Source organism: Pseudomonas sp. BNK-44-b (assembly GCF_047456245.1).
Lineage (GTDB): Bacteria > Pseudomonadota > Gammaproteobacteria > Pseudomonadales > Pseudomonadaceae > Aquipseudomonas > Aquipseudomonas machongensis.
The window spans coordinates 1,769,254-1,999,939 of the sequence record NZ_CP179908.1 but is presented as its reverse complement, the minus strand read 5'-3'; the positions used below and the strand labels follow the sequence as shown (position 1 = coordinate 1,999,939).

The window sequence follows — 230,686 nt, the reverse complement described above, 5'->3', positions numbered from 1 at the left end:
AGAACGTCTCGCTGGCCAACAGCTCCGACGCAACTGATCACACACCCGGCAGTCGCCAGGTCACGACCAGTGACCAGGCCTTCACCGGCAGCCGTGGCGTGATCCAGTTGAATCAGAGCGCCGGGGTGGGCAACCGAATGGCCAACACCCTGAGCGTCCGGGTCGCGGATTGACCCGATCAGCAACACAACACTTAACAACGAAAATATAAGCGGAGAAACACCATGAAACCAAAAATGGCACTCAAGCCTCTGGTATTCGCCCTCGCTGCGGTCATGGCAGTTGCTGCACAAGCCGGCGGCCGTGGCAACGACAACCACGGCGGCCACAACAACGGCCATAACAACAACGAAAGCCTGCTGCTGTCCCTGCTGGTGAACGCCGGTTCTGCCGCCACCGTTCTGGACACCCAGAACAACTCCGGCAACCGTGTGCTGAACCAAGGCACCCGCAACGATGCCCGCATGGACAACTCGGCCAACGGTTCCCAAGGCAACCTGGGCGCCAACGTCGCAGCCGGCGACGGCAACCAGCAGGACAACGTTGCCGCGATCGCCACCGCCGATGAGAACTTCATCTTCGGCAGTGCCGTGGCCATGGCTCAAGCCACTCAGACCAACAGTGGCAACACCGTCAAGAACTACTCCACCTCCAACAACGCCAACCTCACCGGTTCGGCCAACGGCAGCTCCGGCAACATCGGTATCAACGTGACCGCCGGGGACTTCAACCAACAGAAAAACAACATGGCCATCGCCGTGTCCGGCGGCCGTGTCGCTGCCGCCACCGGTGCAGCCAACCAGAACGTCGGCGGCCTGAACGTCACCAACAAGGCCGACCGTACCTACAGCAAGGAAACCCTCACCTCCACCTTCGCTGCCTACGGCCACTACCAAGGCAATGGTTATGGCTACGTCGAAGACGAAAGCAGCCGCGATCGCCATGGCAACACCCATGTCGACAAGGACCCGCTGAAGTTCCACGAAGAAGGCACCTTCGGCCTGGCCGGTGTTGCCTCCTATCAGGTCCTGACCCCCACCGGCTGGCGCAACCCTGTGACCAACAACGCCAACCTGAGCAACTCGCTCAATGGCGTGTCGGGCAACGTCGGCGCCAACGTCTCGGCCGGCAGCGGCAACCAGCAGACCAACTCGCTGTCCATCGCCGCAGGTTGCAAAGCCTGCATGTAACAGCAGCCGATCGGGGCCCTTCAGGGCCCCTTTCCCTGTCTCTACCCGGTGGAGAAGGTCATGCGCATTGTCCTGCTTGCCACACTCATGTTCCTGGCCGGTCTCGTAGAAGCGGCACAGATGCCGATTGCCGCCTTGCCAGGCGGCACCCTCGTCTACAAGCCGGTGCAGAGCCTGCGTGAGCGGCGCTTCGCCGACCTTGTGCAACAGAAGACCGATTTCAGCTGCGGCGCCGCCGCCCTGGCCACCGTCCTCAAGCAGGCCTACTGGCTCGACGTGGACGAACACCAGGTCATCGAAGGCATGCTCGCCCATTCCGACCAGGACACCGTCAAGGTGCAGGGTTTCTCCATGCTCGACATGAAGCGCTACGTCGAAAGCATCGGCATGCGCGCCCGGGGCTATCGGGTCGAACCCGACACCCTGGAAAAGGTGAGCATTCCGGTGATCGTGCTGATGGACATCCGTGGCTACAAGCACTTCGTGGTGCTGCAGCGCATCGACAAGGGCTGGGCCTATATCGGCGACCCTGTCCTGGGCCACAAACGCTACAAATTCGACGATTTCCTCAAAGGCTGGAACGGCATCATCTTCGCCGTCATCGGCCCCGGCTACGACAAGGCCAACGCCCTGCTCGACCCGCCGGCACCTCTGACCGCGAAGAACCGCGTCAACGGTTTCTATCCGGTAGAAGACGCGCAACTGATGGAGTTCGGTTTCATCCAGAGCGATTTCTTCTGACGATTACAAGGGGCACGAAGTCCCGGGGAGCAGCGATGAAGACTACCACCTGGCTGGTCGCAGCATGCCTGGCTGCCAGCCTCCCCGCCCACGCACAGGTGTTCAAGCCCATCGAGGTCAAGGACCAGGAGCTTGCCCAACTGCGTGGAAAGTACGTGATGCCGGGACGGATCATCAGTTTCGGTGTCGTCATGAGCAGCACCTGGCAGAACGCCGCCGGTGATCGCATCGGCGCCACGACGACCCTGCAGGTCCAGCAGAACGTGATCAAGCCGCAGTTCTACGTGTCGATGACCGGCGAGAACGGCTCGGGCAACGCCCCTGGCCGCGGCAATGGCCTGGTCAACGGCGGCGCAGGCCTGGTCAACACTACCCAGGGCGTGACCCAGTCGGTGCGCGCGGCCGGCGACAACAACAGCGCCTATAACGATGTCGCCATCAATGTTCGCGAGGCCAGCCAGGTCGCTGATGCCGGCGTACCGCAAGGCCAGGTCCTGGCCGCAGGCACCACCCTCAGCACCAGCAACAACGCCGGCACGCTCAGCGTTTCGAACAGTGGCAGCGGGATCCAGATGGCCATCCAGGCCAACAACAATCAAGGGCAAAGCCTGCAACGCCTGGCCGATGGTGGGCTGCTCCAGGCCACCACCTTGCTGGGCGGCAGCAACGCGGTCAGCAACCTGACACAGCTCAATGTGGTGCTGCGCGACAACCTGCCTTCGGCAGGTGCGCTGAACTGCAATCTTGATCAACTCAAGGGCCTTCGTGTTTCAGGATATTGATCTACGCTTCGTCTCAATCATCGCAGTTGGAAGGGACGGCTAACTTATGCATCGATCGTTGTCATTGGGGGCAGTTGTCTGCCTGGGGACCTTGGTACCATCGTCACTGCTCTACGCAGCCAGTGACCCTCAGGTAGACGCGCTGAAAGCCGAACTGGCTGCGCTCAAGCAGCGCTACGAAGCGCAGCAACAGGCGCTGATGGTGCTCGAACAGCGCGTTCGCCAGGTCGAAGAGCAACCCGCCGCCCCACCCCCCAAGCGCCTGACCCGCTCGCCGGCTTCCGAGCCGCGCAACAACCAGGCGATCGCCGCATCTGGCGGCAGCGGTTCATCCTATGGCGAGTCGCTCAAGGATGATTCGGAGCCGGCGCAGAGTGTGTCCAACCTCTACGACGAAGCCAGTGGCTTCTTCGGTGGCGGCAAGTTCAGCGTCGAGACCGGCATTACCTATGCCCGCTACGACACCCGCCAACTGATTCTCAACGGCTTCCTCGCGCTGGACTCGATCTTCCTGGGCAACATCAACCTGGACCGGATCAAGGCCGACAACTGGACGCTCGACCTCACCGCGCGCTACAACCTCGACAACCGCTGGCAGTTCGACGTCAACGTGCCGATCGTCTACCGCGAGTCGACCTACCAGTCAGGGGGTGTCGGCGGTAACGCCCAGGGTATTTCCGAACGCACCATCACCCGCGACCCAACCCTTGGCGACGTCAACTTCGGCGTCGCCTACAAGTTCCTCGACGAGTCGGAGAACACCCCCGATGCGGTGTTCAGCGTGCGGGTCAAGGCACCGACCGGCAAGGATCCATTCGGTATCAAGCTGCTGCGCGACACCGAGAACGACAGCCTCAGCTACCCAGAAGACCTGCCCACCGGCAACGGTGTCTGGTCGATCACCCCAGGTATCTCGCTGGTCAAGACCTTCGACCCGGCAGTGCTGTTCGGCAGCCTGTCGTACACCCACACCTTCGAGGATTCGTTCAGCGACGTCAGCTCGACGATCAACCAAAAAGTACCGGGCAAGGTGAAGATCGGCGACAGCTTCCAGATCGGTGCAGGCGTGGCCTTCGCCCTCAACGAGAAGATGTCGATGTCGTTCTCGGTCTCGGACCTGATCGCCCGGCGCTCGCGGATCAAGTCCGCGGAAACCGGCGACAGCTGGGCCGACGTCAAGAGCAGCGATGCCAACGCCGCCTACTTCAACGTCGGCATGACCCTCGCGGCCACCGACAACCTGACCATCGTGCCGAACCTGTCGATCGGCCTGACCGACGATGCACCGGACTTCACCTTCAGCCTGAAATTCCCCTACTACTTCTGATCCATCCAGCCCGGGGGCGCCTCGCGCCCCTGCACTTCAATTGGTAACCAACCTTGTCGCATCCGGCCTTCCCGTGAGGGGCCTGTTATGATGCAGCACATTTTTGTGACTGTTTCATGGCAAGGAAGGACGTTTCGTGAAGAACATGCTTGGCCATCCCCGCGCTCGGCTCGCCACCCTGGCAGTGCTGGTCGTGGTGATCCCCCTGGCCGCCCGCGCACTGCTGGGTTGGTCCGATCCGCTGGGGTACCTGTCGGACCTGGCGATCGGCATCCTGCTGGTACTGCTGTTGCAGCGCAGCCCCTGGTGGCTGGCGCTGCCGGTGCTGCTGGCCTGGGGTGGGCTGCTGGTGGCTTCGGCCGAGCTGGTCAGTGCGGTCGGGCGCCTGCCGAACAGCAGCGATCTGGGCTATCTGTTCGACCCACAGTTCATGGAAAACTCCACCGGCGGAGCCCTTGCTCACCCCTGGCTGCCCTGGACCCTCGGTGCCGGCCTTTTCGTCTGGCTGCTGACCCGCTGGCTGCAGCGCGGCCAATCCGCCCCGGCGTTGCCACGTGCGGCCTGGGCCGCCCCTGCAGTACTGCTCGCCGCGCACTGGGGCAGCGAGCATCTGATACCTTCCGATGCCGACCAGTGGCGTCAGTACAATCTCTCCCATCAACTGCTCTCGGCAGGCACCAGCGACCTGCAACTCAAGGCACAGGCCTGGCTGGGCCACGACCTGACGGTCACACCGCTGCCCAGCGCCAGGCCTGACCCAGGCCGACCTCGACGGCCGCAGGCTGTTCGAAGCCCCCGGCAGCGCACGCAACCTGCTGGTCATTACCCTCGAAGGGATCCCCGGCGCCTATGTGCGCGCCAACCGGCAAGCCCTGCACAGCCGTTTCGATGACGACCTGATGCCCAACCTCAGCCGCTGGGCCGAACGCGGCATGAACACACCCGATTATGTCCTGCACACCCATCAGACCATTCGTGGCCTGTACGCCATGCTCTGCGGCGATTACGACAAGCTCGCCAACGGCACGCCCAAGGGTGTCGAGCTGCTGACCCAGGACCTGCGCAACCAGGCCTGCCTGCCCGCACAACTGCGCCAGGCCGGCTTCAGCACCCACTACCTGCAGGGCGCCGGCCTGCGCTTCATGGCCAAGGACCGGATCATGCCGCACATCGGCTTCGACTCGGTGCACGGCCTTGAGTGGTTCCGCAACGACAACTACCTCGAGTTCCCCTGGGGCAAGGACGACAAGGCCTTCTTCGAGGGCGCGCTGGGCTATGTCGGTGAGCTGCGCAAACAGCGCCAGCCGTGGATGCTGACCCTGCTCACGGTCGGCACCCACCAGCCCTACTCCGCACCAGACGATTACCTGCAACGCTACGACAGCGCCAAACAGGCGGCGGTCGCCTACCTGGACGACGCCCTGGGCGCGTTCCTCGACGCCCTCGAACGCCAGGGCGTGCTCAAGGACACCCTGGTGGTCATCACTTCGGACGAGTCCCACGGCATCGACGGTGTGCGCCTGGCCTCGTCCTGGGGCTTCAACCTCACCCTCGCACCCGAACAGGCACAGTTGCCGAAGATCAAGCCCGGCACCTACGGCCATGTCGACCTTGCCACTTCGCTGCTCGACTACTTCGCGCTGCCGATTCCCGCCGCCCTGGCCGGTCGCTCGCTGTACCGCGACTACGACAGCGGCCGGGAAATGATCTCTTTCACCAACGGCATGCTGCGTTACCACGATGGCCGCGGCACCTTCAGCGAATGCGACTTCCAGCAACGCTGCCGACGCTACGCAAGCGAGGGATTCATCGCCGACCAGGCGCAGTTCCTCGGCCGCGGCGAAGCCCCACTGGGGCGCCAGATCACAGCGCTGGCCGGCGTGCTGGACGGGTCGTTGCTGCAAACCCCGTTGAACCTGCGCTACCAGTTCGGCGGGCCGTCGGCCATTCCTCTGCACAAGCGCATTCGTGACGACTGGGCCGACAATCTGATCGGCGCGCAGTACCTGGAAATGCCCCAAGGCTCGCACACCCGCGTGCGGGTCAAGGTGCGCTCGCTCGACCCTGCCCACCGGGCGCACATCCAGCTCAAGGCCAAGCAGCAGGAACAGGACGTACCGCTGGGGTTGCCCGAGGAGATCCTGGTCACGGCCGACCAGCCGATGGAGCTGGAGTTCGGCTTCGACAACCCCATCGAGCGCAAGGCGTTCTCCTTCCACCTGCTCGGCTATGGCGGGGGTGAAGTGGAAGTCAGCGATTTCAGCGTGATCACCGCCCTGCCGGGAGAAGAGGACGTGATCGAGGAAATACAGGACGACGGCCACATCGCGCAGTCGAGTTGAATCAAAAGTGGGCGTGATCCGTGCCAGGCATCGCGGTGTCTTTTTCGCGGGCAAGTCGGAGCGCCGAACCGCCGCTCCTGAAGGATTCAGCGGATCTGATGCTTGTGCAGCAAGCGGTAGAAGGTCGGTCGGGAAACCCCCAGCACCTTCGCCGCGATGCTCATGTTGTCACTGTGGCGGTTGAGCACATCGCACAGCGCCTGGCGTTCAGCCCGGTGCTTGTAGTCCTCCAGCGTCCCTAGCGGCGCCTCGGCTTCCTCCAGCACCTGCAACCCCAGGTCCTGCGCCTCGATCTGCCGTCCCTCGGCCAGCACCAGTCCGCGACGTACACGGTTGGCCAGTTCGCGTACGTTGCCCGGCCACTCGTGGCGCCCCATGGCCGCCAGGGCATTGTCGCTGAACGAACGCGGCCGTCGCCCGGTTTCCAGGCTGTAGAAATGCGAGAAATGGCTGGCCAGCATCGACAGGTCACCGTGGCGGTCGCGCAGAGGCGCAGTCACCACTTGCAGAACATTGAGCCGGTAGTACAGGTCTTCACGAAACCTGCCACGCTCGATCGCCTGCTCCAGGTCCACGTGGGTCGCCGCCAGCACCCGCGCATCCACCGGAATCGGCTGGCTACCGCCGACGCGCTCGATGTGCTTTTCCTGCAGAAAACGCAGCAGATTGGCCTGCAACTCCAGAGGCAGGTCGCCAATCTCGTCGAGGAACAGCGTACCGCCGTGCGCCGCCTCGATACGCCCGACCTTGCGTTGATGCGCGCCGGTAAAAGCGCCTTTCTCGTGGCCAAACAGCTCGGACTGGATCAGATGTTCGGGGATGGCCCCGCAATTGATCGCAATGAAGGGCTTGTCATGCCGCTGCGACTGACGATGCAGCGTACGCGCCACCAGCTCCTTGCCGGTGCCGCTCTCGCCACGGATCAGTACGGGCGACTCGGTCGGCGCCAGCTTGCCGAGCAGCTTGCGTAACTCGCGGATGGGTCGGCTCTCGCCGAGCAGTTCGTGCTCGGGCTCATCGACCCGCACTGCCCCCTTGCCACGCAGGCGCGCCATGCCGAACGCCCGCCCGAGGGTGACCTGCACCCGGGAAACATCGAATGGCAGGGTATGGAAGTCAAAAAACCACTCACAGACGAAATCGCCGACGTTCTGCATGCGCAACTCTTCGGCGCTGAGCACGGCGATCCATTCGGTATTGCTGCGCTTGATCAGATCCTTGACGGCATCCTGGTGACGCAGGTGCGAGGCCTGCAATCGCAACAGGCCGACGTCACAAGGATGTTCGAGCGCAGCACCCAGGGTGCAACTGCGCACATCCCAACCGGCGCCCCGCAGGCCCGGCAGTAGACGGTGGCAATCGTCGCAGGGGTCGACAATCAGCAGACGGCGTTGGGATGCAGGTTCAAGCATGACCTATCCTTGGCGCCAATTTTCAGTTTTTTAATTAGAAACAGTAAGTTGCGGCGCCCGAATTAACAGTAGCAACGAACCTGACGGTGCCCACTACCGTTTGTCTGCCAAATGCCGTCACACAAAGCGAACCTGGAATTTTTGCCAATAACCGGCGTCACAGGCGGCACATACAACGGATAACTTTTACCGTTATAAAAAAATTTTCGACTGCCATGTGACTTCACCCACGACCCGGAGCATCAGTACCAATAACCCCGCGCTGCAATCGTTCATTTCTTTACCCGCGCGGACACACATTTGCTGTTTGGGACTACAAGAGAGACCGAACCATGAATGCCCCGCTCCGTGTCAACGAAGCACTGCTGATCGCCGACCACGCCTTCGAACCCTTCCAGTGCGTTGCCTGGGATGCACCCAACGGTACTGGTGAACTGAGCCTGGCAGTGATCGACCGGACCAGCACCCGCATCGGCAGCAAGCAGGTATCCTCGCGCATCTATTCGGACCCTGCACAATGGGCCAGCCTGATCGAGGAAGTCCGCGCCGAGCTGTTCGAAAAAGGCTACGACCTGCAACCCTGGTCCATGCCCAAGGCATAACTTGCCGACGCACAGGTGCGCGTCTTGTCGCGCACTTGTGCAACTTTCCCCCTGCCGCTTCGGCAACTTTCAGTTTGTGCGACTTATTGTCGCGCGCCCACTTTATTCAACAACGTTGAACTGCTCGACATGCTGGTAATCCGCCTGCAGTTGCGCAGCGAGTTGCCGTGCCCGCCCCAGGCGCACCGGCGCCGTCTCGATATCGACCAGCACGCAGGCACAGGGCATCGGCTGCACAGGCTTCCAGCGTTGCAGGCGCCCGTCGGTCAGCACCAGGCAGCGCTGGACCTCCCCGGGGTGCGCTTTGCCACGGCGCAGCAACCACTGGCGCGCCTCTTCCAGGGCCGCGAGCAACGGCGTGCCGCCTCCTGCCCCGAGCGCACGCAGCCAGGGCTGAAGCGCAGCCGACGCCTTCAGGCCATGACGCTGCCACTGTGGTGTGCTGCCGCTGGCGGTCAGCAACGCCAGGCGCGCACGCTGGCGGTAGGCCTGGTCGAAGAAGGTCTCCAGCAGCCCCTTGGCTTGCGCAAGGGATTGGTGGCGGCGGGTTGACGCCGACGCATCGACGATCACCAACCACAGTTCCGGCGCTTGCCCACGGCGTTGCTGCCAGCACAGGTCCTCGACACGGCGAGGCCGCCCCTTGAGCAGGGTCGGCAGCCAGGCGACCCGACCATCAGCGGCTGCACGGGCGCGTCCACGGCTGGCACCTGTCAGTTTTCCGGCACGGGGCCTGGCATCCGCCGCTGAACCACTTCGTGCGCGGATGCTCAGGGCTTTTTTGCCCAGTTCGGCACCTCACGCCGGGCACCTGCGCTCACCGGTTGTGCCTCCATTGCCCCCCAGTCACCTTGTCCACTCGGGTCTTGCGACTGCTGGCCGCCCTGAGGTGGCGTGTTCGAGCCAGTGGGCGGCTCTGCGCTACGGCGGCGATGGCGCAAGGCAAATTCGGCCACAGCCTCTACATCTTCCTCGCCGATGGCCGCAGCACCGCGCCACGCGGCATGGGCGCGAGCCGCCCGCAACCAGACCAGGTCGGCACGCAGGCCATCGACACCCGCAGCGAAACAACGCTCGGTGATCCAGGCCAGCGCCTGGTCGTCCAGGGCAATGGCCGGCAGGCGCTCACGTGCGTGCTGGCAGCGGTCGCGCAACTGCGCCTGGGCCGTTGCCCACTGCGCGCAGAAGGCCTCGGGGTCGCTGTCGAATGCCAGGCGGCGGCGGATGATCTGCTGACGGTCGTTCGGCTCAGGCGTGCCTTCAAGGGCGATGTTCAAGCCGAAACGGTCGAGCAACTGCGGACGCAGCTCGCCCTCTTCCGGATTCATGGTGCCGATCAGCACGAAACGCGCGGCGTGACGGTGCGAGATACCGTCGCGCTCGACACGGTTGGTGCCGCTGGCCGCCACATCCAGCAGCAGGTCCACCAGCGGGTCGGGCAGCAGGTTGACCTCATCCACATAGAGCACCCCACCGTCCGCCTGGGCCAGCACGCCCGCCGAGAAGCGTGCCTTGCCCTGCCCCAGCGCAGCATCAAGATCCAGAGTACCGACCAGCCGTTCTTCGGTCGCGCCCAGCGGCAGGGTCACGAAGGGGCCTGCGCCGAGCAGATCGGCCAGGCCCCGGGCCAAGGTGCTCTTGGCCATGCCACGCGGACCTTCGATCAGCACACCGCCGATCTTCGGGTCGATGGCGGTCAGGCACAGCGCCAGCTTGAGGTCTTCGGCACCGACCACGGCGGCCAGGGGGAACTGCAGGGGTTCGGTCATTTCAGGCCTCTTCCTCGCCGTCGAGCAACTGCTGCTCGAGGGCCTCGCGGTAATCGCCCGGGGCCTGCCACAGACCGCGCTGCTGGGCTTCCAGCAACCGTTCGGTCAGATCGTGCAAGGCGTGCGGGTTATGCTCGCGCATGAATGCTCGGGTCGCCGGATCGAGCACGTAGGCATCGGCCAGCGACTGGTAATGGTGATCGTCGATCATGTGAGTGGTGGCATCGAAGGCGAACAGGTTGTCGACCGTCGCCGCCAGTTCGAAGGCACCTTTATAGCCGTGACGCTTGACCCCGTCGATCCATTTCGGGTTCAGCGCACGCGCGCGGATCACCCGGTTCAGCTCCTCGTTGAGGGTGCGGATACGCGGGCGATCGACCTGGCTGTGGTCGCCGTGGTAGCTGGCGACCGTGGCGCCGGCCAGGGTTTCGGCAGCTGCGAGCATGCCGCCCTGGAACTGGTAGTAGTCATTGGAGTCGAGCAGGTCGTGCTCGTGGTTGTCCTGGTTCTGCAACACCGCCTGGACCTGCCCCAGGCGCTGGGCGAACTGGGCCCGTGCCGGCGTGCCTTCATCGGCAGCACCATAGGCATAGCCGCCATGGTTGAGGTAGACCTCGGCCAAGTCGGCGCGCCCCTGCCAGAGGCGTCCGTCGATGGCGTTCTGCACACCCGCGCCATAGGCACCCGGCTTGGCGCCGAACACCCGCCAACCCGCCTGGCGCGAGGCCTGCTCGGCATCGACACCCTGCGCCAGCAGCGCCGCGCGCTCGGCACGCACACGGGCAGCCAGCGGATTGAGGTCGTCCGGCTCATCCAGCGCCGCCACGGCCTGTACCGCCGCGTCGAACAGGCGGATCAGGTTGCCGAAGGCATCGCGGAAGAACCCCGACACGCGCAAGGTTACATCGACCCGCGGGCGATCGAGCAGGCTCAGGGGCAGGATTTCGAAGTCATCGACCCGCTGGCTGCCGGTGGCCCATACCGGCCTCACCCCCATCAGCGCCATGGCCTGGGCGATATCGTCACCGCCGGTGCGCATGGTCGCCGTGCCCCAGACCGACAGCCCGAGCTGACGCAGGTGATCACCATGCTCCTGCAGGTGACGCTCGAGGATCAGGCTGGCCGAGGCAAAGCCCAGGCGCCAGGCGGTGGTGGTGGGCAGGTTGCGCACGTCCACGGTGTAGAAGTTGCGTCCGGTAGGCAGCACGTCCAGACGCCCGCGACTGGGTGCGCCGCTGGGGCCTGCCGGCACAAAACGCCCGGCCAGGGCCGCGAGCAGGCCGTCGATCTCGGCGGCGCCACAGGCATCCAGGTTCGGCGCGACTTCGTCGGCGAGTGCCTGCAGCACGGCATGCACCGCCTGCCATTGCGCGGTATCGGGTGCTGCCAGGCGCCCTTCGATCAGGGCCAAGGCGAGCATCTCCAGACGTTCACGGGTATCACCCTGGGTGCGCCACAACGCAGCATCCAGCGCCTGCAGCAGCTCGGGACGCGGCCCTTGCCAAACCTGGCCAAGGTCGCAGTCCAGCGGGTCGAACGCCAGTTCCAGAGCACGTGCCAGTGCGCGCAGCAGGCTGGCATTGCCACCGCGGCCGTCACCCCGATCGACCCGCAGCAGCGCCAGCAGCGTATCGCTGCGCAGGCGCCCCTGCGGCGACTGACCAAAGACATGCAAGCCATCGCGAATCTGCGACTCTTTCAAGTCGCATAAATAAGTGTCCAGGCGCGGCAGCCAGACAGCCGCATCGTCCAATTGCCCTTCGAGCTGCAGGTCACGGTCAATATGGTTGGCCTTGACCAGTTCGAGAATGTCGCGCTGCAGCTCGCGGGCGCGGCGCGGGTCGAGCAGTTGCGCCTCGTAGTATTCGTCGGCCAGCTGCTCCAGATGCCGCAGCGGCCCGTAGGTTTCGGCGCGGGTCAGCGGCGGCATCAGGTGATCGATGATGACCGCCTGGGTGCGGCGCTTGGCCTGGGCACCTTCACCGGGATCGTTGACGATGAACGGGTAGATGTTCGGCAGTGGGCCGAGCAGCGCATCCGGCCAGCACTCGGCGGACAGTCCGACACCCTTGCCGGGCAGCCACTCCAGGTTGCCGTGCTTGCCGACATGGATCAGCGCATCGGCGGCAAAGCCGTTGCGCAACCAGAAATGGAACGCCAGGTAGCCGTGCGGCGGCACCAGGTCCGGGTCGTGATACACCGCGCTCGGGTCTACCTGGTAGCCCCGGGCCGGCTGGATGCCGACGAAGGTCAGGCCGTAGCGCAGCCCGGCGATCATCATCCGGCCGTTGCGGAACATCGGGTCTTGCTCGGGCGAGCCCCAGCGTTCGCGCACCGCCTGCTGGTTGGCCTCGGGCAGGCAGGCGAAGGCCGCCAGGTAGTCGTCCAGGGACAGGCTCTGGGCACAGGGACGCTGGTCGAGGTGGTCCAGGTCGTTGGTCACGCCGCCGAGCAGTTCGTGGATCAGCGCCGTGCCCGTCTGCGGCAGGCCCGCAACCGGGTAGCCCTCGGCCTGCAGGGCATGCAGGATGTTCAGCGCGGCGCCCGGTGTGTCGAGCCCTACGCCATTGCCGATACGCCCGTCGCGGGTCGGATAGTTGGCCAGCACCAGCGCCACACGCTTCTGGGCATTGGGCAGTCGCGCCAGCTCGACCCAGCGCCGCGCCAGTTCGGCGACGAAATCCATGCGTTCGGAATGGGCCTTGTAGCAGACCACATCGGACTGGCTGCGCTCGCTGCGCCAGGCCAGGTCCTTGAAACTGACCGGCCGGGTGATGATGCGCCCGTCCAGCTCCGGCAAGGCGATGTGCATCGCCAGGTCACGCGCGCCCAGGCCCTGCTCGCTGGCTTCCCAGCCGGGCTGGTTGTCCTGGGCGCAGATCGCCTGCAACACCGGCACGTCGCGGCGCAGCGGGCGCAGGTTGGGCCGCTCCGGGCTGGACAAGGCAAAGCCTGTGGTGTTGATCACCACCTCGGCGCCGACCTCGTCGAGCCACGCCTCGACCTGTTCCAGACAGGCCGACTCCTTGAGGCTGGCGACTGCGATCGGCAATGGGTTCAGCCCGGCCGCCTGCAAGCGCTGGCAGAACACATCGATGAACGCGGTGTTGGCGGCCTGCAGGTGCGAGCGGTAGAACAGGATCGGCGCCACCGGATGCTCCGGGTGCCACTCGGGGAACCAGTCTTCAAGCCCCGCACTGGGCTTGCCGGGGTGGTAGACCGTGGTGCGCGGCAGCGGCTGGGGTTCGTCCCAGGCATAGTCGCGCCCCAGCCACTGGCTGGCCAGGCAATTGAACAGGTTGACCGCATTGGCCTTGCCGCCCTGGCGCAGGTAGTGCCAGAGCCGCTCGGCCTGCTCGGTCGGCACCGTGCCCAACTGCGTCAGCTCGGGGTCGGGGCGGTCATCGCCGGGCACCAGGATCAACTGCACGCCACGCGCCGCGAGTTCGACCAACTGTTCTACGCCATAGCGCCAGTAGCCGACACCGCCGTGCAGCGACACCAGGATCACCTTGGCGTGACGCAACACCTCGTCGATGTACAAGTCGACGGAGGCGTGGTTCTGCACCTGCATGGGGTTGGCCAGGCGCAGGCTGGGGAAATCGTCCGGCAGCTGCTCGGCGGTTTCGGCGAGCAGTGCCAGGTGAGAGTCGCCGCTGCAGAGAATCACCAGCTCGGCGGGCGTCTGGCCAAGGTCGGCAATGCTGTCGTCCGGCACGAAACCGCCGGGCTGGGTCCGCAGCAGGTGCATGGATCAGGCGCCCAGGGCCTGGCGCAGGCGCGCTTCCAACTGTGCCGCGTCGAGGTCCTGACCGATCAGCACCAGACGGGTGATGCGCGGCTCGTCGCTGCGCCAGGCGCGGTCGAAGTGCTTGTCGAAGCGCGTGCCCACACCTTGGATCAACAGGCGCATCGGCTTGCCGGGGATCGCGGCAAAACCTTTGGCACGCAGGATGCCGAACTCGGTGACCAGTTGCGTCAGGGCATCGAGCAGCAGGCTTTCGTCCGCTTCAGGCAGGTCGATGGAGATGGAGTCGAAGGCGTCATGATCATGATCGTCATGATCGTCGCCGTCGTGGTGCGAATCGTGGTGGGTGCGACGGCCATCGATATGCACTTCGGACTCGGCCCCTACGCCCAGCAACACATCCAGCGGCAGGCGACCGCTGCTGGCCTCGATCACCTTGACGGCCGGCGGCAGTTCTTCGGCGACTTCGGCGCGGACCTTGGCCAGGCCCTCGGCGTCGATCAGGTCAGCCTTGTTCAGCACCACCAGATCGGCACTGGCCAGCTGGTCGGCGAACAGCTCGTGCAGCGGGGATTCGTGGTCCAGGTTGGGGTCCAGCTTGCGCTGGGCGTCGACCTGGTCCGGGTAGGCGGCGAACGTGCCGGCGGCCACGGCCGGGCTGTCGACCACGGTGATCACCGCATCGACGGTGCAGGCATTGCGGATTTCCGGCCACTGGAAGGCTTGCACCAGCGGTTTGGGCAGGGCCAGGCCACTGGTCTCGATGAGAATGTGGTCCAGGTCACCGCGACGGGCGACCAGCTCACGCATCACCGGGAAGAACTCTTCCTGCACGGTGCAGCACAGGCAGCCGTTGGCCAGCTCATAGACGCGGCCGTTGGCCTCTTCCTCGGTGCAGCCGATGCTGCACTGCTTGAGGATCTCGCCGTCGATACCCAACTCGCCAAACTCGTTGACGATGACCGCGATGCGTCGCCCCTGGGCGTTGTCGAGCATGTGGCGAAGCAAGGTGGTCTTGCCCGAGCCGAGGAAGCCGGTGACGATGGTGACGGGAAGTTTGGCCAGTGTTTTCATGTGGCGATGCCCTTGGCAGCAATGGTGCGGGCATGCGGGACGAAAGCCGCGGCCGACCGGCCGGACTCGCTCGCCACCGGATCACCCCGCCCGGTTGAAAGTCGAAAACGTTGCGAGGCAGGTCTCCTGGCTTGCACTGCACGACGTCCAGCCGTCAGGGCGACGCCTTCCCGCGCGTGGGCGCAGTGGCTATGTCGAACCTGTTCAGTGCTTACAGTTGCGGGGGCAGCCGCGGCTTGTACCGCGTTCCCGTCTTAGCTCCGGCAGCGCCGGAGAACCTCGAAGCGGCAAGGCTACGCAGTGGTGCGCAGGTGGTCAACCGTCTGACGCTGATCGGAGCCTTCAGATGCCATCCCCGGCCAGCAGCTCGGTCAGCACCTGCGCCAGGGCCTTGACCATCACGTCGGCCGTTGGCCGGTGGACGATGACGATCTCGTAGCTGTCCACCTCCGGCAACCCTTGCGCCGCCCCCAGCACCCGGTGCTCGGCGGTGGCCGCGCGCGGCGGCAGCAGGCTCACGCCCATGCCGTCGGCCACCGCGGCCTGGATCCCGGACAGGCTGGAGCTGGTGAAGCTGATTCGCCAGCGGCGGCCCATGCCTTCGATGGCATGGATCATGTCTTCGCGGTACAGCCCGCGCGGCGGAAAGGTGACCAAGGGTACCGGGTCAAGCTCGAAGGCCGGCATGCGCACGCTGTCGATCCATTGCAGGCGTTCGGGCCAGCAGGACACGCCCTCGCGGCTGTTGCGCCGCTGCTTGAGCAGCACCAGGTCGAGTTCGCCATTGTCGTAGGCCTGGCTCAGGTCGCGGCACAGACCGCTGGTGACTTCCAGCTTGACCTGCGGGTGCAGGCGGCTGAACGCCGACAGCGCATTGGTGGTTCGCCCGCCGACGAAATCTTCGGGCACGCCAAGGCGCACGGTCACACCAACCATGGCCCCGGCCAGGGCCTCGAGCATCTGGTCGTTCAGCGCCAGCATGTGCCTGGCATAGCCAAGCAGCGTCTGCCCGGCGTCGGTGGGCAGCACGTCGCGATTGCCACGCACCAGCAGGCGATGGCCGACCATCTCCTCGAGGCGTCGCACCTTCTGGCTGATGGTCGACTGGGTCGAATGCAGGCGCGCTGCCGCCGTGGTGAAGCTGCCGCAATCGGCGACCACGACGATGGCGCGCAACAGGTCGAGGTCGAACAGAGCCCTATTCGGTTTTACGCTGATGGACATGAGGGTATTCGGTTTTCAAATGACGAGCCTGACTTCTAGCATGGCCCTTCACGGCGGGCAACGTTGATGCATTCGGAAATCCACTACCGGTCATCCAGATAATTCGTTTCAGTCGCCGGCAACTTTTTCCCTAGGATGAGGTTTTGCCTCAGGAGCCCCACGCATGCGCCACACCCTCGCCGCCTGCCTGCTGGCCTTCACCTGCCTTGCCGCCCACGCCGAGACGACCTCCATGGATACCCGCCTGCTTTATGCCGCCCAGCGCGGCGATGCACCTGCCATCCGTCGCTTGCTCAAGGAACCGCTGGCGCTCGACAGCCGCGATGGCCAAGGGCGCACGCCCCTGCTGGCGGCGACCCACAGCAACCATATCGACGCGGCCAAAGTGCTGATCGAAGCCGGCGCCGATGTCAACGCCAAGGACAACATCCACGACAGCCCCTACCTGTATGCCGGTGCCCGCGGCCTGAACGAGATCCTGCGCCTGACCCTGGCCCACGGCGCCGACCTCACCAGCACCAACCGCTACGGCGGCACCGCGCTGATCCCCGCGGCCGAGCGTGGTCATGTGGAAACGGTGCAGATACTGATCGACGCGGGCGTGGACGTGAACCACCTCAACCGGTTGCACTGGACCGCCTTGCTGGAGGCAGTGATCCTTGGCGACGGCGGCCCGCGTCATGTGGACATCGTGCGTCGGCTGCTGGCGGCAGGCGCGGACCCGGCGATTGCCGACAAGGACGGCGTGACGGCGCTGGAGCATGCGCGGGCACGCGGGTATGCCGAGATGGTGGCGTTGCTGGAGCGTTGATGAAGCGCTGGTCGGTGGTAGGTGAAAGACAGTTGGCTCCCACGGGTAACACCACCGTATTCAGAAGCTATGGGGCCTCTTGTGGGAGCGGGCTTGCCCGCGAAAAACACACCGCGCTGCCTGGCACGGGCTACGCCCGTGTTCGCGGGCAAGCCCGCTCCCACAGGGGGATTGGGCGGGCCTTTAGATTTTGAGGGAGACAGTTGCTACACCTCCTCGTACGGCAAGCCCACATAATTCTCGGCAATGTTCACCAGGCCTGCCTCGGACGACAGGAAGTACTCCCGGTCGGCCTCCTGCATCTTCTGGTCCCAGGCATCCTTGTGCTCGCCAAAGTCATGCAGCAGCTGGGTCATGAACCAGCTGAAACGCTCGCCCTTCCAGACCCGCCGCAGCGCCAGCGGCGAGTAGCGCTCCAGCAGGTCGGTGCGGCCTTCGCGGTAGACCTTGACCAGAATGCGATACAGATAGTTGACGTCCGAGGCTGCCAGGTTCAGGCCCTTGGCCCCGGTCGGTGGCACGATATGCGCCGCATCCCCCACCAGGAACAGGTGCCCGTACTGCATCGGCTCGACCACCAGGCTGCGCAGCGGCGCGATGCTCTTTTCCAGCGCGGGGCCGGTGACCAGGCGCGCGGCGACGTCCTCGGGCAGACGCGCCCTGAGTTCGTCCCAGAAACGCGCATCGGGCCAGTTCTCCACCCGCTCGTCCAGCGGCACCTGCAGGTAGTATCGGCTGCGGGTTGTGGACCGCTGGCTGCACAACACGAAACCACGATCATGATGCGCATAGATCAGCTCGTGGTTGACCGGCGGGGTATCGGCCAGCAACCCCAGCCAACCAAACGGATAGACCCGCTCGTACTGCTTGAGCACGCCCTGTGGAATGCTCTGGCGCGAAACGCCATGAAAACCGTCGCAACCCGCGATGTAATCGCACTCGACGCGGTGCAACTGGCCGTCCTTCTCGTAGGTCACGTAGGGCCGCTCGTCCTTGAGCCCGTGCGGCTGCACGTTGCTCGCGCCATACACGATCGGCGCCCCGCTCTGCTCGCGGGCCTGCATGAGGTCGCGGGTGACTTCGGTCTGGCCGTACACCATCACCGTCTTGCCGCCGGTCAGGGCCTTGAGGTCCAGGCGCTGGCGGCGCCCTGCCACCAACAGTTCGACACCCTCGTGCACCAGCCCCTCACGGTCCATGCGCGCCGATACCCCGGCCTCGCGCAGCAGGTCAACGGTGCCCTGCTCCAGCACACCGGCGCGGATACGGCCAAGCACGTACTCAGGGGTCTGGCGTTCGAGAATGAGCGTGTCGATGCCCGCCTTGTGCAGCAGTTGACCAAGCAGCAGGCCAGAAGGGCCGGCGCCAATGATTGCAACCTGGGTTTTCATTGTTGTTGTCTCGCCTTGTCGATGCCGTACTGGCGGCAGCCGGCATACGTTATTCGGGTTAGCCCCTGCATTTTTACTGGCGCAAAAAGCTGAAAAGGTGTCATATCCGATGGAAAATCTGCACTTTTCAAAATTCCGTGCGATCAGCGCACAGGTGTCCCGACCATGAAATCCTCCCTTCCCGGCGTACCGCTGTTTCAGCTCTATGGCGAGAACCACGCCTGGCCCGGCACCGATCTGCTGCACTGCGAATCGATCCCCGCACGCAGCCGCCTGCACCACTGGGAAATCAAGCCGCACCAGCATGCCGAACTGTTCCAGTTGCTCTACGTGCAGCGCGGGCACGCGCTGGTGGAAATAGAAGGTCGACGCAGCGAGATCCACGAGGCGGCGATCCAGGTGGTGCCACCGCTGACGGTGCATGGCTTTCGCTTCAGCGCCGACATCCAGGGCCATGTACTGACCTTCGGTACGGCGCTGGTGGCCGACCTCGAGCAGCGCCTGGGAGCACCACTGGCGGTGCTGGCATCGGCGGCCTGCTACCCGCTGGGCCGCGACCGCACGCGCCTGCGCGGGCTGATCGACACCTTGCAGCAGGAATACCAGGGCAGCGCACCCGCTCGCGCCGCCATGCTGCAGGCGCTGGTGACCGCCCTGATGGTGTGGATCAGCCGCCGCCAGCAACTGGGCCAGGCACCGCGTAATCGCGACGAGCGCGACCGCCACCTGCTCGGGCACTACCTGCGCCTGGTCGAAGCGCATTACCGCCAGCACCTGTCGGTCGATGAGTTCGCTGCACGCCTGGGCATCACCAGCCTGCAGCTCAACCAGCTGTGCCGCGCGCTGAGCGGGCAGACCGCGCTGCAGGTGATCCACCAGCGCCTGCTGCTCGAAGCGCGGCGCAACCTGACCTACACACGCATGAGCATCGGCCAGTTGTCCGACAGCCTGGGTTTCAGCGATCCCACCTACTTCGCACGCTTCTTCAAGCGCCTCAGCGGCCAGACGCCCAATGCCTACCGACGCAGCGGCACTGCGCAATCACCTTGACGTATACGTCAACCTGCCTTTAGCTTACTCACATTCCACCCCCGAGCCCGAGCATGAGCAGCCAGACCTACAGCATCTCCGACCTGTCCCGCGAGCTGGACATCACCACCCGCGCCATCCGCTTCTACGAGGAACAGGGTCTGCTGAGCCCCGAGCGTCGCGGCCTGGAGCGCATCTATTCGGCGCGTGACAAGGTGACGCTCAAGCTGATCCTGCGCGGCAAGCGCATCGGCTTCTCGCTGGCCGAATGCCGCGAGCTGATCGAGCTCTACGACCCCAGCGGCGGCAACCTCAAGCAGCTCACCAGCATGCTGGCCAAGATCGCCGAACGCCGTGCGCAACTGGAGCAGCAGATGCTCGATATCCAGCAGATGCACCTGGAGCTGGACACCGCCCAGGAGCGCTGCGAGCAGGCGCTGGCCGCCACCCTGAACAATAACCGCTGATTCGCCACAGGAACCCCGCCATGTCATTGCCCGCACACGTGCGCCTGGTCGAAGTCGGCCCGCGCGACGGCTTGCAGAACGAAGCCCAACCCATCAGCGTCGCCGACAAGGTGCGGCTGGTGGACGACCTCACCGACGCCGGGCTCTCCTACATCGAGGTGGGCAGTTTCGTCTCGCCCAAGTGGGTGCCGCAAATGGGAGGATCGGCCGAGGTGTTTGCCGGTATCCGCCAGCGTGCCGGGGTGACCTACGCGGCCCTGGCGCCGAACTTGCGCGGTTTCGAGGATGCACTGGCAGCCGGGGTGAAGGAGGTGGCGGTGTTCGCCGCGGCGTCCGAGGCGTTCTCCCAGCGCAACATCAACTGCTCGATCAGCGAGAGCCTGCAGCGCTTCGAACCGATCATGGACGCCGCGCGCGAGCAGGGTATCCGGGTCCGCGGCTATGTATCCTGCGTGCTCGGCTGCCCTTATGAAGGCAAGGTCAGCGCCGAGCAGGTCGCCCCGGTCGCCCGAGCCCTGCACGACATGGGCTGCTACGAAGTGTCGCTGGGCGACACCATCGGCACCGGCACCGCCGGCGATACCCGACGCCTGTTCGAGGTGGTCTCGGCGCAGGTGCCGCGCGAGCAGCTTGCCGGCCACTTCCACGACACCTACGGCCAGGCCCTGGCCAATGTCTATGCCAGCCTGCTCGAAGGGATCAGCGTGTTCGACAGCTCGGTGGCCGGGCTCGGCGGCTGCCCCTACGCCAAGGGCGCCACAGGCAACATCGCCACCGAAGACGTGCTGTACCTGCTGCAAGGGCTCGGCATCGAGACCGGTATCGACCTGGACAAACTGGTCGCCGCCGGCCAGCGCATCAGCGACGTGCTGGGGCGTGCCAACGGCTCGCGGGTGGCACGGGCGCGCAACGCCCGCTGACGCTCGCCACGGGCGGCGAAGGCCGCCCTGCTTGCCTCGCTCATCGAACTGTGACAATCCCGACCATCAGGATTATGCTCTGCGGGTATGTCCTCCAGTCTCAATATGTGAGCGCCGAATATGAAAATCGATGACATGGACGCCTTCGTGGCCGTCATCCGTTGCCAGTCGACCAACCTTGCCGCCGAAGCGCTGCAACTGACGCAGCCGGCCATCACCCGGCGCGTGCAGAACTTCGAGGAAGACCTCGGCGCCACCTTGCTCGACCGCAACACCAAGCCACTCAAGCCCACGCCCATGGGCCTGCGTGTGTACGAGCAGTGCAAGGCCATCCTGCGTGAAATCGACGCCCTGCGCGAACTGGTGGCCAACGATGGCGCGCCGTCCGGCACCCTGCGCCTGGGCGTGCCGCAGACACTGGGCGACGTGGTGCTGCTCGAGGCCCTGGCGCAGATCCGCCAGGCCTACCCTGAGCTGCGCACCCAGGTCACCAGCGGCTGGGGCAGCAGCCTGATCGCGCGCATGGAAAACGGCGAGCTGGATGCCGCTGCGGCCCTCTTCCCACCGGGCAAGATCTTCCCCGAGGGCATCGCCAGCCACTCCATCACGCGTATGCCGTTGCGGGTGGTCGCGGCCAAGGGCAGCGCCGGCAAGCGCAGCTACAAGTTGCGCGACTGCTATACCCGCGGCTGGGTGCTCAACCCCGATGGTTGCGGCTTTCGCGCCGGGCTGCAGCGCGCATTGAGCGAACAGGGGTTGTCACTGTCGATCAACCTCGAAACCTTCGGCACCGAGTTGCAACTGGGGCTGGTCGCCAACGGCCAGGGCCTGGGCCTGGTGCCCGAACCGCTGTTGCTTGCCAGTCGCCATCGAGACCTGCTGGACATCGTCAACGTCAGCGATTTCAAGCCGCAAGTCGACCTGTGGCTGTTCCATCCACGCTACCTGGGCAACCTCCAGGAGCCGGTGGAGCTGTTCGGCGCCGTGGCAGGCACCCGCCTGAACAGCGCAGCGAGCTGACCCGGCTAAATGATCACCTTGCATAAAAACAAAAAAGATAATTCTTAAAACGAATAATTAGCATAGAACCAAAAAGACTTTTACAGCGTTGCGCCAGACGCCTACGGTCCTGTTCACACCGTACTGCTTGCACTGGAGCACCGCATGAGTTCACTGTCCGTCGTACCTCCCAACCAGGAGGCCGTGCGCCTACGGGTCAGCGCCGAGGAATGGGAGGTGCGGGTCAAGCTCGCCGCCGCCTATCGCCTGGCGGCCCTGTTCCGCTGGACCGATCACATCTACACGCACTTCTCGGCACGGGTTCCCGGCCCGGACGAGCACTTCCTGATCAACGCCTTCAGCCTGCTGTTCGACGAAATCACCGCGTCGAACCTGGTCAAGGTGGATGTCGACGGCACGATCATCGACGACCCGCTGGGCCTGGGCATCAACCAGGCCGGCTACGTCATCCACAGCGCGATCCACCGCGCCCGCCCCGACCTCAAGGCCGTATTGCACACCCACACCCGCGATGGCGCGGCGGTGTCTGCCCAGCGTGACGGCCTGCTGCCGGTCTCCCAGCATGCGTTGGCCTATTACAGCCGCGTGGTGTATCACGACTACGAGGGCGTCGCGCTGGACCTGGATGAACAGCAGCGCCTGGTGGCCAACCTGGGGCAAAGCAATATCCTGATCCTGCGCAATCACGGCTTGCTCACCGGCGGCATCAGCGTCGAGCATGCCTTCCGTGAGCTGCACGGCCTGGAGCGCGCCTGCAACATCCAGATCGCCGCCCAGGCCGGTGGCAACGACCAGCTGCAGTACGCCTCCCCGGCGGCGATTGCCAAGGTGCATGAGCAGTCGAAGCGCTTTTCCGACGGGCTTGGCGAAGGGATCCAGCGGCACTGGGATGCGTTGATCCGCCAACTGGATCGCGAGGGGCGCGATTACCAAAACTGACCACAGCACCTCCTGCGGCAGCGGGCATGCCCGCTGCGCTTACCTCAGCCCTCGCGCCAACGCCACGCAGCGGCGCGCCAGCACATCGGTCGGGTCCACCAGTGCCACCTGTACCCCGTCGATGGGGAAGCCATCGGCCTGGGCCAGAATCAACGGCAATTCGGTACAACCCAGGATCAACACCCGCGCGCCCTGCCCGACCAGTTGCCCGGCGCCTGCCAGCAGGTCATCCCGACACTGCCCTTCGGTAAACCCCGCCTTGACGCCTTCCTCACCATAGATCGCACGCATCACCCGCGCCTGCGCCGCATCGTCCGGCACCAGCAACGACAGGCCGACGCGTTCGGCCGCCGCGTGATAGACCCCACTCTGCAACGTGCCCGAGGTCGCCAGCAGCCCCACCCGCACCTCACGACCATAGCGGTGCAGAATGAAATCGATGGTCTCGCTCAGCATGTTGACGATCGGCACCGCCAGATGCTCCTGGATCCGCTCGACATAGGCATGCGCGGTGTTGCACGGGATCGCGATGGCATCGGCGCCCTCCTCTTCCAGGCGGCGGCAGGTCGAGTACATCGCCACGGTCGGGTCGGCCTCCTGGCGCAGCAGGTTGGCGGTGCGATCGGGAATCTGCGGGTTCTGTTCGACCACCATCCTGATATGGTCCTGGTCACGCCCGGCCGGGGTGTTCTTCACTACCTTGCCCATGAAGTCCACGGTCGCCGCCGGCCCCACGCCACCGACGATCCCCAGCTTGAACGGTGCAAGGCTGGGCACCGAATCGGTGGCGCTGGCGAAGTCGGCATACACCTGGTTGGCATCGATGCAGTGAATGCCACGGCGCATCAGCTCCGGCGCCAGCAACGACAGCTCGGTCATGCCCGGCAGCAACAGCGTCGCGCCCTGGCCCTCGAGCTCCAGGCAAACCTGATGCAGCAGCTCCAGCGCCACCCCATCCAGATGTCCGGCCTTGATGCCTGCAGGCCCGTACACCGCCTCCATCAACGCCGCCTGCTGCACCGGCGAGGGATGGATCAGCTCGTAGTCGTCGGCAAGATGCCGCTCGAACAACCCCGAAGCGCGCACATAGTCCGAAGCCAGCACGCCCAGGCGCGCACCGGGCGGGGCGATGTGCGCCACATGGGCCTTGAGCGCCGCCATCAGGTCGACGATGGCGATCTGCAGCTCGGCGCGCAGTTCGTCGATGAAGGTATGGCTGGCGAAGCACGGCACCAGCACGGCGTCGGCACCGCTGTCGGCATAGCCCTGGCAGACCTGGAACACGTAGAGCTTGCGCGAGGTCATGCTCGCGCCCGCGCTGAGCGGCAACGCCAGATCCTTGAACGGGTGCTGCTCGAACAGCAGGTGGTAGCGCCCCTGTTCGGCCAGCAGAGGCTGGCTCTTGAGCAGCTTGAGGAACAGGTCGCCACCGGCCAGCGAGCCGAGGCCGCCGATGATGCCGAGGGTGCGCGCGTTGGCGGTCTTGCGTGGGCTTTTCATGGGACGGTCCGGATCAGGCGTGGGTGGCAGGTTTCAGCGCAGGTTCGACAGGCGTCGGGGCATCCTCATGGCGCCGTTCGAGGTCGGCGATCACCGCCGTGGCGATGCTGTTGCCCACCACGTTGGTCGCGGTACGGCCCATGTCGAGGAACTGGTCGATCGCCAGGATCAGCAACAGCCCGGCCTCGGGCAGGTGGAACATCGGCAGCGTGGCCGCGACCACCACCACCGAGGCCCGCGCCACCCCGGCCATGCCCTTGCTGGTGACCATCAGGGTCAACAGGATCAGCACTTGCTGGGTGAAGCTCAGCTCGATGTTGTAGGCCTGGGCGATGAACATGATCGCGAAGGCCTGGTACATCATCGAGCCGTCGAGGTTGAAGGAGTAGCCCAGCGGCAGGACGAAGCTCGACACGCGCTTGGGTGCACCGAATTTCTCCAGCGCATCGATGGTCTTGGGGTAGGCCGATTCGCTGCTCGCAGTGGAGAACGCCAGCAGCACCGGCTCGCGGATCAGCTTGCCCAGGGTGAACACCGGGCGCCCGAGGAAACCGTAGCCCACCGCGAACAGCGCCAGCCACAGCAGCAGGATGCCCAGGTAGAACTGGCCGATCAGCTTGCCATAGTCGAACAGCAGGCCGATGCCCTGGGTGGTGACGGCAGCGGCCAGCGCGGCGAAGACGCCGACCGGAGCGAACATCATCACGTAGTCGGTGATGCGGAACATCACCTTGGCCAGCTCGTCCACCAGCTCGCCGATGCGGGTGTTGCCTCGTTGCTTGACGAACGCCAGCGCCAGCCCGAAGAACAGCGAGAACACCACGATCTGCAGGATCTCGTTGTTGGCCATGGCTTCGGCGATGCTGCGCGGGAACACATGGCTGATGAAGGTCTTGAGGCTGAAGTCCCCGGCGTTGACCGCCACCGAGCTCACTGCCTGGCCCGACTCCACGCTCAGGTTCAGGTGGGCGCCAGGCTGGAACAGGTTAACCAGCAGCATGCCCAGGGCCAGGGAGAACACCGAGGCGCTGACGAACCAGATCATCGAGCGCAGGCCGATGCGCCCCACCGAACCGGAATTGCCCAGGCTGCTGATCCCTGCGACCAGGGTGGCGAACACCAGAGGGGCGATGATCATCTTGATCATGCGCAGGAAGATATCGGTGACCAGGCTGAAGTAACCGGCAATCTGCTTGGCGGCGTCCGCGGAGCCTGCGTAGGTGTTGCACAGCCAGCCGACGACGATGCCGAGCAGGATCGCCACGGCGATGTAACGGGGTAGTTTCTTGTTATTCATCTCGACCTCTGTCTGTCGAATGCGGGAGGGACAGCAACAGGCTACGACGCACGGCCGGGGCAGTTGATGAGGATGCGCGATGGGTTCATGCGTAATTCGCATAGTTGTCGAATGGCGGTGAATTCTCGGCGAAGCGAGGATAAAATCCGGCATTGAACCGCCCCACTAACCTGTAGCAGCGGCGGTTCGCCGCTGCGACTTGTCCCACGATTGGGCGCGCAGCGGCCATAACACCGGACACCGAGTCACATCAGAAAGATCTCGGTTGCCTGGCTTGCGGCCGCTACGCGCCCGATCGCGGGACAAGCCCGCTCCCACAGGATGCGGCTGCAGAGTCTGCGCACCAACCACAGGACCACCACCATGCAGACAAAATGGATCGATGACCTGCTGGCCATCGCCGAAACCAAGAGCTTTTCCCGCGCGGCCGAGATCCGCTGCATCACTCAGTCCGCGCTGTCGCGACGCATTCGCTCGCTGGAGGAATGGGTCGGCGTCGAGCTGGTCGACCGCAGCACCTATCCGGTGCAACTGACCGCCGCCGGCAAGACCTTCTGCGACGAAGGCCGAGACGCGCTGTCGATCTTCCATGACCTGCGCTCGGCGCTGCGCCGCGGCGAGCGCATGCCCGGGCGCTCGATCCAGGTGGTGGCCGGGCACACCCTGTCGATGACCTTCCTGCCCACCTGGTTCGCCGGTTTCCAGCGGCGCTACGGCTACTTCAATGCGCGGGTGCTGGCCGCCAACGTGCAGGAGGCGGTCATCGCCCTGGCCGAAGGCAGCTGCGACCTGATGATCGGCTACAGCCACCCGCGTGCACCGATCATCCTCGACCCCGACAAGTTCGTCGGTCTGCGCCTGGGCAGCGATGCCTTCTTCCCGGTGTCGGCGCCCGACGCAGATGGGCGCCCGCTGTTCGCCCTGCCGGGGGCAGCGGGCAAGCCCATTCCCTACCTCGCCTACACCTCTACCTCGTTTCTCGGGCGGGTGGTGGATGTGCTGCTGCAGGGCAACGCGCAACCTCACCTCAAGCGCTTCTACGAAGCCGACATGGCCATGCACCTGATGCGCATGGCCCGCGAAGGCTATGGCATCGCCTGGCTGCCGGAGTCGGCGGTCGAGGAGGAACTGGCCAGCGGTCGGCTGGTGCGCGCAGGCGGGGACGAGTGGAGCGCGGAACTGGAAATCTGGTCATTCCGCTCGATCGGCAACAGCAACCCGACCATGCTCGAGCTGTGGAAGTCGCTGGAACGCGACCTGCGTTGAAGCGCTGCCGGGGCCTTTGCGGCCCCGGCTTCAGGTGTATCGACGGGCGATCAGAACTTCAACTGCCATTGCCCCATCACGGCGTGATTACGCGCATTGCTGCCCAACTCGCCGTTGTAGCCCAGGCCCACACTCTGCCGTGCACTGAGCCCCAGCTCCAGCCCGGCCTCGACGACCAGGCTGTCACGGTCCAGCGCACTGCCCTGGACGCTGAACGCATCGCCGCCGGCCAGGAACGCCTGGCGCGTGCGGGTGTCGAGGTTGCCATAGGTGTGGCGCCAGCCCAGGCTGGCGCGGGGCGTCAGGCTCATGCCGTTGTCCAGTTGCCCCAGGTGTGCGATGCGCACGCCGAAGGTACTGGTGACGTTGTCCTGCGTGTCGGCATCCACCGCCAACGCAGCATCGCCGCCCTTCTCGCGGTAGCTGTCGCGGTGATAGCGCTGGTAGCCCAGGTTGGCGAAAGGCTCGGCACTCAGGCGCCCACTGCCCAGGGCATAACCCAGCTCGGCGAAGGCCTGCTGGCTGTCGGCATCGTAGTTGCCCTTCAGCCGCTCATCGAAGCCATCGAAGGCCACGCTGCGCTTGCTGTCGCCGTCATGGCTGCTGTACGCCGCGCCCAGGCGCAGGGCCAGCGGGCCACTCTGGCGTTGGGCGTAGAGGCCGGCATGCCAGCTGCGCACCTTGCCGTCCAGGCCGCTGGCGTCCAGGCGGGTGCGCGAGTAGCCGCCCAGCACGCCCAGGCGCCAGTCGCTGCCCACCGCCCAGTCCAGGCCCATCACCGCGCCGCCGGTGCGCTGTTCCAGGCTGCTGGCGCCGTGGCTGCCATCGACCTTGCCGTAGCTGCCCAGCGCCTGGCCCCACACTCGCCCCTGGGCGTTCGGGTCGTTGAGGTTGCGCACGCCCTGGGGCAGGCCGGTGGCGGCGAGCACCGGGGTGTCCTGCTGATCCAGGCCCACCAGCAACCCGGCATTGCTGCCCATCGATTGCAAGGCGCCGAGCATGGTGCTGCCCACCTGGGCGCTACCGGCCAGGGTGGCCGCAGCGAGGCTGGTGGTGTTGCTGCCCGACAGTTGTTCGATGGCATTGCCCGCGCTGGCGTTCGAGGTATTGAGCAGCGCACTGTACAGCGCACTGCCGCTGCCCAGGCTGGCCAGGCTGCGCGCCGCAGCGCCAGCGTTGGCGCTGCGGGCGAACTGGTCGAAGGCGACGTCGTTGCGGGCGTAGGTCAGGCCTACCGACTGGCTGCTGTAGCTCAGTTTCGGGGTGAGGAAGGCGTAGTCACTGGTGACCTGGCCAAAGGTGCCGTTGATCGCACCGGCGTTGAGCACGGTGTACTGGCTTTGCCAGGGGTACTGGCCAGGCGTCGGCTGGATGCGCAGGGTGGCACCGCCCAGATTGGCGGTACCGGTGACGGTGATCGGTGCGCTGCTGCCGTCGGCGTTGACGCCATAGACCAGGCTGGCGCCCGAATCGAACTTCAGGTCGCCCTTGACCGTGGCCACGCCCAGCCCGGTGTTGGTCAGCATCGTGCCCCTGACGTCGAGGCCACCGACCACACCACCGCCCGCGTAGGTCGCCCCCCGGTCTACCCGCAAACTGCCGAGCACGCTGCCCTGGTTGACCAGCGCCGCGCCCTGGGTGATCTCGCCACCCTGGCTGAAATCGTTGACGCTGCTCAGCGTCCAGGTGCCCCCGGAGACCAACAGCTTCTCGAAGTTGGCGCTGTTGCCGAACTGGCCGCTGCCCTCGAGCTGCAGCGTATCGACGCCATCGCCTGCATCCACCAGGCCATTGAACACCCCACCGGTACGCACGATCAGGCGGTCGTCGCCGCCGCCCATGCTCAATGCCAGGCCGTTGCCGCCACTGATGGTGCCGCTGTTGATCACGGTGTCATCAAAGTTGCCGACCAGCTTGATGCCGAAGCCACGCTCACCACGAATGGTGCCGGCGTTGTCGATGGTGGTGGCGCCGACACCCGAACCTTCGGCACCGTCGTCCACCAGAATGCCGTTGTCGACGCTGCGGATCAGGCCGGTGCTGGTGTTGGTGACCGTACCGCCGCCCATGGCGATGCCTTCGCTGCCGTTGGGCCGTCCGCCGCTGTCCACGCCCTTGGCACCCAGGCCCTGGATGGTGCCGGCGTTGTAAATGTGGCCGATCAAGTCGATATCGACGCCATCCCCATCGCCATTGATCTTGCCGTCGGCGATGGCACCGGTGATGGTGCCCCAGTTGTACACAGTGCCGGTACCGTCGGAGCCGAAGCCCGAGCCGTTGCGCCCGGTGACGCTGGCACCGGCATAGTTGTAGAGGGTGGCGTCGGTCTTGAGGTCGATGCCGTGACGGTCGGCACTGATGCTGCCGTAGTTGTACACGGTGACGCCGGTCGAAGTGCCGATCTTGATGCCGTCGTATTTCTGGTCCAGGCCCTTGGCATCCTGGGGCGCGGTGTCGGTATAGATACGCCCGTAGTTGGTGATGGTGGCGTTGGAGCCGGTCTTGATCGCGTCGTTGCCCACGGCGTGGATCACGCCGCTCGCCTCGTTCACCAGGGTGGTTCTGAAGCCTGGGTTGTTGAGGGCCTCCAGATCGATGGCCTGGCCATCGGTAATGGATTCGATGGTCCCGGCGTTGCTGATCTTGAGGCTGCCGCCCGCGCTGGGGTTGGTCTGGAAACGGATACCGTCGTTGGTACCCTGGATCAGCGCCCCGGCGCGGTTGGTGATGACGAAGAAGCTCTGGTCGGTGCCGCCATCCTTGGTGTCGATACCACGGGCCACAGTGGAGCGAATGATCCCGGCATTGTCGACGCTGACCGTAGTGCCACTGGTCTGCTTGGGCAGGATCACCCCGTCGTCGACACCCGAGACGATGCTGCCGGTCGGCGTCACCTTGAGCGTGTCGCCCTTCTTGAGTTCCAGCGTGCTGGTACTGGCATTGCCAACCTGGTAATCGGTGGCGTTGGCGGCCAGGGCAGCACTGGCCAGGGCGACACACAGGGCCAGACGGTGCGGCGTGAAATGCATGTTGGGGCGACCATTGTGATTGTTGATGGCCGGCCAATATGGCTATCAGATATTACCGTTTGATTGACAACCTGCGCCGACTGCCTTCAACCAGCGCCCCACTTCGGCATAAATCCCCTCGACGGCCTCGACCATCCCCTGCATCCGCAGGAAATCGTGGGTCAGTGCCTCTTCCACCCGCCACTGCAGCGGCACGCCGGCCTTTTCCAGCGCGTGCGCCCAGGCAACACCTTCATCGAGCAACGGATCATGCCCGGCCAGGGCCATCCAGGTGGGCGCCAGCCCTTCGAGCGTCGTCAGGCGCAATGGCGACACCCGCCAATCGAGGCGCTGCGATGGGTCACGCACGTAGTGCCGGTAGAACCATTCCAGGGTTTCGCTCTCGAGCAGGTAACCCTCGGCATATTTCCCATGGGACGGCCGCTGGCAGCTGATATCGGTGACCGGATAAAACAGCAACTGCGCCAACGGACGCAACGCCGCCTTCTCCGGCTGCTGCGCGGCCACGGCGGCGACGACGATGGCCAGGCTGGCCCCGGCACTGTCGCCACTGACCACCACCCGGCGGGCATCCAGGCGCTGTGCCTCGCCGTGTTCCACCAGCCAGCGGGCACTGGCCAGGGCATCGTCCGCAGCCGCCGGGAAGGGTGCTTCCGGCGCCAGGCGGTAGGCTGGCGCGAGGACCGCAAAATCGCTGCACATCGCCAGGCGGCGACATACCGCATCGTGGGAGTCCAGGCTGCCGACCACATAGCCGCCACCGTGAAAATACAACAGCACCGGCTGCAGACCGTCCAGCGGCGACTGCCGACGGTACAACCGTGCCGGCAGCGGTTGGCCGTCACCATCCACCATCTGCAGGTGCTCGACCTGCAGGTCATCGGGCGGGCTCGGGTCGAGCACTTGGGAGCTGCGCTCGAATTCGGCACGGGCCTGCTCGACGCTCATCTGGTGCATGGGTTGGCTGGCACCGGTCAGTCGGCCCAGTTCGACCAGTTCGAGAAAACCGGCCAGGTCAGGATGCAGAGACATTGGGAAAATCCTCGGAAGACGCGATACGGGCGCCCGCCGATGCGGCGGACGCCCGAGGTTTCAATGACTGAACGTCGGGGCCAGGCTGTCGCGGATGTCCGCCAGTACGCTGGGGTGCTGCAGCAATTCGAAGTGCCCTGCCGCCACCACCGCACTGGCCTGGCACTGCCCGAGCGCCGCTTCGAAACTGGCACGCTCGCGGCTGCCGACGCCTTCGCCCCACCAGCAGCGCGCCTCGGCCGCCACCGCCGGCAGGCTGTGCAAGGCCTCACCCAGGGCTTTCAGGCGCATGGCCACGACGAAGGTGTGGGCCAGGTCCTGTGCCTCGATCCGGGCATACACCTCGGAGGTGCTGCCCTGCTCGCGCAGTTGCCCGATCTGCACCGCCAATGCGTCGGCGTCCAGTTGCGTCAGCGCTGCGGGGTCGAGCGCCGCTGCGGGCGCATCGCCCAGGGTGACCGCCACGAAACCGTGGAAGTCGTCACGCCAGTCGCCGCCCGGTGCGGCCAGCCCCGGCAGGTAACTGTCCACCAACCCCAGCAGGCTGACTTCGCGGCCAAGCCGGATCAGCTCGGCGGCCACCAGCACCGCCAACGGCCCACCCAGCGACCAGCCCAGCAGCCGCAGCGGCCCTTCGGGCTGCTTGCGCAGCACGACCTGGGCGTAGTCGCCGGCCATTGCCGCCAACGAGCTGTCCTGCCACTCGCGGTCCAGCAGCATGCGGCATTGCAGGCCATAGACCGTGCATTGCCCATCCAGGTGGCGGGCCAGTGGCTCGTAGTCGAACACCGTGCCGAAGCCGGCATGCAGGCAGAACAGCGGCGAGCTGCCGTCGACGATACGGTTGAGCGCCAACAGCGGATCCGGCGCCTGCGGCTTGCGTTCGCTGCCGCACAGTTGGGCGATGGTCGGTTTGCTCATGATGTCGCGCAGCTTCAGGCTCAGGCCCAGCTCAGGTGCCACGCGGACCTTGCCCAGCACCTTGAGCACGCGCAGCGAGTCGCCGCCCAATTCGAAGAAGTTGTCGGTGATCCCGACCTGGTCGAGCTCCAGCACCTCCTGCCAGATACGCACCAGCGCCTGTTCCTGCGGCGTACTGGCCGGCACGTGCTCACGCGCCTTGAACTGCGGGTCAGGCAGGGCCTTGCGGTCGAGCTTGCCATTGGCGCTCAGCGGCAGCGCGGCGAGCAGGATGATCTGCGCCGGGACCATGTAGTCCGGCAGTTCATCGGCCAGGTGCGCACGCAGGCTTTCGGCCAGGTTGTCACCCGCCTCGGCCACCACGTAGGCGACCAGTTGCTTGCTGCCATTGACCTCCCGCGCGACCACCACGGCATCGCGTACCTCGGCCCGCCCACGCAGGCGCGCCTCGATCTCGCCCAGCTCGATACGGAAACCGCGGACCTTGACCTGGTTGTCGAGGCGGCCGAGGTAGTCGAACACGCCATCGGCGCGACGGCGCACCAGGTCGCCAGTGCGGTACAGACGCCCGCCCGCCTGCGCGAACGGGTCACAGACGAAACGCTCGGCCGTCACGTCCGGACGTTTATGGTAGCCGCGCGCCAGGCCCTCACCGCCGATGTAGAGCTCACCGGCAACTCCGTCCGGCACCGGATTGAGGGCAGCGTCCAGTACATACAAGGTGCGCTCGCCGACCCGGGTGCCGATCGGTGCGTACACCGCCTCGCACGGTTGGTTGGCGGCAACGCGCCAGAGCAGCGGCGTGACCACGGTTTCGGTCGGGCCGTAGCCATTGGTCAGCGCCTGCGGGCGCAGGTTGCGGCGCACCAGGTCGTAGTTGGCCTGGGCCACCGCATCGCCACCGAAGCAGTAGATGCGCACTGCCGGCGGCTCGCGGCCTTCGGCGTACTCGGCCAGTTGTTGCAGGTAGGCCGGCGGGAAGCAGGCGATGTCGATGCGCTCGGCATGCAACGCTTGCCAGGTCTGTTCGGGTGTCCACAGTTCGCCCGGACGGATCACCAGGCAACCGCCATTGCTCAGGGTCGACAGCCAGCGCTCCTGGGCGCCATCGAAGGCGAACGACATGAACAGCAGCTCGCGGGTGCGCGCGTCCATTTCGTAGCGCTCGGCGATCGCCGCGCAATGCATGGCCAGTGGGCCATGGGTGACCGCCACGCCCTTGGGCTTGCCGGTCGAACCCGAGGTGTAGATCAGGTAGGCCAGGTTGTCGGGCGACACCGTCGCGGCGCCACGGGTGATGCCCGCAACGTCGAGGTCAAGGCTGTCGAGGATCAGCCAGTTCACCCCCTCGCGCTGCGGCAGGCGCGCCTGCACGCTGTGCTCGGTGAGGATCAAGGCAGCGTTGCTGTCTTGCAGGATCCAGTCCAGGCGCTCGCGGGGGTAGTCGATGTCCAGCGGCACATAGGCGCCACCGGCCTTCATCACGGCGTAGAACGCCACCACCATGTCCACCGAGCGCTGCAGGGCCACGCCCACCCGCACTTCCGGGCCGACACCCTGCGCCACCAGCAGCTCGGCCAGGCGGCTGGCCCGCTGTTCGAGTTGGGCGTAGGTCAACTGGCGACCGGCACACACCAGCGCAACCTGTGTCGGGCGCTCGCGGCTGTGGCGGGCGATCTGCTCGCCCAGCAGCGCCGTCGGCGCCTGCCCGCCCAGGCGGTTGGCTTCGACCAACTGCCGCTGCCCGGCCTGATCGAGCAGGCCGAGATTGCCAAGCCGAGCGTGCGGCTGGTCGAGCATCGCCTGCAGCAAGGTCTCGAAGCTGGCGAGGATCTGCTCGACGCTGGCCGGCGTGAAACGCCCGACCAGATAGAGGAACTCGATCTTCAGGGTCGTGCCCAGGTGTACCGCGAGGTCCATGGCGTAGTTGGTCACGTCACGGGTGCTCACCTGGCCGAACTGCAACTGCTGGTCCTGGGCCTGGGCCAGGCGCTCGTCCACCGGATAGTTCTCGAACACGATGATGCTGTCGAACAGGCCACCGGCGCCCTGCCCGGCCCAGCGCTGGATATCGGCCAGCGCCGTGTGCTCATGGTCGCGCACCTCCAGGTTCCAGGCCTGCAGGGCCTGCAGCCATTGGTCCAGCGGCTGCTGATCGGACAGGGTCTGGACGATCGGCAAGGTGTTGATGAACAGGCCAAGCATTTCACCCGAACCTGCCAGCTCCGCCGGGCGCCCGGCCACCGTGGCGCCGAAGCACACTGTCTGCTGCCCGGTATGGCGCTGCAACAGCAGCAGCCAGGCCGCCTGCACCAGCGTGTTGGGGGTCACCCGCAATTGCTGGGCGACCTCGCGCAGGCGTTGGGTGCGTGCGCCATCCCAGTCCAGGTACAGCGCCGCATGGCCTTCAGCCTGCGCATCGGCCGGCAACGGCAGGCTGCTGCTGAGGCTGGTCGGCCCCTCCAGCCCTGCCAGGCGCTCGCGCCAGAAGGCTTCCTGGCGCGCCGCCGGCTGCTCGCGCAACCAACCGATATAGTCGCGGAAATGCCCGCGCTTGGTGGGCAGCGGATGCCCGGCATAGCACTCGAAGACCTCGCCCATCAGGCGCGAATTGGACCAGCCATCCATGAGGATATGGTGGCTGGTCCAGATCAGTTGGGTGGTGTCGTCATCCAGGCGCACCACGCTCAGGCGCGCCAGCGGCGCCTCGAGCAGCGCGAAGCCGCGCGCACAGTCCTCATCGGCCAGCGCCTGCAAGGCGCCTGGCTCGACGGTGCGTTCGCGCCAGTCCAGGCAGCGCGCCGGCAGGCTGCCCTGGCGGTAGACCACCTGCAGCGGCTCGGCCAGGTGGCTGGCGGTCCAGAAGCCGGTACGCAGGATCTCGTGGCGCGCCACCACCTGCGCCCAGGCGGCGATGAACGCCTCGGCGTCGAGACCCTTGACCTCGATGCTGGTCTGGTTGATGTACAGGTTGGCCGCCGATTCCTGGGTGTGGAAGAGCATGCCCAGCTGGGTCGGCGATAGCGGGTAGATGTCCTCGACCTGCTCCAGCAGGCCGGGGAAACGCTCGAGCTGGGCCTGATCGAGCCCGCACAGCGGGAAGTCCGAAGGCGTCGCGCCGCGCACCGGCAGTTCCACGCAGTGGCGCACCAACGCGCCAAGCTGCTCGATGTAGCGCTCGGCCAGGGCCTGAATCTCGTCGGAGGCGAACTGCGCTCGGCTGAAGATCCAGTTCAGGCTCAGTTCGCCGCCATACAGCTGGCCATTGACCGTCAGCCAGTTGCCCAGCGGTGCATCCTCGCCCTGCTCCGCCCCGGCAGACTCGTTTGCCGGGGTGAACAGCGCACCATCGTCCACGGCGAAACTGCCGTCGAACTGGCCCAGGTAGTTGAAGGTCACCCGCGGCTGCGGCAACGCCGCGAGCAGCGCACGCACCTGCGGCTCGCCGTAGTAACGCAGCGCCCCGAAACCGACGCCGCGATGCGGAATGGCGCGCAGTTGCTCCTTGACCTGCTTGATCGAGGCTCCCAGCTCGGCAGCCGGCGTCAGGCACACGCTGAACATCGAACTGAACCAACCGACCGTACGGGTCAGGTCGATGTCGTCGAACAAGGCTTCGCGCCCGTGCCCTTCCAGTTGCACCAGGGCGTGCTCGTCACCGGTCCAGGCCACCAGGGTGCGCGCCAGGGCCGTCATCAACAGGTCGTTGATCTGTGTACGATAGGCCGCAGGCGCCTGCTGCAGCAATTGCCGGGTCAAGGCCGCGTCCAGGCGCACCTGCACCGTGGCGGCGTCGCGATTGAGCAGAGGTTGCGTCGGCGCGGCTACAGGCCAGTGCACCTGCACCTCGCGCAGACGCTCCCAGTACGCAAGCTCCGCCTGGCCCTGCTCGCTGTGCGCATAGCTTTCCAGGCGCTCGGCCCAGGCCTTGACCGAGCTGGTGCGTGGCCCGAGGTCCGGTGCCTGGCCAGCCAGGCTCTGCTGGTAGGCGCTTTGCAGGTCGTCGAACAACACCCGCCACGACACGCCATCGACCACCAGGTGGTGGATCACCAGCAACAGGCGCTGGCTGTCGTCGGCAAGGGTGACCAGCACGGCGCGGACCAGCGGGCCGTTGGCCAGGTCGAGGCTGCGCTGCACCCGCTCACCCAGGGCTTGCAGGGCGTCGGGCTGTACCCCCTCGACCCGCTCCAGCAACGTACCGACCGTGGTCACCTCACGGAATTGTGCCTGCCAATTCCCGTCCACCTCGGTGAAGCCCAGACGCAGCGCGTCATGCTGCACCAGCAGCGCCTGCAAGGCGCGCTCCAGGGCATCGGCGTCCAGCGCCCGGGTCGGCTGCAGCAACACCGATTGGTTCCAGTGTGCGCGCTGCGCCAGCGGCAACGCGAAGAACGCCTGCTGGATCGGCAGCAGCCCCGCCCGGCCGGTCACCGGCCCCTGCTCGGCCCCCTGGCCCCCGGCCTCGATGCGCACCGCACCGGCCAGGCCCTGGATGGTCTGGTGGCGGAACAAGTCCTTGGGGGTGAAGCGGATACCGGCCTGCCGCGCGCGGCTGACCACCTGGATGGAGATGATCGAGTCGCCACCCAGTTCGAAGAAGTTGTCGTTGACCCCGACCTGCTCCAACTTGAGCACGTCCTGCCAGATCCCGGCGAGGGTCTTTTCCACGGCGCTCTGCGCCGCGACATAGGCCTGTTTCGACTGGCCGACCGCAGGGTGCGGCAGCGCACGACGCTCCAGCTTGCCGTTGGGGCTCAGTGGCAATTGATCGAGCAGCAGCAGGTGCACCGGCACCATGTAGTCCGGCAGCACCGCGCCGAGGCGCTCGCGCAAGGTGGCGCGCAAGGCTTCGGCCGCCGCGTCGTCCGCCACTGGCGTGCTCGGCACCAGATAACCGGCCAGTTGCAGGCCACCGGCACCCGGCACCGCCAGCACCACGGCTTCGCGCACTTCGTCCTGCTCCATCAGCCGTGCTTCGATCTCGCCCAGCTCGATGCGCAGCCCGCGAATCTTCACCTGATGGTCGATACGCCCCATGTACTCGATCACCCCGTCGGCGCGGTAGCGCGCCAGGTCACCGGTGCGGTACAGCCGCTCGCCGTCGCCGAAGGGGCTGGCGACGAAGCGTTCGGCGGTCAGCCCCGGACGACGGTGATAACCCCGCGCCAGGCCGGTGCCGCCCAGGTACAGCTCGCCTACCACACCCACCGCCACCGGACCGAGGCCAGCGTCCAGCACATAGGTCTGCAGGTTGGCGATGGGCTCGCCGATCGGCACGCTGTCGCGGCCTTCTTCGCGGCAGGTCCAGTGGGTCACGTCGATGGCCGCTTCGGTCGGGCCATACAGGTTGTACAGCCCGGCATTCGGCAGCTTGTCGAACACCTGGCGCTGGGCATCCACCGGCAGCGCCTCGCCGCTGCAAACGATACGGGTCAGGCTGTCGCAGCCCGCCACCGCAGGGTCGGCAACGAAGGCCTGCAGCATCGACGGCACGAAGTGCAGCGTGGTGATGCGCTCGCGGCGAATCAGCTCGATCAGTTGCGCCGGGTCGCGGTGCAGCCCCGGCGCGGCGACTACCAGGCAAGCGCCGGTCATCAGCGGCCAAAAGAACTCCCACACCGACACGTCGAAACTGAACGGGGTTTTCTGCAACACCCGGTCCCCGGCAGTCAGGCCATAGGCCTGTTGCATCCAGCACAAGCGGTTGGTCAGCGCCCGGTGGCGGTTGCCCGCGCCCTTGGGCTTGCCGGTGGAGCCGGAGGTGTAGATCACGTAGGCGAGGTTCTCGCCAGTGATCTCGATCTCCGGCGCTTGCTCGGCATAACCGCTCAGCGGCTGGTCGAGCAGCAGGCACTCCAGGCCCTGCGGCAGCGGCAACTGCTCGCGCAGGTGCGATTGGGTCAGCAGCAGTTCGATGCCGCTGTCCTCGATCATGTAGGCCAAACGCTCGCGCGGGTATTCCGGGTCCAGCGGCACATAGGCGCCACCGGCCTTGATCACGGCCAGCAGGGCCACGACCATTTCCACGCTGCGCTCGGCCGCCACGCCCACCAGCACATCCGGGGCCACGCCCGCCGCCTGCAGGCGGTGCGCCCACTGGTTGGCCAGGGCGTCGAGCTGGCGGTAGCTGAGCTGACGCTCGCCGAACACCAGCGCCGTGGCGTCCGGCGTGGCCTCGACCTGACGCTGGATCAGCGCCTGGACGCTGTGCTCCAGCGGGTACTCGACCGCCGTGGCGTTCCAGCGCGCCAGGGTGTCACGCACTTCGTCGGCAGCGATCAACGGCAGGTCGTCCAGCGTGCAGTCGAGGTTGGCGACCATCGCCTGCAGCAGGTTCTGCCAGTGCCGGGCCAGGCGCTGCGCGGTCGCCGGCTCGAATAGGTCCAGGGCGTAGGTGAACTGCGCATCCAGCGCATCGCCCTGCTCCAGAATGTTCAGGGTCAGGTCGAACTGGGCGGTATGGCCCTCGCTCTTGAGGTTTTCGATACGCAGGCCGGACGCCTGGGCGCCGTCACCGCCAGCGCCCAGCGCCGCGCCACCCTGGTGATTGAACATCACCTGGAACAGCGGGCTGTGGCTGAGGGTACGCTGCGGGCGCAGTGCTTCGACCAGTTGCTCGAACGGCAGGTCCTGGTGCGCCTGCGCGCCCAGGGCATCGGCCTTGACCTGCTGGAGAAACGCCCGCACGGTCGTCTGCCCCGAGATCTCGACGCGCTGCACCAGGGTGTTGACGAAGAAGCCGACCAGTCGCTCGGTCTCCATGCGGTTACGGTTGGCCACCGGCACGCCGATGCGCAGGTCGCGCTGGCCACTGTAGCGGTACAGCAAGACCTGATACGACGCCAGCAACAGCATGAACAGGGTGACGCCCTGCGCCTGCGCCACACTGCGCAGTTCACGGCACAGCTGCGCCTCGAGCTTCACCTCCAGGCTTGCGCCGCGCAGGCTCTGCTCCGCCGGGCGCGGATGGTCGAACGGCAGCTCGAGCACCGGATGCTCGCTGCCCAGGCGTTCGGTCCAGTAGGCCAACTGACGCTCCTGCTCACCGGCCTCCATCCACTGGCGCTGCCACAAGGCGTAATCGGCGTACTGCACCGGCAGCGCCGGCAGTTGCACAGTCCGCCCTTCGCACGCGGCGGCGTACAACTGGACCAGCTCGTCGATCATCACCTGCATCGACCAGCCATCGGTGACGATGTGGTGCTGGGTGAGCACCAGCACATGCTCCTGCTCGCCGAGCCGCAACAGCTTGACCCGCAACAGCGGGCCGGCCTGCAGGTCGAAGCGGCGCTGGATCTCCTCCTCGACACACGCCTGCAACTGCGCCTGGCGTCGTGGCGGCGCATCGTCGAGGGCCAGGGTCTGCTGCTCGATACCGGCCCAGTTCGGCGCATCGATCACCTGCAGCACCTGCTCGTCATCCTGGACGAAGCGGGTGCGCAAGGTTTCATGACGGGCCACCAGCGCAGCAAAGCTGGCATCGAGCGCAGCGATGTCGAGCGCGCCCTGCAACTTCAGGGCGGCACTGATGTGATAAGCACTGCTCTCGGGGCTCATCTGCCAGAGGAACCACTGCCGCTCCTGGGCATAGGACAGCAGTTGTGGTTCCTCGGGCTGACGCTTGAACACCGGCGCGACGCTGAACAGATTGATGTTCTTGTGCTTGAGCATCACCGCCAAGGCCTTGCGTTCCTTCGGCGACAGCTCGCCCACCCTTTCAATCAACGCTTTCACACCGGTTCCCCTTCACTCAGAAATTAGCTTCTCAAGCTCATCTCCTGTTAAACGTTCCAGGGCCTCCAAGGATTTAGCCAGTTCATCCATCAAAGGATCGTTGCCCACATCCAGTGCTTGCACCGAAGCACTGAACTCGCCCAGGTGCCGCGCGTTGAACAGGGTCTTGAGCGGGACCTCGATGCCCAGGTGCTCGCGAATCCGCACGATCACCTGGGTCGCCAGCAGCGAATGTCCACCGAGGGCGAAGAAGTCATCGTCCAGACCCACCTGCGGTACTTGCAGCACGTCCTTCCAGATCTGCGCCAGTTGTTGTTCGCGCTCGCTGCGCGGTGCCACGTAGCGGGCCTGGGCCAGCTCCGGGGACGGCAGCGCACGACGTTCCAGCTTGCCGTTGGGGCTCAGCGGCAGTTGCTCGAGCAGCAGCAGGTGCACCGGCACCATGTAGTCCGGCAGCACCGCACCCAGGCGCTCGCGCAGGGTGACGCGCAAGGCTTCGGCCGCCGCGTCGTCCGCCACTGGCGTGCTGGGCACCAGATAACCCGCCAGTTGCAGGCCCCCGGCACCCGGCACCGCCAGCACCACGGCTTCGCGCACTTCGTCCTGCTCCATCAGTCGTGCTTCGATCTCGCCCAGCTCGATGCGCAGCCCGCGAATCTTCACCTGATGGTCGATACGCCCCATGTACTCGATCACCCCGTCGGCGCGGTAGCGCGCCAGGTCGCCGGTGCGGTACAGCCGCTCGCCGTCACCGAAGGGGCTGGCGACGAAGCGTTCGGCAGTCAGCCCAGGGCGGCGGTGATAACCGCGCGCCAGGCCGGTGCCGCCCAGGTACAGCTCGCCCACCACGCCCACCGCCACCGGGCCTAGGCCAGCGTCCAGCACATAGGTCTGCAGGTTGGCGATGGGCTCGCCGATCGGCACGCTGTCGCGGCCTTCTTCGCGGCAGGTCCAGTGGGTCACGTCGATGGCCGCTTCGGTCGGGCCATACAGGTTGTACAGCCCGGCGTTCGGCAGCTTGTCGAACACCTGGCGCTGGGCATCCACCGGCAGCGCCTCGCCGCTGCAAACGATGCGGGTCAGGCTGGCGCAGCCCGCCACCGCCGGGTCGGCAACGAAGGCCTGCAGCATCGACGGCACGAAGTGCAGCGTGGTGATGCGTTCACGGCGAATCAGCTCGATCAATTGCGCCGGGTCGCGGTGCAGCCCCGGCGCGGCGACTACCAGGCAAGCGCCGGTCATCAGCGGCCAGAAGAACTCCCATACCGACACGTCGAAACTGAACGGGGTTTTCTGCAACACGCGGTCCCCGGCAGTCAGGCCATAAGCCTGTTGCATCCAGCACAAACGGTTGGTCAGCGCACGATGGCGGTTGCCCGCGCCCTTGGGCTTGCCGGTGGAGCCGGAGGTGTAGATGACGTAGGCCAGGTTCTCGCCAGTGACCTCGATCACCGGCGCCTGCTCGGCATAACCGCTCAGTGGCTGGTCGAGCAACAGGCACTCCAGCCCCTGCGGCAGCGGCAACTGCTCGCGCAGGTGCGACTGGGTCAGCAGCAGTTCGATGCCGCTGTCCTCAATCATGTAGGCCAAACGCTCGCGCGGATATTCCGGGTCCAGCGGCACATAGGCGCCACCGGCCTTGATCACCGCCAGCAGGGCCACGACCATTTCCACGCTGCGCTCGGCCGCCACACCCACCAGCACATCCGGGCCCACGCCCGCCGCGTGCAGGCGGTGCGCCCACTGGTTGGCCAGGGCGTCGAGCTGGCGGTAGCTGAGCTGACGCTCGCCGAACACCAGCGCCGTGGCGTCCGGCGTGGCCTCGACCTGACGCTGGATCAGCGCCTGGACGCTGTGCTCCAGCGGGTACTCGACCGCCGTGGCGTTCCACACCTCCAGCGGCAGGGCACGCTCCTGTGCGTCGAGCATCGACACCTCGCCCAAGGCCCGTGTGGCCGACACGGCCAGGCCTTCCAGCAGCAGGCCCAGGTGCGCGGCCAGGCGCTCGATGGTTGCGGCCTCGAAGCTGTCGCCATCGTAGCTGTAGTGCAGCAGCAGGCTCGCCCCCTGGTTGACCGCCAGGGTCAGCGGGTAGCTGGTCTGCTCGTGGTTGCTCACCGCGTCGAAACGCAGCGCCTCGGGCGCAGCCTGCTCCAGCACTTCGGAGACCGGGAAGTTCTCGAACACCAGCAGCGTGTCGAACAGGGCGCCACCGCCCTGCCCGGCCAGGCGCTGGATCTCGTACAACGGCGCATGCTCGAACTCGCGCAGCGCCAGGTTGCGCGCCTGCACGGCCTGCAGCCAGTCGGCCACGGTCTGTTGCGGGGTCGGCGTGGCGACCACTGGCAAGGTGTTGATGAACAGCCCCATCTGCTGCTCCATGCCCGGCAACTCCGCCGGGCGCCCGGCCACCGTCGCGCCGAAGCACACGCTCGCCTGGCCGGTGTAGCGCTGCAACAGCAACAGCCAGGCCGCCTGTACCAGGGTGTTGAGGGTGACTTTCTGCTCACGGGCAAAGTTCGCCAGGCGCGCAGTGACGGCCTCGTCCACGGCGATGCGGTAGTCGCCATGGGCGGCGCCGGCCGCGCGTGGCTCCTGGCGGATGGCACGGGCCAGGTGGGTAGGCTCGTCGAGCTCCGCCAGTTGCTGGCGCCAGAACGCCTCGCACGCCTCGGCGTCCTGCGCCTGCAACCAGGCGATGTAGTCACGGTAGCGCCCGACAGGCGCGGCGACCGCCTCACCGGCGTAGCGCGCCAGGACTTCGCCGAGCAGCTGCGAATGGCTCCAGCCATCCATCAGGATGTGATGGTGGGTCAACAACAGGTGATGACGGCCCGGCGCCGTGGCGATCAGTTGCACCCGCAGCAGCGGCGCCTGCTCCAGGTCGAAGCCCTGGGCACGCTCGGCCAATGCCAGTGCATCCAGTGCGCCAGCCTGGTCGGCGCGGCCCTGCCAGTCGTGCAGCGCGAACGGCACTTCGACCTGGCGTGCCACCACCTGCAGCGGCTGGCTGAGCCCACCTTGCCAGAGGAAACCGGTACGCAGAATGTCATGGTTGAGCAGCGTAGCCTGCCAGGCATCGCGGAAACGCATCGGCTCCAGCCCGTCGATGTCCACACGCATCTGGTTGACGTAGTCGCCGCTGGCCTGCTCGTAGAGGCTGTGGAACAGCATGCCCTGTTGCATCGGCGATAGCGGATAGAGGTCCTGAATGGTCTGCGCCGCCACTGGCAAGGCGTCCAGCTGGGCCTGGGACAAGCGGGCCAGTGGCACGTCCGAAGGGGTCAGGCCGCCCGCCTGCGGTTGGCAGCAGTGCTCGATCAAGGCCAGCAACGCCTGGGTATAGGCATCGGCCAGGGCCTGGATGGTGTGGCTGTCGAAACGTGCGTCGCTGAAGGTCCAGCCCAGGCTCAACTCGCCATCGAACACCTGGCCGTTGACGCTCAGCGCGTTGGCCAAGGGCGCGTCGGGGTGTTGCTCGGCGCCACGGGCCTCGTCGCAGGGCAGCCAGAACGCCGCCTCGCCGCTGGCGAAACTGGCATCGAACTGGCCCAGGTAGTTGAAGGTGATCGACGGGGTCGGCAGGCCGGCCAATTGCTCGCGCACCTGCGGCGCGGCAAGCTGCGACAGCACGCCAAAGCCCAGGCCTTTGTCAGGGACCGCGCGCAATTGCTCCTTGATCTGCTTGAGCGAGTCGCCCAGGCCTGCCGCCGGGGTCAGGCGCAGTGGGAATACACTGGTGAACCAGCCGACGCTGCGGGTCAGGTCGAGGTGCTCGAACAGGTCTTCGCGGCCATGGCCTTCCAGCTGCACCAGCGCATGGGCCTGGCCGGTCCAGGCGCAGACGACCTGGGCCAGGGCGGTCAGCAGCAGGTCATTGACCTGGGTGCGATAGGCGGCCGGTGCATCCTGCAGCAAGCGGCGGGTCTGCTGCTTGTCCAGTCGCGAGTAGAGCGTGCTGCCGTCGCGATTGCGCTGGCCGCCATCGGCACGGTCCCAGGGCAATTCGGCGCTCAGTTCGCGGCCCTGGGCCTGCCAGTACTCCAGTTGTTCCAGCGCATTCGTGCTGGCGTGCTGGCGCAGTTGCTCGACCCAGTCGCGCTGCGAGCTGGTCTTGCCCGGCAGGGCCAGGGGCTTGCCGCTGCTCAGTTGCTCGAAGGCCAGTTGCAGGTCTTCGAACAGGATGCGCCACGACACGCCGTCCACCGCCAGGTGATGGATCACCAGCAACAGGCGCTGGCTGCCGTCCGGCAGGTCCGCCAGTACGGCGCGCAGCAGCGGGCCATCGCCCAGCGACAGGCTGCGCTGGGCCGATTCGGCCAGGGCTTCCAGTTCGTCGGCAGTGTTCAGGGTACGCTGCCACATCAGCTCGGTCGGCTGCTCGCCAAGCGGGCCGTAATGCGCCTGCCAGCCTGCCTCGCTTTCGGTGAAGCTCAGGCGCAGCGCATCGTGGTGCGCGACCAGCGCCTGCAATGCCTGCTCCAGGTAACCCGCGTGCAGCGGCTGGGCCGGCTTGAGCAGCACCGACTGGTTCCAGTGATGACGCTCGGGGATGTCGGTGTCGAAGAACGCTTGCTGGATCGGCAGCAGCGGCATCTCGCCAGTCAAAGGGCCCTGCTCGATCAGTTGCGCGCCCTCGCCTTCCTGGGCAACGGTCGCCAGCCCTTGGACGGTCTGGTGCTGGAACAGCGCCTTGGGCGTGAAGCGGATACCCACTTGCCGCGCCCGGCTGACCACCTGGATCGAGATGATCGAATCACCGCCCAGCTCGAAGAAGTTGTCGGTCACGCCAATCGGCGAAACCTTCAGCACTTCCTCCCAGATCGCCACCAGGCGTTTTTCCAGCACGCTGCGCGGTGCTACCTGGCGCGCCGGGACAGTGGCCTGCGGCGCGGGCAGCGCCTTGCGGTCAAGCTTGCCGTTGGGGGTCAGCGGCAGACGTTCGAGGAACAACCAGTGGGTCGGCACCATGTAGTCCGGCAGGGTCTGTTGCAGGTTGGCTTTCAACACACTGCGCAATTCGCTTTCGTCGGCGCCAAGGTCATTCGCCACCACGTAGGCGACCAGTTGCTGAACGCCATTGAGCTCGACGGCCAGCACCGCCGATTCGCGCAACAGGCCCTGGGCCTGCAAGCGCGCTTCGATTTCACCCAGCTCGATACGCAGGCCACGTACCTTCACCTGATGGTCCACACGCCCGGCGTACTCCAGCACGCCGTCTTCGCGGTAGCGCGCCAGGTCACCGGTACGGTAAAGCCGCGAGCCGTCCGCCGCGAACGGATCAGGCAGGTATTTCTCGGCGGTCAGCCCCGGACGCAGCAGGTAGCCGCGGGTGATGCCCTCGCCTGCCAGGTACAGTTCCGCCGTCGCCCCGACCGGCACCGATTGCAGTTCGCCGTCCAGCAGGTAGCTGGCGGTGTTGTGCAACGGGCGGCCAATGTTGGCCTGGCCACCCGCTTCGCGGCGGGTCCAGGTCGAATAGGTGGTGTCTTCCGAAGGGCCGTAGAGATCGTAGACATGCTGGATGTGCTCCAGCGCGTAGAGCGCCTCCACTACCGACTGCTTCAGCGGCTCGCCCGCCAGGTTGACGATGCGCACGCCCGCCGGTATCTGCCCGGCGCGCAGCAGCGCACTGGCTGCCGACGGCACGCTGTTGATCAGGCTCACCCGATCCCGCGCTGCCAGCTCCGGCAGTTCCAGGGCATTGCGCGCCCCCACGATGAAACCCCCACCGGCCAGGGTCACGAACAGCTCCCACACCGACAGGTCGAAGCAGATCGAGGTGCTGGCCAGCACGCCTTGGATATCCGCCTGGCTGTAGACCTGCTGCGACCAGGCCACCAGTGCGGCGACGTTGCGATGAGCAATGGCCACACCTTTCGGGCGGCCAGTGGAACCGGAGGTGTAGATCACGTAGGCCAGATTGTCGGCCACGGCGCGAGCTGGCAGGTCACTGTCGTCGCCGTCCAGATTCAGCTCATCGAGCAGCACGCTCGCGAACGCGCCATCGACCGCCAGTGCATCGAGCACCGCGCGTTCGCTGATCAGCACGCGGGCAGCGCTGTCGTCGAGCATGTAGCTGACGCGCTCGGCCGGATAGTCCGGGTCCAGCGGCACATAAGCACCACCGGCCTTGAGCACCGCCAGCAGCGCCACCAGCATCGACATGCCGCGCGGCAAGGCCACACCGACTCGCACTTCGGCGCCAACACCCAGGCTCACCAGGTGGCGGGCCAGGCGGTTGGCGCGGGCATTGAGGGTGGCGTAGTCCAGTTGCTCATCGCCCCAGATCGCGGCCAACGCCTGCGGCGTGCGGCGTACCTGGGCTTCGATCAGGCGATGGATGCACTGGCTGCGGTCGAAGTCCAGGCCATTGGCGTTCCACTGCCGTTCGATACGGGTCCGTTCACGGCCCTCCAGCAAGCTCAACTGGTGCAACGGTGCCTGAGCGTCGGCACAGAACTGCTCCAGCAGGTGCAGCAGGTGACGCGCCACGCCCTCGACGGCGCTGTCGCGCAACTGCGTGCGGTCGTAGTTGAAATGCAGCGTCAGCTCCCGCCCGGCGGCCACCGCCAGGGTCAGTGGGTAGTTGCTTTGCTCGTGGGCACGTACCGCGCTGAAGCGCAGGCTCTGGTCGCCGCCCTGCTCCAGGGCCTCGGCGATGGGGTAGTTCTCGAACACCAACAAGGTGTCGAACAGGCCCTGGCTACCCTGCTCGGCCCACCGCTGGATTTCGAACAACGGTGTGTGCTCGTGCTCGCGCAGGGCCAGGTTGACGCCCTGGACCGTCTGCAACCACTGCGCCAGCGTTTCCTGTGGATCGGGCGCGGCGATCACCGGCAGGGTATTGATGAACAGACCGATCTGCTGCTCGATGCCCTTGAGCTCGGCCGGGCGACCCGCCACGGTGGCGCCGAAGCACACGCTGCGCTGCCCGGTATAGCGCTGCAACAGCAACAGCCAGGCGGCCTGCACCAGCGTGTTGACGGTCACCTTGTGCTGGCGCGCCAGCACGCCGAGGCGCGTCATGGCCTGGGCATCGAGGCCGGCATGATGATCGGCATAACCGCCCTGCCCGCCAGGCTGCGGCGCAGGCAAGGCACGCGACAGCCAGGTCGGGGCCTGCAGACCGTCCAGTTGCTGGCGCCAGAACGCCTCGCGGGCCTGCGCCGGCTGCCGCTGCAGCCAGCCGATGTAGTCGCGGTAGTGCCCGGACGGCGCCGCGATGGCCTGGCCGGCATAGCGCTGCAGCACTTCGCCCAGCAATTGCGCGGTGCTCCAGCCGTCCATCAGGATGTGATGGCTGGTGAAGATCAGGTGATGGCTGTTGGCACCGTTGCCCACCAGCAACAGACGCAGCAACGGCGCCTGCTCCAGGTCGAAACCTTGCTCACGGGCTTCGCGTGCCAAGGCATCGAGCCGTGCACTGTCCGGCACCTGACCATCCCAGCGCACCTCGGTGAACGGCACCTGCACCTGGCGCTGCACCACCTGCAGCGGCCGGGTCAGCTCGCCCTGCCAGCGCAAGCCGGTGCACAGGATCGCGTGGGCCTCGATGGTGGCCTGCCAGGCGGCCCGGAAGCGCGCCACATCCAAGCCCTGCACATCGGCGCGCATCTGGTTGATGTAGTCACCGCCCGCCTGGTCGTAGAGCGAGTGGAACAACATGCCGTGCTGCATCGGCGACAGCGGGTAGATGTCCTCGACGGTGCTGGCGTCCAGCTGCAGCGCATCCAGGCCGGCCTGGTCCAGCTCGGCCAACGGCACATCGGACGGGGTCAGCCCGGCGTGGCCGGCCTCGGTGCAGTGCTCGACCAGGGCGCCGAGTGCCTCGCGGTAGGCATCGGCCAGGCCTTGCACAGTGGCGACTTCGAGCATCTGCGGGCTGAAGGTCCAGCTCAGGCTCAACTGGCCGTCGTACACCTGGCCATTGAGGGTCAGCCAGTTGCCCAGTTGCGCAGCATCGCCCTGCTCGCGGCCACGGGCCTCGCCACTGGGGCGCAGCACTGCCTGTTGCGGGTCGAAGCTGGCGTCGAACTGGCCAAGGTAGTTGAAGGTGATACGCGGCTGCGGCAGCGCCTGCAGCGCCGCACGATCATCGGCGCTGCCAAGGTAACGCAGCACGCCGAAGCCCAGGCCCTTGTCGGGCACCGCGCGCAGTTGCTCCTTGACGCGCTTGATCGCGCTGCCCAGGTCGGCGCAGTGGTCCAGGCGCACCGGGAACAGGCTGGTGAACCAGCCAACGGTACGGGTCAGGTCGATGTCGTCGAACAGCTCCTCGCGGCCATGGCCTTCAAGCTGGACCAAGGCGCTGTCGCTCCCGCACCAGGGCGCCACGACCCGTGCCAGGGCGGTCAGCAGCAGGTCGTTGACCTGAGTGCGATAGGCCGCCGGTGCCTCTTGCAGCAGGCGCCGGGTGGTCTCGGCATCCAGCCGGGTGTGCACGGTGTGGGCCAGGGCATTGGCCAGCGAGCCCTGCGGGTCGTTCACCGGCAAGTCGCGCGGTGCGCCGGCCAGTGCCGTCTGCCAATAGGCCATCTGCCCGCGCATATCGCCCTCGGCCGCAGCCGCCAGGCGCTCGGCCCAGGCTTTGAGCGAGCTGGTCTTGGCCGGCAGCACGCATGGCTGGCCAGCGTCCAGTTGCGTCAGCGACTGTTGCAGGTCATCGAACAGGATGCGCCAGGAAATACCATCGACCACCAGGTGGTGGATGACCAGCAGCAGACGTTGGCTACCGTCGGCGAGCTGCGCCAGCACCGCGCGCAGCAGCGAACCGTCCTCCAGCACCAGGCTGCCCTGGGCGCGGTCGGCCAGGGCCTCCAGCGCAGCGTCGTCCTCGGCCTCAGCCTGCCACAGCAAGGCCGACTGCTGGTAGAGCGCCTGCATCGCCTCTGGGGTTCGGAAGTAGGCGCCCTGGGCGCCGAACGACAGGCGCAGGGCATCGTGGTGGTTCACCAGTTGGCTCAGGGCTGCGGTCAGCGTCTCGACCGACAAGGCGCGGGCGGGCTTGAGCCAGACCGACTGGTTCCAGCGCGCAGGTTCTTCAGGCAACGCGGCGAAAAACGCCTGCTGGGCCGGCAGCAGCGGCAGGCTGCCGTGCACCGGGCCCTGGTCGATGACCAGCCCCTGCCCGCCCAGCTCGGCGACCTGGGCCAGGGCGCGGATGGTCTGGTGCTGGAACAGGTGTTTGGGGGTGAAGCGAATACCTGCCTGGCGCGCACGGCTGACCAGCTGGATGGAGACGATCGAGTCGCCGCCCAGCTCGAAGAAGTTGTCGGTCACACCCAGCGCCTGGCACTTGAGCACGTCCCGCCACAGCGCGTGCAGGCGCAGTTCCAGGTCGTTGGCCGGTGCGACCTGCTCGCTGCCCGCGTTGGCTTCAGGCAGCGGCAACGCCTTGCGGTCGAGCTTGCCGTTGCTGGTCAGCGGGAACGCGTCCAGCAGCAACAGATGGTTGGGCACCATGTAGGCAGGCAGCTGCCCTTGCAGCGCCTCGCGCAAGGCCACCGCCAATGGCTCGTCCTGGCCCGGTTCGAGCACCACGTAGGCCAGCAACTGCTGCTCACGCGCCAGCACCAGCGCCTGGCGGACACCCGGCAGCGCGACCAGGCGCGCCTCGATCTCGCCCAGCTCGATGCGCAGGCCGCGGATCTTCACCTGATGGTCGATGCGCCCGAGGTAGTCGATTACCCCGTCGTCAGCCTGGCGCACCAGGTCGCCACTGCGGTACAGGCGCGCGCCGGGTCGGCTGGAGAACGGATCGGGCACGAAACGCTCGGCAGTCATCGCCGGGCGCTGGTGGTAACCGCGCGCCAGGCCTTCGCCACCGATGCACAGCTCGCCGGCAGCGCCCGCCGGACACACCTGCAACGCCTCGCCCAGCACGTAGGCGCTGGCATTGTCGATCGGCGTGCCCAGCGGCACTACCGCCCCTGCCAGCACGGCCGGGACTTCGCACGCGGTGCTGTCGATGGTCGCCTCGGTCGGGCCATAAAGGTTGACCAGGCGCCCTTGCCAGCGCTCGCGCAGCTGTGCACACAACTGCGCACTCAGGGCCTCGCCGCCGCACAGCACGGTGCGCAGGCTGGCCAATTGCTCAGGGCGCGCCTGCGGCAGCATCGCCTGCAACAGCGACGGCGCCGATTGCAGCACGGTGATGCCGTGCGCCTGAACCTGCTCCCACAGTTGCGCCAGCGACTCATCCTGCCCCGGCGCCGCCAGTACCAGGCGCGCGCCGCAGATCAGCGGCAACCAGAACTCCCACACCGACGCATCGAAGCTGATCGCGGTCTTCTGCAGCACGCGGTCCTCGGCCGTCAGCGGCAAGCACTCGCGCATCCACGCCATGTGGTTGCCAAGGCCGGCATGCCGCACCGCCACGCCCTTGGGCTGGCCGGTGGAGCCGGAGGTGTAGATCAGGTAGGCCAGGTGCTCGCCATCCACCGCAACCTGCGGCGCGATGAAATCGCCATCCTGCACCGCGCTCGCAGGCGCGAGCGCCAGCACGTCCAGGCCCTGCGGCAGTGGCAGTTGCGTCAGCAGGGCTGGCTGGGCGAGCAGCAGGCCGATGCCGCTGTCGTCGAACATGTAGGCCAGGCGCTCGGCAGGATAGGCCGGGTCGAACGGCACATAGGCCGCACCGGCCTTGAGCACGGCCAACAGCGCCACCACCAGCTCCAGGCTGCGTTCGGCAGCGATGCCCACTCGCACCTCGGGGCCGACGCCACGGGCGATCAGCTCACGTGCCAGACGATTGGCCCGCGCGTCGAGCTCGGCATAACTGTACTGCTGCCCGGCGCAGACCACGGCGACGGCCTGCGGCGTGCGCTCGGCCTGGGCCTGCACTTGCAGGTGCACCGGGCGGGCATCGGCATGCACCACCTGCGGCCCCTGGGCACGCAAGCGCACCTGCTCGGTTTCGGCGGCGCTCATCAGCGCCAGCTCGGCGCAACGCTGGTCAGGCTCGGCGACGATGGCCGCGAGCAGCGTTTGCCAGTGAGCGACCAGGCGCTGCACAGTGTCGCGCTCGAACAGGTCGGTGGCATAGGTGAAGGCGGCGATCAGCGCGTCGTCGGACTCATGGGTTTCCAGGGTCAGGTCGAACTGCGCGGTGGGGTTGTCCCAGGCCACCCCTTCGACGCGCAGGTCACTGCCAGGTGCGGCCTGGGCCTGGCCGCGCGCCGGGGCGCTGCGCTGGTGGTTGAACATGACCTGGAACAGCGGCGCATGGCTGAGGCTGCGTTGCGGTTGCAGGGCTTCGACCAGTTGCTCGAACGGCAGGTCCTGATGCTCCTGGGCGCGCAACGCGGTGTGCTTGACCTGCTCGAGGAAGGCGCGGAACGGCTGCTGCCCGTCGATCTCGGCGCGCAGCACCTGGGTGTTGACGAAGAAGCCGAGCAACCCCTCGGTTTCCGGGCGGTTGCGGTTGGCCACCGGCACCCCGACACGGATGTCGTGCTGACCGCTGTAGCGGTGCAGGAACAGTTGGAAGCTTGCCAGCAACAGCATGAACAGGGTCGCGCCCTGCCCCTGGGCCAGGCTGCGCAGTTGACGGCTGAGGTCGGCATCGAGGCTCACCTCCAGGCGCTCGCCACGCAGGCTCTGCACTGCCGGTCGCGGACGGTCGCCCGGCAGCGCCAGCAGCGGCTGCTCGCCACCCAGTTGCTCACGCCAGTAGTGCAACTGGCGCTCGCGCTCGCCGGCTTCCATCCAGTGCCGCTGCCAGATCGCATAGTCGGCGTACTGGATCGGCAGCGCCGCTGCCACTGGGTCCTGCCCCTGGCTGAATGCACCGTAGGCCCGCACCAGTTCGCCGATCATGATCTGGATCGAGGCGCCGTCGGCGATGATGTGGTGCTGGACGATGGCCAGCACATGGTCGTGCTCACCCACCTTCAGCAGGCTGGCACGCACCAGCGCGCCGTCGAACAGGTCGAACACCTGCTGGGTCAGGGCTTCGACCCGGGCCTTGATGCAGGCATCCAGCGCCGCATCGCCCGGGGTGCCGGAAACCAGTTGCTCATGCGCCAGGGGTAGCCCCGCGGGCGGCAGGATACGCTGGCTCAGGCGCCCGTCCTGCTCGGCAAAGCGGGTGCGCAGGCTTTCATGGCGCTGCTCCAGCCAGTCGAGGCTGCGCTGCAGGGCGTCGATGTCCAGGTGGCCGCGCAGACGCAGCACGGTCGCCAGGTTATAGGCGGTGCTGCCAGGGTCCATCTGCCAGAGGAACCATTGACGCTCCTGGGCGTAGGACACCGGCAGCGTGTCGAAGGCCGACTGCACCTGCGGGATCGGCAGGTTGGCCGGGGACACCCCCTCCGCCAGCATCTTCTCCAGGTACAGACGGCGCTTTTCCAGCGGCAGGGTAATGAAGCGCTGCGCAATTCTCAGGGCTGCTTGGGTTTCCATCAAACTTCCTCCATTTCGTCAAGCAGCCATTCGAGCTTGCTCAATTTCGATTCATCCACCACCTGCCCACCTGCCTGGCCCAGCGCCTCGGCGAACTGCTCCAGCACCGGCGCCTGGAACACCAACTGCGGCGACAGCTTCAGACCCAGCGCCAGTTGCAGGCGCGAGACCACGCTGACAGCCAGCAACGAATGCCCGCCCAACTCGAAGAAGTGGTCGTGCACCCCAACCTGCTCCAGTTGCAGCACCTGCTGCCAGACCTCGGCGACTTGGCGTTCCAGGTCGGTACGTGGCGCCTGGTAGACCTGGCGTGAAGCGCTGGCGTCGACGGCCGGCAAGGCCTTGCGGTCGAGCTTGCCGTTGGGGGTCAACGGCATGCGTTCAAGCACCTGGATATGCGCCGGCACCATGTAGGCCGGTAGCCGCTCGGCCAGGCTCTGGCGCAGCGCCTCGCGCAGGCCATCGCCCGCCTCGGCGGCCTCCAGCGGCACCACGTAGCCCACCAGCTGTGCGCCGCCCGCGCCGTCGCGGGCAATCACCACGGCCTCGCGGACCTGCGGATGGTCCTGCATCAGGGCCTGGATCTCGCCCAGCTCGATGCGGAAGCCGCGGATCTTCACCTGATGATCCAGACGTGCGAGGTACTCCAGGGTGCCATCGGCCAGGTGGCGCACCAGGTCGCCCGTGCGGTACAGCCGCGAGCCATCGTCGGCGAACGGATGCGGCACGAAGCGCTCGGCGCTCAGTGCCGCGCGGCCGTGGTAGCCGCGGGCCAGGCCCTCGCCACCGATCAGCAGCTCACCGGCCACGCCCGGCGCCACCGGTTGCAGATCGGGGCCGACGACGAACAAGGTGGTATTGCCGATGGCCTCGCCCAGCAGCGGTGCCGGCTGTGTGGCATCCAGGCGTCGCCGTGCCGACCAGATGGTGGTCTCGGTGGGGCCATACAGGTTCCACACTTCGCCCCCTAGGGCGAGCATGCGCAGGCTCAGTTCCGGTGCCAGCGCCTCGCCCCCGCAGAGCATGCGGCAACCGCGCAGCAGCTCGGCCTGCGGGTTGTCGAGCAGCATGCGCCAGGTCGACGGCGTGGCCTGTACCACGTTCACGGCCTGCTCGCGCACCACCTCCAGCAGTTGCTCGGGATCGCGTGCAGCCTGGCGATCCACCAGCACCACACGTGCGCCGCGCACCAGCGGCAGGAAGATTTCCAGGCCGAAGATATCGAACGAGAAGGTGGTCAGCGACAGCACCCGGTCTTGCGCCTGCAACCCTGGCGCTGCCGCCATGCTGTCGAGGAAGTTGCCAAGCCCCCGGTGCGGGACCATCACACCCTTGGGCCGCCCGGTGGAGCCGGAGGTGTAAATGACATAGGCCAGGTGGTCGTCAGCCACCGCTACCTGCGGGTCATGTGCCGCCAGCGCGTCCAGCGCATCCGACTCCGCTGCCAGCAGCATCTGTTGTACGCCCTGAGGCAGGGTGCGCCGTTCGGCCAGGTGGGGCTGGGTCAGCAGCAGGCCGATGCCGCTGTCCTGGATCATGTAGTCCAGGCGCTCTTCAGGGAAGTCCGGGTCCAGTGGCACGTAGGCGCCACCGGCCTTGAGCACGGCCAGCAGTGCGACCAGCATTTCCAGGCCGCGGTCCAGGCACAGCCCCACCAGGCGGTCTGGCCCCACACCCCGGGCGATCAGCCCATGGGCCAGGCGATTGGCGCGCAGGTTGAGCTCGGCATAGCTGATCGATTCCGTGCCATAGACTGCGGCGATAGCCTGGGGCTGGGCCTGAGCCATGGCCTCGAACTGGCGGTGCACTGGCAGCCAGCTCAAATCGTGGCCGACCTGGCCGCTCCAGTCGTGCAGCACCTGGCGGCGCAGGGCCGCTGGCAGGCTGTCGACCTCGCCCAGCGGGCGTTCGGCATCTTCGACCAGGGCGTCGAGAGTCTGCGCCAGTTGCGCTGCCAGCCCAGCGATCTGCGCCGGGGTGAAGCACTGCGGGTCGAAGCTGTATTGCAGGCTCAGTTGCTCGCCGGCGTTGACCAGCAGGGTCAAGGGGTAGTTGGTCTGTTCGAGGTTGTCGATGGCGCCGAAGCGCAGGCCATCCGGTGCACGCGCCTGCAGCACGTCCGACACCGGGTAGTTCTCGAACACCAGCAGGCTGTCGAACAGGGCTTCACCGCCCTGCCCGGCCCAGCGCTGGATATCGAACAGCGGCGTGTACTCATGCTCGCGCAGGCTCAGGTTCTGCGCCTGCAGGTCCTGCAGCAGGCTGGCGACACTGTGCTGGGCGTGCAGGGTCAGGGCCACCGGCAAGGTGTTGATGAACAGGCCGACCTGCTGCTCGACCCCCGCCAGCTCCGACGGGCGCCCCGCCACCGTGGCACCGAAGCACACGGTCTGCTGCCCTTGGTGGCGCTGCAACAGCAGCGCCCAGGCCGCTTGCAGCACGGTATTGAGGGTGACTTTCTGCTCGCGGGCAAACGCCGCCAGGCGCGCGCTGCGCGGGGCATCGAACACCTGGTCGTGCTGGGCGTGGGCCTGCTCATCGCTGGCAGGCGTGGCGCCACGGAACACTTGGGCCAACAGGGTCGGCTCGTCCAGCTCGGCCAGTTGCGCGCGCCAGAAGTCCTGGTTGCCCTGCTGATCCTGGCGAGCCAGCCAGTCGATGTAGTCGCGGTAGCGTCCGCGCGGCGCCTCCTGTGCCTGGCCGTTGTAGTGCTGCAGCACTTCGGACAGCACCTGCGCGTGGCTCCAGCCATCCATCAGGATGTGGTGATAGGTGTAGATGAAGTGGTGACGGCCTTGGCCAAGGTCCACCAGCAGCAGACGCAACAGCGGCGCACTGGCCAGTTCGAAGCCCTGCTGGCGCTGGGCATCGGCCAGGGCCTGGAGGGCCGGGGCTGGCGCGTCCAGGTCACGCAGGTCATGGACGCTGAAAGGCACCTCGACCTGCTGGCGAACCACCTGCAGCGGCTGGGCCAGATCGCCTTCCCAGACGAAGGCGGTGCGCAGGATGTCGTGGGCCTGCACCGTGGCCTGCCAGGCGGCATGGAAGCGCTGCGGGTCCAGGCCATCGATGTCGACACGCATCTGGTTGATGTAGTCGCCGCTGGCCTGCTCGTAGAGGCTGTGGAACAGCATGCCTTGCTGCATCGGCGACAGTGGGTAGAGGTCCTGGATCGTCTGCGCCGCCACTGGCAGGGCATCGAGCTGGGCCTGATCGAGCCCGGCCAGGGGGAAATCCGACGGCGTCACGCCGGCGACACCGACCGTGCAGCAATGGCCGACCAAGGCCACCAGCTCACGCTGGTAGTCCTCGGCCAGACGCTGCAGCGTGGCGATATCGAAGCGCTCGCGGCTGAAGGTCCAGCTGATCTGCAAGCGCCCGTCGAACACCTGGCCGTTGAGGTTGAGCCAGTTGTCCAGCGGCGCCTCGGGTGAATGCTCGGCGCCACGGTTCTCCCCGGCAGGCAGCCAGGCGGGCGACTCGTCGGCGAAGCTGGCATCGAGCTGGCCGAGGTAGTTGAAGGTGATGCGCGGGGTCGGCAGCGCACGCAGGGCGTCGCGCACCGAGGCGTCGCCCAGGTGACGCAGCACACCGAAGCCCAGGCCGTTATCAGGGATCGCGCGCAGTTGCTCCTTGATCTGCTTGAGCGAGTCGCCCAGGCCTGCCGCCGGGGTCAGGCGCACCGGGAACACACTGGTGAACCAGCCGACGCTGCGGGTCAGGTCGAGGTGCTCGAACAGGTCTTCGCGGCCATGGCCTTCCAGTTGCACCAGGGCGTGGTCGTGGCCAGTCCAGCGGCAGATCACACGGGCCAGGGCCGTCAGCAACAGGTCGTTGATACGGGTGCGGTAGGCGGCGGGCGCCTGCTGCAACAGTTGCCGGGTCTGCTCGGCATCCAGTGTGCTGTGCACCGTCAGGCCGTCGCAGTTGCGATTGGTGGCTTCCAGGCGCTGGCACGGCAGGCTGTCGTGGGCGCCTTCGAGGGTTGTACGCCAGAAGTCCAGCGACTGCTGCAAGCGCGAGCTTTGCGCGGCGCGTTGCAGTTCGCCGGCCCAGTCGCGTTGCGAACTGGTTTTTCCCGGCAAGGCCAGGGGCTTGCCGCTGCTCAGTTGCTCGAAGGCCAGTTGCAGGTCTTCGAACAGGATGCGCCACGACACCCCATCCACCGCCAGGTGGTGTATCACCAGCAACAGGCGCTGGCTGCCGTCCGGTAGATCGGCCAACACGGCACGCAGCAGTGGGCCATCGCCCAGTGACAGACTGCGCTGGGCCGATTCGGCCAGGGCTTCCAGTTCGTCGGCAGTGTTCAGGGTGCGCTGCCACAGCAGCTCAGTCGGCTGCTCGCCGAGCGGACGGTAATGCGCCTGCCAGCCGGTCTCGCTTTCGGTGAAGCTCAGGCGCAGCGCATCGTGGTGCGCGACCAGCGCCTGCAATGCCTGCTCCAGGTAACCCGCGTGCAGCGGCTGGGCCGGCTTGAGCAGCACCGACTGGTTCCAGTGGTGACGCTCGGGGATATCGGTGTCGAAGAACGCTTGCTGGATCGGCAAAAGCGGCATCTCGCCAGTTAGCGGGCCCTGCTCGATCAGTTGCACGCCCTCGCCTTCCTGGGCCACGGTCGCCAGCCCTTGGACGGTCTGGTGCTGGAACAGCGCCTTGGGCGTGAAGCGGATGCCCGCCTGACGCGCCCGGCTGACCACCTGGATCGAAATGATCGAATCGCCGCCCAGTTCGAAGAAGTTGTCGGTCACGCCAATCGGCGAAACCTTCAGGACTTCCTCCCAGATCGCCACCAGGCGTTTTTCAAGCACGCTGCGGGGTGCTACCTGGCGCGCCGGGGCAGTGGCCTGCGGCGCGGGCAGCGCCTTGCGGTCGAGCTTGCCGTTGGGGGTCAGTGGCAGACGTTCGAGGAACAGCCAGTGGGTCGGCACCATGTAGTCGGGCAAGGTCTGCTTGAGCCAGGCCTTGAGCGGCTCGGCATTGTCGTGCAGCGCGGGAGCGACGACATAACCCACCAGCTGGGTGCTCAGCTCGCCCTGATGCGCGATCACTGCCACTTCACGGACGTCGGCATGAGCCTGCAAACGCGCTTCGATCTCACCCAACTCGATACGCAGGCCGCGCACCTTCACCTGATGGTCCACACGTCCGGCGTACTCCAGCACGCCGTCTTCGCGGTAGCGCGCCAGGTCACCGGTGCGGTACAGCCGCGAGCCGTCCGCCGCGAACGGATCAGGCAGGTATTTCTCGGCGGTCAGCCCCGGACGCAGCAGGTAGCCGCGGGTGATGCCCTCGCCCGCCAGGTAAAGCTCCGCCGTCGCCCCGACCGGCACCGATTGCAGTTCGCCGTCCAGCAGGTAGCTGGCGGTGTTGTGCAACGGGCGGCCAATGTTGGCCTGGCCACCCGCTTCGCGGCGGGTCCAGGTCGAATAGGTGGTGTCTTCCGAAGGGCCGTAGAGATCGTAGACATGCTGGATGTGCTCCAGCGCGTAGAGCGCCTCCACCACCGACTGCTTCAGCGGCTCACCCGCCAGGTTGACGATGCGCACGCTCGCCGGTATCTGCCCGGCACGCAGCAGCGCGCTGGCCGCCGACGGCACGCTGTTGATCAGGCGCACCCGATCCCGCGCTGCCAGTTCAGGCAGCTCCAGGGCATTGCGCGCCCCCACGATGAAACCCCCACCGGCCAGGGTCACGAACAGCTCCCACACCGACAGGTCGAAGCAGATCGAGGTGCTGGCCAGCACGCCTTGGATATCCGCCTGGCTGTAGACCTGCTGCGACCAGGCCACCAGCGCGGCGACGTTGCGATGAGCAATCGCCACGCCTTTCGGGCGGCCAGTGGAACCGGAGGTGTAGATCACATAGGCCAGGTTGTCGGCCACGGCGCGGGCTGGCAGGTCACTGTCGTCGCCGTCCAGATTCAGCTCATCGAGCAGCACGCTCGCGAACGCGCCATCGACCGCCAGTGCATCGAGCACCGCGCGTTCGCTGATCAGTACGCGGGCGGCGCTGTCGTCGAGCATGTAGCTGACACGCTCGGCCGGGTAGTCCGGGTCCAGCGGCACGTAGGCGCCACCGGCCTTGAGCACTGCCATCAGCGCCACCAGCATCGACATACTGCGCGGCAAGGCCACGCCGACCCGCACTTCGGGGCCGACACCCAGGCTCACCAGGTGGCGAGCCAGGCGGTTGGCGCGGGCATTGAGGGTGGCGTAGTCCAGTTGCTCATCGCCCCAGATCGCGGCCAACGCCTGCGGCGTGCGGCGTACCTGGGCTTCGATCAGGCGATGGATGCACTGGCTGCGGTCGAAGTCCAGGCCATTGGCATTCCACTGGCGTTCGATGCGCTCGCGCTCGCTGTCCTCGAGCATCGCCAGCTCGCCGACGCGCTGCTCCGGCGCTGCGACGATCGCCTGCAACAGGTTCAGCCAGTGTTGCGACAAGCGCTCGATGGTCGCTGGCAGGAACAGGTCGGTGGCGTAGGTCCAGATCGCCGACCACGCCGTACCCGACTCGAAGGTATTGAGGGTCAGGTCGAACTGCGCGGTGTGGCTGTCCCACGCCAGCGCCTCGACATGCAGGCCCGGCACCTGCGCCATGGACGCCTCGGCGGCGCGCTCGCCCTGGTGGTTGAACATCACCTGGAACAGCGGGCTGTGGCTCAGGCTGCGCTCAGGGTGCAGGGCCTCGACCAGTTGCTCGAACGGCAGGTCCTGATGGGCCTGGGCTTCCAGGGCGCTGTGGCGTACCTGCTCGAGCAGGCGGGTGAAGGCCATGCCCGGCTCGACCTCGGCACGCAGGACCTGGGTGTTGACGAAGAAGCCGATCAGGCGCTCGGTCTCCAGGCGGTTGCGGTTGGCCACCGGCACGCCGACGCGGATATCACCCTGGCCACTGTAGCGGTGCAACAGCACCTGGAAGGTGGCCAGCAGCAGCATGAACGGCGTCACCCGCAGCTCACGCGCCCGCTGTTGCAGGCCCTGGGCCAGGTTGTCCGGCAGCGCCAGCGCAAGCTGCGCGCCACGGAACGACTGTTCGGCCGGGCGTGGATGATCGGTAGGCAGTTGCAGGAACTGCTCGCCGGCAAGGCGTTCGGTCCAGTAGCCGAGCTGACGCTCGCGCTCGCCGGCCTCCATCCACTGCCGCTGCCAGATTGCATAGTCGGCGTACTGCAGCGGCAATACCGGCAGCGTGGGCGCTTCGCCCTGGCTGAAGGCGGCGTACCATTGCACCAGTTCCTCGACCAGCACCTGCATCGACCAACCATCGGAGACGCTGTGATGCTGGGTGACGACCAACACATGGTCGTCCTGCGCCACACGCAGCAGGCGCACACGCAACAGCGGCCCCTGCTCCAGGTCGAACACCTGCGCCACCTCGGCCTGCACCCGTGCGGCCAATTCGGCCTCGGCGACCGTTTCGATCGGCAGCGCCAGCGGTGCGGCGGCGTGAATGCGCTGCTGTGCACCCTGCGGCGCCTGGATGAACGTGGTACGCAGCGACTCGTGACGCGCCAGCAGGCTGTCGAAGCTGCGCTGCAACGCCGGCACATTCAGCGCGCCGCGCAGGCGCAAGGCGCTGGGGATGTTGTAGGCGCTGCTGCTCGGGTCGAGTTGCCAGAGGAACCACTGGCGTTCCTGGGCGTAGGACAGCGGCGCCAGCTCACCACGCGGTACTGGCAGCAGCGCAGGCTGTGCGGCGTCTGCAGTTGGTGTGAGGCTGGCGACGAACGCCTGCAGGGTGGTCTGTTCGAACAGAGTGCGCAGCGCCACTTGCAGGCCCAGACCGTGACGCAGGCGCGACACCACCTGGGTGGCCAGCAGCGAATGCCCGCCCAATGCAAAGAAATCGTCCTGCAGACCGACCCGCTCGACCTCCAGCACCTGCTGCCAGATTTGCGCGACTTGCTGCTCCAGCGCCGTGCGCGGGGCCTGGTAATCCTCCTGGCGCAGGGTCGGGGCCGGCAGCGCCGCGCGGTCGAGCTTGCCGTTGAGGGTCAGCGGCAGGCTGTCCAGGCACAGGATATGCGCTGGCAGCATGTATTCCGGCAGGTCGGCCTTGAGGCCGCTGCGCAGGCGCTCAACAAGCGCCGACGCCTCGCCGCTGCCCTGCTGCGCCACCACATAGGCCACCAACTGCGTACCGGCAGTGCCGTCGCGAGCCAGCACCACCGCCTCGCGCACGCCCGGCAGTTGCAGCAAGCGGGCCTCGATCTCGCCCAGCTCGATACGGAAACCACGGATTTTCACCTGCTGGTCGATACGCCCGACGTACTCGATCACCCCGTCGTTGCGGTAGCGCGCCAGGTCACCGGTGCGGTACAGGCGCCCGCCATTGCCGAACAGGTCGGGCACGAAGCGCTGGGCGCTGAGGTCGCTGCGGCGATGATAGCCGCGCGCAAGCCCGGCTCCGCCGACATACAGTTCGCCGATGCATCCCGGCGCGACCGGCTCCAGCTGGCCGTCGAGCAGGTACCAGGACAGGTCGTCGATCGGCTCGCCGATCGGGCTGCTGGCCGCCCCTTCGAGATCACGCGGGCTCAGCGGACGGTAGGTGACATGCACGGTGGTTTCGGTGATGCCATACATGTTCACCAGGCGCGGCCCCTGCGCCGCGAAATGTCCGTACCACGGGCGCAGCGCCTGCACCTCCAGGGCCTCGCCGCCAAAGATCACCTGGCGCAGGGCTCCGAGCTCGGCGGCGTCACGCGTGCAGGCCACCTGCATCAGTTGCTTGAACGCCGAAGGGGTCTGGTTCAGTACCGTGACGCCTTCGCGGTGCAGCAGCGCGTGGAAATCCTCGGTGCTGCGGCAGGTCTCGTGCGGCACGATCACCAGGCGCCCGCCATGCATCAGGGCGCCAAAGATCTCCCATACCGAGAAGTCGAAGGCGTAGGAGTGGAACAGCGTCCAGACATCGTCGGCACCGAAGTCGAACCAGCGCTCGGTGGCAGCGAACAGGCGCATGACGTTGTCATGGGGCAGCAGCACGCCCTTGGGCTGGCCGGTGGAACCGGAGGTGTAGATGACATAGGCGAGCTGGCGCGGGTCGCAGGCCAGTTGCGGCGCGCCGGGGTCGGCAAGCGGCTGTGGCGACAGCGGCTCCAGCATCAGTTGGCGCACGTCCTGCGCACCCTGCACACGTGCCGCCAGGTGCGGCTGCACCAGCAGCAGGGCGATGCCGCTGTCGGCCATCATGTAGGCCAGGCGCTGGGCCGGCGCGCTGGGGTCCATGGGCACATAGGCAGCACCTGCCTTGAGCGTGGCGAGAATGGCCACGATCATTTCCAGGCTGCGCTCGACCACCAGGCCGACCCGCACCTCAGGGCCGACACCCTGCGCCAGCAGGCGATGGGCCAGGTGGTTGGCCCGGGCTTCGAGCTGGCCGTAGCTGAGCTGGCGATCATCCAGCGTGACCGCGATGGCCTCGGGACGCAGGCGCGCCTGCTCCTCGATGCGCTGGTGAATGCACTGCTGCACCGGATACTCAGCCGGACGCGGATTCCACTCGGCGATGATGTCCGCGCGCTCCTGCGCAGTGAGCAACGGCACCTGCACCAGGGGCGTATCCGGCGCTGCGACCATCTGCCCGAGCAGTTGCAGCCAGTGCCGCGCCATGCGCTCGACGGTGGCCCGCTCGAACAGGTCGGTGGCGTAGGTGAAGGCTGCCGACAGTTGCTCGCCAGCCTCGGCGGTGTCCAGGGTCAGGTCGAACTGCGCGGTGACCGTGCGCACGTCCAGCCCCTCGATGTGCAAGCCCGGCAGGCGCAGCGCCGAGGCGCCATCGCCGCCGAGGTGGTTGTGCATGACCTGGAACAGCGGGTTGACCCCGGCATTGCGCTCCGGCGCCAGGGCTTCGACCAGTTGCTCGAACGGCAGCGCCTGGTGAGCCTGGGCGCCGAGCACCGCCGTACGCACCTGCTGCAGCAGTTCACGGAAGGTATTCTGCGGGTCGATGCTGACATCCAGCACCTGGGTGTTGATGAAGAAGCCGATCAGCGCCTTGGTATCGGGGTGCTGACGGTTGGCCACCGGCACGCCGACGCGGATCTCGCGCTGGCCGCTGTAGCGGTGCAACAGCAACTGGAAGCTGGCCAACAGGAGCATGAACGGCGTCATCCCCTGCGATTGGGCCAGGCTGCGCAGGCCTCGCTGCAACTCGCCCGGCAGCGTTACCGCCAGGCGTTCGCCGCGATGGCTGGGCTGCTGCGGGCGCGGGTGATCGAGCGGCAACTCCAGCACCGGTTGCTCACCGCCCAGACGCGCAGCCCAATAGCCCAGCTGGCGCTCGCTCTCCCCCGCCTCCATCCAGGCCTGCTGCCAGATCGCGTAGTCGGCGTACTGGATCGATGCCGCCGCCAGCGTAGGTTCGCCACCGCCGCTGAAGGCCGCATAGGCGTGTACCAGCTCCTCGACCAGCACCTGCATCGACCAGCCGTCGGAGACGATATGGTGCTGGGTCATCACCAGCACATGGTCGTCATCGGCCAGACGCAGCAAGTCGACGCGCAACAGCGGGCCCTGCTGCAAGTCGAACAGCGCCTGGGTGCGGGCCTCGACGAAGTCGCGCACGGCCTGCTCGGTATCGGCGCCGGCATTAACGGGCAGGTGCTGCAGCGGCAGCTCGAAGGCCGATGCCGGCGCCTCGATCACCTGGCGCACGCCCTCGGCCGTCTCGACGAAGCGCGTACGCAGCGATTCGTGCCGCCCCAGCAACCACTGGAAGCTGCGGGCCAGGGCCGGCACATCCAGCGTGCCCTTCAGGCGCAGGGCACTGGGGATGTGGTAGGCACTGCTGTGCGGCTCCAGTTGCCAGAGGAACCACTGGCGCTGCTGGGCGTAGGACAGCGGGATAACATCGAGGCCTTCACGGGCCGCCGGGATCGGCAACTGCCCCAGGGTCAGGCCCTTGCCGGCCAGCTTTTCCAGGAAGGCCCTGCGCTGTGACAGCGGCAACCTGATGAATCGCTGAACCAGCGCGATGTTATCCATTACAGCCATCTCAGTTCGTCTCCAACTCGGTGAGGAAGTCATGCATATCGCTCAGATCCTGCTCGAGATCGGTGGTCCGTAACCCTTCCAGCGCTTGTGCATAGCCCTGCAGGTCGTCGGCCTGGAAGATCAGTTCCAGTGGCACCTGTACCTGCAGTTGCGCCTGTGCGGCTGCCGTGGCTTGTGTCGCCAGCAGCGAATGCCCGCCCAGTTCGAAGAAGTTGTCGTCACGCCCCAAGCGGTCGACCTTCAGCACCGCAGCCCAGATATCGGCGATGGCGCTTTCCAGCTCGCCTTGCGGCGCGCGGTAGTCGCGTTGCATCAGGCTGGCATCCGGGGCCGGCAGGGCCTTGCGGTCCAGCTTGCCGTTGGGTGTCAGGGGCAGTGCGTCGAGGAAGACCAGATAGGTGGGGACCATGTAACCCGGCAGTGTCTCCTTAAGACGAACGTTGAGCTGCTCGCGCAATTTAGCCTCGCCGAGCGCCAGGCCTTGCGCGCTGGCCAGCACGTAGCCCACCAGTTGCGGGCCACCGACGCCAGGGCGGGCCAGCACCACCGCTTCACGCACGCCATCCTGGGCCTGCAGGCGCGCCTCGATCTCACCCAGTTCGATGCGGAAGCCGCGGATCTTGACCTGGTGATCGACCCGTCCCAGGTAGTCGACCACACCATCGGCGCGCTGACGCACCAGGTCGCCACTGCGGTACAGGCGCGCGCCCGGCACACCGTAAGGGTCCGGCACGAAGCGCTCGGCGGTGAGCGAGGGGCGGTGCAGGTAGCCGCGCGCCACCCCGGTGCCGCCGAGGTACAGCTCGCCCGCGACACCCTGGGGCAGCAGCGCCGCCGAGTCGTCGAGCACGTAGGCACTGCGGTTGCCGATGCGGCTGCCGATCGGCGCATAGGCTGCCTGGCAACGTTCGGCGCGATCGGCTTTCCAGATCAGCGGGGTGACCACGGTTTCGGTCGGGCCATAGCCATTGATGATGTGCTCGGGCGCAAGCACGGCCTTGACCAGCTCGAACGCGGCTTCCGGCACCGCGTCGCCACCGAAGCAGTAGATGCGCACCGGCGGCGGGTTGCCGTGCTCGCGCACGTGTTCGGCCAGCTGCTGCAGGTATACCGGCGGGAATGCAGCGACGGTGACGCCATGCCGGTGCATGGCCGCGCAGGCCTGCTCGGCGGTCCACAGTTGCGGATCGCGAATCAGCAGGCGGCCGCCGTGCAACAGGCAGGTCAGCCAGCGTTCATGGGCACCGTCGAAGGCGAACGACATGAAGTGCAGCTCGCAGTCGCGTGCGCTCATGGCGTAGCGCTCACCGATCGCCAGGCAGTGCATGGCCAACGGGCCATGGGCCACGGCAACGCCCTTGGGCTGGCCGGTGGAGCCGGAGGTGTAGATCACGTACGCCAGGCCCTCGGCGTGCACCGGGCGCTGCGGCGCGCTGCTCGGCAGCGAGGCGCTGGCCAGTTGGTCGATGCACAAGGTCGCCACGGTTTGCGCGGCAGGCAGGCGCGCCAGCAACTGCGAATGGGTGAGCAACAACGCCATGCGCGAGTCCTGCATGAGGTAGGCCAGGCGCTCTTCGGGGTACTCCGGGTCGAGCGGCACATAGGCCGCGCCGGCCTTGAGCACCGCCAGCAACGCAACCAACATCTGCGGGCCACGCTCCAGCGCCACCCCCACCAGCGCCTCGGCGCCCAGCCCTGCCTCGATCAAGCCATGGGCCAGGCGGTTGGCCTGCTGGTCGAGTTCGGCATAACTCATTTGCTGCTCGCCGAACAACACCGCCACCGCGTCCGGCGTGCGCTGCGCCTGGGCCTCGAACAGCTGGTGCACTGCACGAGGCGAATCGAAGCGTGCATCGACGTGATTCCACTGCTCCACCAGTTGCGCACGCTCCTGCCCGGTGATCAGCTCCAGCGCACCGATGGCCTGGCCTGGAGCCGCCTCGAGCAGTTGCTCGAGGACCTGGCGCAGGTGCCCGGCGACCTGCACGATGCGCGCATCGTCGAACGCTTCGCGCAGGTAGCTGTAGTGCACCTGCAGGGTCTGCTCCAGAGCTATGGCCAGGGTCAGCGGGTAGTTGGTGCGCTCGTGGCTGTCGATGGCGCCGAAGCCCAGGGCGGGCACCTCGGCCTGGCGCAGGGCCTCTGCCACCGGGTAGTTCTCGAACACCACCAGGGTGTCGAACAGCGCCTCGCCGCCCTGCCCGGCCCAGCGCTGGATATCGTACAGCGCGGTGTGCTCGTGCTCGCGCAGGGCCAGGTTGTGCTGCTGCAACTCGGCAAGCCATTCGCCCAGTGCCTGCTCGGCACGCACCTGCGCCACCACCGGCAGGGTGTTGATGAACAGCCCGACCTGGCGCTCGATACCGACGATCTCCGCCGGACGCCCCGAAACCGTGGCGCCGAAGCACAGCGCCTGCTGGCCGGTGTAGCGCTGCAGGAGGATCAGCCAGGCGCCCTGCAGCAGGGTATTGACGGTCACCTTGTGACGGCGCGCCAACTCGCCCAGGCGCTGGGTGAATGCGGCATCGAACTGCTGGTAGTGATCGCCAAACGGCGCTTGCGCCACGGCTTCGCGGCGCACGAAGGCCTGGGCCAGTCGGGTCGGGGCCTCGAGCACACTCAGTTGCTCGGTCCAGAAACGCTCGCTCAGCCCGGCATCCTGGGCCTGCAGCCAGGCCAGGTAGTCGCGGTAACGCCCGACATGGCCAACCTCGCGGCGCGCGGCGTAGCGCTGCAGCACCTCACCCAGCAGCTGCGAATTGCTCCAGCCGTCGAGCAGGATGTGGTGATGGGTGTAGATCAGATGGTGACGCTCATCAGCAGTACGCACCAGCACCAGGCGCAGCAGCGGCGCGCGGGCAAGGTCGAAGCCCTGGGCCTGTTCCTCGGCCGCCAGGCGATCGAGGGCGGCGGCCAGGTCCTGGTTGCCGCGCAGGTCGAGCACGCGGAACGGCACCTCGACCTGCTTGTGCACCAGTTGCAGCGGCCGCTCGACATCGCCCTGCCAGAGGAAGACGCTGCGCAGGCTGTCGTGGGCGTCCAACGCCTGCTGCCAGGCCTCGCGGAAACGCGCCGGGTCCAGGCCGTCGATGTCCACCCGCATCTGGTTCACGTAGTCGCTGGCGTCCTGCTGGTACAGGCTGTGGAACAGCATGCCCTGCTGCATCGGCGACAATGGCACGATGTCTTCAATCTGCCGCGCAGCGACCGGCAGCGCATCCAGTTGCGCCTGGGCCAGCGGGTAGAGCGGGAAGTCCGAAGGTGTCACGCCTGCTTGGCCAGGCTGGCAGCAATGCTCGACCAGGACCTGCAACTGCTCGGCGAAATCGCGGGCCAGGGCTTGCAGGGTGGCGTGGTCGAACATCTGTGTGCTGTAGGTCCAGCTCAGGTCCAGTTCGCCGTCGTACACCTGGCCGTTGATGCCCAGCCAGTTGGCCAGCGGCGCCTGGGCGCTCTGCTCGGCGCCACTGGCCTCGCCGCTCGGGCTGAACAGCGCGCCATCGTCGGACTGGAAGCTGCCATCGAACTGGCCCAGGTAGTTGAAGGTCACCCGCGCCACCGGCAAGGCCTGCAGCGCTTCACGGGTCGCGGCATCAGCGAAGCGGCGCAAGGCGCCGAAGCCCAGACCTTTGTTGGGCACGCTGCGCAACTGCTCCTTGATCTGCTTGAGCGAGTCGCCCAGCGCTTCGGCCGGGGTCAGGCACACCGGGAAGACGCTGGTGAACCAGCCCACGGTACGGGTCAGGTCGAGGTGCTCGGCCAGTTCTTCACGGCCATGGCCTTCGAGCTCCACCAGCACGCTGCCCTGCCCGCTCCAGCGGCACAGGGTGCGGGCCAGGGCAGTCAGCAGCAGATCGTTGACCTGGGTGCGATAGGCGGCGGGCGCTTCCTGCAACAGGCGCTGGGTCGTGGTTTTGTCCAGGCGCGTATGGACCATCGCCGCATGGGCGTTGTCCAGCACCGCCGTTGGTGCGGCACACGGCAAATCGGCGGCGCCCTGTAGGCGTTGCTGCCAGTAGCCCAGCTCAGCGCTATGCTCGGTGGCGTAACGACGCAATTGCTCGGCCCAGTCGCGCTGCGAGCTGGTCTTGCCCGGCAGGGCCAGGGGCTTGCCGCTGCTCAGTTGCTCGAAGGCCAGTTGCAGGTCTTCGAACAGGATGCGCCACGACACGCCGTCCACCGCCAGGTGGTGGATCACCAGCAACAGGCGCTGGCTGCCGTCCGGCAGATCGGCCAGCACGGCGCGCAGCAGCGGGCCATCGCCCAGCGACAGGCTGCGCTGGGCCGATTCGGCCAGGGCTTCCAGTTCGTCGGCAGTGTTCAGGGTGCGCTGCCACAGCAGCTCAGTCGGCTGCTCGCCGAGCGGACGGTAATGCGCCTGCCAGCCGGTCTCGCTTTCGGTGAAGCTCAGGCGCAGCGCATCGTGGTGCGCGACCAGCGCCTGCAATGCCTGCTCCAGGTAACCCGCGTGCAGCGGCTGGGCCGGCTTGAGCAGCACCGACTGGTTCCAGTGGTGACGCTCGGGGATATCGGTGTCGAAGAACGCTTGCTGGATCGGCAAAAGCGGCATCTCGCCAGTTAGCGGGCCCTGCTCGATCAGTTGCACGCCCTCGCCTTCCTGGGCCACGGTCGCCAGCCCTTGGACGGTCTGGTGCTGGAACAGCGCCTTGGGCGTGAAGCGGATGCCCACCTGACGCGCCCGGCTGACCACCTGGATCGAAATGATCGAATCGCCGCCCAGCTCGAAGAAGTTGTCGGTCACGCCAATCGGCGAAACCTTCAAGACTTCCTCCCAGATCGCCACCAGGCGTTTTTCCAGCACGCTGCGCGGCGCCACCTGGCGCGCCGGGGCAGTTGCCTGCGGCGCCGGCAGTGCTTTGCGGTCAAGCTTGCCATTCGGCGTCAGCGGCAGGCGTTCAAGGAACAGCCAGTGGGTCGGCACCATGTAGTCCGGCAGGGTCTGCTTGAGCCAGGCCTTGAGCGGCTCGGCATCATCGCGCAATCCCGCAGCAGCGACATAGCCCACCAGTTGCGTACCCAGTTCGCCCTGACGGGCGACCACCGCCACTTCACGCACCTCGGGGTGCGCCAGCAGGCGTGCCTCGATCTCTCCCAGCTCGATACGGAAACCACGCACCTTGACCTGATGGTCGATACGCCCCAGGTATTCGATCGACGCGTCTTCGCGGTAACGCACCAGGTCGCCGGTGCGGTACATGCGCCCGCCTTCACCGGTGAACGGGTCGGCGACGAAGCGCTCGGCACTCAGCCCTGGCCGACGCAGGTAACCGCGCGCCAGGCCCTCGCCGGCCAGGTACAGCTCGCCCGCCACACCCACCGGCTGCGGCTGCAGGTGGCCATCCAGCACATAGGCGGCGGTGCCCGGCAGCGGCCGGCCAATGCTGGCCCGGCCGTTGGCCTGGCGCAGCACGCAGGTCGAATAGGTGGTGTCTTCGGACGGCCCGTAGAGGTCGTGCACGCGCTCGATACCCGGCAGCGCATACAGCGCATCGACCAGCGACTGTTTCAGCGGTTCGCCCGCCAGGTTGATGGTGCGCACACTGGGCGGAATCGCCCCGGCCTGCAGCAGCGCGGCAATCGCCGACGGCACGGTGTTGATAAGGGTCACGCGCTCGCGCGCGGGCAGCTCCGGCAGCGCCAGGGCGTTGTCGGCGAGGATGAAATGACCGCCACCGGCCAGGGTCACGAACAGCTCCCAGACCGACAGGTCGAAGCAGATCGAGGTGCTCGCCAGCACGCCTTGCAGGTCGTCCTGGCTGTACAGCCCCTGGGCCCAGCGCACCAGCGCCACGGCATTGCCATGGGTGATCGCCACGCCCTTGGGCAGGCCGGTGGAGCCGGAGGTGTAGATCACGTACGCCAGGTGCTCGGCATCGTCATGCTGGACCGGCGCATGGGTCGGTTGCAGCGCCAACTGCGGGTCGTCATCGAGCAACAGCAGCGACTGGCCTTCGCTGATCACCGACGCCAATTGCGCGGCCTGATCGGCCTGGGTCAGCAGCAGGTGTGCCTGGCTGTCGCCGAGCATGTGCGCCAGGCGCTCGCGCGGGTAGGCCAGGTCCAGCGGCACATAGGCGCCACCGGCCTTGAGCACCGCCAGCAGGGCCACCACCAGTTCGGCGCTGCGCGGCAGTGCCACGCCCACCCGCACTTCCGGACCGACACCCAGGGCGCGCAGGCGATGGGCCAGGCGGTTGGCCTGCGTGTCGAGCTCGCGGTAGCTCAGCTCACGCGCGCCGCAGATCAGCGCCAGGGCCTCGGGGGCCTGCGCGGCGCGGGCCTGGATCAGACCGTGCAGGCTGGCGTGGGTCACCGGCGGCAGCGCTGCCGAATTCCACGCCTCAAGCATGCGCTGCTGTTCATCGGCGGCCAGCAGCGGCAGCCGCGCCACCGGGCACTGCGGGTCGTGCACCACGGCCTGCAGCAGGTGCTGCCAATGGTCGGCCAGGCGCTCGATGGTGGCGTGGTCGAACAGGTCGGTGGCGTAGGTCAGCGACACTTCGATGCGTGCCTCCACCTCGGTGGTGTCCAGGCTCAGGTCGAACTGCGCGGTGCCGCTGTCCCAGCTGAGCGGTTCGAGCGTCAGGCCTTGCAGGGAGGTCGCGGTGGCAGGCGTCACCTGATGGTTGTGCATGACCTGGAACAGCGGGCTGTAGCTCAGGCTGCGCTGGGGCTGCAAGGCGTCGACCAGTTGCTCGAACGGCAGGTCCTGGTGGGCCTGGGCGCCGAGCACGGCCTGGCGTACCTGTTGCAGCAGTTGATCGAAACCGGCTGCGTCATCGACCTGGGCCCGCAGCACCTGGGTGTTGACGAAGAAGCCGACCATCGACTCGGTCTCGGCCCGGGTGCGGTTGGCCACCGGTACGCCGACGCGGATATCGGACTGGCCGCTGTAGCGGTGCAGCAAAGCCTGGAACGAGGCCAACAGGTAGACGAACAGGGTCACGCCCTGGGCGCTGGCCTGCTCGCGCAGCGCTGCCACCAGCGGCTCGGCCAGGCTCAGGTCGAGGCGCGCGCCGCGCTGGCTCTGCTCGGCAGGCCGCGGGCGGTCGAACGGCAGCTCCAGCACGGGTTGCTCGTCGCCCAGTTGCTCGCGCCAGTAGGCCAGTTGCCGAGCGCCCTCGCCCGCCTCCAGCCATTGGCGCTGCCACTGGGCGAAGTCGGCGTACTGCAAGGCCAGGGGCTCGAGCGCCGCGGCCTCGCCACGGCAATGGGCGAGGTAACGCGCCTGCCACTGCTCGACCAAGAGTTGCATCGACCAGCCGTCGGAGACGATGTGGTGCTGGGTCATCACCAACACATGGTCCTGTTCGCCCAGCACCAGCACGCGAACCCGCAGCAACGGCGCCTGGAACAGGTCGAACGGACGGCGAATCTCGCGTTGCACTTCACGGCGGATGGCCGCCTCGTCGGCCTGCGCCTCCATGGCCTGGTAGTCGATCGCGAAGGTCAGCGCCGGGGCGATGACCTGACGGACCTCGCCGTCCTCTTCGACGAACGCGGTGCGCAGCGAGGCATGGCGATCCACCAGGTCCTGCACGCTGCGCGCCAGGGCGTCGCGATCGAGCACGCCGCGCAAGCGCAGCGCCGCCGGAATGTGATAGGACGCACTGTGCGGCTCCAGTTGCCACAGGAACCACTGGCGCTCCTGGGCGTACGACAACGCCAGCGGCCGGTCATGGCCCACACTGACCAACGCAGGCCCCGCCTCAGCGGCCTGGGCCTGGCAGGCCTCGGCGAACGCCTCCAGCACCGGCGCCTGGAACAGCACCCGCACCGGCACCTCGCGTTGCAATTGCTGGCGAATGCGCACCACCACCTGCATGGCCAGCAGCGAATGCCCGCCACGCTCGAAGAAATGATCGGCCAGGCCGATCTGCGGCACGTCCAGCACCTGGGCCCAGATGTCCGCCAGCGCCGCCTGCAAGGCATTGCGCGGGGCGATATAGGCAGCGCTGCTCGCGTCCGCCTCGGGCAGTGGCAAGGCTGCGCGGTCGAGCTTGCCGTTGTTGTTCAGTGGCAATTGCTCCAACACCACGAGGTGCGCCGGCACCATGAACTCCGGCAGCGACTGGCGCAACGCGTCGCGCAGCGCGGCGACGAAGGCCGTGCGCGCATCGCCCTGCACTGCCTCGCTGGCAACCGGCACGACGAAGGCCACCAACTGCGCCCCCTGGCCAGTCGCCTGGGCGATCAGCGCAGCAGCCCGCACCCCCGGCTGGGCCTGCAGGCAGGCTTCGATCTCGCCCATTTCGATGCGCATGCCGCGAATCTTCACCTGGTGATCGATTCGCCCGACATACTCCAGTGCCCCTTCGGCGTTGTAGCAGGCCAGGTCGCCACTGCGATAAAGCCGTGCGCCCGGCTCGCGGGCGAACGGGTCGGGCAGGAAGCGTTCGGCCGTCAGGCCCGGACGCTGGTAATACTGCTGGGCCAGACAGGCCGGGGCGGCGATGCACAGTTCACCGACCGCGCCGGCCGGCAACAGCTCGCCAGCACCGTCGAGCACATAGAGGGCGCGGCCAGCAATGGCCCGGCCAATCGGCACGCCGTGGCTGTCGCTGGCATCGCCCAGGCGGCAGGCATGCACGCTCGAGACCACGGTGGCCTCGGTCGGGCCATAGGTGTTGATCAGCGCGACCTCGCCAAGGCCCGCAGCGTGCCAGAGGCGCAGCCCTTCCACCGACATCGCCTCGCCGCCGACGTGCACCTGGCGCAGTGCGCCCAGGCCGCGGCCCGGCTGCGCGGCGCACTCTTTGGCCAGCAGGTACCAGTAGGCCGCTGGCAGGTCGGCCAAGGTGACCTTGTGCTGCACGATGTGCTCGGCCAACTGCTGCACATCCCACAGCGCCTCGCCCCGCATCACCAGCGCCGCCCCCAGGGCCAGCGGTGGATAGCACTGCTCGACGAAGCCGTCGAAGCTGAAGGTGGCGAACTGCAGCACGCGGTCGTTGGCGCCCAGGTGCGAATACTGCGCGCCGCTCTGGCAGAACTCGCGCAGGGCGGCATGGCTGATGGCGACGCCCTTGGGCCGGCCGGTGGAACCGGAGGTGTAGATCACGTACGCCAGGTCCTGGGCGTGAGGCTGCACGAGCGGGTCATGCTCGGGCTGCACCTCCAGCGCCAGCTCGCCGGTCACCAGGCGCGGCACCTCGGGTGGCAGGCTCAGGCCCTGCAACAGGCCGTCGTCGCACAGCAGCAAGTCGAGCTGGCTGTCTTCGATCATGTAGCGCAGGCGCTCATCCGGGTAGGCCGGGTCGAGCGGCACGTAGGCTGCGCCACTCTTGAGCACGGCCAGCAGGCTGACGATCAGTTGCGGGCTGCGGCGCAGGGCCAGGCCGATACGTTTGCCCGGGCCCATGCCCTGGGCGATGAGCAGGTGCGCCAGGCGGTTGGCCTGGCGATTGAGTTGGCCATGGCTGAGCGAATGGCCCTCGCACGACACGGCAAGAGCGTCGGGGCTGCGCGCGGCCTGGGCGGCGATGCGCTGGTGCACCAGCGGTGTGGCAGACAGGTCGATCGCTTCGCCCTGGCTGTGCGCCAACACCGCCTGCTGCGCGTTGTCATCCAGCAGGCGCAGGCTGCCCAGCGCGGCCGAGGGTTGCTCGATCATCTGCTCGAGCGCCTGGCAGAAAGCGGCGCACAACTGCTCGACCTGCGCAGCATCGAAGTGTGCCAGGTCGTAGGCGAACTCCACGCTCAATCGCGCGCCCAGCTCGATGCCAAGGGTCAACGGGTAATGGGTGCGCTCGTGATTGCGCAGCGCACCCACCTGCAACCCGGCCGGCGCGCCATCACGCAGGGCCTCGGCCACCGGGAAGTTCTCGAACACCATCAAGGTGTCGAACAGCACGCCGCCCTGTTGGCCGGCCCAGCCCTGGACCTTGTACAGCGGCACATGCTCGAACTCGCGCAGGTCGAGGTTGAACGCCTGCAGCGTTTCCAGCGCCTCGCCGACCGACTGGCCAGGTGCTGCGCTGTACAGGACCGGCAGGGTATTGATGAACAACCCCAACTGCTCCTCGATCCCCGGCAATGGCGCCGAACGCCCACTGACGGTTGCGCCGAACGCCACGCAGGCCTGGCCGGTGTGACGTTGCAATACCAGGCCCCAGGCCGCCTGGAACAGGGTGTTGAGGGTGACTTTGCGCTGGCGGGCGAACTGCCCCAGGCGCTCGGCGAAGGCACCGTCGAATACATGCAAGCGCTCGCCACTGCCCTGCCCTTGCGCGCGACGCAACGCCGAGGCCAGCAAGGTCGGCCCCTGCAACGGCGCCAATGCGGCCTTCCAGAAGCGCTCGCCGGCGTCCACGGGCTGGCGTTGCAACCAGCCCAGGTAGTCGCTTAAACGCCCGCTGGCGGCAGCCACCGGTTGCCCGGCGTAGGTCTGGATCACCTGGGCCAGCAGGCTGGCATTGCTCCAGCCATCCATGAGGATGTGATGGCTGGTGTAGATCAGGTGCCAGCCACCGCCCTGCTGCGCCACCAGCTGCAGGCGGAACAGCGGTGCCTGGCGCAGATCGAAGCCGCGAAGGCGTTCGCCGGCGGCCAGGGCATCGAGGTCGTGCACGCCTTCCAGCACCTGCAGCGGCAGGTCGAGATGGCGCTGCACCAACAGCTGCGCCTCGCTCAAGCCTTCCCAATGCACGCTGGCGCGCAGGATCTCGTGGCGCGCCATCGCCTCGCTCCAGGCCTGACGCAAGCGCGCGGGCTCCAGCCCCTGGATATCCAGGCGCAGCTGGTTGATGTAGGCACCGGCCTCGGGCTCGTACTGGGCGTGGAAGAACATGCCCTGCTGCATCGGCGACAGCGGATAGAGCGCTTCGATAGCGCTGGCATCGACCGGCAGCGCGTCGAGCTGCGCCTGGTCGATGCGTGCGAGCGGGAAGTCGGACGGCGTCGCCTGGCCGGCTGGGGTTTGCAGGCAGTGGGCGATCAGTTGCGCCAGCTCGTCGCTGTAGGCCTGGGCCAGGCCTTCGATGGTGGCGTCATGGTACATCTGGCCGCTGTAGCCCCAGCGCAGCGACAGCTCGCCGGCATAGACCTGGCTTTCCAGGGTCAGCCAGTTGGCCAAGGGGGCCTCGGGATCCTGGGCCTGGCCGCTGCGCTCGGTGGCGGGCGCCCAGAGGGCCTGGGCATCGAACTGCTGGTCGAACTGCCCCAGGTAGTTGAAGGTGATGCGCGCAGGCGTGACCTGGCCGAGCGCCTGGCGCTGGGCCTCATCGCCCAGGTAGCGCAGCAGGCCGTAGCCCAGCCCCTTGCCCGGCACCGCGCGCAACTGCTCCTTGACCGCCTTGATCGAGGCGCCCACATCGTCACTGACGCTCAGGCGCACGGGGAACAGCGTGGTGAACCAGCCCACGGTGCGCGACAGGTCGACATCCTCGAACACCTCTTCGCGACCATGCCCTTCCAGCTGCACCAGTACCGCTTGCTGCGCGCTCCAGCGCACGACCACCCGAGCCAGCGCGGTCAGCAGCAGGTCGTTGATCTGGGTGCGGTAGGCGGCCGGGGCAACGTGCAGCAACTGACGGGTCAGCTCGGCGTCCAGGCGCGTTTCCAGGGTGCGGCCATGGCGGTTGAGCGCGGCGCCCTGGGGCATGTCGCACGGCAGGTCATGCTCGACTCGCTGGGCGCGCCAGTAGTCCAGCTCGCCGGCCTGCTGCGCGGCCAGCGCAGGCAGCCGCGCGGCCCAGGCCTGCCAGGCGCTGGTCTTGGCGGGCAGCGCCTGTTGTGTGTAGGCGTGCTGCAAGTCTTCGAGCAGTACGCGCCAGGACACGCCGTCGACCACCAGGTGGTGGATCACCAGCAGCACGCGCTGGCTGCCATCGGCCATTTGCACCAGTACCGCGCGCAGCAGCGGCCCGTCGGCCAGGTCGAGGCTGCGCTGGGTGGCGTCGCAGAGCGTCGCCAGCGCCTGGGCATCGGCGGCCGTCTCTTCGCGCAGCAGCCCGGCGGGCAGCGCACCGTGCTCGGCTTGCCAGTGGCCATCGCGCAACTGGAAGCGCAGGCGCAGGGCGTCATGTTGCTCGACCAGACGCACCAGCGCCTGCTGCAGGCGAGTGCCATCCAGAGCCTGGCGTGGCGTCAGCAGCAGCGACTGGTTCCAGTGCGCCCGTGCAGGCACCGCCTGCTCGAAGAAGGCGCGCTGGATGGGGGTCAGCAGCGCCGGGCCCTGCACCGCGCCCTGCTCGGCCTGCACCTGCGTCGCACGCCCGGCAGCGCCAGCCAGGCCGCGCAGGGTCTGGAACTGGAACAGGTCACGCGGGCTGAACTGCAAGCCTTGGCGCCGGGCGCGACTGACCACCTGGATGGCGATGATCGAGTCGCCGCCCAGTTCGAAGAAGTTGTCGTCCAGGCCGACCTGTTCGACCCCGAGCACCTCGCTCCAGACCTGCGCGAGGATCTGCTGCACCGGCGTTTGCGCGGCCACGTAGGCGCCGCGTGGCGCCGCATCGGGCTGCGGCAGCGCCTTGCGGTCGAGCTTGCCGTTGGGCGTCAGCGGCAGGCGCTCGAGCGGCATCAGGTGGGTGGGCACCATGAACTCGGGCAGCGCCTGCAACAGCCAGTCCTTGAGCCCCTGCTGCCAGCCATCGGGCTGTTCGTTGAGCACCAGGTAGGCCACCAGCTGCTTGCCGTCCAACGCCAGCACCACGGCCTCACGCACCCACTCATGCTGGGCCAGGCGCGCCTCGATCTCGCCCAGCTCGATGCGCAGGCCGCGAATCTTCACCTGATGGTCGAAGCGGCCGAGGTATTCGATCACGCCATCGTTGCGCTGGCGCACACGGTCGCCGGTGCGGTACAGGCGCTGGCCAGACACGAAAGGATCGGCGACGAAGCGCTCGGCCGTCAGGCTCGGACGGCGATGGTAGCCTCGGGCCAGGCCGACACCCCCCAGATAAAGCTCGCCGGAAACACCGGGGGCAACCGGCTCGAGGCCGGCGTCGAGCACGTAGGTGCGCAGGTTGGCGATCGGCTGGCCGATCGGTACGCTGTCGCGACCTTCGTCGCGGCAGGTCCAATGGGTGACGTCGATGGCTGCCTCGGTCGGGCCATACAGGTTGTAGAGGGCTGCGCCCGGCAGGCGGGCAAACACCTGCAACTGGGCATCCACCGGCAGGGCCTCACCGCTGCAGACGATACGTCGCAGGCTGCTGCAGGCTTCGACACCCGGCTCGTGGATGAACGCCTGGAGCATCGAAGGCACGAAATGCAGGGTGCTGACCTGGAAGCGGCGAATGGTCTCGATCAAGCGCGCCGGGTCACGATGTTCACCCGGCGCGGCCACTGCCAGGCGCGCGCCGGTCATCAGCGGCCAGAAGAACTCCCACACCGACACGTCGAAACTGAAGGGCGTCTTCTGCAACACGGTGTCGTCGGCGCCGATGGCGTAGGCCTCCTGCATCCAGTGCAGGCGGTTGGCCAGGGCCCTATGGCTGTTGCCAGCGCCCTTCGGCCGCCCGGTCGAGCCGGAGGTGTAGATGACGTAGGCCAGTTGCTCGGGGTCGATATCCACCCTCGGGGCACTGGTGGGCTGCTCGTCCAACGGCAACCGGTCGAGCGCCACGCACTGCACGCCCTGGGGCAGCGGCAGGCTGTCGAGCAGTGCCTGCTGGGTCAGCAGCAGGTCGATGCCACTGTCCTCGATCATGTAGGCCAGGCGTTCTGCGGGGTACTCCGGATCCAGCGGCACATACGCAGCACCGGCCTTGAGGATGCCCAGCAGCCCCACCACCATTTCGACGCTGCGCTGCACGCTGATGCCGACCAGGCTGTCGCCCCGGGCACCCTGGGCGCGCAGGTAGTGGGCCAACTGGTTGGCGCGGGCGTCGAGCTGGGCGTAGCTGAGCGCGTGCTCGCCAAACACCAGGGCCGTGGCCTGCGGCGCGCGGCGTGCCTGGTCTTCGAACAACTGGTGCACCGGGCGTTCGAGCGGGTAGTCACGGGCGGTGGCGTTCCAGTCCTGAAGCACGGTGGCAAGGCTGGCGTCATCGAGCATCGGCACCTGCCACAGCGCTTGCTGTGGCTGCTCGACCAGGCCCCGCAGCAAGGCCTGCCAGTGCCGGGCCATGCGCTCGATGGTGGCGGCATCGAACAGGTCGCTGGCATAGGTGAAGGCTGCGTGCAGCACCCCACCTTGCTCGTAGGTGTCGAGGCTGAGGTCGAACTGGGTGGTGCGGCTGCGCCATTGCAGCGGCGCCAGTTGCAGGCCGGACGCCAGGGTGACGGTGGTCAGGTCGGCGACCTGCGGCTGGTGGTTGTACATCACCTGGAACAGCGGTGCGTGGCTGAGGCTGCGCTCGACCTTGAGCGCCTCGACCAGGCGCTCGAACGGCAGGTCCTGGTGCGCCTGGGCGCCCAGCACGGTCTGACGTACCGCTTGCAGATAGGCCAGCACGTCCTGTTGCGCTTGTGGCTGCAGGCGCAGTACCTGGGTGTTGACGAACAGCCCGATCAGCCCTTCGACCTCGGCGCGGTTGCGGTTGGCCACCGGGCTGCCGATGCGCAGGTCGCATTGGCCGGTGTAGCGTTGCAGCAGCATGCCGAAGCTGGCGAGCAGGACCATGAACAGCGACAGGTTGTGCTGGCGGGCAAAACCGCGCACTTGCTCGGTCAGTGCCGCGTCGAGCGGGAATGACTGGCGGCTGCCGCTGAAGCTGGGGGTGGCCGGGCGGGCGTGGTCCAGCGGCAGCTCCAGCACCGGCTGCTCCTCGCCCAGCTGGGCCTGCCAGTACTGCAACTGGCGCTCCATCTCGCCCGCTTCGAGCCAGCGGCGCTGCCACAGGGCGTAGTCGACGTACTGGATGGGCAGTGCTGGCAACTGCGGTGCCTGGCCTGCAGCAAAGGCGTCATAGGCGCGGCTGAACTCATCGATCAGCACATTCATCGACCAGCCGTCGGAAACGATGTGGTGCAGGGTCAGCAGCAGTACGTGCTCCTGCGCATCAAGGTGCAGCAGGCGCACCCGCAGCAGTGGTCCGTGCGCGAGGTCGAACGGGCGTAGCGACTCGGTTTCGGCTTCGGCACGAACCTGTGCCTCACGCTGGTCGGCGGCGAGATTGCGCAGGTCGACGCGCTCGATGTTCACGCGGGTGAGCGGGCGATGGGCCTGCTCCAGGCGATCATCGGCCTGGGGTTCGAAGACGGTCGTCAGGCTTTGGTGACGGGCCAGTACGGTGGCGAAGGCCTGCTCCAGGGCGGCGGCGTCCAGTTGACCTAGCAGGCGTACGGCGCCTGGGAGGTTGTAGGCGCCGCTCTGGGGGGCCATCTGCCAGAGCACCCACATGCGTTGCTGGGCGTAGGACAGCGCCTGGCGGTCTGGGGCCTCGACACCGGCGGGGATGGGGAACTGGGAAAAGTCGATGCCCTCCTTGGCCAGGGTCTCGAGGAACACGCGGCGCTTTTCCAGCGGCAGTTCAATGAAACGGCGGGCCAGTTGCAGGGACTTCTCGGGATTCATCAGATTGCTTCCGTACGAGTGGGGTATCGGGCGGGGCCCGGCTATCCCTACGAAACGGATACATCTTGCAAAAAGTTAGGTTTTTGGGGGTGTTTGGGGGCGCTGGGTGGTGCTCGAGGCGCGTGAATATCCGATTTGGGTAGCGACGCGGAGTCACCTTTTCGCCCTTACGGCGACCTACTTTTTTTCTTGGAAAAAAGTAGGCAAAAACCGCCTGCTCCCACATACGGCCCCTGCGCTGCGCTCCGGGGTTCCCTCGCGCCGGCGCCTTCCGGGCCTTCGCGGTCTCCGACTTGCTGCGCAAGTCTACTTCTCGCGACTTCGGCGGGACGCCGAAGGGCGCTGCGCGCCAGGGCCCTACAGACGCCTCTGCTCGGCCTCCTGAGGTCGCGATGAGTGGTGGCTGGGATATCGCGCGCTTAGAAGCAAGGGCAAGAGCAAGAGCGGGAGGGGTGGGGGATTGAAACATTTGCTTGCATTTGAGGCTTCAGGTTTTTGATTCTCATTCGTCCTATTAATTGCAGCCTTCAAGGTTGAGACGAAACTCGACCGCAATTTTCCTCAGAAGAACGACTGATGGCCCGACAAATTAAAAAATCCAAGTCCAAACTGTGGTTTCTGGTGCACAGTTGGCTTGCCCTGCCGATCTGGTTCTTTGTCCTGATCGTCTGCTTCACCGGGATGCTTGCGGTGGTCAGCCAGGAGATCGTCTGGCTGGCGAACCCCGACGTGCGTGCCAGCCAACCGGACGACAACGCCGAGCGGCTGAGCTTCCAGCAGGTCTTGAGCGCGTTGAACAAGGCCGAACCGGACATGGCGGTGCGCTTCATCAGCCAGCCGGATGGCTCGCACTTCGCCCTCGAAGCGGCAGTCACCTACCCCGACGGCACGTCGCCGACGCTCTACGTCAACCCCTACACCGGCGCCATTCAGGGCAAGACCCCCGACTTCAACTTCCAGGCCTTCACCCGCGCGCTGCACGGCTGGTGGCTGGTGCCGTTCACCAACGGCTATAGCTGGGGCTGGTACCTGGTGTCGTTGCTTGGCCTGCCGATGCTCGCTTCGCTGGTCACAGGGCTCGTGGTGTACAAGAAATTCTGGCGCGGGTTCTTCAAGCCGGTACGCACACAACACGGCTCGCGGATCTTCTGGGGTGACCTGCACCGCCTGGCCGGGGTGTGGTCGATCTGGTTCATCGCGATGATTTCGATCACCGGCACCTGGTTCCTGATCCAGGCCATTCTCGGCGACAACCACGTCACAATTTCCACCGAGCCGATCGTGCCGGTCATCGCTCGCGAACAGGTGCCACAGAGCCCCGACGGCAATCCGGTGCCGCGTATCGACCTGGACGAGGCCGCCCGCATCGCCCAGGAGGCCATCCCCGGCCTGGATATCAGCTTCATCACCCTGCCGGCCACCGCCTACAGTCATATCAGCATGGGCGGGCGTGGCTGGTACCCGTTGATGTTCCAGACCGCCGAGGTCAACCCGTACACCCGCAACGTCGACAGCCAGTTCCTGCTCGGCGACCGCTCGACCCTGGAGTTCGTCACCGAATCCATGCGCCCGCTGCACACCGGTGACTTCGGTGGCCTGCCGATCAAGCTGATCTGGTTCTTCTTCGGCCTGGTACTCACCCTGATGGTGCTCAGTGGCCTGCTGATCTGGACCAAGCGCACTGCCCAGGCGACCGCTGCGGCGCTCAAGCGCAGCGAGCGCCCGGCGCGCGTGCGCAGGCATGAAGACACCCCCGTGGAGGCCCAGCCATGAGCCAGACCCAGACTCAAACCGTGCCGCCCAGCGGCCTGAAGCAGTGGTGGCTGAAATGGCGCTTCCACTTCAACATCCTGCTGATCCTCATCCCGCTGGGCTTCATGCCCAAGTACTTCGCCGATGCCAGCCTGTTCCGCGGCGACAGCGGCCTGGGTGCCAACGTAGTCAAGGATATCCAGGTCGACCGCTGGCGCCTGGACCTGGCCGAGTTGCGTGACGAAGCGCCACGCGCCGACGGCCCGGCCGGGCACTTCAAGGTGTTCAACGCCGCGCTCTGCCAGACATGCACCGAGGGCGCGAAGGCCATCTACCTGCGCATCGGCAAGCCGCGCAACCTGCGCGCCGCAGGCTCGATCTTCTTCGGCTCGCCCTACCGCATGAGCACCTCGCTGCCGATCCCACCGCGCACCCGCCCAGACGCCGAGATCTGGATCACCATCGAAGGCTGGGACGGCAGCATGCACCAGGCATCCGTACCGCTGGCCAAGGCATCGCCGGCCACCGTCGCCTGGCTCGAGAAACAAGGAGGCAAATGATGAAACACCTGTTGCGCAGGCTTGCCCTGCCCCTGCTGACCTTCACCGCCCTGCCGGCATTGGCGCACAACCCGATGTGCGACTGCGTATCGGTGGCGGGCGATCAGATCACGTGCACCGGCGGCTTCTCCGACGGTAGCGGCGCGCCGGGCGTGACGCTGGATGTGATCGGCTACGACGAGCAAGTGCTGGTCGGCGGCAAGCTCGGCGACGACTCGACCCTCACCTTCAAGCGCCCCGACGGCGAGTTCTACGTGCTGTTCGACGCCGGCCCCGGCCACGTGGTGGAAGTCGACCATGCCGATATAGGCGCGCCATGAGCCGCGCCCAGGTCATCCGCCCGGCCGGCGCCGGGCATGAAACCCTCTATGTACTGCTGGCTGCGCTGCTGATCGCCGCCCTCGCCGCGACCGTGGTCGGCCTGCGCGGTGAACGGGTCGACGAACAGACCATCGCCAGCCACCAGATCGACGCTCGCCGTGACCTCAACGCCGCCGAACAGGGCGTCTACACCGACCTGCACGTGGCCACCGAGGAAATCCTCGCGCTGCGCCAGGAAAACGGCCAGGCGCCCGCTGTGCAGGCACTGGCCGATGATGCGCTGCCGCCCTTCGTCGACGACACCAGCAGTGCCAGCCGGGGCCGCCATCAGTGGCAGTGGCTGGCCAGTGGCGCCTACCTGGGCTCGAGCCAGGACGCCGACGTTGCCGGCAGCTTCCTGCTGATCCTGCCGCAGGCCGACACCGCACCGGCCCAGGTGTGGCTGCGCCGCGACCGCAGCACCCGGGCCCCCGACGATCTCGGCCAGGCCGCGCTGATCGCCGCCGGCTGGCAGGAAATCGTCAGCCACTACGACGCCGGGGTCACCCGCGAACACCGTCACTGAACCCAAGGACCGCGCCATGCTCCGCTCCGCCCTCGCCTTTCTCCTGGCCTGCCTGCTCCCGGCACTGGCCCTGGCCGACAGCGGCAAACCGCTGCGCATCGGCATCACCCTGCACCCCTACTACAGCTATGTGAGCAATATCGTCGGCGACAAGGCCGAAGTGGTGCCGCTGATTCCCGCAGGCTTCAACCCGCATGCCTATGAGCCGCGCGCCGAAGACATCAAGCGCATCGGCACCCTGGACGTGATCGTGCTCAACGGTATCGGCCACGACGACTTCGCCGATCGCATGATCGCCGCCAGCGAAAAACCCGACATCAAGACCATCGAGTCCAACCAGAACGTCCCGCTGCTGGCCGCCACCGGCATCGCCGCGCGCGGCGCTGGCAAGGTGGTCAACCCGCACACCTTCCTGTCGATCAGCGCCAGCATCGCCCAGGTCAACAACATTGCCCGCGAGCTGGGCAAGCTCGACCCGGACAACGCCAAGTTCTACACCCAGAACGCCCGCGCCTATGCCAAGCGCCTGCGCCTGCTGCGCGCCGAAGCCCTGGCCAAAGTCACCGAGGCACCGGGCGCGGAGTTTCGCGTGGCGACCATCCACGCCGCCTACGACTACCTGGTGCGCGACTTCGGCCTGGAGGTCACAGCAGTGGTCGAGCCGGCTCATGGCATCGAGCCGAGCCCGGCGCAGTTGAAGAAGACCATCGACCAGCTCAAGGCTCTGGATGTGAAGGTGATCTTCTCGGAAATGGACTTTCCCTCCGCCTACGTCGAAACCATCGAGCGCGAATCCGGGGTGAAGATCTATCCGCTGACCCACATCTCCTACGGCGAATACACCGCCGACAAGTACGAGGTGGAGATGAAGCGCAACCTCGAGACCGTGGTCAAGGCCATCCAGGAGAACCGCGCATGACCGCCGCGGCCAACCTGGTCAGCGCCCAAGGCCCGCGCATCGACTTCGCCGGCATCGACCTCACCCTTGGGCGCACGCGCATCCTCGAGCAGGTGAGCTTCAGCGTTGCCGCCGGCAGCGTGCATGCCATCGTCGGCCCCAACGGTGGCGGCAAGAGCTCGCTGATCAAGACCCTGCTCGGGCAGATGCCGCACCAGGGCCAGTTGACCCTGCACTGGCCCAGCCAACGCGAGGTGATCGGCTATGTGCCCCAGGCGCTGGAGTTCGACCGTGGCCTGCCGATGACCGTCGACGACTTCATGGCCGCCATGTGCCAGCAGCGCCCGGCGTTCCTCGGGCTGTCGCGCCGCGTGCGACCCGACATCGACGCCGCCCTGGCCAAGGTCGGCATGCTCGACAAGCGCAAGCGGCGCATGGGCGCGCTGTCCGGCGGCGAGCGCCAGCGTGTGCTGCTGGCCCAGGGGCTGATCCCGGAGCCGCAGCTGCTGGTGCTGGACGAACCCATGTCGGCGCTGGATGAAGCCGGTATCCAGGTGTTCGAGCAACTGCTGCACGGCTGGCGCCAGGCCGGCACCACGGTGCTGTGGATCGAGCACGACCTTGAAGCGGTACTGCGTCTGGCCGACCGCGTCACCGGGCTGAGCCGCAAGCTGCTGTTCGACGCCCCGCCCGCACAGGCCCTGACCCCGGAGCGCCTGCTCGGGCTGTTCTCCGTCCACCCGCGCAGCGAGAGCCTTGCCTGATGAGTTATGAAGCCTTCCGCCAACTGGTCCAGCAATGGGCCACCGCTGGCTACCTGCCCGAGGCCCTGGCCTATGGGTTCGTCATCAACGCCCTGATCGCCGGCCTGATGATCGGCCCGGTGCTGGGCGGGCTCGGCACCCTGGTCGTGGTCAAGCGCTTTGCCTTCTTCTCCGAGGCCGTCGGCCACGCCGCCCTCACGGGCGTGGCCATCGGCATCCTGCTCGGCGAGCCCTATACCGGGCCCTACGGCAGCCTGTTCGGCTACTGCCTGCTATTCGGCATCCTGCTGAACTTCCTGCGCAACCGCACGGGCCTTTCACCAGATACCCTGATCGGCGTGTTCCTCTCCGTCTCGCTGGCCCTGGGTGCCAGCCTGCTGCTGATGCTGGCCGGCAAGATCAACGTGCACATCCTCGAGAACGTGCTGTTCGGCTCGGTGCTCACCGTCAGCCCCCACGACCTGCTGGTACTCGGTATCGTCGCCGTACTGGTGCTGGCCCTGGCCCTGCCGCTGTACAACCGCATCATCCTCGCCAGCTTCAACCCACAGCTGGCGGCCGTACGCGGCGTGGCGGTGAAGACCCTCGACTATCTGTTCGTGGTGCTGGTGACCCTGGTGACCGTGGCCTCGGTGAAGGTGATCGGCGCCATCCTGGTCGGCGCGCTGCTGGTGATCCCCGCCGCCGCCGCGCGCCTGGTCAGCCAGTCGCTCAAGGGTTTCTTCTTGGCCTCGGTGCTGATCGCCACCCTCAGCACCTTGCTCGGCATCCTGCTGCCGATCGTCTTCGACCTGCCCGTGCCCTCCGGCGCTGCAATCATCCTGGTGGCCGGTGTGTGCTTCGCCCTCGCGGCACTCGCCCGCGCCCTCGTCCCCCGCCTGCAAGGAAACCCGGCATGAACCTCACGCTCAAACGCCTCACCCTGGCCCTGGTCCTGGCCGGCGCGCCCACCCTGACGCTGGCCGCACAGCCCGCCAGCAGCGCCGCAGCCACGCAAGTGCTGACCACCCTGCCGGTGACCCACAGCCTCGCTGTCGCGTTGCTCGACGGCACCTCGGTGCAGCTCAAGCGCGCGGCACCGGCCAACCTTCCAGCCAGCCGCCAGCCGTCGTACTTCGAGGGACGTGGTGGCGCGAGCCTGCAGAAGGATGCACGGCAGGCCACGGCGGTGATCGGCGTGCGCTCGATCTGGCATGACGACCCGCTCTATCCCATGGCGCGGCGCAGCAACATCCGCATCGTCGAGATCGATGCCGCACGCCCGGTCGATGGCGCCCTGCCTGGTATCGCGGTGGATGGCGACAATGCGTTCGCCAGCTATCCCTGGTTGAACCCGATCAACCTCGGACGCATGGCGGATGTGGTGGCCAACGACCTGGAGCGCCTGTCCCCCGCCGACAAGGACAAGATCCAGGCCAACCTGGCCGGGCTCAAGCGACAGATGCTCGAGCTGACGTCCAGCAGCCAGACGCGCCTGGCCGAGGCGGATAACCTCAGCGTGGTGAGCCTGTCGGAGCGGTTGGGGTATCTGGCCAGCGGGTTGAACCTGGATGTGGTGTCGCAGGCACTGCCGGCAGATGGCAAGTGGGACGAAGCGGCGCTGAAGGCGCTGGGAGAGACGCTCAAGACGCAGGATGTGGCGTTGGTGTTGCACCATCGTCAGCCTGAACCAGAGGTGCTCAAGGTGATCGAGGCGGCAGGCGCCAGGTGGGTGGTGGTCGACAGCGATCCGGAGGATACGGTGGCGGGGCTCAGGAACTCTGTCGACGCGGTGGTGGCCGTATTGGTCAAAGGGTGACGCAACGCCTGCTTTGACAGATCAGAGCATGGACCGGCGATCGCTTCGTACAAGCCAAGGCCGAGCACTGGCACCCGCTGCTCGGCCCGCAGTGGCATCTTCATGATGGCCGCCGGGCCAGGTTTATGTCCCGAGACGGCGCACACCCAAACTGGCGGCTGTACTCGCGGCTGAACTGCGACGGGCTTTCATAGCCGACCCGGTAACACGCGCTCGACACATCCAGCCCCTCCCCCAACATCAGCCGCCGAGCCTCCTGCAGGCGCAATTGCTTCTGGTACTGCAACGGGCTCATGGCGGTGACGGCCTTGAAACGGTGGTGCAAGGTCGAGCTCCCCAGGTTCGCGATCCGCGCCAGCTCTTCGATGCGCAGCGGCTGGGTGTAGTGGTTGTTCAACCAATCGATGGCCTTGCTCACGCGCCGGGTCTGCGAGTCGCCCATGGCCAGCTCGTACAGCCGACGCCCATGCACGCCTCGCAGCAGGCGGTAGTGCAGTTCGCGCAGCGCCAATGGCGCGAGCATGCCGATATCCCGTGGCGACTCCAGCAACCGCACCAGGCGCAACATGGTTTCCAGCAGCGACACATCGATCTGCTCGAGAAATAACCCGCGCTCGGGCTCATCCGGTACGCCCGCGGGCGGCGCATCGGCGATCACCTGGGCAAGCTCGGTCGGCTCGAAGTCCAGGCGAATGCACAGGTAAGGCGCCTGCGCGCTGGCCGTCAGCACCCGACCAGACACCGGTAGCGTCACCGATACCACCAGGTAGTTGAGGGGGTCGTACAGATAACGGTCCTCGCCCAGGCCCACCTCTTTCTGCCCCTGCACGATCAGGCACAGCGCCGGTTTGTGCACGGTATGGATGATGTCTGACGGCGCATCCATTCGAATCACGTGCAGCGGCGCGATGGCGGTTTCGTAAACGCCCGGAGCGGTAAAGCGCTCGGTCAGCAAGCGGACGAGTTCACCACGGTACAAGGCAGTGGTTTGCAGGAGAAAAGCATCGTTATGCGCCATTCAAGGGCTCTCGCATGTTGGAATTCGGCGTTGTATCACGGTCTTGGTGTGACGGCAGACCATGAGGGCTACCTGGCGGCGTCGTCAGGGCCAGGCACCCATTGTCCCCCGCGAAAAACACCTGCGTTAGGTCGAAACTGCCGTCGAGTTGCCTGATCCTTCCGTTCCGGCGCGCAGCAGCGGGGCTGTGCGGATCACCGACACGAATAGGCAAAGGTCGCGCAGGTTTCGGCACGCATCGTACCGCCTCTCAACCTTAGTCTTTTCTCCGTACCCAGCAGGAACGTCTGCTCTCCCTGCAGACGCCTGAACCTTCATGTACAGGAGATACGCACATGTCCAACATCAACGACAAAGTCGTGCTGATCACCGGCGCCAGCAGCGGCATCGGTGAAGCCGCCGCCAGGCTGATCGCTGCCAAGGGCGCTCAGGTGGTACTCGGCGCCCGCCGTATGGATCGCCTGCAACAGCTGGTGAGCGAAATCCGCGCCGAAGGCGGCTCGGCAAGCGCCCGCGCACTGGACGTGACCGACCTCGATTCCATGCACGCCTTCGTCGAGTTTGCCAAGGCGCAGCATGGCAAGGTCGATGTGATCATCAACAATGCCGGGGTAATGCCGCTGTCGCCACTGAGTTCGCTGAAGGTCGAGGAATGGAACCGGATGCTCGACGTCAACGTGCGCGGCGTACTGCACGGCATCGCCGCGGTGCTCCCGGGCATGGAAGCGCAGGGGCATGGTCAGGTCATCAACATCTCGTCGATCGGCGGGCTCTCGGTCTCCCCCACCGCCGCCGTGTATTGCGCGACCAAGTACGCCGTCCGGGCGATCTCTGATGGCCTTCGCCAGGAAACCGACAAGATCAGGGTGACGGTGGTGTGCCCTGGGGTGGTGGAATCGGAGCTGGCCGACACAATCACCGACGACACTGCCCGCGAGGCCATGAGGACGTTCCGGCGCGTGGCGCTGGAGGCCGATGCGATTGCACGGGCGCTGGTCTATGCCATCGAGCAGCCGGATGATGTCGATGTCAGTGAGCTCGTGGTGCGACCGACTGCCAGTCCTTATTGAGGACGCCTGAGCGAAGGGGTGTGGGTCGATGGGGTGGATGCAGAAAGCTGTTCATGAGGCGTCCGCCGCCGACTGTTACAGGCTATCGAGCCGATCTGCTCAGCGCTGCTGACTACACCGCTCAACCCGCCCCCTTCGCGGCTCCATGCTTGCGAGAAAAGCCTTGGTATCCCGGTTGGAGCGCAAGCACACCACCCGGCAGCCCACGGGTGCGCTCGCCGCAAGTTGCTCCATCTTCATTCGCGCCGAGCGTCTGGTCTGCCACATGAACGTGAAGAACGCCGGCAAGTTGGCCAGCCGCTCCGGGCAGTCGTGCGGCAGGTCCGGCCGGGACTGCCCGTGATAACGCAGCGCTCTGCTCAGCACCCGCCAGAATCGCAGCGACGCCGAACGATCGATCCAGATCAGAAGATCCGCACGAGCCAGTCGATTGCTCCAGGTGGTTGAATGGCCACCTTCGAATATCCAGCGATCACGCGCCTCGACCTCATGGCACAACCGTGTCTTCTCGTCTCGGCTTCGCTCGACCCAGCCTGGCTGCCAGTGAATGGTGTCGATGTGCACGACCGGCAGCCCCGTGCATTCGCCTAGTTTGCGCGCCAAGGTACTCTTCCCGGAGCCGGGTTGGCCGACAATCATGATCCGTTGCATCGAAGCTCCTTTTCGCCATGCCTGTTGAATGGGGCGCGCGATTCTTCGGAAATGTCCGGCAGCGTCAACCCAAGGAGCGGGCAAGCCAATCATTGCGTGTCATCTCCCATATCTCGACCTCAAACGGCCCGGAGACGAAATGCCCGTCGCGCCTGTCCACCAGGCGCATACCTTCATGCTCCGACACTTTTCGAGAGGCGTGATTGGCAACGGCCTTGGGCACCTGCATGACGGGGCGAGACAATGTCTCGAACCAATAGGCGTTGACCACCCGGCAGGCTTCGCGCATGTAGCCCTGCCCCCACCACTGCGGCGCAAGCCAGAAACCCCGGTTGTTCCCGGGTTGGTCGTACAGGCTGATGCTGCCGATGATGGGTTGCTCTGCGCCGCGCAGGCGGATCATCCAGTGCCATTCACGGCCCGCCGCCATGGCCGGTAACGCCATGTCACGCACGTAGACCAACGCGCCGTCTTGCGGATAGGGCCAGGGCACACGGCGATCGAGATAACGGACCACCTCCCACTGGGGAAACAACTGCTGGATCGCTGGCGCGTCTTCCAGTTGAAGGGGGGTGAGCACAAGGCGTTCTGTATACAGCGTCGCGAGGCAATCCATGGCGTTCGTTCCTGAGTACCGTTATGCCGGGGCCTTGATGGTCCGGGATTGAACCGCCGGTGTCGAGCGCAGATGGGATGAGTCAGCTCGACGCATTCATCGCGTCGTTGCAGGGGGCAGTGGCGCCGGTATCACTTGCACCTGTCCATGCTCCACCCCGCGCTCGACCATCAATTGACGCGACAACTCGCCGATACGCCCACTGGGGCCCTGAAGCACCGAAACCTCCAGGCAATGTCCTGCATCCAGGTGCACGTGCAGCGTCGAGCGGGTCAGGTCGTGGTGCGCGTGCAGCGTCTGGTTGAGGCGCTTGGGAAGCTCACGCGTGGTGTGGTCATACAGGTAGCTGACCACCGCCACGCAGGGGTCATCTTCCGGCAAGGCTTCGGCTTCGCGCAGGCCGTTGCGCAGCAGGTCGCGGATGGCCTCCGAACGCCCTTGATAGCCCTGCGTTTCAACCCGTCGATCGATCAGACCGAGCAGCTCTTCATCCAGAGTGATGGTGATCCGTTGCATTTTCACTTCCAGTAAGATGATTTTTTATAGACATCATACCCACCGCTCTTTAGCCTACGGCCTCCATCGAAGTGGGGGACGCAGTGTGAAGCAGCAGCTTGGCAAACGAAAGCCTGCCCTGTGGGGCATTGTTCTTCTCGCGATGAGCGCCTTCGCGCAGGCCGCCGCCCCCACGGCGCCGGGTCAGACACTGGTGTACTCCTGGCCGGTCAACGCCGGCCCCATTGACCCGCGCGGATATGCGCCGAATCAGATGTACGCCCAGGCCATGGTCTACGAACCGCTGGTGCGCTACACCCACGCCGGCACCGTCGAGCCGTGGCTGGCGACGGGCTGGAAAGTGTCCGAGGACGGCAAGACCTACACCTTCAGCTTGCGCGACGGCGTGCGTTTCAGCGACGGTACGCCGTTCGATGCCGCGGTCGCCAAGGCCAACCTGGATGCGGTCCTGGCCAACAGCCAACGCCACCGCTGGATGGAGCTGGTCAGCACCCTCGACCATGTCGAGGCCCCCGATCACCTGACCTTGCGCCTGGTGCTCAAGCACCCTTACTACCCGACGCTGATGGAGCTGGCCCAGGTCCGCCCGATGCGCTTCGGCGCCCCTGCAGCCAAGCCCGGCCAGCCAGTCGGGACCGGGCCCTGGATGCGGGTCGAGTCGCGCCTGGGCGAGTTCGACCGCTTCGTGCGCAACCCTTTCTACTGGGGGCCGCAACCGGCCTACGGCGAAGTCATGGTGAAGGTCATTCCCGACCCCAACAGCCGCGCCTTGGCCTTGCAGGCCGGTGAAATCGAGCTGATCCAGGGTGCCGCCGGCGAGATCAGCGCCGCCACCTTCGTGCGCCTGCGCGACCAAGGCTACGCCACTGCCCTGTCGGCGCCGTTGGCTACCCGCACGCTGGCCATGAACACCGGCCGTGGCGCCACGCGCGACCTGGCGGTGCGCCAGGCGATCAACGAGGCGGTGGACAAGCAGGCGATCATCGACAAGATCCTCTACGGCCTGGAACCGCGGGCTGACACCCTGTTCGCCAGCAACATGCCGTACTCGGACATCGGCCTGAAACCTTATCCATACGACCCTGCACAGGCCAGGCAGGCGCTGGAGTCCGCAGGCTGGACACTGGCCCCCGGTGCCAGCGTGCGCAGCAAGGGCGGTGAGCCGCTGTCGATCGAGCTGGTGTTCCTCGGCACCAGTGCCTTGCAGAAAAGCCTGGCTGAAGTCCTGCAGGGCGAGTTGGCCAAGGTCGGTATCCATGTCGAGTTGCGGGCCGTTGAAGAAGGCGCCCTGGTGCGGCGCCAGCGCGAGGGTGACTTTGACATGATCTTCGCCGACACCTGGGGCGCCCCGTATGATCCGCATTCGTTCGTCAGCTCCATGCGTTATGCCGGCCACGCCGACTACATGGCCCAGCGCGGGTTGGCGATGAAGGATGAACTGGACCGGCGCATCGGCCAGGTGCTGGCCAGCACCGACGAGCAACAACGCGCCGAGCAGTACCGCTTCATCCTGACCACCCTGCACGAGCAGGCGGTGTACTTGCCCATCTCCCACCTCACCGCCATCAGCGTGCACCGCGATTCGGTCGATCACGTCGAATTCGGCAGCACCTTGTTCGATGTGCCCTTCGAGGCCATGACCCCCAAGCAGGCCCACTGACATGCTGCGCTACATTCTGCTGCGCCTGGTATTGCTGGCCCCGGTGATGCTCGGTGTGTCGCTGCTGGTGTTCGTGTTGCTGCACCTGGGCAGCACGGACCCGGCCCTGGATTACTTGCGCCTGTCGCACATCCCTCCCACAGATGCAGCCATCGCCGAGGTGCGCCATGCCCTGGGCCTGGATCGGCCCTTGTATGAGCAGTACCTGAACTGGCTGTGGAAGGCGTTGCATCTGGATTTCGGTGTTTCCTACCTGACCGGCCGACCGGTACTGGACGACCTGTTGTACTACCTGCCGGCGACCCTTCAACTGGGCGGACTGGCGCTGGCCTGCACGTTGTTGCTGTCGATCCCGCTGGGGCTCATGGCCGCGCGCTGGCAGGGTCGCTGGCCCGACCATGCAGTCCGGGCGGTGACCTTCCTGGGCGTGTCGATGCCCAATTTCTGGCTGGCGTTCCTGTTGATTGCACTGTTCTCGCTGTCGCTGGGCTGGCTGCCGCCGCTCGGTCGAGGGGGCGCCGGGCACCTGGTGATGCCAGTACTGGCCATTGCCCTGATGTCGATGTCGATCAATGCTCGCCTGCTGCGCGCCAGCCTGCTCGAAGCCAGCGGCCAGCGCCATGTCACCTACGCCCGCGCCCGCGGCCTGCCCGAACGCCGGGTGTGGCGCGACCACGTGCTGCGCAACGCCTGGCTGCCGTTCGTCACCGCCACCGGCATGCACGTGGGCGAACTGATCGGCGGTGCACTGGTGATCGAGACCATCTTCGCCTGGCCCGGCGTGGGGCGCTTTGCCGTCTCGGCGGTGCTCAACCGCGATTTTCCGGTGATGCAGTGCTTCACCCTGCTGCTGACCGGCCTGTTGATGCTCTGCAACCTGGTCGTGGACGTGTGCTACGCCTGGCTCGACCCACGCAGCCGGCTGGAGGGCGCACGCGCATGAGTACGCTCTGGGCAATTCGTCGGCCGGCTGTGCCCGGCCATGCGGGGCTGGTCCTGGGCCTGGTGCTGGTTGGCCTGCTGGCGGTACTGGCCCTGTTCGGCCAATGGCTGACTCCGCACGACCCCGATCTGGTCGACCTCGGCCAGCGCCTCATGCCACCCGATGCCCGCCACTGGCTGGGCACCGATCACCTGGGCCGCGACCTGCTGTCGCGCTTGATCGTCGGTACCCGCCTGTCGCTGGGCAGCGTCATGCTGACCCTGGCCCTGGTACTGGCGCTCGGGCTCGCCGTGGGAGGCCTCGCGGGCTTTGTCGGCGGGCGCACCGACCTGCTGCTGATGCGCCTGTGCGACATGTTCATGACCTTTCCGACCCTGGTGCTGGCGTTCTTCTTCGTCACGCTGCTCGGTACCGGCCTGACCAACGTGATCATCGCCATCGCGTTGTCCCATTGGGCATGGTATGCGCGCATGGTGCGCGGCATGGTGATTGCCCAGCGTGGTCGTGAATACGTGCTGGCCTCGCGCCTGGCCGGTGCCTCGCGCAGCACCCGCCTGCGCCAGCACGTGCTGCCGAACATCGCAGGCCCCCTGCTGGTACTGGCGACCATGGACATCGGCCACATGATGCTGCACGTCTCGGGCCTGTCGTTTCTCGGCCTGGGTGTGGCACCGCCTACGGCCGAGTGGGGCGTGATGATCAACGATGCCAAGGAGTTCATCTGGAGCCACCCCCACCTGCTGCTGTTGCCGGGGCTGATGATCTTCTTCTCGGTGATGGCCTTCAACCTGCTGGGCGACGCGCTGCGCGACCGCCTCGACCCGACCCGGGAGCACCACTAGATGATGCCAGCGACCCTCGAAATCCAGGACCTGCGCATAGCGTCCCACGCCGGTTTGCTGGTGCATGGCGTCGACCTGCAGTTGCGCCGCGGCGAGATCTGCGCTCTGGTCGGGGCCAGTGGTTCGGGCAAATCCCTGAGTTGCCTGGGCATGCTCGACCTGTTGCCTGCGGGCCTTGTGCGCACCCAGGGCCAGTTGCTGCTCGACGGCCAACCGGTGAGCGCCGCCCAGGTGCGTGGCCGCCTGGCCGGCCTGGTGCTGCAGAACCCGCGCAGTGCCTTCAACCCGGTAAGCAGCATGGCCAGCCACGGGCTCGAAACCCTTCGCCAGCACGGTATCACCGGCGCCGCCGCACGCGAGCGCATGGCCGACTGCCTGGCGGCCGTGGGCCTGACGGATCACGCCCGCGTGCTGCAAGCGTTCGCCTTCCAGCTCAGCGGCGGCATGCTGCAGCGCATGATGATCGCCTTGGCGCTGATGGCCGAAACTCCGTTCCTGCTGGCCGACGAGCCCACCAGCGATCTCGACGCGGTAAGCCAGGCACGCTTTCTCGACGTGCTGATGGAGCTGGTTGGACGGCATGGCCTCGGGGTGCTGCTGGTGACCCATGACATGGGGGTGGTGGCGCGCTGCGCCGATCAGGTAGCGGTGATGGATGCCGGCCACATCGTCGAGCGCCAAGCCGTGCATGCACTGTTCGACCGCCCTGTCAGCGACACTGCTCGCACCTTGCTCAAAGCCCATCGAATCCTCTGCGGGAGCCAAGCATGAGCCTGCTGCATGTCCAGCAACTGAGCCATCGCTACCGCACCGGCAGCCTGCTGCGCAAACGCGGCTGGCTGCAGGTGCTCGATGGCATCGACCTGCAACTTCAAGCGGGCGAATCCATTGGTTTGCTGGGCTGCAGCGGCAGTGGCAAGAGCACCCTCGCCCGCCTGCTGCTCGGGCTCGAAACTCCGAGCCAGGGGCAGGTTACCTTCGCCGGGCAAGCGGTCAGCCAACTGCGCGGCGAACCGGCACGAGCCTTCCAGCGGACCGTGCAGTTGGTGTTCCAGGACGCGCCGGGGGCATTCAATCCACAGCGCAGCATCGGCTGGAGCATTGCCGAGCCACTGCGGCACCTGAGCGATCTGAGTGAGGCAGCCCAACGCCTACGGGCCATCGAGCTGCTGGAGCAGATGGGCCTGCACGCCGAGCATGCCGAACGCTTGCCACAGCAACTGAGCGGCGGCCAGCTACAGCGCGCCAACATCGCCCGGGCGCTGGCAATCTCGCCAAAGCTGGTGGTGCTCGACGAGGCGCTTTCGAACCTCGATCGCGTGCTGCAACTGCAACTGCTGCAACGGCTCGACGCACTGCGTCGCGACAACGGCACGGCCTTTCTGCTGATCAGCCATGACCTGAGCCTGGTGCGGTACTTCTGCCAGCGGGTTGTGGTGCTTGACGCAGGGCGCATCGTCGAAGATCGGGCCGTGGAGGGTGAACTGTCGTTCGAACACCCCGTGGGGCGCCAGTTGCAAGCCGCCGTACTGCCCGAGCGCCCGGCAAGGCGTGGCGCTCAGGTCAACAGGTCAACTGCGTGAGGCAGTGCGCCAGATGATCACGCGGATCAGCATCAGTTGCCTCAAGGGGTCATATCAGAACGCATACACCAGCGTGGCCGTTGCGCTGCGCGGCGTGCCATACCAGCCCCGCGAGCCGATCGCGGTGTAGTACTTCTCGTCGAACAGGTTATTGAGGTTCAAGGACAGGCTGGTCTGCGGAGTGAAGGCGTATTGCGCCATCGCGTCGACGATGCTGTAGGCGCCTTGGGTGAAGGTCTCGTTGTTGGGCCCGGCGTCCTTGTAGTACTCCATGCCCTGCCAGCGCACGCCCCCGCCAACCTTCAACTGCGGCAGCGACTGCAGGCGATAGCTGGTGAACAGCTTGAGGGTATCGCGCGGTACTTCGGTGAGCAGGCGATCGCCATCGGCGTTCTTGCTCACCGCGTAGGTGTAGCTCGCGGAGACTTGCCAGTCAGGCAGGATCTCCCCCGTCATTTCCATTTCGAAACCACGGGTCTTGGTACCGGACTCGGCGCGGTAAGCCTGGTTGCCATCCGGGGCAAGGTTGCTGCCGTCGGCCACGGCGAGATTATCCTGGTGCACTTCGAAAACGCTGAGCGCGGTGGTCAGGCGCTTGTCGAAGAACTCGCTCTTTATACCCAGCTCGTAGTTCACGCCTTCGAGCGGGTCGAGGTAGTTGCCGCCCACATCCTTGCTGTTCTGCGGCTTGAAGATGGTGGTGTAGCTGGCGTAGGCCGACCAGTTCTCGGCCAGGTCGTACACCAGCCCGATGTATGGCGTGACGACGCCGGTTTCGCTGCGCGAGGTCCGGCGGGTCGCCCCGCTCGAGAGGTTGGTGTTGGCTTCGTCACGTTTCCAGTCGATCACCCGCGCACCGGTAATCAGCGACAGGTCATCGGCCAGGCTCCAGCGCACCGAAGCCACCAGGCCATCCTGGGTTTCGTCCAGCGCATCGCGCGACGACTTGGTGTGGATGGCATCCGGAACCGCCAGCGAGCCGTCCCAGGTATGGATGTTGTCGATGGTCTGGAAAGACCAGAGCGGATAACCGTCATTGCGGTAATACGCCCGGTAATGACTGGCGCCCACATACGCCTGGTGCTCGCGCGACAGCAACTCGAAGGGGCCAGAGGCAGAGAGATCGAACGACGTCTGCCGGGGGTCCCCCGCCCAACGGCCGGTCCAGGTACTGATGCCGCTGCCGTCGGGGTTTACGGTGCCGTTGGCGGCGGTGGCGAAGGCGTCGTCATAGCTGCGGCGGCTGTGCTCGGCGTTCAGTTTCAGCTGCCAGCCGTTGTCCAACTGGTGCTCCAGGGTGGTGAACAGGGTTTTCGTGCGGCGCTTGTGATAGCTCCAGTCGGACGCCGAGTTGAACGAGCGCGAAGGCTTGAAGTGGCTGCCATCGCTATTGAACATCGGGAAGCCATGGTTGCCCGCGCCGTCGTTGTCCATCTCCTGGTATTCGGCGCCTACGGTCAGCATCGTGCTGTCGGTGACATCCCACTCCACCACGCCGTAGGCCACCTGGCGCTCCAGCGATTGGCGGTCGATATGGCTTTGGCTGTCGGTGGTCGACGCCACGAAGCGCCCACGGACATGGCCGCTTTCGGACAGCTTCCCGGAAACGTCCAGCTCGGTGCGATAGTTGTCCCAGGAACCGGCCTTGAGCGTCAGTTTGCGCTGGGTCTGCAGCGTCGGTTTCTTGCGAATCAGGTTGATGGTAGCGCCCGGATCACCGGTACCTGACATCAGCCCCGTGGCGCCGCGAACCACCTCGACGCGGTCGTAGCTCACCATATCGGCCAGGTCGTCACGAAAACCGTAGCTGTCAGGCCGATTGACGCCGTCGACCTGGTAGCTGCCCACCTGGAAACCACGGACATAAATGTTGTTGCCGTCACTACCGGCCGGCCCCATGCTGTCGACGACCACACCAGGGGTCTGTTCAAGCACCTGGGCAACGTCCGTCAGGTTCTGGTCTTCGATCCGCTGGCGGGTGACCACACTGATGGACTGGGGCGTCTCGCGTGCCGACAGGCGCAGGCCGGTCGCGGTGCTCGCCGAGCCCGTCGCATAGCTGCCAGTACCCTCGGTCGTGCTGCCCAGCCCCGTGGCATCGATGCTGGTGGCCCCCAGTTCCACCGTGCCTTCGGCTGGCGCCTTGCTCAGCACGTAGCGCTTCTCGCCCATCTGCTGGATCCGTAATCCGGTACCTTGCAGCAAGTGGGCGAAACCCTGCTCCAGCTCAAAGCTTCCGTGCAGCCCCGATGACCGCAGGCCATCCGCCTCTTCGTGGCTGAAGCTGATGGTCACGCCGCTGGCCGCGGCGAACTGGCTGATCGCAGCGGCCAGGCTGCCAGCGGGAATATCGTAGTGCTGTGGGGCAGCCCAGGCGGTCGAAGTCGCCAGTGCGGCGCTGCACAGGCTCAGCGCGAGGGTCGCCTGGCGAATGCTGCTGGCTAGCGAGGAACGGCGTGCGGACATGAGATTGGGGTTCCTGATCTGGTTGGCATGGGCGCGCCAGATGCGCGCTCCCTCAAGGGCCGAGCCAGCAAAAGAAATCTGTTACCCCGAGGCAAAAAAAATTCGGGCAACGCCTATGACCCGCTTACCCCAGCCCGGAGGGCTCCAGGCGCACCCAGTAGTCGGTCATGCGTCGGACGCGGATCGGCAAGGCGTCTTCCAGGCTGGCCAGCGCAACGTTGGTGTCATCGAGGTTGAAGGCGCCGGACAAGCGCAGCCCGGCGACCTCCTTCGAGCAGCCGAGATAACCAGGCCGGTAGCGGGCCAAGGCCTGCACCACATCACCCAAGCGCCAATCGACGCTGACCAGCATGCCCTGGACCCAGGCCTGGGCATCGGGCTCCATCGGTCGCAGCGGCCCGAAACTGTCGGCAGTGAAGCTCAGGCTGTAGCCGGTATCGATGCGCAGCCGTTGCGACATGCGCTTGGCTTGCACCTCCACGGCCTGGGTGGCCACCGTGACATGACTTACGCCAGCGTCCTGGCGCACGCTGAAGCGGGCGCCAAGGGCCAGGATGTCACCTTCGGCGGTGCACACGCTGAGCGGACGCGGATCCTGGGCAGTGTCCACCAGAATCTCGCCCTGGCGCAGTTGAATCAGGCGCTGCCCGGCGTCGAACACGACGTCCACCCGGCTGTCAGTGTTGAGGTCCAGCCGCGTACCGTCGGCAAGCGTCAATTGCCGCCGCTCCCCCACCCGAGTCCAGTAATCGGCACGCCAGGGCGAGACCCGATAGCCCTGCCACCCCACCGCCCCGACCCCGAGCAGCAGCGCCAGGGCCTTCACCGCGGAACGTCGATCCCAGCGTGCGGTCTGCAGCGTCTGCGCCGCACCACGAGGGGCGTTGCCCAGGCGGTACTGCAATTGCTCCAGGCGTGCCCAGGCTTCGGCATGACGGTTGTCGGCGGCGTACCAGGCTTGCCATTGGACGCGGGTAGCTTCATCGACGTCGCTGTCGTGCAGGCGCACATACCAGTTCACAGCATCGGCTAGAATGGCCTTCATGCGTCGTCGATCAGCAAGCAATGCATCAACCCACGGGCCAGGTGCTTGCGCACGGTGCTGACCGAAACACCCAGCCGGGTGGCGGCTTTTTCGTAGCTAAGGCCGTCAAGCTGTACGGCCAGGAAGATCGCCCGCGTGCGCTCGCCGAGACCATCGAGCATACGATCGATGGCCACCAATGTTTCCAGCACGGCAGCACGGGTTTCGGCGCTGGGCGCATAGTGCTCGGGCTGTTGCGCCAAGGCTTGGAGGTAGGCGCTTTCCAGGCTGCGACGCCGGTAGAGATCGATGACCAGGCCGCGAGCGATGGTCGCCAGATAATGCCGTGGCTCGTTGAGCATGCCTGCACTGCGCGCCAGCAACACCCGGATGAACGTGTCCTGGGCCAAGTCCGCAGCATCGGCGGCGTTATTCATGCGCTGACGCAACCAGCCGCGCAGCCAGCCGCTGTGCTCGCGGTACAGTGTTTCCAAACCCATGTGCGCCGCGCCGCCAGCTACAACGGTGGACATCACGCCCCTCCCCGAAAAAGATTATTAAATGCAAATAAGAACATGTCGCAAGTGTACTCAGTGAAGGGGCGATTGGGAATGCCGCGCTGGATGAGGTGAGCCGAGCGATCCATCGATCACACTGATGATTACTATCGAACGGCCTGCCTATAGGCCTTTCGGAACCCACTTCTATAATCGCCCTCCTATTTTCCCGCCTCCTGCGCCTGCTCCAGGCGACAACACTTGGAATCCGTACCATGCCAAGCGTCAATCAGGCCCCCGATGGCCTTCTTGAACATAACCAACAGAGCGTCAAACAGCAGTGGCTGGCGATTCTCTCGGTTGCCGTGGGCGCCTTCGCCCTGGTGACCAGTGAATTCCTCCCGGTAGGCGTTCTCAACGATGTGGCCAGCGACCTGGGCATCAGTGCCGGGCAAGCCGGCCTGATGGTCACCCTGCCCGGTATCATGGCCGCCCTCGCCGCTCCGCTGCTGTCGGTGGGCATCGGTGCCATGGACCGCCGCTACCTGCTGATCGGCCTGACGCTGATCATGATCATCGCCAACTCGGTGGTGGCCTATGCCAGCGACTTCAGCCTGCTGCTGTTCGGCCGCGTGCTGCTGGGTATCAGCATCGGTGGCTTCTGGGCCACGGCCATTGCCCTGAGCGGGCGCCTGGCGCCCAAGGGGGTGGGCGTGGCCCAGGCGACTTCGATCATCATGGTCGGGGTCACCCTGGCCACGGTGCTGGGCGTGCCGGTCGGCACCTGGCTCAGCGGCCTGATGGGCTGGCGCATGACCTTCCTGGTGACCGCCCTGCTGGGTGTGCCGGTGCTGCTCGCGCAGGTCTTCCTGCTGCCACGGCTCAATCCCGACAAGGCCATCCGCATCAGTGACTTGCCGGCGCTGTTCATCAATCCGCTGGCACGGGTCGGCCTGATCGCGGTCTTGCTGATTGGCCTGGCGCACTTTGCCGCGTACACCTATGTCGCACCGTTCTTCAAGCAAAGCTCGGGCTTCGACGGCGCAACCATCGGCTCGCTGTTGCTGCTCTACGGCGTAGCCGGCGTCATCGGCAACCTGTTCGCCGGCTTCGCCGCCAACCGCAGCGTGCGCTACACCCTGCTGCTGGTGGCCTTGCTGATCGGCATCAGCACCGCACTGTTCCCTTACTTCGCCACCGGCATGACTGGGGCGGTGATGCTGATCGCACTGTGGGGCTTTGCCTTCGGTGCCTTCCCGGCCTGTGCCAGCATCTGGATGTTCGTGGTCGCGCCCAAGGATGTCGAACGCGGCATGCCGCTGTTCGTGGCCATGTTCCAGGTGATCATCGCACTGGGCTCGTTCTTCGGTGGGCGGATCGTCGACCAACTGGGCAGCTCGGTGCTGCTGAGCCTGGCCACGGCGCTGGTCGGTTGCGGATTCGTCACCGTGCTGGTACTGGGGCGTAACGTCAGCAACAGCCTGGCAGCCCAGCCTGCCTGAGCCTTGCAGGGGCTGCGTTGCGGCCCCTGCAGCTTGCGTCGGTCAACGCGTCATGCAGCGCTGGTAGCGCTCGTCCACCCTCCCCGCAAACCACGCCGTGGTCAACTTGCGGGTGATCTTCGGGCTCTTGAGCACGATCCCCGGCAGCACCGCACGTGGCAGTGGTTTGCCCGCCTTGGCGTCAGCGAGGGCAAATACGCCGCGGTACAAGGCGCTGTCCTCGAGCGCCAGACTGTTCTCCAATTCCAGCTGGCTGCGAATCTGCGGATTGCGCAGCCCCAGCTTCACCCCAAGGCTGCGCGCCGCGCGCTCGGTCGTGCCTGGCAGGATCGCACCCGGTGCGATCAGGTCGCCGTCCAGGGCCAACGCTGCACCCGTCACGCTGTTCAGCGCCGCCTGGAATGCGGCGTTGCGGCTGGCGTACCAGCCTGCGTTGAAATCGGCGAAGCGGTACAGCGGCCGCTCATAATGGGCGGGATAGCCCAACAAGTGGGCGATGCCGAAGTACAGGCCGCCGCGACGGCTGAATACCTCCTGGCGAATCGTGCCCTGGCGCTGGTAGGGATAGTCCTTGGCATGGCGTTCGGCAAAGTCGATGCTGACCTGCATAGGCCCGCCGGTACGCACCGGGTTGAGCCCACCGAGCAACTTGTCGCCTAGCGGCAAGCCGGCGATGAAATCATCGAACAGGGCGCTGAGCTGCTTCTCGCTGCGTACCGCCAGCAGGCGCTGCTGGTAGCTCTGGCCGTTCGCCGAAGGCGTCGCCAGGGCGCCATCGACCAGCAGCCTGGGGATATGCAGACGCGCGGCGCGGCGGTCGATTTCCTCGCGGGCGATGGGGCCCAGGTTGGGCACCTGGGGGTCGGCGGTGAAGGTGGATTCCTGCTCGGTCACCGCCAGCACCGCGCACAGATTGCTGCGGCTGGGCGCGATGCCCTGGGCGGTGAACGCGACCTGGATGTCCTCGGCCCAGCCCTGGCGGTCCTTGACCGAGGCAGGCAGCAGGCGCATGAGCTGGGCGCGGACCTGGGCAGGGTCGACTTCGGGCGCCTCCTCGCGGCGCCCGGCACAGCCTTGCAGCAGGGCCAGCAGCATCAGCCCAGCGCCCAGCAGCCGCGGGTTCAGGATGGGTCACCGACGATGTAGGTCTTGCTGATATGGCGGAACAACGGGTGGCTGGCACTGCCCAGCAGTTCGAACAGCACCATCTCGCGGGTGACGATCTGCGCCCCGGCGTCGCGCATGCGCGCAAGGCCTGCCGCCTTGTTTGCCGGGGTGCGGCTGTCGCAGACGTCCTCGACCACGAACACCTGCTTGCCCAGGCCCAGCAGGCCAAGCACCGTCTGCAGCACGCAGACGTGGGTTTCCATGCCACAGACGATCACCTGCTCGCGCGCCAGCAGGCTGGCGGGCAGGCATTCGGCGGCCACGCAGGAAAAGTGCAGCTTTTCGACGATCTCGGCCCCTGTAGCGGCGGCCTTGAGTTCGGCCAGGGTCGGGCCCAGGCCCTTGGGGTACTGCTCGGAAATCACCGTGGGCAGCTCGAGTTCGGCGGTGGCGGCGAGCAACCCGCGGGCCCGCGCGCGGGTGCCCTCGGGGTCGCTCATGGCACCGATGAGGCGTTCCTGGATATCGACGACCAGCAGCGTGGCCTGGCGGGGATCGATCAGCATGGGGACAACCCTTGTCCTGTGGGAAAGCCCCCAGCCTCCCCCAGGCAAAGGCCTACGTCAATCATGCCGAAAGTCGATGAGGTTCCAGAGAGGCGGCCAGCAGGCTCAGCACCCGGTTTTCGTGCTCATGGATGAAGAAGTGCCCGCCGGGGAAGACCTCCAGCGAGAAATCGCCCAGGCTTTCGCGACGCCAGGCCAGCAGTTGCTCTTCGCTGGCGCGGTCGGCCTCGCCGCCCAAAACATGCAACGGGCAGTGCAACGGCGCGCGTTGGCGATAGTCGTAGCGGCCGCACATGAGGAAATCGGCGCGCAGAATCGGCAAGGTCAGGCCCATGAGCTCTTCGTTGGCCAGCACCTCCTCGGGGGTGCCCTGCAACTGGCGCAGCTCGTCGATCAGCTCGGCATCGGTCTTGGCTTCGCGCCAGCCCTTGCCGTCGTAGTCCTCACGTCGCGTCGGTGCCGCCGTGCCGCAGGCAAACAGTGCGACCGGCGCCTTGCAACCCAAGGCTTGCAGCTCGTGGGCCAGCTCGAAGGCGAGCAGCGCGCCCAGGCTGTGCCCGAGCAGCGCATAGGGCGTGCTCGCCGCCAGGCGTTGCTCGCTGGCCAGTTGCCGGGCCAGTGCCTGCATGTCGGTTTGCAGCGGCTCGCCCAGGCGCGCGCCGCGCCCGGGCAACTCCACCGGGCGCACCTGCAACCAGGCCGGCAGCTTGCGCCGCCAGCGGCTGTAGACCATGGCACTGGCGCCCGAGTACGGCAGGCATAGCAGGTTGAGTGCAGTCACGCCTCACTGCACCGCAGCTTCGGCCATCTTCTGGCGCAGGCTCAGGGGGCGCATGTCGGTCCACACTTCATCGATGTAGGCCAGGCAGTCTTTCTTCAGGCCACTCTTGCCTGCGGCGCGCCAGCCGTTGGGGATCGCCTTGTAGTCGGGCCAGATCGAGTACTGTTCCTCGTGATTGATCACAACCTGGAACACGATGTCGTCGCGGTCGAAAACGGAAGTCATTGCCTGTCTCCTTGGGGTGATGATGGCCCGGTCCGCCTGGACGCAGGGCAGCTCTCAGGAAAACGAAGGGAGACGGGGGAAAATTACGCTTTTTTCACGGATCGACATACAAGGACGTCGAGCGGCGGGCAGCGCTTGCGGACCATTGCGGACCGCAAGCGCGGTAGTGCGCGATGACGCGGCTACGGCATCACTGGCGGCACGTACTGCAAGGTGGTGCCCAGCGCCCAGAGCAGCACGAGCACCAGGGGCACGTGCACCAGCAGTTGCACGAAGGAGAAGCCGATCAGGTCACGCGCCTTCAGGCCCAGCACGCCCAGCAATGGCAGCATGTAGAAGGGGTTGATCAGGTTCGGCAGCGCCTCGGCGGCGTTGTAGATCTGCACCGCCCAGCCCAGGTGGTACTGCAGGTCGTTGGCCACCAGCATCACGTAGGGCGCTTCGATGATCCACTTGCCGCCGCCAGACGGAATGAAGAAGCCCAGCACCGCCGAATACACGCCCATCAGCAAGGCATAGGTGTCATGGGTGGCGATCTGGGTGAAGAACACCGAGATGTGGTGCGCCAGGGTCTGTGCGTCGGCGCCCTTGACCTGGGTGAGGATGGCGGCGATCGAGCCGTACAGCGGGAACTGGATCAGCACGCCGGTGGTGGTCGGCACCGCACGGGCCACGGCGTCGAGGAAGCTGCGCGGACGCCAGTGGAGCAAGGCGCCCAGCATGATGAACAGCAGGTTGTAGGTGTTCAGCCCGGAGATGGCGGTGATCGCAGGCTTGGTGGCGAACTCCTGGTACAGCCAGCCGGCCGCCAGGGCCACCAGCAGCAGGATCAGGATCGGGCTGTGCTCCAGCCACTCGCCGGGGCGGGTGCGCTGCGGCGCAGGTGGGGCGGTGAAGGTCGGATCGACACCACAGTCCTGGGCGCTGCGCGCACTGTTCGGTCCGGGCGCGGTGGCGTAGGCGACGACCAGCGAGACGATCACCAGCGCAGCCAGCATCACCCCGGACTGCCAGAGGAAGATGGTCTCGGTGAACGGAATGACGCCGGTGATCGACAGGATCGACGGCGGCAGGCTGGCCGGGTTGGCCTGCAACTGTGCAGCCGACGACGATAGGCCAAGCGCCCACACGGCACCCAGGCCCAGGTAGGCAGCAGCGCCCGCGGCGCGGTAGTCCATCTTCAGGTCCGTGCGACGGGCCAGGGCACGCACCAGCAGGCCGCCGAACACCAGCGAAAGGCCCCAGTTGAGCAAGGAGGCGAGCATCGAGATCAGCGCCACCCAGCACACCGCCGAGCGGCCGTTCTTGGGCAGGCGCGCGAGGCGGTCGATCAGGCGCGCAGCAGGCGGCGAGCTTGCGACCACATAGCCGCCAATGACCACGAAGGCCATCTGCATGGTGAACGGGATCAGGCTCCAGAAGCCGTCACCAAAGGCCTTGGCGGTGTCGGTGGGCTTGGCGCCCATGGCCAGGGCCCCCAGGCACACCAGCATCACGGCCAGGGCGGCGAACACCCAGGAGTCGGGGAACCAGCGTTCGGCCCAGTTGGAGCAGCGCAGGGCGAAGCGGGCGGAGCGGCTGTCTTGGATTTCAGCGGCCACGAGTGTTTTCCTTTTTTGGTCTTATTGGTGGATGTTGCTTGTTTATCAACGCAAAACCCCTGTAGGCGCGGGCTTGCCGTGGGAGCGGGCTTGCCCGCGAATACGTTGGTGAATGTACCGGCGCATTCGCGGGCAAGCCCGCCCCTACAACGAGCCCGCCCTTACAGGGGGGAGGTAAAGCAATAGCGTTAGAACGTCATCTCTTTCACATCGTCCGGCACGATCAGCTTGCCGGCGGTTTTCTCGACGATCTCCTGGACGCTCACCCCGGGCGCGGTCTCGCGCAGGATGAAGGCGCCGTTCTCGATCTCGAGGTAGGCAAGGTCGGTAAGCACCTTGCGGATGCAGCCAGCACCCGTCAGCGGCAGGCTGCAACGTGGCAGGAGCTTGGACTCGCCGTCCTTGGAGGCGTGGGTCATGGTGACGATGATGTTTTCAGCGCCGGCCACCAGGTCCATGGCGCCCCCCATGCCCTTGACCAGCTTGCCGGGGATCATCCAGGAGGCGATGTTGCCCTCCACGTCCACCTCGAAAGCGCCCAGCACCGTGAGGTCGACATGGCCGCCACGGATCATGGCGAAGGATTGCGCCGAATCGAAGATCGACGCGCCACGGCGGGCGGTCACGGTTTGCTTGCCGGCGTTGATCATGTCGGGGTCGAGGGTGCTCTCGGTGGGGAACTCGCCCATGCCGAGCAGGCCGTTCTCCGATTGCAGCATCACGTCCATGTCGGCGGGCACATAGTTGGCCACCAGGGTGGGGATGCCGATGCCGAGGTTGACGTAGTAGCCGTCCTTCAGTTCACGGGCGACGCGTTGAGCCATCTGTTCGCGGGTCAGTGCCATGGTCAGGATCTCTTTGTTGTTCTGTGGACGGCGCTCAGGCCTTGACGGTGCGCTTCTCGATGCGCTTCTCGAAGGTGCCGACGATGACCCGGTCGACGAAGATTCCCGGCGTGTGGATCTCGCTGGGCAGCAGCACGCCCGGCTCGACGATTTCCTCGACCTCGACCACGGTGATCTTGCCGGCGGTGGCGGCCAGCGGATTGAAGTTCTGGGCGGTGTTGCGGTACACCACGTTGCCGTAGTGGTCGGCCTTCCAGCCCTTGACGATGGCGAAGTCGCCGGTGATGGATTCTTCGAGGATGTACTTGCGGCCGTTGAACTCACGCACCTCTTTGCCTTCGGCGACCGGGGTGCCGTAGCCCGTGGCGGTGTAGAAGGCCGGGATACCAGCACCGCCGGCGCGCATCTTCTCGGCCAGGGTGCCTTGGGGGGTGAGTTCCACTTCCAGCTCGCCGCTGAGCAACTGGCGCTCGAACTCGGCGTTCTCGCCGACATAGGAGGCGACCATCTTGCGGATCTGCCGGTCTTCGAGCAGCACGCCCAGGCCGAAGCCGTCGACGCCGCAGTTGTTGGAGACCACCGTCAGGCCCTTGACCCCGCGGCGCTTGATCTCGGCGATGAGGTTCTCGGGGATGCCACACAGGCCGAAGCCGCCGGCCAGTACCGTCATGTCGTCGGTCAGGCCTTCGAGAGCCTGTTCATAGGTTGCTACGCGCTTGTCCAGTCCGGCCATGCTGATCCGCCTTTGTAGTTGTTTGAGCGTGTGGAAGGCATCTTCACCGCTGGCGACTGATTTGTTAATTTTGTTTTCGTCATCGATTGATAACTTTTGCAAAACAACCTGCGGACCCGCCATGAACGTCAAGCAACTGCGCGCCTTCGTCACCGTGGCCAAGTACCAGAGCTTCGCCCAGGCTGGCGAACACCTGCATATTTCGCAACCGGCACTGAGCCTGACCATCAAGGCGCTGGAGGACAACCTCGGCGGCGCCCTGCTCACCCGTACCACACGCAGCGTCAGCCTCACCGCCGAGGGCGAAGTGCTGCTGCCGCTGGCCCGGCGCCTGCTGGCCGACTGGGACGATACCGAGGAAATGCTGCGCCAGCGCTTCACCCTGCAACTGGGGCGGGTGTCGGTGGCGGCGATGCCGGCCTTTGCCGGCAACCTGCTGCCGCAGTCACTGAAGGTGTTTCGCCAGCGCTACCCCAAGGTCAACGTCACCGTGCACGACGTGATCAACGAGCAGGTGCTGGAACTGGTCCGCCACCGCCGCGTCGAACTGGGCATAGGTTTCGAGCCCGAGCGCAGCGATGCCTTGCAGTTTCACCCGTTGTACCTGGACCGCTTCGTCGCCGTGGTGCCGGGCGATTCACCCTTGGCGCAGCAGCCCCAGGTGAGCTGGCGCGAACTGTTGACTCATGACTTCATCGCCCTGCAACGCCCTTCGGCGGTACGCCTGCTGCTCGAGCAACACCTGGCCGCCGAGCATGGCCGGCTGGCGGTGGCCTTCGAAAGCCACCAGTTGTCCACGGTCGGGCGCATGGTTGCCAATGGTTTGGGCGTCAGTGCCGTACCGGCACTGTGCATCAACCAGATGCAGGAGCTGGGGGCGCGCTGCGTACCTTTGGTCGAGCCCACTGTCGAGCGGCGCATCGGGGTCATCGCCCTGAGCGACCACAAGTTGTCCACTGCGGCGCAGGCGTTGCTGGATGTGTTGCTGTCACATACCCGTGCGCCGGAGGTGTGTTCGCATGGGGTTGCGTGAGGGCTGAAAGGTGCTTGCCTGAGGTTTTTCAGCGCCTATGAGATCGAGCGCCGCCCGCGCGGCGCTTCGCGGGCAAGCCCGCTCCCACAGTTTGTTTCGGGCCAATGAGTCCTGTGGCATTTTCGCGCGACCCCTTTGGCGTGCGACGCGGTACCGAGTCGTACACACCAGGCGGTCGCGCGCCTGTGGCACAGGCATAACTGGCCCGAAACAAATGTAGGAGCGGGCTTGCCCGCGAAGCGCCGCGCGGGCGGCGCTCGATCTCATAGGCGCTGAAAATCTTTCGGCAAGCACCTCCCCGTAGCAATCAGTTACCAACAAGATAATCACGCAAGCGCAGCAACATCGCATCACAACCCTGCAGTTGCACGACGCTGACGAACTCGTCCGGCTTGTGCCCCTGATCCATGCTGCCCGGCCCGCAGACCACGGTCGGGATCCCCGCCTGATCGAACAGCCCACCTTCGGTGCCAAAGGCCACGGTGCCGAAATCTTCCGAGCCGCTGAGCAGCGCCACCAGGCGCGCTGCTTCGCTGTCTTCGGACGTTGCCAGCCCAGGGTAGGCACTGAGCGGCGTGAGACGGATCTCGCTGGCATCACTGACGGCACGCATGCGTGGCAGCAGGTCGGTTTCGGCGTAGGTCTGCAGGCGCTCGGCCACGACCTTGGCTTCAAAGCCCGGCAAAGCGCGCACCTCGAAGTCGAACTCGCACTCCTCAGGCACGATGTTCAGCGCCCGGCCGCCCTTGATCACGCCAGTCTGCACGGTAGAGAACGGCGGATCGAAGCGCGCGTCATGGTGCTCGGGACGGCCAAGCTCGCCGCCGATCTCGCCCAGCTTGCCGATCAATTGCGCTGCGTATTCGATGGCATTGACACCATAAGGTGCATAGGCCGAGTGGCACGCGGCGCCGTGCACCTGGCAGCGCATGGCCAGCTTGCCCTTGTGCCCGAGCACGGGTTTGAGCTCGGTGGGTTCGCCGATCAGGCACAGGCGTGGCTTGTTCGGGCGCTGTTCGAGCGCCTCCAGCATCGAGCGCACACCGAGGCAGCCGACCTCTTCGTCATAGGAGAATGCCAGGTGCACCGGCGTCTTCAGCGGCTGGGCGAGAAACGCCGGCACCGCCGCCAGCACCGAGGCGATAAAGCCCTTCATGTCGGCCGTGCCACGGCCATACAGGCGGCCATCGCGCTCGCTCAGACGAAACGGCTCGACGCTCCAGGCCTGGCCGTCCACCGGCACCACATCGGTATGCCCGGACAGCACCACGCCGCCACGATCGGTCGGGCCGATGGTGGCGAACAGGTTGGCCTTGGTGCCCTCCTCGTTGAGGAACAGTTCGCTCTCGACTCCCAGCCCCGCCAGGTAATCGCGGATGAAACCGATCAGTTCGAGGTTGGAGTCGCGACTGACCGTGGCAAAGCCGATCAGGCGCTCCAGCACGGCGCGGCTGGTGAGATCACTCATCGCCCGGCACCCCGTAGCTGGGTGCGGTGGTCGGGTTCAGGGCGCGGGTGACGTAGTCCTGCATCTGTGGGCGATAGGCCTGCCACAGGCGGTCGAGTTCGCCGATCGGATCGTGCTCGGCCCAGTCCACACGCAGGTCCACCAGCGGCCAGGTCAGCTCACCGGCGATCTTCAGGGCGGCCGAGTGCACAGGGCCTGCCTCGCCACCGGCGGCCATGGCCGCGTGCATCGCCGCCAGCAAGCGATCGGCCAGGTGCCCACCGGCCTGCTCGAACGCGTGCACCATCGCCTCGATCACCTGCGGCGAGGCCAGCAGGTTGCCCGCGGCGGCACACTGCTCGCCGGCGACGGCGTTATGTACGCCGAGTGCTTCTTTGCCGGTGAACAGCGCGACCTGGCCGTGGCTGTCGATCACCGTCACCTGGCGGTACTCGCTCCAGCCGTTGGCGCTGAGCACCCGGTCCATCGCTGCGGCAGGCGGCAACTGGCCCTGCTCGAGGGCGTCGAGGATCTGCGGGCCGAGGGCCGGCAAGGTGATGTTCTGCGTCGCTACCGCCCCTACCCCGGCGCGCACCCACGGGCAGCGGGCACCGACGGCGATGCTGGACGAGCTGATGGCGATGCCGACCTGGCCGGTTTCCTGGCAGCGGCCGATGATGGAGAAGGTCATGGTGCAGCTCCTTTCTGGGTTTACCGGCATTCTCGGCAAGCCCTGGCGGCGGCGAAACGAGCATTTTGCTTGGCATTGGCGAGGAAAAAACTGGGCACCGCGGGTTTGCTGGGCAAATCTGCCGGGCTGCTCGCTGCAGCGCTGCCACCCTTCGCCAATTTATCGGCAAGCCCCAGCTAAATACTATTTTCGCGAAATTCCGTGCATCCCTAGTCTGGCCCCAGGTAACGGCGGTCCTCCAAAACCGACCTGACAAAAACCGCCTGAACAAGGGCTCGGACATGACATTAAACAATCTCGAAATCGACACCCTCGTGGTCGGCGCCGGCCAGGCCGGCGTGGCCATGAGCGAACACCTGAGCAAACTCGGCGTGCCGCACCTGGTGCTGGAACGCAACCGCATCGCCGAGGCCTGGCGCACCGGGCGCTGGGACTCGCTGGTGGCCAACGGGCCAGTCTGGCACGACCGCTTCCCTGGCCTTGAATTCGACCTCGATGCCGACGCTTTCGCTGGCAAGGACCAGGTCGCCGATTACTTCGAGCGCTACGTGCGTAAGTACAACCTGCCCGTGCGTACCGGCATCGAAGTCAAGCGCGTGGTGCGCAACAGCGACCGCCCGGGCTTCACCATCGAAACCAACGAAGGCGTGATCCGCGCCAACCGCGTGGTCGCCGCCACCGGGCCGTTCCAGAAACCGGTGATCCCGGCCATTGCGCCAAAGGATGAACGCCTGCACCAGATCCACTCCGCCGCCTACTACAACCCGCAGCAATTGCCTGAAGGTGGGGTGCTGGTCGTCGGTGCCGGGTCTTCCGGGGTGCAGATCGCCGAAGAGCTGATGCGCGCCGGGCGCCAGGTCTACCTCTCGGTCGGTGCCCACGACCGCCCACCACGCGCCTACCGCAACCGCGACTTCTGCTGGTGGCTGGGCGTGCTGGGTGAATGGGACGCGGAAATCGCCAAGCCAGGCCGCGAACACGTGACCATTGCCGTCAGCGGTGCCCGTGGCGGCCATACCGTGGACTTCCGCGCCCTCGCCCACCAGGGCATGACCCTGGTCGGCCTGACCCAGTCGTTCGAAGACGGCGTGGTGCGTTTCCAGGACAACCTGGCCGACAACATCAACCGCGGCGACGAGAACTACCTGGCCCTGCTCGATGCCGCCGATGCCTACATCGAGCGCAACGGCCTGGACCTGCCCGAAGAGCCCGAAGCGCGCCAACGCCTGGACGACCCGGACTGCGTCAGCAACCCGCTGCTGGAACTGGACCTGGCCAAGGCTGGCGTCACCAGCATCATCTGGGCCACCGGCTACGGCGTGGACTTCAGCTGGCTGCAGGTCGACACCTTCGACGCCAACGGCAAACCCCAGCACCAGCGCGGCGTGGCCCGCGAGCCGGGGGTGTATTTCCTCGGCCTGCCCTGGCTGTCGCGCCGCGGCTCGTCGTTCATCTGGGGCGTATGGCACGACGCCAAGCACGTCGCCGGCCATATCGCCACCCAGCGCACCTACCTGGCCTATCGCGACCGCGACCAGCGCGCAGCGGATGAACAGCCACACACCTCGATCAGCAACGTCAGCACCCTCGGAGCCCACTGATGCCTACCCATACCCGCATCCGCATGTTCAACACCAAGGCCACCTACCCCAACCAGACCCTGGACAATGACCTCTGCCAGGCCGTGCGTGCCGGCAACACCATCTATGTACGCGGCCAGGTCGGCACCGATTTCGAAGGCCGCCTGGTCGGTCTGGGCGACCCGCAGGCGCAGGCCGAGCAGGCGATGAAAAACGTCAAGCAACTGCTTGAAGAGGCCGGCTCCGACCTGTCGCATATCGTCAAGACCACCACCTACATTACCGACCCACGCTTCCGCGAGCCGGTGTACCGCGAAGTCGGCAAGTGGCTCAAGGGCGTGTTCCCGATCTCCACCGGGCTGGTGGTCGCGGGTCTGGCGCAGGCTGAGTGGTTGATGGAAATCGATGTGATCGCTGTGGTGCCGGATGAGCAGTAAGCACTGATTGCCACCGCGGTGTTCTGTTCGCGGCGGTTCGGGTAGCCGAACCGCCGCGAATCGTTTACAGCTTCGCCAACTCTTCGCGACAGAACTCGACGAACAACTGCGCAGGCTTGGTCAATTGCACACGCTTGAGGTGCGCCGCCGCCAGCCCCGACAACGCCACCGGCTCGGCGATATCCAGTGTCACCAGGCGCTTGCCATCGTAGGTGAAGGGTGAATGCGGCCGGGTCACCAGCAGCGAAAAACCGAACCCCTGCCCTACCATCCCGCGCACCATCTCGATCGATGGCGAACTGAAGACGATGTTCGGCGTCAGCCCCATCTCGTTGAACAGGCTGACGAAGTAGGTACGGCTCGGCGCAACGTCGAGCAGGATCATCGGCTCCGGGCACAGGTCGCGCAGCGAAACCTGGGCCTGGCTGGCGAAGCGGTGCTTCTCGGGCAGCAGCACATAGGGCTTCTGCGGCGGCATCAGCGGCTCGGCCTCGATGGTGCCGTCCAGGTCGTGGTCGTAGAGAAACGCCAGGTCGAAGGTGCCGGCGGTCAGCCCCTGGATCAGCTCCTGCTGCTCACCGTCACGCAGGCGGATGTCGACACCGGGGTAGCGCTCGCGAAACCCTGCGATCAACCGGGGCAGATAAAGCGGCGCAACGGTCTCGAAGCAGCCGATGTCGATCTGCCCGGCCACCGTATCGTTGTCGGCCAGGGCGTTCTGCTCGAACTCATGGGACATCTGCAGCAGCGCCTTGGTCTTGGCGTAGAAGCGCTTGCCGCTGGGGGTCAGCGACACGCCCTGGGCGTGGTGACGAATGAACAACTGCACACCGAAGCTCTCTTCCAGGCTCTTGATCGCGGTGGAGATCGACGGCTGGGCGATGTACAGCTGGCGCGAAGCCTCGGCAACACTGCCAGCCTCCACGGTGGTGACGAAGTACTTGAGTTGTCGCAAGGTGTAGGAAGCCATGGGCACCTCTGGGGCGCCGTGGGCGGCGCGCGGAATTTTCCTCTCACCTTACCTTAGTGGCGGGCGCGCGTGCGGCCAGTGCAGCCTAGGATTTGCCTGGGGGCTGAGCATATTTTTGCTCGCTTGTTGCCCGCCCCCAGGGCAACGGTCCCTCAGAACCCGACCGTCGCCGACAGCAGCCAGGTTCGCGGGGTCGACAGGGTCAGGCCGGTGGCGGTGCCGTCGGGGACGTTGGCCGAGGCCCAGTAGGTCTTGTCCAGCACATTCTCGACGCTGGCCCGCAGGGTGACGTCCTTGTCACCGAGCTTGAGCGCGTAGCGCGCGCCCAGGTCATAACGCTGCCAGGCGTCGACCTTCTGCCGGTTGGCGGCATCCAGGTACTGGTTGCCGGTATGGATGACACGCGCGCTGAGGGTCAGCCCGTCGATGGCCGGCAGGTCCCACTCAACGCCAAGGTTGGCATTGACCACCGGCGCGCCGATGGCCCGGTTGCCATCGTTGCGGCCATTAGCCGTGCGGGTCTGCTCGGCATCGAGGAACATCGCCCCACCCAACACCCGCACCCCGTCCAGCGGTTCGCCGAACAGGCTGATTTCCAGGCCCTGGTTGCGCTGCTCGCCGTCGGCGCTGAGGTTGTTCTGGGCATCGGTGAAGTACGACGGTTTCTCGATGCGGAACAGGCTGACCGTGGTGCTGAAACGCCCCATGTCGTACTTGGCGCCGACCTCCAGTTGCTTGCTGCGGTATGGCGCGAAGACCTTGCCGGCGTTGTTCGCCGTTTCCGGTGCCACCTGGCCCTGGGTCAGGCCCTCCATGTAGTTGAAGTACAGCGACAGCTGCTCGGTGGTGCGCCACACCAGGCCCATGGCCGGCGAGGTGGCGCGCTCGTCGTAGCGCTGGTCGGGCTCGCCGGGCTCGGAGCTGTCGACCTCGACACGCTGAAAGCGCGCGCCGAGGGTGAGCAGCACGGTGTCGTCAGCGAAACTCAGGGTATCGGCCAGGGCCAGGCTCGACAGCACGGTGTTGGTGTGGGTCGGGTTGTCGTCGGCCAACGGCGCACCCGGTGCGGGCAAGGTCACCGGGTCGAACAGGTTGCTGACGCCGTTGGCATAGCGCGCACCGCTGTTGTCGAAGGTCAGGTCGAAGCGATTGAGGCTGATGTTGAGGGTATGGCCGACCGCGCCGGTGTTGAACCAGCCGCGCACGCCGACGGTGCCGGTAACCACGTCTTCCTCGCGTTGGAAGGCGCGCGGGCTGACGGTGAAGCGACCGGATTCGTTGACCACCTGCACGGCATGGCGCATGAAGTCGTAGTCGCCCTTGCGCGCACCCAGGGCGCCCAGCAGCATCCAGTTGTCGCTCAGGTCATACTCGCCGCGCACGGCGCCGAAGGTATCCTTGGCCCGCGAGTAGCTCCAGGGCTGGGCGAAATTGTGGTGAACATCCTTGGCATCCGGCACCTTGAGCCCTGCGGCAAGGCCCACACGCTCCATTGGCGCATCCACGTCACGCGACTGATGGCCGATATCCAGCGACAGGCGAGTGCGCTCGCCTTTCATATCCAGGCCCAGCACGGTCGCCTCGCGGTCCATATGCTGGTGATCCCATTCGGTGTCGCCGGCCTGGCGCACCGCATTCAGGCGCACGCCAAAGCGCTGGTCGTCACCGAAGCGTCGACCGATGTCCAGATGACCGCCCCCTTGTCCCGCCGAGGCGTACAGCGCGGTGAACTCGGTCAGCGGCGTCTCGCCAGCGCGCTTGGGCTCGATGTTCACCCCGCCGCCAATGCTGCCATTGGGCGCCAGGCCGCCAAGCAGAGCACCCGGCCCTTTGAGGATATCGACCCGCTCGACCATCTCCATGTCGATCGAATAGGTCGGCAGCACACCATACAACCCACCGTAGGCGACATCGCTGTTGTAGAGGCTGAAGCCGCGCACGGAGAACTGCTCGAAACGCCCGCCCGCCGGGTTGGTGCTGCGCACCGAGGGATCGTTGGCAACGACATCGGCAAGGGTACGGGCCTGCTGGTTCTGCAATATCTCGCGGGTGTAGGAGGTCATGCTCAGGGGCGTCTCCATGTAGTCACGCTCGCCCAACATGCCGAGGCTGCCCCGTCGTGACACCTGGCCACCGGCATAGGCGTCTGCTGCCGGCGCGGCGCCCTGGCCATGGACATTGATGTCGGGCAGCACATGCGCGCCCTCGACCGGCGCGGCCTGGCGCACCAGGGTGAAGCTACCGGGCCCTGCCGAGACCAGTATCAGGCCCGAGCCCTGCAGCAAGGCGGCGAAGCCCTCCTCGACCCCGTATTCGCCGGCAAGTCCCAGGCTGCTGCGCCCGGCGACCAGCGCCGGGTCCACCGACAAGCTGACCCCAGCCTGGCCAGCAAAGCGTGTCAGCACGGCGCCAAGGCTGCCGCCCGGCACCTGATAGCTGCGCCGCGCTTCATCGGCCCAGCCAGACGCGGGCAGCCCCAGCGCAAGCAGCAGGCCAGCGCGCATCAGGTGCAGGGATAACGGGCGAAGCAAAGGGGTGCGGGACATCCGGAACGCTCTCAGATCAGGGGTGGATACCCTTGATGACAAGCGGGCGCCAGAAAAGGGACAGCGGTCAGGCAATTTTCTTGCGCGGGGTCAGCGACACCCAATAGCGGGTGCGGTAATGCACCTGAAGCGGCAGGCTCGCCGCCAGCAGGGCCAGAATGCGGTCGGTGTCGTCGAGCTGGAAGGTGCCGGTCACCGCCAATTGCTCCAGCACCGGGTCCCAGCGCAACAGCCCGGGGCGGTACCGATCCAGTTCACGCAGCAGATCGCCCAGGGGCTGGTCGTCAACGATCAACAACCCCTGCTGCCAACCGGGCAGTTGGGCGTCGAACGGCTGGCTGGCGGTCACCCCGGAGGCGCTCAGTGTCGCCCGCTGACCGGCCTCCAGGCGGACCGCCGGCCCGGCCAGCGCTTGCAGGCTGACCTGGCCACGGGTGACCGACACCACACAGCCCTGCGCACGCTCACGCATGCACACCCCAGCCCCCTGCACGCGCACCAGGCCGTCGCGGGTCTGCACCTGCAGCGGGCCAACGGCGTCGAGGGCAATCTCCCCCTGCACCAACTGCAGCCAGTGGCGGCCTTCGGCGAAGTCCAGATTGACTGCGGTGGCGGTATTGAGCTGCAACCGGCTGCCATCCGGCAAGGTCAAGCCGCGGCGCTCGCCCGTGGCGGTACGCAGGTCGGCACGCCAGCCGTCCAGCGGCAACTGCCGATAACCCAGCCAGGCCAGCGGCAGCAGCGCGCCAACACCCAGCATCTGCCCCAGCACGCGGCGGCGATCTGGATCGGGGCGGTCCAGGCAAGCCACCGCCAATGGCGCCGGTACCTGGGCGAAGCGCTGGCGCAGCCCCTCGGCCTTCTGCCACAAGGCTTCATGGGCGGCACTGCGGGCGCGCCAGCGTTGCAGCGCAGCAGCCTGCTCCGTGTCGAGCTGGCCGGCATCCTGCAAGGCCAGCCACTGTGCTGCCTCACGGGCCAACTGGCGTGCGCCGACCTCCGCCGGGGCGCTCACAGGTCCACCAGCAGGCAGTGTTCGTATGCCTTGGCCATATAGCGTTTCACCGTACGCTCGGACACCTCCAGTCGCGCGGCGATGCTGGCGTAGTCCAGCCCTTCGAGCTGCGACCAGAGAAAGGCCCGGCGTACCACGGCAGGCAGGCCATCGAGCAGGTCATCCAGGGCCTGCAAGGTTTCCAGCAGCAACCAGCGCTGCTCCGGTGACGGTGCAAGCGCCTCGGGCAGGTTGGCGAGGGCGTCCAGGTAGGCCTGCTCGAGGCTGCGCCGCTTGTAATGATTGACCAGCAACCGACGCCCGACCGTCAGCAGGTAGGCCCGTGGCTCGCGCAGGCTCGGCACGGCCTTGGCCTGCTGCGCCGCGAGGACCCGCAGGAAGGTGTCGTGGGTCAGGTCCGCCGCCGTCCAGGCATCGCCCAGGCGCCGGTGCAACCAGCCTTGCAGCCAGCTGCGATGGTCGCGATAGAGGGTGTTGAAGCTGGATTCGGGTGCCGCGGCGGGGTCGGACATTCGGAGGCACACTGGGGAAGGATGAGATACGAATGCGAGTGATTCTAATTATTTCTCATGCGCTCGCCAAGGTGCTCTGCTGTGATCCGCCCGCGAAGCGGCGGCAAGAGCCACCGGCAAAATCCGATTAAACCCTCATCTACCTCTCCCTTCTAAACAGTTTGTGCCCCACGGCACACCCTGCAATCAACACCACCTCGGAGGGGGACCCGATGGACGAACGATTTCTGCAGTTGCTGACCACCACCACGGTATTCGGCATCTCCATCCTCAACCTGCTGCTGGCCCTGACGGTGACCGTGATCACCTTCCTGGTGACGCGCTGGGCGCTGAGTTTCCTCAAGCGCCGCGCCCGCCAGTGGTCCAGCCATGACGGGCAGCTCAGCAAGCTCATCACCCAGGTACTCGAAGGCACCAGCAACTTCCTGCTGATGCTCGCCTCGCTGCTGGTCGGCCTTGGCGTGCTGGACCTGCCGGAACGCTGGCTGGACCGGGTCGGCAGCCTGTGGTTCGTGGTCGCAGCCTTGCAGATCGGCCTGTGGGCCAACCGCGCCATCGCCATTGGCCTGACCCGCTACTTCGCCCGCCACGACACCGGCAACACCTATCGCGGCAGCGCGCTGGCGACCCTGTCGGGCTGGGGCGCGCGGGTGCTGCTGTGGTCGGTGGTGCTGCTGGCGATGCTGTCGAACCTGGGCGTGAACATCACCGCCTTCGTCGCCAGCCTTGGCGTCGGCGGCATCGCCGTGGCCCTGGCGGTGCAGAATGTGCTGGGCGACCTGTTCGCCTCGCTGTCGATTGCCGTCGACAAACCGTTCGAGGTCGGCGACTTCATCGTCATCGGCTCGCTCGCCGGCACCGTGGAGAACATCGGCCTGAAGACCACACGCATCCGTAGCCTCGGTGGCGAGCAGATCGTCATGGCCAACGCCGGCATGATCAGCAGCACCATCCAGAACTACAAGCGCCTGCAGGAGCGACGCATCGTCTTCGAGTTCGGCCTGTCGTACGACACGCCCACGGAGGCGGTGAAAAAGGCCCCGGCGATCGTCGAAGAGTCGATCAAAGCCCAGGGCCAGGTGCGCTTCGACCGCGCCCACCTGCGTGGCTTCGGCAAGGAGGCGCTGGAGTTCGAGGCCGTTTATATCGTCCTCGACCCCGGCTACAACCTGTACATGGATATCCAGCAGGCGATCAACTTCCAGTTGCTCGAGCGCTTCGCCAAGGTCGGCGCCAAGTTTGCCGTCGGCGCGCGCTCGATCAAGGTGACGGGCTTGCCGGAGGCCTCGAACCAGTTCACGCAGGTCAGGGGCCGAGACTCGCTGGGGAACTGAACGCTGCCCCGGCGCTACAGCCTCACCCCGCACATCCCGGCGATGATCGCCAGTGCAATGGCCGCGCAGGCGAGCAAGCCACTGCGCCAGATCAGACGTACGGTCCGCTCCTGCGCGCCGTGCGCCTGCATCACCACGCGCAGCCCCAGCAGCAGGTGCACCAGGACCAGAAACACACCCAGGGTGTAGTGCGGCACCAGGCGGATGTTCCAGGGATCGAACAACAGGCCGGTGGGCGCGCCGGTGGCGAAATTCCAGTCGGTGGGAATGCCCAGGTAGGTGCGGGCGTAGATGAACACCGAGTTCATGTGCCCAAGCACGAACAACGACAGGAACACCCCGGACGCCACCTGCAAGGTGCGCAGCCGATCCTGTACCCGCGCGCTCCAGCGCCAGGCCAGGTGCAGGCCGCTGACCACCTGGAAGACGAAGGCCATCACCAGCAGCGGTTCGATGAAGCCTGCCCGGTAAACGGTACGGCCGAGGTCCATGACCTGGGCGTGCAGCTCAGGCCCGACCAGCCCGGTCAGGTGATTGGCCAGGTGGAACAGCACGTACAGGCACAGAATCGCACCACTCACACCGTGGGCCACGCGCCAGCGACCGAGGCCCCCGGTGACGAATGCCCCCGCCTGCTGCCGCCCGCTCAGCAGCGCAAGCGTAGCCAACCCCAGCCACAGCACGCACCACACCAGCGGATCGGGCAGCGTGCTGCCCAGCAGCGCCTGCACCACGCCGAGGAACACATACAGGGTCGGCGCAGCCACGCTGGCATAGGCGAACCGGCGCACGCCCACCGACACCTCGGCACGCCCGGCCACCAGCAATCCCGGAATCGGTACCGCGAAGGCGAGTGCAAGCGCAATCACCGCGCCGATGCCATCCAGGCCGCTCGGCTCGCTGACATAGGCGTGGAACAGCATCAACAGAAACGGATACACCAGCACCGCCATCAGCGGTACGGCTAGCGGACTGCGGCTGCCCAGGCGCTCGAACGCCAGCGGTGCGGGTTGTTCGACAAGGGTCATGGACGCGCCCTCCCCTCAGCCAGACTGTCCAGCAGCCGCTCATGCTCGACGCGCAGTTGCGCAGGCTCAAGTACTGCGGTGCCCTGCAAAGCCAGGTAATGCACCGAATGCAGGCCGATGCAGGCAAAGGCGGCGCTCAGGTAAGGGGTGAGAAAGTCCGGCTGGCTGGGACGCTCGCCGCTGAAAAAACCACCGGCAGCGATCGCCACATGCACCGGGCGATCGGCGAGCAGGCCGGTCTTGCGTCCCTCGGCTGTACGACCGATGGTGCGTCCGACGCGCAGTACCTGGTCGAGCCAGGCCTTGAACACCGATGGCACGGTGAAATTGTGCATCGGTGTACCGATCACCAGCACGTCGGCGTGCTCGACTTCCACGATCAGTTGCTCGGACAGCGTCATGGCCGAGCCAGCCAGTGCCTCCTGCAGCGCCTGGGGCGACTGCAGGCCGTCGGCGTAGGCTGCCGACGCATGGGCGATGGGCGCCAGGCCCAGGTCACGGCGGGTCACCCGCACCTGGGGCATGTCTTTGGACAAGTGGGCGACAAGCGCTGCCGAAAGCGCCCGGCTGTGGGAGTCGGCCCTGGTGCTGCAATCGATATGCAGAATATTCATGCGGGGGTTCCGAACAGGGGCTTGCGGATGCAGGCCAGTGGACACGGGCTCATCGGTAGTCTCCGGGAGTGGGAAAAGCGAAACGTCGGGCTACAGGGCCTGGCTGAAGTGCATGGCCTTGGCCAGCAGGCCCTGGCGGAAATAGAAACGCTGGCCCAAGGCGTTGCCCAGCGCGGTATCGAGCACAAGGTGCGCGCAGCCCTGTGCCCGGGCCTCCTCGCGCAAGGCATCGATCAGGGCCGCGCCGAGGCCGTGGCTGCGGGCCTCGACGCTGGCGACCAGGTCATCGACATACAGGAAGCGTCCGTAGAGCAGGTTCTCCTGCAACCGGTAACCGGCCAGCGCCTTGGCCTCCTCGCCCTGCCAGGCCGCCAGCAGGCGATAGTTCTGGCCGGCCTGGCGCCGTACCTGGTCAATGAACGCGGCGGTATCGGCAAGATGGGGTCGCAGTTCGCTCATCACTGCAAAGCAGGCTTGCAACTGCGCGTCGGTTTCAACGTGGGCCAGGCGAAAGGTATTCATGGCATGTGTCTCTTGAGGTCTGGTCGCCACTCTAGGAAGATCATGACCTACCTCACAGGTGCAAGAATCGCTCAATTGAATGGGACATGCCCCATGGACCTGCAGCAGCTCAAACCCAGCCGCGAACATACCGCGCCCATCTACCTGCAGCTCTACCAGCGCTATCGCGAAGCGATTGCCAAAGGCAAGCTGCGAGCGGGTGACCGAGTGCCCTCGGTGCGCAGCCTGGCCAGTGAGCTGAACCTGGCCCGGGGCACGGTGGAGATGGCTTACCAGATGCTGGTCGGCGAAGGCTATTTCATCACCCGCGGAGCGGCGGGCACGAGGGTTGCGCCAGGACTGTGCAAACTGTCCGGCAGCGCCCAGATCAACCTCGAGCAGGCTGCCCCCTCGCCGCAGCAGAAACAGGACCCACGCACCGAGCTGCCGCCCTTCCGCCTCGGGCTGCCAGCCTTGGATGCCTTCCCGCGCAAGACCTGGGCGCGTCTGGCAGCGCGTCACCTGCGCGGCCTCGACAATCCGGCCATGATCACACCACCGCCCGCCGGCCATACGCAATTGCGGCGCGCCATCGCCACCTACCTGGGCATTTCCCGCGGCATCAACTGCAGCCATGAGCAGGTGTTCGTCACCAATGGCTACCGTGGCGCGCTCGACCTGGTATGCCGAACCCTGCTGCGCCCCGGCGACCTGGGCTGGTACGAAGACCCGGGCTACCTGCACGCGCGCCAGTGCCTGGAGCACCTCGGCATGCGCCTGCAACCGGTGGCGGTGGACCGCGACGGCCTGGATGTCGCGCAAGGTCGGCGCCTGGCGGCGCAGGCGCGGTTCGCGGTGGTCACACCGACCCACCAGAGCCCAATGGGCGTAGCACTCAGCCTGCAGCGGCGACTGGACCTGCTGGACTGGGCCATGGGCGCCGATGCCTGGATCGTGGAGGACGACTACGACAGCGAATTCCGCTATCACGGCCGCCCCCTGCCTGCGCTCAAGAGCCTGGACCGCGAAGGGCGCGTGCTCTACACCGGCACCTTCAGCAAAGTGCTGTATCCCGGCCTGCGCCTGGCCTATCTGGTGGTGCCGATTTCCCAGGTCGAGCGCTTCAACCACAGCGCCTGTCACCTGCCAGGCCCTGGGGCCATCGCGCCGCAGGCGACCGTGGCGCAGTTCATGGAGCAAGGCCACTTTGCCCGCCACCTGAACAAGATGCGCAAGCTGTACGCCTCCCGTCGCGGCTACCTGGTCGATGCCTTGCAGGAACGCCTGGGCACACGCCTGAGCGTGCAACAGCAGGCCGGAGGCATCCATGTGCTGGCGCATATCCTGGATGCAACCGACGAGCGCCTGCTCGCCTCCAGCGCACGAGCCGAGGGCATGGCGCTGCACGCACTGGGCGAGTGGCGGGCCCAACCCTCGCCAGAGCAAGGGCTGCTGATGGGCTTTGCCAATTTCATCTGCGCCGAAGACGCGATAGCAGCGGTAAGCCAGTTGGAAGCGGTGTGGAAGGCGCTGGACGACACAGGAAGGGTCAAAACACACAGAAACAAATGAACACCTTTTGTTTCAATTTCCAAGTACAAACAAATTCTTACAATTGATTTGTTAATGTAAATGGAATTAACAAGCTCTTGCTCAGGTGATTATCCCGCTGGGGAATCGGACCAGAATCCGGCTGTCAACCTACCCCACAGGAACCACACGATGAGCAACCTTCCCGTTTCCCGCAGCCACTACCTGACCGTCACCCTGGTCGCAGCGGTCACCGCCGCCGCAGCCTCCGCCACAGCCCTCGCCATGCAAGTGCCGGTCTGGGCCATGTTCATCGGCTGGATCGCTTTCTTCACCCGCGGCCTGACCACCCGCTCGACATTGGAGAACCTGGGCTGCGTCTGGCTCGGCCTGGTCTTCGGCGCGTTGGCGGCAGCAGGCGTGGGCCTGCTCGCGCCGAGCGTCGGCGCATTGCTGGCGATCCCGATAGTGGTGTTCCTGGTGGCAGTCATCGTGGTCAGCCTGCGCGGCCTGCCGGTGATGAACAATCTGCTGTGCTACTTCCTGGGCCTGGTGGCCTGGTTCGCCGCACACCTTGAGCCGTCGCTGGAGAGCCTGGCGCACATGGCCGGCGCCAGCACCCTCGGTTCGCTGGCAGGCTGGATCTCGCACTACAGCCCACGCAAGATCTTCGTGGCCTGACTTGGCCCGGGAGCCAGAGGCAGAGCGCGTGGTGTTCTGTTCGCGGGCCGGCGGACGAGGCGATTGCCGAACTAGGCCTAACAAAGGCCGTTGGTTTATGCACGGAATGTGCTACCCAAAAAAATGAAAAAATGGAAGTAAACGCTATGTTTATTTAGTCGTATATATCTCCCACTCTATAGTTGAAAAATTACTCGGAATTCGGGCAGCGCTTCCACCCGCCGCCCTGCAGTAGCGTCAATCAGGAGCGACACCACAAGGAGGTTCGATGCTCAACCGAACAGCGGAGGACTGGCAACGTCTGGGCCACCTCCCGACGCTACTCGAAGCGTTGCCCGCGCTGGTGCGCGAGCTAGGGTTTCGCTACTACCGTTTCAGCTTTGCAAGCTGCACCCATGCGGTCAGCGCAGGCAATCTGGTAACGGGCTCGGAAGCGATTATTCAGGCCGCGCTGGATTTGCGAGCCCATCACCTGCAGCGCTCAAACATCCCGTTGATCTGGGAGCCCAAGGCCTTTGCTACAGCGCCCTCGCTCTGGGCCCAGGCCCAGCGCCTCGGTCTTCGCCACGGGTGGCTACAGCCTCTGCATGAAGGCGTTGCCCACAGCTGCCTGGCGCTGTTGCGGCCTCACGTCAGCGTGTCTGCTACAGAGCATTATCAGAACGCAGCATCAGCGCTCTGGCTGGGTGAATTCCTCCACCGCACGGCAGCGCAAAGTGATGCAGCGCTCAAGTCCAATCGCGGGTGCGTTTGAACATCCCACATACACGCGAGATGAGCGCGACGGCGCAAGCCCGGATTTCATGGACTAATTTCTGGACTCAATAAGTCCGGATGCTCATGGATGGGAGTGGCTTTGACTGAAACGAAAAAAGACGCCGAAGCGTCTATTTTCAAGTATCTACAGACTTCCATGGAACTCTGTAGATCGATATTTGGAGCGGGAAACGAGACTCGAACTCGCGACCCCGACCTTGGCAAGGTCGTGCTCTACCAACTGAGCTATTCCCGCTAAATGGCGTCCCCTAGGGGACTCGAACCCCTGTTACCGCCGTGAAAGGGCGGTGTCCTAGGCCACTAGACGAAGGGGACATACCCAACGCTTTTCAGCGCACCAGCTATAAAGCCTTGCGGCTTGCACTGGATTTATTTCACAGCCCTGCCTCAGGCAGCACCGTGAAAATTGGAGCGGGAAACGAGACTCGAACTCGCGACCCCGACCTTGGCAAGGTCGTGCTCTACCAACTGAGCTATTCCCGCGTCGTGATGGGTGCCATTCTAGCGAACTGCCAGGGAAGGTCAACCCCTTGATTCAAAAAAAGTTTTACTTCTGCTCGGAGCCTTCGCGCAGGTGCGGCCAGGCCGCCAGCAGGTAATGCACCATCGACACCAAAGTCAGGCCTGCGGCCACCAGCAACAGCCCGTAACCGAGTGCGACCCAGAAGGTCAGCACCGGCGGATTGCCCAGCAGGATGACCAGCGCCAGCATCTGCGCGGCGGTCTTCCACTTGCCCAGGTTCGACACCGCCACATGCGCCCTCGCCCCCAGCTCGGCCATCCACTCGCGCAGAGCCGATACCACGATTTCACGCCCGATGATCACCGCTGCGGGCAGCGTCAGCCAGAAGTTGGCGTGCACCTGCACCAACAGTACCAGCGCCACGGCAACCATCAGTTTGTCGGCGACAGGATCCAGAAACGCCCCGAACGGCGTGCTCTGCTGAAGACGACGGGCCAGATAGCCATCGAGCCAGTCAGTTGCGGCGGCGATGGCGAACACGCTGCTGGCGGCTACGTAACTCCAGTGATAAGGCACGTAGAACAGCAGAATGAAGATCGGGATGAGCAGGACGCGTAGAACGGTGAGCAGATTTGGAATATTCATCGGTACGACTGGCTGCGAGTTGAACCCGGCATTCTACTCGCTATGCAGGCTCGCATAAATCGACTCGGCAAGCTTTTTACTGATGCCGGGTGCCTTTGCAATCTCGTCGACACTGGCGCGGTTGAGCTCCTGCAGGCCGCCGAAATGTTTCAGCAAGTCTCGACGGCGCTTCGGTCCGACCCCTGCGACGTCTTCGAGGCTGGACGTACGGCGGGCCTTGCCGCGACGTGCGCGGTGACCAGTGATGGCAAAACGGTGCGCCTCATCACGAATCTGCTGAATCAGGTGCAGTGCCGGAGAGTCGCCCTTGAGGGTGAATTCGTGGGCTACATCGTTGAGATACAACGTCTCGAAGCCGGCCTTGCGGGTCACTCCCTTGGCCACCCCGAGCAAGGTGAGGTCACTCAGCGCCAGCTCCTGCATGACTTCACGGGCCATGTTCAACTGTCCCTTGCCGCCGTCGACCAACAACACATCGGGCAACTTGCCCTCGCCGTCCTTGATTCGCCCGAAACGGCGAGTCAGAGCCTGGTGCATGGCAGCATAGTCGTCACCGGCAGTGACACCTTCGATGTTGAAACGGCGGTAGTCGGACTTGAGCGGGCCTTCAGGGCCGAACACCACGCACGAGGCCACCGTAGCCTCGCCGCTGGAGTGACTGATGTCGTAGCACTCCAGGCGCTGCGGCACCTCCGGCAGGTTGAGCACCTGAGCCAAGGCCTCGAAACGTGCGGCCATGTGCTGGCGGTTGGCCAGACGAGCGTTGAGCGCCTGCTCGGCGTTGGTCACGGCCAGTTGCTGCCAGCGCGCCCGAGTCCCTCGGACTCGGTGACTGATGGCCAGGTCGCGACCGCGCAAAGTCTGTACCGCTTCAGTGATGGCTTGGAAGTCCTCGTGGACCACATTGACGATCAGCTCCCCCGGTAGCTCTCGCTCGGCGTTGCCCAGGTAGTACTGGGAAAGGAAGGCCGCCATCACTTCGGACACCTCCTCCTCGATACCCACCTGCGGGAAGAAGTTCTTGCTCCCCAGCACGCGCCCGCTGCGTACGCTGATCAGGTGCACACAGGCCCCGCCCGGGTTGACGAAGGCGGCGACGACATCGACGTCACCGGACCCGCCTTCCATGTACTGCTGGTCCTGGACGCGACGCAACAAGGCGATCTGATCGCGCAGCTCGGCGGCCTTCTCGAAATTCAGCGCCATGGCGGCCTGCTCCATCTCGGCGTTGAGCTCGTTGCCCAACTGCTGGCTACGCCCCTCGAGGAACATCACCGAATGCCGTACGTCTTCGGCATACTCCTCGGGCGTGACCAGGCCGACGCACGGCCCCTTGCAGCGCTTGATCTGGTATTGCAGGCACGGCCGGGTGCGGTTGGCGTAATAACTGTCCTCGCACTGACGCACCGAGAAGGCTTTCTGCAGCAGGCTCAGGCTTTCACGGATCGCCCCGGCGCTGGGATAAGGGCCGAAGTAGCGGCCCTTGGCTTTTTTCGCGCCACGATGTATGCCCAGGCGTGGGAAATCGCCGTCGGAAAGAAAGACGTAAGGGTAGGATTTGTCGTCCCGCAACAAAATGTTGTAGGGCGGACGCCACTCCTTGATCAGCGTCTGCTCGAGCAGCAGCGCCTCGGTCTCGTTCGCGGTAATGGTGGTTTCGACCTGAGCGATGCGCCCCACCAGTGCGGCCGTTTTCGGCGCCAGGCCAGTCTTGCGGAAGTAGCTGGCCAGACGCTTCTTGAGGTTCTTGGCCTTGCCTACGTAAAGCAGCCGGGACTCGGCATCGAACATCCGGTACACGCCTGGGCGACCGCTGCAGGTCGCCAGGAACGCGCTGGCATCAAAGAGTTGGGACATGGGGGATTACAGGCTTGCGTCAACCATACCGTGGCGAACGGCCAGCAATGTCAGTTCGACGTCGCTGGTGACCGAGAGTTTTTCGAAGATCCGATAACGGTAAGTATTGACGGTCTTGGGGGACAGACACAACTTGTCTGAGATGATCTGCACTTTCTGGCAGCCGACAATCATCAGGGCAATCTGGATTTCCCGCTCCGACAGCGCATCGAACGGTGACCCCTGGGGCTGGAACGATTTGAGCGCCAGCTGCTGGGCGATCTGCGGGCTGATGTAGCGCTGCCCCGCGAAGGCCAGGCGGATAGCCTGGACCATTTCGTCGAGCCCCGCGCCCTTGGTCAGGTATCCTGCGGCGCCTGCCTGCAGCAAGCGCGTGGGAAACGGGTCTTCCTCGCATACGGTGACGGCGACCACTTTGGTATCCGGGTGACTGCGTAGCAATTTGCGCGTGGCTTCCAGGCCACCGATTCCGGGCATCTTGACGTCCATGAGGACTACGTCAGGTTTCAGCTCACGGGCAAGCTTGAGGGCGGCTTCGCCCGAATCCGCCTCGCCGACCACTTGCAGCCCATCGATATCGGCCAGCATGCGCGTGATACCGGTACGCACCAGATCGTGATCATCGACCACAAGTACCCTAATCAAGCAGACACCTCGTCATGGGGGCGATTGGATCCGGCCACCTTAACAAAAAATTTCATCACGAACCTAGCGCAAAGCGTCATTGGCATATGCCTGGCGGTCTGCCCTTCGCAGGCGAGTCTTTTCGTAGCTTTCGTTATCTGCCGCCAGACGCCCGAGCAGGTGCCAGATCGCTGCCCGATCGGCTGAAGTCAGCCGTCGCAACATACCCAGCACGCGGCTCTCATCGCCACTGAGGCATTCCAATGGCGCTGGCGTGCGCAGGCCGCTGAGTACGTACGCAGCATCGACGCCCTTTGCGGCGAGCGCCGCCAGATAATCGATGCGTGGCGTGCGCTCCCCACTTTCGTACTTGCCTTGGGCGTTTGGCTCGACACCCCCGATGTCGCCGAACACTCGCTGGGTCAATCCCAACCGCTCGCGCTCTTCCCTCAAACGCAGACCGAATCCTTTCATTCGACTCCCTTCCTCTCTCGATCAGATAGCCCTGGGCGCGTCCGGCCCCCAGGCGAATAGCCACGAATCCAGTTGGCACTATGCACATTGGATCCAACCAACACAAGCTACTATTACGGCACTTGTCTAAACCTGTACCGACATCAAGACCTCGCGCCCGTGACCATGACATTGCGCTGCATACGAACGAAACAGTCGTCCTCCCCTATTTCGACAAAGCCCGACCGTGCGTAGAGTCGCCTGGCCGGGTTACTGCGGAACACCATCAGGCGCAGTAACGGCAAACGACGTTGCGCTGCCCATCCGGCCAACTGCCCCAGCACCCAGGATCCAACGCCGTGCCCGCGGTACTCGGGCAGCAGATGCAGTTCGCGAATGAACAAAGCCTGGCGGTCCTGACTGAGGCTGCAGAAACCCAGCACTTGCTCTTCCGCCTTCACCAGCCACTGCTCGCGCCAGCTCCAAGCTTCGTCAAATGCCTCTTCGATCCATAACAGGTCGAACTCGCGGTAGTACGGGAGCATGGCGCGCCGCGTCAGATCGCGGGCGAAGGTACGACAGCCTGCGGTAGCCGGAACGAGTTCAAGTGATATTTGAGTCATAGCATCTCTATCCGCCTGGCTCCTGGGCATAACACACCGGTGAACTGCCCGGCCCCCTTCGCTCGAGCTCTTCTTCCAGCCAGTCGGCGAGCACCCGGGCATTGTTGTGCGCAGTATCCTTGCCTGCGAACAACAGGGTCAGGGTCCCCTTGGCCGCCAGATCCAACAGCGGATACCAATGCTCAGGATGGGCCGCCAGTTCGGCACGGTAGTGCTCGGAAAAACCGGCAAAGTCCATATCCCCGGCATGAAACGCCCTGCGCAGCGCATCCGACGGTGCAACGTCGCGCAACCACTGCCCGTGCAAGGCATCCTTGCGCATATTGCGTGGCCACAAGCGATCGACCAGCACGCGCTGTCCGTCCTCAGGCGAAACCGATTGGTACACGCGCTTGCAACAGATCATCGAATTTTCCGGCGCTATTTTCACCTTCAGCCTACGACTAACATTGACCAAGGTCACGCGACAGCCATTCGATCAACAACAGACAGCCGCTGCGCAACCCTCGCCCGGGGCAAAAAAAGAGGCCGCGCGGGCGGCCTCGATCAAGTCAACCCGGAATTTTCAGCCCACGCTGCACCGCAGGACGTTCCAGGAATTTCGCCAGCACTCGCTGCACTTCCTTGAACGCCTCGAAGCCCACCAGATCACGGGCGTCGTAGCGATCCACCAGATTGCGCACCCAGGGGAAAATGGCGATGTCAGCGATGCTGTACTCATCGACCATCCACTCACGGCCCTTCAGGTGACGATCGAGCACACCGAGCAGACGCTTGGATTCGTTGACGTAGCGATCACGCGGACGCTTGTCCTCGTAATCCTTGCCGGCGAAGAAATGGAAGAACCCCACCTGGCCGAACATTGGCCCAATGCCGCCCATCTGGAACATCAGCCACTGCAAGGTCTGATAGCGCTGCGCGGGGTCCTGGCTGAGCAACTGGCCAGTCTTCTCCGCCAGGTACTGGAGGATCGCCCCTGACTCGAACAGCGGCAATGCCTGCCCGCCGGGACCGTCGGGATCGAGAATCGCAGGGATCTTGTTGTTGACGCTGAGCGAGATGAACTCGGGTGTCAGCTGATCGTTGGTCTCGAAGCTGACCTTGTGTACCTCATAGGGCAGGCCGATCTCTTCGAGCATGATCGAGACCTTGACGCCATTGGGTGTGGCCAGCGAGTAGAGTTGCAGGCGCTCGGGGTGCTGCGCCGGCCACTTCTGTGTGATGGGAAAAGCGGACAGATCGGTCATGGTCGATTCCGAATGCGAAGGGATCATCACTCTAGAACCAACGTCAAGGTTTGACCATGGCCTTCCAGATATCGAAAGTGACGCCCCCACACGGGTGCGCCACTTGTCGCTGGATCAATAGCGTGGCAGGAATGGCTACCCGCCCCTAGGGTTCAGCTACGCTCGTGCGCCTGCCGCTTGAGCTTTTCGGTGTCGACACGCACGAACACCGAATCGGCGCGGACGGTCAGCACGTCCCCGGCCCAGACCTCACAGATGACTCGGCTCTTGCGCCCGACCTCACCTTCGACCCTGGCCTTGAGCAGCAACTCGACACCCATGGGCGTAGGTTTGAGGTAGGTCAGGCTGAGGGTGCCGGTGACACAGTCAATACGCGGCAAGCTGCCCGGCTCGCGCCCTTCGGCCCGGTAATGGTAGGCCATTGCGGTCCAGTTGGAATGGCAGTCCACCAGCATCGCCAGCAGGCCACCGTAGACCAATCCGGGCCAGCCGATGAAGTCGCTGTCAGGTGAGTGCCGGCACAGCAGGTGCACGCCGTCGCTGTCCCAGTGGCTCTGGATATGCAGGCCACTGGGGTGGGAACAACCGCAGCCATAGCAGGAGCCTTCGGGCGCCGCCAGTTGCTGGAGGGAGAGTGCTTTCTCGTTCATACGCTTCCTGTGCTTGTTGGAATGGGAAGGATGGCGGGAGGATGGTAGCGCTCCCCCCCTTCCTTGTGCACTCACCTGCAGCGGCAACACCGGATGAGCGCAAGCCTCAAACGACTTGCACCCGACCAGCCCTCTCTCGCCGCCGTGTCACGGAAATCAGCAGGATCACCGCCGTAACCCCGGCCGTCATCAGGGTTTCGTAGCGATAAGCATCGCTGAACAGCATGTACCCCAGCACCAGTACGATAGTCCCGATCACCAGCCAGGTGAGCCATGGGAACAACCACATCTTCAATGCAAGCTCCGTCCCCTCACGCTCAGCCCGCGCACGCATGCGCAGTTGCGAAACAGCAATCACCAGGTACACCAGCAGGGCGATGGCCCCCGTGGTCGACAACAGGAAACCGAATACCTTGCCCGGGAACACGTAGTTGACGAAGCAGCCGGCGAAACCCGCCAGCGTCGAAAGGATCACTGCTACGGTCGGCACACCAGCCCCGGAAATACGCCGGGTCATGCTCGGCGCCTCACCGCGAGCGCCCAACGAATAGAGCATCCGCGAGGCCGTGTAGAGCCCGGAGTTCATGCAACTGGTCACCGCCACCAACACCACCAGATCGACCACCAGCTTGGCGCCCGGCACATTGAGCACCTCCAGGACGCGCTGGAACGAGCCCACGGCCTTGAGCCCCGGATCGTTCCAAGCTACCAGCGACACCACCAGGAAGATCGACGCCAGGTAGAAGATAGCGATGCGATACACCACAAGGTTGGTGGCACGACGGATCTTCTCCTTGGGGTTGGCGGTTTCATCGGCGGCAATGGTGACGATCTCGGCACCGAAGAAGGAGAAGATAGTGATCAGCACGCCCCCCAGCACCGTGCCAAAGCCATTGGGCATGAAGCCTCCGTTGGCCCACAGCTGGCTGACGCCGGAGACCTTGGCCAACGGCCATACGCCGAACAGTGCCAGGCTGCAGATGATGATGAAGGCGAGAATGGCGACCACCTTGATCAACGCGAACCAGTACTCGAAGGCGCCGAAGTTCTTCACGCTGACCAGGTTGGTCCCCGACAGCAGCACCATGATCAGGAAGGCGAATAGCCAGGACGGCACATCGGGAAAATAGGCATGGAGGATATCGGCGCCAGCGATCGCCTCGACCGGGATGATCAATACCCAGAACCACCAGTACAGCCAGCCGATGGTGAAACCGGCCCAAGGTCCGATGGCCTCGGTGGCGTAGGTGGAAAACGAACCGCTGTTGGGGTTGGCGATGGCCATTTCGCCAAGCATGCGCATCACCAGCAGCACCAGCAGGCCGGTCATGGCATAGGAAATGAGGATCGCCGGGCCTGCCGTGGCGATGGCGTTGGAGGAGCCGATGAACAGGCCGGCACCAATGATGCCTGCGATGGAAATCATGGACACCTGGCGCGAAGTCAGGCCGTGCTGCAGCGAACGCTGTTTCTTTTGTTGTGACGATGCCATGGGGAACCCTCTGATGGGTCGGCCGCCGCAAAAGCGGCGATGAGTCTGAGCAGATTTTGTTGTAGGTCTGTGCTGTTGTTTCTTGTTGTTGTGCAGTTTTCGCTGTCACTGCGCACAGGACAGGAAGTTGGAGTAAGGGGTGTTTTTTCTCTTGCCTCTCCATCGGGTTGTAATCGTTGATCCAGGTCAGTATTAATCTATAGGCGTGGCTCAACAAACGACCTTTTAGAAACACATGATTCCGTTTTGGAATGCATTTCTTATTTTTCCTGCCTGGTAACGCCTGTCATGTCCAAACGCCTGATGCCCTCCACCACCGCCCTGCAATGCTTCGAGGCAGCCGCCCGCCACCTGAGCTTTACCCGTGCGGCGCAGGAGTTGCACCTCACCCAGAGCGCGGTGAGCAAACAGGTCGCACAGCTCGAGGACATGTTGTCCCACCCGCTGTTCCAGCGTATTCGCCGACGCCTGCACCTGACCCCGGCAGGCGCGCTGTACCTCACCGAAGTGAACAAGATCCTCACCCAGATCGACATCTCCAGCCGCTACATCCTCAGCTACGGCGACGAGACCGAAGTCCTGCGCATCGCCACCCAACCCACCTTCGGCGCGCGCTGGCTGGTGCCACACCTCAAAGGTTTCGGCGAACGCCATCCGCGCATCCACCTGGACGTGCGTAACGAACTGGAGCCATTCGACCTCGTGCAGGCCAAGGTCGATATCGCGTTCTTCTTTGGCCAGGGCACCTGGCCCGGCGCCACCTGCCTGGAGCTGTTCAGCGAGGAGGTGGTGCCGGTGTGCGCACCACAACTGTTGCAGGCACATGCGTTCGGCAGTGCCCAGTCGCTGACCGAGCACCGTCTGCTGCAATGCGCATCGAGGCCCGAAGCCTGGCACGAGTGGTTCCTTGGGCTGGGGCTGCACAGCCAGAACAGCTACCACGGACCACGCTTCGACACCTTCTACCTGTGTATCCGCGCAGCCATCGCAGGCTGCGGAATTGCCCTGATTCCGCGTTATCTGGTGGCCGAGGAACTGAGCGAAGGCAAGCTGGTGGTGCCGTGGAATCATCCGGTGGCGAGCAATGGCCGGCACTTCATGGCCCATGCCGAGCATGCGGCCGAGGTGCCCAAGGTGAAGGCCTTCGTGGAGTGGATCCTGGAACGGGCAGCTGAAGAGGGTTAAAAGTCGAACTTCGAGAATCCAAGGAATGATCCCAATCGAATAATTCGTTTGCCGAACACACATTCATCGCGCTTGGATAATAAGAAATTCGAACAAGGTTCCGTGCGTCCATGAATCAGGAAAGTATCAGCCAGTCCATCGCCATCGTTCACCCGATCACACTTTCCCATGGCCGCAACGCCGAAGTATGGGATACCGACGGCAAGCGCTATATCGACTTCGTCGGCGGTATCGGCGTGCTCAACCTGGGACACTGCAACCCGGCAGTGGTCGAGGCCATTCAGCACCAGGCCGCCCGCCTAACCCACTACGCCTTCAACGCGGCTCCCCATGCGCCTTATCTTGCCCTCATGGAGCAACTGAGAGCGTTCGTTCCAGTGAACTACCCGCTCGCCGGCATGCTCACCAACAGCGGCGCCGAAGCCGCGGAGAACGCGTTGAAGGTGGCCCGTGGCGCCACCGGCAAGCGCGCGGTCATCGCCTTCGACGGCGGCTTCCATGGCCGCACCCTGGCCACCCTCAACCTCAACGGCAAGGTCGCCCCCTACAAGCAACGCGTGGGTGAGCTGCCGGGGCCGGTCTATCACCTGTCCTACCCCAGTGCCGATACCGGCGTGACCTGCGAACAGGCACTCAAGGCCATGGAGCGGCTGTTCAGCGTCGAGCTCGCGGTCGAGGATGTCGCAGCCTTCATCCTCGAACCGGTGCAAGGCGAAGGCGGCTTCCTCGCGCTCGACGCCACCTTCGCCCAAGCCCTGCGCCGCTTCTGCGACCAGCATGGCATTCTCATCATCATCGACGAGATCCAGTCCGGTTTCGGACGCACCGGCCAGCGCTTCGCCTTCCCACGCCTGAGCATCGAACCGGATCTTCTGTTACTGGCCAAGAGCATCGCCGGCGGCATGCCGCTGGGTGCAGTGGTCGGCCGACGTGAACTGCTGGATGCCCTGCCCAAGGGCGGGCTTGGCGGCACCTATTCAGGCAACCCCATCGCCTGTGCCGCGGCCCTGGCCAGCCTGGCGCAGATGAGCGACGAGAACCTTGCCACCTGGGGCGAGCGCCAGGAGCAGGCCATCGTGAGACGCTTCGAACACTGGAAGGCCAGTGGCCTGTGCCGTTACCTGGGGCGCCTGACCGGCGTTGGCGCGATGCGAGGGATCGAGTTCGTCAACCCCGACGGCAGCCCGGCGCCTGCGCAACTGGCCAAGGTAATGGACGCTGCACGAGCCAATGGGTTGCTGCTGATGCCCAGTGGCAAGGCCCGCCACATCATTCGCCTGCTGGCGCCGCTGACCATCGAAGCCGAAGTACTCGAGGACGGGCTGGATATTCTCGAACAGTGCCTGGCCGCACTGGACTGAGACTCAGAGCCCCAGTTCTTCTGGCGTGAGCATGTCGGACTCGAAGGCGATCCAGCCGCCTTCGAGCTCGGCATGGCCGTTGACGATCGGGCCGTAGTAAGTCAGGCCGTTCTCAAGCGTGACACAGATATGCGTGGCCGACTTTTCAGGAGCCGCGAGCGTACCGACGAAATGCACCTTCTTCAGCGTTTCGGTCACCGCCTCGAGACCGATGCGCATGCCTGGATTCTCCGAAGCCTCGGCGTCCCCGCCACGGTCTTCGGCGCTGACAGTCACAGTGGCGATGTAGGGGTACTTGGTACTCAAGCGGGGTTACCTCGATCAGATGGAGTGGCAGCTGTCGCCAGGGCCCGCCAGGGTACGGCAGCACGAACAGGACCGCGAGCGAATAATACGCCTTGGGCCCTGAGACGCCCTCCCCACAACAGATATCTCCTACGCAATCACAGCCTTGAAGCTGATTATGGGGTAGATCACCTACCTCTAGGATGGCGCCTTCAACCTACACTGAAGAAGACATTATCCAATGCGCAAGACCCTGATGTTGTTCCCGGCGCTGGCCATGCTGATGGTTGCCGGCCACGCGGCAGCACAGAGCTGCCCTGCAGCCTCCGAAATCACCCAGAAGCCTCTCGACGGCGGTGGCTACGCCTATCAAGCCCCCGGCGGCTGGAGCGGCGACAATCCATTCGCCGACCAGGACGACCTCAAAAGCTTCAAATTCACCGCCGTCAAGTTGAAGGAAAACGTGGTGCTGTGTGACTACGAGGCGGACGCACTGGGTGGCGCGCGCATGGCATTGCGCGAATCCAGGCAGCCAGACAAGGGCAACTGGAACGACGGCTTCTGCAAGTCGGCCAACCCCGTCGACTGCACCTTCAAGTAAGCCTGAAAGTTGGTCCTTGCATGCCTCGGCTGGTATTGTGCCCGCCGAGGCATGCCCCACCACACGAGGACCCAGAGTGAGCGCCGAAGAACCCCTGATCGCCGACCTGTTCGAGGTCGACAAACGCCTGACCCTCAAGCCCGTCGTGGACTTCAACACCTACCTGCGCAACGCCTTCGGCGACGGCGCCTGCCGCTGTCATCGCTGCGTCGAGCTGAACGGCGACGAAAGCAGCTACAGCCACCGCCACACCTTCGAGTTCGATGGCCGCCCGATGCATCGGCGCTTCGCCAGCACCGCAGGCAGCGATGTATTGCAAGCCTTGAAGAAAGCCTGGCTGTCGTACACCAAGAACGACCTGCCCCTGCTCGGCCAGCTCGATCTGCACACCCTGCGCACCTTCACCGAAACGAACCTGCATGAGCGGCTGCTGGCCCTGCTCCCGGCCAGCGGCCTGGCGCGCGAGGTCGATGGCACTTGGATACTGCAAGCCCAGGCCGACTGACAGCCCGGCGGCGCAGCAGGATTCTCCCGGTCTGCTACCGTGGGAGAATCCTCACCTGCAGGTGACCTGCCATGGCCCGCACTACCCCCATCGAGCTGTACCGCAATATCGGCATCGTCGCCCACGTCGATGCCGGCAAGACCACCACAACGGAACGCATCCTGTTCTACACCGGGGTCAACCACAAGATGGGCGAGGTCCACGATGGCGCCGCGACCATGGACTGGATGGCCCAGGAGCAGGAGCGCGGCATCACCATCACCTCGGCGGCGACCACGGCGTTCTGGCAAGGCTCGACCAAGCAGTTCGCCGACAAGTACCGTTTCAACATCATCGATACGCCCGGCCACGTCGACTTCACCATCGAGGTGGAGCGCTCGCTGCGCGTGCTCGATGGCGCGGTGGTGGTGTTCAGCGGCGCCGACGGGGTCGAGCCGCAGTCCGAGACGGTGTGGCGCCAGGCCAACAAGTACCACGTGCCACGCTTGGCCTACATCAACAAGATGGATCGCCAGGGGGCAGACTTCCTGCGCGTGGTGAAGCAGATCGACCAGCGTCTGGGCCACCACCCGGTGCCCATCCAGCTGGCCATCGGCAGCGAAGAAAACTTCATCGGCCAGATCGACCTGGTGAAGATGAAGGCCATCTACTGGAACGACGCCGACCAGGGCACCAGCTACCGCGAAGAACCGATTCCCGCCGAACTGCAGGCCCTGGCCGACGAATGGCGCGCGCACATGGTCGAGGCCGCGGCCGAAGCCAATGACGAACTGACCCTTAAGTTTCTTGAAGGCGAAGAGCTGAGCATCGACGAAATCAAGGCCGCCCTGCGTCAACGCACCATCGCCAACGAGATCGTACCGACCATCCTTGGCTCTTCGTTCAAGAACAAGGGCGTGCCACTGATGCTGGACGCTGTGATCGACTACCTCCCCGCCCCCAGCGAAATCCCTGCAATCAAGGGCACCGACCCGGACGACGAGGAAAAGCACCTCGAGCGCCATGCCGACGACAAGGAACCGTTCTCCGCACTGGCCTTCAAGATCGCCACCGACCCCTTCGTCGGCACCCTGACCTTCGCTCGCGTCTACTCCGGCGTACTCAGTTCCGGCAATGCGGTGCTCAACTCGGTCAAGGGCAAGAAGGAACGCATCGGCCGCATGGTCCAGATGCACGCCAACCAGCGTGCCGAAATCAAAGACGTGTGCGCGGGCGACATCGCCGCGCTGATCGGCATGAAGGACGTGACCACCGGCGACACCCTGTGCGACATCGACAAGCCGATCATCCTCGAGCGCATGGACTTCCCGGACCCGGTGATCTCGGTCGCGGTCGAGCCGAAAACCAAGGCCGACCAGGAGAAGATGGGGATCGCCCTGGGCAAGCTCGCCCAGGAAGACCCCTCGTTCCGCGTGCGCACCGACGAAGAGACCGGGCAGACCATCATCTCGGGCATGGGCGAGCTGCACCTGGACATCATCGTCGACCGCATGCGCCGGGAGTTCAACGTCGAAGCCAACATCGGCAAACCACAGGTCGCCTACCGCGAAAAAATCCGCAACACCTGCGAGATCGAAGGCCGCTTCGTCCGACAGTCTGGCGGACGCGGCCAGTATGGCCATTGCTGGATCCGCTTCGCCCCGGGCGACGAAGGCAAGGAAGGCCTGGAGTTCATCAATGAGATCGTCGGCGGCGTGGTGCCGCGCGAGTACATCCCGGCAATCCAGAAAGGCATCGAGGAACAGATGAAGAACGGCGTGCTCGCCGGGTATCCCCTGATCAACCTCAAGGCCGCAGTGTTCGACGGCTCCTACCACGATGTCGACTCCAACGAAATGGCCTACAAGATCGCCGCATCCATGGCGACCAAGCAGCTGTCTCAAAAAGGCGGCGCGGTGTTGCTGGAGCCGGTGATGAAGGTCGAGGTGGTAACGCCCGAAGAGTACCAGGGCGACATTCTGGGCGACCTGAGCCGTCGCCGCGGGATGATCCAGGATGGTGACGAGACGCCCGCCGGCAAGGTGATTCGCGCCGAGGTCCCGTTGGGCGAGATGTTCGGCTACGCCACCTCGATGCGCTCGATGACCCAAGGCCGGGCCAGCTTCTCAATGGAGTTCACGCGCTATGCAGAGGCGCCGGCGAGTATCGCCGATGGCATCGTGAAGAAGAACCGAGGGGAATAGCCCAGGCGAGCTCATCGCGGGGTCCCGATTGCTCCGCGATGGCGTCGGCCCCGCCGAGTCGGAACCTCAATGCTGCTCGCCTGCCCGCCGCAACAGCTTCTTGCACCGCTCCGACAGATGCACCACGCGCAGGTGCTTGCCCGCACGGGAATACCGCTCGCGCAGGGTCTTCAACGCGGCGATCGCCGAGTAGTCGACGAAACTCAGGTGCTTGCAGTCCAGCGTCACGCTCTGCGGATCCTGCGCCGGATCGAACTGCTCGAGAAACGGTGTGGTCGAGGCAAAGAACAAGGTGCCATGCACCTGGTAAATCTTGCCGCCCTGACCATCCTCGTGGCTATCGGCATACAGCTCACGAGCATGCTGCCAGGCGAAGTTGATGGCCGCGATGACGATCCCGAACAGCACCGCGGCGGCCAGGTCCGTCAGTACCGTGACCACCGTCACGGCAATGATCGCCAACACATCGCTTTTCGGCACCTTGTGCAGTACTCGCAGCGACGCCCAGGCAAAGGTCTGCTGCGCCACGACGAACATCACCCCGACCAGTGCCGCCAGCGGAATACGCTCGATCAGCGGCGACAGGAACAACACGAACAGCAGGATCATCACTCCCGCCACCACGCCCGATAGCCGACCGCGGCCATTGGAACTGAGGTTGATCACGGTCTGGCCGATCATCGCGCAGCCGCCCATGCCACCGCACAGCCCCGACACCATGTTGGCCGCGCCCAGGGCCACACATTCACGGTCAGGGAAACCGCGACTCTCGGTGATCTCATCGGTGAGGTTGAGGGTCAGCAGGGTTTCCAGCAGACCGACCATGGCCATCACCAGCGCATAGGGGGCGATGATCTTGAGCGTCTCGAGGTTCCAGGGCACCTCCGGCCAGGCCAGTTGCGGCAGGCCGCCGGCGATGTGCGCCATGTCGCCGAGGGTGCGGGTCGGCAGCGCGAGCAGGTAGACCAGCAGGCCCACACCGACAATCGCCACCAGCGCAGGCGGCACCGCGCGGGTCAGCTTCGGCAGTACGTAGACCACCAGCATCGTCAGAGCTACCAGACCGACCATCAGCAGCAGCGGCTTCCCGCCGAGCCAGTGCTCGCCGTCCTTGAAATGCTCGAGCTGGGCCATGGCGATGACGATGGCCAGGCCATTGACGAAGCCAAGCATCACCGGGTAAGGCACCAGCCGCACCAGCTTGCCAAGGCGCAGCACGCCGAACAGGATCATCACGATCCCGCCAAGCAGCACCGTGGCCAACAGATACTGGGCACCGTGCTGCACGACCAGGGCGACGATCACCACCGCCATCGACCCGGCGGCGCCGGAGATCATCCCTGGGCGACCGCCAAACAACGCGGTCAGCGTGCAAATGATGAAGGCACCGTAGAGCCCCATCAGCGGATTGAGGTGCGCCACCAAGGCGAAGGCGATGCACTCGGGCACCAGGGCGAAGGAGGTGGTCAGGCCAGCGAGGACGTCGGCGCGAAGTCGGGCGGGTTTCATGTAGATCCTGTGAAGTGTCCAGTCTGGGCGACAGCGCGCGGGTGCACTGGGTGACCCCAATCACACGAGCGGAAGCAAAATCGAGGGGCGCGATGTTACGGAATTTGTCTGACAGCGGCCACCGCCGCTCTGCTCAGCGCACCCGCTCCCGGCTCTGCACCGCGAGATCCAGCGCGCGCTGCATGTCCAGCCGCGCCGAGCGGCCCAGGTCAGGGTCATTGAGACGACCATTGCGCTCCGACGGCAGGATCGGCGCCGTCAGGTCCTCGGCATCCATCGCCTCGAAGTCCTGTTCAGAGCCCATGGTCAGGGCACTGCGGCGCAGCAACATACGCACCTGCTCGGGCGTAAGCTGCGGATTGATCGACAACATCGCTGCCACCGTCGAAGCCACCAACGGCGTCGCGTAGGACGTACCGCAGTGCGGCTTGCCAGCATCGGCAGGTTGCAGGCAGGCTGCTGCACTGACATCCACACGCATGTCGACGTTGGAGCTGCGGCGCTTGACCACATGCTGCGGATCGTCAACCGCGGTGTCGCGCTCGCTGCGTTGATGCCCACCCACCACCAGCAATTGCTCGGTCACGAACGACGATGGCAAACGGTATTCATCGGTGCCAGACCATGACGAGCCGTTGCCCGCCGAATTGACCACCACCACATCCGGGTGCTCGCTGCGCAGCCACAGGAAGAATTCTTCAAGCAACTCCTCGTAGCCACTCATGGCCAACCCCGAGCGCACCAGCGAATCGACCTCGTCGCCCTCCACGCTTCTGGCGCCGACGCGGTGGATACCCCAACTCCAGTTGAGCACCCGTACGCCGTCCTCGACCAGGTTGACCGACGCGGCGATATTGGCGGTGATACCTGCATCCGAGTTGCGCTCGACGATCACCTCGAACCCAGGGCTGGCCTTGCCCAGGCCGCTGAGAAAGCCACCTGCCACCCCCTCCCCGCGCCCGGCCAGGATACCGGCGACGTGGCTGCCGTGGCTCTGCGCACGTGCGCCGTCGCGGCCGTAAAGGCAGGTCTGTCTTGGCCCGCAGGCGCCGCGATAAGCCTGAAAGGGCGCAGCGTCGAAATCCAGCTCGCGCTCGATCACGCCCACGCGTATCGGCTGTACCGGCACGTTCGAGGCCGGGACCCGGCGCTGGTAGTAGTACAGGGCATCCGTGAAACGATTGGCCGCCCACTCATCGGCCTGGTCGATGACCGTAGCCTTGCCGCCCTCGCCTTCCTCACCTCGCTCCGGCGCCGACTCCTCGACGATCACCGCATCCACGCTGAGCTCGCTGCCCATGCGCAGGATCATCGCATCGCGCTGTACAAGATCACGTACCGGCAGCCGCAGTTGGTAGACGTTCAACGGCGGGATCGCCCCCACCACCTGCGCACCATATTTGTCGGCGATACGTTGCGCCTCCTCGCGCCCGTTGTGCTTTTCCTCGATCAGCAGGCTGACCAGGTCGAGGTAGGTGGTCAGGCCGTCCATGTTCCTGGCCACCTCGTGCGGGCCTGCGGCGACCACATGGCTGCGCTGGCGAGTGAGCCAGACCGGATTGCTTTTCTGCCCGCCGACCTGCAGCCACAAAGGAGCGCTCGGACCGGGCTGGTCGAGCGTGAACTCGAGCCTGTCGCCCTCGCGCAGCACGACATTGGCCGGCAAGACCCGGTCCCCCAGCCACACCTGTGGAGCCTGGTGCTCCAGACCTTGCGCGCGCAGGCACCAGTGCTGCGGGGCTTCGGGCAGTAAATCGCCGCAGCGCTGCAACTGCTGGATGCGCGGCTCGGCAATGGCACTCTGTCCAAGAGCAAGTAACAACAAAGGTAGGTAGCGCTTCATGCCGAGGGTCTGCCATGGTCTTTTTGCTGCGACCCCAGCGCTCAGGCGATGGTTCAGCTGTTGACGGTAGCCCGCGAAAGCTCCGCAGCTGCGCTGCAAATTTCAAATCCCTGTGATCCAGACACGGCACAATGCTGGCAAATTTGCCATCATGTCTATTCAACCTGCGGAGACCACGAACATGCCGCTACGCCCCCTTGTCACCGCCCTGCTGCTGGCGGCCAGCCTCACCGCACAGGCGGCCACCGAAGTCGTGCCGCTGCAGCACCGCAGCAGCGCCGAGCTGCTGCCGACCGCCCAGTCCTTTCTTGGAAAGGACGGAACCGTCAGCGCCTTCGAGAACAAATTGATCGTCAATGCCAGCCCGGAACGCATCGACGACCTGCGCGCATTGCTACAGCAGTTGGACACTGCGCCCAAACGCCTGCTGATCAGCGTCGACAACAACGACAGCAACTACCAGGACAAACGCGGCAACGCCCGGGTCATCCAGTACGGCACCAGCAACCGAGAAGGCGGCCTGCAGCAGATCCAGGCCAGCGAAGGCCAGCCGGCGCTGATCCAGATCGGCCAGAGCATCCCCATCACCAGCACCTCGACCGATGGTTACGGACGCATCCAGAGCGACACCCAGTACCGCAATGTGACCCAGGGTTTCTACGTCACGCCGAGCGTCAGCGGTGAAACGGTTCGTCTGCAAATCAGCACCAATAATGATCGAATGAGCCAGGAACGCCAGGATGTAGTGAAGGTGCAGAGTACCGACACAACTGTCTCTGGCAGGCTCGGCGAGTGGATCACCTTGGCGGGGTACAACCAGCAGAGTCAGGCCGACAATAGCCCTTCGGCCCTCACCTACAGCACCCAGCGCGGTGAAAACATGACGCTACGCGTCAAAGTCGACCTTCTCGACTGATCCCAGGCCGTTCAAGGCCTCGACCAAGGGCCTTGAAACTGACTGCAGAGTCGCATTAGACCAAAGATGTAGTAAGCCAAAAAAAGCACTACAAAACATTTGACAGGCTCTTTTCGCCAAGGGCATGATGGCCTCGCTCCCGCTAATCAGGGGCCCTGGCAAGGGCCTTCGGGACGCCCTCCCGACACCCCTGGAGGCGTCCTGTGTCTATACGGCCCACAAGGCGGTTCGACGGGATTGCGACTGCAACGAAGAAGTTGTCCCGAGGGACGGAAGCGCATCACCGCAGAACCGGCAATCGACGTCGCACCGCAGCAAGGCATCCACGAGCCGACCTGCTGGGGACACCTTCGCCTGAACTGCACCCCCTTCCCCTTCGAGCCTTCCCCGTTCGCCGCCGCACTCCCCCGGACAGGACAGCCGCCAGGCCTCTGATTCCGCGCCCTGAGCATCCGCACAACTACACTCAAGATCGATGCGACGAGGTTTATTTCCATGGCACTGACACGCGAACAGCAAATTGCAGCCCTCGAGAAAGACTGGGCCGAAAACCCGCGCTGGAAAGGCGTGACCCGTACCTACACCGCCGCCGATGTCGTTCGCCTGCGTGGCTCCCTGCAGCCAGAGCACACTTTTGCTCGTCAAGGCGCAGAAAAACTGTGGAAGCTGGTCACCCAAGGTGCCCACCCGTCCTTCCGGCCCGAAAAAGATTTCGTCAACTGCATGGGCGCCCTCACCGGCGGCCAGGCCGTGCAGCAGGTAAAAGCCGGCATTCAGGCCATTTACCTGTCCGGCTGGCAGGTAGCCGCCGACAACAACTCGGCCGAGTCCATGTACCCTGACCAGTCGCTGTACCCGGTCGACTCGGTACCGACCGTGGTCAAGCGCATCAACAACGCCTTCCGCCGCGCCGACCAGATCCAGTGGAAAGCCGGCAAGAACCCGGGCGACGATGGCTACATCGACTACTTCGCACCGATCGTGGCTGACGCCGAAGCCGGTTTCGGCGGCGTGCTGAACGCCTACGAGCTGATGAAGAACATGATCGAGGCAGGCGCCGCCGGCGTGCACTTCGAAGACCAGTTGGCCTCGGTGAAAAAATGCGGCCACATGGGCGGCAAGGTACTGGTACCAACCCAGGAAGCCGTACAGAAGCTGGTGGCCGCGCGTCTGGCCGCTGACGTTGCGGGCGTACCGACCATCATCCTCGCTCGCACTGATGCCAACGCTGCCGATCTGCTGACCAGCGACTGCGACCCTTACGACCAGCCGTTCGTGATCGGCGAGCGTACCCGTGAAGGCTTCTACAAGGTACGTGCCGGCCTCGACCAGGCCATCGCCCGCGGCCTGGCCTACGCCCCGTACGCCGACCTGATCTGGTGCGAAACCGCCAAGCCGGACCTGGACGAAGCCCGTCGCTTCGCCGAAGCGATCAAGAAGGAGTACCCGGACCAACTGCTGTCGTACAACTGCTCGCCATCCTTCAACTGGAAGAAGAACCTGGACGATGCCACCATCGCCAAGTTCCAGCGCGAACTGTCGGCGATGGGCTACAAGCACCAGTTCATCACCCTGGCTGGCATCCACAACATGTGGCATGGCATGTTCAACCTGGCGCACGACTACGCCCGCAACGACATGACCGCCTACGTGAAACTGCAAGAGCAGGAATTCGCCGACGCCAGCAAGGGCTACACCTTCGTGGCGCACCAGCAGGAAGTGGGCACCGGCTATTTCGACGACATGACCACCGTGATCCAGGGTGGCGCTTCGTCGGTGACGGCACTGACCGGTTCGACCGAGGAAGAGCAGTTCCACTGATAGTGGATTGCTGACAGAGGCCCGGGGCTTGAGAAAGCCCCGGGCTTTCTTTTGCCTGCCTGCCCCACCACTGTCTCACCCTGCAGACGCCTGATGTCCTGACGACGAGGCAAACCCCGAGATCAGGTCTATGCTTGAGGCAGCACAGCAAGCAAGGACTGCCACATGCCTCGTCCAAGCCAACGCCTGGATGCCCCCTATATAAAGAAGCACAGCCCGTATCCGGCTTGCTCGATTGCGCTTCCTTGCCATTGCCGCCCGCCCCCCGTCGCCCCGTCATTCGCCGAAACATTGACCCAGAGCGGTACACGAGAACGCTGCAACTGCTAGAACGAGAGTTTTTCTCATTTGCAAGTGACAAGATTGCGAATTGAACTAGACAGGTATCAGATGGCTCGGCAAACAGCGGCTCAGCCAAATGATATTAATTATCATTATTAAATTGAAGACTCGTTACGCCAACCAAGAAACATAATTAACAAATCTGATTGGAATGCCCGAAAATCAAGGCTTTCAGCGATTTACGAAAGATTTTTGTTCTTAATCCTACGAATAATTTTGCACTGGAAATTTTACTTGCCGTGGGTTTACCCATAAAATCAGCGCGATTGATTCAGCTGCGACATTTGGTCACTGCATCAGCGACACCGCGTCGCCGCTCTACTTATTTCAGACTGCAGAGCTGGGTCTCTGTATAAGGATTTCAAGCATGTCCGATTCGGCAGGACTCATCGCCCACAACTGGGGCTTTGCCATCTTCCTCCTGGGTGTCGTCGGCCTGTGTGCCTTCATGCTCGGCCTGTCCAGCCTGCTCGGCAGCAAGGCCTGGGGCCGCGCCAAGAACGAACCCTTCGAATCCGGCATGCTGCCCGTTGGCAGCGCCCGCCTGCGCCTGTCCGCCAAATTCTATCTGGTCGCGATGCTGTTCGTGATCTTCGATATCGAAGCCCTCTTTCTCTTTGCATGGTCTGTGTCCGTCCGCGAAAGCGGCTGGACCGGATTCGTCGAAGCTCTCGTTTTCATAGCAATTCTGTTGGCAGGTCTTGTCTACCTATGGCGCGTCGGTGCTCTTGATTGGGCTCCCGAAGGTCGCCGCAAGCGGCAAGCGAAGCTGAAACAATGAGGCTTTGGCAATGCAATACAATCTCACCAGAATCGATCCGGATGCGCCCAACGAGCAGTACCCGGTAGGTGATCGGGAAACCGTCACCGACCAACTGCTCGAAGACCAGGTCCACAAGAACATCTACATGGGGAAACTCGAAGATGTGCTGCGTGGGGCAGTCAACTGGGGTCGCAAGAACTCCCTCTGGCCGTACAACTTCGGCCTGTCCTGCTGCTACGTGGAAATGACCACGGCCTTCACGGCACCCCACGACATCGCCCGCTTCGGCGCCGAAGTCATCCGGGCCTCGCCGCGCCAGGCCGACTTCATGGTCATCGCCGGTACCTGCTTCGTCAAAATGGCGCCGATCATCCAGCGCCTTTACGAGCAGATGCTCGAGCCCAAGTGGGTCATCTCCATGGGTTCGTGCGCCAACTCCGGTGGCATGTACGACATCTACTCGGTCGTTCAGGGGGTCGACAAGTTCCTCCCCGTGGACGTCTACGTGCCTGGCTGCCCGCCGCGCCCCGAGGCTTTCCTGCAAGGTTTGATGCTGTTGCAGGAATCGATCGGCCAAGAACGACGCCCGCTCTCCTGGGTGGTTGGTGATCAAGGTATTTATCGTGCCGAGATGCCTGCCCAGAAAGACCTGCGTCGTGAACAGCGCATTGCGGTAACCAATCTGCGCAGCCCCGACGAAGTCTGATCCAGCGACCTGCCGCCCGCTCCCCAAGGAGCCGGCGGCCTGGCTTCATTCTCAACGTTGACCCAAAGCGACCGAGACCATGACAGCGGACACCGCTATTTTCATTCCGCCCTACAAGGCTGACGACCAAGATGTGGTCGTCGAACTGAACAACCGCTTTGGCGCCGAAGCATTCGTCGCCCAGGAAACCCGCACCGGCATGCCCGTACTGTGGGTCAAGCGCGCCCAGCTCAAGGAAGTGCTCAGCTTCCTGCGTGGCGTGGCCAAGCCCTACAGCATGCTGTACGACCTGCATGGCGTCGACGAGCGCCTGCGCACCCAACGCCGCGGCCTGCCTGCCGCCGACTTCAGCGTGTTCTACCACCTGTTGTCGGTCGAGCGTAACAGCGACGTGATGATCAAGGTGTCGCTCAGCGAGGGCGACCTGAACCTGCCGACCGTGACCGGTATCTGGCCGAACGCCAACTGGTACGAACGCGAAGTCTGGGACATGTTCGGCATCGACTTTGCCGGCCACCCGCACCTCAGCCGGATCATGATGCCGCCGACCTGGGAAGGTCACCCGCTGCGCAAGGACTACCCTGCCCGCGCCACCGAATTCGATCCCTACAGCCTCACGCTCGCCAAGCAGCAGCTTGAAGAGGAATCGGCGCGCTTCAACCCCGAGGCCTGGGGCATGAAACGCCAGGGCGCCAACGAGGACTACATGTTCCTCAACCTCGGCCCCAACCACCCTTCTGCCCACGGTGCCTTCCGTATCGTCCTGCAGTTGGACGGCGAAGAGATCGTCGACTGCGTCCCGGACATCGGCTACCACCACCGTGGTGCCGAGAAGATGGCCGAGCGTCAGTCCTGGCACAGCTTCATCCCCTATACCGACCGTATCGACTACCTCGGTGGGGTAATGAACAACCTGCCGTACGTCCTCGCGGTCGAGAAGCTGGCCGGTATCCAGGTGCCGCAGAAAGTCGACGTGATTCGCATCATGCTCGCCGAGTTCTTCCGGATCACCAGCCACCTGCTGTTCCTGGGCACCTATATCCAGGACGTCGGCGCCATGACCCCGGTGTTCTTCACCTTCACCGACCGCCAGCGTGCCTACACCGTGATCGAGGCGATCACCGGTTTCCGTCTGCACCCGGCCTGGTACCGCATCGGCGGCGTTGCCCACGACCTGCCGCGCGGCTGGGACAAGCTGGTCAAGGATTTCGTCGAATGGCTGCCCAAGCGCCTGGACGAATACACCAAGGCCGCCTTGCAGAACAGCATCCTCAAGGGCCGTACCATCGGCGTTGCCGCATACAACACCAAGGAAGCGCTGGAGTGGGGTACCACCGGTGCCGGCCTGCGCGCCACCGGGTGCGACTTCGACCTGCGCAAAGCCCGTCCCTACTCCGGCTACGAGAACTTCGAGTTCGAAGTACCGCTGGCCCACAACGGCGATGCCTATGATCGCTGCATGGTCCGTGTCGAGGAGATGCGCCAGAGTATCCGCATCATCGACCAGTGCCTGCGCAACATGCCGGAAGGCCCGTACAAGGCGGATCACCCGCTGACCACGCCGCCACCGAAAGAGCGCACCCTGCAGCACATCGAGACCCTGATCACCCACTTCCTGCAAGTCTCGTGGGGCCCGGTCATGCCGGCCAACGAGTCGTTCCAGATGATCGAGGCGACCAAGGGCATCAACAGTTACTACCTGACGAGCGATGGCGGCACCATGAGCTACCGCACCCGGATCCGTACCCCGAGCTACCCGCACCTGCAGCAGATCCCTTCGGTGATCAAGGGCAGCATGGTCGCGGACCTGATCGCGTACCTGGGCAGTATCGACTTCGTTATGGCTGACGTGGACCGCTAAGCATGAACAGCACGCTTATCCAAACCGACCGTTTCGCCCTGAGCGAAACCGAGCGCTCGGCCATCGAGCACGAGATGCACCACTACGAGGACCCGCGCGCGGCGTCCATCGAAGCCTTGAAAATCGTGCAGAAGGAACGCGGCTGGGTGCCGGACGGCGCCATCTACGCGATCGGCGAAGTGCTGGGCATCCCTGCCAGCGACGTCGAGGGCGTGGCCACCTTCTACAGCCAGATCTTCCGCCAGCCGGTCGGGCGCCACATCATTCGCGTGTGCGACAGCATGGTCTGCTACATCGGCGGCCACGAATCGGTCGTCAGCCAGATCCAGAGCGAACTGGGCATCGGCCTGGGCCAGACCACTGCCGATGGCCGCTTCACCCTGCTGCCGGTGTGCTGCCTGGGCAACTGCGACAAGGCCCCCGCGCTGATGATCGACGACGACACCTTTGGCGACGTGCAGCCTGCAGGCGTCTCCAAACTGCTGGAGGGTTACGTATGACCATCACTTCCTTCGGCCCGGCCAACCGCATTGCGCGCTCGGCTGAAACCCACCCGCTGACCTGGCGGCTGCGTGATGACGGCGAGCCGGTCTGGCTGGCCGAGTACGAGTCCAAGAACGGCTACGCTGCGGCCCGCAAGGCCCTGGCCGACATGTCCGCCGACGACATCGTGCAAAGCGTCAAGGACTCCGGCCTCAAGGGTCGCGGCGGCGCAGGCTTCCCCACTGGCGTGAAGTGGGGCCTGATGCCCAAAGACGAATCCATGAACATCCGCTACCTGCTGTGCAACGCGGACGAAATGGAGCCCAACACCTGGAAAGACCGCATGCTGATGGAGCAACAGCCCCATCTGCTGGTCGAGGGCATGCTGATCAGCGCCCGCGCGTTGAAGGCCTACCGTGGCTACATCTTCCTGCGCGGCGAGTACACCACGGCAGCGAAGAACCTCAACCGTGCCATCGATGAAGCCAAGGCTGCAGGCCTGTTGGGCAAGAACATCCTGGGCTCCGGTTTTGACTTCGAGCTGTTCGTGCACACCGGTGCCGGCCGCTACATCTGCGGCGAAGAAACGGCACTGATCAACTCGCTCGAAGGCCGCCGCGCCAACCCACGCTCCAAGCCGCCCTTCCCTGCCGCTGTCGGCGTGTGGGGCAAGCCGACCTGCGTGAACAACGTCGAAACCCTATGCAACGTCCCGGCCATCGTCGCCAACGGCAACGACTGGTACAAGTCGCTGGCCCGCGAAGGCAGCGAAGACCACGGCACAAAACTGATGGGCTTCTCCGGCAAGGTGAAGAACCCGGGCCTGTGGGAACTGCCATTCGGCGTGACCGCCCGCGAGCTGTTCGAAGACTACGCCGGTGGCATGCGCGACGGCTTCAAGCTCAAGTGCTGGCAGCCAGGCGGTGCCGGTACCGGCTTCCTGCTGCCAGAACACCTGGATGCACAGATGTACGCCGGTGGCATCGCCAAGGTCGGCACCCGCATGGGTACGGGCCTGGCCATGGCGGTCGACGACAGCATCAACATGGTCTCGCTGCTGCGCAACATGGAAGAGTTCTTCGCCCGTGAGTCGTGCGGCTGGTGCACACCATGCCGTGACGGCCTGCCATGGAGCGTGAAGATGCTGCGCGCCCTGGAGAAAGGCCAAGGCCGCGCCGAAGACATCGAGACCCTGCTGGGTCTGGTCAACTTCCTCGGCCCAGGCCGCACCTTCTGTGCTCACGCACCGGGTGCCGTGGAGCCGCTGGGCAGTGCCATCAAATACTTCCGGTCCGAGTTCGAGGCCGGTGTCGCGCCCGCTAGCGCTGCCGACACCCTGCGCCCGAATCTGGCCAAGCCGATTGTGGTCGGCGCATAACAAGATGAATCGCGGGTGGTCCGTGCCACCCGCCAGCTTGCAGGCCGGCCCGAACGATTCGCGGTCGGCCGCAAGCTCACCGATTTCCATTAGCCACGCCTGCTCACGCGGGCCAACGAAGAACTTTGAACCATGGCCACTATCCACGTAGACGGCAAAGCGCTCGAAGTCAACGGTGCAGACAACCTGTTACAGGCCTGTCTGTCGCTCGGCCTCGACATCCCTTATTTCTGCTGGCACCCGGCGCTCGGTAGCGTCGGCGCCTGCCGGCAATGTGCGGTCAAGCAGTACACCGACGAGAACGACACCCGTGGTCGTATCGTCATGTCCTGCATGACCCCTGCCTCCGACGGCACCTGGATCTCCATCGACGATGACGAGTCGAAGGCGTTCCGTGCCAGCGTCGTCGAGTGGCTGATGACCAACCACCCGCACGACTGCCCGGTGTGCGAGGAAGGCGGTCACTGCCACCTGCAGGACATGACGGTAATGACCGGCCACAACGAGCGCCGCTACCGTTTCACCAAGCGTACCCACCAGAACCAGGACCTCGGCCCGTTCATCGCCCACGAGATGAACCGCTGCATCGCCTGCTACCGTTGCGTGCGCTACTACAAGGACTACGCAGGCGGTACCGACCTGGGTGTCTATGGCGCCCACGACAACGTGTACTTCGGTCGCGTTGAAGACGGCGTGCTGGAGAGCGAGTTCTCCGGCAACCTGACCGAGGTCTGCCCGACCGGCGTGTTCACCGACAAGACCCACTCCGAGCGCTATAACCGCAAGTGGGACATGCAGTTCGCCCCGAGCATCTGCCACGGCTGCTCCAGCGGCTGCAACATCAGCCCCGGTGAGCGCTACGGCGAACTGCGCCGCATCGAGAACCGCTTCAACGGCTCGGTGAACCAGTACTTCCTGTGCGATCGTGGCCGCTTCGGCTACGGCTACGTCAACCGCAGCGACCGTCCACGCCAGCCGCTGCTGGCCGATGGCAGCAAGCTGGGCCTCGATGCCGCGCTGGACAAAGCCGCTGACCTGCTGCGCGGCCGTACCATCGTCGGCATCGGCTCGCCGCGCGCCAGCCTCGAGAGCAACTACGGCCTGCGCGAGCTGGTCGGCGCCGACTACTTCTACTCGGGTATGGAAGCCGGTGAGCTGAGCCGCGTGCGCCTGGTGCTGGACGTGCTGAACAACAGCCCGCTGCCGGTGCCGACCCTGCGCGACATCGAAGACCACGACGCCGTGTTCGTACTCGGCGAAGACCTCACGCAAACCGCCGCCCGCGTCGCCCTGGCTGTTCGCCAGGCCACCAAGGGCAAGGCCGAGGCCATGGCCGAAGGCATGAAGGTGCAGCCATGGCTCGACGCCGCGGTGAAGAACATCGGCCAGCACGCGCTGTACCCGCTGTTCATTGCCTCGCTGGCCGAGACCAAGCTCGATGACGTCGCCGAGGAATGCGTACACGCAGCCCCTGCCGACCTCGCCCGCCTGGGCTTCGCCGTGGCCCACGCCATCGACCCGAGCGCACCCGCCGTCGAAGGCCTGGACGCCGAAGCGAAGGCGCTGGCCCAGCGCATCGCCGACGCCCTGGTCGCCGCCAAGCGCCCATTGGTGGTTGCCGGTACTTCGCTGGCTGACGCCGCACTGATCGAAGCCGCGGCCAACATCGCCAAGGCGCTCAAGCTGCGCGAGAAGAACGGCTCGCTGAGCCTGGTCGTGCCTGAGGCCAACAGCCTCGGCATGGCCATGATGGGTGGCGATTCGGTCGATGCTGCACTGGACGCCGTCATCACCGGCAAGGCCGACGCCATCGTCGTGCTGGAGAACGACCTGTACACCCGCGTGCCAGCGGCCAAGGTCGATGCTGCGCTCGCCGCTGCAAAAGTGGTGATCGTCGCCGACCATTCCAAGACCGCCACCAGCGATCGCGCCGACCTGGTGCTGCCAGCGGCCTCCTTCGCCGAAGGCGACGGCACCCTGGTCAGCCAGGAAGGCCGCGCCCAGCGCTTCTTCCAGGTGTTCGACCCACAGTACCTGGACAGCAGCATCCAGATCCACGAAGGCTGGCGCTGGATGCACGCCCTGCGTGCCACCCTGCTGAACAAGCCGGTCGACTGGACTCAACTGGACCACGTCACCAGCGCCTGCGCCAACGCCGCACCGCAACTGGCTGGCATCGTCAACGCAGCGCCAAGCGCCGCGTTCCGCATCAAGGGTATGAAGCTTGCCCGTGAGCCGCTGCGCTACTCGGGCCGCACCGCCATGCGCGCCAACATCAGCGTTCACGAGCCGCGCACACCGCAGGACAAGGACACCGCGTTCGCCTTCTCGATGGAAGGCTACTCGGGCTCGGCCGAACCGCGCCAGCAAGTGCCATTCGCCTGGTCGCCGGGCTGGAACTCGCCGCAAGCCTGGAACAAGTTCCAGGATGAAGTTGGTGGCCATCTGCGGGCCGGTGACCCTGGCGTGCGCTTGATCGAATCGCAAGGCGATCGTCTGAACTGGTTCAACAGCATCCCGGCTGCCTTCAACCCGGCGCGCGGGACCTGGACTGCCGTGCCGTTCTTCCACCTGTTCGGCAGCGAGGAAAACTCTTCGCGTGCTGCACCGGTACAGGAACGTATCCCGGCGGCCTACGTGGGCCTTGCCAAGTCCGAAGCCGACCGCCTGGGCGTCAACGACGGCGCACTGCTGAGCCTGACCGTCGCGGGCGTTTCGCTGCGCCTTCCGCTGCGCATCAATGAAGAACTGGGCGCTGGCCTGGTGGCGTTGCCCAAAGGCCTGGCCGGCATTCCGCCCGCCATCTTCGGTGCATCCGTCGAAGGCCTGCAGGAGGCAGCACAATGAGCTGGTTCACCCCCGAAGTGATCGATGTGATCATCCAGGTCGTCAAGGCTATCGTGGTGCTGCTCGCCGTGGTGGTCTGCGGCGCCCTGCTCAGCTTCGTCGAGCGCCGCCTGCTGGGCTGGTGGCAGGACCGCTACGGTCCGAACCGTGTCGGCCCGTTCGGCATGTTCCAGATCGCCGCCGACATGCTGAAGATGTTCTTCAAGGAAGACTGGAACCCGCCCTTCGTCGACAAGATGATCTTCACCCTGGCGCCGGTCGTGGCCATGAGCGCCCTGCTGATCGGCTTCTCGATCATCCCGATCACACCGGGCTGGGGCGTTGCCGACCTGAACATCGGCCTGCTGTTCTTCTTCGCCATGGCCGGCCTGTCGGTCTACGCGGTGCTGTTCGCCGGCTGGTCGTCGAACAACAAGTACGCCCTGCTGGGCAGCTTGCGGGCCTCGGCGCAGACCGTGTCGTACGAAGTGTTCCTGGGCCTGGCGCTGATGGGCGTGGTGGTACAGGTGGGCTCGTTCAACATGCGCGACATCGTTGAATACCAGGCCCAGAACCTGTGGTTCATCATTCCGCAGTTCTTCGGCTTCTGCACCTTCTTCATCGCTGGCGTCGCCGTGACTCACCGTCACCCGTTCGACCAGCCGGAAGCGGAACAGGAACTGGCCGACGGCTACCACATCGAGTATGCCGGCATGAAATGGGGCATGTTCTTCGTCGGTGAGTACATCGGCATCATCCTCATCTCGGCGCTGCTGGTCACCCTGTTCTTCGGCGGCTGGCACGGCCCGTTCGGCATCCTGCCGCAACTGCCGTTCCTGTGGTTCGCATTGAAGACCGCGTTCTTCATCATGCTGTTCATCCTGCTGCGCGCCTCGATCCCGCGCCCGCGCTATGACCAGGTGATGGACTTCAGCTGGAAGTTCTGCCTGCCGCTGACCCTGATCAATTTGCTGGTGACCGCTGCGATCGTGCTCTACAACACGCCAGCCGTCGCGGCCCAGTGAGGATTTGACCCATGTTCAAATATATCGGCGACATCGTTAAGGGCACCGGCACTCAGCTGCGCAGCCTGGTGATGGTGTTCTCCCACGGGTTCCGCAAGCGCGACACCCTGCAATACCCCGAAGAGCCCGTGTACCTGCCGCCACGCTATCGCGGCCGCATCGTCCTCACCCGCGACCCCGACGGCGAGGAGCGCTGCGTAGCGTGCAACCTTTGCGCGGTGGCCTGCCCGGTCGGCTGCATCTCGCTGCAGAAAGCCGAGACCGAGGACGGCCGTTGGTACCCGGAGTTCTTCCGCATCAACTTCTCGCGTTGCATCTTCTGCGGCCTGTGTGAAGAGGCGTGCCCGACCACCGCGATCCAGTTGACTCCGGATTTCGAAATGGCCGAGTTCAAGCGTCAGGACCTGGTGTACGAGAAAGAAGATCTGCTGATCTCCGGCCCCGGCAAGAACCCTGACTACAACTTCTACCGTGTTGCGGGTATGGCCATCGCTGGCAAGCCGAAAGGCTCTGCGCAGAACGAAGCCGAGCCGATCAACGTGAAGAGCTTGCTCCCATAAGGACAGAAAGATGGAATTCGCTTTCTACTTCGCATCCGGGATCGCCGTGGTCTCCACCCTTCGGGTGGTGACCGGCACAAACCCCGTGCACGCCCTGCTCTACCTGATCATTTCGCTGATCTCCGTGGCGATGATCTTCTTCTCCCTGGGTGCGCCGTTCGCCGGCGCCCTGGAAGTGATCGCCTATGCTGGCGCCATCATGGTGCTGTTCGTCTTCGTGGTGATGATGCTCAACCTGGGGCCGGCGTCGGTCGCCCAGGAGCGTGGCTGGCTCAAGCCGGGCATCTGGGCAGGGCCGGTAATCCTCGCCGCCCTGCTGCTGCTGGAGCTGCTGTACGTGCTGTTCGCCAATCCGAGCGGCGCTGCCATCAGCGGTACCACGGTTGACGCCAAGGCCGTCGGCATCAGCCTGTTCGGCCCCTACCTGCTGGTAGTCGAACTGGCCTCGATGCTGCTGCTGGCCGCGGCCGTCACCGCCTTCCACCTGGGCCGCAACGAGGCGAAGGAGTAAATCATGGGTGCTATCCCTCTCGAGCATGGTCTGGCGGTCGCCGGCATCCTGTTCTGCTTAGGTCTGGTCGGCCTGATGGTCCGCCGCAACATCCTCTTCGTGCTCATGAGCCTGGAAGTCATGATGAACGCCGCAGCCCTGGCGTTCATCGTCGCCGGTGCCCGTTGGGTCCAGCCCGACGGTCAGGTGATGTTCATTCTGGTGATCAGCCTGGCAGCCGCCGAGGCCAGCATTGGCCTGGCAATCCTGCTGCAGCTGTATCGCCGCTTCCACACTCTCGACATCGATGCTGCCAGTGAGATGCGCGGATGAACCTTCTCTTCCTGACTTTCGTCTTTCCCCTGATCGGCTTCCTGCTGCTGTCGTTCTCGCGCGGGCGGTTCTCTGAGAACCTGTCCGCCCTGATCGGCGTCGGTTCGGTCGGCCTCTCGGCCGCGACCGCCGCCTACGTGATCTGGCAGTTCAACGTCGCGCCGCCTGAAGGCGGTGCATACAGCCAGCTGCTGTGGCAGTGGATGTCGGTGGACGGCTTCGCGCCGAACTTCACCCTGTACCTGGACGGCCTGTCGGTCACCATGCTCGGCGTGGTCACCGGCGTGGGCTTCCTGATCCACCTGTTCGCCTCCTGGTACATGCGTGGCGAAGCCGGTTACTCGCGCTTCTTCTCGTACACCAACCTGTTCATCGCCAGCATGCTGTTCCTGATCCTGGGCGATAACCTGCTGTTCATCTACTTCGGCTGGGAAGGTGTAGGCCTGTGCTCCTACCTGTTGATCGGTTTCTACTACAGCAACCGCAACAACGGTAACGCGGCACTGAAGGCCTTCATCGTCACCCGCATCGGCGACGTGTTCATGGCCATCGGCCTGTTCATCCTGTTCGCCCAACTGGGTACGCTGAACGTCCAGGAACTGCTGGTGCTGGCACCGCAGAAATTCCAGGCGGGCGACACCTGGATGGTCCTGGCCACCCTGATGCTGCTCGGTGGTGCGGTCGGTAAATCGGCCCAGCTGCCGCTGCAGACCTGGCTGGCCGACGCGATGGCCGGCCCGACCCCGGTTTCGGCACTGATCCACGCCGCGACCATGGTCACCGCAGGCGTCTACCTGATCGCCCGTACCCACGGCCTGTTCACCCTGGCGCCGGACATCCTGCACCTGGTTGGCGTAGTGGGTGGCATCACCCTGGTACTGGCCGGCTTCGCCGCGCTGGTGCAGACCGACATCAAGCGTATCCTCGCCTACTCCACCATGAGCCAGATCGGCTACATGTTCCTCGCCCTGGGCGTTGGCGCATGGGATGCGGCGATCTTCCACCTGATGACCCACGCCTTCTTCAAGGCCCTGCTGTTCCTTGCCTCCGGTGCGGTGATCGTTGCCTGCCACCACGAGCAGAACATCTTCAAGATGGGCGGCCTGTGGAAGAAGCTGCCACTGGCCTACGCCAGCTTCGTGGTCGGTGGTGCTGCCCTGGCCGCCCTGCCGATCCTGACCGTGGGCTTCTACTCCAAGGACGAGATCCTCTGGGAAGCCTTCGCCAGCGGCAACACCAACCTGCTGTACGCAGGCCTGGTCGGCGCGTTCATGACCTCGCTGTACACCTTCCGCCTGATCTTCATCGCCTTCCACGGCGAAGCGAAGACCGAAGCCCACGCTGGCCACGGCATCAGCCACTGGCTGCCGCTGGGCGTGCTGATCGTGCTGTCGACCTTCGTCGGCGCCTGGATCCACCCGCCGCTGGCAGGCGTGCTGCCTGAGAGCGCCGGTCATGCCGGTGGCGAAGCCAAGCACTCGCTGGAGATCGCCTCGGGCGCCATCGCCATCGCCGGTATCCTGCTGGCTGCGGTGCTGTTCCTGGGCAAACGTCGCCTGGTCACCGCGATCGCCAACAGCAGCATCGGTCGCGTCCTGTCGGCCTGGTGGTTCGCCGCCTGGGGCTTCGACTGGATCTACGACAAGCTGTTCGTCAAACCTTACCTGCTGATCAGCCACATCCTGCGCAAGGACCCGGTTGACCGCGGTATCGGCCTGATTCCTCGCATGGCTCGCGGCGGCCACGTCGCCATGAGCAAGACCGAGACCGGTCAGCTGCGCTGGTACACCGCCTCTATCGCCGTAGGTGCCGTGCTCGTGCTCGGCGCCGTGGTAGTGGCCGCGGTATGACCATGAATATTGCGAACCTCGCGAACCTTGCGACTCTGCGAAAGGAAACGAACCCGTCATGATTCTGCCTTGGCTGATCCTGATCCCCTTCATCGGCGGCTTCCTGTGCTGGCTGGGTGAGCGCTTCGGCGCCACCCTGCCGCGCTGGATCGCGCTGCTGACCATGTCCCTGCTGCTCGGTATCGGCCTGTGGCTGTGGGGCACCGGTGACTACACCCTCGCCCCCGCTCCGGGCGCCGAACCTGCCTGGGCTGTGGAATACAAAGTCCAGTGGATCCAGCGCTTCGGCATCAGCATCCACCTGGCCCTGGACGGCCTGTCGCTGCTGATGATCCTGCTCACCGGCCTGCTCGGTGTGCTCTCGGTGCTGTGCTCGTGGAAAGAGATCCAGCGCCACGTCGGCTTCTTCCACCTCAACCTGATGTGGATCCTCGGCGGCGTGGTCGGTGTGTTCCTGGCGCTGGACCTGTTCCTGTTCTTCTTCTTCTGGGAAATGATGCTGGTGCCGATGTACTTCCTCATCGCGCTCTGGGGTCACAGCTCGGCAGATGGCAAGAAGACCCGGATCTACGCGGCGACCAAGTTCTTCATCTTCACCCAGGCCAGCGGCCTGATCATGCTGGTGGCGATCCTTGGCCTGGTGCTGGTCAACTACAACGCCACCGGCGTGATCACCTTCAACTACAGCGACCTGCTCAAGGCACAGCTGCCGCCAGGTGTCGAATACCTGCTGATGCTGGGCTTCTTCATCGCCTTCGCGGTCAAGCTGCCAGTGGTTCCGTTCCACTCCTGGCTGCCTGACGCCCACGCCCAGGCGCCGACTGCAGGCTCCGTCGACCTCGCCGGCATCCTGCTGAAGACTGCCGCCTACGGCCTGCTGCGCTTCGCCCTGCCGCTGTTCCCGAACGCCTCGGCCGAGTTCGCGCCGATCGCCATGACCCTGGGCCTGATCGGTATCTTCTACGGTGCCTTCCTGGCCTTCGCCCAAACCGACATCAAGCGCCTGATCGCCTTCTCCAGCGTCTCGCACATGGGCTTCGTGCTGATCGGTATCTACTCCGGCAGCCAGCAGGCCCTGCAGGGTGCGGTGATCCAGATGCTGGCCCACGGCCTGTCGGCTGCGGCGCTGTTCATCCTGTCCGGCCAGCTGTACGAGCGCCTGCACACCCGTGACATGCGCCAGATGGGCGGCCTGTGGCACCGCATCGCGTATCTGCCAGCCATCAGCCTGTTCTTCGCCGCCGCGTCGCTGGGCCTTCCGGGCACCGGCAACTTCGTCGGCGAGTTCCTGATCCTGATCGGCAGCTTCGCCCACGTGCCATGGATCACCGTGATCGCCACCACCGGCCTCGTGTTCGGTTCGGTCTACTCGCTGATCATGATCCACCGCGCCTACTTCGGTCCGGCCAAAGCCGACACCGTGCTGGCCGGCATGGACGGACGCGAGCTGATCATGGTGCTGGGCCTGGCGGTGCTGCTGATCGTGCTGGGCGTCTACCCGCAGCCGTTCCTCGACACCTCTGCCGCCACCATGAGCGGTGTGCAGCAGTGGCTCGGTTCCGCTTTCACTCAACTCGCTTCGGCCCGGTAAGAGCGCTATGGAATTCACCACTCAACACTTCATCGCATTGGCGCCGATGCTGATCACCACCATCACCACGGTGGTGGTGATGCTGGCGATCGCCTGGAAGCGCAACCACTCGCAGACCTTCCTGCTGTCCACCGTGGGCCTGAACCTGGCCCTGCTGTCGATCCTGCCGGCACTGAAAGTCGCACCGCTGGCGGTCACCTCGCTGGTGACCATCGACAAGTTCGCCTGCCTGTACATGGCGATCATCCTGGTGGCCACCCTGGCCTGCGTTACCCTCGCCCACGCCTACCTGGGCGAAGGCTCCAAGGGCTTCCCGGGCAACCGTGAAGAACTCTACCTGCTGCTGCTGATGTCGGCGCTCGGGGGCCTGGTGCTGGTCAGCGCCAACCACCTGGCAGGCCTGTTCATCGGCCTGGAGCTGCTGTCGGTGCCGGTCTATGGCCTGGTAGCCTACGCGTTCTTCAACAAGCGCTCGCTGGAAGCCGGCATCAAGTACATGGTGCTCTCGGCTGCAGGTTCGGCCTTCCTGCTGTTCGGCATGGCCCTGCTCTACGCCGATGCCGGCGCCCTGACCTTCGACCAGCTGGGCAAGGCCCTGGCCGCCACCAGCATGCCAAGCCTGCTGGCCCAGCTGGGCCTGGGCATGATGCTGGTAGGCCTGGCCTTCAAGCTGTCGCTCGTGCCTTTCCACCTGTGGACGCCGGACGTGTACGAAGGTGCCCCGGCACCGGTCGCCGCCTTCCTGGCCACCGCCAGCAAGGTTGCGGTATTCGCCGTGGTCGTGCGCCTGTTCATGCTCTCCCCTGCCGCCAGCAGTGGCGTGCTGAGCACCGTACTGGCAGTGATCGCCGTCGCCTCGATCCTGGTCGGTAACCTGCTGGCGCTGACCCAGAGCAACCTCAAGCGTCTGCTGGGTTACTCGTCCATCGCCCACTTCGGTTACCTGGTCATCGCCCTGGTGGCGAGCAAGGGCCTGGCACTGGAGGCCATGGGTGTGTACCTGGTCACCTACGTGATCACCAGCCTGGGCGCCTTCGGCGTGATCACCCTGATGTCCTCGCCGTACGCCGGCCGTGACGCCGACGCGCTGTACGAGTACCGCGGCCTGTTCTGGCGCCGTCCGTACCTGACCGCGGTACTGACCGTGATGATGCTGTCGCTGGCCGGTATCCCGCTGACTGCAGGCTTCATCGGCAAGTTCTACATCATCGCCACCGGCGTCGAATCGCACCTGTGGTGGCTGGTCGGTGCTCTGGTGATCGGCAGCGCCATCGGCGTGTACTACTACCTGCGGGTCATGGTGACCCTGTACCTGGTAGAGCCGAACCTGCGTCGTCACGATGCGCCGCTGAAGTGGGAACAGCGTACCGGCGGCGTCATGCTGCTGGCGGTTGCGATCCTGGCCTTCGTGCTGGGTGTATACCCGCAGCCATTGCTGGAACTGGTTCAACAGGCTGGCCTGCACCTGGTGGGCTGATTCGTTCTGCGCTGTATCAAGACACCCCGCCTCGGCGGGGTGTCTTGTTTCTGGCACCGGTAAAACCGGCCACCGCCTTCAACCACAGCGAGCACGGTCGCGCGCCGGGCATTCAGCTCGGTGCAGATTCAACGCGGTATTGATAATGCCGATGTGACTGAACGCCTGCGGGAAATTCCCCAGCATTCGCTGCCCGAGCGGATCGTACTGCTCGGCCAGCAGGCCCACGTCGTTGCACAACCCGGTCAGGCGGTCATACAAGGCCTGCGCCTGGGCCTGACGCCCCAGCAGCACATACACGTCAGCCAACCAGAACGAACACACCAGGAAGGTCCCCTCCCCAGGCGCAAGGCCGTCGCTGCAACTGTCGCTGTCGTAGCGCAGCAACAAACCATTCTTCAGCAGACGATGCTCGATCTGTTCCAGCGTCCGCAAGAAACGCGGATCTTCCGCTGGCAGAAAACCGGTCAGGGCAATCTGCAGCAGGCTGGCATCGAGCTCGCTCGAACCATAGGCCTGCACGAAGTACTGCCCACCAGCGTCCAGCCCCAGCTCGCACACCTCTCGGTGAATCTGCTCGGCTACGTGACGATAATGCCTGCCACGTTCGCGATCTTCCTCGGTGGTTTCAGCCAGACTCGCCGCACGATCGAACGCGACCCAGGCCATCACCTTCGAATGCACGAACTGTTGGCGACCGCCACGCACCTCCCAGATTCCTTCGTCGGGCTCGCGCCAGATGCGCTCCACATACGGCATGATCAACCGGGCGATTGCCGCACTGCGAGGGTGGCGGGGCAGCCCGCCCTTGATCGCCTGGGCCATGGCATCGGCCACCTCACCATAGATATCCAGCTGGCGCTGCCCGGAGGCTGCGTTGCCGATGCGCACCGGGCTTGAGCGTTCATACCCGGCCAGCCAGGGCAAGGTGAACTCGGCCAGGTCGCGCTCGCCTGCCAGGCCATACATGATCTGCATCTGCTCCGGATTACCGGCAACCGAGCGCAGCAGCCATTCGCGCCAGGCCTGCGCTTCATCGAAGTACCCCAGGTTCATGAACGCCAGCAGGGTCATGGTGGCGTCCCGCAACCAGCAATAGCGATAGTCCCAGTTACGCTCGCCACCAATGCGCTCGGGCAGCGAAGTGGTGGCCGCGGCGACGATCCCGCCGGTGGGCGCATAGGTCAGCGCCTTGAGGGTCAACAGCGAGCGACGCACCAGGGCGCTGTGCGGCCCCATGTCAGGGCAGCGGGCAGCGAAGTCCTGCCAGAGCTCCAGGGTGCGTGCGAGCGCCTGATCAGCGTCGAAATCCGGCGTGTCGGGCAGGTGCGAGGGTTGATGACGCAAGGCGAACACCTGCCGCTCGCCCGCGCCCACATGAAAGCGGCAGACGCTGTGATGGTCCATTGCATGCAACCCGACCGTGCTACGCAGGATCAGCCGGTCGGGGCCGGCAACAGCACTGAGGGTCAGTGGATCGAGCCGCTCCACCCAGGGAACACTGCGGCCATAGTCGAAGCGCAGCACCAGATCGAGCTCGAATCGGGTCTGCCCCGAAAGACCTTCGACGATGCGTAGCACGGCGTTTTCTTCACCCAGGGGCATACAGTCGAGTACCCGGGCACGGCCGCTGGCAGTGGTCCAGGTGGTTTCCAGTACCAGGGTATCGCCCAGGTACTGCCGGCTGCACTGCTCCAGCGGGTCGCTGGGCGCCAGGCGCCAGCGACCATTTTCTTCATTGCCGAGCAAGGCGGCGAACACCGCCGGGGCGTCGAAACGGGGCAGGCACAGCCAGTCGATCGAACCATCGCGGCTGACCAGGGCTGCGCTACGGCAGTTGCCAAGCAGGGCATAGTCTTCGATGTGCGCGGGCATTGGAGCTCCTTGGATTGAGGCTTGGGTTCGCTCTGTTGCTTGTGACCACAACCGAGCACGCTTTGCGCCCCTCGCCCGAATCCTGCAGTACATCAACGACGTCGCCTCCCTGGCCTGCTACTGTTCTCCCCAGCCCCAACCCGTGAAGGATCACCCTGCCCCATGTCTTCCGACCTGCTCCTGGTCCTCGGCCTGCTGGCCATCGTCGTCACCCTGTTCATCCTCAACCGCCCCCGTATGGATGTGGTTGCCCTCTTGGTGATCCTGTTTCTGCCGCTGTCCGGCATCCTCACCGTCGAGCAGGCCCTGGCCGGCTTCAGCGATCCCAACGTGGTGCTGATCGCCGCGCTGTTCGTGATCGGCGAAGGCCTGGTGCGCACCGGCATCGCCTACCGCATCGGCGACTGGATGAGCGAACGCGCCGGCAACAGCGAGGCACGCTTGCTGGTGCTGTTGATGGTCGCAGTCGCCGGGCTTGGCTCGGTAATGAGTTCGACCGGGGTGGTGGCGATTTTCATCCCGGTGGTGCTGAGCATCGCTGCGCGTCAAAAGCGCTCGCCAAGCCGCCTGATGATGCCGCTGAGCTTCGCCGGCCTGATCAGCGGCATGCTCAGCCTGGTGGCGACGCCACCGAACGTGGTGGTGCACAGCGAGCTGGTACGCCATGGGCTGGAGGGCTTCAACTTCTTCAGTTTCACCCCGTTCGGCCTGGTCATCCTGGTGCTGGGTGTGGGCTACATGTTGCTGACCCGCCGCTGGCTCAACGGCGAGGTGCGCAAGGACGGCCGCAGCGAAAGCCGTCGCACCCTGCTCGACCTGGTGCTGGACTACAAACTCAGCGGCCGCGAGCGGCGGCTGCGCATTCGTCCACATTCGCCGCTGATCGGCCATACCCTTGGCGAGCTCGAATTACGTACCCGCCATGGCGCCAATGTGGTCGGCATCGAGCGCCAGCACAAATTCACCACCCGGGTGATCGCCGCCGACTCCGGCACCTTGCTGCAACAGGGCGATGTGCTGCTGCTCGACCTCTTCGCCAATCGCGACGATCTGCGCAGCTTGTGCCAGACCATGCAACTGGAACCCCTGCACTTCAAGGCCGCCTACTTCATCGATCAATCGCAGGAAGTGGGCATGGCCGAGGTCTCGCTGCCGCCCGGTTCGCAACTGATCGGCAAGACTATCCTGGAGCTGGCCTTTCGCAGTCGCTACGGCCTCAATGTGGTCGGCCTGCGCCGCGAGCAGAACGCGGTCGATGAGCAACTGGTGGAAGAGAAACTGCGCCTGGGCGATACCCTGCTGGTCATCGGCCCCTGGAAGGCCGTGCGCCAGCTGCAAAGTCAGCCGCGCGACTTCCTGGTACTCAGCCTGCCAGCCGAAGTCGATCAGGTGGCGCCTGCGCGCGCCCGTGCTCCGCACGCCTTGCTGAGCCTGGCGGTGATGGTCGGACTGATGGTCAGCGGCCTGGTACCCAATGTCCTCGCTGCGCTGATCGGCTGCCTGTTGATGGGCGCCGGGCGCTGTATCGACATGAACAGCGCCTACCGCGCGATCCATTGGCAAAGCCTGGTACTGATCGTCGGCATGCTGCCCTTCGCCCTGGCCCTGCAGAAGACCGGCGGCATCGACCTGGCCGTCACCGGGCTGGTCGGCCTGCTCGGCGGCGCCGGCCCGCTGGCCATCCTGGCCTGCCTGTTCGCCCTCACCGCAGTGATCGGGCTGTTCATCTCCAATACGGCTACGGCAGTGCTCATGGCTCCGGTTGCAATCAGCACGGCGCAACAGCTGGGGATGTCACCGTACCCCTTCGCCATGACCGTGGCCCTGGCCGCCTCGGCAGCCTTCATGACGCCGGTGTCCTCGCCGGTCAATACCCTGGTGCTCGGCCCGGGCCAGTACCGCTTCGCCGACTTCGTCAAGATCGGTGTGCCCTTCACCCTGCTGGTGATGGGTGTGACCGTGGTGATGGTGCCCTGGTTCTTCGGGTTGCAGTGAGCCGGCTGAAAACCTGTACCAAACCTGAAATATCAGGGAGGATCGGCACAAACTAATATCCAATTGACATCAATTCGTTTCATGAACCACACTGCAAGCCATGTGTCCCAGGTGTTCGCTGTAGTCGTCCTGGATTACGTTCCCGCTTGTCGGTCGAGCCCATGGTGTTTTCAGCCCAGTCGCGCCTGCTGCCTCCGTTGATCCTGTTTGGCCTGACCTTCGCCCTGACGCTGGGCGGTATCCTGGCCAGGCCGATCGAATCCCTGTCGCTGTTCTGGCCGGTCAATGCGGTGTTGGCCGGGGTTCTGCTGCGCCATCCCCGCCAGGGCAGTATCCTGGGCGTGGCCCTGATGTACCTGGCGATGGTCAGTGCTGATCTGATCTGTGGCAGCGAGTGGCGCCCGGCCCTGTGGTTCAACCTGTGCAACGTCGGTGCGATCGTCACTCTCTGGCGTCTGCTGGCGCACTTGCCCCGCTCCCACCGGCGCCTGCGTACACCTCACGGCGTACTGCGCGTCTTCGCTGCCTGTGCCGCAGGGGCCGTGGTGGCTGCGAGCCTCGCCTGCGTGATGGCCGCGCCCTGGTTCGATCAGTCATTGCGCACCACCTGGCTGGCCTGGTTCAGCGAACAGTTCTCCACCAGCGTACTCGTGCTGCCGATCATGCTCACTGCGCCGTCGCTCCCGGCCCTGGTGCGCAGCGGAGGGCTGCCTGTGCGACTGGCACCCTTGCTGGTGCTGCTGGCGTCGCTGGTGCTCAGTATCGTTTTCGGCGGCCCTGGCGCAATCGCCTTCCCCATTTCTGCGCTGCTGTGGTGCGCCCTGAGTTACTCCCCCTTCATGCTTTCGTTGCTGACCCTGACAGCGGGTAGCACCCTCATCGTTGCCGTAGCCCAGAACCTGATGCATTTCAGCGTGCCGCAGAGCGAGCCTGGCGTCACTGCGCTGATGTCGGCTCGCCTGGGCATCGCCATGCTGGTGCTTGGGCCGCTGGTGGTGGCCTGCGTGAGTAACGCCAACCGCGCCCTGCTGTCGCGCCTGGCGCACCAGGCGACCATCGATCACCTGACCGGCGCCCTGACCCGCAGCGCCTTCACTCGCCAGGCCAACGCCCTGCTCGAAGGCCGGCAGCAGCATGCCCAGACGCTGCCGCTGACCTTGATGATGCTCGATATCGACTACTTCAAGGCCATCAATGATCGCCATGGCCACGCCGTCGGCGACTACGTCCTGCGCCAATGCGCCAGGGCACTGCAGGACCAACTGCACGATGGCGAACTGTTCGCACGCCTGGGTGGCGAGGAGTTCGTCATCGTCATTCCGGGGCTGGCTCCTGAACAGGCCGCGTTCACTGCCGAGCGTCTGCGCCGGGCCGTGCAGGACCTGCAGATGGTGCAAGGCGAGGTGCCACTGCGTATCACCGTGAGCATCGGTGTCAGTGGCTGCAACGATAGCCAACCGATAGCCGACCTTGATGCCTTGCTGGCCGACGCCGACCAGGCGCTGTATCGCGCCAAGGCCCATGGCCGCAATCGTGTCGAGCAGGCCCAGCGCCAGGTCGTCTGAGTCAGCCGATCAGGTCCCACGAAAGCTTGCCGATCAGCACGCACAGCAGCACCAGGAACAGCCCGCGCACGAACCCTGCCCCCTTGCGTACCGCCAACCAGGTACCCGTCAAAGCCCCCAGGATGTTGAACACCGCCATCGGCAATGCAATGGCCCACAGCACGTTACCCGAGGGCACGAAGAACACCAGCGCTGCAAGATTGGTGGCGATGTTCACAAGCTTGGCCGACGCCGAGGCGTGGAGAAAATCCAGGGCGAAAAAGCGGATGAACAGGAAGATCAGGAAGCTGCCCGTGCCAGGGCCGAACAGACCGTCATAGAAACCGATGGCACCGCCGATCAGTACCGCCAGGCACTGTTCCCTGCGGCCGATGCGCGTCGGAGTGTGCACGGCACCGAAGTCCTTCTTGCAGAACGTGTAGATCGCCATCAACACGATCAGCACCAGCACCGCTGGGCGCATCACGCTGGGAGGGACCAACGACACGGTCGCAGCCCCGACGAACGACATCACGAAGGCACTGGCCATCGCCGGCACGATCAGCCCCCAGTCGAGGCTGACCTTGCGAATGAACGAGCGCGCAGCGAAAGCCGTGCCGCACACCGACGCGAACTTGTTGGTGCCCAGCAGCGCTGCCGGTTGAGCACCGGGCAACACATTGAACAATGCCGGAATCTGGATCAGCCCGCCGCCGCCGACCGCAGCATCGATCAATCCGGCAGCGAAAGCGAACAGGGACAACAGGACGATATCCGTCATTTGAAAGGTTCCAGCCAGAGAGAGCGTGCGCAAAGCCTAATCAAATGGCCGCACCTGTGTTGAAATGCCATATTGCACAAACCGCAATGAGGAACTCGCCATGGCACTGGACATGCTGCGCGAAATACAGGCCTTCGTCAGCGTCGCCCACAAGCGCAGCTTCGTCGCCGCCGCCCGCGCGCTGGGGCGCTCACCCAGCGCCGTAACCCGCGCGGTGCAGGCACTGGAGGACAACGCTGGCACCCGCCTGCTCAATCGCAGTGCCAACGCTGTGACCCTGACCGAAGCCGGTGAGCACCTGCTGCCACATGCACAGCGCTTGCTGGAGGTGCAACGTGATGCCGCCGATGAGCTGGCGGCGCTGAGCGGTTCGGCACAAGGCTGGATCCGCTTCGCAGTGCCCGAACTGTTAGGCCAGAAAGTACTGCCAGCGGTACTCGCAGACTTTTCCCAGCGTCACCCCCAGGTAACCCTGGACGTACAGTTCGTCGACCAGGCCCTGGACCCGGTGCAAGGCAAGTTCGATTTCGTCGTGCGCGGCGCCTTTCCCCAGTCAAGCGAACTGATCGGCTATCCACTGTGGAACTACCGCCGCCACCTGTACGCCAGCCCGGCGTACCTGCAGCAACACGGTTTGCCACTGGAGCCAGAGGAGTTGAGCGGCCATGCGCTGATCCTGCACACCGCTCCGCGCATCCTCAAGGCTTGGCATTTCTGCCGCGACGGCCAGATCACCAGCCTGCGACCACGTCCGCGCCTGCGCTTGTCCGCTGGCACTGCGGTGTATCAAAGCGCGCTGGCAGGCGCCGGCATCGCCCGCCTTGCCGACTGGCTGGGCGAGCCACAAGTGCAGGCCGGGCGCTTGCTGCGGGTATGTCCGGCGTATCACCTGACCTCCAGCAGCGGCCAGGATCCACAGATGCATGCGCTCTATCCGCCAGGCGAACAACCGGCTCGGGTCCGTGAACTGCTGCAGGCGCTGCGGCATGCGCGTCCCTGACCCTCAGATGGTGCTGTACAAATTCTGCTCAATTTAACAAAGGCCGCTTCACTCCTGGCTTGTAGCGTTTTATCCACAGACCTACCCACGTTTTTTGTGGACAGAATTCCGAGGCCAGATAACGACTTATCGCACACGCACCAGTGCAGCATTGGCCAGCTTGACCAATTCGATCCACTCGCCAACGTTGATCGCCCCGGCCTGCTCGAGTTGTTCGGCACAGAGCAGTGCCTGCTCGTAATCCCGTTCGCTGGCGATACCTGTGCCAACGAACCGCTCCCGCCACTCCAGCATCGCTGCAGTGCCCTTCTTGCTTTCCATGTACGACTCCGAGACAGGTGGGCTGCCGTCAAGCCAAAACTCCAGACGCCCCCACGCTCAGGCGCCGAAAACGGCCGCGGGAGATTACACGAGCGGTCATCAAACAAGAATAAATATCAACAAGAAGCCGACGGAAAGTCGATGAGAGGCGTAGCAGGAGGTAAAACGCATCGAGCCCGTCTCACGGGTAGACGGGCTCGGGAAAGTTGGACGGGCATTTCAGCCCGGCGGGATGGTACCCAGCAAGCCGATCAGGATCGTCAGCATCAGGAAACCACCCAGGAACAACGCAAGCTTGCCCATTGGAACCTCGACAAAGTGGGGACTGAACGGCAGAGCTGCCCGTCAGGGATACGGTGCAGCCGCGCTTGCCCAGCGCATACCGCTTCGTACGGCTGGGCTTGAGGGGCATTGTCAGGCCTTGGCTGATACGGTTACAGATTCAGGTTGCTGGAAAAAAAGCATATCAGATTGGTCGTTCAGTCCATCTGTCGCAACTTTTCCAACGGCAACCACCCCAGTTCACCGTTGCGCTGGCGCCGACACCAGAGCCAGCCGTTCAAACGCCGCAGCCCCACCATCACCTGTCCGGGATCAGCGTCCAGCTCATAGGCCGAGTACGACTCCAGTGCCCGCCCCTGGCCAACACCGAGCCGCTCGATCAGTTGCCCCGGTACCCAGCCTGGCTCTTGCCCCTCACAACTGCACAGGTACCAGTCCTGCCAGTCTTCCTCGCCCTCGTAACGCTGCCCGATCTGCAACAACGTCCCTCGGGCGAAGCTGATGGGTCGGGGGTATTCACTGCGATGGCTTTCGATCACCACGTATTTCATATGCCGCTCCCTGGCTATAGAAGAATCAGTCCTGGCAGTCGCTCAGAGGCTCATGACCATTTCATGCCAAGCCATGCCACCGTGATCGGAGCTGGAAGGTTTCACGTACTCATATCCCATCTTTTCGTACAACCCTACATGCTGGTCTTTGCACATCAGGTGAATGGTCGCCTTGCCACGTTCACGCATCTGCGTGATGAAGCGCGTCATCAGTTGCCCGGCGAAACCGCGCCCCTGAAACGCCGGATCGACCACCACCGACATGATCACCACATTGGGCGCCTGGGCATCGTGCCCCACCAGTTCCTTGAACGCCTCATCGGACATCACCACCTCGTGGGCACAACCACTGTTGATGAAACCCACCACTTGACCGTCCTGTTCCAGCACCAGGAAACCCTCCGGGTACTGGGCGATGCGCGTGGCAATCTTCTCCCGCGTGGCCGCTTCGTCGCCCTCGTAGGCGGTGGTTTCGATGTGATAGCAGCGGTCCACATCCGAAGGCGTGGCGGGGCGGAAAACAGGCGTATTCATGGGGCAGGTCCGTGTCTCGATAAGCAGAGGACGACATCCTAACCGCAGCGGCTCAGCTTCGCACCGCGATCACACATCACACCCTGCTTAACCGAGCATTACCTGTGCCCCCCGCTTTTGTATGTTTACGTATCAAAACCCAGCGCAGATACGTAGGAAAACCACACCCAACGTCATCAGACACATCCTTGATACACCCCGACATTTTACTGGTTGCCACCCCCGCCCCACGGCCAAGCCAAGGAAATGTCCATGTCCAGCCCTCACCGTTTCAGATACCCCGCTCTGCTCGCCGCCGTACTGATGCCGCTGAGCCTCGTTGCCACAGGCGCAGCCTTCGCCGCCGACCCAATGCCTGCCGCCCCAAGCACGCAAACCGCTCACGACACCTTTGGCCCGCTCAAGCACATCAAGGCCGGCGTGCTGGATGTCGCCTACGTCGAACAGGGCCCCGCCGACGGTCCCGTAGTCATCCTGCTGCACGGCTGGCCCTATGACATCCACAGCTTCGAAAGCGTGACGCCCCTGCTCGCTGCCAAGGGTTATCGCGTCCTGGTGCCCTATGTTCGCGGCTACGGCGACACCCGCTTCCTCTCCGACAAGACACCTCGCAACGCTCAACCCTCGGCCCTGGCCAGCGATGTGATCGCCTTCATGGACGCCCTGCACGTGCAAAAGGCCGTGCTCGCCGGCTTCGACTGGGGTGCGCGCAGCGCCGACATCGTCTCGGCCCTGTGGCCCGAACGGGTCAAGGCACTGGTCTCGGTCAGCGGCTATCTCATCAGCAGCCAGGAGGCCGCCAAGGCCCCGCTGCCGCCCAGTGCCGAGCTGCAATGGTGGTACCAGTTCTACTTCGCCACCGAGCGCGGCCGTGCCGGGTATGAAAAGAATCGCCATGATTTCGCCAAGCTGATCTGGCAACTCGCCTCGCCGAAGTGGGCATTCGACGATGCCACCTTCGATCGCAGTGCCAAGGCGCTGGACAACCCTGATCAGGTGGCGATAACAGTCAACAACTACCGCTGGCGCCTGGGCCTGGCGCGGGGCGAGACTCAATACGACCCGCTGGAAGCGAAACTGGCCAAGTTCCCCGCAATCACGGTACCGACCATCACCCTCGAAGGTGACGCCAACGGCGCACCGCATCCGCCGGCAGACGCCTATCGGCAACGTTTTACCGGGAAGTACGAGCATCGCCTGCTGACCGGCGGGATTGGCCATAACCCACCGCAGGAGGCACCTGCTGCCTTCGCACAGGCAGTGGTGGACGCCGACCACCTTTGACCGGCCCTGGCTCATCCACAAACAAAAGCCCTGGCATGCCAGGGCTTTTTGCGCAGGACAACAGGTCATCAGGACAATAAAGGTCAATGGCCTGTGGCAGGTCGGAATCCCAGCAGTGCTTTGGCCCGGGTATTGGACGCGCCCCGGATCGCTACATGATGAAACGCCTGTACCGCAGCCAGCGTGACGAACTGCTCAGCGCCTTGAAAAAAAGGCCACTGAGCGCCGACATCTGCACTGCCGGGCTGGCGGTGCTAGCGGCGGATTCTGCGCAGCGCATGTCACATCGACCATCGGCCTACTCCTAAAAATGAGCCGTCTGGCCTGCCGGCAGCGCGGCAGCGACTCCGCCTCGCACAGGCCTTTTAGGCCCAGTCTTATGGAGTAGCTAATGGCCAATTGCTCAAATGCCAACAGGTCAACCAATGAGCAACTTCAAGATGGCAAACCCCGTCATCGCCACCGCGCCCGCTTCCCGGACCCGCGTGGTCATACTCAGCAACGATAACCACTACGCACTGCGCATGATTGCCCGTCTGGGTGACAGCGAGCTGTTCCACATCGAGCATCTCGACTCGCTGAACAGCCTGATGACTCGCCTGCGCAAGCAGACGGTGGACATCATCATGGCCGAGATCCATGCCAACCAGGTCGACAGCCTCATGCTCCCATGCTGGGTGAGTGAGATGAATACGTCCGGTCGCCTGTGCAGCATTCCGCACATCGTCTGGACAGCACAGAGCGTCCCGGGCCCCCTTACAACCGAGCCGGACACGGGTAATGAGCACGACTGGCAAGAGTCGCTAAATGGTATATCCACCACCGCGCTGGCGTCCCATGCCCGCCTTGCCGAAGCCGCAGGCGTTCACGTCGAGATCGTCGGCGAGAGTGATCCCATCCAACTGCCGCAGGTACTCGAGAAGCTCGCAGGCACTGAACATCCCCGGCCGCAAAGCGCCCAGCCGGAAAAGCTGGAAAACCTGATCGGCGAGGATGATGTTGTCACTGTACTGGCCACGGGCGAGGGACTACGGGTGGTTTTGCAGCCCCAATACGACCTGACCAGCCGGCGAGTGGTCGGCGCCGAAGCATTGGTCCGCTGGCGGCATCCGCGATACGGTGAGGTGCCGCCATCCATTCTGATTCCATTGGTCAATCAGTTGGGACTCGACCTGTTACTGTTCAGCTATATCGAAAAGTCGGTGATCGAAATCCTGGGCACCCTTGATCGTCATGGGCTGGATATCCCCATCGCCATCAATGCATCGGCCCGCACACTCTGCGCTGCGGGGCTGGCCACGCGGCTGGCGGACAAGATGCTCAAGGCAGGACTGCCCCCCCGGCGCCTGAAAATCGAACTGACCGAAGAGATGGCAGCGGACAACGAACTGGCACTGTCAGCCTCGATCACAGCCTTGCGTGCGAAAGGTTTCAAGGTCTCGCTAGATGATTTTGGGGCCGGCGCCGCGACCCTTGCGCTGTTGGCTCGCATACCTTTTGACGAAATGAAAATCGACGGATCGCTGGTCCGGGCCGTGGGGCAGTCTTCACAGTCAAGCGAGATCATTTCCGGCATCGTCGGCCTGGCGCGATTGTTCAACCTGAACCTGGTCACCGAGGGCATAGAAGACGCCGCTAGCATCGAGTTACTCAGCCGTTTGGGTTGCCGAACCGGACAAGGGTTCGCCCTGGCACGCCCTCTGGAGCGAGACGCGTTCGTCGATATGCTTCTGCCATAGTGGCAGCACCTGTACAGGCCGTCATATCCCGCGTGTGCAGGAGGACCCTGTGTTCATTTATCTGCTTGCCCAGGCACTGGTATCGGCCATGTTCATAGTCTTTAATCTTACGGTCGCTTGACCTTTATCGAGTGTTCATTGGCATCTATGAAACCCCTACGTGTGGCACTGCTTGACGATCACGCCGTCGTTCGGCACGGCCTTGTCAGTCACCTTGGCGAGGAGCCCGGCATTGAAATTGTCGGAGTCTATGAAAACAGCCGCGAACTGCTGCGAGGCATGGCTGCCACCCCGGCGCAGGTACTGTTGCTGGATTTTGCTTTGGGACGCGACGAGCTCGATGGTGTTTCGCTGATACGCGCCCTACGTGCGCGCTTCCCTGATTGCCGGATCCTGGTGCTGTCAACCCACCACGAATCAGCCACCGTTTCACTTGCATTGCGAGTGGGTGCCCGTGGCTTCGTCGGAAAAGGCGAAGACCTCTCGGGCCTGGTCAAGGCCATTCGCACCGTCGCCTCAGGTGCAATCTACCTCAGCGCAGATATGTCCTACCAGGTGGCGGACGCCATCCGTCTGGTTGACACGGCCCAGCAACCGATCAGCGACAATGCGCTCGATCGCGCCGGATTGTCGGCACGCGAGCAGGAGGTGATCCGCTGTTACCTGGAGGGCATGACGGTGACCGAGATAGCTGACAAGTTCAAACGCAGTATCAAGACCATCAGCGCCCAGAAAGCGACTGCCTTCCGCAAGCTGGGTGTCACCTCCAACAACGGCCTGTTCAAAATCATGAAGACCCTGGACTGACGATGCACGTCCGTTGCCATCTGCGCACCTGGCTTCTTCTTGCCCTGTTATGCACCCCCAACGCCTGGGCCCTGGAGAACGATCCACCGGTGCCGTTTGCGCTCACCGCCGAGCAAGGCGCCTGGATCGCAAAGCATCCGGTATTGCGCGTTGCCGTGGTCGAAGACTTGATGCCCATCGAATACATGGAAAACGGCCACCTCCGAGGTCTTTCCGCAGAATACTTGCAATTGATCGCAAGCAGGACAGGCATGCGCCTGGAATACATCCCGGCCCATTCGGTACAGGAGCGCGCCGAAATGCTGGCGACCGGCAAGGCCGACCTGATCTCAGCCGTGCGCCTCAATGGTCCCAGTGGCCAGGATCCGCGCTTGCGTCATACCAGTTTCTACCTGAACACCACTGCAGTAGTGGTCATTCGCGCCACTCATCCGCCCATTATCGGTCTCGACCAACTCAATGAACTGACCGTGACCGTGCCCTTCTCCGATCGCTACCGCGAGGTTCTCGATATCAAGGCACCGAAAGCCCGCACCATCATCGGAGGCAGCGCGCTGAACATGCTGCAGCAGGTGGCTGATGGCACCGCAGACGCCGCGATAGCTACAGAGGCCTACCTCGTGCCCTTCCTGTACCGGCAGTTTCAGGGCCAGCTACAGATTGGTGGCGTCGTGGCCGATATGGGCTCGAAGCTCGCCATGAGCACGCGTGCCGATGACACAATGTTATTCGGGATCATCCAGCAGGTACTGGACTCGTTGAGCCTCGAGGAAACCCGAGAGCTGCACGCAAGTTGGATCGAAGGGCACGCAACGCCAGAGATGGGGCTACATGAGCTCACTGACCACTATCCCCATGAAGTCGCCCTGACTGCACTGGTGGTGCTGATGTTGGCGGGCCTGGCGTATCAAGCCCATCGCCAGCGCCAGCGGGCGGTGAGTAACGAACGAGAAAAGGCCATGTTCCTGGCGGTGATGAGCCACGAAATTCGCTCACCGATTAACGCGGTCCTGGCTTCTGTGGAGCTGTTGCACAACACGCCGCTGGACCGCACGCAACAGCACTTCGTGCAGCTGGCCAGTAACGGCGCGCAGTCACTGCTGACGCTGCTTGACGATGTGCTCGACATCTCAAGGCTTGAGGCTGGCCAGGTGAAACTCGAGCCGGTGCCCGTGAACCTCGCCAACCTGGTCAGAAACGTAGTCGATCTGCACAGCTTGCGTGCCCGTGAACGGCATCTGTCGATCAGCGTTGTGGGGCCTGTTGATCCGCCCCTGCTGATGCTGGATGACACCCGCCTGGCGCAGGTGCTGCACAATTTGCTGTCCAACGCGATCAAATTCACCGAACAGGGCGGTATCGAGGTGGCCTACCTGATCGCCGACACGGACACCCCTTCACTCAAGCACATCCGTTTGACGGTAACGGATACCGGCATTGGTATCAGCGCCGAGGCTCAGCAGCGGCTGTTCCAGCCATACAGTCAGGCGGCGCGTACACATCGGCGCTCCGGCGGTACTGGCCTGGGGCTCGCTATCTGTCGTGATTTGCTGCAGTTGATGAGCGGTGGCATCACCCTCGACAGTACGCCGGGCCAAGGCACGCGCATGGAGTTGTCGCTGCCAGCCGAGCTAGCCTCGGCCGGCGCACTGGAAAATCACCTGAAAACCTTGCCTCCTCGTGCGCCGGCGGCAACCACACAGAACCTGCGCATATTGGTGGTGGAAGACACCGTGGCCAACCAGGCGGTACTAAAGGCCCAGATCGAGGGTTTCGGCTGTACGGCGGTGATTGCCAAGGATGGCGCTCAAGCCATGGATTGTTTCGAACAAGGCACCTACGACCTGATCCTGATGGACTGCGACCTGCCCGACCAGGACGGCTATTCGCTGACCCAGATGTTCCGCATGATAGAGCACGACGCTGCCCAGGCACGCTGCCCGATCATCGCGATTTCCGCGTCTACCGGCAGCGAACATGTCAGCCGCTGCTTCGATGCCGGGATGGACGGCATCCTGGGTAAGCCGATCAGCGTGGGTAAACTGCAGGACGCCATAGAGTTGTGGTGTGGCGTGCAACTGACGCTGATCCCACACCCCTTCTCCGAAGCCGACAGGATGAGCGACGTGCGCATCCGCGAAGCCTTCGAACAAGACCTGCTCGCCCTGCTCGAAGCCATTGCCCTCTGCCAGCTGGAGCCTGCCCTGCATGCCGCGCATCGGCTGCATGGCGCGGCGCTGAGTATCGAGTGGCCCGCCGTGGCGTGCGAGGCCGCTGAACTGGAAGCCCTGCTCAAGGCCGCCAGGCCCTGGCACGACCCCGCTTACCGCGCAACATTGCGCGCCCTGGTCATAGCGCTGCGCAGCACCAACAACCCCAAGCAATCGCCTGCGGCGGCGCAAAGTCCTGCAACTGAAATTCGGACCAGTCCTATTGGTTCACCGGGCGCGCAAGGCTAAAACCGTCTCAGGCCACCAGGCCGCTCTCTGTCATGCGCAACCAAAGGCGACCCATGAGTTCCATTCACTGCATCCAGCACCTGCAACTGCGCCTGATTGAGTCGGCGTCGGTCAACGAAAGCTGTGCCACCGATTTGCTGTTAATCCTGCGCAAACTCACCAGCGCGGAGGCCAACAGCGTCAACGGTATTATCAGTTTGTTGCACAGCGAAGCCGATGCGCTGAGGAGCCTGTCGATAGGCATCACCCAGCGCTACGCCCACCGTGCTGAGCTACTGACTGTGAACCACCAATGAGTTCAATCGACAGTCTTTACCTGGCTCACTTGCTACAAGATCGGATATCGCGGACCGCCTTCATCATCGAAAGCTGTATCGTCGACCTCCATGAGTACCAGGCCGGCGTACCCGAGGAATACGCCGAGACCATCCTTTATGTGATCGACTTGTTGCAGGAGGAAGCGCAGCGGCTCAACGAATTTTCAAAATTGCTGGTACGCAGCAGATGCCTATTCTTTGAGTATTGAGACGTATCGATTCGACTGTTGCGCGCTCGATGGGCATCTGTCTGCTGGCGATATCTAGGAGGGTCTGACCGGGGCGCTGATGCAGCAGAAAACGCAGCGACCTGTGCAGTTCGAGATAACTGACAAGCACGATCTGCTCTCGCGACCTGAATACATCGGGCCCAGCTACGCAACGAGGACTACCTTTGTGCATCCATCAGAGCATCTATCTACTCGTCAATACGCTCGTATCGTCAAAGGCTGAGTGAAAGCCGTAGGCCTTGATCCGGCGATGTATGCCACACATCCGTTGCACGTGTGAACGTTAACCGCAGTATCTGGCAGTTTTCATCATATTTTCTTGCTCAGTAAACCTGGAAGATACGCATAAGCCTCTCAAGCTTTACGTGTACGTCGTGCACAGCAGTTTCTGTATTGGGCAGAATAATCAACCGATGCTGCGTTTATGGCGTAACGAACCACCATATGAATTAGACGGGGCAGGACTTCCAATCGCCCGGCTACGATGACCCATGAGGCAAGCTGTGCTTGGGGTTGCCTTTCTTGCTGTCTGATTTACCAGCATTCAGGCTCACCCCAGCAACCGAACGATTACCAGTGGTAACCCAATCCTAGGTTTATTCCGAAGTCACCACGCGCAGTACCCGCCCCCACAGCGCTGTAAGTCCATTGGCCGCTCGCCGACCGGGCGTTCAGCCCGACTGCCAGGGCCGGTTGCCCTTCATAGACCGCGGTGGCCATGGCCAGCATCGACTTGCCCGCCGACGATGCTGCTGGCAATGCGGCCATGGCCATCGCCGAAGCCACACCCGCATAGACATCCTGACGCAAGTACCCCAATTGGCGGTCGGTATAGGCGTTGGCCTGATGGAGCGTGCGGTTGGCGGCCTGGCTGGAAAGCCGCGTGGTTTGCCTCAGGTTGACCGCATCGGTACGATGGGCCGCGTCGGCCACATGGGTCACCTGACGCTCAGCGCCCCTTGAACCCACCGCCACGCTATTGGCTCGATCCGCCTGGGAGCCCGTTCCCAGGGCAACGCTGTTATCCCCATTGGCCTTCGCTTCGCTACCCTGGGCGCTGCTACGCGTGCCCTGGGCGACCGCACCGGCACCGGTGGCAACGCTGTGCTCGCCCGTCGCCCGGGCATTACTGCCCAGCGCCACGGCCCGGCTACTCGGCGCGACGCTGGCCTTGTCGCTGCCATCGCCCTGGCTGTCCACCGCCATGACGGCAGCCTGCCGGCCAAGCTGCCGAACCTGCTGGTTCGTCGCATCGAGCTGGCGCCCGGTGACCGCATCGGTACTGTCCGTACCAAGCGCACCGTCCTGCACCCCACCCAAGGTCCGCGGCCCCTGGTTCCCGGCAATATCGACGCGGGTTCCGTCAGTCCCCTTGGCAATCTGGATATCGCGGCTGGCCGGGGCCTGCCGGACCAGCCCCACTTCTCCGGCCGCCACCTGCGCACGCACGTCGCTAGCGTCGGCGCTGGACTTGTCCGCCTTGTCGTTGGCCGCTACCAGCGAATCGTCCAACGCCGTGATGGCCTGCCCCACGTTACTAGCGGCGACCGGCGACGGCGCGCCATCCGCGCCCACGCCCGTCACATTGAAGGTGGGCACGTTGAGTGTGTCGTCGGGATTGACCGCTGCCCCGTCACCCAAAGCGTAGGCCAATGCCTGGTTTCCATCACGTGCAGCGTCCCGGATACGACCGAGCACCGTTTCCCCGTTTTCCAGCCCTTGCAACTGGCCAGCAGAGCGCTCGGCAAGCTGGCTGGCCTGTCCGGCCGTGGCCTGCGCCAGGTCAGCGGTCTGGCGGGCATCGGCGGCGGATGCCTGTGCCTGGTCAGCGGTACGCTGGGCCCCCTCGGCGGTGCCATGCCCGTCATCGGCCATCGCCATGGCGCCAGCGGCTGTAACCCGGGCTTGCTCGGCGACTTCTCGAGCATGTTCGGCGGTGCCCTGCGCCTCTGTGGCCACGCCTTCAACGGCGTCGAGCTGGCTCATGTTCACTGCATCGGTTGCGGCCAGACCCTCGGCGAGGTGAGTGATACGAGCAGGGGTAGCCCGCTGGTCATCACGACCGGCACTGTAGGTAGCGCTGGCTTCGTCCCACAGCAGACTGCCATCACGCAGCCTGTCAGCGTGCTGGGCCAATGCTCCAAGCGCCTCGCCTTGACCTTGTAAGGCACCGCTGAGCGTCGCAACGTTGCCGTCCAGCGCGCCGAGGGCAGCGCCGATGTCGTCATGCGTCTGCGTCGACGGCTGGACGCTACCATCCTCGGCGACCTGGCCAATGGAATAGGACGGCGCGGTCGGTTGGCCGTCGGCTCCTACCGTCGAACCGCCCCCCAGCACCTGCGCCAGAAACTCGCTGGCCGAATCCGCCGCCCCCTTGATCGCACCGTTGATGCGTTCGACCACGGTTTCGCCGGCGCCAATGCCCTGCAGCTGGCCGGCCGCCGTGTCGGCAGTGGCCTTGGCAGCGTTGCCAGTCCCCTGGGCGGCCTCGGCAGCCTGCTGGGCAGTCGAGGCCGACCGCAGTGCGGTGTCGGCGGCGCCCTGCGCAACCGCCGCACGTTCATTGACCGTGGAGGCCGTGCCCCGTGCAGTGTCCGCTGTACCTTGCGCGGCTTCGGCAGAGCGCCGCGCGTCACCGGCGGCGTTCAGTGCGCTGTCAGCCGTTGCCTGGGCACGTCCCGCCGCCTGCCGGGCGCCGGTTGCGGCACTCAGGGCGCCGTCGGCACTCGCCTGCCCGGCATCGGCCGATTGCTGGGCATGCGCCGCCAAGCCCAGGGCGCTATCCGCCGTGCGCTGTGCCCCCTCGGCGGTTTGTTGTGCCGTGGCGGCCGAGGCCGAGGCGTTGTCAGCGGTTCGTTGAGCATCACCCGCCGCCTGCTGCGCAGTGGAAGCTGCCGTCAGTGCACGATCAGCCGTGCCCTGGGCCGCGTCGGCGGAACCTTGTGCGGTGTCGGCTGCGCTGAGCGCCTGATCGGCGGAGCCCTGGGCCACGGTGGCGGCCTGCTGCGCGGCAGTGGCCGAGGTCATTGCGGTATTCGCAGCCCCCTGTGCGCCCGTCACCGCTTGCTGAGCTATTGCGGCCGCGGCCTGGGCGTTATCCGCCTGGCCTTGTGCGGCGTTCGCGGCCTGTTGAACCGACGAGGCCGACGCCAGGGCCCTATCGGCCGTCTGCTGGGCAGCCGTCGCGGTCTGCTGGGCCGTCGATGCCGAGGCCTGGGCCGCATCGGCGGTGCTTTGTGCAGAGGCGGCATGCTGCTGGGCGATGAATGCCGCGCTGACGGCTGCATCGGCCGTTTCCTGGGCGGTTTCTGCGGCGACCTGGGCCGTTGCGGCGGTAGACAACGCACCCTCACCGGTGGCCTGGGCTGCCTCTGCGGCCTGCTGCGTCGCAGCAGCCGATGTCTGGGCCCCCCGGGCAGTGTGCTCGGCGGCGTCGGCGGTCTGCCGCGCCACCTCTGCAGCGGTGGCGGCGGAGCCGGCCGTACCTTGTGCGGCATCGGCCGCATGCTGGGCACGGGTGGCGGCACTCAGGGCCGTGTCAGCGGTGCCCTGTGCGCCTTCGGCGGTCCGCTGCGCAGTGGCTGCGGAATCCTGTGCTCGGTTGGCCGTGCCTTGGGCGGCCTCGGCGGCCACTTGGGCATTGAGCCCGGCCTGCCCGGCCGTGTCGGCAGTGCGTTGGGCCCCGTCCGCCGCGCCCTGTGCAGCTGTTGCGGTGTCCTGCGCCATCGCAGCGGTGCGTTGGGCGCCATCGGCCGTTGCCTGGGCCTGGGTGGCTGCGGTCTTCGCTGCCTCGGCCTGTTGCCCGGCGGTATCCACCGCGCCGCGCGCTTCGCTCACGGCGTTCGTGGCCGCTTCGGCGTGAGCCTGGACAGCCGCGGCATCTCTCTTGGCTTCATGGCCGCGCTCGTCAGCCTGGCTGGCAGCGGCGCGCGCGCTGCCGGCAGCGTCCTGGGCGTTGCGGGCAGCATCTGCAGCCGCGCTCACCGTACCTTGCGCCGCCTCTAAAGCCTCCTGGGCCTTGACCACCGCTCCTGCTGCGGCAGCGGCGGTGTCACGCGCGGCGGTGGCAGCCTGGCCAGCTTCACCGGCGTCACGTTCGGCCTGGGCGGCTGTCGTTTGTGCCCGGCTTGCCACTGCCTCGGCATCGGTTGCCGTGCGGTGCACGCCGTCGGCCAGCGTCTTGGCCGCGTCAGCGGCACGCTTGGCGGTGAGTGCCGATGCCTCAACGGTATCCAGTTGTCCCTTGTTCACCGCGTCGGTGTCGACCTCGCCCGCAGCCAGGTCGACGATACGGTTCTGTGCAGTGTCGCCACGGGCGGCGCTGTAGGACTGCGTTTCCGGGTTCCAGCGCAGCCGGTTGTCGGGGGCCCACTGATCGACTTCGATTGCCGTCTCGAAGGCACGGTCGAAAACCGCCCCCAGGTTCTGGTCGGTGCCCTTGTACGAACGGTCGAGGGCCTTGAGCGCGCCCAACAGGCTGCTCGGCTGTTTTTCGGCTGGTGCCAGGCTGGTCAGCGCCAGCGGCGGCACCACCAGCTTGCCATCCTGGGCCCCCATGCCCGTGCCCAGTGCATCGGCCACGGAGCGGCTGACCACCAGCTCGCGCTCGCCCAGCCGGCGAATGGCGTCGTAGCCGACGAACAACTGGGCGCCATTGACGGCGTCGGTACTGGTCGGGTTGACGCTTCCGGGCGCCACGTAAATCAGTTGGCGCCAGCGGGCCACATCTCCCAGGGCGACCGTGCTGATGGCATGGGTCCGGTCAACGCTGTAGGTCTGGCCATTGAGCGTGACGGGCGCCACCTCACGAAGCGCGCCGACCAATCCCACCGAAAAGCTGCCCAGAGCAACGCCATCGCTGTCCCGGGCGCGGGAGGTGTAGCCCACCGACAGGCTGTTGGTACCACTGGCGATAGCCGAACGCCCCAGTGCCACGGCGGCGCTCCCCGATGGCTGGGCAAAACGGCCGCCTGCAAAGGAAGAATCGCCGCGGGCAATGGCGAGAGAACCCGCAATGGTGGCGGCTTCGCCAACGGCATTCGCGGCCGAGCCGAACACGGTAGTATGGGCATTGTTACCAAAACTGCGGTTGCCGAAGACTACCGCGTAAGGGCTATTTACTTCAGGGCTTTTTACTTCTGATTCCTGCCCAAACGCAATGCTATGGAGCATCGAGCTCACAGCGCCGCGGCCAATCGCCATACCGCCGCCGCTGGCCGAAAAGTCGATGGCTCGCCCCTCTGGTGTTTTCCCTACCTGCCCGATGGCCAAGTTGCCGGCCGCATCCCCCAGCATCAGCCGGCCGCTGTTGACATACAGCTCACCGCCCAGGGACATCGAGGTCGCGCCAACGCCGGCATCCGGACGGTAGATCAGTACGCTGCCGGTCTGCCCGCTCTTGCTGCTGGCATTGCAGTTACCGGACCGATCCTTGAACGTGAAGGTGCCGCTGCGCAGCTCACTTTCGCTGAGACGCCAGATTCCTTCCTGGGGATCATTGAAACTCGTGCATTCCCCGTCGGGGTTCGCATTGATATGCACGCCATTGCCCGCCTCGGCCGCGGCCATGCCCAGGAGCGCCGAGATACCGCTCAGGGTCAACAGCCCGAGCGCCTGCCAGTCCCGTGGCACACTGCTGATGTCGTTGCGGTGAAGCGCACGGATGATGGCGCGAATCGGGTTGAGTGGAACAGCACGCAGACAAACAGCCTGCAAAACGAGGCGTGACATGACTTTCACAATAACGAACCCTGTGGCAGTAACTGGTGCGCACAAGCGCTACGGCAACCCGGCGGCTTGGGCAATTTCCATACGGCTGACCCGACTGCCCGCGCGAATGGCGGGCAGCGATTTCGAGAGCGGATTGTGACGAGCGTCATGTTTTGACGACATCGGACTACTCCTAAACCGGAGCAACGATCCTGATTCGTCATGCGGTGAACAAGGCGTACCGCCAGGCATCTTTTTGTGGCGGAGCAGGCGGCGTGAGGCAGGCGTTACCAGGCCGCCTCGCCTTAGGTAGGCCTGGTCTTAGTGTCGCGGCGTCTTAGGGTCTGTATGAAAAGCCTTGAGACGAAGGTCAGGCAAGGCGAAAACAGCCGAGGAAGCGGAGTTTACGGATTGTAAATGAGCATTCCGAGGCTGTTTTCAACGCAGCATCACCGAGTATCAAGGCTTTTCGTACAGAGCCTAGCAACGAGAAGGGAACAGGCGAGCACGGGGCTCGCCTGGCCCGTCAGGGCTTTACCATTCGTATCCCACACCGACCGCCAGGCCGACGTTGCCCTTGGCGCTGCCAGAACCGTTGGCCTTGTAGGCCCAGGTGCCGTCTTCGCTGCGGCCAGAGAGGCCGACCGCCAGGGCCGATTGCCCTTCGTAGACGGAGGTGCCCATCGCCACCATCGAACGGCCCGGCGACGAGGTGGCCGGCAGGGCGGCCATGGCCATGGCCGAGGCGATGCCGGCGTAGGCATCCTGGCGCAGGGCGCTGATCTGCCGATCAGTATGGGCATTGGCCTGCCGCAGCGTCTGATCGGAGGCCCGATTGGCGATTTGCGTGGCCTGCTCCAGATTGACCGCATCGGTGGCCTCAGTAGCAGCCCCTAAGTGGGTGATCTGCCGCTCCGCGCCCGCCGAGCCCACCGACACGGTATTGACCCGATCTGCCTGGGAGCCCGCACCCAGGGCCACGCTATTGTCCGCGCTGGCCCGGGCATCGGCACCAAGCGCGGTAGTGCGCGCGCCCTTGGCTGCGGCCCCCGCGCCGCTGGCCACGCTGCGCTCGCCCGTGGCACTGGCATTGGCACCCACGGCCACGGCCCGGCTCCCCGGTGTGACGCTGGCCTTATCGCTTCCATCGCCCTGGGTGTCCACCGCCATGACCGATGCCTGCTGGCTGAGCTGCCGAACCTGCTGGTTCGTCGCGTCGAGCTGGCGACCGGTGACCGCCTCGCTACTGCCCGCGCCGAGCGCACCGTCCTGCAATCCGCTCAAGGTACGAGGCCCCTGGCTACCAACGATATCGACGCGGGTGCCGTCGGCGTCTCGGGCGATCTGGATGTTGCGGCTGGCGGGATCCTGTCGAACCAGCCCCACTTCACCCGCCTCCAATTGCTCGCGCAGGTTGCCGACGTCGGCGCTGGCTCGCTCGGCCTTGCCATTGACGGTCACCAGCGAGTCGTCCAGCGCCTTGACCGCTTCGCCCACACTGCCGGCCTGTTTCTGAGCGGGGGCGGTCCCGTTCTGGCCAAGATCCGTCACGGTGTAACCCGGTGCATTGAGCGTGCCGTCCGGGTTCACACTGGCGCCGCCACCCAGTGCATCGGCCAGGGCCTGGTTGGCGGCGCGGGCGGCTTCCTGCAGGCGACTGATGACCGTCTCGCCCTCACCCAGCCCTTGCAGCTTCTCGGCAGCGCGATTGGCCAGCTCACCCACCTGGTCGGCGGTGGCTTTCGCGGTGTCGGCAGCCTGACGCGCGTGGGTGGCACTGGTTTGTGCCAGATCGGCGGTACGCTGAGCCCCATGAGCGCTGCGCTGTGCCTGAGTAGCAGCACTCACGGCGGCATCGGCCGTGCCCTGCGCCTGTTCAGCAGCGCCTTGCGCGGCGCCGGCGGCATCCCGGGCTACGCTGGCCACGCCCTCGACAGTGTCGAGTTGACTCTTGTTCACCGCATCGGTCGCCGCCGTACCCGCGGCCAGGCTGGTGATACGGGCCGGGGCAGAACGCTGCTCGCCACGACCGGCGCTGTAGGTGCCGCTGGCTTCGTCCCACAACAGGCTGTCGTCACGCAGGCCCTGCACATCCTGCCCCAGGCGCTCGAGAGCCTGCCCCTGGGCCTGTAGAGCCCCGCCAACCTTGGCGACATTGCCATCCAGCGCACCCAGGGCATCGCCGACATTGCCGTGTACCTGTGTCGACGGCTGGACGCTGCCATCGTCTGCGATCTGGCCAATGGCGTAGGACGGTGCGGTCGGCTGGCCATCGGCCCCCACGGTCGAACCGCCTCCCAGGACCTGCGCCAGAAACTCGCTGGCAGAGTCTGTTGCGCCCTTGATCGCGCTGTTGATCCGCTCGACCACGGTTTCCCCGGCGTCCAGACCCTGGAGCTGCCCGGCAGCGGTGTCGGCGGTGGCCTTGGCGGCATCCGCTGTGCCCTGGGCGGCATCGGCGCTGCCCTGGGCCGTATTGGCGGCAGTCAACGCGCGGTCAGCTGTGTCTTGTGCGGTGCCGACAGCTTGTGAGGCCTCGTTGGCCGAGCTCAACGCCGTATTGGCGGTGCCCTGCGCAGCATCTGCAGCCTGCTGCGCCGTGGAAGCTGCCGTCAATGCGGTATTGGCAGTGCCCTGGGCCCCGTCCGCAGCCTGCTGCGCATCGGTGGCGGTGGTCAGCGCAGTGTTGGCGGTGTCCTGGGCCGCCTGGGCAGCCTGGTGCGCATCGGATGCCGCATTCATGGCTGTAGTGGCTGTACCTTGGGCAGACTCCGCCGCCTGCTGGGCGTCAGCGGCTGAGGCCAAGGCGCTGGTGGCGGTGCCCTGGGCTGCTTCTGCGGCCTGCTGCGCACCGGATGCGGTAGACAGCGCGGTATTGGCGGTGCCCTGCGCAGCATCGGCGCTGTTCTGTGCGCGGGACGCCGAGGCCTGTGCACTGTCGGCCGTACCTTGCGCACGTTCTGCGGCCTGCTGGGCGCCGGACGCAGCGGTCAGGGCGCTGTCGGCCGTGTCTTGTGCGGTTGCCGCGGCTCGCTGCGCATCCGACGCCGAACCCAGCGCCTGGCTGGCAGTGCCCTGTGCGGCGTCAGCGGCTTCCTGGGCCGTGGCGACAGCTTCCAGGGCGGTATTGGCAGTGCCTTGGGCGGCCTCGGCGCTGTTTTGCGCCACGGACGCGGAGGCGAGAGCGGTGTCGGCTGTGCCTTGCGCACCCTCTGCCGCGTTCTGGGCATCGGCTGCCGAAGCCAGCGCGGTGTTGGCGGTACCCTGGGCGCCTTCGGCGGTCTGCTGGGCAGTGGACGCGGCAGCCTGTGCACGGTCGGCCGTGCCTTGGGCAGCCTCGGCACGTTGCTGGGCACCGACCGCCGACGCCTGGGCGGTATTGGCCGAACCCTGCGCGCTGTCCGCGGCCTGCTGGGCGCCAGCAGCGGCGCTCAGCGCATTGTCGGCCGTGCCCTGGGCGCCCTCGGCGCTTTGCTGCGCACCGATTGCCGCCGCCAGCGCCGAATCCGCCGTGCCTTGCGCGGTATCTGCGCTGCGCTGGGCCGTGGCGGCAGACTGCTGGGCCCGGTCGGCGCTGCCTTGCGCACCTTCTGCGGTTTGCTGGGCCGTGGTCGCCGTATTCAGTGCCGCGCCGGCAGCATCACGGGCCGTGTCGGCGGTCTGTTGCGCGGCGGTAGCCGCACCCAGTGCGGTATCGGCAGCCCCCTGGGCAGCCTCGGCGGTTCGTTGTGCAGCACCTGCGGAATCTAGGGCTGCGCTGGCAGTACCCTGGGCAGCCTGGGCAGCCTGTTGCGCCTCGGATGCACCCGTTTCTGCGGCACTGGCGGTGCTCTGCGCACCGTCGGCAGTCCTCTGGGCGTCGGCCGCCGAGCTCAGGGCGGTACTGGCAATGCCCTGAGCATCCTGAGCGGCATTTTCTGCCTCGGCGGCGGTCCTCAGAGCCGTCGTGGCCGTGCCCTGGGCGGTTTCCGCGGCCCGTTGCGCCGTGGCAGCCGAAGCCGCGGCGCCTTCGGCGGTGCCCTGGGCCTGCTCGGCGACAGCCCGCGCGCTGGCGGCTGCCTGCTGCGCAGCGCCAGCACTGCCATCGGCCGCCGCTGCGGCTCGTTGGGCATTGTCAGCGCTGGCCTGGGCCGCGAGGGCCGTGCCCTGGGCGGTTTCCGCCGCCTGCTGCGCAGCGGCAGCCGTCTGCGCGACCGCATCCAGCTGGCCTTTGTTCACCGCATCAGTAACGGCGACGCCAGCCTCGACATGGTTGATCCGATTCTGCGGCCGCTCGCCCTGGCTGGCAGTGAACGCCTGCTGCTCGGAGTCCCAACCCAGGTAGCGTTCGAGGGCCGCCAGGCGGACTTTCTCCGCCGTGTCCCTGGCCAGTGCATCGACATCGTTCAAGGCATTCTGCGTCCTTTTATGGGCCTGATCCAACGCCTTGATCGCCCCGACTACGGACGTTGGCTGGGCCACACCCTGACCGAGGCTGGTCAGTGCCATGGGGGCCAGGGTCACCTTGCCGTCCTTGAACTGGGTGCCCTCCCCCAGCGCATCCGCCACCGACTGGCTGGCGGCCAGTTCACGGTCGCCAAGCTTCTGGATGGCATCGTAGGCCACGAACAACTGAGCGCCATTGACCCCGTCGGTGCTGCTCGCCGTGACCGAGCCAGGCGCCATGTGGATCACCTGCCGCGTCTGGTTGGCGTTACCGATACTGACCACGCCCATGGCGGACGCGCTGTTGGGGGAATAGGTGGTGCCATTGAGCGTGACCGGGCTCACCGTTCGCAGCCCGTCGGTCACCGCACCACTGCCCAGGGCCACGCCATACTGGTGCCTCACGCTGGCGTTCGCCCCCAGGGCTACGCCTTCGTTGCCATTGACGCCTGCCGCCGTGCTCGCACCACGGCCCAGGGCCACGGAGTTGTCCCCTTGTGCGTTGGCATCGCGCGCCCCCGCGAACGAACCACCGCCACTGGCGGAGGCACCGGTGCCCACTGCGGTCGCTCGATCCCCGGAGGCCGAGGCGGACGCGCCGAGGGCCGTGGCCATATCACCGGAGGCATTGGCCTGATAGCCGAACGCATGGCTGGTTGAACCCGAGTTTTTCGCTTCGTAACCCACCGCCATGCCGAAGGCGCCAGACGCCTGGGCGCCGTGGCCGATAGCGGCGGCATCGAAGACCGCCTGGGTGCGCTCGTTACCGATCGCCATGCTACCGCTCGCCTGTCCAAGCGTCAGGCGGCCAGCATTGACGAAGAGCTCACCGCCCAGGGTCAGCGAAGTCGCCCCGGTGCCGGATACGCCTGCCGGACGATAGAACAGCACGGAGTCGGTCTGGGTGCCCTTGCGCGCAGAATTGCACTTGCCCGTGTTGCCATCCCTGAAGGTGATATTCGCTTCCAAGGTGGCCGGGGTTTCGGCTTGCGGGTCATTGAGGCTGACGCATTCGCCGTCGGCGTTGGCATTGACGTGGATACCATTGCCAGCATAGGCGCTGCCGATGCCCAGCAGCGCGCTGATCCCGGTCAGGGTCAGCAGCCCAAACATCGGCCAGACGCCGGACAGACGACCCGTACCGGCCGGGCTGCCATAACGGGAGCGAACGAAGTGACGAATCGGATTGAGGGGGGCGGAACGCAGGAAAGCGATCTGCAGGGCTGAACGCGACATGACTTTCACGATGACTCACCTGTAACACGTTTGCGTGGAGCGCCGGGCTGCCATGGGGCACTGTCGACATCTGCCGACACGTTGCGCGTACACGTCTGTGGAGAAGCCCGCCGTTGCCGCGAGCCCAATTGAGTGACGGTGAATTCTGGGTAACACGTCGCGCTGGAGGTATCGGACTACTCCTAAATTCGAAGCCAATCCTTTCAAACGTTAGGTAGCGGTGAAGTACGGCCCGTGCCTTTTAGGGTCTGTATGAAAAGTTTTGAGACGAAGGTCAGGCAAGGCGAAAACAGCCGAGGAAGCGGAGTTTACGGGTTGTAAATGAGCATTCCGAGGCTGTTTTCAACGCAGCATCACCGAGTATCAAAGCTTTTCGTACAGAGCCTAGTCTCAATCTTACGTTTCTCGGCAAGGGTATATGGCTCGCCATACCTGCTGCTGACTGACGAAGGCAAACGTATCAAGGCACCGATGCTTCGCCACCGATAGGACGAGGCCAGGGAGCAAGCCGTGAAAGAAGCGGTCGCCGCTGGTGACCAGGCGCTGGTCGGCGGTACCAGCCAATTGCAGTTCCGCGACATTCGCCCGAAAGCAGCCTCGGAAATCACCGATGTCGACGACGCCAGTCTGCTGCTACGCCACACCAAAGCTGACATCACAGAGCGGGTCTATCGCCGAGTTGGAGGCCTGGTAAAACCCACCAAATAGGGAAAGTTTCGGAAGCGCTGCCAAAAGAAACCATTCCCTAGGGTGTTCCCATCTAGATTCCGCCCAGTTCCGCCTGTTTCCAGGCTGCGAGTGGGGGACCAACTGGGGGACCGGAGTTAGAGATCGGAGGTCACCACCATGCCCAAGCTCACCGCGAAACTCGTAGAAAACCTCAAGGATTATGGCAAGTACGATGATGGCGATGGCCTGCGCCTTGTCATTCGAAAGTCTGGAAAAGCTTGGGTGCTGCGTTACCAGCGTGCAGGCAAGCGCAAGGAAATCGGCTTGGGTCCCTACCCCCACTATGGGCGCCAAGCCCAGTGAGGGCTCATCCAGAAGCAGAAGCTTCGGTCTGCTCATCAACGCTCGTGCGATTGAGAGCATCTGTTGCTCGCCCCCGACATCGTCATAGCGCGTTGATTACGGCGCTCCTTCAATCTCGGGAACAACTCGAACATACGCCGAACGTCCTCATCTGCATGCTTCTCTCCGATAGGAATGGTGCCCATCATGAGGTTCTCTTCCACCGTCATGTCGGGAAAGACACGGCGTCCCTCCGGTGACTGAGCGATGCCGTTGGAGGCGATGTAATGAGAGCTCTTCTGGATGATATCGGTGCCTCGATAGAGGATCTGGCCGGCGCTCACCCTTGGTTGTCCGAAATGGACATGAGCAGCGTAGATTTCCCGGCGCCGTTAGATCCGATCGAGCTGATCGTTTCGCCTTCATTGATGGAAAGCGACACTTTCCGTAGAGCTTGAATTGGGCCGTAGTGCACGTCGATTCCGCGCAGCTCCAGAATAGGTTGGCTCATACTAGCTCCTCCTCGTCGGCGCCGAGGTAGGCCGCGATCACCTATAGGGAACCATGCGCAAACTCAGCGACGCCTACATACGCACTGCGACTGAACCTTGCAAATACACAGGGAGTGAAGCGCCCGACCTGTACAAAAAAAAGCCATCGACGTCTCGCCTCTCACATCTGCAATCCTCAAACCCCACTCCCCCGCAACAAGGTATGTGGCGCCACCCCAAATGCCTTCCGGAACGCATGACTGAAATGTGAAAAATCGGAGAAGCCAAACTCCAGCGCCGCCTGGGAAACACTCCTTACCTGGCCACACTCAATCGCCGTCCGGCTAGCGTTCAGCCGCTCCTTCCAGATCTCGGCGACCGGTGACTTCTGGTGCCGGGCAAACGCCCGTGTCACCGTCCGTGTCGACACGTGATGCGCCACAGCAATCGACTCAAGCGACAGTTCAGGCTCCGTCAAATGTCGCTGAATGTAATTCATGATCCGCCCATAAAGATCAAGCTCTTGATGAATAGTCTTCAGGTCCTGTAGCTCCAGGCTAAGCACCAGTAGATCAGTGATGGTGTTGCAATAGCGCCGGGAGATCCCTTCATCCTGTAACAGCGCTACTGAACTGACCGCCTGGCCGATCATCTGCCGCAGCGGGATAACGCCGGGGCGGGCTTCGTCCAGCACCAACGCGGTAAAGTCGCCAATGCGGGGCAGGCGTTGGGCAAGCAGTGAGCGGGGGATGCGGATCAGATGGTTTTCGGTACCACCGAGGCTGAAGCGGAACGGTTGGGTTGCGTCGTAAAGAAACAAATTGCCAGCGCTGAGGCCAGCTTTGCGGGTGTCTTGTTCAATTTCGCCGTGGCCGTTGAGGGTGAAACCGAGCCATATATCGTCGGCAGGGTCGCTGCGCAAATGCTTCTCGGAGCGCACCCAGTGGTGCAGCGGCGACGACAGGGTGGTGATGTCCAGAGGGCCAATTCCGTTGACCTGTAGCACACCTTCGAAATCGCTCTGCGACGAGGGTTTACTGTCTGCCGACAGGCAATGGCGGCAGACCACTTCTCGCCAGTAATCAAAGCGGCGAGCGGGCGAAACGGCAAGGGTGGAATAATGGTTGGTCTCAGCCATGATGGCGCTCACCTTGATGCAACAACGGGGGAAAACGGTGATTGTTACCGTGGGTGATACAGGCAATAAATACGCCAGCGGCTGGCGTTGGCGCGAAAGTGTCTACCGCGGGATTGCGCAAACGTGTGGCTGTCGACAGCATCAACTCCCCTCCCCATTTCAGGGCAAAAGTCCGGTTTTGCGTAGTGCGCCGCACCCTCTTGGTTCGTGCTCCGACGGGTGTTTTGGCGCTGTCTTTTCCAACCAAACGGTTGTCCTTGCGAACAAAGCGGGGCTGGTCAGTCGTGCCTAACTTTGACCTTACGGCAACTCAGCAACCCATGCCGATGAGGTGAGCCCATGCAATTCAAACAACAGCAAGTGGCCGATGAGTTCAGGTGGCTGCACATGCGTGACCTGGCGCCCGAGGAGTTCTTGTCGTGGCTGCTCGAATGGGGGGCCTGTGCAGTGCGGGCCCGGCTGGCGAATGCCTGCTTTGAAACTGAGCGTGTGCCTGAACCTAGAACAACAAGGAGCCTGTGATGGAGTCTGCAATCGACAAACACCTCAAGTGCCCGCGCACGTTATCGCGCCGGGTGCCTGATGACTACCAGCCGCCCTTTCCGATGTGGGTGGGCCGTGCTGATGAGCAGTTGACTCAGGTGGTGATGGCTTACCTGGGCGTGCAATACAAAGGTGACGGCCAGCGCGAGCAAGCCTTGCAGGCGATGCGTGACATCGTTGCCAGCTTCAGCCTGGCCGACGGCCCGCTGACTCACGACCTGACCCACCACACCGACAACAGCGGCTACGACAACCTGATGATCGTCGGCTACTGGAAGGACGCCGGCGCCTATTGCCGCTGGGTGCGCTCGGCCGGGGTGGAGGGCTGGTGGAGTTCGCCGCAGCGTTTGAATGATGGGCTGGGTTATTACCGCGAGATCTCTGCACCGCGGGCGGAGCAGTTCGAGACGTTGTATGCGTTTCAAAGCGACTTGCCGGGCGTTGGCGCGGTCATGGACAAGACCAGTGGCGAGATCGAAGAGCACGGTTACTGGGGCTCGATGCGCGACCGTTTTCCGGTGTCGCAAACCGACTGGATGAGCCCTGACGGCGAGCTGCGGGTGGTGTCTGGCGACCCGGCCAAGGGCGGCCGGGTGGTGGTGGTTGGCCACGACAATATCGCCTTGATTCGTTCGGGCCAGGATTGGGCCGCGGCGGAGGCGGCGGAGCGTTCGTTGTACCTGGATGAGATCTTGCCGACCTTGCAGGACGGCATGGACTTCTTGCGCGACAACGGCCAGCCGTTGGGCTGTTACAGCAATCGCTTCGTGCGCAATATCGATGCCGACGGCAACTTTCTCGACATGAGTTATAACATCGGCCACTGGCGCTCGGTGGAAAAACTCGAACGCTGGGCGGAATCACACCCGACTCATTTGCGCATCTTCGTCACGTTCTTCCGAGTGGCGGCGGGGCTGCAGAAGTTACGCCTGTACCACGAGGTGTCGGTGTCCGATGCAAGCAGCCAGGTGTTCGAGTACATCAACTGCCACCCGCACACGGGCATGTTGCGTGACGCGCAAGTAAGCACCAACTAACAAAAGACTCCACGTTTAGCCCTGCACCTGCCGTTACTACGGCAGCGGGGCTCTTTTTGCCCGCGTTTGGGCTCACGATAAGGACTTGGTCCATGAAACAGCTCCGTTACCTGATGCTCGCAGCGGCCGCGCCGTGCCTGTCTGTGCAGGCAGTTGAAGTTTCGCCGGGGGATTACGAAGTGCTGCCGGCGGATAAAACCATCGGAGTGGTGTATTACCAGCACTCCACTACCGACAGTGCCTACGCCCAGGGCCACAAGGCCAGTTCGGACTTCAACCTGACCTCCGACGTTGGCATCCTGCGTTTGCTCCACGTTTATAAACTGACCGACCGGCTGACCATCGAGCCGCAGTTTTTACTGCCGTTCGGCCACGTTTCCAGCGGCGGTGACGCCTCGGCGCTGGGCAGCACCAGCGGTATCGGCGACCTCATCCTGACCGCGCCGCTCAAGTACCGCTTGAATGAGGCCAACGACACCGTTGGTGCCACAGTTTATTTGATCGCCCCGACCGGTAACTACGACCGCAAAGACGCGCTCAACCTGGGCGAAAACCGCTGGAAGGTCGACTTGCAGGCAGCGTACATCAAGCACTTCGACGAGAAGTGGGCGGTCGACGTGGTCGGTGATGCGATCTGGTACGGCGACAACGACGACTTCGGTGCCAACTCGGTTCGCCGTGAACAGGACATGTCCTACGCAGCGCAGTTGATGGGGCGCTACATCATCGACCCGGGCACGTCCCTTGCCCTTGGTTTTGGCCACACCTGGGGTGGTGAAAACAAAATTGATGGCATTTCCCAGGATGACCGCGGCGAGACCACCAACTTCCGCGTCACCGCCACCAAGTTCTTTACCGCTCAGGACCAGCTGCAGATGCAACTGGGGCGTGACCTCGCGGTAGAAAATGGACCGAAAGAGAACTTCCGTCTGAACCTCAGATATGTCCGGGTCTTTTAACCGCCTACATAACCTCGGCCGAAATGGAGCATTCACATGACTGACCAAAACGCATCCACCGAACAACAACCTTCGCTGTACACCCGCCTGGGCGGCTACGACGTGATCTACCAGTTTGCCGGTGCGGTATTGCGCAAGACCATGGCCCACCCGGCGATTGGGCATATCTGGGCGCATATGTCCGAGTCGACCTTTCAGAAAGAGCACATCAACTTTGTCGACTTCCTCTCCCAGCACTGGGGCGGCAGCGCCAAGTACCGCGGCCGCGACATGGTCACCGCCCACCGTGGCATGGGCCTGACCGAGGTGCACTGGCAAGCCACGCTGGACTGCCTGGAGGAATGCTACAACGACTACAACCTGGCGCCGGAGCTGCGCAAAGAGGTCAACGACTTTTTGGTCAAGTTCAAGCCGGCGGTGATCGGCAGCCCGTCCTACCGCGACGTGGTGCTGGCCAACCCTGAAATGGACCCGGCCAAGGGCATGAAGAGCGTTGGCGTGGTCTGGCCCGCGCGCGATGAAGCGGCAGCACAGGCAGCGGTACCCAGGCTTGAGTCGTAACACCGCTCGGCCACTTAGATGGGGCCCAGCACCTGGCGCAAGGTAGTCCTTCTCAACCAAGCGACTGTCCTGCTCAACCAAGTGCCGCCCGCATGCTGGCGCTAGCTTAGTAGCAAGCCCAGCCACGGCGGGCCTTTCGCATAGCCATTTGCCAGGCCCTGAGGCCTGGCATCGGAAACAGGACACACCATGGCCATCACCCGCCCGACGCTCGAACAACTGCAGGCCCTCGCCACTCGCCTGCATCTGCAACTGACCACCGAGCAAGCCAGCGAATACCTGGCGCTTATGCAGCCCAGCCTGGACGCCTACGACCTGGTCGACGAGCTGCCCGACTTCACCCCGCTGGTGCGCTACGAGCGCACCTCCGGTTATCGCCCGTCCAGCCTCGAAAACCCTCTGAACGCCTGGTACTACCGCACCGAGGTGATGGGCGCCAGCTCTGGGAAGCTACTCGGTAAAACCGTTGCCCTGAAAGACAACATCTCCCTGGCCGGTGTGCCAATGATGAATGGCGCCGCGCCGCTGGCCGGCCATTTGCCAGCGTTCGATGCCACCGTGGTGACCCGTTTGCTCGACGCCGGGGTGACCATCCTCGGCAAGGCCACCTGCGAGCACTACTGCCTGTCTGGCGCGAGCCATACTTCAGACCCGGCCCCGGTGCACAACCCACTGCGTCCGGGCTTCAGCACCGGTGGCTCGTCGTCGGGCAGTGCGGCGCTGGTGGCGGCTGGCGAAGTCGACCTGGCAGTGGGCGGCGATCAAGGCGGCTCGGCGCGTATTCCTGCGGCGTGGTGCGGCATTTATGGCCTGAAGCCGACCTTCGGCCTGGTGCCGTATACCGGGGTGATGGCGGTCGAAGCGACCTTCGACCATCTCGGCCCGATGACCAACAACGTGCGCGACAACGCTCTGATGCTGGAAGTGATGGCTGGCGCCGATGGGCTCGATCCACGCCAGGGCGCGCCTGAAATCGACGCTTACAGCCACTACCTTGATCGTGGCGTGGATGGCCTGCGTATCGGCATCCTTCAGCAAGGCTTCGAGCTGGCCAACCTCGACCCGCGGGTTGCCAAGTCGGTGCGCAGCGCCATCACTCAGTTTGAAGCGTTGGGTGCGCTGGTCGAGGAAGTCTCGGTGCCCGAGCACGCCCTGGCCGGCGCGTTGTGGGGCCCGATCGGCTGCGAAGGCCTGACCATGCAGATGATGCACGGCAACGGTGCAGGCTTTAACTGGAAGGGCCTGTACGACGTCGGCCTGCTCGACAAACAGGTCAGCTGGCGCACCCAGGCCGACGCCCTCTCGCCTTCGCTCAAGTTATGCATGCTGGTCGGCCAGTTTGGCCTCGACCACTACCACGGCCGTTACTACGCCAAGGCGCAGAACATCGCCCGCTTCGCCCGCGCCGGTTACGACAAGGCGCTGGAGCAATACGACCTGCTGGTGATGCCGACCGTGCCGATCATCGCCCAGCCGCTGCCGAAGGCAGATTGCTCGATCACCGATAACGTCTCGCGGGCATTGGAAATGCTAGGTAATACCGCCGCCCAGGACATCACCGGCCACCCGGCCATGTCCATCCCCTGCGGTTTGGTCGACGGCTTGCCCGTTGGGCTGATGCTGGTCGGCAAGCATTACGCCGAGGGCACCATTTACCAAGCGGCGGCGGCATTCGAAGGTGCGGTGGACTGGCGCACGCTGTAAGCAAGCGCCAGCCGCTACGCCCCGGCAACACAACAACTAGAACAGCAACATCATTCAACAACCGCGCTGAACGAGAGGAGTAATCCCATGACGGCAACATCAACCCCGGGTGAGCGGGCGCGGGCACTGTACGCAGTGCTCAAGAACAAGGACCTGATCCCCGAAGGCTATATTGAGCAGCTCACCCAGCTGATGGAACACGGCTGGAGCCCGGACAACGGCGCGCGCATTGTCGCCAAGGCCTGGGTCGATCCGGCCTTCCGCGAGCTGCTGCTCAAGGACGGCACCGCCGCCTGCGCGCAGTTCGGTTTCACTGGGCCGCAGGGCGAATACATCGTTGCCCTGGAAGACACCCCAACGCTGAAAAACGTGATCGTCTGCAGCCTGTGTTCGTGCACCAACTGGCCGGTGCTGGGCCTGCCGCCCGAGTGGTACAAGGGCTTCGAATTCCGCGCGCGGCTGGTACGGGAGGGGCGCACGGTATTGCGCGAGCTGGGCACCGAGTTGCCGGAACACGTGGTGATCAAGGTCTGGGACACCAGCGCTGAAAGCCGTTACCTGGTGCTGCCACTGCGGCCAGCGGGCTCTGAGCACATGAGCGAAGAGCAGCTACGCCAACTGGTCACCAAGGACGTGCTGATCGGCGTCGCCCTGCCGTGTGTTGGCTGAGCAACACGCCCAACCCCCTTACCCTTGCGGAGTGTTCAAAATGGATGGCTTTCACGATCTCGGCGGTTTCCAGGGCTTTGGCAAAGTGCCCCACCGCATCAACAGCCTCAGCTACAAGCAGGTGTTCAAGCAGGACTGGGAGCACCTGGCCTATAGCCTGATGTTCATTGGCGCCGACCACATGGGCAAGTTCAGCGTCGACGAAATCCGTCATGCCGTGGAGCGTATCGATGTGCGCCAGCATGTCGGCACCGAGTATTACGAGCGCTATGTCATCGCGACCGCCACCCTGCTGGTCGAGACCGGCGTCATCACCCAGGGCGAACTGGATGAGGCCCTCGGCTCGCACTTCAAGCTGGCCAACCCGGCCCATGCCCAAGGTCGTGAGGCGATCACCGGGCGCCCGCCATTTGAAGTCGGCGACCGGGTCATCGTGCGTGATGAATACGTGGCCGGGCATGTGCGCATGCCGGCCTATGTGCGCGGCAAGCAAGGCGTGGTGCTGCACCGCACCACTGCGCAGTGGCCGTTCCCGGATGCGATTGGCCACGGCGACCGCAGCGCAGCGCATCAACCGACTTACCACGTCGAGTTCCGGGTAAAAGACCTGTGGGGCGATGCCGCCGACGATGGCCTGGTGGTGGTCGACCTGTTCGAGAGCTATCTGGACAAGGTCGACAGCCCGCGAGCGGTGCACGCATGACTGCCGGCGCCCAGGCAGGCCGACTGCCGGTGACGGTCCTTTCCGGCTTCCTCGGCGCGGGCAAGACTACCCTGCTCAACCATATCCTGCGCAATCGCCAGGGTTTGAAAGTGGCGGTGATCGTCAACGACATGAGCGAGGTCAACATCGACGCCGCCGAGGTGCAGCGTGATGTAACGCTGCACCGTGGCCAGGACGAGTTGATCGAGATGAGCAACGGCTGCATCTGCTGCACCCTGCGCGCCGACCTGCTCGAGCAGATCAGCGCGCTGGCGCGCCAGCAGCGTTTTGATTATCTGCTGATCGAGTCCACCGGCATCTCCGAGCCGATGCCGGTGGCCGAGACCTTTGCCTTTCTCGACACCGAAGGTTTCAGCCTCAGCGAACTGGCGCGGCTGGACACCTTGGTCACCGTGGTTGATGCCAGCCAGTTTCAGGCATTGCTCGACTCGCCGGAAACCGTTGAGCGCGCCGCCCCCTCTGCGCCGCGGCGCCCGTTGGCTGACCTGCTGATCGAGCAGGTCGAGTACGCCAACGTTATTCTGGTGAACAAGTGTGACCTGATAGAGGACGCGCAATACCAGACGCTGCGAGCGGTGCTGGCCGGGCTCAATCCCCGGGCACAGATTCTGCCGGTGGTGGCTGGCAATGTGGAACTGTCAAGCATCCTCGGCACCCAGCTGTTCGACCTGCCCAGCCTGGCGGTCGCGCCCGGTTGGATGAAGCAGATGGACGCCGACGACACTCCGACCGCCGAGTCGGACACCTACGGCGTGACCTCTTGGGTCTATCGCGAGCGCGCCCCGTTTCACCCGCAACGCCTGCTCGAATTTCTCTCCCGCCCGTGGAGCAATGGCCGCCTGCTGCGCAGCAAAGGCTACTTCTGGCTCGCCAGCCGCCACCGTGAAATCGGCCTGCTGGTGCAAAGCGGCAAGCAGTTCCAGTGGGACTACGTCGGCCATTGGTGGCACTTCATCGACCCGTCGCAGTGGCCGCAGGACAAGTACCGCCTGCAGGGGATCATGGCCAAGTGGGACAGCGTCGTCGGCGATTGCCGGCAAGAGTTGGTGTTCATTGGCCAGGACCTAGATACCGCAACGTTACAACGCGAGCTCGATCACTGCCTGTTGAGCGCAGACGAAATCGCTACCGGGCCATCGGCCTGGCCAGTACTGCCCTGGGCGAGCAGCTTTGACAGCCTCGCCTTGTCGACCAGCCAGGCGCAGGTATTACCGGCTGCTGCCGCTATCTAGTTGGAGATGTAGCCATGCTGTTTTTTAATCGCACCAGTCGCTGGATACTGACCCCCCTCGCCGACCGCCTCGACCAGCCCGACCAGCCGAGTACGCCGCTGTCGTCGCGCAACCCGCTGCTGCGGCGCATCCTCACCGGCGTCGAGCAGCTGCTCCAGGAGCGGCGCACGCTCAAAGAGCAAGCTCGCGAACTCGCCGCGCAGGTGAGCCAACTGCAACAGCACCTGGCTGATCGCGACGAATGTGCTCAGCAGTCGCAAGCGCGCTGGACGCTGGTCACCAAAGGTGCGGATGCGTTGTTCTGGCAACTGCATCTGACTGCCACAGGCACGCCTGCGCCAACGTGCGCGATGCACTGGACGGGCTCCGCCTCGATCCATGCACCGCATCTGCCCGAGCTGGGTCAGTGGCACGACCAGCTGCATCCGGCTGATCGCCACGCCCATCAGCAAGCACTGGCCCGGCACCTCGCCGACCGCAGCGGCCGCACACGGTTTGAGCTGGACCTGCGCATGAAATTCACCGCCGGCGGCGATTATCGCTGGTGCCGGGTCAGCGGCAGTTCGCTGCGTGACGGCAACGGCGTTGCCATCGCCACAGCGGGTACGCTGCGGGACATCCATGAGCAACAGCTGCACATTCAGGAGCTGGAGCTGGCCGCCGAGCGTTTTGACATTTCCCGCGAGATGCTCCACGACGGCCTGTGGGACATCGAAGTCGTCGCCGGGGACCCGGCTAACCCGAGCAACACCATCTGGTGGTCGTCGCAGATGCGCCGGCTGCTCGGCTGCACCACCGTCGAAGAATTCCCCAACACCCTGGAAAGCTGGACCTCACGCCTGCACCCCGACGACAGCGCCCGCGCCATCGCGGCGTTTGTCGCCCATGTCGACGATCGCAGCGGCAACACCCCGTTCGATGTCGAGTACCGGCTTCGTCACCAAAACGGCGCCTACCGGTGGTTCCGCGGTCGCGGGCAAACCCGCAGGGCTGCGGACGGCGCGCCGTTGCGGGTAGTCGGGGCTATAACTGATATTCATGCTCGGCATGAGGAAAGCACCATCCGCGAGGCACAGGCGCAACAGCATCAGGTGATGCAGGAAACCTTAGGCAAATTGACCCACATCGTCGCCACCATCCAGGGCATCGCCAGCCAGACCAACCTGCTGGCCTTGAACGCCGCCATCGAAGCCGCCCGTGCAGGCGAAGCCGGGCGCGGTTTTGCGGTGGTAGCCGACGAGGTGCGCAAACTCGCAACCCGTACAAGTCAGGCAACTCAGCAAGCCGCGCAGATGATCGACAGCTGACCCGCGCAAGCGCCGCGTTACATGTTCAGCCAGGAAGCGCTCGGGTGGAAGGCCACCAATGCACCTTTTCAGAGGCAAGTGTAATGGCTCGACACCTACGCTGATGCTGCGTTCAGCACCAACAGTGTGAAAGCTGTGAGAAAGTCTGGAAAAGGTGGGATTCAGGATCGTAATGCTCAGGAATGTCACCAGACTCCAGACCTACGCCACCAACTTTTGGGGCCGCGCTTGTCGGCGACGGGACGCGAAGCGGCCCCAATATTTAGGCGCCAGGTCGATAGCTGCTAGCAATAGCCAAGCATATCTCCCACCTACGCTGCCTTCGATAGATCGCCCCTTCCTAACGTGAGTCATTAGGCAGCACGTCCATCACAATCCACAGTAAACCAGTGAAAGCGACGCTAATAATGGGGGACCAAAAACGCTTAGGCACAAAAAAGCCCCGAAAAATCAGGGCTTTAATGAGAATTAGTGGCGGAAGCGTAGAGATTCGAACCCTTATCCAAGGTACCCCTCCCCCAAGAAAACGTATACCTGACAAAGCAACAAATACGAAACCCTTCAACCCCAACGATTCCGGGGCTTCCTGGCAGCCCTTCGCCTTAGAGCCTAGTGCGCATCCGACTGCACACTGAGGAAACCTAGTACAAATATGATCTTAGAATGAAACCTGGGTGTCCGACATCCCCAAGGGCAATTTTAGCCCCTCATCGAAACTAGAGAACCTCATAAGCCAATACCCAGCTTGAGCCCAGACCTTCGACTAGGCTCACACGCGCATTCGTACCAAACCCTCCCCTGGATGACGATCGACGGAAGAACGCTACATCACACGAAAGCGCTCGAAGCCAGATGCGGCTAATGCCTCCTGCCGCCAATTGATTCCCTCTGATATTCTGCTTCGAGTGGCGAGTCGCCATCTAACACTACAGGATGTTCAAGATTCATGAAGCGGGTCGCGCTAGTCATTGGTAACGCAGCATATCGGGATAGACCCCTCACCAACCCCTGCAACGATGCAGAGGACATGGCTGCCGTCTTGCGTCGGTTTGAATTCACTGTGCTCGAATGCATGGATGGCACTCATAAGGCCATGGAGCAGAAGCTGCGTGATTTCCGCGAGGCTATGTACGACGCCGATGTAGGCCTGTTCTTCTTCGCAGGGCATGGGCTCCAAATCGAGGGCAGGAACTACCTGCTTGCCACTGACACCAGCACTGGGGACGAGGTCGATGTCAAACACTCGTCCTTAAGTCTCGATTACGTGATTGACTCAATGGAAAAGTCGCAAACGCTGATCAACCTAATCATCCTGGACGCATGCCGCCAGAACCTATGGGAAAGGAGATGGGAGCGATCATCCACAACGAGAGGCCTCGCTTCCGTGTATGTGCCAAAGGGCACCCTGATTGCCTTCGCCACCTCACCCGGCCAGGTCGCCTACGACGGTAAGGGCCAGCGAAATGGTCGGTACACAAGCGCCCTCCTGCAGCACATCATCGCTCCGGATTGCACGATCGAAGCGATGTTTAAACGGGTACGAAACACATTGAGCGTGACGACCGAGGGGAAACAGATTTCCTGGGAGCACACGTCATTGTCTTCAGAGTTCTTTTTCAATCGCAGCGTTGGCGTGAGGATAAAAACCTACAGTCCCTCAGCCCTTAGAGATGCATTGCTGGAGCTTGATGACTCTTTCGAGTCCCACAAAATCATCCGCGATCTCAAATCACATTCGTGGTATGGGCAGAACCCTGCATTGAAACGACTGACCCCAGAGTCAGCTCGAAAATTTCACAAGGACAACCTGTTTGTCTTGGGCCGCAATATCTATCAAGCAGCCTGCGGTCACGCGTTCGAGGCGACAAGCTTGATACAAAATTTCACCTCGCGAATGAGGGAACTGCCCGAGCCGAAAAGAAAAGCCTTGCTGGATGGCATGCTGTTCGAGGTATTTTTTGACAGCAATGGCGACTTGCGTGAAGCCCCGAAAGACAGGTTTTTCACCGAGCTATTCGACCTACAGCGTTACGAGTCGACCGCCAAGAGCTTTGAGTTCATTGCTCAATGTCTCCTGCCTTACGCGTCCCGTTTCCATACGGTTCCGGGTAAGTCACGTGAGGTGTCAGTCGATATCGTATTACAGGCCCGAGAGAGCTCAAAACACCCTTACGTCACGAGGGTATGCATAGCCTCTGTCAACCTGCTCAATCGTATAGAGCATCCTGAGCATGTTGACGAAGAGGACGATGAGCAAGGGCCAGAACGATACAACCCCACCTCGCGGACAGAATTTGAAGAGCGGATTGCGAAGCAGCTTCTAATCCCCAGCCATCTTCTCTCGTTCACATACACAGGGACATCCGGCAAACCTAAACGAGTCAACTCACCAACGGGTTGGAGCGTCCGTAAAGGCGCTGATTGAGACGCCGCTCGTGGCCGCCTCTTCCCCGAAAAGCTCAACAGGCTTGTAGCCAAATGTAGACCGGCACGAACTGCTGAATCAGGTGGAGCGATGCAGCCATCGCTTCGGCGAGACCAAACGTTGGCAGCTTTGAATAATAGTGCTCCACGTCTTTGCGCATCTCAGCTAGTTTTGGATCAACCACTTGAGGGGGAACACCCGAAATGATGCTTGCCTCAGGCCTGTGCCGCCTCACAACGTATTGCATGAGGCAGTTGAGTTGGGAACCCAAGCGTTTCGTAGTCAATACGCTCACCTGTATAACCTACGATCGAGAACAGGAGTTCGTAGAACAACTTGATATTTGCAAACGTCAGATCCACCATCCGCTGCCAGTCTTCGCGACCTTCCCCGGCAGCCACCGCATGTGCCGTTTCGCTTCTGAGCTTGTTCCACTTGGTGGCGAGTGTCGGGCTAATTTCACCAGCCTCTGTCAACGCACGAAGGGCTGTTTTGGGTTTGAAGTGACCTGAACCGCCGAGGCAAGAGCGAAGGAGGTTTTTGACACGCTCATCAATCTCAAGCGCCATGACCGCAGGCACAGCGCTCTTAACCAGCTCGGCAAACTGAGGGTCAGTCCCAAGCGGCTCAAAATAGGCCTTGAGCACGCCTTCAATACAAACGCTCACGTTCAAAGCCGTCGATTCCAGACCAGCTTGCCATGCCCTATTCAGCTTGTTCCAGTTATCGTAGTAGACGCCTCCGTTCAGCTGGAAAAAATCAACGAGTAAGTTGAAGACAGATCCGAAAAAGTCGGACGGACACCTGAATGGAATTTCTATCGGCGGGAAAAGCTGTTGGTTACTCAGGTCGACGTCCCGGGAGTAAAGCTCGACAACGGAATACCCCTCCCAGATTTTTTCGGTGACGCCCAACTGCAGGCGAACACCACTGAGCACGTTCAAAGCTTTCTCGATTGCCTTTGCTACTCCTTCGTGCAGCTCGCCTCCTATCACCGAGACATCACACCCCGATACATCCTTCGTGATAGTGAAGGTAGATGCGCCGCGTACGAACTCTAGGCCTGGCGCCACCGACAAACGAGATGACGGGAAGTGCGGATGGTCAAAGTAAACCTGATGGAGCGTTGGCTGACGAACTCCAGCGAGGGCATGACGTGAGCTTAGGAAGTCGATCGCCCCTTGGACAACGCAAAAATCGTGACGGTAAGTGCCACCAGCGGTATCCACTCCCTCAGCCGTCCAGATTTTCCCAGCAAGATCGACCCCCTGAAAATCGAATAGAGAATGTTCGGTGATCAACTCTCCAGCTTGTCCAGAAAAGCTAAGGGCCATGTGCCGGCTCACCTCATCGCTGGTGCACGCATGATAAAGCACATACTTCAGCCGCCCTGTATCGAGATGGACATGGCCTGGCCCGCTAAAAGTGATAGGGGTGTCCGTGCGGCGCTGGGTCAAGGTGATGCGACTAAAGTGCAACAGCATTTCACCTCGGATGTACGCTTCAACGTCCACACCATGGGCTTTGGTCATTTTAAGTTACCTCCGTCCTCTGAATACCTGCTCCTGCCTCGATGATTGCAGGTGGGGAATGTTGCTGCCGCTCAAGAATGGATGAGCAGGGGCCTATATTAAACAAATGCCGAGGTTGGTGCGGTCGTGGTGTGTGACTGACACCCACACACTCAACCCACCCACACCCTTCACAAGGTCTGCCACCTTGTAAGCTAGGGCACTAGATTTTACGGTCATAGAGCGGCCAGAATCTGTATAAAATTACAGGCTGTATAAAAACACAATTATTCGATTTTAGAACCAATTGGTGATGGCAAAATAGTTGCACGCCATACTTCTCTGTGGCTTCATTAGCCCTGCTAACACGCCAGGGAAGGCCATTTACAAACCCTAGCCCTGGCAGGCAGAGCGTCCTGTCCGTGCAGAGAGAAGTAATGGCTACCCCAAAAACTTTCATGGAGGAATCGACTGCGCCTGGCACCGGCGCGGGGTTCGATTACCAATTCCATTATTTCGTTTATCGATTATTGAACATGAAGAAAGGCCAATCGATTGGCCTTGAGATAAAGGACGATGTTCATAGCGATCTGGATAACGATGTCCAATTGCTGTTCCAGCTCAAGCACACGATTCAGACTCAGGCCGGTGGCAGCCCCATTGCCCTAACGGAGCTGGACGGTGACTTGTGGAAGACGCTGTACAACTGGACACGTGTGATCACCGATCCGCGAGATGGCCGGAGTGAAATCGCCGCCCAGCTCCAGTTCGTGAAGCGCAGCGAATTCCACCTCGTCTCGAACAAGAGCGAGAGCAAGTCCAACCTGTTCTCACAATTATTGATTGCTTACACGGAACACGCCTCTGCTGAGAATCTGCAGGCAGTTGTCGACCGGGCAAAGTCGTTGTCGGGGTCGACCAGAGACGCCACGATCAAGGGCTACATCGACACCGTGCTGACCATCGAGCCCAGCGTTCAGCAGGAGTTCCTCAAGCGTGTCTTTTTCCAGCTCGCAGAGACGGAGGTTATCCAGAAGGTAAAGGACACTCTGGAGGAAAAATTCGTGCTGCCCGAAGACGTCGATAGCGTCTATGAGCGCCTCAGTACCTTGATCCGTGATGACAACTATTTTTCAATCTTGGCAGGAACACTGACGGCGATCACATTCGACGATTTTCGCACTCGCTATCGCCGCGTCGTCTCACAGGCAGTCAAGAAGCGGCTGAGCCGGCTGCAGTTTGAACCTCCATTGCCCGAAGACCTACTGGGACAGCGCTTCATCAAGCAGCTGATTGTCATTGACGACATTTGTGAAGACGACAGCGAAGTCATCACGCAGCTGTCGACTCATAAGGTGAGAATGGCGCGCAGCTTGGAAGTTTGGGTGCACGGCGGTGAGGTGGTATCGGATGAGGTAACTGCCCTTCACAAGGACGTCACGCTGCGCTGGAGCAACAAGCACCGAAAGGCATTCAAAAAATGCACCGAAAGCGAGATCAATGACAAAGCCCAGGCCATCGTCGATGCTATGCGCGATGAGACGTATCGACTGGGTGATGATGAGCTCAGCACCGAACAATCCAACGGAGAGCTTTACCTCCTCTCGGAGCAGGACGTGATCGGCTGGCATCCTGAGTGGAAAACCCTATGAGCAGTGATGTCATCGAGCTCTCCCCTGCACTGCCTCGCGCTTGGAGCGGCTATAACAATGCCGGCATCGCTGTCGTCGCGATCGGGTGTGTGCTGAACCACACGCAGAACCTTACATTGGCCAAAGCGCTACTGGTGATGCCTATCGTGATGCACAGCGAGACCACCAAATTTCTGGCAAGCGAGAGAACACGCTCTCGAGAGATTGCCTCGCTGGTCGCTATCCGTCCCGACTTTGTGACCAATTTCGACCGACGCTACCACGCCAGCCTCGTGCACTCGATCAATGGCATCCAGATGCTGCATGAGCTGGGCTACGCCGTCTTTGATTCGCAACTCACCCAAAAGACGCGCTTCGAATGCACCACCGAGTTTGGCAAACGTGCCGTATTGATCGAGAAAGCGTCGTCCGAGATCGCGAATTTGCTTCAAGCGTCGGAAGAAGAGCTCTACCTGAATCTTAGGATACAACTGTGAAATTTGGCATCGACACCATCCGCCTATGGTCGCATCACGGCGAGACACGCAGCGTAGATTTCGAGCGTGGCCGGATCAATGTGCTCAGTGGTCGCAGCAACCGAGGCAAGACATCGCTGCTACACATCATTGACTACTGCCTGCTTTCCAGCAGCCACAACATTCCCCATGATGTCATCAACGATACGGTTGCTTGGTATGGCATCAAGTTCTATATCAACGACAAAGAACTCGCGATTGCACGTAAGAGCCCGCATGCTCAGACCGTGTCGGACAAGCTCTACTTTTCAAGCATTGGTGTGCTGCCAGATCAGCCGTTTGCCAACGCCACCAGCGATGACATCAAAGCGATCCTTCAAGCCGAGTTCAGTCTGGACAGCAGCGTCGTGCTCTACGGGGGCCGAGGCGTGCGCTACGGCACACAGGTATCGTTCCGCTACTTCCTGCTATTCAACACCATATCCGACGACATCATCACCAACACCGCTGCCTACTTCGACCATCAACAAGAAGACCGATATCGCGTTGCGCTGCCTCGTGTTCTGGATCTGGGCTTGGGCATCGACAGCCTTGAAAACATTGCTCAACGTGAACGGCGCGATGATCTCAAACGCATGATCGAGAAGCTTGAGAAGAAGAAGGTTGTCATCAGTAGTGGTCGACATCTCTTTGAAAGCGAAGCTCGCAAGCTTGCGGCAACGGCAGCTGAGTACGGCCTGATCGAGAAAGTGCCAAATGTCGTCACCATCGATTTTCTGAAAGGGATCGTCAAGGATGTGCCCACCCCGAATGCTTCGGGCGAAGATGCCAAGCGCCTCTCCAATGCACGGTCGAAAATGTTTGAGATCAACCGGCGCATGCGCAGGCTTCGCGAATTCTCTGACGAACACAAGCAATACAAGTCGGCGCTCAAGGTTACCCAGGACAGCCTGAAACCGTTGCAGACGCTGCTTCAGCAATCCTCCGAGCTGCTGAAAACAGAAGTGTTTCATGATCTGATCGATAGCTTGAATGTCGATCTGCGCGCGCTCAAAGCAGCTACCGCCACTCGGCAGCCAGTCGATACTCAGGTCGCGGCTATGATGGCCGACTTAGTGGAGCAAAAAGCAGAGCAGCAACGAATCATTGACTCCTTGCCCAAGGCGCAGAAATCCTTCGAGGACACGATCCAACTGGTAAAGTTTGTCACCCGCATCGAGACCAAGCTTGAGACCTACAGTAGGGTCGAATCGGACACCCCTGAAGACTACGACACGCAGATCAAAAATCTGAACGCTGAACTCAGCTCCATGGAAGTCACCGATGTGGCCAGTGTTCGCGACGGTACCGTTGGCCAAATCAATGACGTGTCCCTGGCGTTGCTGAGCGAGGCGGCAGCGGCGATGGACAACTATGCGTCCTTCCTGACGTCATTCAACTACGAGGCGAAGAAACTACAGCTTCGCAGACCTAAGTCGTCGTTCATCGAAAACGTAGGTAGTAGCTCCAACCACATGTTCCTGCATTTGTTCATGTTCCTGGCGCTACACGAAGTGGCCATCAGCAAAGGTGGCAAATTTGTCCCAAGCTTCCTGTTCATCGACCAGCCGAGCCGCCCCTACTACGGCGAGGAGAAGATCATGGATGAGGTGCATCTCAAGAATTCCGACCAGGCAAAGGTAAGCCAGGCGTTCGAGTTGCTTGGGAATTTCGTCAGTCGGATGCGCAACCAATACAGCGCGGAGTTCCAGATGATCGTGCTGGAGCACGTTCCTGTTGAGCTCTTCCAGAACGTGGCGAACGTTAACGTGCTACCTGAATTCCGAGGCAAAAACGCCTTGATTCCCGCTCATTGGCATCCCGCTTAACAGCCAAACCATGAGCAGTAACGACGATTAGAAGCCCGAAGTGCGAGACGGTTGCCAGGCAGCCATCACGCCACATGTTCTAGCGAGGCCTCAAAGATTGATAGCAGATAACCGGCAAGCCATACTCGCCCGCAGATCGAACCGGCCAATCCGTACCACACTTTAGAACGCAGGAAGCAGTCCGAATGCAAGACAAGTACACCCTGACGGAACATCGGCATCGCTTCGCGATCTGGGCGGCAGGGCGCGCCTACTCAAGACAGGGGCCAGGCCACACCATGGCAGTGGCGTCTCAATTGATCAACGATACTTCGGTGGGTCAGATTGCCACCCTGGACGACCTTCCTCCGCCAAATGAAATCGATGACCACCTGGATGGGCTTTTTCGTGAGGTCATGGGTCGAGCCGAGAAGATCACGTACAAACGCGAGTGGAAAGACAAAACCACGGGCCACTCTCGAACCGAAGAGTGCCAGCTCGAATGCACCTATGGCAGAGCGCAAAAGCTGGTGAACATTTACCTCAAATCCAAGCTCATCGTGGCTGGCGTGGATGAGCGCGACGCCAAGCTTGCCAGTCTGCACCCTCCCCTTGACAGGCAGCTGCTCGCAGCGATCGGTCGGCACCTTAATACTCCGTCACTCAAAGGATCGGATCTCCAGCAGGTGTTCAAGGAAGCGCTTATAAAAGGCAGCAGCTGGACGACATTCGACAAGGCAGCGTATGACGCCCACATCAATGTGGTAAAGGAAATTCAAAAGGATCGACCGCTGTGGGGCATCGAATGGCTCTGGCAACCAGCGGCTACAGATGAGTAAATAAAGGCCCTGATCAGGCTCAAAAAAACAGCATGATGAACGTAATTGTAAAAAGTCCAGGACGGCGTAGTAAACCGCGCCATTCAGCACCCGATGCCCGAGCTGCCAAGCCCTTACCCTGGGATTGACTACGTCAAAATTGCTCCCGGGATAAGGCCTCTCACTGAAGGTAAGAAGCCCCAAGGTTTAAAGCTTTTTAAAACACCCTACAGCTGGAAGACAAGAGCCAGGACGGTGACACAAATGCTTCAGACTCCAATGAGCTGACTCGTTAGCTATACGGCTTAATGATGCTCCTGCTTTTCACCCCCCCTGGAAAGCAGGAGCTTGCCTGACGTTCCCTGCACTCACTCTACCTTGCCCAGATGCGATTCAAGATTTTTCCAAACGTCTTCTGCAGCTTCGTCAGAAAATTTCATCATTTCCGTCACTGAACCTACGATGTAGTTCGACGGGAACCACTCTTTTATCTGCCCATCCTGTTCGAAACAGTGAATCACCCGATGGAACAGCCCAGGCTCCAGAGAAATAACGGCATTAGGATTGTGGAACATGTATATCCCGTCGTGCCAGGCCTCGCTGTACCTGGGATCCTCAACCACCGCCCTGAAGGGGCCAAGTTCGCCATCAGTATTCGTGCGTACGCCATTGACGATCGCCATGGAATTCTTGTCCCGCACGCCCGCAATCCGGCCCATGCGATTGAACTTGGGCAGCGTGGCCTGCGTGACCAGCATGACCGCGGAGACATGGCGGTTGCCCGGTTGGCCGAAGAAATTGGATGCGATGGTACGTCCCTTGTACTCGTGTCGTTCAATGCGCTCCATTTTTCCATCTACCAGTTCTAGCCCGTAAAGATACCTCTGCATCGTGCTGGCAGACATGGCCATGGACATGTGCTTCGAGTAGTCGTGCACGGCGATGACGAAAGGCTTGCCTTTGGTGTGTGGAAGCTCCCAGTAGGGCACGTTCAATGGCTCGGGCCGGTGACGCACCTTCTTCGCCAATGTGCGCTGAAACTTGAATGGCAACTCGTGTTCGACGTGCTCCATCAGCTTCTTGATCGCGCTCTGGTCTAGCCGTTTACCACCGCGCTCTGCTGAGGTAGGTTCAATCGACTCACTGACATCAGTTGCAGCACCGAGATCGGCATCCTCGGCCAGCTCCTCTTCAACTTCAGCCACTGTGGCAGCTTCGACAGCAACCTGTTGACCATGCTTGGATAGGAGATAGTCCGGCTGTGGATTGGAGTGATCAATGATGAAGTCGAGCTCGTAGAATGCTGCATGCAGGTAGAGCTCAAACAGGCGTGAGTTAAATTCGTTGCCCTGCAGTCCTCGAATAAAGATGCCGTCGGGATCTTCAAACCAGTAGGCAAGCTCCTCCATGGCTACCCGGGCAGGATAATAAGTAGGATCATCGAGAAGCATCTTCAGGTAGCGATTGCGTTTGTGTTGGGGAACTTTTGCCGCAAAAATGGCGAAGGGGCTAGGTGCTTCGTCTCCTTGAGCGATCAGCCCATCAACAGCAGAAGCCGCCAGCTTCGGTACGTGCTCCAAGGTCTCTTTTATTGCGTCTTCGGGGGTTTCGAGGCAACAGCGCGTGATCACGGCCCTAAATCGCTTGTTCAAATCTCTCGCGAGCACGATGGCGTTATAGTAATTGTCGATCTTGCAATGCAGGACGACGGCCAGCAGCGTGATTTCAGGAGTTTCGTAAATGTGCCAATGAGTTTCTTCGGTATACTGCTTTACGAAGGGCGATCGGCCATAGAAATATGCGTCAAATCGGCTTTCTCTTATGGGTTTGAAATCACTCATTTTTCCTGATCCATAGGCTTGCCAAGGATACGCCCCGAAAACAATGCTACTTAGAGGCTCGAAGCATTGACATTGATTGCAAAAGAAAGCGTCTTTCAACTGCGCTTTTACTGCACCTATACAGATTACCAGAATAGCACGCCAGCCCAAGCTCTGATATTCGCCCGCGAACAAAGCGTAAGAATACCGCCTCGACTAGACCATGATAGCTCTGCATATATCTCACCGGTGACGGCATGCCTGAGCGATGTACATGCACAAAAGTTTAATAACAAACAACTTTGCACTTGTCACAGCGAGAAGGCCTCCCACTAAACTCTGAGCTATAGACTATTAATCCCAGCGTCCACGGCACAACACAAATAAACCAAAAAATCCAGTCCAGTCAGATTTCAACGCCCGGCTAAGCGGGCCGGCCAAGCCCTCTCACCCTTGCTCCCTGAGGCCATGAGCCAATCCTTTCCCAATTTTCATTTAAAACGAGTTTTCAACTGACACCTGGGTCGGCCTACCGGATCACGCTTTAATTTTAAAACTGAACTCGGATATCCCGGCCGGCCAACTATCGCGGCCTGCTTACGTACACTAAGTATACTTAAAGAGGGCACAAAAAATTTTAATGCACCCTATTGCAATCTTGCGCAAGTTCATGAAAGCATAATAGCAAGCATGTAACTTTCGGATCCTTCCCGTGACCGCCTCTAAACGACCTGTAATACGGCTAACATCGCCGCACGCTGACCTATTGCCTACTATCAGAGATGGCCGCAAGACCTTTCGATTGCTGTCCAACGACGCCGTTCAAAATCAGTTCTTTGACAACTGGGCATCCCAGCTCAGTCGCAAAAGCAAATTCAAGACTGTCAAAACCTACTGCTATGCCATCAAGGTCTTTTTAAATTACGTCATGCAGATGGCGCTGCACGAGGGTGGGCTCACCCCTATGTTGCTTTCCTACGCGCTGGATAACTACGAGAGCTACCTGGTCTTCGGTACACAGAGCGGAAGCGACAAGGTACGCGCCGTTGCCAAGGTGCTAGGAAACCGCAACCTGAAGGGTGCATCGGTCATCACGAACTTCGCAGCAGTGAACCGGTTCATCGAGGCCAGCGAACAGCTGCGAATGGGATTGCTGGAGCTCGAAGCGAACGGGCTGATCACCTCCAGCAAACTTTCGGGTTTTTCATTGCAAAAGAGCGTGTCGATCGAAGCACCGACGAAAGTCCGAGCTGCCTTGAAGCGCAACAGCTGGCTCGCGGGCTGCATCGCCGGCGGAGCGAAGCGCATCAAGCGCGCAGGTCTTGCTCCCGCCTCCAAGCCCTCGGATATCGCCTATACCGACGAGTTTGGCGGTGACGGGCTGGCCTTCCCAATCGACCTCTGCAGGACGCTCATTGAGAATGCACCTTCACTGAGAGATAAGCTCCTGTGGTGTTTGCTCGCTGCAACTGGGTGCCGTGTTTCTGAAGCGCTCACCATGCTGTCGGCGGATGTCGTCTTGGGCACATCCGATTTAGAAAGCAACAAGGTGCTGATCGTTGATCCTGCTACACGGCATCACGTGCTGCTCAAATACCTGTCCGAGGAAGAAATTCACCAGCTTCCCCACAAAGGGCGCAAGCACACTGATACGTTCATGATTGAGCCATTTGCCTCGATGTTCTGGGTTACGCTTGAACAGTACAAGACAGAGGAGCGTGAGAAGGACGAAAAGCGCCCATTTCCGGCTCGCCATGGGTTTCTATTTAGAAATATCACGACGGGTGACCCCATTCCCTTTTCGTATCAAACGGTACTGGAGCGGTTTCAAAAAGTCGCGCTTGAAGTCGCCGGACAAACCTATGGGTTCCACAGCCTACGCCACATGTATGGCTACTACCTGGTCAACCATTGCGTAAACCCCAATCCTCGGAGCAATCGAAGGTTCGGCCTCGATCTGCATCTCGTTCAGAAATACATGGGGCATGCGAGCCCAGACAGCACGAGGCGTTACGCGCGCCAGGACGCACGCATGCTGCAGGCAACGATTTCGGCGGTGAACTTCTCACGTATGAGCGGCGGCCCCAAGACCGTCCGAGAGGCAAGGATTGCCTTTTTAAAAAGCGAAATCGCCCTTCTCGAAAACCAAGCCGCTAAGGAGGCCGCATGATCAACCTATCCCCTACGCACGCCGTCTGGATGATTGCCGATGACGAGGTTGGCCGCGCCTTTGCGGCAGCAGCTGACTTCGTGAAAAAGGCTTACAAAACGAAGTACAGCTCCCCGTCGCGAGGCAACCAGATGTGGAGGTTGATCCGGGACATCCAGGATATGAGCGCAGCGCCATTTTCAAATTGGAGCAAAGCCGAGATCGAGGCCCTCCTCCCGAACTGCTTTTACAACGTCAATAAGCTTGCGACTTTCAAAGCCTTTAAACATTTCACCCCTACTACTTTGACAGCCCTGAACACTTTCATAAAACTCGTCTTTGTCAGACTCTGGGGGGAGCGAAAAGTCCTACTTCCAGTAAAATTTACGATTCCAACTGGTCTGGATCCGATCATTGATCGCATCACTCTGCAAACACAGAGTGAATGTTTGTATTTTACTCGCTCAGTGAATGAGACGTCCGCCTTCGCTTATGAAGGGGCAATGACAAACCACGAGCGGGAGCTACGTGCAAGTTATTGGTATCGTTTCATCCTAACCACGACTATTTACCAGCCAGCTGACCTTCTCGAAACGGATATTCACAATGCCTACAACAGCAGCGTGGGAAAAAGCGCGCTGCTGGGGCGCTTCTACATCAATGATCTATTGCTCACCTTGGCTGAAAAGTCACCCATCCGCGAAACCCTGCATCAATTTCTATCCGACGCCAAAGAAAAAATTCGATTAGCACAGGTAGCAGCGAAGCCTGTGTGGCAAGGCGAAAACAACAAAAAAAGAGTGCTCGATACAGCAGGACAAGCGCTCAGCTTCCTCAACCTTGAACACCCAACCACTAGAGATTTAGCGAAAATCTATAAGAGCGCACATGATGTACGAATTGGCTTTTCGATAACAGACCCCAATACACTACCCGGAGGCTACAAACATTTACCTGACAAGGTAACCAAATTCTGCAAGATGGTCAGCGTAGTTTACCGCTCCTATATAGCATCCAAAAAACTTGTTAGAGACAAGGAACTTGTCATCCCCCTAAATTACTTGCTACTCTACTGCGGCCTATATCTTTATAAATTCTACATGACCAGAGATGGCCACTTAGGAAACTACCCAAGCACCTTTAACGAATTCCCTTGCTCAGTATACTTCACTGCCGACGAGCTAAATTTGGAAGGACTGGTGACATTTGCCCAAGAGCAGCCAGCGACGTTCCTCAGCTTTCTACAACACGCAGGGGAAATAAAAAACTGGAGCAACACAACAAAGTACACCCGCATCAACTGCATGGATGAGTTTTGCTCGTACATTGAAAACAACTCTGCCGTCATCCCGAACTCCGATCAATTTAAAAACTCGTTCAGCGATTCGTGCTATCCAAAATTGGCTCGAAGTCATGGCACGAAAAAGAAGCCTGTCCCTAGAGCTTACTTTGCCACTTTCCTTAGTATGTTGTACTCCATGGAGTACCTTGTCATGCACCTGAATGAAATGGCGGACGGCCAAATGCCAGGTATCATCGGAGATAAGTTGGTAACCCCCAACATCAGTGAATTGGAAAATCAAGCTGATTGGGCGGGAATCTGGGGACGCGGTGTTTTTAGTGGTGCGCCCGTTAGACAGGAAACACTAAACTACTGCCCTATATTTTATCATGAAGAGCGAATCCAGCGATTTGAGTACATCCCACGTTTCTACAGAACGACAAAAACGCATATTAACGGCAAAGTGGAAAGCCGCGTCATCACCAACGACATTCGGATGACACAATTGATGTGTGAAACTGGGATACGACAGCATCATCTACTTTGGCTGGATAAGGATAAATACGACTTCTATCTGGATCGTAGCAGCCGGCGTATGCTTGCCCCGTTGTTCGTCAGCAGCGACAAATCACATGGCGAGTGGAGCGCTATCACATCAAGACATGTTCTTGACCTGTTGGACAGACAGCGCGACTGGTATGAACGATGCACGTGCACCGACTACCAGCAGGATCTCTGGTATGGCATGACTGGAGAGTCTAAATTTGGCAAGTTTAAACCACTATTTCGCTTGCTTACTCAACAAAAATCCTGGTTTAACTACCGAAGCTTCCCTTTTCAACTTTTGACGCTTCAGTACTTCATCCGAAACACCTTAGGCGATCTCAAGCTCCCGGAACTTGTATTTAAAAGACATTTCAAGCAAACGTCGTCAATTCCTAGCTATGAATCTGCGGAGCTAGCGAAAATCACTGCAAAGGGATTGACGAGCAAGATCACGCCGCATGGACTTCGAGCAGGATTTGTGTCTGAAGCGATCAAATTCCTTCCTCCGTTCCTAGTAGGTAAGTATCTCACAGGACAGTCCGAGGAACTGGTTTACTACTATGCACTAATAGACGATGACGCCAGCATCAGTCATGAACAATTGCTGAGTAATGCACTAATGAAGAACGCGGCCAAGATCGAGGGTGGTGACGCCCCTGTACTCGCCGAAGCGATTCTGAAGCTCAATCAAAATCTATACCAGGCCATCAAGGCAGACCCAGAGGAAGCGATCGCCAAGCACCGCCTTATGAGCCTAATGGCGGCCAGGGAGGAGAAAAATGGTATTGATCTGATCAGAGCCAAGGAAATAACCGCATTAGCCTTTAACTCTACGCACATTTGCCCGTTCAATAACATCTGCCCACGAGAGGTTGCTGACATGTTCGGGGCCACGAATGTCTGCGCTTTGTGTCCATATGCTATCCGTGGCGTCGACCATCTCCCCGCGATCAGCGCTGAAAAAGAAAAGTTTAAAGAGCTCATGGTAGGTGTCCTGCAGATGATCGCAGAGCTCATGAAACGCAAGCCAGAGCACCGTAATGAGGCTGACCTTGAAAAGCTTGAGCAAGAACACGACCACTTCGCACGCCAGGCCATCGTGCTCGAGGCCATCGAAATGCAGCTTGTGGAAATGGCTAACTCAAATCAAGGCCAGAGCCTCATCGTAAAAAACAAAGAGGAAGTGCTTGGTCATTACGCGCGCTTTGCGATCAAGGACGAAGCCAAGCTGCTCAAGCGCCTGATTGATGTGCAGAACTTCCCTGACGCCACCAGTCCAGACCTGGATTGTCGCCTAGCTCATCTCAGAGCAGTACTGATGATGCACGACGGTTCCCTCAGAGAACACCTGCGCATTCCGCAGTACCGTACCGGCACTTTGGCCTCCCAGGTAGCAACACAGATCGCAACCATGGTCAGGACAGAAGCGATTGACTCGTTTGATGTGCACCGAATCTGCGCGGAAGAATACGTGCAGAACAAGGTTCACGAGCAGCCTATCAGGGTGATATCGCAATACATCTCTTAATGAATCAATGTCCAAATTATCGAGCGTGAGATATGAGAAAGACGCAGAAGAATGACAACAATCACGTCGAAAAACCATCAACCTTTAGCGATTATATCGCGAAGCGTTCTGCTCACAACGAACGGCTGATCAGCCAAGCAGTGAGCACGGTGGATGCCTCACGATTCGGTAATCTGACAGACTATTGCAAGTCAATCAGTGCGATAGTTTCCGAAATCCGAACAGCGAAGGCCCTTGAGTCGTCTTCGCCATTTCACCGTAAGATTGTTAAACCGCTTAGCTATACAACGATAATGAGAAATTCGGAGTATCGTAAAATCGTTGAACATCGCTTCAACGAAACGCGTGAACTCGCGCAGATGGAACATCAAGAAGACGTAGAGGATCTAAAACTCAAAATCGCCAGTCTCCATGCACAATCCAATCTTCTGAAGGAAAAGATTCAAGCAATGGACACTGGTAGGCCCTCTGGGACGGTAGTCGATAGCGAATACCAAACGCTATTAGAGAAGGCTAACTCACGAATTGGCTTGCTTCTGACTGCCTACAAGAATATGAGAGAGAATGCGCGAGGAGTCTTCAAAGTTATCAGCGAGCCGACAGAGGAGCGTCCAGTCCCAGGCCTCTATAGCTATTCAGGCCTGGTGATCTGTCAAGATGAGATTGATAAAATTAGCGACATCGCCCGTGACCACCCTATACAGCCATGACCTTTAACTATGAAGACCTCTATCTTATCTGCGCGACCATCTCCGCATTCAAGCTTTACCCACTGCTTAGACTTAGCCCCCAAGTGGACAGCGGCGATGAGCTCCCCTGACTGGTGCATATCGACAGCTGAAACGGAAGGGTGTCGTCGCGCCGCCCCATCACTCGCTGCTGGAACTCAGAGACCGCCTAAAAGAGGCTCTCAGCCTCCAGGCGCAGACGTTCAAGCTCGACCTCAGAAGCCTTCGCAGCCTGAGCCTCGTAGTAGCGCCTCATCGCATCCAATGCCTGGGTCATCAGCGGGTTGCCCGGCTCCAAAATCGAGAACATGTGCTTGTTCACTCGCCTGAGTCCTCCGTGCATCAAAACCTGAACCCCTAGAGACCCAACACCGACCCGAGGTCGCTCCGCTGCTCCGTACCGCGGCCACCTCGCGATGTCACCCTGCATGCATAATACGCGTTATATCAGCGCAGGACTCGAAGCCTCTTGAAATCGTTCATCGACCGCAACCCCAAAGAGAAAGCCGTAGAGCAGGCGTTTTTGGAGCTCGCACAGAGCGACTATGTGACCATGGCGCCAGATCCCGCCGACAAGGCATTTGAAGTAGCGGGTAAGCTCAAGCGCCATGCTACAAAACTTCAAGCAGCCAAAATCCCGGAAGCTGATCCAGATGACTCCTGATCGCCCCGCCCCCTGAGAACGACTCAGGTGACCCCACAACGCATCATAGCGCCCTTCGACACGCAGAGAACACGACATGATCGCTTTTGATTTGAACACAAATGACGCCGAGGCCCTGCTCCGCCATTGCGAGCAATTCATCCCTCAATCGAGCGACGCCCGGGAAGACCGTCGTTTGGAGGATGCCCTCCTCACCTTGGCAGAAGCGCTGAGAGCTCACCTCGAGTCTGAGTAATTTTGGGCCTGTCCCGTGACAACGGACGCCAATAGCCGGCCTTAGCTCGCCCTTGAAGTCAGACCAAATCAGCACCAGCGAGGCGATTTTTCTCCCGGCTCTATGAGCTCCGCGCGCATCTGCGCCATTTCTTGTTTGGGCAAAAAGTATCGATGCCCCTAGAGTCGTTCTCCGGCGAAGAAAGCGAAGCGGTCGTCGTCAAGCAGGTCGTGATCAGACCCCGAAGACCCGACGACATAACAGGAGTACAAATGTTCTCCTTCTAGGGAAATGGCCTATACTGTATGCATCAACAGCTTCTCGACGGGTGTGTGGGCCTAATGTGCCGCTAGTAAAAAGATCTGAGTCGTCAACGCCGTTGATACCGAAAGCACCGTGATAGACTGCCGCAGAGCTTACTACCGGGCGGATGACAGGCTGGAAACACCTCAGTGTGAGTGTAAGGGGGCACAACTGGATGCGCGAAACGATCGAGCACTTAGGAGCATCGCATGACACTTAGAACGTCGTTCTCTACTGTGCTACGTGCCCTCAGGGCTAAGCGGAACATCTCGCAAAGGGAATTTGGCGACACCGCTAGTCGCACGTTTCTATCCAAACTCGAGGGGGGACGAGCTAGCCCTACACTCGATAAGCTCGAACAGATCAGTCAGCGCCTAGATCTTAGCCCACTGTCGCTGTTAACTCTGACCCTGAGTGCAGATTCAGGCCTGTCTGTAAGTGACTTGATCAAGACGCTCAGAGCGGAGATGGAAGGTCTCGAACGGGACGGTGGAATCACCGGCCTGGAGTACGAAATGCGCGGGATAATTGCGCCACCGGCATCGACCGTTTCACGAAAGCGGCTCTCTGCAGTGCAATCAAGTCAGTCAGAGCTGCAATTTTTAGAGTAGGAGCCCAGTTACGGAAACTAGGCCCGACGCAACACCAAAAAGCATGACCAGATCCGCTACAGCACCGTGCGTCAGTACATGCATGGTATAACTCGCCAGGCAACAAACCATAACCTGGCCCAAAAGCCCCCGCCTCAAGGGGCTTTCGATGGCAGGCCTCAATCTTATTTGGCTACCCAGCCTTCAACCTCATCGGCACCGTACTGGGCTTTCCATTCCTTGAGCAGCTTGTGGTTGCCGCCCTTGGTCTCAATAATCTCGCCGTTATGCGGGTTCTTGTACTGCTTAACTTGGCGTGCACGACGCGGCGATTTTTCTGCCACAACCGGGGCGCTACGACGCCCAGCTTGGGGATCCAAAATGTTGATGATATCTCGCAGGCTGAAGCCGTACTTGTTCAGCAAATCACGAAGCTTTTCTTCGAATTCGATTTCTTTTTTCAGCTCGGTGCTGCCCTTCATCGCTTCGAGCTCAGCGAGCTGCGCGGCCAGGGTTTGCTCAAGCTTTCTGAATTCTGCCAAACGAGACATATGTAATCCTCAGGTGTTTTAAAAGTGGCTACAGGTTAACCCAAATGTGGAGCTGGGCCCAATGAATTTGATGCTGCAACGCGTAGTTAGTTCACCACAACAGCACTTGCAGGCTCAGCCGCAACATAAGGAATCTATATCCATCTCACTAATTAGGCCCATGCTACGTCATACACCTACCTGAGCGAAGCGCTGCGCGTCCAAGGATGTTACCGCCGAGAATCCAGCACCTTTTTTAAAGCTCATATTGTGAACAAAGTTTTTCATCGCATCTGAAGGGTCGATGGCTTCGAGGTTAAGACCTTCGACAGTGGCACGGGAGAATGCAACGCTGAGGATAGGCTGATCTTCCATGTGCCCGGTAGAGCTGTTCAGCACGTTATCCATCGCCGTAACAATGACCAGGTCGTCCGGCAGAATGGCCAGCAGCTCGCGGCCTACCCGCAGTGCGCAACTGCACACGTAATCCTGGTGGAGTTCGTTGAAGCGACCTGTTGGCATCGCCTTGGTCGACAGTTTTCCGCCTTTGAGCAGCGATTTGATCTCGGTGGGAATGACGTGCGAGCCGTGAATAGCCAGCTTTGCTTCCAGCACGCCTCCCTCATGAACGATCATCTGTATGGATGAGCCGAGGTGCGAAATTTCCTCGAACGACTCGAACGCCTCGATAGCGTCGAGCTTTGCCTGGCGATCGCCATCTAGAATCCGCAGGGCAATGTCCCGCTCCTCCGACCAATCGGAGTGCTGAGTCTTCCACTCTTCGAACTGCGCCTGAAACAGCCGCTCATCTTCAGTTGCGGCAGCGCCGATTTTCGCGATGAGCGCCGCACGCTGACGGCTTTCCAATTTGAATAGCTTTGCCCAAAAGCTTGGACGGTAGGTCGCCGAGGCCTGCATGGCGGCCTGTTCAAGGGCTCCGCTTTTCACAGGCGGCCTCGGCTCAGGCTTGGACAGAATCTTCTTCCATTTGACTGGCTCAGCGCATTCCTTATGCATCGAGAGCAGGATATCAATGTGGTTCTCATACACCTCGACTTCATAGGCCGCCTGTTCCAGGGCCTCCATTTTCGCGAACTCTTTCTGGCGCTTCTCCAGCTCACGTTGGCGGCGATGCGCATTACGCTCTGCTCGCCTCGCAGACGCTTGCAGAGATCGAACTGTCCCTTTCCAACCCATCACAATGTTCCTTCCTGGTTGCGTGATGGCACATTAACATAGCCGCTATCACAGCTTGAACTGGATGCATCATTTGATCCCGCTTCGTCCCTAGCGAATATGATTCCTCCACGGGACTGCAGGTTATTCAGGCGAAGGAGGAAGGCCAAAGACGAGCTGGCGTGCTACTTCGAGACACAACACATCGAGCCCTGATCCAGCATGTGGCCTGATCATCTATCAATCTGAGAGATGGGTTCCAGTGAAGCTCACGAGGCGGGGATCTCACGGTCTTCGTCCACGCCCTCAGGCTTTGGGAATTGAGCGTGACCATCGCTCCCGTAGTGGGAGCTTAGGGTAGGAAGCGGTAAATGGTGAGCGGCAGCCTACGACCCGAAGCTGCCGGTGATGGACAGCAGCAATCGGCCATGAGCTGCCATTGGTTGGATCATTCAGCAAGGATCGTCTTTAATCAGCGAGTCCCACGTCAAGGATGAGCATGATGAGCGCGAGTACGGAAGGAAAGCTCAATGCCATAGCGCTGACGGCGCTGGTCGTAGGTTCCATGATAGGAGCGGGAATTTTCTCTCTACCTGCGACATTTGCTAGAGCCTCTGGCGGCTTGGGCGCAATAATCGCCTGGGCAATCGCTGGCGTTGGCATGCTCATGCTGGCGTTCGTATTTCAGAACCTCGCACGTCGCAAACCCGAGCTTGACTCCGGCATCTATGCCTACGCAAGTGCTGGCTTCGGCAATTACCTTGGCTTTGTCTCTGCCTTTGGCTTCTGGGCAGGCACATGCATCGGAAACGTTTCTTACTTCATTTTGATCAAGTCCACACTGGGCAGCTTCTTTCCAGTCTTCGGCGACGGTAATACGCTTGCCGCTATCGCTGCCTCGTCCGTGTTGCTGTGGATTTTTCACTTCCTCGTCCTTCAGGGTGTGCAGCAGGCTACAGTGATCAACACGATTGCTACCATCGCCAAGATCATCCCCATCGTGGTTTTCGTCGGGGTGCTGATTGTGGCTTTTGACCGCAATCTGTTCATGATGAACTTCTGGGGCAACGCCATCCCCGCAACATCGGCCGATCTGGCGCATGCTGACGACTATGGCCGCGTCGGCCATGCTGCGGTCGAAGCCGCGCAAGCTGGCAATGCCGACGGCTCATTGTTTGATCAGGTGCGCGCGACGATGTTGGTCACTGTATTCGTGTTCCTGGGCATCGAAGGCGCGAGCATCTACTCACGCTACGCGGCAAATCGCCGAGATGTCGGCGTGGCGACAGTATTGGGATTTTTGGGCGTTCTGTGCCTTCTAATGCTGATTACCTTGCTGAGTTATGGGGTGATGCTTCGCGCCGACCTTGCCGAATTGCGCCAACCCTCGATGGCGGGAGTTTTGGAGGCGATTGTGGGACGTTGGGGGGCAATCTTTATTAGCATCGGTTTGCTTGTCTCGGTTTTAGGTGCCTACCTTTCCTGGACTTTGCTGGCAGCGGAGGTGCTCTTCTCCGCAGCCCATGATAAGGCGATGCCTAAGTTCCTGAGCCGCGAAAATCCCCATAAAGTACCAGCAGCCGCGCTCTGGTTGACGACACTCTTGGTGCAGATTTTTCTGATTCTGACGCTATTTACCGAATACGCGTTTACCTTGGCACTGGAACTGACTAGTTCATTGACACTGATTCCCTACCTCTTGGTGGCAGCGTATGCGCTCAAACTCGCGAAAACCGGGGAAACCTATTTGCTGGCTGAAGGCGGTCGCACGAAAGATCTAGCGATTGCCGTCTTTGCGACGGCCTATGCAATGCTCATGCTGTATGCGGGAGGACTAAAGTACCTACTGCTGTCTGCGGTGATTTACGCGCCGGGCACCTTGCTCTACATACTGGCCAGGCGTGAACAGGGCTTACCATCATTCAACGGGGCTGAGCGCCTCATATTTTTGGCAACTGTGTTAGGAAGTATGGTTGCTGTATATGGACTCGCTAGTGGATGGATTACGCTTTGAAGAGCGAGACGTTGCAACCTTGGCTGGGGGAACCAAACGCTATGGCGTATAGCATCGCTAATGGTTGGGCTTCGCTGGGCCGCCAAGGACTCGAAGCTGATAGTCAGTAACGGCCTGAAACTGATGTTCAGCCAGCAGTCGTAAACGCTCGAGCTCCGCCCCGGTGATGCCTTCGGTTTGCGCCTGGTGATAACGTTTCATAGCCTCTACAGCGTCCGAGTACATTAAATGATCAGGAGGCGGAACGCTGTTGGGATCTTTCGCCATGATGGTAATCCACAAGTTGTATGCGATTAGCTGAGCTTCTTCAATACCGGTTTCGGACTCTCTCCCGGAGGTAAAATCTGAGCGCAGCCGCCCGATCAGGATCGCTAAGGTAGGCGACCTGACGCAAATACTGCACCTGGGTCACCCCTCAGCCAAACAATAGAAGCTGCTTCTTCGAAGCTGATTATGCCTCGTTACCACAATCGAGGCCGGCACTACGTTGTGACTAATAACAAGCTATGCGCTTAAGGAGCTACCAGTGGCGCATGTGTAGTGGGGACACCTTGTTGTTTCGCCGTCTCCTCCTGAACGCTCCACGCCTTTCGGAAAGAAAACTCGGTGCGAAGCCGATCCCAATAATCATTCACAGGTTGAGAGAAATCGCGGTCTAGGCCTATGAACTCAGCGAGCATCAGGGCATATCCCACGGAAATGTCGGCCATGGTGAACCGGTTCCCGCAGAGATATACCTTGTCTGCCAGGCTAGCCTCCACTGCGCGCAGCCGGGATAAAAACCACCTGCTGTAGTCCCGGACAGCCTGCTCGAGCCGGCGCTCGGCAGGCTCGAATCTGCCGTACCGCAGAACAATCGTCTGCGGGAAGGTCAACGTCGCCTCCCCGTGGTGAAGCCAGTTGAGGTAGCTGGCAAAATCCTTTTCATCGGGTCTTACCACTAATGTGCTGGGCCCGTACGCCTGCGCCAGATACTCGCAAATGGCGGCTGACTCGGTCATCAAGGTACGCTGCTCGGTGATGAGCGCCGGGACGGTGCCGAGCGGGTTGATCTCCAAAAACTCCCGGGCGAGATAGCGTGGAGGAAACGGTAGCATGTGCAGTTTGTACTCCACGCCAAGGGCCTCTAACGCCCACAAAGGCCTAAATGAACGTGCGCTCATGCAGTGGTAAAGCTCAATCATGCTGCATACCTTTACGTGTAGATGGTGGCCAGCAGCGCGGACTTTGATGAACCCGCGTGCCTGGGTCGCATATCTTGGCTGCTTAAAGCTGCTTCACAGCGATCTTGGGCTCTACCACCACCACCGGCGTCGCGGAGACACGATCCCAGTCCAAAAGCGTGCTTCGTAGAGTTGACCGTGCGTTTTCGAGATACCGCTCCTTTACTTTCCCATAGCCCCGGACGCTCTCAGGCAGCTCACACAACTTCACCGCCAGCTGAAGCTTATGAGCTTCCAACCCAGATGCCACAACTTCTAGCACCCGTTCATAATCGTGAAGCCACGAAAGCTCGGTCTTGCGCTCATGTGTTCTCGCGAAGGGATCCAGCCAGGTGTTCCTGATTCGCCTCGTCATGGCCAGGAGCTTGAATGCCTTCAGAATCCATGGGCCGAACCCGACCTTTTTGGCGTTTCCAAATACAGGCGGCGCCAGGTGGAATCGAAGCTGGACATCCCCTTCAAACTCACCGCTGATACGTTGCAGAAATTCAGGTGCGCTGTGCAGGCGCGCGACCTCATACTCGTCCTTGATCGCCAGCACCTTGAAATAGTTACGTGCGACGGCTTCAGTAAGCGCACCCGGCGAGCCGCAAACGTTTCGCTCAAGCTCGGCAAAGGTCTCAACACGCTGGCGGTACTGTTGAGCGTAACGGGCATCGTGATAGTCCGTCAGGTAAGCCGTACGATGGGCAAGTGTTTCTTCTAGTGTGAGGGCAGCATGAACATGCTGGGGTCTAGGCTGCCCCTGCGCCACCAACGCCTCAACTTTCGAAAGGTTGAAAGCCGCTCGGCGCCCCCAGAGAAATGCTGCCTTGTTCAGTTCCACCGACGTACCGTTGAGTTCAACAGCTTGCATCAATGAGTCATGAGAAACAGGGAGCCAGCCGAGCTGGCAGGCATAGCCCAGCATGAACATGTTGGTGGCGATTGAGTCTCCGATAAGTGATGTTGCCAGGGCGCTGCCCTGGACAAATGCCGAGTGGGTTGACCCGACCACTTCTGTAATCTGTGCGATGAGGTCGTCGCTGCCGAACTCAGGATCGGAAAACTGCTCCAGATCACCTGTCTCAGCTTGCGCTGCGAATCGCCTTACAAACGCACCGGTAATGCTCTCCTGTAGGTTCACCAGGGCGTGCGTGACATCTTTGCTGACCTTGGCCAACGTCTCAGCGTTGGCGCTAACCACCAGGTCACAGCCCAGCAACAGGCTGGCCTCGCCCTCGGCTATTCGAGGTGCGTGAAGCATTGCCTGGTTTTCGCCAATGCGGATGTGCGACCACACAGCGCCGCCTTTCTGCGCGAGCCCCGCCATGTCGAGCGTCAGCAACCCTTTACCTTCGATGTAGGCGGCCATGCCGAGAATTGCGCCAATCGTTACCACCCCCGTACCGCCCACCCCGGTCACCAGAATGTTGTAGGGCTGAGAGACCGGCTTAACCAAAGGTTCGGGTAGTGGCCAATCATCTTTATCCGACAGCGCGAGCGCTGCAGGCTTTTTGAGCTTTCCACCCACGACGGTGACAAAGCTTGGGCAGAAGCCCTCTAGGCACGTGAAGTCCTTGTTGCACGAGGACTGATCTATCTGGCGCTTGTTACCCAACGGGGTCTCGACATTTACGACCGACATGCAGTTGGACTTGCTGCTGCAATCACCACACCCCTCACAGACGGCTTCGTTGATGACGATGCGTCGGGCGGGATCTGCAAACTTTCCACGCTTGCGGCGCCGTCTCTTTTCGGCAGCACAGGTCTGGTCATAGATGATGGCCGATACGCCCGGAAACTCTCGAAGCTCACGTTGCACATCGTCCATCTTTTGTCGAGGCAGTACCGGTACGCCTGGCGCGAGGTCATTGACTTCCGTATAGCGATTCATGTCGTCTGTGACGACGATGATGCGCTGCACGCCTTCCGCCGCAAGCTGACGCGAGATCTGCGGCACCGTCAGCGCGCCGTCAACGGGCTGCCCCCCGGTCATGGCCACCGCGTCGTTGTACAGAATCTTGTAGGTGATCGGGACTTGAGCCGCGACGGCTGCACGGATGGCTAGCAGGCCGGAATGGAAGTACGTGCCATCACCAATGTTTGCGAACACGTGCTTGGTGTCCGTGAACGGCGCCTGGCCGATCCACGCCACACCCTCGCCCCCCATCTGACTGAAAGTCTTGGTTTGCGGATAGATCCACGCGGCCATGTAATGGCATCCAATCCCGGCAAGCGCCCTGCTTCCTTCAGGCACTTTGGTCGAGCTGCTGTGGGGACAGCCGGAGCAATAGTGCGGTACGCGATCCACCCGCGTAGTCAGGCCATGGCGTGCAGACAATTGAGCCTCCAATACGGCGAGCGTGACCTGCAGCTCTCCAAGCTTTTTGTATTGAAGGATGCGCTTGGCGAGCGCGCGCGCGATGTGCGCCGGAGATAGCTCACCCGTGGCGGGTAAGAGCCAGTCCGTATGTGGGCGAGCCCACTCGCCTTTGTCGTCAAACTTGCCAACGATGCGCGGGCGTACGTCTTCTCGCCAGTTGTAGAGCTCCTCTTTTAATTGGTATTCAAGCAGATGGCGTTTTTCCTCGACCACGAGAATCTCATCGAGACCCTGGGCGAAGTGCCGAACGCCCTCCGCATCCAGTGGCCACACCATACCGACCTTGTAAATCCTGAGGCCGATCAGGGCTGCACGTGACTCGTCGATGCCCAGGATCTTCAATGCCTGGCAGACATCCAGATAGGATTTTCCGGAAGTGACGATCCCAATGCGAGCCCCCGCCGAGTCCATCACCACCTTGTCCAGTCCATTGGCCCGAGCATAGGCAACGGCGGCATAGAGCTTGTGCTCCAGCAACCGCTTCTCCTGCGCCAAGGGAGGGTCTGGCCAACGGATATTGAGCCCGTCTGGCGGGAGTTTGAAGTCAGGGATAACCGGGTTCACTCGATCGAGCGAGACGTCCACAACGGCGCCGCTCTCGACCGTGTCAGCCACAGCCTTCATGGCCACCCAGCATCCGGAATACCGAGACATTGCAAATCCATGCAGCCCGTAGTCGAGATATTCTTGGACACCGGACGGCGCCAGCACCGGCATCATCACGGCTTTGAATACGTGTTCGGTCTGGTGCGGCAACGAAGAGGACTTGGCGCCGTGGTCATCGCCAGCAATGGCGAGCACACCACCGAAGCGAGAGGTACCCGCCGCATTCGCATGGCGGAACACATCCCCGGTTCTATCAACGCCTGGGCCTTTGCCATACCAGATGCCGAATACGCCGTCGTAGCTGGCACCCTCGAACATGTTGACCTGCTGCGTGCCCCACACCGATGTGGCAGCCAGATCTTCGTTCAGCCCGGGATGGAATTTTATGTGCTGAGACTGGAGGTGGTCGCGGGCTTTCCACAGAGCCTGGTCGAAACCTCCGAGCGGTGAACCACGGTAGCCCGTGATGAAGCCTGCGGTATTGAGACCGCTCGCGTAGTCTCGCTGGCGCTGCATCATGGGTAAGCGCACCAGCGCCTGAATCCCAGTCATCAACACGTTGCCAGTCTGTTGGGTGTACTTATCGTCAAGCGAAGGTACAGGGGTACTCATGGCTAATCCTCCAGTTATTTTTATTCAAGCAACGGCATTGAGGAGGGGTTGCTTGGGTTCGCTGGAGTCTAGGAAGCAAGCTGTGTATCGTAAAATTATAAAAACAGGGATGAGGTATCTGAAAAGCTAATGGCTACCAAACCAGACATCTCCATGCGTCAGCTGCGCTACCTGGTAGCCGCCGCCGAGCATGGCCAGTTCTCCCAGGCGGCATTGAAGGTTCATGTCTCGCAGTCGGCGATCACTACCGCCGTGAGCCAGCTGGAAACCTTGCTGGGTGTTCAGCTATTCGAGCGCCTACCCCACGGTGTCCAGCTGACCGCCGAAGGGCACAAGTTCTATCAGCATGCACGACACATACTGGACACCCTGCAAGACGCCGTGGCGCAACCTGCGTTTCTCAGCCACTCACTCAGTGGGAGCGTCCGAGTCGGGGCCTCCTACACTGTGCTCGGCTACTTCTTACCCACGCTGTTGGCGCGCTTCAAGCGAAGCTACCCGCAAGTCGACATCGACCTGACCGACATGGATCGTCCTGCGATAGAACAGGGTGTATCAGCGGGGTCGTTGGATATGGGCCTGACGATCCTCTCGAACGCCGATACCGAGTTACCCTTTGAGAGGCAGGTACTGATGCGTTCGCGACGCCAATTGTGGCTCTCCAGCGATCATCCGCTCATGGAGAACGACACCATTCGGCTTGCAGATGTTGCCCAGCACGGCTACATCCTGGGCACCGTCGATGAGGGAGAAGCATCAGCCCTGCGTTACTGGCGTGCTGCCAACATGGAGCCCAAGGTCGTTTTCCGCACCTCTTCGATCGAAGCGCTCCGGGGGCTTGTGGCCCATGGCTTCGGCGTCACAATCCTTTCGGACATGATCTATCGACCGTGGTCTCTGGAGGGGCGAAAAATCGAGGCGCGCCCGATCGCGGATGCCGTCCCGGCCATGGAGTTGGGGTTGATCTGGCAAACGAGCGCTGGACTCAGCCCCGTTGCGAGGGCGTTCCAACAGTTTCTGATCTCTGCCAATGTGATCTAGTGGACGATGCATGCCCTCACCGCTCGCCTTTGAGATACTCGAGGAAGCTCTTGCATGCCGCGCTGGTAAGCTCGTCTGGCTGGGTGATGATGTGGAATTGCCGGCGCGCCCAATCGTCCTGGAGCGGAATACGAACAAGCGGCGGGCCATCGGGGTTTACGGAGATGGCTCGATCAGGCAGGACGGCTATTCCCAGGCCGCCTTGGATCATTCGGCAGACGGCATCGAAGCTTTGCAAGTGGACGCCGTAATTGATGTTCACATCAGCTGCTCGCGCCGCGTTCTCCAGGGTCTTGTACAACGGGCTATCGCGGTGCAGGGCGATCTGTTTGAAAGTCAAACTCTCAGCAAACGAGATGCATTCGCGACAGGCCAGCGGGTGGTCTTCCCGTACGACCAGTACCAGTTGATCCAGCCGATACTCATGCACAGCGAGCCCAAGCTGGGCTGCTGACTCCAGTCCCGCACCAACTCCCAGATCACATTGGTGTCCGAGCACAGCTTCGAGAGCTGCCTCACTGGTGTGTTCTTCCAAGTCTATGTCAACTTCAGGATGTGCAGTTAGAAAGCGGTTCAGGTCATCAGGAAGGAACTGAATGATGCTGGATCGATTGGCGTGCAAACGAACGTGCCCACGCTGACCTCCCGCGTACTGAGAGAGGTCAGCGCTCATCTTCATGATTTCAGTCAGCAAGCGCTGTGCATGCGCAAGCAGGCACATACCAGCGGGCGTGGGCTGGACACCCTTGTTGTGGCGATAGAGCAGAGGGGCGCCGACCACTTCCTCAAGCTCTGCGATCCGCTTGCCAACAGCAGAGGGCACCACGTTTTCCCGCTCTGCGGCACGGGCAAAACTACCCTCCTCGCAGGTGGCAATGAACAGTCGAAGGGTGGTTGGATCGTAGCGCCAGGTTGAATGCATGAGTGACCGGAAATTTTTTCTTGGCTGAGTAGAAGAATTGTCGCGGCCAGCCTGCGGTATCGCTTCCTATCATGAGCTCCGTTGAGGAGGTAACCATGACAACAAAAATCCGTTTTGCTGCTCGATTCCTGTTTTTATCCTGCGATAGCGAGGCAGTGCAACGCCAAATTGCGGGTGAAGACCAGAATCTTCAAGACGTCCTGCCGCTGCGTGACAACATCTCCACCGACGAGATCACCCCGGTGGTGATCATGATGACCTATGACGAACGCCTGGGCACCTACCCCTACGTCGGATTCAAAACGCAAGAGAAATTGCCGATAGGTCACGACGCGGTGAAAAAAGGAGGTTTCGAAATCACCGTCGCTGGCAAGCGATACGGCAAGGGTTCGTCTCGGGAATCCAGCCCTCTGGCTGAAAAGTCTGCAGGCATCCGCCTGATCATCGCCGAGAGCTTTGAGCGCATATATCGCCAGAACTGCGACAACATCGGAATCTATACCTCCACTGACTTCTCGCTGATTGATCGGATTCGGGCAGGCGAGGAAATCGACCTTGAAGAATTCCTGGCCGGACGCGATGAGGTCACCCAGGATGTGATCCGGGCTGGCGGTCTACTCCCATACAGCAAGCAACATCTGCCGCGTCAACCCTCTAAGGTCTTCAACACCTTGCCCTCGAACCGTCGCCCGATGACCTTGGTTGAAAAGATTATTGAGCGTCGTCGTGTCGCGCCTCAAGGAGACCTGGCTCGCGGCGACGGTGTGTTCCTCTCTGCCGACTGGCGCTTCAGCCATGATTATTTTACCGGTATGTGCGCGCATCTCATGCATGGCGCATTTGGTCAGGATCTCGAACTCGCGCGGCCTGATGAGATCATCGCCTTCCAGGATCACCTGATCCTTGCCAACCAGAGCTACCCGCATGTGCGCGACAACTTGCTCGCAGCCGTCGGCAGCCTGGCTTCTGCTCATGATGAGTTTGTACGCCGTTACCCAGTACGCGCCCACGGGGCGCTCACAGGCCAGAGCGGATCCGAGGGCATTTGCCACGCACTATTGACAGAGCAGTACGCGCTGCCAGGTCAGGTGATCGTGGGTACCGACTCGCACACGCCGCACTCTGGTTCCCTCGGATGCCTCGCCTTTGGTGCGGGTGCAACCGATATTGCCAACAGCTGGGCGACCGGCTTCATCCGCTGCCGCATGCCTGATGTTATCAAGGTGGAACTGACCGGGCAGTTAAAGCCTGATGTCACAGCCAAGGACATCGTGCTTGAGTTGCTACGCAGTGAGCCCATCCGCCAAGGACAGGCTATCGGTGCCGTGTTTGAGTACTCGGGCGAAGCGGTCGCAGCGCTATCCATCGATGAACGAGCGACGCTCACCAACATGGTGGCTGAGCTTGGCGGATTCACAGGCATCGTAATGCCGGATCAGAAGGCGGTCGATTTCATCCGTGAGCGTAGAGGCGTCGAAGTTGAGCTGGAAGACTGGCTCTTCAGCGATCCCGATGCGCTGTACAAGGAGCATATTCAAATCAACTGCTCCAGCCTTACTCCGCTTGTAGCTGCACCGGGTGACCCGGGCAACGGCATAGCGCTTGCGGATCTTGAGCGCGACGTTTGTGTCGACATCGCCTACGGCGGCTCCTGCACTGCAGGCAAACGAAATGACTTTGACTACTACCATGAAGTGCTCGCCTGGGGGCTCGGTCGGGGCTTAAAAATCCCGGAGCACACCAAGCTTTATCTGCAATTTGGAACGCTTGCCGTACGCGACTACTGCCAGGAAAAAGGCTACCTAGAGACATTTGAAGAAGCCGGTGTAGAGCTGATCATGCCAGGCTGCGGTGCCTGCGCGAACTGTGGCCCAGGTGCTTCGACCCGCGCGGAACAAGTCACGGTAAGTGCGATCAACCGTAATTTTCCCGGTCGCTCCGGGCCGGGGCAAGTATGGCTCGCCAGCCCATATACGGTTGCTGCAAGCGCTTTGGCAGGTAAGCTTGCTAGCTTTCAGATGCTTCAGCAGATGGCGCTTGAAGAGGAGCCTGTAGCATGAGCGTCTCGACCGCCGACCTGTGCGATCGCTTTGCCGAGCTGATCGTAACGGGGCAGCTTGCTGTCATGGAAGGCGCCTGGCAGTGGTTTGGCCGGCTGCGCGCCTTCTCCGGAAGAATCCAGACACTTGAAGCCCGAGGCTGCAACGGCGAGCTTCGTGATCTGCTCAGGCAACCGGGTAAAGGGCAAGTCCTGGTGATCGATTCAGGAGGGCATCGCGGCGCATTGCTTGGTGATAACCTCGCATCTCTTGCACGTTCAAACGACTGGGCAGGTGTGCTGGTGAGCGGGAATATCCGTGATATCAGCGCTCTCGCCTCCATTGATCTCGGTATGCTTGCGACTGGGAGCTGGCCTGTACGCTCTAGGAATGAAACTGGCGGCGCAGTCGGTATCCCGCTGACGCTGGGTGGGGTGACGGTCACACCTGCCCACTGGATTTATGCCGATGAAGACGGCGTCTTGATTAGCAAGCATGAATTGAGCGCTGCTTAAGCGTTTCGACGACTCATCCGCTTAACGTGATACCTGATACCTGATACCTGATACCTGATACCTGATACCTGATACCTGATACCTGATACCTGATACCTGATACCTGATACCTGATACCTGATACACGCTAATGGGCTGAGCCCATGAGCACACCGCATCTCCGACAAATACAATTATGGAGAACGCAATATGGCGACCTTGGCTCACAATGCGACTGCTGTCGACTCCGATTTAAAAGAACTTCTACTGTACCGTCGTATCGCGTGGCGCATCTTGCCGCTGACGATCGTCTGCTTCCTCTTCTCATATTTTGATCGCATCAATATCAGCTTCGCGAAAACCCAAATGCAGGCAGAGCTGGGCTTGAGCGATGCCGCCTACGGTTTCGCCGCGAGCATTTTCTTTTTCGGCTACGTGATGTTCGAAGTTCCAAGCAGCTATGGATTGAAGAAATATGGGGCACCTAGCTGGATCTGCAGGATCATGGTGTCGTGGGGGCTCGCAACCGCCTGCCTGGTATTTGCCTACAACGAGTACACCTTGTATTTCCTGCGTTTTCTGATTGGCGTGATGGAGGCCGGTTTTGGCCCGGCACTGTTGTTCTACCTCGCCTGCTGGTTCCCCAAAAAGAACCTGGCCAGCATGAACGGCATCTGGTTCCTGTCCATACCGCTGTCTGGTGTCTTGGGTGCCCCCGTTTCCGGTGTGATTCTGGAATACATGAACGGCTTCCTGGGACTGGCGGGGTGGCATTGGTTGTTCGTATTGTCGGGCCTGCCATGCGCGGTGTTGGGCGTCATTGTGTTGTTCAAGCTGGATCGCGATATCCAGTCAGCAAAATGGCTTACCCAGCCGGAAAAAGAGCTTCTCCAACGCAATCTGGATAACGACAAGAAGGACTCGAAACCGATCCAGGCCTCGTTGCTCAAGGTCATCTTGACCCGCGAGGTGGCTATCCTTTCGGCGATCTACTTCATGGTGAAGCTGACCGGTTACGGCCTGAACTTCTGGATGCCGCATCTGATCGGCTCATCCGGAGTGAAGAACCAAATGGCGGTTGGGTTTCTCACCGCTCTGCCCTACCTTGTCGCAGCCATCGGCATGATCTTCGTTACACGACGCTCGGACGCAAGCGGCGAACGTAAGCGTTATCTGTGGCAATGCATGCTAGTGGGTGGTATCGGTTACTTCGCGGCGTGCTACTTCAATGGCAACTACTACTTGCTGACCGCTTTCCTGGTGCTCGCCACAGCTGGTGTCTTCATCGCAATCCCCATCTTCTGGACAATTCCACAGACAGCGTTCGCTGGGCTGGCCATCGCCGGCGGTATCGCGGCTATCAACACGATCGGGCAGTTGAGTGGCATGGTCGCGCCACTGCTGGTCGGCTACATCAACGATCTCACCGGCAATACCTACATGGGCATGCTGGCCTTAGCTCCCTTCTGCTTCATCTGTGTTGGCGTAATCCTTTGGGGCATTCCGAACGATCGAAAGATCGCTTGATCCATGGGGTGCCGACCAGGCACCCATCACTTTTCCGAACGGTCAGCACGCGAGCCCATGCGCCGCGCGCTGAGCTATGCCGTGAGTGCAACTGGAGATAACAATGACAAGAACATGCTCTGGCACGCTTTGCGTACTACTTCTGGGGCTGGCCATTCCTGCAGGTTCACAAGCCGAATTCCTCAGCGATAGCAAGGCCACGCTTGAGGCTAGAAATTTCTACTTCAGCAGGGACTTTCGCAGCGACAGCTCTGCTCAATCCAAGCGTGAAGAATGGGCCCAAGGTTTCATTCTTCGAGCACAGAGCGGCTACACAGAGGGGACCGTGGGGTTCGGTCTGGATGCGATTGCCATGCTGGGTATCACGCTCGACTCAAGTCCCGATCCTCATCCTGAATGACCTGATAACCCATGCTGTAATACGCCTGATATTCCGAAAGACTGAGATGGGTCGGGTGACTGTCTTGTTGGCTCTACATCTGATCGATGTCTACTGCTTTCCAGTCTCGCCACGCTCAGCAAGCACCGTCACTACCTGTACTGAACTGCCGTGTATTTCTGGAGCGAGTGTTCTAGAATATCAGGAATTAGTAGCCGTTCTTAAGTAATTTTGGAGTCCTGATGCCCATTTCCGTTGAATCAAACGCGCCTCAGCAAGAGCGCAGTCGCGCTTCACTTGAGCGTCTGATGGTTGCCACGAGGGAATTTCTTCAGGAAGGTACTTTCGAGCAGCTCACCATTGCAGGGATCAGCAAGCGCTCGAAGGTATCAGTAGGCTCGATATATGCGCGTTTCAAAGGAAAGGACGAGCTCTTCCTCGCGGTGATGATCGAGGTCATGAAGGAGATGGAGGTCGAGTGGTTCGACGAACTCGCCAAGCTGAAGAAACGCAACCTGCCCCTTGAGCAAATCGTGCCCGTGCTAATCGAGGCCCTGGCCGAGCATCTGCGCAAACACGCCAGCATTCTAAAGCCGTTCATGACCAAAGCGAGCGACCCGCGAGTGGCCGCTTGTGGCAAAGCCACGCACTTAAAAACCGAGAAGTCGTTCTGCGACATACTGCTTGCACACAAGGATCAGATCACCCATCCCGAACCTGAGCGTGCGGTAGGCATGAGTTTCGTCATTGTCTA

General features: G+C 63.4%; 158 protein-coding genes, 3 tRNA genes, 6 pseudogenes and 1 riboswitch (2 of these 168 running past the window's edge). Of the genes and pseudogenes, 96 read left to right on the top strand and 71 right to left on the bottom strand.

What is annotated here, in order from left to right; translation table 11 throughout:
• From ACMGGG_RS09005 to ACMGGG_RS08980, 6 genes and pseudogenes are all read left to right on the top strand, one after another.
• A protein-coding gene (locus tag ACMGGG_RS09005) for a hypothetical protein (protein ID WP_063546709.1) crosses the window boundary here: on the top strand, positions 1–173 show its 3' portion. The gene continues 409 nt to the left of window position 1, outside the view; 173 of the gene's 582 nt are visible here — the last part of the coding sequence; its start codon lies beyond the left edge, outside the window; it ends in the stop codon at positions 171–173.
• Between the two features lie 51 nt (positions 174–224).
• Positions 225–1,190, top strand: coding sequence for a hypothetical protein (locus tag ACMGGG_RS09000; RefSeq protein WP_054893930.1), 966 nt, complete (start codon positions 225–227; stop codon positions 1,188–1,190).
• A 60-nt stretch (positions 1,191–1,250) separates the two neighbouring features.
• Positions 1,251–1,931, top strand: coding sequence for a C39 family peptidase (locus ACMGGG_RS08995; RefSeq protein ID WP_054893929.1), 681 nt, complete (start codon positions 1,251–1,253; stop codon positions 1,929–1,931).
• A gap of 35 nt (positions 1,932–1,966) precedes the next feature.
• On the top strand, positions 1,967–2,713 hold the full coding sequence (locus ACMGGG_RS08990) for a hypothetical protein (protein WP_054893928.1): 747 nt from the start codon (positions 1,967–1,969) through the stop codon (positions 2,711–2,713).
• 46 nt (positions 2,714–2,759) lie between these two features.
• On the top strand, positions 2,760–4,040 hold the full coding sequence (locus ACMGGG_RS08985) for a transporter (protein WP_054893927.1): 1,281 nt from the start codon (positions 2,760–2,762) through the stop codon (positions 4,038–4,040).
• Positions 4,041–4,185: 145 nt separating this feature from the next.
• Positions 4,186–6,382: pseudogene (locus ACMGGG_RS08980) on the top strand (LTA synthase family protein).
• A gap of 86 nt (positions 6,383–6,468) precedes the next feature.
• On the opposite strand, the gene ACMGGG_RS08975 reads toward ACMGGG_RS08980, so the two are convergent.
• Complete coding sequence (locus ACMGGG_RS08975) at positions 6,469–7,794, bottom strand: sigma-54 dependent transcriptional regulator (protein WP_054893925.1); 1,326 nt, start codon at positions 7,792–7,794, stop codon at positions 6,469–6,471.
• Positions 7,795–8,126: 332 nt separating this feature from the next.
• On the opposite strand from ACMGGG_RS08975, the gene ACMGGG_RS08970 reads away from it, so the two are divergent.
• On the top strand, positions 8,127–8,396 hold the full coding sequence (locus ACMGGG_RS08970) for a hypothetical protein (RefSeq protein ID WP_054893924.1): 270 nt from the start codon (positions 8,127–8,129) through the stop codon (positions 8,394–8,396).
• 102 nt (positions 8,397–8,498) lie between these two features.
• Here ACMGGG_RS08970 and ACMGGG_RS08965 read toward each other — a convergent pair whose 3' ends face one another.
• The 5 genes from ACMGGG_RS08965 to ACMGGG_RS08945 all read right to left on the bottom strand — a co-directional run bounded on the left by ACMGGG_RS08965 (position 8,499) and on the right by ACMGGG_RS08945 (position 16,211).
• Entirely contained in the window at positions 8,499–9,113 is a 615-nt protein-coding gene (locus ACMGGG_RS08965) for a vWA domain-containing protein (RefSeq protein ID WP_054893923.1), read from the bottom strand.
• A gap of 53 nt (positions 9,114–9,166) precedes the next feature.
• Positions 9,167–10,165, bottom strand: a complete 999-nt coding sequence (locus tag ACMGGG_RS08960) for an ATP-binding protein (protein WP_063544470.1) — start codon at positions 10,163–10,165, stop codon at positions 9,167–9,169.
• 1 nt (position 10,166) lies between these two features.
• A complete protein-coding gene (gene cobN / locus ACMGGG_RS08955) occupies positions 10,167–13,916 on the bottom strand; it encodes a cobaltochelatase subunit CobN (protein ID WP_414155305.1) in 3,750 nt (1,249 codons plus the stop codon).
• 3 nt (positions 13,917–13,919) lie between these two features.
• A complete protein-coding gene (gene cobW, locus ACMGGG_RS08950) occupies positions 13,920–14,987 on the bottom strand; it encodes a cobalamin biosynthesis protein CobW (RefSeq protein ID WP_054893920.1) in 1,068 nt (355 codons plus the stop codon).
• A gap of 98 nt (positions 14,988–15,085) precedes the next feature.
• Positions 15,086–15,284, bottom strand: a riboswitch (cobalamin riboswitch).
• A 45-nt stretch (positions 15,285–15,329) separates the two neighbouring features.
• Positions 15,330–16,211 (bottom strand): LysR substrate-binding domain-containing protein, encoded by an 882-nt coding sequence (locus ACMGGG_RS08945; protein ID WP_054893919.1) that lies wholly within the window; start codon positions 16,209–16,211, stop codon positions 15,330–15,332.
• Positions 16,212–16,374: 163 nt separating this feature from the next.
• Between ACMGGG_RS08945 and ACMGGG_RS08940 the strand changes: the two genes are divergently transcribed.
• Entirely contained in the window at positions 16,375–17,022 is a 648-nt protein-coding gene (locus tag ACMGGG_RS08940) for an ankyrin repeat domain-containing protein (protein ID WP_112898004.1), read from the top strand.
• A 206-nt stretch (positions 17,023–17,228) separates the two neighbouring features.
• On the opposite strand, the gene pobA is transcribed toward ACMGGG_RS08940, so the two are convergent.
• Positions 17,229–18,413 carry a 4-hydroxybenzoate 3-monooxygenase gene (gene pobA, locus ACMGGG_RS08935; RefSeq protein WP_054893251.1) on the bottom strand — a complete coding sequence of 395 codons (1,185 nt, stop codon included), beginning with the start codon at positions 18,411–18,413 and terminating at the stop codon, positions 17,229–17,231.
• A gap of 165 nt (positions 18,414–18,578) precedes the next feature.
• Here pobA and ACMGGG_RS08930 point away from each other — a divergent pair, with 165 nt between their 5' ends.
• The 5 genes from ACMGGG_RS08930 to ACMGGG_RS08910 all read left to right on the top strand — a co-directional run bounded on the left by ACMGGG_RS08930 (position 18,579) and on the right by ACMGGG_RS08910 (position 22,788).
• Positions 18,579–19,463 carry a helix-turn-helix domain-containing protein gene (locus ACMGGG_RS08930; RefSeq protein WP_063544460.1) on the top strand — a complete coding sequence of 295 codons (885 nt, stop codon included), beginning with the start codon at positions 18,579–18,581 and terminating at the stop codon, positions 19,461–19,463.
• Positions 19,464–19,516: 53 nt separating this feature from the next.
• A complete protein-coding gene (locus tag ACMGGG_RS08925; RefSeq protein ID WP_054893249.1) occupies positions 19,517–19,909 on the top strand; it encodes a MerR family transcriptional regulator in 393 nt (130 codons plus the stop codon).
• A 20-nt stretch (positions 19,910–19,929) separates the two neighbouring features.
• Entirely contained in the window at positions 19,930–20,829 is a 900-nt protein-coding gene (locus ACMGGG_RS08920; protein WP_112898002.1) for a hydroxymethylglutaryl-CoA lyase, read from the top strand.
• A 120-nt stretch (positions 20,830–20,949) separates the two neighbouring features.
• The gene (locus ACMGGG_RS08915) at positions 20,950–21,849 is read left to right on the top strand and encodes a LysR family transcriptional regulator (RefSeq protein ID WP_125930170.1); all 900 of its coding nucleotides are present in this window, start codon (positions 20,950–20,952) and stop codon (positions 21,847–21,849) included.
• 144 nt (positions 21,850–21,993) lie between these two features.
• Positions 21,994–22,788, top strand: coding sequence for a class II aldolase/adducin family protein (locus ACMGGG_RS08910; RefSeq protein WP_414155868.1), 795 nt, complete (start codon positions 21,994–21,996; stop codon positions 22,786–22,788).
• A 39-nt stretch (positions 22,789–22,827) separates the two neighbouring features.
• On the opposite strand, the gene ACMGGG_RS08905 is transcribed toward ACMGGG_RS08910, so the two are convergent.
• Together ACMGGG_RS08905 and ACMGGG_RS08900 are read right to left on the bottom strand one after the other, a co-directional pair.
• Positions 22,828–24,288 (bottom strand): aspartate/glutamate racemase family protein, encoded by a 1,461-nt coding sequence (locus tag ACMGGG_RS08905; RefSeq protein WP_197889514.1) that lies wholly within the window; start codon positions 24,286–24,288, stop codon positions 22,828–22,830.
• 13 nt (positions 24,289–24,301) lie between these two features.
• Positions 24,302–25,585, bottom strand: coding sequence for a dicarboxylate/amino acid:cation symporter (locus ACMGGG_RS08900; protein WP_414155303.1), 1,284 nt, complete (start codon positions 25,583–25,585; stop codon positions 24,302–24,304).
• Positions 25,586–25,948: 363 nt separating this feature from the next.
• Between ACMGGG_RS08900 and ACMGGG_RS08895 the strand changes: the two genes are divergently transcribed.
• A complete protein-coding gene (locus ACMGGG_RS08895) occupies positions 25,949–26,851 on the top strand; it encodes a LysR substrate-binding domain-containing protein (protein ID WP_112897999.1) in 903 nt (300 codons plus the stop codon).
• Between the two features lie 50 nt (positions 26,852–26,901).
• On the opposite strand, the gene ACMGGG_RS08890 is transcribed toward ACMGGG_RS08895, so the two are convergent.
• Genes ACMGGG_RS08890 through ACMGGG_RS08865 form a run of 6 tightly spaced genes read right to left on the bottom strand, consistent with a single transcriptional unit; the run spans position 26,902 to position 78,459 of the window.
• On the bottom strand, positions 26,902–29,880 hold the full coding sequence (locus ACMGGG_RS08890; RefSeq protein WP_414155302.1) for an autotransporter domain-containing protein: 2,979 nt from the start codon (positions 29,878–29,880) through the stop codon (positions 26,902–26,904).
• Between the two features lie 45 nt (positions 29,881–29,925).
• The gene (locus ACMGGG_RS08885) at positions 29,926–30,912 is read right to left on the bottom strand and encodes an alpha/beta hydrolase (RefSeq protein ID WP_414155301.1); all 987 of its coding nucleotides are present in this window, start codon (positions 30,910–30,912) and stop codon (positions 29,926–29,928) included.
• 60 nt (positions 30,913–30,972) lie between these two features.
• A complete protein-coding gene (locus ACMGGG_RS08880; protein ID WP_414155300.1) occupies positions 30,973–39,570 on the bottom strand; it encodes an amino acid adenylation domain-containing protein in 8,598 nt (2,865 codons plus the stop codon).
• 12 nt (positions 39,571–39,582) lie between these two features.
• Complete coding sequence (locus tag ACMGGG_RS08875; RefSeq protein ID WP_414160017.1) at positions 39,583–51,975, bottom strand: non-ribosomal peptide synthase/polyketide synthase; 12,393 nt, start codon at positions 51,973–51,975, stop codon at positions 39,583–39,585.
• Entirely contained in the window at positions 51,975–62,975 is an 11,001-nt protein-coding gene (locus ACMGGG_RS08870; RefSeq protein ID WP_414155870.1) for an amino acid adenylation domain-containing protein, read from the bottom strand. The genes ACMGGG_RS08875 and ACMGGG_RS08870 overlap by 1 nt, the downstream gene beginning before the upstream one ends.
• Position 62,976: 1 nt before the next feature.
• Complete coding sequence (locus ACMGGG_RS08865) at positions 62,977–78,459, bottom strand: non-ribosomal peptide synthetase (RefSeq protein ID WP_414155296.1); 15,483 nt, start codon at positions 78,457–78,459, stop codon at positions 62,977–62,979.
• Between the two features lie 576 nt (positions 78,460–79,035).
• Here ACMGGG_RS08865 and ACMGGG_RS08860 point away from each other — a divergent pair.
• The 8 genes from ACMGGG_RS08860 to ACMGGG_RS08825 are packed head-to-tail and all read left to right on the top strand — an operon-like array spanning position 79,036 to position 85,117.
• A complete protein-coding gene (locus ACMGGG_RS08860; RefSeq protein ID WP_414155295.1) occupies positions 79,036–80,232 on the top strand; it encodes a PepSY-associated TM helix domain-containing protein in 1,197 nt (398 codons plus the stop codon).
• Complete coding sequence (locus ACMGGG_RS08855) at positions 80,229–80,771, top strand: thiamine pyrophosphate-binding protein (protein ID WP_414155294.1); 543 nt, start codon at positions 80,229–80,231, stop codon at positions 80,769–80,771. Before ACMGGG_RS08860 ends, ACMGGG_RS08855 begins: the two co-directional genes overlap by 4 nt.
• Positions 80,771–81,091 (top strand): hypothetical protein, encoded by a 321-nt coding sequence (locus ACMGGG_RS08850; RefSeq protein ID WP_054893234.1) that lies wholly within the window; start codon positions 80,771–80,773, stop codon positions 81,089–81,091. Before ACMGGG_RS08855 ends, ACMGGG_RS08850 begins: the two co-directional genes overlap by 1 nt.
• Positions 81,088–81,657, top strand: coding sequence for a DUF6162 family protein (locus tag ACMGGG_RS08845; protein ID WP_063544435.1), 570 nt, complete (start codon positions 81,088–81,090; stop codon positions 81,655–81,657). The genes ACMGGG_RS08850 and ACMGGG_RS08845 overlap by 4 nt, the downstream gene beginning before the upstream one ends.
• Before the next feature lie 16 nt (positions 81,658–81,673).
• Positions 81,674–82,576: a metal ABC transporter substrate-binding protein gene (locus tag ACMGGG_RS08840; RefSeq protein WP_414155293.1), complete on the top strand. Its 903-nt coding sequence runs from the start codon at positions 81,674–81,676 to the stop codon at positions 82,574–82,576.
• Positions 82,573–83,319 (top strand): metal ABC transporter ATP-binding protein, encoded by a 747-nt coding sequence (locus ACMGGG_RS08835; RefSeq protein WP_063544434.1) that lies wholly within the window; start codon positions 82,573–82,575, stop codon positions 83,317–83,319. Before ACMGGG_RS08840 ends, ACMGGG_RS08835 begins: the two co-directional genes overlap by 4 nt.
• On the top strand, positions 83,319–84,218 hold the full coding sequence (locus ACMGGG_RS08830; RefSeq protein WP_414155292.1) for a metal ABC transporter permease: 900 nt from the start codon (positions 83,319–83,321) through the stop codon (positions 84,216–84,218). The genes ACMGGG_RS08835 and ACMGGG_RS08830 overlap by 1 nt, the downstream gene beginning before the upstream one ends.
• A complete protein-coding gene (locus tag ACMGGG_RS08825) occupies positions 84,215–85,117 on the top strand; it encodes a metal ABC transporter substrate-binding protein (RefSeq protein ID WP_054893229.1) in 903 nt (300 codons plus the stop codon). Before ACMGGG_RS08830 ends, ACMGGG_RS08825 begins: the two co-directional genes overlap by 4 nt.
• A 100-nt stretch (positions 85,118–85,217) precedes the next feature.
• Here the strand turns inward: ACMGGG_RS08825 and ACMGGG_RS08820 are convergent, their stop codons facing one another.
• Entirely contained in the window at positions 85,218–86,135 is a 918-nt protein-coding gene (locus ACMGGG_RS08820; RefSeq protein ID WP_372821066.1) for an AraC family transcriptional regulator, read from the bottom strand.
• A gap of 335 nt (positions 86,136–86,470) precedes the next feature.
• Between ACMGGG_RS08820 and ACMGGG_RS08815 the strand changes: the two genes are divergently transcribed.
• Entirely contained in the window at positions 86,471–87,205 is a 735-nt protein-coding gene (locus tag ACMGGG_RS08815) for an SDR family oxidoreductase (protein ID WP_414155291.1), read from the top strand.
• A gap of 99 nt (positions 87,206–87,304) precedes the next feature.
• Here the strand turns inward: ACMGGG_RS08815 and ACMGGG_RS08810 are convergent, their stop codons facing one another.
• The 3 genes from ACMGGG_RS08810 to nikR form a co-directional block, all read right to left on the bottom strand.
• On the bottom strand, positions 87,305–87,856 hold the full coding sequence (locus ACMGGG_RS08810) for an AAA family ATPase (RefSeq protein WP_414155290.1): 552 nt from the start codon (positions 87,854–87,856) through the stop codon (positions 87,305–87,307).
• A 64-nt stretch (positions 87,857–87,920) separates the two neighbouring features.
• Positions 87,921–88,472, bottom strand: coding sequence for a GNAT family N-acetyltransferase (locus ACMGGG_RS08805; protein WP_372821068.1), 552 nt, complete (start codon positions 88,470–88,472; stop codon positions 87,921–87,923).
• A gap of 96 nt (positions 88,473–88,568) precedes the next feature.
• A complete protein-coding gene (gene nikR / locus ACMGGG_RS08800) occupies positions 88,569–88,988 on the bottom strand; it encodes a nickel-responsive transcriptional regulator NikR (RefSeq protein ID WP_063544420.1) in 420 nt (139 codons plus the stop codon).
• A gap of 142 nt (positions 88,989–89,130) precedes the next feature.
• Between nikR and nikA the strand changes: the two genes are divergently transcribed.
• From nikA to nikE, 5 genes are read left to right on the top strand one after another with little or no spacing between them, the layout of a single operon-like run.
• A complete protein-coding gene (gene nikA, locus ACMGGG_RS08795; protein ID WP_414155289.1) occupies positions 89,131–90,648 on the top strand; it encodes a nickel ABC transporter substrate-binding protein in 1,518 nt (505 codons plus the stop codon).
• 1 nt (position 90,649) lies between these two features.
• Positions 90,650–91,591, top strand: a complete 942-nt coding sequence (gene nikB, locus ACMGGG_RS08790) for a nickel ABC transporter permease subunit NikB (RefSeq protein ID WP_054893222.1) — start codon at positions 90,650–90,652, stop codon at positions 91,589–91,591.
• Entirely contained in the window at positions 91,588–92,433 is an 846-nt protein-coding gene (nikC, locus tag ACMGGG_RS08785; RefSeq protein ID WP_414155288.1) for a nickel ABC transporter permease subunit NikC, read from the top strand. Before nikB ends, nikC begins: the two co-directional genes overlap by 4 nt.
• The gene (gene nikD, locus ACMGGG_RS08780) at positions 92,434–93,204 is read left to right on the top strand and encodes a nickel import ATP-binding protein NikD (RefSeq protein WP_414155287.1); all 771 of its coding nucleotides are present in this window, start codon (positions 92,434–92,436) and stop codon (positions 93,202–93,204) included.
• A complete protein-coding gene (gene nikE / locus ACMGGG_RS08775) occupies positions 93,201–94,016 on the top strand; it encodes a nickel import ATP-binding protein NikE (protein ID WP_414155286.1) in 816 nt (271 codons plus the stop codon). The genes nikD and nikE overlap by 4 nt, the downstream gene beginning before the upstream one ends.
• Before the next feature lie 54 nt (positions 94,017–94,070).
• Here the strand turns inward: nikE and ACMGGG_RS08770 are convergent, their stop codons facing one another.
• From ACMGGG_RS08770 to ACMGGG_RS08760, 3 genes are all read right to left on the bottom strand, one after another.
• The gene (locus ACMGGG_RS08770; RefSeq protein ID WP_414155285.1) at positions 94,071–96,482 is read right to left on the bottom strand and encodes a TonB-dependent siderophore receptor; all 2,412 of its coding nucleotides are present in this window, start codon (positions 96,480–96,482) and stop codon (positions 94,071–94,073) included.
• Positions 96,483–96,606: 124 nt separating this feature from the next.
• Positions 96,607–97,527: a FecR domain-containing protein gene (locus ACMGGG_RS08765; protein ID WP_414155284.1), complete on the bottom strand. Its 921-nt coding sequence runs from the start codon at positions 97,525–97,527 to the stop codon at positions 96,607–96,609.
• Positions 97,524–98,039: a sigma-70 family RNA polymerase sigma factor gene (locus ACMGGG_RS08760; RefSeq protein ID WP_414155283.1), complete on the bottom strand. Its 516-nt coding sequence runs from the start codon at positions 98,037–98,039 to the stop codon at positions 97,524–97,526. The genes ACMGGG_RS08765 and ACMGGG_RS08760 overlap by 4 nt, the downstream gene beginning before the upstream one ends.
• A gap of 239 nt (positions 98,040–98,278) precedes the next feature.
• On the opposite strand from ACMGGG_RS08760, the gene ACMGGG_RS08755 reads away from it, so the two are divergent.
• Positions 98,279–99,505 (top strand): MFS transporter, encoded by a 1,227-nt coding sequence (locus ACMGGG_RS08755; RefSeq protein WP_063544401.1) that lies wholly within the window; start codon positions 98,279–98,281, stop codon positions 99,503–99,505.
• Between the two features lie 42 nt (positions 99,506–99,547).
• Here the strand turns inward: ACMGGG_RS08755 and ACMGGG_RS08750 are convergent, their stop codons facing one another.
• The 7 genes from ACMGGG_RS08750 to ACMGGG_RS08720 form a co-directional block, all read right to left on the bottom strand.
• Positions 99,548–100,600 (bottom strand): DUF1615 domain-containing protein, encoded by a 1,053-nt coding sequence (locus ACMGGG_RS08750; protein ID WP_414155282.1) that lies wholly within the window; start codon positions 100,598–100,600, stop codon positions 99,548–99,550.
• 26 nt (positions 100,601–100,626) lie between these two features.
• Complete coding sequence (locus ACMGGG_RS08745) at positions 100,627–101,178, bottom strand: hydrolase (protein ID WP_054893213.1); 552 nt, start codon at positions 101,176–101,178, stop codon at positions 100,627–100,629.
• Positions 101,179–101,239: 61 nt separating this feature from the next.
• A complete protein-coding gene (locus ACMGGG_RS08740) occupies positions 101,240–101,959 on the bottom strand; it encodes a thioesterase II family protein (protein ID WP_414155281.1) in 720 nt (239 codons plus the stop codon).
• 3 nt (positions 101,960–101,962) lie between these two features.
• Positions 101,963–102,184 carry an MbtH family protein gene (locus tag ACMGGG_RS08735; protein ID WP_054893211.1) on the bottom strand — a complete coding sequence of 74 codons (222 nt, stop codon included), beginning with the start codon at positions 102,182–102,184 and terminating at the stop codon, positions 101,963–101,965.
• Positions 102,185–102,366: 182 nt separating this feature from the next.
• On the bottom strand, positions 102,367–103,785 hold the full coding sequence (locus tag ACMGGG_RS08730) for a short-chain fatty acid transporter (RefSeq protein WP_054893210.1): 1,419 nt from the start codon (positions 103,783–103,785) through the stop codon (positions 102,367–102,369).
• 188 nt (positions 103,786–103,973) lie between these two features.
• Complete coding sequence (locus tag ACMGGG_RS08725; RefSeq protein ID WP_054893209.1) at positions 103,974–104,630, bottom strand: CoA transferase subunit B; 657 nt, start codon at positions 104,628–104,630, stop codon at positions 103,974–103,976.
• A 34-nt stretch (positions 104,631–104,664) separates the two neighbouring features.
• Positions 104,665–105,363 (bottom strand): CoA transferase subunit A, encoded by a 699-nt coding sequence (locus ACMGGG_RS08720; RefSeq protein WP_054893208.1) that lies wholly within the window; start codon positions 105,361–105,363, stop codon positions 104,665–104,667.
• 121 nt (positions 105,364–105,484) lie between these two features.
• Here ACMGGG_RS08720 and ACMGGG_RS08715 point away from each other — a divergent pair, with 121 nt between their 5' ends.
• Positions 105,485–106,396 carry a LysR family transcriptional regulator gene (locus ACMGGG_RS08715; RefSeq protein ID WP_054893207.1) on the top strand — a complete coding sequence of 304 codons (912 nt, stop codon included), beginning with the start codon at positions 105,485–105,487 and terminating at the stop codon, positions 106,394–106,396.
• A 307-nt stretch (positions 106,397–106,703) separates the two neighbouring features.
• On the opposite strand, the gene argE is transcribed toward ACMGGG_RS08715, so the two are convergent.
• Both argE and ACMGGG_RS08705 read right to left on the bottom strand, forming a co-directional pair.
• Entirely contained in the window at positions 106,704–107,864 is a 1,161-nt protein-coding gene (argE, locus tag ACMGGG_RS08710; RefSeq protein WP_414155280.1) for an acetylornithine deacetylase, read from the bottom strand.
• On the bottom strand, positions 107,857–108,534 hold the full coding sequence (locus ACMGGG_RS08705) for a DUF1028 domain-containing protein (protein WP_112897978.1): 678 nt from the start codon (positions 108,532–108,534) through the stop codon (positions 107,857–107,859). Before ACMGGG_RS08705 ends, argE begins: the two co-directional genes overlap by 8 nt.
• 281 nt (positions 108,535–108,815) lie before the next feature.
• On the opposite strand from ACMGGG_RS08705, the gene ACMGGG_RS08700 reads away from it, so the two are divergent.
• Complete coding sequence (locus ACMGGG_RS08700; protein ID WP_414155279.1) at positions 108,816–110,135, top strand: flavin-containing monooxygenase; 1,320 nt, start codon at positions 108,816–108,818, stop codon at positions 110,133–110,135.
• Positions 110,135–110,551 (top strand): RidA family protein, encoded by a 417-nt coding sequence (locus ACMGGG_RS08695; protein WP_063544388.1) that lies wholly within the window; start codon positions 110,135–110,137, stop codon positions 110,549–110,551. Before ACMGGG_RS08700 ends, ACMGGG_RS08695 begins: the two co-directional genes overlap by 1 nt.
• Before the next feature lie 64 nt (positions 110,552–110,615).
• On the opposite strand, the gene ACMGGG_RS08690 is transcribed toward ACMGGG_RS08695, so the two are convergent.
• From ACMGGG_RS08690 to ACMGGG_RS08675, 4 genes are all read right to left on the bottom strand, one after another.
• A complete protein-coding gene (locus ACMGGG_RS08690; RefSeq protein WP_054892743.1) occupies positions 110,616–111,521 on the bottom strand; it encodes a LysR family transcriptional regulator in 906 nt (301 codons plus the stop codon).
• A 152-nt stretch (positions 111,522–111,673) separates the two neighbouring features.
• Positions 111,674–114,067, bottom strand: a complete 2,394-nt coding sequence (locus ACMGGG_RS08685) for a TonB-dependent siderophore receptor (protein ID WP_414155278.1) — start codon at positions 114,065–114,067, stop codon at positions 111,674–111,676.
• A gap of 67 nt (positions 114,068–114,134) precedes the next feature.
• Positions 114,135–115,082 carry a FecR domain-containing protein gene (locus ACMGGG_RS08680; protein ID WP_414155277.1) on the bottom strand — a complete coding sequence of 316 codons (948 nt, stop codon included), beginning with the start codon at positions 115,080–115,082 and terminating at the stop codon, positions 114,135–114,137.
• Complete coding sequence (locus ACMGGG_RS08675; RefSeq protein WP_414155276.1) at positions 115,079–115,594, bottom strand: sigma-70 family RNA polymerase sigma factor; 516 nt, start codon at positions 115,592–115,594, stop codon at positions 115,079–115,081. The genes ACMGGG_RS08680 and ACMGGG_RS08675 overlap by 4 nt, the downstream gene beginning before the upstream one ends.
• Positions 115,595–115,806: 212 nt before the next feature.
• Here ACMGGG_RS08675 and ACMGGG_RS08670 point away from each other — a divergent pair, with 212 nt between their 5' ends.
• Entirely contained in the window at positions 115,807–116,928 is a 1,122-nt protein-coding gene (locus ACMGGG_RS08670) for a mechanosensitive ion channel family protein (RefSeq protein WP_151923966.1), read from the top strand.
• 14 nt (positions 116,929–116,942) lie between these two features.
• Here ACMGGG_RS08670 and ACMGGG_RS08665 read toward each other — a convergent pair whose 3' ends face one another.
• The 3 genes from ACMGGG_RS08665 to ACMGGG_RS08655 all read right to left on the bottom strand — a co-directional run bounded on the left by ACMGGG_RS08665 (position 116,943) and on the right by ACMGGG_RS08655 (position 119,092).
• Entirely contained in the window at positions 116,943–117,956 is a 1,014-nt protein-coding gene (locus ACMGGG_RS08665; protein WP_414155275.1) for a hypothetical protein, read from the bottom strand.
• On the bottom strand, positions 117,953–118,570 hold the full coding sequence (locus ACMGGG_RS08660; RefSeq protein WP_414155274.1) for an FMN-dependent NADH-azoreductase: 618 nt from the start codon (positions 118,568–118,570) through the stop codon (positions 117,953–117,955). The genes ACMGGG_RS08665 and ACMGGG_RS08660 overlap by 4 nt, the downstream gene beginning before the upstream one ends.
• A gap of 90 nt (positions 118,571–118,660) precedes the next feature.
• On the bottom strand, positions 118,661–119,092 hold the full coding sequence (locus ACMGGG_RS08655; RefSeq protein WP_063544377.1) for a GNAT family N-acetyltransferase: 432 nt from the start codon (positions 119,090–119,092) through the stop codon (positions 118,661–118,663).
• A 93-nt stretch (positions 119,093–119,185) separates the two neighbouring features.
• Between ACMGGG_RS08655 and ACMGGG_RS08650 the strand changes: the two genes are divergently transcribed.
• The 3 genes from ACMGGG_RS08650 (at position 119,186) to ACMGGG_RS08640 (ending at position 122,036) form a co-directional block, all read left to right on the top strand.
• The gene (locus ACMGGG_RS08650; RefSeq protein ID WP_414155273.1) at positions 119,186–120,643 is read left to right on the top strand and encodes a PLP-dependent aminotransferase family protein; all 1,458 of its coding nucleotides are present in this window, start codon (positions 119,186–119,188) and stop codon (positions 120,641–120,643) included.
• Between the two features lie 150 nt (positions 120,644–120,793).
• Positions 120,794–121,282 (top strand): DUF1097 domain-containing protein, encoded by a 489-nt coding sequence (locus ACMGGG_RS08645; protein ID WP_414155272.1) that lies wholly within the window; start codon positions 120,794–120,796, stop codon positions 121,280–121,282.
• 268 nt (positions 121,283–121,550) lie between these two features.
• Positions 121,551–122,036 carry an autoinducer binding domain-containing protein gene (locus ACMGGG_RS08640; protein WP_414155271.1) on the top strand — a complete coding sequence of 162 codons (486 nt, stop codon included), beginning with the start codon at positions 121,551–121,553 and terminating at the stop codon, positions 122,034–122,036.
• A gap of 182 nt (positions 122,037–122,218) precedes the next feature.
• On the opposite strand, the gene ACMGGG_RS08635 is transcribed toward ACMGGG_RS08640, so the two are convergent.
• The 12 genes from ACMGGG_RS08635 to ACMGGG_RS08580 form a co-directional block, all read right to left on the bottom strand.
• A tRNA-Gly gene (locus ACMGGG_RS08635) sits at positions 122,219–122,294 on the bottom strand.
• A gap of 4 nt (positions 122,295–122,298) precedes the next feature.
• Positions 122,299–122,374, bottom strand: a tRNA-Glu gene (locus tag ACMGGG_RS08630).
• Positions 122,375–122,466: 92 nt separating this feature from the next.
• Positions 122,467–122,542 (bottom strand) — tRNA-Gly (locus tag ACMGGG_RS08625).
• Between the two features lie 64 nt (positions 122,543–122,606).
• Positions 122,607–123,167 carry a CDP-diacylglycerol--glycerol-3-phosphate 3-phosphatidyltransferase gene (gene pgsA / locus ACMGGG_RS08620; protein WP_054892720.1) on the bottom strand — a complete coding sequence of 187 codons (561 nt, stop codon included), beginning with the start codon at positions 123,165–123,167 and terminating at the stop codon, positions 122,607–122,609.
• A 33-nt stretch (positions 123,168–123,200) separates the two neighbouring features.
• On the bottom strand, positions 123,201–125,024 hold the full coding sequence (gene uvrC / locus ACMGGG_RS08615; protein WP_414155270.1) for an excinuclease ABC subunit UvrC: 1,824 nt from the start codon (positions 125,022–125,024) through the stop codon (positions 123,201–123,203).
• A gap of 6 nt (positions 125,025–125,030) precedes the next feature.
• A complete protein-coding gene (gene uvrY, locus ACMGGG_RS08610; protein ID WP_054892718.1) occupies positions 125,031–125,669 on the bottom strand; it encodes a UvrY/SirA/GacA family response regulator transcription factor in 639 nt (212 codons plus the stop codon).
• Positions 125,670–125,732: 63 nt separating this feature from the next.
• Positions 125,733–126,122, bottom strand: coding sequence for a helix-turn-helix domain-containing protein (locus ACMGGG_RS08605; protein WP_054892717.1), 390 nt, complete (start codon positions 126,120–126,122; stop codon positions 125,733–125,735).
• 143 nt (positions 126,123–126,265) lie between these two features.
• Positions 126,266–126,715 (bottom strand): GNAT family N-acetyltransferase, encoded by a 450-nt coding sequence (locus tag ACMGGG_RS08600; RefSeq protein WP_063546703.1) that lies wholly within the window; start codon positions 126,713–126,715, stop codon positions 126,266–126,268.
• Positions 126,716–126,731: 16 nt separating this feature from the next.
• Complete coding sequence (locus ACMGGG_RS08595) at positions 126,732–127,130, bottom strand: DUF488 domain-containing protein (protein WP_063544348.1); 399 nt, start codon at positions 127,128–127,130, stop codon at positions 126,732–126,734.
• A gap of 145 nt (positions 127,131–127,275) precedes the next feature.
• Positions 127,276–127,971, bottom strand: a complete 696-nt coding sequence (locus ACMGGG_RS08590) for a glutathione S-transferase N-terminal domain-containing protein (protein WP_063546701.1) — start codon at positions 127,969–127,971, stop codon at positions 127,276–127,278.
• Positions 127,972–128,123: 152 nt separating this feature from the next.
• A complete protein-coding gene (locus ACMGGG_RS08585; protein ID WP_414155269.1) occupies positions 128,124–128,621 on the bottom strand; it encodes a PaaI family thioesterase in 498 nt (165 codons plus the stop codon).
• A 106-nt stretch (positions 128,622–128,727) separates the two neighbouring features.
• On the bottom strand, positions 128,728–130,113 hold the full coding sequence (locus ACMGGG_RS08580) for an amino acid permease (protein ID WP_112897967.1): 1,386 nt from the start codon (positions 130,111–130,113) through the stop codon (positions 128,728–128,730).
• Positions 130,114–130,401: 288 nt separating this feature from the next.
• Here ACMGGG_RS08580 and gcvA point away from each other — a divergent pair, with 288 nt between their 5' ends.
• Positions 130,402–131,298, top strand: a complete 897-nt coding sequence (gene gcvA / locus ACMGGG_RS08575; protein ID WP_063544338.1) for a transcriptional regulator GcvA — start codon at positions 130,402–130,404, stop codon at positions 131,296–131,298.
• A gap of 110 nt (positions 131,299–131,408) precedes the next feature.
• The gene (locus tag ACMGGG_RS08570; RefSeq protein WP_414155268.1) at positions 131,409–132,659 is read left to right on the top strand and encodes an aspartate aminotransferase family protein; all 1,251 of its coding nucleotides are present in this window, start codon (positions 131,409–131,411) and stop codon (positions 132,657–132,659) included.
• Between the two features lie 3 nt (positions 132,660–132,662).
• On the opposite strand, the gene ACMGGG_RS08565 is transcribed toward ACMGGG_RS08570, so the two are convergent.
• Complete coding sequence (locus ACMGGG_RS08565; RefSeq protein ID WP_063544334.1) at positions 132,663–132,965, bottom strand: hypothetical protein; 303 nt, start codon at positions 132,963–132,965, stop codon at positions 132,663–132,665.
• A gap of 220 nt (positions 132,966–133,185) precedes the next feature.
• On the opposite strand from ACMGGG_RS08565, the gene ACMGGG_RS08560 reads away from it, so the two are divergent.
• The 3 genes from ACMGGG_RS08560 to fusA all read left to right on the top strand — a co-directional run bounded on the left by ACMGGG_RS08560 (position 133,186) and on the right by fusA (position 136,233).
• On the top strand, positions 133,186–133,545 hold the full coding sequence (locus ACMGGG_RS08560; protein WP_063544332.1) for a DUF3757 domain-containing protein: 360 nt from the start codon (positions 133,186–133,188) through the stop codon (positions 133,543–133,545).
• Between the two features lie 76 nt (positions 133,546–133,621).
• On the top strand, positions 133,622–134,050 hold the full coding sequence (locus ACMGGG_RS08555) for a hypothetical protein (RefSeq protein ID WP_414155267.1): 429 nt from the start codon (positions 133,622–133,624) through the stop codon (positions 134,048–134,050).
• A gap of 71 nt (positions 134,051–134,121) precedes the next feature.
• Positions 134,122–136,233: an elongation factor G gene (gene fusA, locus ACMGGG_RS08550; RefSeq protein ID WP_054892708.1), complete on the top strand. Its 2,112-nt coding sequence runs from the start codon at positions 134,122–134,124 to the stop codon at positions 136,231–136,233.
• 66 nt (positions 136,234–136,299) lie between these two features.
• Here the strand turns inward: fusA and ACMGGG_RS08545 are convergent, their stop codons facing one another.
• Both ACMGGG_RS08545 and ACMGGG_RS08540 read right to left on the bottom strand, forming a co-directional pair.
• On the bottom strand, positions 136,300–137,742 hold the full coding sequence (locus tag ACMGGG_RS08545) for a SulP family inorganic anion transporter (RefSeq protein ID WP_063544328.1): 1,443 nt from the start codon (positions 137,740–137,742) through the stop codon (positions 136,300–136,302).
• 133 nt (positions 137,743–137,875) lie between these two features.
• Complete coding sequence (locus ACMGGG_RS08540; RefSeq protein ID WP_414155266.1) at positions 137,876–139,585, bottom strand: S8/S53 family peptidase; 1,710 nt, start codon at positions 139,583–139,585, stop codon at positions 137,876–137,878.
• A gap of 181 nt (positions 139,586–139,766) precedes the next feature.
• On the opposite strand from ACMGGG_RS08540, the gene ACMGGG_RS08535 reads away from it, so the two are divergent.
• The 15 genes from ACMGGG_RS08535 (at position 139,767) to nuoN (ending at position 158,007) form a co-directional block, all read left to right on the top strand.
• The gene (locus ACMGGG_RS08535) at positions 139,767–140,501 is read left to right on the top strand and encodes a secretin N-terminal domain-containing protein (protein WP_063544324.1); all 735 of its coding nucleotides are present in this window, start codon (positions 139,767–139,769) and stop codon (positions 140,499–140,501) included.
• Between the two features lie 495 nt (positions 140,502–140,996).
• Positions 140,997–142,322, top strand: a complete 1,326-nt coding sequence (aceA, locus tag ACMGGG_RS08530) for an isocitrate lyase (RefSeq protein WP_054892704.1) — start codon at positions 140,997–140,999, stop codon at positions 142,320–142,322.
• A gap of 709 nt (positions 142,323–143,031) precedes the next feature.
• Positions 143,032–143,445, top strand: coding sequence for an NADH-quinone oxidoreductase subunit A (locus ACMGGG_RS08525; protein WP_003251427.1), 414 nt, complete (start codon positions 143,032–143,034; stop codon positions 143,443–143,445).
• A 10-nt stretch (positions 143,446–143,455) separates the two neighbouring features.
• Complete coding sequence (locus ACMGGG_RS08520) at positions 143,456–144,133, top strand: NuoB/complex I 20 kDa subunit family protein (protein ID WP_029614113.1); 678 nt, start codon at positions 143,456–143,458, stop codon at positions 144,131–144,133.
• Positions 144,134–144,212: 79 nt separating this feature from the next.
• Positions 144,213–145,994 (top strand): NADH-quinone oxidoreductase subunit C/D, encoded by a 1,782-nt coding sequence (nuoC, locus tag ACMGGG_RS08515; protein WP_054892703.1) that lies wholly within the window; start codon positions 144,213–144,215, stop codon positions 145,992–145,994.
• A gap of 2 nt (positions 145,995–145,996) precedes the next feature.
• Positions 145,997–146,494, top strand: coding sequence for an NADH-quinone oxidoreductase subunit NuoE (gene nuoE, locus ACMGGG_RS08510; RefSeq protein ID WP_012313767.1), 498 nt, complete (start codon positions 145,997–145,999; stop codon positions 146,492–146,494).
• Positions 146,491–147,855 (top strand): NADH-quinone oxidoreductase subunit NuoF, encoded by a 1,365-nt coding sequence (gene nuoF, locus ACMGGG_RS08505; RefSeq protein ID WP_054892702.1) that lies wholly within the window; start codon positions 146,491–146,493, stop codon positions 147,853–147,855. Before nuoE ends, nuoF begins: the two co-directional genes overlap by 4 nt.
• A 132-nt stretch (positions 147,856–147,987) precedes the next feature.
• On the top strand, positions 147,988–150,702 hold the full coding sequence (gene nuoG / locus ACMGGG_RS08500) for an NADH-quinone oxidoreductase subunit NuoG (protein WP_414155265.1): 2,715 nt from the start codon (positions 147,988–147,990) through the stop codon (positions 150,700–150,702).
• A complete protein-coding gene (nuoH, locus tag ACMGGG_RS08495) occupies positions 150,699–151,706 on the top strand; it encodes an NADH-quinone oxidoreductase subunit NuoH (protein WP_016488222.1) in 1,008 nt (335 codons plus the stop codon). The genes nuoG and nuoH overlap by 4 nt, the downstream gene beginning before the upstream one ends.
• An 11-nt stretch (positions 151,707–151,717) precedes the next feature.
• A complete protein-coding gene (gene nuoI, locus ACMGGG_RS08490) occupies positions 151,718–152,266 on the top strand; it encodes an NADH-quinone oxidoreductase subunit NuoI (protein ID WP_011534620.1) in 549 nt (182 codons plus the stop codon).
• A gap of 10 nt (positions 152,267–152,276) precedes the next feature.
• Positions 152,277–152,777: an NADH-quinone oxidoreductase subunit J gene (nuoJ, locus tag ACMGGG_RS08485; protein WP_054892700.1), complete on the top strand. Its 501-nt coding sequence runs from the start codon at positions 152,277–152,279 to the stop codon at positions 152,775–152,777.
• A 3-nt stretch (positions 152,778–152,780) separates the two neighbouring features.
• Complete coding sequence (gene nuoK, locus ACMGGG_RS08480; RefSeq protein ID WP_023631349.1) at positions 152,781–153,089, top strand: NADH-quinone oxidoreductase subunit NuoK; 309 nt, start codon at positions 152,781–152,783, stop codon at positions 153,087–153,089.
• Entirely contained in the window at positions 153,086–154,939 is a 1,854-nt protein-coding gene (gene nuoL, locus ACMGGG_RS08475) for an NADH-quinone oxidoreductase subunit L (RefSeq protein WP_054892699.1), read from the top strand. The genes nuoK and nuoL overlap by 4 nt, the downstream gene beginning before the upstream one ends.
• A gap of 58 nt (positions 154,940–154,997) precedes the next feature.
• Positions 154,998–156,530, top strand: coding sequence for an NADH-quinone oxidoreductase subunit M (gene nuoM / locus ACMGGG_RS08470; RefSeq protein WP_054892698.1), 1,533 nt, complete (start codon positions 154,998–155,000; stop codon positions 156,528–156,530).
• 7 nt (positions 156,531–156,537) lie between these two features.
• Positions 156,538–158,007 carry an NADH-quinone oxidoreductase subunit NuoN gene (gene nuoN / locus ACMGGG_RS08465; RefSeq protein WP_054892697.1) on the top strand — a complete coding sequence of 490 codons (1,470 nt, stop codon included), beginning with the start codon at positions 156,538–156,540 and terminating at the stop codon, positions 158,005–158,007.
• Positions 158,008–158,085: 78 nt separating this feature from the next.
• On the opposite strand, the gene ACMGGG_RS08460 is transcribed toward nuoN, so the two are convergent.
• Positions 158,086–159,882: a glycoside hydrolase family 15 protein gene (locus tag ACMGGG_RS08460; RefSeq protein ID WP_414155264.1), complete on the bottom strand. Its 1,797-nt coding sequence runs from the start codon at positions 159,880–159,882 to the stop codon at positions 158,086–158,088.
• A 162-nt stretch (positions 159,883–160,044) separates the two neighbouring features.
• Here ACMGGG_RS08460 and ACMGGG_RS08455 point away from each other — a divergent pair, with 162 nt between their 5' ends.
• Both ACMGGG_RS08455 and ACMGGG_RS08450 read left to right on the top strand, forming a co-directional pair.
• On the top strand, positions 160,045–161,877 hold the full coding sequence (locus tag ACMGGG_RS08455) for an SLC13 family permease (protein WP_054892695.1): 1,833 nt from the start codon (positions 160,045–160,047) through the stop codon (positions 161,875–161,877).
• A 146-nt stretch (positions 161,878–162,023) separates the two neighbouring features.
• Positions 162,024–163,442, top strand: a complete 1,419-nt coding sequence (locus ACMGGG_RS08450) for a GGDEF domain-containing protein (protein WP_063544316.1) — start codon at positions 162,024–162,026, stop codon at positions 163,440–163,442.
• Between the two features lies 1 nt (position 163,443).
• Here the strand turns inward: ACMGGG_RS08450 and ACMGGG_RS08445 are convergent, their stop codons facing one another.
• Positions 163,444–164,202: a sulfite exporter TauE/SafE family protein gene (locus tag ACMGGG_RS08445; protein ID WP_054892693.1), complete on the bottom strand. Its 759-nt coding sequence runs from the start codon at positions 164,200–164,202 to the stop codon at positions 163,444–163,446.
• A 100-nt stretch (positions 164,203–164,302) separates the two neighbouring features.
• On the opposite strand from ACMGGG_RS08445, the gene ACMGGG_RS08440 reads away from it, so the two are divergent.
• Positions 164,303–165,202, top strand: coding sequence for a LysR family transcriptional regulator (locus tag ACMGGG_RS08440; protein WP_153773024.1), 900 nt, complete (start codon positions 164,303–164,305; stop codon positions 165,200–165,202).
• A gap of 126 nt (positions 165,203–165,328) precedes the next feature.
• Here the strand turns inward: ACMGGG_RS08440 and ACMGGG_RS08435 are convergent, their stop codons facing one another.
• From ACMGGG_RS08435 to ACMGGG_RS08425, 3 genes are all read right to left on the bottom strand, one after another.
• Positions 165,329–165,523, bottom strand: coding sequence for a hypothetical protein (locus tag ACMGGG_RS08435; protein ID WP_414155263.1), 195 nt, complete (start codon positions 165,521–165,523; stop codon positions 165,329–165,331).
• A gap of 479 nt (positions 165,524–166,002) precedes the next feature.
• Positions 166,003–166,356, bottom strand: coding sequence for an SH3 domain-containing protein (locus tag ACMGGG_RS08430; protein ID WP_054892690.1), 354 nt, complete (start codon positions 166,354–166,356; stop codon positions 166,003–166,005).
• Positions 166,357–166,398: 42 nt separating this feature from the next.
• Positions 166,399–166,890, bottom strand: coding sequence for a GNAT family N-acetyltransferase (locus tag ACMGGG_RS08425; protein WP_063544307.1), 492 nt, complete (start codon positions 166,888–166,890; stop codon positions 166,399–166,401).
• A gap of 252 nt (positions 166,891–167,142) precedes the next feature.
• Here ACMGGG_RS08425 and ACMGGG_RS08420 point away from each other — a divergent pair, with 252 nt between their 5' ends.
• The 8 genes and pseudogenes from ACMGGG_RS08420 to ACMGGG_RS08385 form a co-directional block, all read left to right on the top strand.
• Entirely contained in the window at positions 167,143–168,174 is a 1,032-nt protein-coding gene (locus ACMGGG_RS08420; protein ID WP_414155262.1) for an alpha/beta fold hydrolase, read from the top strand.
• Positions 168,175–168,329: 155 nt separating this feature from the next.
• Positions 168,330–168,482, top strand: a complete 153-nt coding sequence (locus tag ACMGGG_RS08415; protein ID WP_193217453.1) for a hypothetical protein — start codon at positions 168,330–168,332, stop codon at positions 168,480–168,482.
• Positions 168,483–168,599: 117 nt separating this feature from the next.
• Positions 168,600–169,913, top strand: coding sequence for an EAL domain-containing protein (locus ACMGGG_RS08410; protein ID WP_414155261.1), 1,314 nt, complete (start codon positions 168,600–168,602; stop codon positions 169,911–169,913).
• 162 nt (positions 169,914–170,075) lie between these two features.
• On the top strand, positions 170,076–170,720 hold the full coding sequence (locus ACMGGG_RS08405) for a response regulator (protein WP_414155260.1): 645 nt from the start codon (positions 170,076–170,078) through the stop codon (positions 170,718–170,720).
• Between the two features lie 2 nt (positions 170,721–170,722).
• A complete protein-coding gene (locus tag ACMGGG_RS08400; protein ID WP_414155259.1) occupies positions 170,723–173,179 on the top strand; it encodes an ATP-binding protein in 2,457 nt (818 codons plus the stop codon).
• Between the two features lie 53 nt (positions 173,180–173,232).
• Positions 173,233–173,475 (top strand): hypothetical protein, encoded by a 243-nt coding sequence (locus ACMGGG_RS08395; RefSeq protein ID WP_151923995.1) that lies wholly within the window; start codon positions 173,233–173,235, stop codon positions 173,473–173,475.
• Complete coding sequence (locus ACMGGG_RS08390; protein ID WP_151923996.1) at positions 173,472–173,705, top strand: hypothetical protein; 234 nt, start codon at positions 173,472–173,474, stop codon at positions 173,703–173,705. The genes ACMGGG_RS08395 and ACMGGG_RS08390 overlap by 4 nt, the downstream gene beginning before the upstream one ends.
• Before the next feature lie 76 nt (positions 173,706–173,781).
• Positions 173,782–173,946: pseudogene (locus ACMGGG_RS08385) on the top strand (integrase); the annotation flags it as partial.
• A gap of 350 nt (positions 173,947–174,296) precedes the next feature.
• On the opposite strand, the gene ACMGGG_RS08380 reads toward ACMGGG_RS08385, so the two are convergent.
• Entirely contained in the window at positions 174,297–179,456 is a 5,160-nt protein-coding gene (locus ACMGGG_RS08380) for a YadA-like family protein (RefSeq protein ID WP_414155258.1), read from the bottom strand.
• Between the two features lie 513 nt (positions 179,457–179,969).
• Positions 179,970–185,096: a YadA-like family protein gene (locus ACMGGG_RS08375; protein WP_414155257.1), complete on the bottom strand. Its 5,127-nt coding sequence runs from the start codon at positions 185,094–185,096 to the stop codon at positions 179,970–179,972.
• Positions 185,097–185,606: 510 nt separating this feature from the next.
• On the opposite strand from ACMGGG_RS08375, the gene ACMGGG_RS08370 reads away from it, so the two are divergent.
• On the top strand, positions 185,607–185,804 hold the full coding sequence (locus tag ACMGGG_RS08370; protein WP_414155256.1) for a hypothetical protein: 198 nt from the start codon (positions 185,607–185,609) through the stop codon (positions 185,802–185,804).
• Positions 185,805–185,942: 138 nt separating this feature from the next.
• The gene (locus ACMGGG_RS08365; protein WP_414155255.1) at positions 185,943–186,128 is read left to right on the top strand and encodes an Arm DNA-binding domain-containing protein; all 186 of its coding nucleotides are present in this window, start codon (positions 185,943–185,945) and stop codon (positions 186,126–186,128) included.
• On the opposite strand, the pseudogene ACMGGG_RS08360 reads toward ACMGGG_RS08365, so the two are convergent.
• Both ACMGGG_RS08360 and ACMGGG_RS08355 read right to left on the bottom strand, forming a co-directional pair.
• Positions 186,105–186,618, bottom strand: a pseudogene (locus ACMGGG_RS08360) (ABC transporter ATP-binding protein); the annotation flags it as partial. The gene ACMGGG_RS08365 and the pseudogene ACMGGG_RS08360 sit on opposite strands and share 24 nt — an antisense overlap.
• A 176-nt stretch (positions 186,619–186,794) precedes the next feature.
• The gene (locus tag ACMGGG_RS08355; protein ID WP_063544297.1) at positions 186,795–187,736 is read right to left on the bottom strand and encodes a helix-turn-helix domain-containing protein; all 942 of its coding nucleotides are present in this window, start codon (positions 187,734–187,736) and stop codon (positions 186,795–186,797) included.
• Positions 187,737–188,075: 339 nt separating this feature from the next.
• Here ACMGGG_RS08355 and ACMGGG_RS08350 point away from each other — a divergent pair, with 339 nt between their 5' ends.
• The 11 genes and pseudogenes from ACMGGG_RS08350 (at position 188,076) to ACMGGG_RS08300 (ending at position 198,897) form a co-directional block, all read left to right on the top strand.
• Positions 188,076–188,258, top strand: a complete 183-nt coding sequence (locus ACMGGG_RS08350) for a hypothetical protein (RefSeq protein WP_063544295.1) — start codon at positions 188,076–188,078, stop codon at positions 188,256–188,258.
• On the top strand, positions 188,258–189,316 hold the full coding sequence (locus ACMGGG_RS08345; protein WP_063544293.1) for a phenylacetaldoxime dehydratase family protein: 1,059 nt from the start codon (positions 188,258–188,260) through the stop codon (positions 189,314–189,316). The genes ACMGGG_RS08350 and ACMGGG_RS08345 overlap by 1 nt, the downstream gene beginning before the upstream one ends.
• A gap of 92 nt (positions 189,317–189,408) precedes the next feature.
• A complete protein-coding gene (locus ACMGGG_RS08340; protein ID WP_063544291.1) occupies positions 189,409–190,275 on the top strand; it encodes a transporter in 867 nt (288 codons plus the stop codon).
• Positions 190,276–190,311: 36 nt separating this feature from the next.
• On the top strand, positions 190,312–190,836 hold the full coding sequence (locus ACMGGG_RS08335; protein ID WP_063544289.1) for a group I truncated hemoglobin: 525 nt from the start codon (positions 190,312–190,314) through the stop codon (positions 190,834–190,836).
• A 189-nt stretch (positions 190,837–191,025) separates the two neighbouring features.
• Positions 191,026–192,540 carry an amidase gene (locus ACMGGG_RS08330; protein WP_414155254.1) on the top strand — a complete coding sequence of 505 codons (1,515 nt, stop codon included), beginning with the start codon at positions 191,026–191,028 and terminating at the stop codon, positions 192,538–192,540.
• 87 nt (positions 192,541–192,627) lie between these two features.
• Entirely contained in the window at positions 192,628–193,209 is a 582-nt protein-coding gene (gene nthA, locus ACMGGG_RS08325) for a nitrile hydratase subunit alpha (protein ID WP_063544285.1), read from the top strand.
• 40 nt (positions 193,210–193,249) lie between these two features.
• Complete coding sequence (gene nthB, locus ACMGGG_RS08320; protein ID WP_125930239.1) at positions 193,250–193,912, top strand: nitrile hydratase subunit beta; 663 nt, start codon at positions 193,250–193,252, stop codon at positions 193,910–193,912.
• Entirely contained in the window at positions 193,909–195,165 is a 1,257-nt protein-coding gene (locus ACMGGG_RS08315; RefSeq protein WP_414155253.1) for a GTP-binding protein, read from the top strand. Before nthB ends, ACMGGG_RS08315 begins: the two co-directional genes overlap by 4 nt.
• Before the next feature lie 14 nt (positions 195,166–195,179).
• A pseudogene (locus ACMGGG_RS08310) lies at positions 195,180–196,193 on the top strand (PAS domain-containing protein); the annotation flags it as partial.
• Positions 196,173–196,463: pseudogene (locus ACMGGG_RS08305) on the top strand (methyl-accepting chemotaxis protein); the annotation flags it as partial. The pseudogenes ACMGGG_RS08310 and ACMGGG_RS08305, both read left to right, overlap by 21 nt.
• 955 nt (positions 196,464–197,418) lie before the next feature.
• A complete protein-coding gene (locus ACMGGG_RS08300) occupies positions 197,419–198,897 on the top strand; it encodes a caspase family protein (protein ID WP_414155252.1) in 1,479 nt (492 codons plus the stop codon).
• Between the two features lie 215 nt (positions 198,898–199,112).
• Here ACMGGG_RS08300 and ACMGGG_RS08295 read toward each other — a convergent pair whose 3' ends face one another.
• Positions 199,113–200,429 (bottom strand): hypothetical protein, encoded by a 1,317-nt coding sequence (locus tag ACMGGG_RS08295; RefSeq protein ID WP_414155251.1) that lies wholly within the window; start codon positions 200,427–200,429, stop codon positions 199,113–199,115.
• A gap of 416 nt (positions 200,430–200,845) precedes the next feature.
• On the opposite strand from ACMGGG_RS08295, the gene ACMGGG_RS08290 reads away from it, so the two are divergent.
• From ACMGGG_RS08290 to ACMGGG_RS08275, 4 genes are all read left to right on the top strand, one after another.
• Positions 200,846–202,060 carry a hypothetical protein gene (locus ACMGGG_RS08290; protein ID WP_414155250.1) on the top strand — a complete coding sequence of 405 codons (1,215 nt, stop codon included), beginning with the start codon at positions 200,846–200,848 and terminating at the stop codon, positions 202,058–202,060.
• A complete protein-coding gene (locus ACMGGG_RS08285) occupies positions 202,057–202,536 on the top strand; it encodes a three component ABC system middle component (RefSeq protein ID WP_414155249.1) in 480 nt (159 codons plus the stop codon). Before ACMGGG_RS08290 ends, ACMGGG_RS08285 begins: the two co-directional genes overlap by 4 nt.
• Positions 202,533–204,383: a DUF3732 domain-containing protein gene (locus ACMGGG_RS08280; protein ID WP_414155248.1), complete on the top strand. Its 1,851-nt coding sequence runs from the start codon at positions 202,533–202,535 to the stop codon at positions 204,381–204,383. Before ACMGGG_RS08285 ends, ACMGGG_RS08280 begins: the two co-directional genes overlap by 4 nt.
• Before the next feature lie 185 nt (positions 204,384–204,568).
• Entirely contained in the window at positions 204,569–205,201 is a 633-nt protein-coding gene (locus tag ACMGGG_RS08275) for a hypothetical protein (protein ID WP_414155247.1), read from the top strand.
• Positions 205,202–205,548: 347 nt separating this feature from the next.
• Here ACMGGG_RS08275 and ACMGGG_RS08270 read toward each other — a convergent pair whose 3' ends face one another.
• Positions 205,549–207,021, bottom strand: a complete 1,473-nt coding sequence (locus ACMGGG_RS08270; protein ID WP_414155246.1) for a hypothetical protein — start codon at positions 207,019–207,021, stop codon at positions 205,549–205,551.
• A 781-nt stretch (positions 207,022–207,802) separates the two neighbouring features.
• On the opposite strand from ACMGGG_RS08270, the gene ACMGGG_RS08265 reads away from it, so the two are divergent.
• Genes ACMGGG_RS08265 through ACMGGG_RS08255 form a run of 3 tightly spaced genes read left to right on the top strand, consistent with a single transcriptional unit; the run spans position 207,803 to position 213,215 of the window.
• Positions 207,803–209,170 (top strand): tyrosine-type recombinase/integrase, encoded by a 1,368-nt coding sequence (locus ACMGGG_RS08265; RefSeq protein WP_414155245.1) that lies wholly within the window; start codon positions 207,803–207,805, stop codon positions 209,168–209,170.
• Positions 209,167–212,505: a hypothetical protein gene (locus tag ACMGGG_RS08260; RefSeq protein WP_414155244.1), complete on the top strand. Its 3,339-nt coding sequence runs from the start codon at positions 209,167–209,169 to the stop codon at positions 212,503–212,505. The genes ACMGGG_RS08265 and ACMGGG_RS08260 overlap by 4 nt, the downstream gene beginning before the upstream one ends.
• Positions 212,506–212,537: 32 nt before the next feature.
• Positions 212,538–213,215: a hypothetical protein gene (locus ACMGGG_RS08255; RefSeq protein WP_414155243.1), complete on the top strand. Its 678-nt coding sequence runs from the start codon at positions 212,538–212,540 to the stop codon at positions 213,213–213,215.
• Between the two features lie 187 nt (positions 213,216–213,402).
• On the opposite strand, the gene ACMGGG_RS08250 is transcribed toward ACMGGG_RS08255, so the two are convergent.
• Positions 213,403–213,555, bottom strand: coding sequence for a hypothetical protein (locus ACMGGG_RS08250; protein ID WP_409279943.1), 153 nt, complete (start codon positions 213,553–213,555; stop codon positions 213,403–213,405).
• A gap of 147 nt (positions 213,556–213,702) precedes the next feature.
• Here ACMGGG_RS08250 and ACMGGG_RS08245 point away from each other — a divergent pair, with 147 nt between their 5' ends.
• Together ACMGGG_RS08245 and ACMGGG_RS08240 are read left to right on the top strand one after the other, a co-directional pair.
• Complete coding sequence (locus tag ACMGGG_RS08245; RefSeq protein WP_196172863.1) at positions 213,703–213,897, top strand: hypothetical protein; 195 nt, start codon at positions 213,703–213,705, stop codon at positions 213,895–213,897.
• Between the two features lie 726 nt (positions 213,898–214,623).
• Entirely contained in the window at positions 214,624–215,025 is a 402-nt protein-coding gene (locus ACMGGG_RS08240; RefSeq protein ID WP_023663144.1) for a helix-turn-helix domain-containing protein, read from the top strand.
• A gap of 164 nt (positions 215,026–215,189) precedes the next feature.
• On the opposite strand, the gene ACMGGG_RS08235 is transcribed toward ACMGGG_RS08240, so the two are convergent.
• Together ACMGGG_RS08235 and ACMGGG_RS08230 are read right to left on the bottom strand one after the other, a co-directional pair.
• Positions 215,190–215,555, bottom strand: a complete 366-nt coding sequence (locus ACMGGG_RS08235) for a histone-like nucleoid-structuring protein, MvaT/MvaU family (protein WP_414155242.1) — start codon at positions 215,553–215,555, stop codon at positions 215,190–215,192.
• Positions 215,556–215,723: 168 nt separating this feature from the next.
• Entirely contained in the window at positions 215,724–216,731 is a 1,008-nt protein-coding gene (locus tag ACMGGG_RS08230) for a hypothetical protein (RefSeq protein WP_414155241.1), read from the bottom strand.
• A gap of 481 nt (positions 216,732–217,212) precedes the next feature.
• Here ACMGGG_RS08230 and ACMGGG_RS08225 point away from each other — a divergent pair, with 481 nt between their 5' ends.
• A complete protein-coding gene (locus tag ACMGGG_RS08225) occupies positions 217,213–218,724 on the top strand; it encodes an amino acid permease (protein WP_414155795.1) in 1,512 nt (503 codons plus the stop codon).
• A gap of 57 nt (positions 218,725–218,781) precedes the next feature.
• On the opposite strand, the gene ACMGGG_RS08220 is transcribed toward ACMGGG_RS08225, so the two are convergent.
• From ACMGGG_RS08220 to ACMGGG_RS08210, 3 genes are all read right to left on the bottom strand, one after another.
• On the bottom strand, positions 218,782–218,991 hold the full coding sequence (locus ACMGGG_RS08220; RefSeq protein WP_414155240.1) for a hypothetical protein: 210 nt from the start codon (positions 218,989–218,991) through the stop codon (positions 218,782–218,784).
• Positions 218,992–219,236: 245 nt separating this feature from the next.
• The gene (locus ACMGGG_RS08215) at positions 219,237–219,908 is read right to left on the bottom strand and encodes a glutathione S-transferase family protein (RefSeq protein WP_414155239.1); all 672 of its coding nucleotides are present in this window, start codon (positions 219,906–219,908) and stop codon (positions 219,237–219,239) included.
• 82 nt (positions 219,909–219,990) lie between these two features.
• Positions 219,991–223,530, bottom strand: a complete 3,540-nt coding sequence (locus tag ACMGGG_RS08210; RefSeq protein ID WP_414155238.1) for an indolepyruvate ferredoxin oxidoreductase family protein — start codon at positions 223,528–223,530, stop codon at positions 219,991–219,993.
• A gap of 129 nt (positions 223,531–223,659) precedes the next feature.
• Between ACMGGG_RS08210 and ACMGGG_RS08205 the strand changes: the two genes are divergently transcribed.
• Positions 223,660–224,571 (top strand): LysR family transcriptional regulator, encoded by a 912-nt coding sequence (locus ACMGGG_RS08205; protein ID WP_414155237.1) that lies wholly within the window; start codon positions 223,660–223,662, stop codon positions 224,569–224,571.
• A 16-nt stretch (positions 224,572–224,587) separates the two neighbouring features.
• Here the strand turns inward: ACMGGG_RS08205 and ACMGGG_RS08200 are convergent, their stop codons facing one another.
• Positions 224,588–225,493 (bottom strand): LysR substrate-binding domain-containing protein, encoded by a 906-nt coding sequence (locus ACMGGG_RS08200; RefSeq protein ID WP_414155236.1) that lies wholly within the window; start codon positions 225,491–225,493, stop codon positions 224,588–224,590.
• A 95-nt stretch (positions 225,494–225,588) separates the two neighbouring features.
• Between ACMGGG_RS08200 and ACMGGG_RS08195 the strand changes: the two genes are divergently transcribed.
• The 5 genes and pseudogenes from ACMGGG_RS08195 to ACMGGG_RS08175 all read left to right on the top strand — a co-directional run.
• Positions 225,589–227,553, top strand: coding sequence for an aconitase family protein (locus ACMGGG_RS08195; RefSeq protein WP_414155235.1), 1,965 nt, complete (start codon positions 225,589–225,591; stop codon positions 227,551–227,553).
• Complete coding sequence (gene rraA / locus ACMGGG_RS08190) at positions 227,550–228,047, top strand: ribonuclease E activity regulator RraA (RefSeq protein WP_414155234.1); 498 nt, start codon at positions 227,550–227,552, stop codon at positions 228,045–228,047. Before ACMGGG_RS08195 ends, rraA begins: the two co-directional genes overlap by 4 nt.
• 189 nt (positions 228,048–228,236) lie before the next feature.
• Positions 228,237–229,553, top strand: coding sequence for an MFS transporter (locus ACMGGG_RS08185; RefSeq protein ID WP_414155233.1), 1,317 nt, complete (start codon positions 228,237–228,239; stop codon positions 229,551–229,553).
• A 103-nt stretch (positions 229,554–229,656) separates the two neighbouring features.
• Positions 229,657–229,938, top strand: a pseudogene (locus ACMGGG_RS08180) (OprD family outer membrane porin); the annotation flags it as partial.
• Positions 229,939–230,174: 236 nt separating this feature from the next.
• Positions 230,175–230,686, top strand: partial view of a TetR/AcrR family transcriptional regulator gene (locus ACMGGG_RS08175; RefSeq protein ID WP_414155232.1) — the 5' portion only. It continues 127 nt past the right edge of the window; the window shows 512 of its 639 coding nt (coding positions 1–512); the start codon lies at positions 230,175–230,177; its stop codon lies off the right edge, out of view.

Bases quoted from the DNA above. Each gene is read 5' to 3' on its own strand.
- ACMGGG_RS09000 (WP_054893930.1), top strand. From the start codon at position 225: ATGAAACCAAAAATGGCACTCAAGCCTCTGGTATTCGCCCTCGCTGCG.
- ACMGGG_RS08995 (WP_054893929.1), top strand. From the start codon at position 1,251: ATGCGCATTGTCCTGCTTGCCACACTCATGTTCCTGGCCGGTCTCGTA.
- ACMGGG_RS08990 (WP_054893928.1), top strand. From the start codon at position 1,967: ATGAAGACTACCACCTGGCTGGTCGCAGCATGCCTGGCTGCCAGCCTC.
- ACMGGG_RS08985 (WP_054893927.1), top strand. From the start codon at position 2,760: ATGCATCGATCGTTGTCATTGGGGGCAGTTGTCTGCCTGGGGACCTTG.
- ACMGGG_RS08975 (WP_054893925.1), bottom strand. From the start codon at position 7,794: ATGCTTGAACCTGCATCCCAACGCCGTCTGCTGATTGTCGACCCCTGC.
- ACMGGG_RS08970 (WP_054893924.1), top strand. From the start codon at position 8,127: ATGAATGCCCCGCTCCGTGTCAACGAAGCACTGCTGATCGCCGACCAC.
- ACMGGG_RS08960 (WP_063544470.1), bottom strand. From the start codon at position 10,165: ATGACCGAACCCCTGCAGTTCCCCCTGGCCGCCGTGGTCGGTGCCGAA.
- cobN (WP_414155305.1), bottom strand. From the start codon at position 13,916: ATGCACCTGCTGCGGACCCAGCCCGGCGGTTTCGTGCCGGACGACAGC.
- cobW (WP_054893920.1), bottom strand. From the start codon at position 14,987: ATGAAAACACTGGCCAAACTTCCCGTCACCATCGTCACCGGCTTCCTC.
- ACMGGG_RS08945 (WP_054893919.1), bottom strand. From the start codon at position 16,211: ATGTCCATCAGCGTAAAACCGAATAGGGCTCTGTTCGACCTCGACCTG.
- ACMGGG_RS08940 (WP_112898004.1), top strand. From the start codon at position 16,375: ATGCGCCACACCCTCGCCGCCTGCCTGCTGGCCTTCACCTGCCTTGCC.
- pobA (WP_054893251.1), bottom strand. From the start codon at position 18,413: ATGAAAACCCAGGTTGCAATCATTGGCGCCGGCCCTTCTGGCCTGCTG.
- ACMGGG_RS08930 (WP_063544460.1), top strand. From the start codon at position 18,579: ATGAAATCCTCCCTTCCCGGCGTACCGCTGTTTCAGCTCTATGGCGAG.
- ACMGGG_RS08925 (WP_054893249.1), top strand. From the start codon at position 19,517: ATGAGCAGCCAGACCTACAGCATCTCCGACCTGTCCCGCGAGCTGGAC.
- ACMGGG_RS08920 (WP_112898002.1), top strand. From the start codon at position 19,930: ATGTCATTGCCCGCACACGTGCGCCTGGTCGAAGTCGGCCCGCGCGAC.
- ACMGGG_RS08915 (WP_125930170.1), top strand. From the start codon at position 20,950: ATGAAAATCGATGACATGGACGCCTTCGTGGCCGTCATCCGTTGCCAG.
- ACMGGG_RS08910 (WP_414155868.1), top strand. From the start codon at position 21,994: ATGAGTTCACTGTCCGTCGTACCTCCCAACCAGGAGGCCGTGCGCCTA.
- ACMGGG_RS08905 (WP_197889514.1), bottom strand. From the start codon at position 24,288: ATGAAAAGCCCACGCAAGACCGCCAACGCGCGCACCCTCGGCATCATC.
- ACMGGG_RS08900 (WP_414155303.1), bottom strand. From the start codon at position 25,585: ATGAATAACAAGAAACTACCCCGTTACATCGCCGTGGCGATCCTGCTC.
- ACMGGG_RS08895 (WP_112897999.1), top strand. From the start codon at position 25,949: ATGCAGACAAAATGGATCGATGACCTGCTGGCCATCGCCGAAACCAAG.
- ACMGGG_RS08890 (WP_414155302.1), bottom strand. From the start codon at position 29,880: ATGCATTTCACGCCGCACCGTCTGGCCCTGTGTGTCGCCCTGGCCAGT.
- ACMGGG_RS08885 (WP_414155301.1), bottom strand. From the start codon at position 30,912: ATGTCTCTGCATCCTGACCTGGCCGGTTTTCTCGAACTGGTCGAACTG.
- ACMGGG_RS08875 (WP_414160017.1), bottom strand. From the start codon at position 51,975: ATGGAAACCCAAGCAGCCCTGAGAATTGCGCAGCGCTTCATTACCCTG.
- ACMGGG_RS08870 (WP_414155870.1), bottom strand. From the start codon at position 62,975: ATGGCTGTAATGGATAACATCGCGCTGGTTCAGCGATTCATCAGGTTG.
- ACMGGG_RS08865 (WP_414155296.1), bottom strand. From the start codon at position 78,459: ATGAATCCCGAGAAGTCCCTGCAACTGGCCCGCCGTTTCATTGAACTG.
- ACMGGG_RS08860 (WP_414155295.1), top strand. From the start codon at position 79,036: ATGGCCCGACAAATTAAAAAATCCAAGTCCAAACTGTGGTTTCTGGTG.
- ACMGGG_RS08855 (WP_414155294.1), top strand. From the start codon at position 80,229: ATGAGCCAGACCCAGACTCAAACCGTGCCGCCCAGCGGCCTGAAGCAG.
- ACMGGG_RS08850 (WP_054893234.1), top strand. From the start codon at position 80,771: ATGAAACACCTGTTGCGCAGGCTTGCCCTGCCCCTGCTGACCTTCACC.
- ACMGGG_RS08845 (WP_063544435.1), top strand. From the start codon at position 81,088: ATGAGCCGCGCCCAGGTCATCCGCCCGGCCGGCGCCGGGCATGAAACC.
- ACMGGG_RS08840 (WP_414155293.1), top strand. From the start codon at position 81,674: ATGCTCCGCTCCGCCCTCGCCTTTCTCCTGGCCTGCCTGCTCCCGGCA.
- ACMGGG_RS08835 (WP_063544434.1), top strand. From the start codon at position 82,573: ATGACCGCCGCGGCCAACCTGGTCAGCGCCCAAGGCCCGCGCATCGAC.
- ACMGGG_RS08830 (WP_414155292.1), top strand. From the start codon at position 83,319: ATGAGTTATGAAGCCTTCCGCCAACTGGTCCAGCAATGGGCCACCGCT.
- ACMGGG_RS08825 (WP_054893229.1), top strand. From the start codon at position 84,215: ATGAACCTCACGCTCAAACGCCTCACCCTGGCCCTGGTCCTGGCCGGC.
- ACMGGG_RS08820 (WP_372821066.1), bottom strand. From the start codon at position 86,135: ATGGCGCATAACGATGCTTTTCTCCTGCAAACCACTGCCTTGTACCGT.
- ACMGGG_RS08815 (WP_414155291.1), top strand. From the start codon at position 86,471: ATGTCCAACATCAACGACAAAGTCGTGCTGATCACCGGCGCCAGCAGC.
- ACMGGG_RS08810 (WP_414155290.1), bottom strand. From the start codon at position 87,856: ATGCAACGGATCATGATTGTCGGCCAACCCGGCTCCGGGAAGAGTACC.
- ACMGGG_RS08805 (WP_372821068.1), bottom strand. From the start codon at position 88,472: ATGGATTGCCTCGCGACGCTGTATACAGAACGCCTTGTGCTCACCCCC.
- nikR (WP_063544420.1), bottom strand. From the start codon at position 88,988: ATGCAACGGATCACCATCACTCTGGATGAAGAGCTGCTCGGTCTGATC.
- nikA (WP_414155289.1), top strand. From the start codon at position 89,131: ATGAGCGCCTTCGCGCAGGCCGCCGCCCCCACGGCGCCGGGTCAGACA.
- nikB (WP_054893222.1), top strand. From the start codon at position 90,650: ATGCTGCGCTACATTCTGCTGCGCCTGGTATTGCTGGCCCCGGTGATG.
- nikC (WP_414155288.1), top strand. From the start codon at position 91,588: ATGAGTACGCTCTGGGCAATTCGTCGGCCGGCTGTGCCCGGCCATGCG.
- nikD (WP_414155287.1), top strand. From the start codon at position 92,434: ATGATGCCAGCGACCCTCGAAATCCAGGACCTGCGCATAGCGTCCCAC.
- nikE (WP_414155286.1), top strand. From the start codon at position 93,201: ATGAGCCTGCTGCATGTCCAGCAACTGAGCCATCGCTACCGCACCGGC.
- ACMGGG_RS08770 (WP_414155285.1), bottom strand. From the start codon at position 96,482: ATGTCCGCACGCCGTTCCTCGCTAGCCAGCAGCATTCGCCAGGCGACC.
- ACMGGG_RS08765 (WP_414155284.1), bottom strand. From the start codon at position 97,527: ATGAAGGCCATTCTAGCCGATGCTGTGAACTGGTATGTGCGCCTGCAC.
- ACMGGG_RS08760 (WP_414155283.1), bottom strand. From the start codon at position 98,039: ATGTCCACCGTTGTAGCTGGCGGCGCGGCGCACATGGGTTTGGAAACA.
- ACMGGG_RS08755 (WP_063544401.1), top strand. From the start codon at position 98,279: ATGCCAAGCGTCAATCAGGCCCCCGATGGCCTTCTTGAACATAACCAA.
- ACMGGG_RS08750 (WP_414155282.1), bottom strand. From the start codon at position 100,600: ATGCTGCTGGCCCTGCTGCAAGGCTGTGCCGGGCGCCGCGAGGAGGCG.
- ACMGGG_RS08745 (WP_054893213.1), bottom strand. From the start codon at position 101,178: ATGCTGATCGATCCCCGCCAGGCCACGCTGCTGGTCGTCGATATCCAG.
- ACMGGG_RS08735 (WP_054893211.1), bottom strand. From the start codon at position 102,184: ATGACTTCCGTTTTCGACCGCGACGACATCGTGTTCCAGGTTGTGATC.
- ACMGGG_RS08725 (WP_054893209.1), bottom strand. From the start codon at position 104,630: ATGGCACTGACCCGCGAACAGATGGCTCAACGCGTCGCCCGTGAACTG.
- ACMGGG_RS08720 (WP_054893208.1), bottom strand. From the start codon at position 105,363: ATGGCCGGACTGGACAAGCGCGTAGCAACCTATGAACAGGCTCTCGAA.
- ACMGGG_RS08715 (WP_054893207.1), top strand. From the start codon at position 105,485: ATGAACGTCAAGCAACTGCGCGCCTTCGTCACCGTGGCCAAGTACCAG.
- argE (WP_414155280.1), bottom strand. From the start codon at position 107,864: ATGAGTGATCTCACCAGCCGCGCCGTGCTGGAGCGCCTGATCGGCTTT.
- ACMGGG_RS08705 (WP_112897978.1), bottom strand. From the start codon at position 108,534: ATGACCTTCTCCATCATCGGCCGCTGCCAGGAAACCGGCCAGGTCGGC.
- ACMGGG_RS08700 (WP_414155279.1), top strand. From the start codon at position 108,816: ATGACATTAAACAATCTCGAAATCGACACCCTCGTGGTCGGCGCCGGC.
- ACMGGG_RS08695 (WP_063544388.1), top strand. From the start codon at position 110,135: ATGCCTACCCATACCCGCATCCGCATGTTCAACACCAAGGCCACCTAC.
- ACMGGG_RS08690 (WP_054892743.1), bottom strand. From the start codon at position 111,521: ATGGCTTCCTACACCTTGCGACAACTCAAGTACTTCGTCACCACCGTG.
- ACMGGG_RS08685 (WP_414155278.1), bottom strand. From the start codon at position 114,067: ATGTCCCGCACCCCTTTGCTTCGCCCGTTATCCCTGCACCTGATGCGC.
- ACMGGG_RS08675 (WP_414155276.1), bottom strand. From the start codon at position 115,594: ATGTCCGACCCCGCCGCGGCACCCGAATCCAGCTTCAACACCCTCTAT.
- ACMGGG_RS08670 (WP_151923966.1), top strand. From the start codon at position 115,807: ATGGACGAACGATTTCTGCAGTTGCTGACCACCACCACGGTATTCGGC.
- ACMGGG_RS08665 (WP_414155275.1), bottom strand. From the start codon at position 117,956: ATGACCCTTGTCGAACAACCCGCACCGCTGGCGTTCGAGCGCCTGGGC.
- ACMGGG_RS08660 (WP_414155274.1), bottom strand. From the start codon at position 118,570: ATGAATATTCTGCATATCGATTGCAGCACCAGGGCCGACTCCCACAGC.
- ACMGGG_RS08655 (WP_063544377.1), bottom strand. From the start codon at position 119,092: ATGAATACCTTTCGCCTGGCCCACGTTGAAACCGACGCGCAGTTGCAA.
- ACMGGG_RS08650 (WP_414155273.1), top strand. From the start codon at position 119,186: ATGGACCTGCAGCAGCTCAAACCCAGCCGCGAACATACCGCGCCCATC.
- ACMGGG_RS08645 (WP_414155272.1), top strand. From the start codon at position 120,794: ATGAGCAACCTTCCCGTTTCCCGCAGCCACTACCTGACCGTCACCCTG.
- ACMGGG_RS08640 (WP_414155271.1), top strand. From the start codon at position 121,551: ATGCTCAACCGAACAGCGGAGGACTGGCAACGTCTGGGCCACCTCCCG.
- pgsA (WP_054892720.1), bottom strand. From the start codon at position 123,167: ATGAATATTCCAAATCTGCTCACCGTTCTACGCGTCCTGCTCATCCCG.
- uvrC (WP_414155270.1), bottom strand. From the start codon at position 125,024: ATGTCCCAACTCTTTGATGCCAGCGCGTTCCTGGCGACCTGCAGCGGT.
- ACMGGG_RS08605 (WP_054892717.1), bottom strand. From the start codon at position 126,122: ATGAAAGGATTCGGTCTGCGTTTGAGGGAAGAGCGCGAGCGGTTGGGA.
- ACMGGG_RS08595 (WP_063544348.1), bottom strand. From the start codon at position 127,130: ATGATCTGTTGCAAGCGCGTGTACCAATCGGTTTCGCCTGAGGACGGA.
- ACMGGG_RS08590 (WP_063546701.1), bottom strand. From the start codon at position 127,971: ATGACCGATCTGTCCGCTTTTCCCATCACACAGAAGTGGCCGGCGCAG.
- ACMGGG_RS08585 (WP_414155269.1), bottom strand. From the start codon at position 128,621: ATGAACGAGAAAGCACTCTCCCTCCAGCAACTGGCGGCGCCCGAAGGC.
- ACMGGG_RS08580 (WP_112897967.1), bottom strand. From the start codon at position 130,113: ATGGCATCGTCACAACAAAAGAAACAGCGTTCGCTGCAGCACGGCCTG.
- gcvA (WP_063544338.1), top strand. From the start codon at position 130,402: ATGTCCAAACGCCTGATGCCCTCCACCACCGCCCTGCAATGCTTCGAG.
- ACMGGG_RS08570 (WP_414155268.1), top strand. From the start codon at position 131,409: ATGAATCAGGAAAGTATCAGCCAGTCCATCGCCATCGTTCACCCGATC.
- ACMGGG_RS08560 (WP_063544332.1), top strand. From the start codon at position 133,186: ATGCGCAAGACCCTGATGTTGTTCCCGGCGCTGGCCATGCTGATGGTT.
- fusA (WP_054892708.1), top strand. From the start codon at position 134,122: ATGGCCCGCACTACCCCCATCGAGCTGTACCGCAATATCGGCATCGTC.
- ACMGGG_RS08545 (WP_063544328.1), bottom strand. From the start codon at position 137,742: ATGAAACCCGCCCGACTTCGCGCCGACGTCCTCGCTGGCCTGACCACC.
- ACMGGG_RS08540 (WP_414155266.1), bottom strand. From the start codon at position 139,585: ATGAAGCGCTACCTACCTTTGTTGTTACTTGCTCTTGGACAGAGTGCC.
- ACMGGG_RS08535 (WP_063544324.1), top strand. From the start codon at position 139,767: ATGCCGCTACGCCCCCTTGTCACCGCCCTGCTGCTGGCGGCCAGCCTC.
- aceA (WP_054892704.1), top strand. From the start codon at position 140,997: ATGGCACTGACACGCGAACAGCAAATTGCAGCCCTCGAGAAAGACTGG.
- ACMGGG_RS08525 (WP_003251427.1), top strand. From the start codon at position 143,032: ATGTCCGATTCGGCAGGACTCATCGCCCACAACTGGGGCTTTGCCATC.
- ACMGGG_RS08520 (WP_029614113.1), top strand. From the start codon at position 143,456: ATGCAATACAATCTCACCAGAATCGATCCGGATGCGCCCAACGAGCAG.
- nuoC (WP_054892703.1), top strand. From the start codon at position 144,213: ATGACAGCGGACACCGCTATTTTCATTCCGCCCTACAAGGCTGACGAC.
- nuoE (WP_012313767.1), top strand. From the start codon at position 145,997: ATGAACAGCACGCTTATCCAAACCGACCGTTTCGCCCTGAGCGAAACC.
- nuoF (WP_054892702.1), top strand. From the start codon at position 146,491: ATGACCATCACTTCCTTCGGCCCGGCCAACCGCATTGCGCGCTCGGCT.
- nuoG (WP_414155265.1), top strand. From the start codon at position 147,988: ATGGCCACTATCCACGTAGACGGCAAAGCGCTCGAAGTCAACGGTGCA.
- nuoH (WP_016488222.1), top strand. From the start codon at position 150,699: ATGAGCTGGTTCACCCCCGAAGTGATCGATGTGATCATCCAGGTCGTC.
- nuoI (WP_011534620.1), top strand. From the start codon at position 151,718: ATGTTCAAATATATCGGCGACATCGTTAAGGGCACCGGCACTCAGCTG.
- nuoJ (WP_054892700.1), top strand. From the start codon at position 152,277: ATGGAATTCGCTTTCTACTTCGCATCCGGGATCGCCGTGGTCTCCACC.
- nuoK (WP_023631349.1), top strand. From the start codon at position 152,781: ATGGGTGCTATCCCTCTCGAGCATGGTCTGGCGGTCGCCGGCATCCTG.
- nuoL (WP_054892699.1), top strand. From the start codon at position 153,086: ATGAACCTTCTCTTCCTGACTTTCGTCTTTCCCCTGATCGGCTTCCTG.
- nuoM (WP_054892698.1), top strand. From the start codon at position 154,998: ATGATTCTGCCTTGGCTGATCCTGATCCCCTTCATCGGCGGCTTCCTG.
- nuoN (WP_054892697.1), top strand. From the start codon at position 156,538: ATGGAATTCACCACTCAACACTTCATCGCATTGGCGCCGATGCTGATC.
- ACMGGG_RS08460 (WP_414155264.1), bottom strand. From the start codon at position 159,882: ATGCCCGCGCACATCGAAGACTATGCCCTGCTTGGCAACTGCCGTAGC.
- ACMGGG_RS08455 (WP_054892695.1), top strand. From the start codon at position 160,045: ATGTCTTCCGACCTGCTCCTGGTCCTCGGCCTGCTGGCCATCGTCGTC.
- ACMGGG_RS08445 (WP_054892693.1), bottom strand. From the start codon at position 164,202: ATGACGGATATCGTCCTGTTGTCCCTGTTCGCTTTCGCTGCCGGATTG.
- ACMGGG_RS08440 (WP_153773024.1), top strand. From the start codon at position 164,303: ATGGCACTGGACATGCTGCGCGAAATACAGGCCTTCGTCAGCGTCGCC.
- ACMGGG_RS08435 (WP_414155263.1), bottom strand. From the start codon at position 165,523: ATGGAAAGCAAGAAGGGCACTGCAGCGATGCTGGAGTGGCGGGAGCGG.
- ACMGGG_RS08430 (WP_054892690.1), bottom strand. From the start codon at position 166,356: ATGAAATACGTGGTGATCGAAAGCCATCGCAGTGAATACCCCCGACCC.
- ACMGGG_RS08425 (WP_063544307.1), bottom strand. From the start codon at position 166,890: ATGAATACGCCTGTTTTCCGCCCCGCCACGCCTTCGGATGTGGACCGC.
- ACMGGG_RS08420 (WP_414155262.1), top strand. From the start codon at position 167,143: ATGTCCAGCCCTCACCGTTTCAGATACCCCGCTCTGCTCGCCGCCGTA.
- ACMGGG_RS08415 (WP_193217453.1), top strand. From the start codon at position 168,330: ATGATGAAACGCCTGTACCGCAGCCAGCGTGACGAACTGCTCAGCGCC.
- ACMGGG_RS08410 (WP_414155261.1), top strand. From the start codon at position 168,600: ATGAGCAACTTCAAGATGGCAAACCCCGTCATCGCCACCGCGCCCGCT.
- ACMGGG_RS08400 (WP_414155259.1), top strand. From the start codon at position 170,723: ATGCACGTCCGTTGCCATCTGCGCACCTGGCTTCTTCTTGCCCTGTTA.
- ACMGGG_RS08395 (WP_151923995.1), top strand. From the start codon at position 173,233: ATGAGTTCCATTCACTGCATCCAGCACCTGCAACTGCGCCTGATTGAG.
- ACMGGG_RS08390 (WP_151923996.1), top strand. From the start codon at position 173,472: ATGAGTTCAATCGACAGTCTTTACCTGGCTCACTTGCTACAAGATCGG.
- ACMGGG_RS08380 (WP_414155258.1), bottom strand. From the start codon at position 179,456: ATGTCACGCCTCGTTTTGCAGGCTGTTTGTCTGCGTGCTGTTCCACTC.
- ACMGGG_RS08375 (WP_414155257.1), bottom strand. From the start codon at position 185,096: ATGTCGCGTTCAGCCCTGCAGATCGCTTTCCTGCGTTCCGCCCCCCTC.
- ACMGGG_RS08365 (WP_414155255.1), top strand. From the start codon at position 185,943: ATGCCCAAGCTCACCGCGAAACTCGTAGAAAACCTCAAGGATTATGGC.
- ACMGGG_RS08355 (WP_063544297.1), bottom strand. From the start codon at position 187,736: ATGGCTGAGACCAACCATTATTCCACCCTTGCCGTTTCGCCCGCTCGC.
- ACMGGG_RS08350 (WP_063544295.1), top strand. From the start codon at position 188,076: ATGCAATTCAAACAACAGCAAGTGGCCGATGAGTTCAGGTGGCTGCAC.
- ACMGGG_RS08345 (WP_063544293.1), top strand. From the start codon at position 188,258: ATGGAGTCTGCAATCGACAAACACCTCAAGTGCCCGCGCACGTTATCG.
- ACMGGG_RS08340 (WP_063544291.1), top strand. From the start codon at position 189,409: ATGAAACAGCTCCGTTACCTGATGCTCGCAGCGGCCGCGCCGTGCCTG.
- ACMGGG_RS08335 (WP_063544289.1), top strand. From the start codon at position 190,312: ATGACTGACCAAAACGCATCCACCGAACAACAACCTTCGCTGTACACC.
- ACMGGG_RS08330 (WP_414155254.1), top strand. From the start codon at position 191,026: ATGGCCATCACCCGCCCGACGCTCGAACAACTGCAGGCCCTCGCCACT.
- nthA (WP_063544285.1), top strand. From the start codon at position 192,628: ATGACGGCAACATCAACCCCGGGTGAGCGGGCGCGGGCACTGTACGCA.
- nthB (WP_125930239.1), top strand. From the start codon at position 193,250: ATGGATGGCTTTCACGATCTCGGCGGTTTCCAGGGCTTTGGCAAAGTG.
- ACMGGG_RS08315 (WP_414155253.1), top strand. From the start codon at position 193,909: ATGACTGCCGGCGCCCAGGCAGGCCGACTGCCGGTGACGGTCCTTTCC.
- ACMGGG_RS08300 (WP_414155252.1), top strand. From the start codon at position 197,419: ATGAAGCGGGTCGCGCTAGTCATTGGTAACGCAGCATATCGGGATAGA.
- ACMGGG_RS08295 (WP_414155251.1), bottom strand. From the start codon at position 200,429: ATGACCAAAGCCCATGGTGTGGACGTTGAAGCGTACATCCGAGGTGAA.
- ACMGGG_RS08290 (WP_414155250.1), top strand. From the start codon at position 200,846: ATGGCTACCCCAAAAACTTTCATGGAGGAATCGACTGCGCCTGGCACC.
- ACMGGG_RS08285 (WP_414155249.1), top strand. From the start codon at position 202,057: ATGAGCAGTGATGTCATCGAGCTCTCCCCTGCACTGCCTCGCGCTTGG.
- ACMGGG_RS08275 (WP_414155247.1), top strand. From the start codon at position 204,569: ATGCAAGACAAGTACACCCTGACGGAACATCGGCATCGCTTCGCGATC.
- ACMGGG_RS08270 (WP_414155246.1), bottom strand. From the start codon at position 207,021: ATGAGTGATTTCAAACCCATAAGAGAAAGCCGATTTGACGCATATTTC.
- ACMGGG_RS08260 (WP_414155244.1), top strand. From the start codon at position 209,167: ATGATCAACCTATCCCCTACGCACGCCGTCTGGATGATTGCCGATGAC.
- ACMGGG_RS08255 (WP_414155243.1), top strand. From the start codon at position 212,538: ATGAGAAAGACGCAGAAGAATGACAACAATCACGTCGAAAAACCATCA.
- ACMGGG_RS08240 (WP_023663144.1), top strand. From the start codon at position 214,624: ATGACACTTAGAACGTCGTTCTCTACTGTGCTACGTGCCCTCAGGGCT.
- ACMGGG_RS08235 (WP_414155242.1), bottom strand. From the start codon at position 215,555: ATGTCTCGTTTGGCAGAATTCAGAAAGCTTGAGCAAACCCTGGCCGCG.
- ACMGGG_RS08230 (WP_414155241.1), bottom strand. From the start codon at position 216,731: ATGGGTTGGAAAGGGACAGTTCGATCTCTGCAAGCGTCTGCGAGGCGA.
- ACMGGG_RS08225 (WP_414155795.1), top strand. From the start codon at position 217,213: ATGAGCGCGAGTACGGAAGGAAAGCTCAATGCCATAGCGCTGACGGCG.
- ACMGGG_RS08220 (WP_414155240.1), bottom strand. From the start codon at position 218,991: ATGGCGAAAGATCCCAACAGCGTTCCGCCTCCTGATCATTTAATGTAC.
- ACMGGG_RS08215 (WP_414155239.1), bottom strand. From the start codon at position 219,908: ATGATTGAGCTTTACCACTGCATGAGCGCACGTTCATTTAGGCCTTTG.
- ACMGGG_RS08210 (WP_414155238.1), bottom strand. From the start codon at position 223,530: ATGAGTACCCCTGTACCTTCGCTTGACGATAAGTACACCCAACAGACT.
- ACMGGG_RS08205 (WP_414155237.1), top strand. From the start codon at position 223,660: ATGGCTACCAAACCAGACATCTCCATGCGTCAGCTGCGCTACCTGGTA.
- ACMGGG_RS08200 (WP_414155236.1), bottom strand. From the start codon at position 225,493: ATGCATTCAACCTGGCGCTACGATCCAACCACCCTTCGACTGTTCATT.
- ACMGGG_RS08195 (WP_414155235.1), top strand. From the start codon at position 225,589: ATGACAACAAAAATCCGTTTTGCTGCTCGATTCCTGTTTTTATCCTGC.
- rraA (WP_414155234.1), top strand. From the start codon at position 227,550: ATGAGCGTCTCGACCGCCGACCTGTGCGATCGCTTTGCCGAGCTGATC.
- ACMGGG_RS08185 (WP_414155233.1), top strand. From the start codon at position 228,237: ATGGCGACCTTGGCTCACAATGCGACTGCTGTCGACTCCGATTTAAAA.